The organism is Clostridium sp., assembly GCF_036646415.1.
Taxonomy (GTDB): domain Bacteria; phylum Bacillota; class Clostridia; order Clostridiales; family Clostridiaceae; genus Clostridium_J.
Genome location: NZ_JAVXMF010000002.1, coordinates 115343 through 305330 on the forward strand (window position 1 = coordinate 115343; position 189988 = coordinate 305330).

Annotated in this window: 169 protein-coding genes, 2 tRNA genes, 2 pseudogenes and 1 riboswitch (1 of these 174 only partly in view); of the genes and pseudogenes, 36 read left to right on the forward strand and 137 right to left on the reverse strand. The window is 30.7% G+C overall.

Features of this window, described 5'->3' with window-relative positions; genetic code table 11:
• The 5 genes from RSD37_RS01760 to RSD37_RS01780 form a co-directional block, all read right to left on the reverse strand.
• Window positions 1-327, reverse strand: the 5' end (the start) of a protein-coding gene (locus RSD37_RS01760; RefSeq protein ID WP_346944977.1) for a CpsD/CapB family tyrosine-protein kinase. The gene continues 384 nt to the left of window position 1, outside the view; the window shows 327 of its 711 coding nt (coding positions 1-327); it begins with the start codon at window positions 325-327; the stop codon falls past the left edge of the window.
• Entirely contained in the window at window positions 263-1015 is a 753-nt protein-coding gene (locus RSD37_RS01765; protein WP_346944978.1) for a Wzz/FepE/Etk N-terminal domain-containing protein, read from the reverse strand. The genes RSD37_RS01760 and RSD37_RS01765 overlap by 65 nt, the downstream gene beginning before the upstream one ends.
• A gap of 35 nt (window positions 1016-1050) precedes the next feature.
• On the reverse strand, window positions 1051-1647 hold the full coding sequence (locus RSD37_RS01770) for a sugar transferase (RefSeq protein WP_346944979.1): 597 nt from the start codon (window positions 1645-1647) through the stop codon (window positions 1051-1053).
• Between the two features lie 156 nt (window positions 1648-1803).
• The gene (locus RSD37_RS01775; RefSeq protein ID WP_346945141.1) at window positions 1804-2907 is read right to left on the reverse strand and encodes a DegT/DnrJ/EryC1/StrS family aminotransferase; all 1104 of its coding nucleotides are present in this window, start codon (window positions 2905-2907) and stop codon (window positions 1804-1806) included.
• 749 nt (window positions 2908-3656) lie between these two features.
• Window positions 3657-4163, reverse strand: coding sequence for a hypothetical protein (locus tag RSD37_RS01780; RefSeq protein ID WP_346944980.1), 507 nt, complete (start codon window positions 4161-4163; stop codon window positions 3657-3659).
• Between the two features lie 267 nt (window positions 4164-4430).
• Here RSD37_RS01780 and RSD37_RS01785 point away from each other — a divergent pair, with 267 nt between their 5' ends.
• Window positions 4431-4754, forward strand: coding sequence for a hypothetical protein (locus RSD37_RS01785; protein ID WP_346944981.1), 324 nt, complete (start codon window positions 4431-4433; stop codon window positions 4752-4754).
• Window positions 4755-4778: 24 nt separating this feature from the next.
• Window positions 4779-4949, forward strand: coding sequence for a hypothetical protein (locus RSD37_RS01790; protein WP_346944982.1), 171 nt, complete (start codon window positions 4779-4781; stop codon window positions 4947-4949).
• A 186-nt stretch (window positions 4950-5135) separates the two neighbouring features.
• Here RSD37_RS01790 and RSD37_RS01795 read toward each other — a convergent pair whose 3' ends face one another.
• The 24 genes from RSD37_RS01795 to RSD37_RS01910 all read right to left on the reverse strand — a co-directional run bounded on the left by RSD37_RS01795 (window position 5136) and on the right by RSD37_RS01910 (window position 37775).
• Window positions 5136-7715, reverse strand: a complete 2580-nt coding sequence (locus tag RSD37_RS01795) for an ATP-dependent DNA helicase (RefSeq protein ID WP_346944983.1) — start codon at window positions 7713-7715, stop codon at window positions 5136-5138.
• Window positions 7716-7764: 49 nt separating this feature from the next.
• Entirely contained in the window at window positions 7765-9693 is a 1929-nt protein-coding gene (locus RSD37_RS01800; RefSeq protein ID WP_346944984.1) for an ABC-F family ATP-binding cassette domain-containing protein, read from the reverse strand.
• Window positions 9694-9954: 261 nt separating this feature from the next.
• The gene (locus tag RSD37_RS01805; RefSeq protein ID WP_346944985.1) at window positions 9955-10479 is read right to left on the reverse strand and encodes an ECF transporter S component; all 525 of its coding nucleotides are present in this window, start codon (window positions 10477-10479) and stop codon (window positions 9955-9957) included.
• Between the two features lie 109 nt (window positions 10480-10588).
• Window positions 10589-11524 (reverse strand): molybdopterin cofactor-binding domain-containing protein, encoded by a 936-nt coding sequence (locus tag RSD37_RS01810; protein ID WP_346944986.1) that lies wholly within the window; start codon window positions 11522-11524, stop codon window positions 10589-10591.
• Window positions 11525-11620: 96 nt separating this feature from the next.
• On the reverse strand, window positions 11621-12868 hold the full coding sequence (locus tag RSD37_RS01815; protein WP_346944987.1) for a molybdopterin cofactor-binding domain-containing protein: 1248 nt from the start codon (window positions 12866-12868) through the stop codon (window positions 11621-11623).
• 21 nt (window positions 12869-12889) lie between these two features.
• Window positions 12890-13354, reverse strand: a complete 465-nt coding sequence (locus RSD37_RS01820) for a (2Fe-2S)-binding protein (protein ID WP_346944988.1) — start codon at window positions 13352-13354, stop codon at window positions 12890-12892.
• Between the two features lie 50 nt (window positions 13355-13404).
• Window positions 13405-14250 carry an FAD binding domain-containing protein gene (locus RSD37_RS01825; protein WP_346944989.1) on the reverse strand — a complete coding sequence of 282 codons (846 nt, stop codon included), beginning with the start codon at window positions 14248-14250 and terminating at the stop codon, window positions 13405-13407.
• Between the two features lie 199 nt (window positions 14251-14449).
• Window positions 14450-15037: a TetR/AcrR family transcriptional regulator gene (locus RSD37_RS01830; RefSeq protein ID WP_346944990.1), complete on the reverse strand. Its 588-nt coding sequence runs from the start codon at window positions 15035-15037 to the stop codon at window positions 14450-14452.
• Between the two features lie 59 nt (window positions 15038-15096).
• Window positions 15097-16413, reverse strand: a complete 1317-nt coding sequence (gene guaD / locus RSD37_RS01835; protein ID WP_346944991.1) for a guanine deaminase — start codon at window positions 16411-16413, stop codon at window positions 15097-15099.
• Between the two features lie 22 nt (window positions 16414-16435).
• Complete coding sequence (xdh, locus tag RSD37_RS01840) at window positions 16436-19117, reverse strand: selenium-dependent xanthine dehydrogenase (protein WP_346944992.1); 2682 nt, start codon at window positions 19115-19117, stop codon at window positions 16436-16438.
• A 252-nt stretch (window positions 19118-19369) separates the two neighbouring features.
• Window positions 19370-20851: a pyridoxal-phosphate dependent enzyme gene (locus RSD37_RS01845; protein WP_346944993.1), complete on the reverse strand. Its 1482-nt coding sequence runs from the start codon at window positions 20849-20851 to the stop codon at window positions 19370-19372.
• Between the two features lie 117 nt (window positions 20852-20968).
• Window positions 20969-22207, reverse strand: coding sequence for a threonine synthase (locus RSD37_RS01850; RefSeq protein ID WP_346944994.1), 1239 nt, complete (start codon window positions 22205-22207; stop codon window positions 20969-20971).
• A 161-nt stretch (window positions 22208-22368) separates the two neighbouring features.
• A complete protein-coding gene (locus RSD37_RS01855; protein WP_346944995.1) occupies window positions 22369-23586 on the reverse strand; it encodes a YgeY family selenium metabolism-linked hydrolase in 1218 nt (405 codons plus the stop codon).
• Between the two features lie 250 nt (window positions 23587-23836).
• Complete coding sequence (gene yqeB, locus RSD37_RS01860) at window positions 23837-24649, reverse strand: selenium-dependent molybdenum cofactor biosynthesis protein YqeB (RefSeq protein WP_346944996.1); 813 nt, start codon at window positions 24647-24649, stop codon at window positions 23837-23839.
• Window positions 24650-24666: 17 nt separating this feature from the next.
• On the reverse strand, window positions 24667-25248 hold the full coding sequence (mocA, locus tag RSD37_RS01865) for a molybdenum cofactor cytidylyltransferase (protein WP_346944997.1): 582 nt from the start codon (window positions 25246-25248) through the stop codon (window positions 24667-24669).
• Window positions 25214-26017, reverse strand: coding sequence for a selenium cofactor biosynthesis protein YqeC (gene yqeC, locus RSD37_RS01870; protein WP_346944998.1), 804 nt, complete (start codon window positions 26015-26017; stop codon window positions 25214-25216). Before yqeC ends, mocA begins: the two co-directional genes overlap by 35 nt.
• A gap of 152 nt (window positions 26018-26169) precedes the next feature.
• Window positions 26170-27498 carry a putative aminohydrolase SsnA gene (gene ssnA, locus RSD37_RS01875; protein ID WP_346944999.1) on the reverse strand — a complete coding sequence of 443 codons (1329 nt, stop codon included), beginning with the start codon at window positions 27496-27498 and terminating at the stop codon, window positions 26170-26172.
• A 46-nt stretch (window positions 27499-27544) separates the two neighbouring features.
• Window positions 27545-30589 carry a putative selenate reductase subunit YgfK gene (gene ygfK / locus RSD37_RS01880; protein WP_346945000.1) on the reverse strand — a complete coding sequence of 1015 codons (3045 nt, stop codon included), beginning with the start codon at window positions 30587-30589 and terminating at the stop codon, window positions 27545-27547.
• Window positions 30590-30672: 83 nt separating this feature from the next.
• Window positions 30673-31869 carry a knotted carbamoyltransferase YgeW gene (gene ygeW / locus RSD37_RS01885; protein WP_346945001.1) on the reverse strand — a complete coding sequence of 399 codons (1197 nt, stop codon included), beginning with the start codon at window positions 31867-31869 and terminating at the stop codon, window positions 30673-30675.
• 323 nt (window positions 31870-32192) lie between these two features.
• Window positions 32193-32663 carry a xanthine dehydrogenase subunit XdhC gene (gene xdhC / locus RSD37_RS01890; protein WP_346945002.1) on the reverse strand — a complete coding sequence of 157 codons (471 nt, stop codon included), beginning with the start codon at window positions 32661-32663 and terminating at the stop codon, window positions 32193-32195.
• Between the two features lie 4 nt (window positions 32664-32667).
• Window positions 32668-33540: a xanthine dehydrogenase FAD-binding subunit XdhB gene (gene xdhB, locus RSD37_RS01895; RefSeq protein WP_346945003.1), complete on the reverse strand. Its 873-nt coding sequence runs from the start codon at window positions 33538-33540 to the stop codon at window positions 32668-32670.
• Window positions 33533-35830: a xanthine dehydrogenase molybdenum-binding subunit XdhA gene (gene xdhA, locus RSD37_RS01900; protein ID WP_346945004.1), complete on the reverse strand. Its 2298-nt coding sequence runs from the start codon at window positions 35828-35830 to the stop codon at window positions 33533-33535. The genes xdhB and xdhA overlap by 8 nt, the downstream gene beginning before the upstream one ends.
• A 202-nt stretch (window positions 35831-36032) precedes the next feature.
• Entirely contained in the window at window positions 36033-37346 is a 1314-nt protein-coding gene (locus RSD37_RS01905) for an amidohydrolase family protein (RefSeq protein WP_346945005.1), read from the reverse strand.
• A 183-nt stretch (window positions 37347-37529) separates the two neighbouring features.
• Window positions 37530-37775, reverse strand: a complete 246-nt coding sequence (locus RSD37_RS01910; protein WP_346945006.1) for a holin — start codon at window positions 37773-37775, stop codon at window positions 37530-37532.
• 322 nt (window positions 37776-38097) lie between these two features.
• Here RSD37_RS01910 and nuoE point away from each other — a divergent pair, with 322 nt between their 5' ends.
• The 3 genes from nuoE to RSD37_RS01925 are packed head-to-tail and all read left to right on the forward strand — an operon-like array spanning window position 38098 to window position 42229.
• Window positions 38098-38547, forward strand: coding sequence for an NADH-quinone oxidoreductase subunit NuoE (nuoE, locus tag RSD37_RS01915; RefSeq protein ID WP_346945142.1), 450 nt, complete (start codon window positions 38098-38100; stop codon window positions 38545-38547).
• An 18-nt stretch (window positions 38548-38565) separates the two neighbouring features.
• Entirely contained in the window at window positions 38566-40461 is a 1896-nt protein-coding gene (gene nuoF, locus RSD37_RS01920) for an NADH-quinone oxidoreductase subunit NuoF (RefSeq protein ID WP_346945007.1), read from the forward strand.
• A gap of 22 nt (window positions 40462-40483) precedes the next feature.
• Window positions 40484-42229 carry an NADH-dependent [FeFe] hydrogenase, group A6 gene (locus RSD37_RS01925; protein ID WP_346945008.1) on the forward strand — a complete coding sequence of 582 codons (1746 nt, stop codon included), beginning with the start codon at window positions 40484-40486 and terminating at the stop codon, window positions 42227-42229.
• Between the two features lie 140 nt (window positions 42230-42369).
• On the opposite strand, the gene RSD37_RS01930 is transcribed toward RSD37_RS01925, so the two are convergent.
• Together RSD37_RS01930 and RSD37_RS01935 are read right to left on the reverse strand one after the other, a co-directional pair.
• Window positions 42370-42969, reverse strand: coding sequence for a lysine exporter LysO family protein (locus tag RSD37_RS01930; RefSeq protein WP_346945009.1), 600 nt, complete (start codon window positions 42967-42969; stop codon window positions 42370-42372).
• 1 nt (window position 42970) lies between these two features.
• On the reverse strand, window positions 42971-43309 hold the full coding sequence (locus RSD37_RS01935) for a LysO family transporter (RefSeq protein ID WP_346945010.1): 339 nt from the start codon (window positions 43307-43309) through the stop codon (window positions 42971-42973).
• A 194-nt stretch (window positions 43310-43503) separates the two neighbouring features.
• Here RSD37_RS01935 and RSD37_RS01940 point away from each other — a divergent pair, with 194 nt between their 5' ends.
• Together RSD37_RS01940 and RSD37_RS01945 are read left to right on the forward strand one after the other, a co-directional pair.
• The gene (locus RSD37_RS01940; RefSeq protein WP_346945011.1) at window positions 43504-44316 is read left to right on the forward strand and encodes a hypothetical protein; all 813 of its coding nucleotides are present in this window, start codon (window positions 43504-43506) and stop codon (window positions 44314-44316) included.
• A 96-nt stretch (window positions 44317-44412) separates the two neighbouring features.
• Window positions 44413-45765, forward strand: coding sequence for an NCS2 family permease (locus tag RSD37_RS01945; RefSeq protein ID WP_346945012.1), 1353 nt, complete (start codon window positions 44413-44415; stop codon window positions 45763-45765).
• Between the two features lie 94 nt (window positions 45766-45859).
• Here the strand turns inward: RSD37_RS01945 and RSD37_RS01950 are convergent, their stop codons facing one another.
• Entirely contained in the window at window positions 45860-47752 is a 1893-nt protein-coding gene (locus RSD37_RS01950) for a glutamine synthetase (RefSeq protein WP_346945013.1), read from the reverse strand.
• Window positions 47753-48137: 385 nt separating this feature from the next.
• Between RSD37_RS01950 and RSD37_RS01955 the strand changes: the two genes are divergently transcribed.
• From RSD37_RS01955 to RSD37_RS01965, 3 genes are all read left to right on the forward strand, one after another.
• Window positions 48138-48755 carry a 3'-5' exonuclease gene (locus tag RSD37_RS01955; RefSeq protein ID WP_346945014.1) on the forward strand — a complete coding sequence of 206 codons (618 nt, stop codon included), beginning with the start codon at window positions 48138-48140 and terminating at the stop codon, window positions 48753-48755.
• Between the two features lie 35 nt (window positions 48756-48790).
• Complete coding sequence (locus RSD37_RS01960) at window positions 48791-49957, forward strand: amidohydrolase (protein WP_346945015.1); 1167 nt, start codon at window positions 48791-48793, stop codon at window positions 49955-49957.
• Window positions 49958-50376: 419 nt separating this feature from the next.
• Window positions 50377-52128 carry an ATP-dependent metallopeptidase FtsH/Yme1/Tma family protein gene (locus tag RSD37_RS01965; protein WP_346945143.1) on the forward strand — a complete coding sequence of 584 codons (1752 nt, stop codon included), beginning with the start codon at window positions 50377-50379 and terminating at the stop codon, window positions 52126-52128.
• A gap of 1058 nt (window positions 52129-53186) precedes the next feature.
• Here RSD37_RS01965 and RSD37_RS01970 read toward each other — a convergent pair.
• Both RSD37_RS01970 and RSD37_RS01975 read right to left on the reverse strand, forming a co-directional pair.
• Window positions 53187-54104 carry a pseudouridine-5'-phosphate glycosidase gene (locus RSD37_RS01970; RefSeq protein WP_346945016.1) on the reverse strand — a complete coding sequence of 306 codons (918 nt, stop codon included), beginning with the start codon at window positions 54102-54104 and terminating at the stop codon, window positions 53187-53189.
• The gene (locus tag RSD37_RS01975; RefSeq protein ID WP_346945017.1) at window positions 54098-55192 is read right to left on the reverse strand and encodes a PfkB family carbohydrate kinase; all 1095 of its coding nucleotides are present in this window, start codon (window positions 55190-55192) and stop codon (window positions 54098-54100) included. The genes RSD37_RS01970 and RSD37_RS01975 overlap by 7 nt, the downstream gene beginning before the upstream one ends.
• 337 nt (window positions 55193-55529) lie before the next feature.
• Here RSD37_RS01975 and rsxC point away from each other — a divergent pair, with 337 nt between their 5' ends.
• From rsxC to RSD37_RS02025, 10 genes are all read left to right on the forward strand, one after another.
• Window positions 55530-56849, forward strand: coding sequence for an electron transport complex subunit RsxC (gene rsxC / locus RSD37_RS01980; protein ID WP_346945018.1), 1320 nt, complete (start codon window positions 55530-55532; stop codon window positions 56847-56849).
• A gap of 11 nt (window positions 56850-56860) precedes the next feature.
• Complete coding sequence (locus tag RSD37_RS01985) at window positions 56861-57796, forward strand: RnfABCDGE type electron transport complex subunit D (protein ID WP_346945019.1); 936 nt, start codon at window positions 56861-56863, stop codon at window positions 57794-57796.
• Entirely contained in the window at window positions 57796-58338 is a 543-nt protein-coding gene (locus RSD37_RS01990) for an RnfABCDGE type electron transport complex subunit G (protein ID WP_346945020.1), read from the forward strand. The genes RSD37_RS01985 and RSD37_RS01990 overlap by 1 nt, the downstream gene beginning before the upstream one ends.
• A 1-nt stretch (window position 58339) precedes the next feature.
• The gene (locus tag RSD37_RS01995) at window positions 58340-58957 is read left to right on the forward strand and encodes an electron transport complex subunit E (protein ID WP_346945021.1); all 618 of its coding nucleotides are present in this window, start codon (window positions 58340-58342) and stop codon (window positions 58955-58957) included.
• 15 nt (window positions 58958-58972) lie between these two features.
• Entirely contained in the window at window positions 58973-59551 is a 579-nt protein-coding gene (locus RSD37_RS02000; protein WP_346945022.1) for an electron transport complex protein RnfA, read from the forward strand.
• A gap of 13 nt (window positions 59552-59564) precedes the next feature.
• Window positions 59565-60452 carry an RnfABCDGE type electron transport complex subunit B gene (locus RSD37_RS02005; RefSeq protein ID WP_346945023.1) on the forward strand — a complete coding sequence of 296 codons (888 nt, stop codon included), beginning with the start codon at window positions 59565-59567 and terminating at the stop codon, window positions 60450-60452.
• Window positions 60453-60519: 67 nt separating this feature from the next.
• Window positions 60520-60936, forward strand: a complete 417-nt coding sequence (locus RSD37_RS02010) for a SoxR reducing system RseC family protein (protein WP_346945024.1) — start codon at window positions 60520-60522, stop codon at window positions 60934-60936.
• A 119-nt stretch (window positions 60937-61055) separates the two neighbouring features.
• Complete coding sequence (gene deoC, locus RSD37_RS02015; RefSeq protein WP_346945025.1) at window positions 61056-61724, forward strand: deoxyribose-phosphate aldolase; 669 nt, start codon at window positions 61056-61058, stop codon at window positions 61722-61724.
• A gap of 200 nt (window positions 61725-61924) precedes the next feature.
• On the forward strand, window positions 61925-63376 hold the full coding sequence (locus RSD37_RS02020) for a Na+/H+ antiporter NhaC family protein (RefSeq protein WP_346945026.1): 1452 nt from the start codon (window positions 61925-61927) through the stop codon (window positions 63374-63376).
• A 604-nt stretch (window positions 63377-63980) separates the two neighbouring features.
• Complete coding sequence (locus tag RSD37_RS02025) at window positions 63981-65471, forward strand: Na+/H+ antiporter NhaC family protein (RefSeq protein WP_346945027.1); 1491 nt, start codon at window positions 63981-63983, stop codon at window positions 65469-65471.
• 48 nt (window positions 65472-65519) lie between these two features.
• Here the strand turns inward: RSD37_RS02025 and RSD37_RS02030 are convergent, their stop codons facing one another.
• The 11 genes from RSD37_RS02030 to glsA all read right to left on the reverse strand — a co-directional run bounded on the left by RSD37_RS02030 (window position 65520) and on the right by glsA (window position 76506).
• Window positions 65520-65774 (reverse strand): DUF1292 domain-containing protein, encoded by a 255-nt coding sequence (locus RSD37_RS02030; RefSeq protein WP_346945028.1) that lies wholly within the window; start codon window positions 65772-65774, stop codon window positions 65520-65522.
• A 132-nt stretch (window positions 65775-65906) separates the two neighbouring features.
• Window positions 65907-66086: a hypothetical protein gene (locus RSD37_RS02035; protein ID WP_346945029.1), complete on the reverse strand. Its 180-nt coding sequence runs from the start codon at window positions 66084-66086 to the stop codon at window positions 65907-65909.
• A 110-nt stretch (window positions 66087-66196) separates the two neighbouring features.
• On the reverse strand, window positions 66197-66439 hold the full coding sequence (locus tag RSD37_RS02040; protein WP_346945030.1) for a DUF1292 domain-containing protein: 243 nt from the start codon (window positions 66437-66439) through the stop codon (window positions 66197-66199).
• 70 nt (window positions 66440-66509) lie between these two features.
• Window positions 66510-67871, reverse strand: coding sequence for a replication-associated recombination protein A (locus RSD37_RS02045; protein WP_346945031.1), 1362 nt, complete (start codon window positions 67869-67871; stop codon window positions 66510-66512).
• Between the two features lie 268 nt (window positions 67872-68139).
• Entirely contained in the window at window positions 68140-69507 is a 1368-nt protein-coding gene (locus tag RSD37_RS02050) for a sodium:alanine symporter family protein (protein ID WP_346945032.1), read from the reverse strand.
• Window positions 69508-69691: 184 nt separating this feature from the next.
• Complete coding sequence (locus RSD37_RS02055; RefSeq protein ID WP_346945033.1) at window positions 69692-71056, reverse strand: sodium:alanine symporter family protein; 1365 nt, start codon at window positions 71054-71056, stop codon at window positions 69692-69694.
• Window positions 71057-71251: 195 nt separating this feature from the next.
• Window positions 71252-71337, reverse strand: a tRNA-Leu gene (locus RSD37_RS02060).
• A gap of 172 nt (window positions 71338-71509) precedes the next feature.
• The gene (locus RSD37_RS02065; protein WP_346945034.1) at window positions 71510-72073 is read right to left on the reverse strand and encodes a lytic transglycosylase domain-containing protein; all 564 of its coding nucleotides are present in this window, start codon (window positions 72071-72073) and stop codon (window positions 71510-71512) included.
• Window positions 72063-72695 carry a dephospho-CoA kinase gene (gene coaE, locus RSD37_RS02070; protein WP_346945035.1) on the reverse strand — a complete coding sequence of 211 codons (633 nt, stop codon included), beginning with the start codon at window positions 72693-72695 and terminating at the stop codon, window positions 72063-72065. The genes RSD37_RS02065 and coaE overlap by 11 nt, the downstream gene beginning before the upstream one ends.
• The gene (gene polA, locus RSD37_RS02075) at window positions 72682-75318 is read right to left on the reverse strand and encodes a DNA polymerase I (protein ID WP_346945144.1); all 2637 of its coding nucleotides are present in this window, start codon (window positions 75316-75318) and stop codon (window positions 72682-72684) included. The genes coaE and polA overlap by 14 nt, the downstream gene beginning before the upstream one ends.
• 273 nt (window positions 75319-75591) lie before the next feature.
• A complete protein-coding gene (gene glsA, locus RSD37_RS02080; RefSeq protein ID WP_346945036.1) occupies window positions 75592-76506 on the reverse strand; it encodes a glutaminase A in 915 nt (304 codons plus the stop codon).
• 203 nt (window positions 76507-76709) lie between these two features.
• Between glsA and RSD37_RS02085 the strand changes: the two genes are divergently transcribed.
• The 3 genes from RSD37_RS02085 (at window position 76710) to RSD37_RS02095 (ending at window position 80642) form a co-directional block, all read left to right on the forward strand.
• A tRNA-Leu gene (locus RSD37_RS02085) sits at window positions 76710-76796 on the forward strand.
• 283 nt (window positions 76797-77079) lie between these two features.
• Window positions 77080-78927: a S8 family peptidase gene (locus RSD37_RS02090; RefSeq protein WP_346945037.1), complete on the forward strand. Its 1848-nt coding sequence runs from the start codon at window positions 77080-77082 to the stop codon at window positions 78925-78927.
• A complete protein-coding gene (locus RSD37_RS02095; protein ID WP_346945038.1) occupies window positions 78924-80642 on the forward strand; it encodes a S8 family peptidase in 1719 nt (572 codons plus the stop codon). The genes RSD37_RS02090 and RSD37_RS02095 overlap by 4 nt, the downstream gene beginning before the upstream one ends.
• 230 nt (window positions 80643-80872) lie before the next feature.
• On the opposite strand, the gene RSD37_RS02100 is transcribed toward RSD37_RS02095, so the two are convergent.
• Window positions 80873-81082, reverse strand: coding sequence for a DUF3006 domain-containing protein (locus tag RSD37_RS02100; protein WP_346945039.1), 210 nt, complete (start codon window positions 81080-81082; stop codon window positions 80873-80875).
• Between the two features lie 97 nt (window positions 81083-81179).
• On the opposite strand from RSD37_RS02100, the gene RSD37_RS02105 reads away from it, so the two are divergent.
• Window positions 81180-81647 carry a DUF4883 family protein gene (locus RSD37_RS02105; protein ID WP_346945040.1) on the forward strand — a complete coding sequence of 156 codons (468 nt, stop codon included), beginning with the start codon at window positions 81180-81182 and terminating at the stop codon, window positions 81645-81647.
• Window positions 81648-81699: 52 nt separating this feature from the next.
• Here the strand turns inward: RSD37_RS02105 and RSD37_RS02110 are convergent, their stop codons facing one another.
• From RSD37_RS02110 to RSD37_RS02145, 8 genes are all read right to left on the reverse strand, one after another.
• Window positions 81700-83121, reverse strand: a complete 1422-nt coding sequence (locus tag RSD37_RS02110; protein ID WP_346945145.1) for an aminopeptidase — start codon at window positions 83119-83121, stop codon at window positions 81700-81702.
• Between the two features lie 117 nt (window positions 83122-83238).
• Window positions 83239-84153, reverse strand: coding sequence for an HPr(Ser) kinase/phosphatase (hprK, locus tag RSD37_RS02115; protein ID WP_346945041.1), 915 nt, complete (start codon window positions 84151-84153; stop codon window positions 83239-83241).
• Between the two features lie 82 nt (window positions 84154-84235).
• Complete coding sequence (locus RSD37_RS02120; protein ID WP_346945042.1) at window positions 84236-84451, reverse strand: DUF896 domain-containing protein; 216 nt, start codon at window positions 84449-84451, stop codon at window positions 84236-84238.
• 573 nt (window positions 84452-85024) lie between these two features.
• Window positions 85025-85585 (reverse strand): flavodoxin family protein, encoded by a 561-nt coding sequence (locus RSD37_RS02125; protein WP_346945043.1) that lies wholly within the window; start codon window positions 85583-85585, stop codon window positions 85025-85027.
• Between the two features lie 8 nt (window positions 85586-85593).
• Window positions 85594-85986: a hypothetical protein gene (locus tag RSD37_RS02130; protein WP_346945044.1), complete on the reverse strand. Its 393-nt coding sequence runs from the start codon at window positions 85984-85986 to the stop codon at window positions 85594-85596.
• Window positions 85987-86258: 272 nt separating this feature from the next.
• Window positions 86259-86732 carry a peptide deformylase gene (gene def / locus RSD37_RS02135; RefSeq protein WP_346945045.1) on the reverse strand — a complete coding sequence of 158 codons (474 nt, stop codon included), beginning with the start codon at window positions 86730-86732 and terminating at the stop codon, window positions 86259-86261.
• Between the two features lie 84 nt (window positions 86733-86816).
• Window positions 86817-87158 (reverse strand): hypothetical protein, encoded by a 342-nt coding sequence (locus RSD37_RS02140; protein WP_346945046.1) that lies wholly within the window; start codon window positions 87156-87158, stop codon window positions 86817-86819.
• 205 nt (window positions 87159-87363) lie between these two features.
• Window positions 87364-89316 (reverse strand): cell wall-binding repeat-containing protein, encoded by a 1953-nt coding sequence (locus tag RSD37_RS02145; protein ID WP_346945047.1) that lies wholly within the window; start codon window positions 89314-89316, stop codon window positions 87364-87366.
• 512 nt (window positions 89317-89828) lie between these two features.
• On the opposite strand from RSD37_RS02145, the gene RSD37_RS02150 reads away from it, so the two are divergent.
• A complete protein-coding gene (locus RSD37_RS02150; RefSeq protein ID WP_346945048.1) occupies window positions 89829-90377 on the forward strand; it encodes a metal-dependent hydrolase in 549 nt (182 codons plus the stop codon).
• A gap of 158 nt (window positions 90378-90535) precedes the next feature.
• Complete coding sequence (locus tag RSD37_RS02155; RefSeq protein ID WP_346945049.1) at window positions 90536-90799, forward strand: ATP cone domain-containing protein; 264 nt, start codon at window positions 90536-90538, stop codon at window positions 90797-90799.
• A gap of 115 nt (window positions 90800-90914) precedes the next feature.
• Here the strand turns inward: RSD37_RS02155 and RSD37_RS02160 are convergent, their stop codons facing one another.
• From RSD37_RS02160 to RSD37_RS02180, 5 genes are all read right to left on the reverse strand, one after another.
• Window positions 90915-91439, reverse strand: a complete 525-nt coding sequence (locus tag RSD37_RS02160) for a biotin transporter BioY (RefSeq protein ID WP_346945050.1) — start codon at window positions 91437-91439, stop codon at window positions 90915-90917.
• A gap of 227 nt (window positions 91440-91666) precedes the next feature.
• Entirely contained in the window at window positions 91667-92203 is a 537-nt protein-coding gene (locus RSD37_RS02165; RefSeq protein ID WP_346945051.1) for a DUF402 domain-containing protein, read from the reverse strand.
• A 187-nt stretch (window positions 92204-92390) separates the two neighbouring features.
• The gene (locus RSD37_RS02170; RefSeq protein ID WP_346945052.1) at window positions 92391-93017 is read right to left on the reverse strand and encodes an HD domain-containing protein; all 627 of its coding nucleotides are present in this window, start codon (window positions 93015-93017) and stop codon (window positions 92391-92393) included.
• A gap of 88 nt (window positions 93018-93105) precedes the next feature.
• Window positions 93106-93507 (reverse strand): HIRAN domain-containing protein, encoded by a 402-nt coding sequence (locus RSD37_RS02175; RefSeq protein WP_346945053.1) that lies wholly within the window; start codon window positions 93505-93507, stop codon window positions 93106-93108.
• Between the two features lie 4 nt (window positions 93508-93511).
• A complete protein-coding gene (locus RSD37_RS02180) occupies window positions 93512-94306 on the reverse strand; it encodes a J domain-containing protein (RefSeq protein ID WP_346945054.1) in 795 nt (264 codons plus the stop codon).
• Window positions 94307-94592: 286 nt separating this feature from the next.
• Between RSD37_RS02180 and RSD37_RS02185 the strand changes: the two genes are divergently transcribed.
• Window positions 94593-95552, forward strand: a complete 960-nt coding sequence (locus RSD37_RS02185; protein ID WP_346945055.1) for a hypothetical protein — start codon at window positions 94593-94595, stop codon at window positions 95550-95552.
• A 60-nt stretch (window positions 95553-95612) separates the two neighbouring features.
• Here RSD37_RS02185 and RSD37_RS02190 read toward each other — a convergent pair whose 3' ends face one another.
• From RSD37_RS02190 to RSD37_RS02230, 9 genes are all read right to left on the reverse strand, one after another.
• Complete coding sequence (locus RSD37_RS02190; RefSeq protein ID WP_346945056.1) at window positions 95613-95831, reverse strand: hypothetical protein; 219 nt, start codon at window positions 95829-95831, stop codon at window positions 95613-95615.
• Between the two features lie 382 nt (window positions 95832-96213).
• Complete coding sequence (locus tag RSD37_RS02195) at window positions 96214-96885, reverse strand: methyltransferase domain-containing protein (protein WP_346945057.1); 672 nt, start codon at window positions 96883-96885, stop codon at window positions 96214-96216.
• 81 nt (window positions 96886-96966) lie between these two features.
• On the reverse strand, window positions 96967-97500 hold the full coding sequence (locus RSD37_RS02200) for a GNAT family N-acetyltransferase (protein WP_346945058.1): 534 nt from the start codon (window positions 97498-97500) through the stop codon (window positions 96967-96969).
• Window positions 97501-97513: 13 nt separating this feature from the next.
• Window positions 97514-98788 (reverse strand): alpha/beta hydrolase-fold protein, encoded by a 1275-nt coding sequence (locus RSD37_RS02205; protein WP_346945059.1) that lies wholly within the window; start codon window positions 98786-98788, stop codon window positions 97514-97516.
• A 71-nt stretch (window positions 98789-98859) separates the two neighbouring features.
• Entirely contained in the window at window positions 98860-99411 is a 552-nt protein-coding gene (locus RSD37_RS02210; protein ID WP_346945060.1) for a GNAT family N-acetyltransferase, read from the reverse strand.
• Window positions 99412-100354: 943 nt separating this feature from the next.
• Window positions 100355-101245, reverse strand: coding sequence for a CAP domain-containing protein (locus RSD37_RS02215; protein ID WP_346945061.1), 891 nt, complete (start codon window positions 101243-101245; stop codon window positions 100355-100357).
• A gap of 355 nt (window positions 101246-101600) precedes the next feature.
• Window positions 101601-102044, reverse strand: a complete 444-nt coding sequence (locus RSD37_RS02220; protein WP_346945062.1) for an NUDIX hydrolase — start codon at window positions 102042-102044, stop codon at window positions 101601-101603.
• 97 nt (window positions 102045-102141) lie between these two features.
• Window positions 102142-103866 (reverse strand): 5'-nucleotidase C-terminal domain-containing protein, encoded by a 1725-nt coding sequence (locus RSD37_RS02225; RefSeq protein ID WP_346945063.1) that lies wholly within the window; start codon window positions 103864-103866, stop codon window positions 102142-102144.
• A 358-nt stretch (window positions 103867-104224) separates the two neighbouring features.
• On the reverse strand, window positions 104225-104650 hold the full coding sequence (locus RSD37_RS02230; protein ID WP_346945064.1) for an RDD family protein: 426 nt from the start codon (window positions 104648-104650) through the stop codon (window positions 104225-104227).
• A 345-nt stretch (window positions 104651-104995) separates the two neighbouring features.
• On the opposite strand from RSD37_RS02230, the gene RSD37_RS02235 reads away from it, so the two are divergent.
• Window positions 104996-105199, forward strand: coding sequence for a zinc ribbon domain-containing protein (locus tag RSD37_RS02235; RefSeq protein ID WP_346945065.1), 204 nt, complete (start codon window positions 104996-104998; stop codon window positions 105197-105199).
• Between the two features lie 206 nt (window positions 105200-105405).
• Here RSD37_RS02235 and RSD37_RS02240 read toward each other — a convergent pair whose 3' ends face one another.
• From RSD37_RS02240 to RSD37_RS02260, 5 genes are all read right to left on the reverse strand, one after another.
• A complete protein-coding gene (locus RSD37_RS02240) occupies window positions 105406-105660 on the reverse strand; it encodes a YgjV family protein (protein ID WP_346945066.1) in 255 nt (84 codons plus the stop codon).
• 239 nt (window positions 105661-105899) lie between these two features.
• The gene (locus RSD37_RS02245) at window positions 105900-106301 is read right to left on the reverse strand and encodes a hypothetical protein (protein ID WP_346945067.1); all 402 of its coding nucleotides are present in this window, start codon (window positions 106299-106301) and stop codon (window positions 105900-105902) included.
• Between the two features lie 24 nt (window positions 106302-106325).
• Window positions 106326-107714 carry a rhodanese-like domain-containing protein gene (locus RSD37_RS02250; protein WP_346945068.1) on the reverse strand — a complete coding sequence of 463 codons (1389 nt, stop codon included), beginning with the start codon at window positions 107712-107714 and terminating at the stop codon, window positions 106326-106328.
• Between the two features lie 220 nt (window positions 107715-107934).
• Window positions 107935-108543, reverse strand: a complete 609-nt coding sequence (locus RSD37_RS02255; RefSeq protein WP_346945069.1) for an acetate uptake transporter — start codon at window positions 108541-108543, stop codon at window positions 107935-107937.
• A 229-nt stretch (window positions 108544-108772) separates the two neighbouring features.
• Window positions 108773-109324: a ferritin family protein gene (locus RSD37_RS02260; RefSeq protein WP_346945070.1), complete on the reverse strand. Its 552-nt coding sequence runs from the start codon at window positions 109322-109324 to the stop codon at window positions 108773-108775.
• A gap of 271 nt (window positions 109325-109595) precedes the next feature.
• Here RSD37_RS02260 and RSD37_RS02265 point away from each other — a divergent pair, with 271 nt between their 5' ends.
• Entirely contained in the window at window positions 109596-110255 is a 660-nt protein-coding gene (locus RSD37_RS02265) for a TVP38/TMEM64 family protein (RefSeq protein WP_346945071.1), read from the forward strand.
• Between the two features lie 182 nt (window positions 110256-110437).
• Here RSD37_RS02265 and RSD37_RS02270 read toward each other — a convergent pair whose 3' ends face one another.
• From RSD37_RS02270 to RSD37_RS02295, 6 genes are read right to left on the reverse strand one after another with little or no spacing between them, the layout of a single operon-like run.
• Complete coding sequence (locus RSD37_RS02270) at window positions 110438-111202, reverse strand: ABC transporter ATP-binding protein (protein WP_346945072.1); 765 nt, start codon at window positions 111200-111202, stop codon at window positions 110438-110440.
• Between the two features lie 15 nt (window positions 111203-111217).
• Complete coding sequence (locus RSD37_RS02275) at window positions 111218-112003, reverse strand: hypothetical protein (protein WP_346945073.1); 786 nt, start codon at window positions 112001-112003, stop codon at window positions 111218-111220.
• Window positions 112000-112872, reverse strand: coding sequence for an ABC transporter permease subunit (locus tag RSD37_RS02280; RefSeq protein WP_346945074.1), 873 nt, complete (start codon window positions 112870-112872; stop codon window positions 112000-112002). The genes RSD37_RS02275 and RSD37_RS02280 overlap by 4 nt, the downstream gene beginning before the upstream one ends.
• Window positions 112862-114070, reverse strand: coding sequence for an ABC transporter substrate-binding protein (locus RSD37_RS02285; RefSeq protein WP_346945075.1), 1209 nt, complete (start codon window positions 114068-114070; stop codon window positions 112862-112864). Before RSD37_RS02285 ends, RSD37_RS02280 begins: the two co-directional genes overlap by 11 nt.
• Window positions 114060-114659 (reverse strand): CDP-alcohol phosphatidyltransferase family protein, encoded by a 600-nt coding sequence (locus tag RSD37_RS02290; RefSeq protein ID WP_346945076.1) that lies wholly within the window; start codon window positions 114657-114659, stop codon window positions 114060-114062. Before RSD37_RS02290 ends, RSD37_RS02285 begins: the two co-directional genes overlap by 11 nt.
• The gene (locus tag RSD37_RS02295; protein WP_346945077.1) at window positions 114659-115444 is read right to left on the reverse strand and encodes a (Fe-S)-binding protein; all 786 of its coding nucleotides are present in this window, start codon (window positions 115442-115444) and stop codon (window positions 114659-114661) included. The genes RSD37_RS02290 and RSD37_RS02295 overlap by 1 nt, the downstream gene beginning before the upstream one ends.
• Before the next feature lie 248 nt (window positions 115445-115692).
• On the opposite strand from RSD37_RS02295, the gene RSD37_RS02300 reads away from it, so the two are divergent.
• Entirely contained in the window at window positions 115693-116154 is a 462-nt protein-coding gene (locus RSD37_RS02300; RefSeq protein WP_346945078.1) for a rhodanese-like domain-containing protein, read from the forward strand.
• A 150-nt stretch (window positions 116155-116304) separates the two neighbouring features.
• On the opposite strand, the gene RSD37_RS02305 is transcribed toward RSD37_RS02300, so the two are convergent.
• The 14 genes from RSD37_RS02305 to RSD37_RS02370 all read right to left on the reverse strand — a co-directional run bounded on the left by RSD37_RS02305 (window position 116305) and on the right by RSD37_RS02370 (window position 136343).
• Window positions 116305-117015 (reverse strand): TVP38/TMEM64 family protein, encoded by a 711-nt coding sequence (locus RSD37_RS02305; protein WP_346945079.1) that lies wholly within the window; start codon window positions 117013-117015, stop codon window positions 116305-116307.
• Between the two features lie 74 nt (window positions 117016-117089).
• Window positions 117090-118043 (reverse strand): rhodanese-like domain-containing protein, encoded by a 954-nt coding sequence (locus RSD37_RS02310; protein ID WP_346945080.1) that lies wholly within the window; start codon window positions 118041-118043, stop codon window positions 117090-117092.
• Between the two features lie 233 nt (window positions 118044-118276).
• Complete coding sequence (locus tag RSD37_RS02315; RefSeq protein WP_346945081.1) at window positions 118277-119995, reverse strand: methyl-accepting chemotaxis protein; 1719 nt, start codon at window positions 119993-119995, stop codon at window positions 118277-118279.
• Window positions 119996-120331: 336 nt separating this feature from the next.
• Window positions 120332-120634, reverse strand: coding sequence for a DUF5692 family protein (locus tag RSD37_RS02320; RefSeq protein ID WP_346945082.1), 303 nt, complete (start codon window positions 120632-120634; stop codon window positions 120332-120334).
• A 135-nt stretch (window positions 120635-120769) separates the two neighbouring features.
• On the reverse strand, window positions 120770-121504 hold the full coding sequence (locus tag RSD37_RS02325; protein ID WP_346945083.1) for a hypothetical protein: 735 nt from the start codon (window positions 121502-121504) through the stop codon (window positions 120770-120772).
• 310 nt (window positions 121505-121814) lie between these two features.
• Complete coding sequence (ribE, locus tag RSD37_RS02330; protein ID WP_346945084.1) at window positions 121815-122276, reverse strand: 6,7-dimethyl-8-ribityllumazine synthase; 462 nt, start codon at window positions 122274-122276, stop codon at window positions 121815-121817.
• A gap of 41 nt (window positions 122277-122317) precedes the next feature.
• Window positions 122318-123520: a bifunctional 3,4-dihydroxy-2-butanone-4-phosphate synthase/GTP cyclohydrolase II gene (locus RSD37_RS02335; RefSeq protein ID WP_346945085.1), complete on the reverse strand. Its 1203-nt coding sequence runs from the start codon at window positions 123518-123520 to the stop codon at window positions 122318-122320.
• A 21-nt stretch (window positions 123521-123541) separates the two neighbouring features.
• On the reverse strand, window positions 123542-124198 hold the full coding sequence (locus RSD37_RS02340) for a riboflavin synthase (protein WP_346945086.1): 657 nt from the start codon (window positions 124196-124198) through the stop codon (window positions 123542-123544).
• A gap of 2 nt (window positions 124199-124200) precedes the next feature.
• The gene (gene ribD, locus RSD37_RS02345; RefSeq protein ID WP_346945087.1) at window positions 124201-125298 is read right to left on the reverse strand and encodes a bifunctional diaminohydroxyphosphoribosylaminopyrimidine deaminase/5-amino-6-(5-phosphoribosylamino)uracil reductase RibD; all 1098 of its coding nucleotides are present in this window, start codon (window positions 125296-125298) and stop codon (window positions 124201-124203) included.
• 396 nt (window positions 125299-125694) lie between these two features.
• Window positions 125695-125810, reverse strand: a riboswitch (FMN riboswitch).
• A 170-nt stretch (window positions 125811-125980) separates the two neighbouring features.
• Window positions 125981-128698 (reverse strand): EAL domain-containing protein, encoded by a 2718-nt coding sequence (locus RSD37_RS02350; RefSeq protein WP_346945088.1) that lies wholly within the window; start codon window positions 128696-128698, stop codon window positions 125981-125983.
• Window positions 128699-129088: 390 nt separating this feature from the next.
• Window positions 129089-130153: a glycosyl hydrolase family 18 protein gene (locus RSD37_RS02355; protein WP_346945089.1), complete on the reverse strand. Its 1065-nt coding sequence runs from the start codon at window positions 130151-130153 to the stop codon at window positions 129089-129091.
• Window positions 130154-130169: 16 nt separating this feature from the next.
• Window positions 130170-131864: a glycoside hydrolase gene (locus RSD37_RS02360; protein WP_346945090.1), complete on the reverse strand. Its 1695-nt coding sequence runs from the start codon at window positions 131862-131864 to the stop codon at window positions 130170-130172.
• Complete coding sequence (locus tag RSD37_RS02365; protein ID WP_346945091.1) at window positions 131854-133722, reverse strand: glycosyltransferase; 1869 nt, start codon at window positions 133720-133722, stop codon at window positions 131854-131856. The genes RSD37_RS02360 and RSD37_RS02365 overlap by 11 nt, the downstream gene beginning before the upstream one ends.
• Before the next feature lie 47 nt (window positions 133723-133769).
• Window positions 133770-136343 (reverse strand): polysaccharide deacetylase family protein, encoded by a 2574-nt coding sequence (locus RSD37_RS02370; RefSeq protein WP_346945092.1) that lies wholly within the window; start codon window positions 136341-136343, stop codon window positions 133770-133772.
• A 452-nt stretch (window positions 136344-136795) separates the two neighbouring features.
• On the opposite strand from RSD37_RS02370, the gene RSD37_RS02375 reads away from it, so the two are divergent.
• Window positions 136796-137866 carry a uroporphyrinogen decarboxylase family protein gene (locus RSD37_RS02375; protein ID WP_346945093.1) on the forward strand — a complete coding sequence of 357 codons (1071 nt, stop codon included), beginning with the start codon at window positions 136796-136798 and terminating at the stop codon, window positions 137864-137866.
• 76 nt (window positions 137867-137942) lie between these two features.
• On the opposite strand, the gene RSD37_RS02380 is transcribed toward RSD37_RS02375, so the two are convergent.
• The 4 genes from RSD37_RS02380 to RSD37_RS02395 form a co-directional block, all read right to left on the reverse strand.
• Window positions 137943-138491: a carbonic anhydrase gene (locus tag RSD37_RS02380; protein WP_346945094.1), complete on the reverse strand. Its 549-nt coding sequence runs from the start codon at window positions 138489-138491 to the stop codon at window positions 137943-137945.
• 51 nt (window positions 138492-138542) lie between these two features.
• Window positions 138543-139271, reverse strand: coding sequence for an HAD-IB family hydrolase (locus tag RSD37_RS02385; RefSeq protein WP_346945095.1), 729 nt, complete (start codon window positions 139269-139271; stop codon window positions 138543-138545).
• 328 nt (window positions 139272-139599) lie between these two features.
• Window positions 139600-140760: a pyridoxal phosphate-dependent aminotransferase gene (locus tag RSD37_RS02390; RefSeq protein WP_346945096.1), complete on the reverse strand. Its 1161-nt coding sequence runs from the start codon at window positions 140758-140760 to the stop codon at window positions 139600-139602.
• A gap of 13 nt (window positions 140761-140773) precedes the next feature.
• Window positions 140774-142153: a YjiH family protein gene (locus tag RSD37_RS02395; protein ID WP_346945097.1), complete on the reverse strand. Its 1380-nt coding sequence runs from the start codon at window positions 142151-142153 to the stop codon at window positions 140774-140776.
• Window positions 142154-142377: 224 nt separating this feature from the next.
• Between RSD37_RS02395 and RSD37_RS02400 the strand changes: the two genes are divergently transcribed.
• Window positions 142378-143148 (forward strand): IclR family transcriptional regulator, encoded by a 771-nt coding sequence (locus tag RSD37_RS02400; RefSeq protein ID WP_346945098.1) that lies wholly within the window; start codon window positions 142378-142380, stop codon window positions 143146-143148.
• A 288-nt stretch (window positions 143149-143436) separates the two neighbouring features.
• On the opposite strand, the gene RSD37_RS02405 is transcribed toward RSD37_RS02400, so the two are convergent.
• The 15 genes from RSD37_RS02405 to RSD37_RS02475 form a co-directional block, all read right to left on the reverse strand.
• A complete protein-coding gene (locus RSD37_RS02405) occupies window positions 143437-144219 on the reverse strand; it encodes a pseudouridine synthase (protein ID WP_346945099.1) in 783 nt (260 codons plus the stop codon).
• Window positions 144220-144638: 419 nt separating this feature from the next.
• A complete protein-coding gene (locus RSD37_RS02410) occupies window positions 144639-145598 on the reverse strand; it encodes a PQQ-dependent sugar dehydrogenase (RefSeq protein WP_346945100.1) in 960 nt (319 codons plus the stop codon).
• A 155-nt stretch (window positions 145599-145753) separates the two neighbouring features.
• Window positions 145754-146128 carry a phage holin family protein gene (locus tag RSD37_RS02415; protein ID WP_346945101.1) on the reverse strand — a complete coding sequence of 125 codons (375 nt, stop codon included), beginning with the start codon at window positions 146126-146128 and terminating at the stop codon, window positions 145754-145756.
• Between the two features lie 120 nt (window positions 146129-146248).
• Window positions 146249-146968 carry a hypothetical protein gene (locus RSD37_RS02420; RefSeq protein WP_346945102.1) on the reverse strand — a complete coding sequence of 240 codons (720 nt, stop codon included), beginning with the start codon at window positions 146966-146968 and terminating at the stop codon, window positions 146249-146251.
• A 231-nt stretch (window positions 146969-147199) separates the two neighbouring features.
• Window positions 147200-149419 carry a diguanylate cyclase gene (locus RSD37_RS02425; RefSeq protein ID WP_346945103.1) on the reverse strand — a complete coding sequence of 740 codons (2220 nt, stop codon included), beginning with the start codon at window positions 149417-149419 and terminating at the stop codon, window positions 147200-147202.
• Window positions 149420-149873: 454 nt separating this feature from the next.
• On the reverse strand, window positions 149874-150809 hold the full coding sequence (locus tag RSD37_RS02430; RefSeq protein ID WP_346945104.1) for a DUF5692 family protein: 936 nt from the start codon (window positions 150807-150809) through the stop codon (window positions 149874-149876).
• A gap of 211 nt (window positions 150810-151020) precedes the next feature.
• The gene (locus tag RSD37_RS02435) at window positions 151021-151212 is read right to left on the reverse strand and encodes a CooT family nickel-binding protein (protein ID WP_346945105.1); all 192 of its coding nucleotides are present in this window, start codon (window positions 151210-151212) and stop codon (window positions 151021-151023) included.
• Window positions 151205-151627, reverse strand: coding sequence for a DUF3842 family protein (locus tag RSD37_RS02440; RefSeq protein ID WP_346945106.1), 423 nt, complete (start codon window positions 151625-151627; stop codon window positions 151205-151207). The genes RSD37_RS02435 and RSD37_RS02440 overlap by 8 nt, the downstream gene beginning before the upstream one ends.
• A gap of 81 nt (window positions 151628-151708) precedes the next feature.
• Window positions 151709-152467 (reverse strand): ABC transporter ATP-binding protein, encoded by a 759-nt coding sequence (locus RSD37_RS02445; protein WP_346945107.1) that lies wholly within the window; start codon window positions 152465-152467, stop codon window positions 151709-151711.
• Complete coding sequence (cbiQ, locus tag RSD37_RS02450) at window positions 152468-153277, reverse strand: cobalt ECF transporter T component CbiQ (protein ID WP_346945108.1); 810 nt, start codon at window positions 153275-153277, stop codon at window positions 152468-152470. It abuts the gene before it with no gap.
• Between the two features lie 61 nt (window positions 153278-153338).
• A complete protein-coding gene (locus tag RSD37_RS02455; RefSeq protein WP_346945109.1) occupies window positions 153339-154394 on the reverse strand; it encodes an energy-coupling factor ABC transporter permease in 1056 nt (351 codons plus the stop codon).
• Window positions 154395-154605: 211 nt separating this feature from the next.
• Window positions 154606-155961 carry an adenosylmethionine--8-amino-7-oxononanoate transaminase gene (bioA, locus tag RSD37_RS02460; RefSeq protein WP_346945110.1) on the reverse strand — a complete coding sequence of 452 codons (1356 nt, stop codon included), beginning with the start codon at window positions 155959-155961 and terminating at the stop codon, window positions 154606-154608.
• Between the two features lie 19 nt (window positions 155962-155980).
• Window positions 155981-156706, reverse strand: a complete 726-nt coding sequence (bioD, locus tag RSD37_RS02465) for a dethiobiotin synthase (RefSeq protein WP_346945111.1) — start codon at window positions 156704-156706, stop codon at window positions 155981-155983.
• Window positions 156699-157682 (reverse strand): biotin synthase BioB, encoded by a 984-nt coding sequence (gene bioB / locus RSD37_RS02470; RefSeq protein ID WP_346945112.1) that lies wholly within the window; start codon window positions 157680-157682, stop codon window positions 156699-156701. The genes bioD and bioB overlap by 8 nt, the downstream gene beginning before the upstream one ends.
• Before the next feature lie 26 nt (window positions 157683-157708).
• Window positions 157709-158263 carry a biotin transporter BioY gene (locus RSD37_RS02475; protein WP_346945113.1) on the reverse strand — a complete coding sequence of 185 codons (555 nt, stop codon included), beginning with the start codon at window positions 158261-158263 and terminating at the stop codon, window positions 157709-157711.
• 441 nt (window positions 158264-158704) lie between these two features.
• On the opposite strand from RSD37_RS02475, the gene RSD37_RS02480 reads away from it, so the two are divergent.
• Window positions 158705-160444, forward strand: a complete 1740-nt coding sequence (locus tag RSD37_RS02480; protein ID WP_346945114.1) for an ATP-binding cassette domain-containing protein — start codon at window positions 158705-158707, stop codon at window positions 160442-160444.
• A 119-nt stretch (window positions 160445-160563) separates the two neighbouring features.
• Here RSD37_RS02480 and RSD37_RS02485 read toward each other — a convergent pair whose 3' ends face one another.
• The 8 genes from RSD37_RS02485 to RSD37_RS02520 all read right to left on the reverse strand — a co-directional run bounded on the left by RSD37_RS02485 (window position 160564) and on the right by RSD37_RS02520 (window position 170308).
• A complete protein-coding gene (locus RSD37_RS02485; RefSeq protein ID WP_346945115.1) occupies window positions 160564-162342 on the reverse strand; it encodes an ABC transporter ATP-binding protein in 1779 nt (592 codons plus the stop codon).
• 2 nt (window positions 162343-162344) lie between these two features.
• Complete coding sequence (locus RSD37_RS02490; protein WP_346945116.1) at window positions 162345-164048, reverse strand: ABC transporter ATP-binding protein; 1704 nt, start codon at window positions 164046-164048, stop codon at window positions 162345-162347.
• A gap of 333 nt (window positions 164049-164381) precedes the next feature.
• On the reverse strand, window positions 164382-165506 hold the full coding sequence (locus RSD37_RS02495; RefSeq protein WP_346945117.1) for a radical SAM protein: 1125 nt from the start codon (window positions 165504-165506) through the stop codon (window positions 164382-164384).
• 476 nt (window positions 165507-165982) lie between these two features.
• Window positions 165983-167359 (reverse strand): sensor histidine kinase, encoded by a 1377-nt coding sequence (locus RSD37_RS02500; RefSeq protein ID WP_346945118.1) that lies wholly within the window; start codon window positions 167357-167359, stop codon window positions 165983-165985.
• Window positions 167350-168009: a response regulator transcription factor gene (locus RSD37_RS02505; RefSeq protein ID WP_346945119.1), complete on the reverse strand. Its 660-nt coding sequence runs from the start codon at window positions 168007-168009 to the stop codon at window positions 167350-167352. The genes RSD37_RS02500 and RSD37_RS02505 overlap by 10 nt, the downstream gene beginning before the upstream one ends.
• Window positions 168010-168097: 88 nt before the next feature.
• On the reverse strand, window positions 168098-168856 hold the full coding sequence (locus tag RSD37_RS02510; RefSeq protein ID WP_346945120.1) for a lantibiotic immunity ABC transporter MutG family permease subunit: 759 nt from the start codon (window positions 168854-168856) through the stop codon (window positions 168098-168100).
• Between the two features lie 3 nt (window positions 168857-168859).
• The gene (locus RSD37_RS02515) at window positions 168860-169591 is read right to left on the reverse strand and encodes a lantibiotic immunity ABC transporter MutE/EpiE family permease subunit (protein ID WP_346945121.1); all 732 of its coding nucleotides are present in this window, start codon (window positions 169589-169591) and stop codon (window positions 168860-168862) included.
• Between the two features lie 9 nt (window positions 169592-169600).
• Window positions 169601-170308, reverse strand: a complete 708-nt coding sequence (locus RSD37_RS02520; protein ID WP_346945122.1) for a lantibiotic protection ABC transporter ATP-binding protein — start codon at window positions 170306-170308, stop codon at window positions 169601-169603.
• Between the two features lie 288 nt (window positions 170309-170596).
• On the opposite strand from RSD37_RS02520, the gene glnA reads away from it, so the two are divergent.
• Window positions 170597-172021: a type I glutamate--ammonia ligase gene (glnA, locus tag RSD37_RS02525; protein WP_346945123.1), complete on the forward strand. Its 1425-nt coding sequence runs from the start codon at window positions 170597-170599 to the stop codon at window positions 172019-172021.
• A gap of 150 nt (window positions 172022-172171) precedes the next feature.
• On the opposite strand, the gene RSD37_RS02530 is transcribed toward glnA, so the two are convergent.
• Genes RSD37_RS02530 through RSD37_RS02540 form a run of 3 tightly spaced genes read right to left on the reverse strand, consistent with a single transcriptional unit; the run spans window position 172172 to window position 173224 of the window.
• Window positions 172172-172525 (reverse strand): DUF1048 domain-containing protein, encoded by a 354-nt coding sequence (locus RSD37_RS02530; protein WP_346945124.1) that lies wholly within the window; start codon window positions 172523-172525, stop codon window positions 172172-172174.
• Window positions 172526-172527: 2 nt separating this feature from the next.
• Entirely contained in the window at window positions 172528-172899 is a 372-nt protein-coding gene (locus RSD37_RS02535) for a DUF1048 domain-containing protein (protein WP_346945125.1), read from the reverse strand.
• Entirely contained in the window at window positions 172892-173224 is a 333-nt protein-coding gene (locus RSD37_RS02540) for a PadR family transcriptional regulator (protein ID WP_346945126.1), read from the reverse strand. Before RSD37_RS02540 ends, RSD37_RS02535 begins: the two co-directional genes overlap by 8 nt.
• 396 nt (window positions 173225-173620) lie before the next feature.
• On the opposite strand from RSD37_RS02540, the gene RSD37_RS02545 reads away from it, so the two are divergent.
• Window positions 173621-174439, forward strand: coding sequence for a 4Fe-4S binding protein (locus tag RSD37_RS02545; RefSeq protein WP_346945127.1), 819 nt, complete (start codon window positions 173621-173623; stop codon window positions 174437-174439).
• A gap of 2 nt (window positions 174440-174441) precedes the next feature.
• Window positions 174442-175173, forward strand: coding sequence for a hypothetical protein (locus tag RSD37_RS02550; protein ID WP_346945128.1), 732 nt, complete (start codon window positions 174442-174444; stop codon window positions 175171-175173).
• Between the two features lie 317 nt (window positions 175174-175490).
• Here the strand turns inward: RSD37_RS02550 and RSD37_RS02555 are convergent, their stop codons facing one another.
• From RSD37_RS02555 to RSD37_RS02620, 14 genes and pseudogenes are all read right to left on the reverse strand, one after another.
• The gene (locus RSD37_RS02555) at window positions 175491-176708 is read right to left on the reverse strand and encodes an IS256 family transposase (RefSeq protein WP_346945129.1); all 1218 of its coding nucleotides are present in this window, start codon (window positions 176706-176708) and stop codon (window positions 175491-175493) included.
• A gap of 134 nt (window positions 176709-176842) precedes the next feature.
• Window positions 176843-177070: a transposase gene (locus RSD37_RS02560; protein ID WP_346945130.1), complete on the reverse strand. Its 228-nt coding sequence runs from the start codon at window positions 177068-177070 to the stop codon at window positions 176843-176845.
• 90 nt (window positions 177071-177160) lie between these two features.
• Window positions 177161-177553: a hypothetical protein gene (locus RSD37_RS02565; RefSeq protein ID WP_346945131.1), complete on the reverse strand. Its 393-nt coding sequence runs from the start codon at window positions 177551-177553 to the stop codon at window positions 177161-177163.
• Complete coding sequence (locus tag RSD37_RS02570; protein ID WP_346945132.1) at window positions 177553-178515, reverse strand: hypothetical protein; 963 nt, start codon at window positions 178513-178515, stop codon at window positions 177553-177555. Before RSD37_RS02570 ends, RSD37_RS02565 begins: the two co-directional genes overlap by 1 nt.
• Entirely contained in the window at window positions 178515-181559 is a 3045-nt protein-coding gene (locus tag RSD37_RS02575) for a DUF87 domain-containing protein (RefSeq protein WP_346945133.1), read from the reverse strand. Before RSD37_RS02575 ends, RSD37_RS02570 begins: the two co-directional genes overlap by 1 nt.
• A gap of 79 nt (window positions 181560-181638) precedes the next feature.
• Window positions 181639-182118 (reverse strand): hypothetical protein, encoded by a 480-nt coding sequence (locus tag RSD37_RS02580; RefSeq protein ID WP_346945134.1) that lies wholly within the window; start codon window positions 182116-182118, stop codon window positions 181639-181641.
• 9 nt (window positions 182119-182127) lie between these two features.
• On the reverse strand, window positions 182128-184446 hold the full coding sequence (locus RSD37_RS02585) for a dynamin family protein (protein ID WP_346945135.1): 2319 nt from the start codon (window positions 184444-184446) through the stop codon (window positions 182128-182130).
• 39 nt (window positions 184447-184485) lie between these two features.
• On the reverse strand, window positions 184486-184977 hold the full coding sequence (locus RSD37_RS02590) for a hypothetical protein (protein WP_346945136.1): 492 nt from the start codon (window positions 184975-184977) through the stop codon (window positions 184486-184488).
• A 215-nt stretch (window positions 184978-185192) separates the two neighbouring features.
• Window positions 185193-186167, reverse strand: coding sequence for a WYL domain-containing protein (locus tag RSD37_RS02595; RefSeq protein WP_346945146.1), 975 nt, complete (start codon window positions 186165-186167; stop codon window positions 185193-185195).
• Between the two features lies 1 nt (window position 186168).
• Window positions 186169-186816, reverse strand: a complete 648-nt coding sequence (locus RSD37_RS02600) for a GGDEF domain-containing protein (RefSeq protein ID WP_346945137.1) — start codon at window positions 186814-186816, stop codon at window positions 186169-186171.
• 229 nt (window positions 186817-187045) lie between these two features.
• Window positions 187046-187771, reverse strand: a pseudogene (locus RSD37_RS02605) (recombinase family protein); the annotation flags it as partial.
• 124 nt (window positions 187772-187895) lie between these two features.
• Window positions 187896-188129 (reverse strand): recombinase family protein, encoded by a 234-nt coding sequence (locus RSD37_RS02610; RefSeq protein WP_346945147.1) that lies wholly within the window; start codon window positions 188127-188129, stop codon window positions 187896-187898.
• Window positions 188115-188354, reverse strand: a pseudogene (locus RSD37_RS02615) (terminase large subunit); the annotation flags it as partial. The gene RSD37_RS02610 and the pseudogene RSD37_RS02615, both read right to left, overlap by 15 nt.
• 21 nt (window positions 188355-188375) lie before the next feature.
• Window positions 188376-189239: a conserved phage C-terminal domain-containing protein gene (locus RSD37_RS02620; protein WP_346945138.1), complete on the reverse strand. Its 864-nt coding sequence runs from the start codon at window positions 189237-189239 to the stop codon at window positions 188376-188378.
• Window positions 189240-189988: the final 749 nt, after the last annotated feature.

Genomic DNA, 189988 nt, shown 5'->3' on the forward strand with positions numbered 1-189988 from the left:
TAGATTGTTTCCCACTATATTTACAACATCCTTTAACTCAAACTTCTCTATCAAATAATCTGTTAATCCTTTAACATTAGACACATTAAACTTTCTATGCAAGGATGGTCTTCTAAGATCACAGTCAATTAACACAACACGACTTCCACTTTGGCTTAATGTCACAGCTAAATTCCCTGCCACAGTTGATTTTCCTTCTGCGGCTTCTGCCGCTGTAACTACTATAGTCTTCACCTGTTTATCTATGGAGGAATATTTTATTTTAGTTCTTAACATTCGATATGCTTCTGCTGATATGGAGTTTGGCATTGCCTTTGCTATTAGCATATTTTTTCTCCTCCTTTACAAATTCCCTCTCGTGGGTAGGAATCTCTCCTAACACTGGTATTGGCAAGAGTTTAGCTAAATGATCTCTACTTTTTATAGTGTTATCCATGTAATATTTTATAAATATTATTATTAAAGAACTCATAAGTCCTATACCAAACCCCCAAATTACACGCTTTGCTTTGCTTGGCATTACTGTCCATACCTTTACACTATCTATTATTTCTACCTCTTTACCTGGTATTAATTTTGTCACCTGAGTAGATAGTTCATCACATATTGCAGAAAGTACAGTTTTAGCTATTTCAGAATCCGAACTGCTGTAAACAAGTGTGAAAATAGGTGTTTTGGAAGATTTTGATATTTGAAACCCTCCTCTTACCTGAGCAGCACTAATATTTAAATTATACTTCTTCAAGGTTTCATTTATAAAATCATCTACACCAATTATCTCCACAAAAGTATCCATAAAATCGCCGTAATACTGAATTTCATCTTCTGAGTATAAGTTCATTAGATTATCCTTTGTACCTAAAAATATTTTTGCACTAGACTGATAAGTAGGAACAATTTTTGATGCGTTTAATACTCCTAATGATGTAGTTATTATTGTTACAATAATTATAAATAATATGCTTTTTTTAACTGCATAAAAATATTCACTGATATCTAATACTTTTTCCTCCATTAATTTTTCACCCTTCTTTCCTTAGTTATATACCATTAGTTACTTCCATTAAAATATTCCATAGTAACCTTGTCGTCTTGGTTTATTCCATCACTTTTAATTACCTTATACAATGTTAAAAATAAAATCTTAAAATCTAAATATAATGACCAGTTGTCTTTGTACCATAAATCTAACTTAAATTTTTCTGTCCATGATATAGAATTTCTTCCATTAATTTGTGCCCATCCTGTGATGCCCGGTAAAACATCATGCCTTCTTAATTGTTCTTTAGAGTATTTCCCTAAGTATTCTACTAAAAGAGGCCTTGGGCCCACTAAACTCATGTCTCCTTTTATCACATTTAGAAGCTCTGGTATTTCATCTAGGCTTAGTGCCCTTAATATTTTCCCTAGCTTGGTTAATCTCTCACTATCTGGAAGTTCCTTACCTTCCTTATCTGTCTCATCCCTCATGGTTCTAAACTTTATCATCTTGAAATGTTTATTCCCTTTGCCTATCCTCTCTTGTATAAAGAAGATTGGACTTCCAAGCTTAGTTCTCACTAAGAAGACTATTGTTATTAATACTGGTAATAAAATAATAAGTGCTAATATTGAAATTACTATATCAAATCCTCTTTTTATAATCATATTTCCCACTATCTTTCCCATTATCTATTTTTATCTTTAATGAAATGTAATTTTATCTGTATCTTCATATGAAACTCCTCTTCACTTTGCTTTCATGAGTAAGTTCCAGTAGCCAAATATAAAATTTGGACTCTTAATTAAGATTTAGAGTGTCACTTAAAATAAATTCTTAATAATATTTATAACTCTTTCTTGTTCTTCCTCAGTCATTTTTGTATCCGATGGAATACAAACCCCTCTTTCAAATACATCTTGGGACACGCTTAAACCTATATCATTGTGATTAAAAAATTTATAGCTTTCATAGTATGGTTGAAGATGTATTGGTTTCCAAATTGGTCTTGATTCTATATTTTTTTCTTCTAATGCTAGTATTATATCTATTGGTTTTACACAGGATTCCTTTGATAATGTCATTATACTTAGCCAGTAATTTGATTTTCCATAGTCACAAACTTCTTCCATCTCTATGCTCTTTATTGTTTCAAATTCCTTCTTATATTTTTCAAAAATACTTTTCTTCTTAGCTATTCTTTCATCTAGAACCTTCAACTGCCCTCTTCCTATCCCTGCTACAACATTACTCATTCTGTAGTTATAACCAAGCTCTGTGTGCTGATAATATCTTGCCTTATCCCTAGCTTGAGTTGACCAAAACTTTGCTTTTTGGAGAGCTTTTATATGATTTGATACAAGCATTCCACCTCCAGATGTAGTTATTATTTTGTTTCCATTAAAGGAGAATACTCCAAAATTACCCATGGTACCTGTTTGTTTTCCTTTGTAAGTTGCCCCTAATGATTCAGCTGCGTCCTCAATTACTGGAACTTCATATCTATTACAAATTTCTAATATTTTATCCATATCAGCACTTTGTCCATAAAGATGAACAACAATTACGGCCTTAGGTTTCATATCTTTTTCTTTATAATATTGAAAAGCTTTTTCAAGGGCTTTGGGAGACATATTAAGACTTTGTGGTTCTGAATCAATAAATACAGGAATGGCTCTTTCATATATTATTGGATTACAACTTGCTACAAAGGTAAGAGATGAACAAAATACTAAATCAGCAGAATTTACTTCTAGAAGTTTCAAAGCCATATGAATAGCTGACGTTCCTGAAACTAGGGCTAGACCTCCCTCCACACCTACATAATCTGCTACTTCCTTTTCAAAGTTTTCTACATTAGGTCCTAATGGAGCTATCCAATTTGTGTCAAAGGCCTCTTTTATATACTTCATCTCCTCTTTACCCATATGTGGTGATGCAAGAAATATTCTTTTGCTTTTTCTATTTTTTTCATTATGTTCTTCACTATCTATATTGGAATCTATTTCACAAAAGTCCTTAGCCTTTTCTTTTACCGCCTTTATCTCTATTACTTTTACTGCTACATGTTTACTTGTTACACTCTCCACTATTAAAAGTCACCCCTTTTCGTGCACTATGAGACTTAATATCTATACCATTTTTCACTTATGGAGAGGTATATGTTGGCACAACCTCTCTTATTTATTAATTAATAACTACTTGTAAATTATTTACATTTATTTCATTCTTTAATCTTACTACTTATTTACATTTTTTTCATTTACTTTTCTTCGTCTTTTTCTTTCAGTAATATATATTAAATGCAAATATTTTGTACACTTCACACTAAAATGTCATATTTCAGCTTCAATATTTCTTTATTTACTCTAGGTATCTACTATTTAAAATCTAATCTTATACAATAAAATCTAATCTTATACAATAAAATTGTAATAAATAACACATTCTCATTTTTTATATTTGCTAAATTACAATATGAATTTAAACATTAATAAATAAAAAATGCCACTATAGGTAACTTCTTATTAATGTGCTAATTATAAGACTCCATCATAAGTGTTTAATGAAAATTTAGGAAATATTTTAAATTTATTATTAAAAAAAGCTAGCCCAAGATAGATTTTAAATTCTATCTTGAGCTAGCTAAAATTTTTAACTCAATATATAAATGTTATTATAAGTCGCATATGTCTACATAGTTTGCAACTATATCACGATAAATTCTTTCATGAGAGCATACAGGTTCTTCAATTGCTAACTCGAAATGAACTGTATCGGAACCACAAGGTGGTGCTAATGGCCCTCCGCAATACTTGGCAATTTTACATGTTTGTCCTACTGGAACTTTTGTAAATTTCCTCCAAGGTGGACAAGGTAATGTAACCCAAACCCATTTGTACAATAATACAGAAACTATATACTTTTTATCTTTACAAAGGTTATTAACTACAACATCAAACTCAATTCGTCTACATTCAGTAGTAGCATCTATGCATATTGGTTCAAAATCTTGTGGACATTCAGTAGGTATTAATTTTTCATATAATCCATCTACAAGAGGTCTATCATCTGGGCATAGCTCTAAATCTGGCTCTACAACTACTGGTTTAAGGTTTTCAGTTACTATATTCTTTAATTCTTCTACTATATTCTTTAATTCTTCATTAATTATATCTGCCATAAATTACACCTCATATCTTATTTAAATAATATTATTTATTCAGTGATGAGGTTTATTTCATCACTTATAATACTAATATATGTACTTTTAAAACTTCTGACACCTCACTTTTTAATAATTAAAAATATAAAAATTTAATATTTATGCACCTAATTGTTTAATATCTATATTGTAATATTTATTTTAATAAAATGTATCTATTTCTTTATTTTAAAATATATTAGTATAAAGAGTACTTTTTGAAAAAATAATTTAAAAGGAATGTGTATGAAAATGAGTAATTGTAAGAGTATAACTTTAAATCCTTGTGAATGCAATGAGAATATACATTTTGATATCGACGCTTCAGAAGACATCGCAAGAAAATTAAAAATAAATATGGAATTTTTTAATTTATGTCCTGGCAGTTTGCAAGGGGTAGATGTAACTATATATTCAAATAATGAACCTTTAGCATCCTCTAGTTGTATAATGAGAGTGCCAAGGAATACTTCAAATGTTTGTAAAACAATTGTCATTGTTTTTCCATATGAGAACCCTTGTGAAGTATCTAAATATTCAGTAGTTGCCTCATGTAATAGAATTGATTAATTACGTATAAAGGAAGTGATTAATATGAGTGAAAACTGTAAGAATATAACCTTCTCACCCTGCGAATTTGAAAAAGAAATTGATATGAAAATACATGAATGTAGTAATTCTAGCTTTGATATAATAATTTTGATATTAATAATATGCATATTTTGCAATCCATTAGGTTGTTTCTTCGGAGGCTTTTACATTTAAATTCATATTAAAAACGCTCTTAATTATGAGAGCGTTTTTTTATTTACCATGTGTTGTAAAATCATTACCATAGATAATAACATTCTACTACAAGATGTATATTAAGAGAATAAAACTACCCATTACACATATAGCCACCATGTCCAACCATGGTGGCTATATATTTAATTTTGTTTGAATTGCCATTTATAGAGGCATCAATTGCTTATAAATATCTGTACCATATCTGTTATCTAGAAGTAAGATTATGCCCTTATCCTCTTCTGTTCTAATAACCCTTCCCATAGCTTGAATTACCTTATTGATTCCTGGGAAAGTATAAGCATAGTGAAATCCAGGTTCTCCTTTTTTGTTAAAGAACTCCTCTATAAGTTTTCTTTCAAAGGATATCTTAGGTAATCCTACTCCCACTATAATTGCTCCTACAAGACTTTCTCCAATTAAATCTATGCCTTCGGAGAATACTCCTCCTAGTACAGCAAATCCTATGGTTCTTTGGCCTTCTTTTTTTAGATAATCTACAGTTTCCCTATTCTTATTATTTTCATCATAGAATCCTTGAAATTCTTCTACAGCCTCACTATCTTTCTCATTAAGCTTTCTCATATCTTCCTTTTCGTCTATTGATGTATTAGCTCTTTTCACTAAAAATCTATCTAAGAATTCTTGACGCTGTTGCTCTGTCATAACATTATCCTGCAAATATATATTTTCTTCACTAAAATTTTCACAATAGACTTCATAAACCTTTCTCATATATTCAAAGGATGGAAAGAATACTAAGAAGTTTCCCTTATGGCTTTCAATGGTGGAGTTTATATCCTTACAGATTGGATAATAACTTTTTTCTCTATATTTATATCTGGTATCTATATCCTTCTTAACAATAAGCTGCCTATTTTCTGGAGGGAATGGTGACGCTAGCTTTATACCATAGCTTTTTTCATCTCCGCCTAATAGTTTTTTAAAATAATTCATAGGAGATAGCGTTGCAGAGAAAAATACAGTACTGATATTTCCCTTTATGCATTCTTTTATTACATTACTTGGATTTAGACAGAATATCTTTATAACAATATCTTTATCCTCATTATTACAATATAGTATAAAATCCTCTGAGAATAGCTCTCCTATTCTTATAAAATCTAAAAAGCTAAAATATACATTTAGAAATATTTCATCTATGGTTTCACCGCTATGTTCCTTTAAGTAAGTCTCACCTTCTGTAGTAAATACTCTTAAAAGTCCCATGATATCCACTGGGCCTTCTTTAATTATCACATTTCCATGTTCACCTACCATGTATTCTTTAAGAGCTTTAATTATTTTATTTAACATTCCTACTAACTTCTTGCTTTTGTATTTAAATTCTATTTTAAGTTCCTTTAAATCACTAGTATTAATCTCAGAAGAATACATGTCTCTTCCTCTATCAACTAGGTTATGAGCCTCATCTATAAGAAATATATAAGGTGTATCATCAAAGGATACTCTTTTTATCATTGCTTTTGGATCGAAGAAATAGTTATAATCCCCTATTATAAAATCACACCAAGCAATTAAATCTAAAGATAATTCAAAGGGACAAACATTATGCTTTTCACTGTATACTTTTATAATTTCCTCATTAAAAACCTGATTATTTTCTATCATATCAAGTATTGCATCATTTACTCTATCAAAATGACCCTTTGCATACTTACAAGCATCTCCATTGCAAACTCGCTCTTCTAAAAAGCATATTCTATCCTTGGCTGTCAGAGTTAAAGTTCTAAGCTTTAATCCAGATTTTCTAAGTAAACCTAAGCTATTCTCTGCTACCCCTTTAGTAATATTCTTTGCAGTAAGATATACAAGCTTCGAGGAAGTATTTAAAGGGATAGATTTCACCGCTGGGAATATAGTAGATATGGTTTTACCTATACCTGTAGGAGCCTCCACATAGATATCTTTTTTCTCCTTAATAGTTCTATAAATATTTACTGCTAGTTCTCTTTGCCCTTTTCTATATTTATTAAAAGGAAAGTTTAACTTTTCAATGGAATCATTTCTTTCCACTATCCACTTACTTTGAAGATTTATCCACTGTACATATCTATACATTACTTCATAAAAAAAGGTCTTAAGTTCTTCTCTGGTAAAAGATTTTGAGAAGGTCTTAGTATGAAGGTTTTCTCTATGACAGTAGATTAAATCTAAATCAATACCATCTAGGTCTTCTTTTTCGCAATAAATATGTCCATAAAGCTTTCCCTGTGCCCAATGAAGAAAATTCTCATTTTCTTCTAGAGTTAATAAGTCCTTCATAGTAGTCTTAATCTCAATAATCTTTACTTTTTTATTATCTAATTTTTTACTGATATTATTAACCTTTAGTAATGACTTATTACTGGCTTCATTACTTTCACCTTCATTTATGGATTTCTCTTCACTATATTCTATTAACTGATTATCCATAACATTTTTAGAATCTTCATCGCTAGCATCATCATAAGGATTTTCAGTTACTATAACTCCATCTGCTCTACCTTCTAATGTTAGAGTAACATCCTTATATGAAAGTTCCCTAGAAAGATACATTTCATTTATATAAGTTTCATAATCATTTTTCTCACACTGCTCCTTGAGCTCCTTCTGAATTACCTTATGAAGTCTAGTTCCTTCCTGAGCAGAAGACATACCACCTATTCTATCATCTATGTCCCCCTGCCTATAAATGAACTCTATTAAGTTTCTAACTGATATTCTCATATTATTTTCTATCATTATACTTCTCCTACCTTGCGAATGCGGTTATACATTGTATATGTAGGTACTATTTGTTCTTTTTTTGACTTTCAATCTCTTCAAAAATTTCGTTTAGATATTCCCATCTCTCCATTAAAAAATCTAGTTCTTCCTTTAATTTAGCTTGCTTTCCAAGAAGTTCTTGAAGCTTTACAAAGTCACTTCCACATCTATTAACCTTAAATTCAACCTCTGAAATTTCTTCTTCTTTCTTTTCAATATCTTCATCAATGGTATCAAACTCTCTTTGTTCTTTAAATGTAAACTTCACCTTAGTTTGTTTTTCTCTCTTAGGTTTTGAGTCTTCAGTCTTCTTTTCCTTTGATTTATTAGTTGCTATTGCTACTTCTTCCTCAGCACTAGCTTCCTTATAGTCTTTATAATCACTATAATTTCCTACAATTTCTTTTATCTCCCCATTGCCCTCAAAGCTGAAAATTCTATTGGCAATCCTATCTAGGAAGTATCTATCATGAGAAATAGCTATGACAGTTCCATTAAACATATCTAAATAATCCTCTAAAATTGTTAGAGTCTTTATGTCTAAGTCATTAGTTGGCTCGTCTAGGAATAATACATTAGGTGCATCCATTAAAACCTTTAAAAGATATAACCTTCTTCTTTCTCCCCCAGATAACTTAGAAATTAAGCTGTGTTGCATGGTTCCATCAAATAAAAAATTTTCTAGCATTTGAGATGCAGTAATCTTAGTTCCATCATTAGTTGTTATATACTCTGCTATTTCCTTTATATATTCAAGAACTCTCTTTGTTCCATCTATTTCAATATTCTCTTGAGTAAAATAACCTAGGTTTACAGTTTCACCCCTTACTACTTCTCCTAAATCTGGCTTCAATGCTTCACTTATAATATTTAAAAGAGTAGATTTTCCCATTCCATTATTTCCGATAATCCCTACCCGTTCCTCCTTTGTAAAGATGTGGCTAAAGTCTTTTATAAGTAACTTATCTCCAAAGGATTTACTTATATTGCTAACTTCTAAAATTTTCTTTCCAAGTCTTGAAGCAGCTGTATTCATTTCCACCTTTTCATCATTAACCTGATAAGATGTATCTCTTAAAACTTCAAATCTATCAATTCTTGCCTTTTGCTTTGTAGTTCTAGCCTTTGCTCCTCTTCTTATCCATGCTAGCTCTTTTCTGTAAAGATTCTGTCTCTTACTCTCAAGGGAATCCATCATCTGCATTCTCTCATCTTTTTTTTCTAAGAATACTGAGTAATTTCCCTGATATGAATAAAGATTTCCACCATCTAATTCAAAAATTCTATTGGCAATCCTATCTAAAAAATATCTATCGTGGGTAATCATAATAACCCCACCTTTTCTTCTCTTTAGCATATCTTCCATATAATCAATGATTTCATTATCCATATGGTTAGTAGGCTCATCTAGAATTAAAAGATCACAAGGAGTTATTAGCACATTGCAAAGTCCAACTCTCTTTCTTTGTCCACCCGAAAGTGAACCCATCTTAGCCTCAAAATCTGAAATTCCTAGCTTTGTAAGTAGCGCTTTTGCATCACTTTCAATCTGCCATCCATTTAGAGCATCTAATTTACTTGATAATCTAAAAAGATTATCTTGAAGTTTAGCATCCTCACTATTAGTTTTCATCTTATTTAAAACATGCTCGTACTCTCTTAATACCTGCATAATTTCTCCAGAACCATTAAATACATGGTCTAGCACAGTATCTTCTGGATTAAAGTCAATCTGCTGTGGAAGGTAGGATATTCTCAGCCCATTCATTTTTGTTATAGTCCCTTTATCCATTGGCTCTACTCCAGCAATTATTTTAAGAAGTGTAGACTTTCCTGTTCCATTTACCCCAATTATTCCAATCTTATCATCTGATGTGATAGTTAGTTTAATATCTTCTAATAATGGCTTTTCACTAAAGCTTTTATATATATTTTCAAGTGTAATTAAATTCATATGTATCATCCTCAATTTCTATATTAATTATTATTGGCCTTTTTAAAAATATTGTTGGTTATGCATAATGTTTTTCTTACTAAACTATTTAATAAAACATAACCCTTCTATTTTAAAACTACTTTTTTAAAATCCACCTATGGACATTATACATAATTAAAGTAAAAATAAAAACCTTTAGGCATTAAATTACCTAAAGGCTTTCAGTTAAAATCAATGATTATATGGATAATTCTAAAATTTAAATACTATATCCTTATATTATGCTATTTTTTTCTTTTCACCAACTGCTGCTAAATCAATTCCAACACTCTTTTGAATAATTCTAATTATTGGAAGAGCAATTATTGCATCCACAGCGTGATGTAGCATAGTTCCAACTCCTGTCACTACTATTGATAGGACTATATTTCTTGTAAATGCTAGTACTATTAACCCTTCTATTATTCCGTGTATAGGAGCAGTAAGTATCATTGTTTTAGTGTAAGACATATTTTTTAAAAGCATCTTTGCTCCTAAATATCCAACTACAATGTGAGAACTCGCTCTCATTGCTACTATTGGATCTGGTATTGCAAATAAAAATCCAATTACAGAACCAATACCTACAACTGCCGCTTCAAAAGGTCCTAAGTACATTGCTATAATTAGTGGCACATGAGCTGCTAAAGTTGCAGAGAATGGTGGAATGTATACCTTAAGGAAAGGTCCAAATACAACTGGTATTACTATAGACATGGCTATTAATAGAGCACTTATCACCATTTTTCTTAAATTTGTTTTCATTTTTATCCCCCTCAAAACTCTGTATATACATCAGTATACACTATATTTTTACACGTGTAAATAAAAAAATATCTATTATACTTCTATAATAGATATTTACAACAAAACACTATTTATTTAACTTTAACTTTCTTTTAGCTAAGGCTAAAAGAAGTCTATCACATGTTACTGGTAGGCTATTCATTCTTACTCCCACCGCATCATAAATAGCATTTAAAATTGCGGGAGCTGTAGGAATCATTACAGGTTCTCCAATACCCTTAGCTCCATAAGGACCTGTTTCCTCTATTTCTTCTATAAAATGTGTTTCTATATGAGGTATATCCTTACTCGTTGGAATTATATAATCTGAGAAGTTTCTATTTTTTATAGACCCTTCATTTAACTCTATCTCCTCCATAAGTGCATATCCTATACCCATAGCAACTCCGCCTTCCGCTTGTCCTTCCGCAGAAACAGGATTAATTATTTTCCCTGCATCATTTACTGCTATTACTTCTATCATGTCTATCTTTCCTGTTTCATCATCAACCTCAACGGTTACCCTTTGAGCTCCAAATGTATATGGCCAGTAAGGGTTTCCTTGTCCTGTTTCCATATCTATCTGTGAAGACTCAGCTTTAAAATATCCTTCTGTTCTATGCGCAATTGAACCGCTCTCCATAATACTGTATATCTCTTTTAAATCTAAGTTTGACTTCTTGTTATAAGCTAAATTTATGTTTTCTTTTAACTTTTTTGTAGCATCATAAACTGCATTTCCAGTATTATAAGTTTGTCTGCTAGCAGCTGCTGTACCACTATCCTTTATTAAACTAGTATTGCTGAATATTATTTTTACCAATTCCTTGTCTACTCCTAAGGTCTCAGCAGCAATTTGCCACATTACACTTATACCGCCAGAGCCTACATCTGAAACTTCTACATAAACATTAATTCTTCCATCTTTGGTTAGCTCTGCGCTGGCTCTAGATTCATCTGGAAATCCATTACCGTAACCCGTTCCATAAAATATGCTAGCATAGCCCATACCACGTTTTTTCAAAGATATTCCCCTCCTTAACTGACACTCTAAATCTATGATTTAGCTAGTGGAAGTTACTCATTATGCGAAGCTAAATGAGATTCCTATTTAATTTTGCTATAATTCTATACCATCAATGTCCGCAATTTTTTCTATACATTTTTTAATTCCAACACTACTTTTTAACACTTGTCCTGTTACTGTCTTATCTCCAACTTGAAAAGCATTCATATATCTAAATTTTAGTGGATGAATCCCTAATTTCTCTGCCAAGGCATCTATTTGACTTTCTGTTGCAATAGGAATTTGGGTTGCACCAAAGCCTCGCATAGCACCACTATATGGATTATTTGTATATACGGCCATCGATCTTATATCTACATTTTCTATATTATATGGACCTGTGGCATGTACTGCTGCTTTTCTTAAAACGTTAATACCCCAAGAGGCATAAGCTCCTGTATCGCCATAAATCCTACATTTTAAAGCACAAAGCTTTCCATTCTCTTTTACTCCTGTTTTCATATAAATCTTCATTGGGTGTCTCTTACTATGAGAAATTGTAGATTCTTCTCTAGTATAAATAATCTTAACAGGCTTTTTAGTGAGATAAGCTGCAAGGGCTGCATGACATTGTGGATTAATATCCTCCCTAGCTCCAAATGCTCCTCCAATTACCATATTCCTAATTCTTACCTTGTCCTCACTAAAATTTAAACAATTTGCAACTTCTTCTCTATCATAGTGAGGATACTGTGTTGCAACATAAATCTCCATTACTCCAACTTCATCAAATCTTGCCACCGCAGCCTCTGGTTGAAGAAAAGCATGTTCAACTATAGGTGTATTATACCAATCTTCAACTACAAATTTTGCTTCTTCAAAGCCTTTATCTATATTTCCGTTTTTAATTTTTAAATCATATAAGATATTACTACCATCGCCTAAAATTGGTGCATCTTCTTTTAGTGCATCTTCTACAGTAAAAATCCCTGGATATTCCTCATAATCTATTTTTACTTCATCAAGTGCTAATCTTAAAGACTCCTTATCCCTAGCCACCACCAGTAATATTGCATCCCCAACTCTTTTAATTATATCCTTCACCAATGTAGGTATATCTTTAAAAATTACTCCATTGGATATGGATCCTGGAATCATAGTATAATCTATAACCATTTCTACGCCTTCCATGGATTTTATTTCTTCTATATTAATACTTCTTACTCGTCCATACGGAATTGTACTTCTTTTTACACCTGCATATAACATTCCATCAAATTCTAAATCATCTGGATAAATTGCTTTACCTAAGACCTTGTCATATACATCAGGTCTTATAAAACCTTTTCCAACAGCCTTCATGAAATCTACCCCCAATAAGTTTTAAAGTTTTAGCTTTTTCTGAGCTACAATAACACCTTGTACTATTTTTTCATACCCTGTGCACCTACATAAATTACCAGATATACTTTCTCTTATTTCTTCCTCTGTAGCATATAGGTTTTTATCAAGGAGAGCCTTTGCACTAAGTACCATACCGGGAGTACAGTATCCACACTGTGAAGCCCCTACTTCCATAAAGGCTTCTTGTATAGGATGAATACCATTATCTCCTACACCTTCTATGGTTACAATCTCTCCTCCATCTACAGCCCCAACTAATAATAGGCATGAGTTAACTGTTTTTCCATTTAAAATTACAGTACATGCCCCACATTCACCTTCTCCACACCCCTCTTTTGTGCCCTTTAGCTTCATTTCATCCCTTAAAAAATCTACTAATCTCATCATAGGACTTACCTTTTTCTTATATTCCACTCCATTTATTTTAATGGTTATATCTATCATAATTTAACCCCCTATATTCGCCAGAATATTACAAAAATTTCTTATACATTTTAAGATTTAAGAGCAATAGTTAACGCTTCTTTAAATACCCCTTTTATTGCCTCTCTTTTAAATGGCATAGTCTTTCTTCCCGCTATACTCTTTTCCACTGCATACTTCAAATATTTTAAAGCCTCCTCTGAAAACAGCCATTGAACCTCTCTATTTACTCCTTTCTTTTCTAATTCCATAACCCTTAAAGGATATCTTCCTACTGCCCCAAGACAAATTTTAATATTTTTGATTCTATTTTCTTCTCTTTGCAAAGTTATGGCAGCACTGATTCTAGCTATTGCTAAAGAGTTTCTTTTACCTAATTTATAATAGCCACTTTGATAATTATCCTTAGGTAATATTATTTTAGTTAAAATCTCCTTATCTTCAAGCTTCTCATCGTGATAATTTTTAAAGTAATTTTCGCAACTTACCCTTCTAATCCCTTCTGAAGATTCTATAATCAAAACTCCTCCAAGACTAATTATGCAGGGAATTACATCTGCCGCTGATCCTGCATTCACTATATTCCCACCTACTGTTGCCACATTTCTAATCTGAGGTGAACCCATGGTTCTGCTACAATTTAAAAGTGAGTTATAATTATTTCTTATAACACTGCTTTCAATTAAATCATTAAAAGTTACCATGGATCCAATAATAATATTATCTTCGCATTCAACAATAGATTTAAGTTCTGAAATCTTATCTAATGACACAATACAATTATAATTTCCCTTATTTCTTCTAAGTTCTAAAACTAAATCTGTTCCTCCAGCTAATAATTTTGATTTTGGATTTTCACGAATTAAAGCCTTAGCCTCTTCCAATGTATTTGGCTTTAAAAAATCTAATTGACCCATAACATCCCTCCATCTTTATAATTATAGTGTTATTCAATTATATGTTAAATTTTTACATGTATTCTTTGTAAAAAATCTCCTATATTTTTATAGAAGATTCTTTACTTACCATTTTGATATTCCAAATTAATTCATCTGTAAAACTTAAAAATATCTCTACTATTTATATAAGTCTCTGTTTTCGTAAACCCTTTGTATTTTAGATTTTCTCTTTTCCACATTGCATAAGAACCATCTGTTCTGCCACCTGGAAGTAATCATCTAAATTAAATTTTTCTTCATCTATTAGATATTGTAATGATGCTCCAAGCATTAAAGATACCATTATATATGGAAGATTATTTATAGATTTTTCATCTATTTCCTTGTTATCTACTTTGGGTAATATTCCCTCTATACTCTCTCTCCAAATGTTAAAAGTATTTTGGAAAATATCCCTTATTTCTTCGTTTACCGTACCTTGAACCCAGTAATCTATTTGAGCATACTCCATCTTTTTATTTATTAGAATATCATCCTTTTTTTGATTAAAAAAACCTTTGATATTTTTATGAAAATTTTTCTCACTACTATCTATATAGTTTTTTCTACTTTTAGAGAATTCTTCTTGTATACTATTTAATAACGCTATCATGATATCATTTTTAGTAGAAAAGTGATAATGAAGGTTAGCTTGACTCATTTTAGCTTCTTTTGCAATTATGTGCATACGAGTACCACTTATTTTTTCCTTTGAAACCACTTCTAGTGCTGCCTTTAGTATTTTTTTATCTACATCTTTTTCCATTGCCCAACCTCTTTCCTCACTTAACCCTATGTCTATGCTTAATTGTTATATTTTATTATTTATCTCTGTTTTATCAGATTGTTGCCGTTGATATCAATTTCCCCTGGATCATTTATAACTTTACCCGCTACATATCTTACACTAATATTTTTAGTACTTCCTGTATATATGAATTTTTGTAACCTTTCTTCTATGGTTAATTCTTTAAACCTATTTAAAGAACTATCATCTATTACTAAAGCATCAAAATCATAACCTTTTTCAAAGCTTCCCACTTTTCCAAAGAATTTCCCACTTCCCTTAGTTGCTAAATAAAATAGTTCAGATGTACTTAGTGGAGACTCTGTCTTTCCACTTTCAATCCATTTAATGTTTGATGCCTGGGCACTATCTACCATGACATTACACATGGATAAACTATGTCCCCCGGATATATCTGATGCAAGACCTACTGGAATCCCTTTATTTATTAGCTTTCTAATTGGTGCTATACCGCTAGCCAAATTTGAATTTGAATTTGGACTATGTGCTATAAACACTTGATTTTTGTTAAGCATTTCTATTTCATCTTCATCAAGTAGTACGCAGTGAGCCATAATAGTTGGCTGCTGCCCCAGAAGTCCAGCATCATTATAAATACTGGCATAATTTTTATATTCTGGATGTAGTTCTTTTACAAATTCTATCTCATCTTTATTTTCACTTAAATGAGATTGTACTGGCACCTTATATTTATGTGCCAATTTCCCTAGGGATTTTAATAGCTTAGTACTGCAAGTTGGTACAAACCTCGGAGTAATAATTGGTTTTACCATTTCATATTTACTTCCATATTCTTTTATAAACTCTTCGGTTTCTTCTATAGAAGTATCTGTATCCTCTACTAAAAATTCCGGACAATTTCTATCCATATTTACCTTTCCTACATATGCTCCTAATCCTGAATCATGTATTATATCCATTAATAGCTTAGTAGTTTCTAAATGTACTGTAGCAAATATACAGCTTCTTGTTGTTCCATTTCTCCAAAGCTCTCTTACTAAAGTTTTATAAACTGCCTTTGCGTATTTAACATCAAAGTACTTAGCTTCCTCTGGAAATGTATAAGCATTTAGCCATGGCATTAGCTCCTTATCCAATCCTAACCCTAGGTTTGGAAACTGAGGTCCATGAAGATGAAGATCTATAAAACCTGGAATAATTAAGTTGTCCCCATAGTCCACTACGTTAACATCTTTGTATTCCTCTGGAAGTATTTCATAAACTCCCTTTACTAATTTATCCCCAACTATTATATATCCACATTTTACAACTTGATATTTTCCGAACTCTTTAGTAAAAATAATATTCCCCTTTATGCCTTGTAAATCTTTCATCTACTTTCCCCCTGTAATTACATCATTTTTTATAGTAAGTTTCCTTCATTGGAAGTGATGTTCTAAACTTATGGTCTAACATATAGTAAGCACCTTGAACTGCTGGTGCTGTAGGTATTGTGGTTATTTCACCTATTCCCTTTGCTCCATAAGCCAATTCGCAAGTATTTTTTTCTATAATTATTGGAAGTATTTTGGGTACTGCTGTTGCCCTGAATAACCCTAAGGTTCCAAATTTAGCTGTAGGTATGCAGTTTTTAAGAGGATAATCCTCAGTAAGGGCATATCCAAGTCCCATAACTACACCACCTTCAATTTGACCTTCTACATTTATAGGATTAATTGCTCTTCCAACATCATGGGCTGCAACTACCTCTTTTAGTGTACCATCTTTATTAAGTATTACAAGTTGTGTTGCATATCCATAAGCCACATGACTTACCGGATTCTCTTTTATAGAATTAATTTTATCAGTTACAGCGCTAAATTCCCCATAGAATTCCTGGCCCTCTAAATTATTTATCACATTCTCTAGGTTTTCTGACAACCACTTTCTTAAGTCACTACAGTTAATCTCAGTACTCTTTATAGTTTCATTATGATTTTCCACTTTATTCTTATCTAATTTATTATTCTTTATTTTAGTTAAATTATAATATTTACTTTCTATATAAGTCATTAAATTTACTGCTGCAATTCTAGCAGCTTCTCCTGTAAATACAGTCTGCCTTGAAGCTGTTGTAGTCCCTGAGTTGGGTGATGTAAATGTATCTGGAGCTCCAACCACTACTTTTTCAGGCGATACCCCTGTAACCTCACAAATAATTTGTATAATAATTGTTCCTATACCCTGTCCGATACAAGCTGCACTGGTTCTGACATTTACTACTCCATTTTTCACAATAAGCTTACATCGTCCTATGTCAGGTATTCCAACACCAATTCCACTATTTTTCATACAACAAGCTATTCCCACAATATCATTGCTATCATACTTCTCTTTAACTGCAATTAAAGTTTCCTTTATGGCTGTTCCTGAATCAGCTATTTGTCCATTAGGAAGTACATCGCCAGGCTCTACAGCATTTTTATATCTCATATCCCAAGTTGAAATCCCAACTTTTTCTGCTAGAAGATTCATATTACACTCTCCTGCAAATACAGATTGAGTTACTCCAAAGCCTCTAAAAGCTCCCCCTGGAGGATTATTTGTATAAACTGCAGTTCCTTTAATACTAACATTCTTACACTTATATGGTCCAGCTGCATGAGTACATGCTCTTTGAAGTACTGGTCCTCCAAGAGAAGCATAAGCTCCTGTATCTGAAACTATATCTGCTACAAATGCTGTTAAGTTTCCATCCCCATCGCATCCAGTGGTTACAACAATGTCCATTGCATGTCTTTTAGGATGAATCATTATACTTTCTCTACGACTTAGTGTCACCTTTATAGGTTTTTTAGTAATAAATGCTAGTAAGGCTGCATGATGTTGTACACTCATATCTTCCTTACCACCAAAGCCTCCACCAACATATTTACTAATGCATCTCACCTTATTTTTTTCTAATCCTAAAAGTTCTGATATTTCTCTTTGTTCATCATAAATCCCTTGAGATCCTGTATATATTAATACACCATCTCCATCGGGCATTGCTAAGGCACTTTCTGGCTCTAAAAAAGCATGCTCTGTAAAAGGTGTAGAATAAGTATTAGTAACTACGTATTTAGAATTTTTTAGTGCTTCCTCTGCATTTCCTCTATTCACCATTTCTACTTTTAGAATATTTCCATTGGGATGTATTTTAGGAGATCCTTCAGCTATGGCCATTGTAGTATTACTTATTGGCGTAAATTCCTCATACTCAACCTCTATTAATTCTAAAATTTCTTTCAAAGATTCTTTTTTTCTTGAGGCTATGAGAGCTACAGAATCTCCAATATATCTCGTCTCCTCACCTTCACATATAAGAGCTGGCCAATCTTTAGTAAGATGTCCTATATATCTATTTCCTGGTATGTCTTTAGCTGTTAAAATCCTTATGGTATCTGGGTGCTTTAAAGCTTTCTCAATACTTATATGTTTCACTAGTGCTCTTGGGTATTTGGTTCTCAAGGCTGAGCCATAAGCTAAACCCTCTACCTTCATATCATCTACATATAATCCAGTTCCTAATATCTTATCCTTGGCATCTATTCTCGGTAATGGCTTACCAATAGAACCATCTTCCTCAAGTTCTAAATTTAATTTACCTTCCGCAATAGCAGTAGCTACTAATTTTATAGCTTCTACAATTTTAACATACCCAGTACACCTACATATGTTGCCTCTTATAGCTAATCTTATTTCTTCCTCTGTGGGATTTAGGTTTTTATTCAAAAGTCCCTTGGCACTTATAATCATTCCAGGAATACAAAATCCACATTGTACAGCTCCCACCTTGGAAAAAGCCCAAGTAAAAATTTGCTTTTCAAATTCAGATAGTCCTTCTACAGTTTGTACTTCCTTTCCACTTACTTTTTGCATTGTATTTATGCATGCTCTTCCAGGAACTCCATTAATAAGTATCATGCATGCCCCACATGCACCTTCTCCACATCCATTCTTAACAGAGGTTAGGTTTGCTTCTTCTCTTAAATATTCAAGTAGATTTATATTTTTAGGAAAAGAAACATTTTTCCCATTTAATATAAAGTTGTACACACTTTCGCCTCCTTGATAAGTTTCACTTAATAGTGGAATAGGACCCCTTGAGTTTCGTGTTAAAACTTAGGGTCCTAATTATATAGAATTTTATTTTTAAGTTAATGTACTAGCAATAGTAGATTGTTTATATTGATATCAATATTATCTGAACGCAATACCATTTTTATAAGTTTCAGTTATTAGAAACTCATTCTCGCTTCTCTCGTATGAGTAAGTTTAACTAACCAAATAATAGATTTGGAGTGTCACTTATAGATTTCTAACTTTTTCGTTAAATTCCTTTATTAATTTATCAAGTTCTGGTCCCATTTTGTGTAATCTTCCCCAATAGTTATCATAATCATACCATTGAGCATTTAATTCATCTAACTCATATTGTTGTTGCTCTATCCAAGTATAGTACTTTAAGTTATGAATTCTCTTCTTAGCAATGTAAGTTAGTTCTTCCATAGAATCTGTTCTTATTCCTAAGATACTTTCATGATAATCTGCTATAGCATCTCTTTCATCATAATCTCTTCCTCTTTCTACATCCATCTCCGCGAGTCTAGATTGATACATTTCTGCTGAATCTGTAAGTACTGTTAATACCATATCATCTTCAGTTAATTCGTAGTATTTTGCAAACTTAATAGCAGAAATTATATTAGCAGCTCCAGAAATACCTACCCATTGAAGCTTTTCAATTAAATCTTCTGAAATTCCAATATTTCTTAAATATTCTTGTCCAGCTGGCTCATTAAATAACCTAAACATACCTAAACTATCATTATCATCTATTGCAATGACCATATCTGTATTTTTAACATTGTGAATCCAAGGCACATGCTTATCTCCTATACCTTCAATTCTATGATCTCCAAAACCATTGTTGAGAAGGGTTGGACATTGTAGTGCTTCTCCAACTGCAAGCTTAGATCCTGGATATTTATCTTTAATAAAATCTCCACTTCCAAGAGTTCCAGCTGAACCTGAAGTTAAGCAAATACCAGCAACTCTACCATTTTTACCTCTTTCATGCTCTACTATCTTTGACATAGCATCACCCGTTACTTCATAGTGCCACAAATGGTTTCCTAATTCTCCAAATTGATTAAATATAACTACATTATCACGAGTTTTTCTAAGTTCCCAAGTTTTATCATATATTTCCTTTACATTACTTTCACATCCTGGAGTAGCAATAACTTCACCTGCTACATTCTTAAGCCAATTAAAACGTTCCTTGCTCATATTCTCAGGTAAAATTGCTATAGACTTACATCCAAGTAATGTAGAGTTATAAGCGCCACCACGACAGTAGTTACCAGTTGATGGCCAAACTGCTTCATGGAATTTAGGGTCAAATTGCCCAGTTACAAGTCTTGGTACAAGACATGCAAAGCTAGCCCCAACTTTGTGAGCTCCTATTGGAAAGAATTTTCCTGACATAGCAAATATTCTTGCCTTTACACCTGAAATTTCTAATGGTATTTCCACATAATTTGGTAATGGATTATATAGTCCCCCATTTTTTACTGGTTGATTATACCATGATATTCTAAATAAGTTTGTTGGGTCTATGTCCCAAAGTCCAACCTTACTAAGCTTTTCTTTTATTTCTTCTGGTATTTTATTTGGGTCCTTCATTTCCTCAATTGTAGGAATTACTATGTCTCTTTCCTTTGCACTCTCAGCTGTCTTTAGAATTTGTTCCTCATTAACTTCTAAATCTATTAACTTATTATGCATTTTATATCCTCCTCAAAAATTAAAATCACTTACATAAACCAATAATAAAATATATGATTTATACAATATTTATTGTTAGACCATAATAGTTCTAATCATAATCCTCAAAGCTATTACTTAAGTTAAACTTTTCAAATAATCAATTAATACATTCAAATCTGGCTTTACAAGTTCAGGCTTAGTTACAGCCTTTTGAGCAGATTTTACATCCTTAAGCCCACTACCTGATACTACTATTACTACAGCTTCATTCTCACCTATATCTCCTGCTTCAACTAGCTTCTTCAATCCAGCAAAACTAGTTACTCCTGCTGGCTCTCCAAAAACCCCAGTTTCTCTTGCTAGTATTGTAATAGCATTTAATATTTCTTCATCACTAACATCAACAGTTATACCCTTACTTTCTGTTAATGCATTTAGTGCCTTATATCCATTTCTTGGAATGCCAACAGAAATACTATCTGCAATGGTAACTGGTGGTACATAGTCAAAGTCTCTACTATTTTTTCTATAAGTTCTATTTACTGGATTTGATCCTGTAGCTTGCACTGATACCATAGTTGGAAGCTTATCTATTAATCCTAAATCATAGAATTCTTTAAAACCCTTCCAAACACTTGATATAGAACATCCATCTCCTACAGACATAATCACCTTATCTGGTACTTTAAAATCTAATTGTTCACAGATTTCAAAGGCTGCAGTTTTCTTTCCCTCTGCTAAATATGGATTTATTGCACAGCTTCTGTTATACCATCCAAAGTGATCTACTGCCTTTAAGCAGAAATCAAAAGCTGTGTCATAATCACCATCTACAAGTATTACATTACTTCCAAATGCTAAAAGCTGAGCAAGCTTTGCTTCTGGAATATTTTTAGGTACAAATATATAATTCTTAATACCCATACAAGCCGCAAAACCTGATAGTGAAGATGCTGCATTTCCTGTAGAAGCTGCACACATTATATCTTTTTTTAATTCTATCGCCTTTGCAACTCCTACTGATGTAGCTCTATCCTTAAAGGAAGCTGTAGGATTTCTTCCTTCATCCTTAACATAGACATTCTCTATATTAAATAACTTTTCTAATCTATTTGATTTATAAAGTGGCGTCCACCCTATTTGAAGTGGAGCTGCACCTTCCTTTGATTCTAAAGGAAGTATTGGCATGTATCTCCAAATATTCTTATCTTGATTTTCTTTTAGATATTCTTTAGTTAATTCCTCTTTAACTAAATCTATATCATAAATTACATCTAAAGTTCCCTCTGTTCCACAGTCTGGACAGTTATACATAACATCTTCTCCAACCTGTTTACCACATTTAGAACATACTAGGTGTTTAATCTTTTTCATGACTTCACCCCATTTTCACTTGATAGTAGCTCCTGTTCGTATTCACTCCCATGAGTAAGTTCGCCTGACCAAATCAAAGATTTGGAGATGTGTTAAATGACACTCCTTCTCCCTTTGGTCGAATGAGTAAGTTCGCCTGACCAAATCAAAGATTTGGAGGCTTACTTACAGTGTTGGTTAACGTAAGTTATTGGAATTAGTGCATACATTGCTGCACATTTTACTAGTTCATCCTTCCATGTTAATTCATTTGGAGCATGAGCTTGGTCTTCATGGCCTGGTCCAAAACCAATACATGGAATTCCATATCTACCCATTATAGAAACTGCATTTGTAGAGAATGTCCACTTGTCTACCAGTGGTTCTGTTTTAAATAACTCTCTATAAGATTCTACTAATGTTTGACATGCTGGATGAGACTCTTCAAGTACCCAAGTTGGGAAATAACACTCTGTAGGATAAACAAGACCTGTATAAGCTGGTCTTTCATAGGTATACATTTCAACCTTAGCATTAGCAGCTTGTACTGAAGGTAATGCTCTTATTTGATCTATTGCATATTCCCATGACTCTCCATGAGTAAGTCTTCTATCTATAGAAACTGTACATCCATCGGCTACTGCACATCTAGATGGAGATGAGAAAAATATCTCTGAAACAGTTAACGTTCCTTTGCCTAAGAATGGATCATCTATCAATCTTTCATTAAGTTCCTTTAATTCATTTAAGATTGGAGCCATTTTAAAGATTGCATTATCTCCTCTTTCTGGAGCTGAACCATGACAACTAACTCCATTAGTTATAACCTTTATCTCCATTCTTCCTCTATGACCTCTATATATATTAGTAGAAGTAGGTTCTGTGATCACTACAAACTCTGGCTTAATTTTGCCTTCATTTACAATATATTGCCAACACAAGCCATCACAATCTTCTTCTTGTACTGTACCTGTAACTATCAAAGTATAATCATCCTCTAATTTTAAATCCTTAATTATTTTTCCAGCATAAACCATAGCAGCCATTCCGCCTTCTTGATCTGTACCACCTCTTCCATAAATAACTTCATCAGTTTCATAACCTTCATAAGGGTCATTAGTCCAGTTATTTATATCTCCAATCCCAACAGTATCAATATGAGCATCCATAGCAATAACATGTTTTCCATGGCCCATATACCCTAATACATTTCCCATTGGATCGATTTCAACCTTATCAAAACCTACCTTTTCCATTTCCTCTTTAATTCTTAGAACAACCTTTTCTTCATGGCAGCTTTCACTAGGGATAGCTATCATATCTCTTAAGAATTTTGTCATATCCGACTTATAATTCTCTGCTAATTTTAAAATTTCATCCTGACATGTAATTTTTGACATTTTTAAATCCCCCTTAAACGATTATATTTTTTATCTTTTATAATTTAATAGAGACATTTATATATTTGAAATGTGCTATTAATTTAACTACTAATTAGTTAGTTAAATTAAATCAGATTAAAATTTATGATTTTCCTTCATTAATAGAATTAAGTACGTTAGCCACCTATGGTAGCTAACTACCTAACATGAATTTTGTAAAGCTAAACCTTATTTATACTTATATAAATCAAATCCAATTTATATATACTTAGGTAACTGAATTTAGTTTTGATTGAAAATATAAAATCCCTTCTAAAACAGAACCTCCAATAGTCCTTGCTTTGTCCGAAATAGTATTACAATTCTCTACTTGTCCCAACCTTGGGTCTATATCTGCTATTTTCAAACCTTTAGTAACATAGGTTTTATCTCTTATGATACCTCTTAGTACTCCTTTGATAGTAGTTTTCACTTCTTTCCCATCAATCACTGCAATGGTTTCACTAGCCTGGACTATATCTCCAATTTCTCTAAGATTACTTATTGAACCTTCATAATTGCTATAAATTACTCTTTCATTAGAATAACCCCCTATTATTCCTGGACTTCCTGTATTCTTTTCAGCATATCCATGAAAAATCAATCTTCCTAAATTGTGACCTCTCATGGTCTCTACTACCATATTTACATCAACCCCAGCATTAAACCCCGGACCTAATGCAATGGTTATTGTAGCCATACTCATATCCGTACCTAGATTTTTTTTTGCTAATATTGCATCTACCACAGCTATAGGTTTAATTTCTTTAATTAGCTTTCCTTTAGCATCTATAGTTACTGGAACATGTCCTTTATCCCAGACTCTTAGAATTTCATCAGTGGTATTAACAAACACACCTTTTATTCCTTCTATAGTAGTCTCCCCATCATATACTGCCTCACTAAAGGACACATTCCTCCTAATACTAGAAGGTGTTTCTATTTCAAGAACTAAAACTTTAAATCCACTTCTATGGAGCTTCTGTATAGTTCCCGAAGCAATATCTCCTCCACCTCTAACAATAATTCTATTATTTTTCATCTATATGATCTCCTTATCTACTGATAATTTGATTGCAATAAATTTGCATAATCTTCTTCTGTATCTATATCCCATAATAGATAATCCTCTTCTATTTCAACAAATCTAATATTAGACTCATATTTTCTAAGAATAACTCTTCCACCAATATCTCCACTTAGATTTAAGAGTTCATCTTTATATTCTTTAGGGAAAATTACTGGATTGCCTCTTTTTCCCTTATATACTGGTACAATAAACTTATCTGGATGATTTTCAAACTCTTCAATAAGTTTATTAATAAGACTTACGCTAAGAAAGGGTTGGTCTGCTGTTATAAAGGCATACCCTGATACTATTGGTGAATTTAATATTCCAAGTTTTATTGATTCACTTTGCCCTAGCTCCCCATGATTATTCCTAACCACATTTAGTTCCCTAGCTTTGCTTAACTCAACTATCTTCTCATTTCCTGTAATCACAGTTTTATGATAAAAATTACTAGCTTTAACTGAATCTAATACATATTCTATAAGGAATTTCCCCTTATAATTTAATAGTAATTTATATTTGCACATCCTTGTACTAAGTCCAGAGGCCATAATAATTCCACTTACCAACGTGATTCCTCCCTAATTCCCACCTTTTATATTCCTTATTTAATAAACTTCCTACTATTATTTCATCTAATAATTTATATTCTTTATTTTCTTCTATAATTCCATTTATGAGACTTTGAATATTACTAAATTTCTTATCATTATCAACTTTATTTATAAATAGAATTCTATTTCCCTGAGAATTTTTAAATAGTCCATCTTTACTAAATATAAGTGAGAGTATATTTTCTTGATTTATAAGCTCACCTTCCTTAGTAAAAGTTAAATTTTTAAATTCTTTAAGCCTATGAACATTATTTTCATTTACTAATAGATTAAGAACTTCTCCACTTAATATTCCTATAGTTATAGTAGTTATCTCACTTATTACTGGCTCATGATTATTCCATCCCTTAACTGGCTTCTTCTTCGAACCATCTGCTTCAATCAAGGTGTAATCGTAAGTTAAAGTTTCTCTAATTAAATCCTTATCTTCTATACCTATCAATTTACCTTCTTCATTAATAGCACTTCCATAGACGTAAATTCCTAAGGAATCATGTATAAGATCTTCATTACTTTCAACATTATCATGGATATTTTCTTTTATAATTAGGTGGTTATACTGAGATTTTGCAGGAGTATAAATCTTTGTAGTGGTTGTTACTAAAACCCTTCCTCTACTTTTTAGTTCCTCTGCTAAGGTGAACATAAGAGTAGTTTTTCCACCAGCTCCAACTATGGATATAACATCACCTTTTCTTATTCTAATAGTTTCTAAAAGCTTCATTACTACCCTCATCTCCCTTTATTATTTCATTTTATTTATTACTATCTTTAATACTTGAGTAGAGATTTGATTTATAATCGTTCATTCTTCTATTCATTCTGATGAGTAAGTTCTTAGAGCTAAATCATAGATTTACATTCTCACTTATACTTCTAAAACTTTTTCCAAACCTGAGTTGCACGCTCTCTACTTTTAGCTATAATTTCTTTCTCGTCAAGATTTAATAAGTTTCTTTCTTCCATTATGACCTTTCCATCAACTATGGTAGTATCCACGTGGCGACCATTTACTCCAAATAGTAAATGACCGTTGATATTATCTGCATTTATTGGTGTTGGAGGATCATAATTAACAATTATAATATCAGCTAGAGCCCCAGCTTTTATTATTCCTATAGAATTAGTTATAAATCTTTCAGTAATAATTCTATTACCTTCAAACAACATCTTTGGAAGTTCACTCCAAGCTACTGTTGAATCCTTTGCCTCATGTCTTTGAATTACACTTCCAGTCTTATAGGACTCTAAAATATCTGAGGTATATCCATCAGTTCCAAGACCTAATAATATATCCTTTTTAGCCATTTTAAGTACAGGCGATACTCCAACGGCATTGCCCATATTTGACTGAGGATTATTAATGACCATGGCATTTTTTTCCTTAATCATATCCATTTCATTTTCACTAATATGCACACAATGAACAGCTATGGTCTTATCTCTAAGAACTCCAGTTTTATACCATCTCTCAATAACTCCAACTCCATATTTTGCCTTAGCATCCTCAACATCTTCAATACTCTCTGCACTGTGAACATGAAATCCTGTGTTTAACCCTTCAATAGAGTCTAAACATTTTTCTAAAGTACTTTCACTAATTGTCATAGAAGCATGAAGTCCAAAAATACCTCTTATCATATCATCATCTTTTTTATTACAATACTTTATAAACTCTACATTTTCATTAATTCCATGTTGCATTATGTCTAACCCATCTCTATCTGAGGTTTCATAACAAAGGTTACTTCTTATTCCAACCTTCCTTGCTGCATCTGCAATTGTAAATAAACTATTCTTTATAGCGTATGGACTGGCATGATGATCGAAGGATGTAGTAACTCCATTTTTTATTTGATCAATCATGGGTACCATTGCACTATAGTATACGTCTTCTAAAGTCAACTTCTTATCAAGTCTCCACCATAACCCATTAAGAATATCTGTAAATTTTTTAGCAGGAGGGCTATCATTTGATATTCCTCTAGCAAAGGTACTGTAATAATGCATATGGGTATTGATAAATCCAGGCATTATTAATCTTCCTTTTGCATTAATGTATCTATTTCTCTTATATTTTTCTTTTAGATCATCTGTGGTTCCAACTTCTACAATCTTATTATCTTCTATGGCTACACAACCATTTTCTATAATTGGGTTGGAATCATCTCTTGTTATAACTTTTCCATTACCTACAAGTAACATCTTTATCCCTCCCATGATTAATCTCTATTTATAGTGGACTACATATCTAAAGTAAATATCCATATTCATTCATGCAAGCTTTAATAATCTCCTTCATTTCCTTTGAAGGTTGATTTCTATTATATAAAGTATCCTCTTCATATAACTTACATTGAAATATTTTTCCATCCTCACTACGAATATTACAAATCCCTTTATCAATATTTTTTATATAAAAGCCTTTATTTTTACTATTAGTGAAGTCTTCATTACTCCAAAATAGAGTTAATTTATCCTTATATGGATTTTCTTTATGGGGACAGAATACCCCACAGTTACCACATTCATTACACATACCATCTAGATGAATAATTTGGCTCTTATCCCCTAATTTTATAACTACATTTGCTCTATTAGGGCAAACATCTACACAAAGCTCACATATACTATCACAGCCCAGACATCTATTTCCTTCCTCCTTAGAGAGAGTTGAATCACATAATATACCCTTTCTTCCGTAGAGAATAGTTGTGTTTTCTAAAGTCTTGGTTTTACAATCTGATTTTCTTTCTTCATTTAAATCACAGTTTAAGTTTTCCTTGTGTAATATATTCTCAGCTATTGCTTTTCCGTGAGCCATTGCTTGAACGATGGTTCCAGGACCAGTTTTGGCGTCTCCACCAATGTATATATTTTTCATATTCGTTTCACAATTAGAATCTGTTATTGGAATTCCTTTTAAATCTACTTCTATCCCTAGCTCCTTAAAGAATTCTGAATCAACCTTTTCACCTACTGCCACTATCACTGTGGTTGCATCAATACAGCTAAGTATTCCTGAAGCTATAGGTATTCTTCTTCCTGAAGCATCTTTATCTCCTAGTATCATTTTTTCACAGATAAGATTATTTCCTTCAAATTCTACTGGAGCAAGTAACTCTTTTATATCAACTCCATCCTTAAGAGCTAACTGAATTTCTTCTCCACTAGCAGGCATAAAACTTTGAGTTCTTCTATATATAATAGATACATTTTCTACACCCTTAACCTTTTTTGCGGCTCTTGCTGCATCCATAGCAACATCTCCACCACCAATTACACATACATCAGTTCCTAGATTAAGACTTTCATTCCCTATCTTAAATTGTTCTAAAAATCTAATAGCATTTAAGGTTTTATCTTCCCCTTTTTTCATTGATACTTTACCTGGTTTCCAAGCACCTGTAGCAAGGATTATATAATCAAATTCCTTCTTCAAATCCTGTAAATTTATATTCTCATCCACACCAAAATTAAACTTCACGCCATGGCTTTTTACCATATTAAAATCTTTTTCTATAACTTCCTTTGAAATTCTAAATTCAGGAATTACATAATTTATAATTCCATAAGGCTTTTCCCTTTTCTCAAATACAGTAACGTCCATAGCATTCCTTCTAAGATACATTGCTGCAGAAAGCCCAGCAGCACCAGCTCCTATTATACAAACCTTCTTATTACTTTTAATTCTACAAGGTATTACTTCGCTAATATATTTGTCCTGAGCATTAATTACTGCTAACTTCTTCATATTTCTAATTTCCAAAGCACTATCATAATCAAGCCTTGTACACTTAAATTGACAATTATGATTACAAATTGTTCCTGTTATTCCTGGAGATGCATTATCCCTTACAATAACATTAAAAGCTTCCTGGTATTTTTCTTCACTAACTAAAGCCATATACTCTGGAATCTGCTGATTAATTGGGCAACCAACTGTACAAGGTGCAATAGCACAATCATAGATTGGTAACTTAGAATTTATTTTTCTACTTCCAACTGTTCTAGCTGATTTAATATGGTGAAAATCATGTATAGATTCCTTTGCTAATTTTGATAATAACCTAGTATCAATTCTATTATTTTTTTCACTGACTATAAGTTCTAGCTTATTTGCTATTTGTGTGATTCTCTCATATCCACCTGGCTTTAATATGGTGGTAGCAAAAGTTATTGGACATATTCCTGTGGAAAATATCTTATCAATATTAAAAAATTCTGCTCCTCCAGAATATGATATATATAGTTCCCCATTAAACTCATTGGAGAGCTTACTTGCTAACGTTATTGTTAGTGGGTAAAGGGAACGTCCAGACATGTACATTTCTTCACCTGGAAGTTCTTTATTTAATATTTTAACTGGAAGTGTGTTAGTTAGCTTTACTCCAAGTTTAAGTCCTTGATCATTAGCTATTTCTTTTAATATTTTTATCATTTTTATTCCATCGTTATACTGTAAATCATTTTTGAAATGGTTAGGATTTATACTTATATAGTCGTAACCCATGGTGTTAAAGGTATCTCCTACGAAGTCTTCACCTAATAATGTAGGATTCATTTTTATGAAGGTGTGAAGATTTTTATCTTTTAGTAAGTAGGTAGCTATCCTCTCAATTTCCGCTGGAGGACACCCATGAAGTGTTGATAATGTAATTGAGGAACATACTTTTGGAGATATATTCTGTAAATCCTGTAGTGTAAATTTATTGAAGTTATTAAGATTATTTTCTAAAACTTTAATGCAATCATTCCATGCCCGAGTATTTGATGCATCTTTCATATTTTCTATAAAAGAATCTATCTTCCTTGATTTTATTCCTTCTAAATCATATCCAACACTTATGTTGAACATAAAATCTTTATTATCACTTATATTAAGTTCTACCATAAGAAGATGGAGTAAAAACCAACCTTTAATATACTCTTCGTAGGCTTCTTCAACTCTTAACTCTGTAGACCATTCTACATTGTAACATTCATCCTCTGCATTTATACAAGGCTTTGCCACTGGAAGATCCTCGCCATCTAAAATTTGTACTGTCTTTAGCTCTATAAATCTACTCCCAGTTAAATATGCTGCCACAATATTTTGTGTTAGTTGTGAGTTTGGCCCTGCAGCAGGGCCTATTGGCATTCCTAAATTTCCCCCTAAAAACTCTATGTTATTTCCAGTTTTACTATAGTAAAACTTATTTTTATGAATTCCAAAGATACTATCCTTGGTCCTAAATTCAGTTATGATCCAGTTTACCATTCTATCAAAACTTATCGGGTGCATCTTATCGCTCATTGCCACTCCCCCTTTTAATTTAAGGTTACTTTAAAGGTATCTTTCCTTTAAAGCAACCCTAAAATTTAATTAATTATAAGCTACTACTTACCAGAAAATCTTTTCTTACCTTTTTCAAGTAATTTTTCAAAGGTAGTTACTGGGTCCTTAACTTTACTTAAGAACATCATTGAAGCAATTATATATGGTTTAAATCCAGCTTCACGATATAATGGTTCACGATAACGATCAAATACACTAGCAGATACTTCACCCTCTTTACAACTTACGCCTGTTATATCCGCAGGCAAGCAATGAAGGTATAATGCCTTTCCATCTTTTGTGATCTCCATCATTTCCTCTGTGCACTCCCAGTCCTTGTGCTTAGCATTTTCAGCTAACAACTCTTTTTCTAGAGCATCAATTCCTGCTCTATCATTCTTTTCGTATAACTCTGTACGTTTTTCCATAGCTGCAAAAGGTGCCCAACTCTTTGGATAAACTATATCTGCGCCTTCAAATGCTTCCTTCATAGAATTAGTCTTTGTAAAACTTCCACCATTTTTCTCTACGTTAGCTTTTGCAACTTCTTCTACTTCTGGAAGTACGTCATATCCCTCTGGATGAGCGAGTACAACATCCATACCCATTCTTGTCATAAGACCTATAACTCCTTGTGGTACAGAAAGAGGTTTTCCATAAGACGGAGAATATGCCCAAGTCATTGCAAGCTTCTTACCCTTAAGATTTTCCACTCCACCGAATTGATGAATTAGGTGGAGTAAATCTGCCATACTTTGAGTTGGATGATCTATATCACATTGTAAATTTACAAGGGTTGGACGTTGTTCTAGAATTCCATCTGCATGTCCTTCTCTCACCGCACTGGAAACCTCCTCCATGTAGCTATGACCTTTTCCAATGAACATGTCATCTCTAATTCCAATTACATCTGCCATAAAGGAAATCATATTTGCAGTTTCACGAACGGTTTCACCATGAGCTATTTGAGATTTTCCCTCCTCTAAATCTTGTACTTCTAAACCTAATAGGTTACATGCACTAGCAAAACTAAATCTAGTTCTAGTTGAATTATCTCTAAATACTGAAATACCTAGTCCACTATCAAAAATCTTAGTAGAAATATTTTCTTCTCTCATTCCACGTAAAATATCAGCAACAGTAAATACAGCTTCAAGTTCTTCATTAGTCTTGTCCCAAGTAAGGAAGAAATCATTATTATACATCTTCTCAAAATTAAGTTCTCCAAGTTTCTCAATTAGACTTTTAATATTTTCCACAAAACTCACCCCTTGATTTTTATTAAAGACCTTTATACAGAATTAATTTATAACCTTAATGTTTGTTTTATGTTCAAATCAATATTTCTTTAATTTTATTCCTTTTTTAGAATAATTTGTATAAACTGATTAGTTAATCAAATTATATAATTTATTACATTTAATGTCAATTTAAAAATTAGATTATTCATTTTTTTCATTAGTATCTTTTAGAATATAAGTAAAAACCCAACCTGGTAACCTTAACAAGGTTACCAATTTTAAAAATAATAAAGAGTATTCCACATTATATCTTGGAATACTCTTTATTGTTTAACTTACTTCTATTTCTCTAAGGATTTCTTAGTAGCATTAAAGATTTTTTGATATCCCGTACACCTACATAGATGTCCAGATACCTCTCTTTTAATTTCATCATCGGTATACTCTTCTCCACTATTAACAAGAGCTGTAGTCGTAAGTACAAGACCTGGAGTGCAAAAACCACACTGAATTGCACCTTCATCTACAAAGGCTTGTTGTACCTTTGATAAACTTCCCCCCTGTGCTACTCCTTCAATAGTCACAATTTCTTTTCCATCTGCCCAAACAGCCATATAAATACATGAATCTATAGGTGTACCATCAATTAATACTGTACAAGCTCCACATTCTCCAACAGAGCAACCTTGTTTAACCCCTGTAAATTGAAGTCTATTTCTTAATATATCTAATAAAGATTCTCTAATATCAACTTCCAATGTATAGTTTTTACCATTTACCTTCATGGATATTCTTTTAAAGTTATTCTCCATAATTTTACTTACCCTCACATTCCTTAACTACTTGCTTAATAGCTCTTTCTGTTAGTTCCTGTATTAAGTGTTCTCGATAATCCTTTGATGCTCTCCAAGAATCTCTTGCTCTAGCTGATTTAAGAGCATAGCTAGCTATTGTTTTGATATTTTCTTCTGTAACAGCTATTCCCCTTGCATACTCTTCTGCCTGAGTACATCTTATAGGCGTTGGTGCTGCTACACCTAGTGAAATCCTTAAATCTTTAAATTTATTTTCTTCTACTGAAGCTACTACACATACTCCTAACATTGATATGTCCATAGCTTTTCTATTACTGTACTTAATATACGAGCCCTTTGTTCTCGCGTAATTTTCTTTTTCTATAAATACACTAATTAAAATTTCATCTTTATCTATATAAACCTTTCCAGGACCTTTATAAAACTCTCTTATTGGTATTATTCTTTCTCTCTTTGAATTTTGAAGCTTTAATTTTGCATTAAAGGCAAATAGACTAGGTGCACTATCCGCCGAAACTGCACCATTACATATATTACCTCCAATGGTTGCCATATTCCTTATCTGAGGTCCTCCCATGGAGATTGCTCCCTGTCCTAAAGCTGGAATATATTCCTTTATGATTTTGTTTCTAAATATATCTGCAAAACAAGTTGCAGCTCCAATTTCTATGGTATCATCTTCCAATAATCTTATAAAATTCAATTCTTTTATTTTCTTTAAACTTAGAAGTTCTATACCTTCCATACTTCCATGATGCAATTTTATCAGTATATCCGTACCTCCAGATATAATTTTTAGTTCATCGTTATTTTCTAGCATATTAACTGCTTCCTCTATAGTTTTGGGCTCTAATATATTTTCAATGTCAAACATTTATTAACCCCTCCTCTTTAAATTTTTCAAATACTCTTTGAGGATTCATAGGTACTCTATTAAAAGCAACTCCTGTAGCATCCAATACAGCATTTCTAATGGCTGGTGCTGGTGACAGTGTAGTATTTTCTCCAAGAGATTTTTGACCAAAGCTTCCTGCATCATCGGGTACTTCTACAAAAGCTAATCCAATGGTTGGAGTATCTAAAATTGTTTGAATCTTATAATCAAGTAAATTATTATTAAGGTTTTTTCCTGTTTTTTCATCAAAAATCATCTGCTCTGACAGTGCATATCCTAGTGCCATACTTACTCCTCCGTGAACTTGTCCTTCAGCTAACATTGGATTAATTATAGTTCCTGAATCATGTACGTTATATATTTCCAACACCTTAATTTGACCAGTTCTTATATCTACTTCAACTTCTGCAAATGTCACTCCATATGCAATTGCATTAGTTCTTATATTTACAGAGGTATCACTAGTTATTGGACAACTATAAACTCTATCATAGAATGACTCTAGTGCTATTTCTTCAAGTGGACACACCACAATCCCTGTTCTTATTTCAACAATGTTACAGTCTACTATATCCATAAATTCTGCATTCAATCCATTCTTTCTAGTAGCGAATTCAAGAACTTTATTCTTTACTTCTAATGCAGCCTTCTTTACTGCAGCTCCGGTTACAAATGTTTGTCTTGAGGCATAAGCTCCTGTATCAAAGGGAGCAACATCCGTATCTTGAACTGAAATAACATGAACCATATCCATAGGTATGCCTAAAACTTCTGCTGTCATCTGTGCAAAGACTGTATCACTACCTTGTCCTATCTCCGTAGCTCCTACTTGTAACTGTACTGATCCATCTTGATTCATAATAATTCTAGCACCTGCTGCCTCAAGGGCTACTGGGTGTGTCCCAGAAAAGTAACTAAAACAAGCCATTCCGATTCCTCGTGAAAGATTTCCCTTTTGATTTTTATATAGTTTCTTTTTCTCATCCCACTTTATTAGCTCCTTACCCTTTTCAATACATTCTGGAAGCACAAAAGAACGAGCTACATTTTTAGAGGATGGATCTACATGGTTCTGCTTTATTAGGTTTTGTTTTCTAAATTCAATTGGGTCCATATTTAATTCTTTGGCTATATCATCTAGATGACTTTCAAGGGCAAACATCATTTGAGGCACTCCATATCCTCTCATAGCTCCTGCCACTGGTGTGTTAGTATATACAGTCTTAGGTTCATATTTTATAGAATTGAAATCATATAAAGGTCTAAATTTACTACCACAACTCATAGTTACTGAATGTCCATGTGATGCATAGGCTCCATTATTTACAATGTTTTCTATATTAATTCCAAGTAACTTTCCTTCCTTTGAAACTCCTGTCTTAAACCTAAATCTCATAGCATGACGAACTCTTGTATCAACAAAACACTCTTCTCTAGTTAAGGCATAACGCACTGGTCTTCCTTGAACTGAAAGGGACATTGCTGCGGTTAGAGGTTCGATAATTACATCTTGTTTATTTCCAAAGCCTCCACCTACATATGGTTTTATTACTCTAATTCTTCCCCAAGGTATCCCCAGTGCCTGTCCTACTATTCTTCTTACAATGTGAGGAATTTGAGTAGATGATACTATTACAATTCTTCCATCTGACTCTGTATATGCATAGGCACTATGATTTTCAATATGGCAATGCTGTACTGTACTAGTATTAAATTCACCAGTAAAGACTCTATCTGCACTACTTAATTCTTTTTCTATATCACCTACACCGTTTCCAAATGAACTTATAATATTATTAGGACTTTCATCATGTATAACTGGTGCTTCTTTTTTTATAGCTTCCTCTTGATCTATTACAAAAGGTAGAACCTCATATTCTACATCTATTAACTTTAAGGCTTTCTGTGCTGTTATTTCATCCTGTGCTACTACTGCCGCTATAGCATCCCCAACAAACCGAGCCTTATCTGTGAGAATTAATCTGTCTTCTACATCTCTATGTGCTTCATCAAATGTCCATGGATGTCCTGCTGTTGCAAATTTAATCTTTGGTAAATCTAAGTGGGTTATTACTGCTTCCACCCCTTCTAAATCTTTAGCCTTTGAAGTATCAATATTTTTTATTATAGCATGTGCATAGGGACTTCTAAGCACCTTACCAACTAGCATTTCTCTTTCGAAATAATCATCGGCATACTTTGCTTTTCCCGTAACCTTTGCTACGGCATCCAATCTTGTAACACTACTCCCTATTACCTTGTAATCCATAAATTTTCTTCAGCAAAAAACTAAGTTATTAAGTTTTTTACTGAATCCACCCCCTTTCATTTTTATATGCTAACTGATTAGTTAATCATTAAAGTCTATAAAAATATCTCTTCATTATATTTTATTATCCTATATTATCTATATTCTAAACTAATAAAAATATAAACAACACTACTTAAGCTTCAACTCATTTTTAGCATAACTATAATTTTCTTTTAACATATTGTCCTTTTTCAGTGGATACAAGCTCTCCATCCTTAATAATAAATCTACCTCTTAAAATAGTACTTATTATTCTTCCCCTTACCTTAATACCTTTATATAAATCATAATCACAATTAGAATGTGATTCAGTTATTGTATATTCTGTATTTGGATCAAAAATTACAACATCTCCGTCTGAACCTGGTGATAATATTCCTTTTTTAGGATATAAGCCATGTAGTTTTGCTGGATTCCTTGTAAACTTATCAATAATCCTTTCACCAAATAAGGTGTACATTAAATTAAATGAATGCTCAATACCTCCAATTCCCATTGGTATTAAATTTAAGGTTTCTTTAAACTTCTCATGGGATTTAAATGGACAATGATCCGTTCCTATTGTATTAACATTATCTATATAATATTTTAGTAATTTTATTTCATCTTTTCCTCTAAGTGGAGGTGCTAATGTATATAAAAACCCATTTTCTGTTTCATAATTTTCCTTTGATAAATAGAAATACTGAGGACAACTCTCTATAAATATATTTTTATTTAGTATATCCCTATAACTCTCAGTAAGTTTTTTCAAGGTTTCTCCTGAACTTAAATGCACTATGTACATAAGTCCATCTCTAAGTTTTGTCATTTCACTTAATGTTAAAACTTCTATAATTTCACTAATGGTTGGCCTATTTTCTTCATGAGTATAAATTTTAAATTTTCCTTCTTTTATAAGTTCATCATTTTCACTATGAGCCAGTAGCATAACCTTATATATTTTTGAAATTTTCAGTAAATTGTCAATAGTTTGAAGGTAAGTCTTTCTACCCGTTGAACTATAGGTGGTAAAAAACTTTATACTACATATTCCAAGTTGTTTAATCTCATTGATAAAAAGTTCTTCATCTTCTTTAAAGTTTGCAATAGTACTATGGAATCCATAATCAAGAATAGACCTCTCTGCTTCTTCTCGCCTATTTATATATGCCTTTTGAAGTTCTTTTACATTTTTAACGGGATCAAGAAAGTCTATAAATGTGGTAATTCCACCATATGCAGCTGTGATAGAACCATTGTAAAAGTCATCTGAAGAAGCCCTATTATTACCTATGTCTAAGTTAAAATGAACATGAGGATCTATAAGTCCTGGTAAAACATATTTTCCTTCTGCATCATAGATTTCTTTAGCTGGAAGACTTCCCTTAGATATACTTTCTATAATACCATTATTAATATAAAGATTTCCTCTAGTAAACCTTCCATTTAAATATATGTTTCCATTGATTATAGCTAAGTCATAACAATTCAATAACATCAACTCCATTATAGTATATATTATACAATAATTTTACCACTTTTTTTCCTTTATTTCTATATTATGTATTTAATATGTTGAAAATAATAATATACTCCCCATTAATAATGAAGTGTCTAGAATTTATTCTATACACTTCATTAAATGCAATTTTATTTATTTTGTTTCATCTATACTCTATAATTTATCATTTAATTCTTCAGATTCATTATTATTATCATTTACTTTGTCGTCTAAGTATCCTTTGGAATCAGTAGTAGGATTGTTAACTATTCCAGCTAAAACTAGTATACCTAAAAAGCTAGAAATAATCTCTGTATAGTTACCTGGAAGTATATCTATATTAAATCCTTTTAAAACCAAAGGTATAAAAGCAAAAATTGAAATCCATAGCCCATAATTTTTAAATCTTTTTAAATCCATAAAATCACCTCCTCTCCATAGTAATAATATATTCCTGCATTTATAAAAATGGAACAAATCATATAATTTTTTTACTAGCTCTACCAGGGTTCTGCATATGTAATTATTTTCATTATGTGTTTATACATAAAATTCATTATAACTAAATATATTCCATATTTTTCACTATACAAACCATAGAAAAAGCATTATACTGATAGTGATTTGATGAATTATTAAAAATATATAAAATATTTTTAATATTTAATTTTTAAGATTTAAGATTTAAGATTAAAAATAAGGAGGTATTTTTTTAGTGTGTTGTAACTTAGAAAAAAATCAAATGTTTAAGGAGTTAAATGAATTCATAGATTCCTTACCTAACAAAGATGGAGCTTTAATAGAGGTTTTACATAGAGCTCAACATATCTTTGGATATTTGCCTAAAGAAGTTCAGATTTTTGTAGCTGATAAGCTGGGCCTACCAGTGTCTAAAGTCTATGGTGTTGTAACGTTTTACTCATTCTTCACCACAGAACCTCGTGGAAAAAATGTTATAAATGTATGTATGGGAACTGCATGTTTCGTTCGTGGTTCTGGTGATGTACTTAAAGAGTTTGAAAAAGAGTTAGGAATTCAATCTGGACAAACTACCCAAGATATGAAATTTACCTTAGGTTCCTTAAGATGTGTTGGTGCTTGTGGTCTTGCTCCTGTATTAACCATTAATGATAAAGTTTATGGTCACTGTACTACAGATCAAGTAAAGAAAATTTTAGCTGAATATGAATAAAATTAGGGGGTATCTAACTTGGAAAGAATAAATTCCTTTGAAGAATTAAATGAAATTTATCAGGAATATAAATCTATATTAAATATACGAAAAGCTACTAGTGTTAACGATTTTGTTTGTGAAAAAAATAACTACAAAAAGGAAATTCTTATATGTGGAGGAACTGGATGTAAATCTGCACAAAGTGACCTAATTAAAACAAACCTAGAAAATGAAATTAAAAAATTAAATCTTGAAAAAGAAGTATACGTTTCCATAACTGGTTGCTTTGGTTTTTGTGAAAAAGGTCCTATTGTAAAAATTACGCCTGATGATGTTTTTTATGTTCATGTAACACCTGATGATGCGGAAGAAATCATTAACCAACATATAGTTAATGGTAAGATTTTAGATAGATTGCTTTATGAAGAACCAACAATTAAAGAAAAAGTTAAGACACAAGATCATATGACTTTCTATAAAAAACAAGTAAGAATCGCACTTAGAAACTGTGGATTAATCAATCCTGAAGATATAAAAGAATATATAGCTGAAAAAGGATATATGGCCCTTGGAAAATGTTTAACAGAATATACTCAAGATGATGTAATAAATGTTATATTAAAATCAGGCTTACGTGGTAGAGGTGGCGGCGGTTTCCCTACAGGTAAAAAGTGGCAATTCGCTAAAGGATATGATGCTGATCAAAAATATATAATTTGTAATGCTGACGAAGGAGATCCAGGTGCTTTCATGGATCGTTCAATCCTTGAGGGTGATCCAAATAGTATACTTGAAGCTATGGCTATAGCTGGTTATGCTATTGGAGCTTCTATTGGATGTATTTATATTAGAGCTGAGTACCCTCTAGCAATTCAGCGATTAAGAATTGCCATTCAGGAAGCTAGAGAATGTGGTCTCCTTGGTAAAAACATTTTAAATACTGGCTTTGATTTTGATATAGAAATTAAGTATGGAGCTGGTGCATTTGTATGTGGTGAAGAAACTGCTCTTATCCACTCTATTGAAGGTAATCGTGGTGAACCTACAAACAAACCTCCATTTCCTGCTGAATCAGGATTATGGAATAAACCAACATGTGTTAATAATGTAGAAACCCTAGCGAATATACCTGCTATTATTAATAATGGTTCTGAATGGTTTAGTTCCATCGGAACAAAAACCTCCACCGGCACTAAGGTTTTTGCATTAGCTGGTAAAATCAATAATGTTGGTCTTGTTGAAGTTCCAATGGGAACTACCCTTAGAGAGATTCTCTACGAAATTGGTGGTGGTATTAAGTTTGGTAAAGAATTTAAGGCTGTTCAAACCGGTGGACCTTCTGGTGGATGTATACCTAAAGAGTTCCTAGATACTCCAATTGATTTCGACTCTTTAAGTGCTATTGGCTCCATGATGGGCTCTGGTGGTATGATTGTAATGGATGAGGATAATTGTATGGTTGATATTGCTAAGTTCTACTTAGAGTTTACCCGTGAAGAATCTTGTGGTAAATGTACTCCTTGCAGAATTGGTAATACTCGTCTACTTGAAATTCTTGAAAAAATCTCCAAGGGTGATGCTGATTTAAGTGCTCTAGATACTTTAACAGAACTTAGTAATACAATTAAAGATACATCTCTATGCGCTCTAGGTCAAACATCTCCAAATCCTATTCTTAGTACAATGAAATATTTCTATGATGAGTATAAAAGTCACGTTGTAGATAAAGTCTGTCCAGCAGGAGTTTGTAAAGACCTTATGAAATTTGTTATTACAGATAGATGTATTGGATGTACTAAATGTGCAAGACAATGTCCGGTTGGATGTATTCAAGGAAAAGTAAAGAATAAACATACAATAGACCATAGTAAATGCATTAAGTGTGGTGCTTGTAAATCTAGCTGTCCAGTGGATGCAATAGATCTAGTTTAATAATTATAAAGAGGTGAAAATATTGAGTTTAGTTACACTTAAAATAAATAATAAAGAAATAACTGTAGAGCAAGGAACTACAATTCTTGATGCTGCACGCCAGCTTAATATAAAAATCCCTACACTTTGTTATTTAAATCTTCACGATAATAAAACTACAAATAATCCAGGTTCTTGTAGGATCTGTGTTGTTGAGGTAGAAGGAAGAAAAAATCTAGCACCATCATGTTGTACAAGTGTTGCACCTAATATGGTAGTTAGTACTAATACTCCAAGAGTAATTGCCGCAAGAAAAACAATTATTGAACTACTTCTATCAGATCATCCTAATGATTGTTTAACTTGCCAAAAGAATTTAAACTGTGAGCTTCAAGCACTTGCAAGCAATTATGGAATTACTAATTTAAGATATAATGGTGCAAAGTCTGTGGCTATGAAGGAAACTAAAAACCCTTCAATAGTGAGAGATACTTCGAAATGCATTCTATGTAGAAGATGTGATGCTGTTTGTAGCCAAGTTCAAAAGGTTGGTGCCATAGGCCCCGTTAATAGAGGATTTGATACCACAATAAGTACTCCTTTCTTCGAAGATTTAGATAAAAGTGTTTGTACCCTTTGTGGTCAATGTGTAAGTGTATGCCCTACTGGTGCTTTAATGGAAAAGGATAATACCTTTGATGTTTTAACCGCTATTGGAGACAAAGATAAATATGTAATAGTTCAAACTGCTCCTGCAGTTCGTGCTGCTCTTGGTGAAGAGTTTGGAATTAATGATAAAGCTGTTACTGGCAAAATGGTTTCTTCACTAAGACAACTTGGATTTGATAAAGTATATGATACTGACTTTGCAGCTGATTTAACTATTATTGAAGAAGCCACTGAATTCTTAAGTAGATATAAAAGTGGTGAAAACCTTCCTATGATTACAAGCTGTTGCCCTGGTTGGGTTTCATTCATAGAGAAACACTATGGTAACCTTTTAAATCTTCCTTCAACTTGTAAATCTCCTCAACAAATGTGGGGAGCTATAGCTAAATCATACCTAGCTAATAAACTTGGGATTCCAGTAGAAAAGCTAGTTGTAGTCTCCGTAATGCCATGTGTAGCTAAAAAATCTGAAGCTAGTAGAGAAGAATTTACTGTTGAAAATGGCATACAAGATATTGATATAGTAATAACTACAAGAGAACTAGCTAAAATGATTAAGATTGCTGGTCTTGATTTCTCTGAACTTGAGGAAAGTGCTTTTGATACTATCATGGGAGAATCTACTGGTGCTGGAGTTATCTTTGGCACTACTGGTGGAGTTATGGAAGCAGCTCTCCGTACTGCATATGAATGGATTACAAATTCAACTTTAGAAAACTTAGATTTTAAAGTTGCAAGAGGACTTGATGCTGTAAAAGAAGCTTCTATAGTTATAGATGGAAACACTGTAAATATAGCAATAGTAAGTGGACTTTCAAATGCAAAACAACTCTTAGATAACATAGATGAAACTACTAAGAAATATCATTTCATCGAGGTAATGGCATGCCCTGGTGGATGTATTAACGGTGGTGGTCAACCTTACTCTAACGATAAGTATTCTTTAATAGAAAAAAGAATGAATGCTCTTTATACTGAAGATAAAAATAAAGTTATAAGAAAATCTCATGAAAACCCTGAGATTATAAAACTTTATGAAGAGTTCCTTGGAAAACCTAACGGTGAAAAATCTCATAATTTACTTCATACTCATTATACAAACAAACAATGTAGTAAATAGATAACTAATTAAATAATAAATAGATGAAGGGTGTCGCAAATAATATTTACAACACCCTTTATCTATTTATATAGATGATTTTTCCATTTTAAGTTAAGTCTCAATTCTTATCACTATTCCTGGATTTTTCAAACTTTTATCTACCCTAAATTATAAAGAAATGGTACAAGTATTGGCACTAAAAAAGATAAAATAAATCCATTTATAAATGAAATTACTGCTATCTCCGGATTTGTAGCCTTTGATATTAGCGGTAGTGTAGTATCCATAGATGTTGCTCCTGCTGGTGCTATTGCAGTATATCCATTTAACTTTTTAGCCAATATAGGTATTAATATTACTGCTAACATTTCTCTAAATACATTTGTTAAAAGAGCAATAGCTCCTAAAGTTTCTCCACCCATTTCCTTTAACATCACTGCAGATAAACTATACCAACCAAAACCCGCTCCTATAGCTAAGCTTTCATTCATTGCTACATTAAATATAAGTCCTACCACAACACCACCAATTAAACTTCCTACAACTCCTCCCATGGGTATAAGTAGTACCTTTAATCCCATACTCTTAAGATCTTTAAAAATCTTCTTATTGCCACCAATGTCAATACCAACTAAAAAAATAAGTGCAAATAAAGAAAAGGATGACACCATGTCCATTCCATTCATTATCTCAGGTGGAAATACAAAATAACCACAACCTATTCCAGCTAAAATTGATATTATTATTATGTATGTCATATTATTTTCCCTCCACACTTTCTTGTAATTCTTCTAAGTATTCTATGTCTTCGGCAATATGTACCTTATCAGAATCTTTCATCATGAATTTTTTTGATAAAACGTATACAAGCGCTATACTAAAACCTATAGTTGAAACTGCAAATAAAAATGCTTTTAGTCCAATTACTGGTAAATTTTTTATTATATCCTTATTTGCCCCTATAGAAGTCCCCATTGAAAATAATAAAAATATTACACCTAACTGTTGCAGCTTTCCATTAATCCTCTTACCTTTTTCACCTAGTTTTAAAAAATATCCCACTACTGCACCCAATAATAAAGCTATTAAAATATTCATATATATCCCCTCCTTTTCCATGATATTATAACATAAATATACATAATATTATATTATATCTTAAACATATAAGGATATTTTTTAGAATTATGGCTATTTTCTATAAACATTTTCATATATACATACTTTAGTTCATATTATTAGATATATGCTTAATATAATAAATGGTAAATAATAAATAAGGAGTTCATGCCATGAAAAATATTTTTATGCCCTACTATATTAATGATGAAACAGTAAGACATATGTTTAAAATAGCTATTAATAGATTTACTAATATTGAGATAAATGGTAATAAGCAAGACACTACTATTCAAGCCTCAGTACCATTATCTGAACTTACCTGTGGTAAAATCCTTCAAGGAAACGCAACCATAACTCTAACTAAAAGCATAAACCAAATAAGTATTGACGAAATTGAAAAATCTCTTGTAAATGTGTTTATTAACCTTGAAAATATACTTCATGAAAATAAAATTGTAAAAACACTATCATCTTCTAAAGATTTGAATTCAATTTCATCTGGAGATATTGTAGAATTACAATGTATTATAGAAAAACAGGATAACACCCTAGATTTTTTAAGAAAAACTCAAGATCTTATGGAATTTCAACAGCTAACTACTGACATTGATAATACTTCTATGCTTAGTTGGATTAGCAAAAATATCTCTGAGATATTAGAACGTAAAACTTTAAAATGTCCTACTACTGCTTTGTTTGATAGTGACACTATAGGAGCTATTTGTTTATGTTCCAAAAATATGTTAATAGATATAGATTGCTATGTAGGGAAACTTGTCACAATAGTTGGGGAAGTTGCTGGATATGGTAGTATAGATAATTCAAATGCAATAAATAGTGATCCTTTAGTAACAAGTTTATTATGGAATCATATTAACTCAAATAAAGATTATGAATCTTTTATACCTCACTTAAACTACACTAACAGTATTTCTAATATGGGAAAAGTTTTAGAAATTATACCTTTTATTATTTATTTGTAAAATATTATTTATTTGTAAAATATTACTTGTTTTGGTTATATTATTTTATTATACTAATATTAATGAAATATACTATATACTAAAAGGGGGATTTTTATGGATAAATTTTTTAGACTTACGGAAAACAAGACTAACGTAAAAACAGAAATTGTAGCCGGAATTACCACCTTCTTAACCATGGCATATATAATAGCCGTAAATCCTAATATTCTTAGTGCAGCAATGGGGGCTGAAAATGCAGGTGCACTTGTAACTGCAACATGTTTAGCTGCCGGTTTTACTACTATTTTAATGGGCGTATATGCTAAAGCACCATTTGCATTAGCTTCTGGAATGGGCCTTAATGCATTCTTCGCTTATAGTGTGTGCATTGGAATGGGTATTTCTTGGCAAGTTGCCCTTACTGCTGTATTTGTAGAAGGTATTATCTTCATTATTCTTTCTCTTACTAAAGTTCGTGAAGCCGTTGTAAACTCAATTCCACTTACAATGAAACATGCTGTTACTGCTGGAATAGGATTATTTATTGCTTTTATCGGTCTAGTAAATGCTAAAATTATAATTGCTAATGAAGCTACTTTAGTTTCTATTGGTTCTATGATAGCACCTGGAGCTATAATTGCTGTAATAGGTTTACTTATCATCGCAATTTTAAATGCTAAGAACATTCGAGGATCTATGCTTTGGTCAATTTTAATTTGTTCTATTATTGGATGGATATATGCAGGATTTAATCCTGAGGGAGCTATGGCTTCTAGTATTTATCTTCCAAATGGAATATTTAAATTTGAATCAATTAGTTCAATCGCATTCAAACTAGACTTTAGCGTATTCTCTCATCCAGACGCAATTTTAAGTTTTATAACTGTTATGCTTACCTTCCTCTTTGTAGACTTTTTTGACACAGTTGGTACATTAGTTGGTGTATGCTCAAAAGCTAATATGCTAGATGAAAATGGAAATGTTCCAATGGCTAAAAAAGCTTTACTTGTAGATGCCATAGGAACTACCTTTGGTTCATTAATTGGTGTTTCAACTGTTACTACCTATGTAGAAAGTGCAGCAGGTGTTGCTGAAGGTGGAAGAACTGGTTTAACTGCCGTTACTACTGGTGTATTATTCCTATTAGCCATGTTCTTATCTCCTTTATTTGTTGCAATTCCTGCATGTGCAACTGCTCCATGCTTAATATGGATAGGATTTATGATGATGGAAAACATTACAAAAATCAACTTCTCTGACTTTACTCAAGGTTTTCCTGCATTTATTACAATAGCTGCAATGCCATTATGCTATAGCATAGGTGATGGTCTTACTCTTGGAGTTCTTGCTTTTACATTAATAAATATATTAAATAATATATTTGGTAAAAAGGAAACTAAGAAGCCAATATCTATTGTAATGTATATTTTATCTATTCTATTTATATTAAAACTTGTATTCATGTAAGTGAAACTATAAATATAACTTTAAAAGTTAATATACCTTTAGTGATTAAAATAAAAAACATGGAAAATTCCATGTTTTTTATTATTTGAAAATATTACATATCCATAAGGTTTCTTCTATAGTTCATATATAATTTTCTTAATTCTTTCATATCTTTATCTACAATAATTTCTAATTTAGATAATTCATTGTAATTCTTATTGTTTATTGCCTCTCTCATTTGAGTGAATAAGCTTTTGCTTACATAATTATCTTTCATAATTTTTTCTCTTAGTCTATTAACTTGACTCCACTTTTCAAGATCATATTCCATGAAATCATCGCAATTTACTCTTTTAATGCTTCTAATTTCATTAGAATAGTTTGGAATTATTCTATGCTCAAGTTCTGTAGTCCATCTTTCAAGTACAGCTTCTCTATATCCTTTTATGAACTTATCGCTCATCACATTACCGTCAGTTAATACTTTTACCTTTTCTTCATCATCGAAGGCTAAGATGTTTTCATAGACAGTTCTTGGAGCTTTTCCAAAGTATGCTTCTCTCTCTTCTTCAGTGTAGAATTCAAATACATCCTCTTCACTTCTATAACATCTACCCTCTTCTAAATAAGGAACTTTCTCGCCTGATTTTTTAGAAAGCTCTTTTAAAAGATCATCCTTATGCTTATGATTTTTCACTACATATCTTATTCCATCTATCATAGAAATTATAGTTGCAGCTAATACTAAATAGATATTTGTATTAGGATTTGGTGATCTTAATTCAAATCTAGTAGCCATTGGATTTATTTCATCCCTTATTAATCCTATTAATACGGTTCTATTTCTAGATGGTTTTTCTTTATCAGTACCTAATGAAGTAACTATACATACAGGTGCTTCAAATCCTGGTTTTAATCTTTGTAGTGCATCAGTGCTTGATGATACAAATGGGTTTACAACTTCGTAATTCTTTAGCATCCCCATTAGTGCTCCATACCCTATTTCACTTACAAAGTCTTTTTCTTCATAGTTATTAAATAGATTTATTACTTTTCCACTCTTAAGTTTTAAAGTTATACCCACATGAAGATGTTCTCCATTACCAGCAGCCTCATCAATAGGTTTAGCTTGAAAAGTAACCTCAAGTCCATTTCTTCTGAAAGTTTCCTTTATTAATCCTCTAACTAAAAGTTCATTATCACAAGTTTGAAGTGCTGTTGAGAACTTCCAATCTACTTCTAATTGCTCCATAATATGAGTTAAAACTCCACTTCTTGAAAGCTTAGCTTTAACTCCACCAACTTCTTTATGCCCCATTTCTGGCACTAAACCATACTTCTCTAATAAATCTAGAGATTTCTCCAATGCAGTTCTTACTGGCCCCTTAGTTCTTTTCCAATATTGCTCTTTTAAGACCTCTGAAGTAGATAATTCTTCTATTTCAGCAAGTTCATTAGGTGTATTTACCCAAAATTCTAATTCTGTAGCTGCTGTGATACTTACATCATCTATATCATCATAAGATATATTAAAATTAGATAAATATTCTTGATTTTCTTTAAATAAGTTCATCATCGAAGTTCTAAAGTGATTTACAGAATTCTTTAATATGTATCTTGAATCTACTGCAATTCCTTCATGATATAAATGACATGGCATTCTTATAGTTCCTACAGGTTTTCCTGTTTCTTCATCTATATAATCATAATTGTAATCTACAAACCAATTGCAAGTTAAATCTACTTTCATGTCTACCTTTGCATTATTAAGGGTAGCTATTCCTGGTAAAATTACAGAAGAACCATCTGTTTGGACTGCTGTACCATGTAAAAAAGTATCAATATCTTCTATAAAATTTTTCATAGGAATTTTTTCATCAGTATCGTTGCCTAAAAAGTCAATTCCAACTAAAGAAACGAATCTTATCTCTTGATGCTGTTGGAGAACTTTAAGTAACTCCTCTTTGTTCTGTTTATCCGCGGATATCACATATAATAAATCCATATAATATAAGCCCCCTTCTTTAATTTGAATTTTTTCAAATTTGCATTAATTATAGCATAATATAAAAATATTAGATATAATTAATTCTGTTAATAATGCGTTAATATATTACGCATTTTACCGCCTTTTTATTAATTTTTTATAACTTTTTTACATTTTGTTCATATACAATCCTTTACATACGAGATTAAACCTTTTCAATAATATATGAAATATTACAGCGTCTATCTATTTAAATAAAGACAAAAATAAAATTTTTAATAATATTTTCATTTTTTAATGTAAAACTCATTAAATTAGACTAATATATTCTTATAAACACGTATTAAAATCCTATATATTAGTTATAGGTATTTATTTTAAAATTTAAGGAGAGCAGAATTTTATGAAATTATTATTTTTTGATACAGAAACTACAAGTATAAAGCCCGGTAACATATGTCAACTTTCTTATATTTTAGTAGATACTAGCACCAAACCCCAAACTACCAGTGGTAAGAACTTTTTCTTTACCGTTGAAGAAATGAGTCAAGGAGCTCAGGATGTACACGGATTTTCTTTAGAAAAACTTTATGATTTAAGTAATGGTTTATATTTTGAAGATACTTACGAAGAATTTATTGAAGATTTTCTTCAAAGTGATGTAATCATAGGACACAACGTACAATTTGATATAAAATTTTTAAAAAGCGAGTTAGAATTCTTAGATATTCCCTTATATCCAAAACATGTATTTTGTACTATGGCTTATTATAAAAACATTTGTAAGGCCACAAATTCTAAAGGTATGCTAAAAAACCCATCCCTTGGAGAGGTAATAAAATTTTTAAATCTTAAAGATGATTTCCTACAAGAAAAATGTACTAATCTCTTTGGAGAGTCTTCCGATTATCATGATGCTAGATTTGACACAACTTGTACTTATTTGACCGTTATTTATGGAATAAAAAAAGGTTTAATACCTCCAAAATTCTTCACAAATATGGTAGAATTAGGGCAGTAAGATAATAAACTTTTATTTTTTTGGGGGGATTATAAATGATAGCTATTAAAAATGTTAATATTCATACAATGACTAAAACTGAAATCATAAACAATGGTGTTGTTTTAGTAGATAACGGTAAAATCACCTATGTAGGTTTAGACCTAGTAATTCCTGATGGAGTTGAAGTAATCGATGGATCTGGTGGTTTTTTAATGCCTGGTATTATCGATGCACACTGCCATATAGGAATGTGGGAAGATGGAATGGGCTTTGAAGGCTCTGATGGAAATGAATCTACAGACCCTGTTACTCCTCATCTTAGGGCTATAGATGCAATCAATCCAGTAGATAGATGCTTTGAAGAGGCTCTTGAAGCTGGTATTACTACTGTAGCTACTGGTCCTGGAAGTGCTAATGTAGTAGGCGGCACCTTCATAACTATGAAAACTTATGGAAAAACTGTAGATGAGATGGTCATAGATGATTGTACTGCTATGAAAGTAGCCTTTGGTGAAAACCCTAAGAGAGTTTACAGTAATAAGAAAACTACACCTAGTACAAGAATGGCTACAGCAGCTATACTTCGTGAAAATCTAATTAAAGCAAAAAATTATGTTACAAAACAAGAAGCTTCTAGGAATAATAATGAGAAAGCTCCTGATTTTGACATGAAACTTGAAGCTCTAGGAAAAGTAATCAAAAAAGAGATTCCTTTAAAGGCTCATGCTCATAGAGCTGATGACATTCTTACTGCCATAAGAATAGCTAAGGAATTTGATTTAGACTTATCTCTCGAACACTGTACTGAAGGACATTTAATAGCTGATAATCTAAAAAATGAACACATAAAAGCAATAATTGTTGGACCATCTTTATCTAATCGAAGCAAGATTGAGCTTAAAAATCTAACCTTTAAAACTCCAATGATTTTAAACCAAGCAGGCATTAAGGTTTCCATAATGACAGACCATCCAGTTATTCCTCTTCAATACCTATCTATTTGTGCTGCTTTAGCTGCTAGAGAAGGAATGGATGAAGAAGAGGCATTGCGATCTATTACAATAAACCCAGCTCATGCAATTCATGCAGACCATAGGGTTGGTAGTATAGAAACCGGTAAAGATGCAGATATAATAATCTACAATGGTCACCCTTTTGACCTTAGAAATACAGTTAAATTTGTAATGGTTAATGGAGAAATCGTGAAAAATAATCTATAATTAATAGATTCTATTTAAAATAATTGTTGATTATCACATCCTATCGCCCTCTATATACCATCTATGAACTCTTTTATAAATTAATTGAACTTTAGTAATAGGATAATCCCCTATTACTTTGAAGCTATCTAGTTGTATTTTAAATTATACAACCAAGGTAGCTTTTTCTTTTCTTTTAAACTTTACAAATCTACCATAAGTTACATTTCCAATTAATAGTATAATCAGTGGACTTTATTTTTAAATTTTGTATAATACTAATTACTAGGTTCAATAATCTTTCTTCAACCTGATAAATTTTCAGTTGTAAAATTATATTAAATATACAAATTTTGCTGTTTTCTAATTTTATGTATCCATATTTTAATTATTAATTAATTTTGTATATGTCTAGATTATTTTAGGAGGTAATATTATTGATAGATAAAATAAAAAAGAATTTAATAATAATTCCCTTAACCTTTTTAGTATTATCAATATTTGCTCTAGTTGCTTTTAATATTGGTGCTTCTAGGTTGACCTATAAAAGTTATAATGAATTTCTACAAGATGTAGAAGCCACCAATATACTAAAGGTATATATGGCTCAAACACCTAAAATTACAGTTGTAGATAAAAGTGGTGTTAAGTATATTACCGATAATCCAAATAGTGACACCTTAAAGGAAACTCTATTAAAACAAGGGGTAATAGTTGAAAGTTCAGCTACCCTTCCAAATAATCAACGTATAGCTGTGTTAGTATTAAGTTTTTCTGCTATAGCAACTATTTTTATGTTCATAAGAAGAAGTACTTCCTCTGGGAATATGAACTCTGCAAATCCTGTTGATGGACAAACTATTTCAAAGGATAAGTATAGCTTTCAATCTGTAGCTGGTAATGATGAGGCTAAGGAAAGTTTAAATGATATAGTAGATTTTCTAAAATCCCCAGATAAGTATGCATCCTATGGTGCAAGAATGCCTAAAGGTGTAATACTCTATGGTGATCCCGGTACTGGTAAAACCCTTTTAGCTAAAGCTATTGCTGGAGAAGCCCATGTTCCCTTCTATGTAGTTTCTGGTTCAGATTTTATTCAGATGTATGTAGGGGTTGGGGCTAGTAGAATAAGGAATCTATTTAAAAAAGCAAAATCTCAAGGTAAGGCTGTAATATTTATAGATGAGATAGATGCCATAGGTAAGAAGCGTGGCTCTAGCAAAGCTGGAAACTCTGATGAAAAGGATCAAACATTAAATGCATTACTAACTGAAATGTCAGGTTTTAAAGAAAGTGATGGTATAGTAGTAATTGCTGCCACAAACAGACTAGATGTCCTTGACGATGCACTTCTAAGACCTGGAAGATTTGATAGACACATCGAAGTATCTCTACCTGATATTAATGCTAGGGAAAAAATCTTAAAGCTTCACCTTAAAAATAAACCTATTGAAGACATGAATATAAGAGATATTGCTCATAATACTACCTACTTTTCAGGTGCAAAGCTAGAAAGTTTAGCTAATGAAGCTGCCATAATTGCTTGTAAAGAGAACGCTCCATACATCACTGCTCAGCATATGGATAAAGCCTTTTCTATAGTGTTAGCTGGACATGAGAAGCTAGATAAGGAAGCAATTAAACAAGATGATTTAAGAATTACTGCATACCACGAGATTGGACATGCACTAATTTCTCACTTAAAGCTTCATGAAGAAAAAATATCAAAAGTAACTATAATTCCAACTTCTAAAGGTGCTGGTGGTTATACCTTAACCATAGGTGAAGATAATGCTTATCATAACTTGGATTATCTAAAAAGAAAAATCATGGTATTACTTGGTGGAAGAGCTGCTGAAGAAATTATATTTGGTGAGAACAAAATTACCACCGGGGCTTATAATGATCTTAAGAAAACCACCAATATGATAAATAATATGGTGTGTGAGTATGGTATGGGGAAATCTATGGGACTTTTAAGATTGTCAGAAATGCAAGGTGTTCCTACAGAATACTATACAACAGTAGTTTTAGAGGAATGTAAATCTATAATAAATGAGTTATATGAAGAGGTAAAAAATACACTTAATGATAATTTAGATTTACTCCATAGTTTATCCCAAGAGTTACTTAATAAAGAAACCATATATAATGAAGATATTATTAATGTAGTATATGGTAAAATAAGCTAATATTAATTAGAATAAATAAGGTGCTGTCACAAAATATAATTGAACTATGTTTTAGCCAAGGTTTAAAACATGTTCAATTTTTAGACAGCACCTTTATCTATTACAATACTCTACATCTTTTCAATAAAAATGAATATATTCCCTATTTTCTAAATATACTATATTAAGATTCATTTCAAGTGAAAACATAAATGTTTGATTTAAATCTTCTAATTTTCTCCTTAGATAAAAGAGAATATTAGTTTTTAAAAATATTGATTTTATAATTAGGTGGGATTTTTCTATGAAAGATAAAGATAAAAATATTTATATTGGTATAACTTTTGTTATTTTAGGATTAACCTATTTTATATACTACTTTAACCCTACACTATTTAGTAGAACTCTAAACCTATGGCCAATTCTACTTTTAATCTGTGGTGTACTCCTTCAATACTTATATTTTGAAGTAAGATGGTCTTGCCTACTAATCTCAAGTAGCTTCTGCATAGTATATGGTGTAATGTACACACTTAACTTCTATGTTAATTTTATATATACTCATAGTTTTATTGCAATCTTTTTCCTAGCTCTTGCCACCTCACTATTAAATTACTACGTATTTGTGAAATGTAGTGATTTAATATTACCCTTTATATTTTTATTTATTCTTACCTCTATGGTAATATTTCTTTATCCTATCTATAAAATATATATACCTATAATTAGTACTGAACTAACCATGTCTACTATTTTTATTATCATAGGTATTTATATGATTTTTAGTAACTTAATTAAAATAGATTCAAAAGAGTAACTTCAGTTAATTTTAAAAAATATTATTAATGCTAAGCCTATTATAATTTTAAAGCTATACCAAATTTAAAATTATGAAACTTCATAAAGCATAAAACTGCATTTTAAGAAAAAAAGGTATGAAATTTAAAGCTAAATCTTTAAATTTCATACTCTTTTAACGTGGTAGTATTATGATATTTTGTCCAATTGCTCAAAAATATTTTATTTAAATTCAATTTTAGACAATTTTATACATTCTACTATTATATACATTAAGCAAATTACTTCAACTTACTTAACTCTACAGCAATTCTAGCTCCAACCTTAGCATTGTTAAATACTAATTGAATGTTTGATTCTAAACTTGATCCACCTGTTATTTCTTTTACTTTTGAAAGTAAGAATGGTGTACTTTCTTTTCCTCTTATTCCTTTTTCATCAGCTTCCTTAACTGCAGCATTTATAGCATTGTTGATTATATCATAGTCCATTTCAAACTCTTCTGGAATTGGGTTAGCAACAACCATTCCACCCTTTAATCCTAAATCCCATTTACTCTTTAACGCTCTAGCTATTACTTCTTCACTATCTGCTTTATAATCAACTTTAAATCCTGATTTTCTTGTATAGAATGCTGGTAATTCTTCGGTTTGGAATCCAACTACAGGTACTCCTTTAGTCTCTAAATACTCACGAGTTAAGCCTATATCAAGGATAGATTTACATCCAGCGCAAATTACAGCTACATCTGTCATTCCTAATTCATCTAAGTCTGCAGATATATCCATAGTATGTTCTGCTCCTCTGTGTACTCCACCTATTCCGCCTGTTGCAAACACTTTAATTCCAGCAAGTGCTGCTATTATCATTGTTGTAGCAACAGTGGTTGCTCCATGTAATCTATTAGCTACTATAAAAGGTATGTCTCTTCTACTAGTTTTTAATACTCCTGGAGTTTTTCCTAAAAATTCCACTTCTTCAGTAGTTAATCCTACTTTTAGTACTCCATTAAGAATAGCTATAGTCGCTGGAACTGCACCATTTTCTCTTATTATAGCTTCAACTTTTAAAGCTGTTTCTACATTCTTAGGATAAGGCATTCCATGAGATATAATAGTTGACTCTAGAGCAACTACTGGTCTTCCCTCTTCTAAAGCTTTCTTAACCTCTGGGTTTATATCTAAGTATTTTTCTAACATAATTTATTCTCCTCCAACTTTTTATTTATATTTTCCAATGATATATTGGGATTAATTGTATCTTTGTGTGTTATGGTTAGTGCCGAACAAGCAGAAGCAAATTCTAAAGTTTGCTTCAGATTATAATCATTCATATTTGAATATACAAGGCCTGCCACAAATGCATCCCCTGCACCATTAGCATTAACAACGTTAACCTTAGATGGTGTAAATAGTCCTCGACTTACTCCATCATTATAGTATACGCCTTCTTCTCCTAGACTAATAAATACATTTTCAACACCTAAATTTAAGAAATAATCACTAGCTTTTTTAACCTCATCCATAGTTTTAATTTCTATACCTGATAAAATTTCTGCTTCGATTCTATTAGGCTTAATAGTATGGAATTTATGAATTATATCCTTTACCTTCATAGCCTTTGCAGAAGAAACCGTATCTAAGAAAAACTTAGTGTTTTTGAAATTATTCACAACATAATCTATAACATCCTTAGGAATGTTAGTATCAATTATACAAATTCTTGAGCTTTCTATAACATTTCTCTTAGTTTTTATAAATTCTATGGACATCTTTTCATAAATATCCATGGATGATATTGCCACCTTCATATCTCCATAATTATCAAGAACAGACATATAAATTGATGTTGATTCTCCATCTAACTTAAGGCTATGTTCTAAATCCAATCCTATTTCTCTTCCTTCATCTATAACTTTACGACCATAGATATCATTTCCTATAACAGAAATTAATTTAGTTTCAATTTCAAGTCTTGATAAATTTTCACCAATGTTTCTTCCTACCCCACCTAGCGAGAACTTTATATTTCCAGGGTTCGAATCATTAAGTCTTAATTCACCATTAGAAAATCCTACAATATCAATATTAGTCCCACCAATAATAGATACAAATTTCTCCTTATTCATAACATATCCTCTTCCTGATATATATCCTTTCTTAATAAGGTTTCCTATATGAACACCTACGGAAGATCTAGTTATTTTAAGAATATCTGATAATTCATTTTGAGATATTAAGGGATTACTTTTAATAAGGTTTAATATTTCTTCTTCTCTATTTGTCATTTTAATCTCCCTTTTAATATTTCTTTATCTTCTAAGCACTTCTTTATTTAATATTAACATGCTAATTTATTCATTGCAATAGTTATTTTACCCTTTGATTCATTAACATATTTATGAACAAACTCTAAAATCAAAAAAATTCAATCTTTTACTTTACATTGTTTATATTATTTTACATATATTATTGTTTTTTTAATGATATTATACTTATTTGTAAATGACATAACATTTTCAACATATTGCAACATAACGATTTTCGAGTTATAATAGGACTTGTACTATAGGAGTCATTGATACAATACATGAGTAATTTATACTATAAGAATGGAGGAATATTATGGGACTTTTAACTTTTAAACGAGGCATTCATCCGCCTCACGGAAAACATTTTTCAGAGCACAAAGAAATTGAAACTTATCTTCCAAAGGGTGATTTAGTCTTCCCTATGAGTCAACATATAGGTGCTCCTTGCGAACCAATTGTAAAAAAAGGGGACAAGGTACTAGTTGGACAAAAGATAGGATCAGGAACAGGTTTTGTTTCATCTAACATCTATTCTAGTGTATCTGGGATAGTTAAAAATGTAACACCGATGCTTACTTCTGGTGGTACAAAAGTAATGAGCGTAATTGTTGAAAATGATAACAACTACGAAGAGGTGGCTGCAACACCACATGAAAATTACAAAGATTTATCCAATGCAGAATTATTACAAATTATTAATGAAGCTGGTATCGTAGGTCTTGGTGGAGCATGTTTCCCAACTCACGTTAAGCTGGCACCACCTAAAGACGCTAAAATTGATAGTATAATCATCAATGCGGCTGAATGTGAACCGTATTTAACTTGTGACCATCAATTAATGCTTCAATATTCTAATGAAATAGCTGAGGGTTTACAAATTATTTCTAAAATGTTCCCTGAAGCTAAAATCTTCGTAGGAATTGAGAACAATAAAAATGATGCTATAACTATAATGAATGCAGTTCTAGAATCTGTTAAAAATGTAGAAGTGGCAGCTCTTAAAACAAAGTATCCTCAGGGTGCTGAAAAACAACTTATATATGCTGTTACTAAAAGAGAAGTTCCAACAGGTAAACTACCTGCTGATGCTGGCTGCATAGTACAAAACGTAGCAACTATAGTTGCTATAAGAGAAGCTGTTATAGTTGGTAAACCACTTACTGAAAGAATAGTTACTGTTACTGGTGGCGCTGTAAAAACTCCTAAAAATCTTAGAGTTAAATTTGGTACAAACTTACAAGAACTTATAGATTTTTGTGATGGATTTAACGAAGAACCAGTTAAAATCATTAGTGGTGGACCTATGATGGGTACTGCTCTATTCACATTGGACACTCCTGCAGTTAAAGGTACTTCTGGTTTACTTTGTCTTACAAGTGCTGAAGCTGTACCATCAGTTGAATTAAACTGTATTAGATGTGGAAAATGTGTAAACGCTTGCCCAATGTTTTTATTACCAAACAAGCTTAACGCTCAAGTTATGAGAGGCGACTATGAAGGTTTTGAAAACTTTGGTGGTCTTAACTGTATTGAATGTGGTGCTTGTAGCTACTCTTGCCCTGCTAAAAGACATTTAACTCAAACTTGTAAAGAGGGTAAAAAAAGAATTTTAACTAATAGAAAGAAAAAGTAGAGGTGAACATAATGTCTGGAAATTTATTTAACGTATCCGTATCGCCACATATAAAATCTAAGGAAACAGTTTCAACGGTGATGAGAGATGTATTAATAGCACTAGTACCTGCTACAATTGCAGGTGTATATTTCTTTGGTTTAGGCGCAGCATTAGTTATGTTAACAGCTGTTGTATCTGCAATGCTTAGTGAATTTATATTTAATAAAATTACTAAAAAACCAAACACATTAAAAGACTTAAGTGCAGTAATAACTGGTCTATTACTTGCTTTCAACCTACCACCTACACTTCCACTATGGATGGTTGCTGTAGGAAGTGCATTCTCTATTATAGTAGTTAAATGCTTCTTCGGTGGACTTGGTCAAAACATCATGAACCCTGCCCTAGCTGGTAGAGCATTCTTGCTTGCGGCTTACCCAAGCCAAATGACTCACTGGACTTTGGATGGAGTTTCTAAAGCTACTCCACTTGCTATCCTACGTAATGGTGGAGCATTACTTCCTGATACAATGGATGCATTCTTAGGTTCTAATATAGCTGGATGTATAGGAGAAGTTTCTGCCCTTGCACTACTTATTGGTGGCGCATATCTTCTATATAGAAAAGTTATTACTTGGCATATTCCTGCTACATATTTAGGTACAGTTTTTATCATAACTACAGTACTTGGTAGAGATGGATTCATGACTGGTCGAGGTTTATATGAATTATTTATTGGAGGAGTAATGATAGGTGCATTATTTATGGCAACAGATTACACAACTTCTCCAATGACTAAAAAAGGTCAAATTATCTTTGGTGTAGGCTGTGGTGTTATAACTACCATAATCCGTTTATATGGTGGATATGCTGAAGGTGTATCTTACTCAATTCTACTTATGAACTTATTAGTTCCAATGATCGATAAATGGACTACTCCACGTGTATTTGGAGGTGCAAAATAATGAAAGAAAACTTAAAATTAGGAGCAACTTTACTTGTTATCACTGCAATTGCTGGCTTAATCCTTGCCTTTGCTTATGATATTACTAGAGCACCAATCGAAGCTAAAGCTAAAGAAGATCAAGCTGCAGCTCTTAAGGTAGTTTTAGCAGCAGATGAATTTGAAGATCTTAATGTTGAGGGTGTAGAAAACATACTTGCAATCTTTGAAGCTAAAACTGGTGGAGAAACTACTGGTCACGTATTTAATGTAATTGCTAAAGGTGGTTATGGTGGAGATATAGAACTAATGGTTGGTATTAACACTGACGGCACTCTATCTGGAATGACAGTATTAAAGCAATCTGAAACTCCTGGTCTTGGAACAAAAGCTACAGAGCCTGGTTTTACTGATCAATTTAATGGTATGTCTTCTGAAAAAGAACTTTCAGTAGGTTCTGATATTCAAGCAGTCACTGGTGCTACTATTACTTCTAAAGCAGTAACTTCCGGTATTAATACTGCTATAAATTATTACAACACAAACTTGAAAGGAGCAAAGTAGAATGAAAGAGTTAGTTAATAGATTAAAAGTTGGTATTATTACCGAAAACCCAGTATTTATCCAAGTACTAGCTATGTGTCCTACTCTTGCTGTTACAAGCAGTGTTAAAAATGCTGCTGGTATGGCTCTTGCTGCTACTGTAGTATTAATTGGATCAAATGCAGTTATTTCACTAATTAGAAAACTTGTTCCTGATAAAATTAGAATACCAGCTTATATCGTAGTCATTGCTACCTTCGTTACTTTAATCCAGTTTTTATTAGAAGCTTATATTCCTGATTTATACAAATCATTAGGAATATTCTTGCCTCTTATAGTTGTTAACTGTGTTATTTTAGGTAGAGCTGAAGCTTATGCATCAAAAAATAAGGTGCTACCTTCTATCTTTGACGCTATCGGTATGGGATTAGGATTTGGTCTTGCTATAGTTCTTCTAGCTACTTTCAGAGAAGTTCTAGGAAATGGAACATTCTATGGAATTCAAGTATTACCAAAGTCTTATATACCAGCTATGGTTATGACGTCAGCTCCTGGAGCGTTTATGACACTTGGTGTACTACTAGCAGGATTCAATCAATATAAAATTTGTAAAGCTAAAAAAGCTGAAACTACAAAATAAGGAAGGTGAAATTAAATGAGCGAATTATTTACTATATTTATAGGCGCCCTTCTAGTTAACAACGTAATATTAGGGCAATTTCTAGGTATATGTTCCTTCCTTGGAGTTTCTCAAAAAACTGAGACTGCTAAGGGTATGGGTGCAGCTGTTACCTTTGTAATGATACTAGCTACTCTTATTACTTTCGTGGTAAACAACCTTATCCTAATTCCTTTTGACTTAGGATACTTATCAACTCTTGCATTTATACTTGTTATCGCAGCACTAGTTCAGTTTGTTGAAACAGTTATTAAGAAAATTCAACCAGGTCTTTATAGATCTCTTGGTATTTTCTTACCTCTAATAACAACTAACTGTGCAGTACTTGGTATTGCTGTTACAAACATAGATAAAGGTTATGGACTAGCTCAATCATTATCTAACACTCTTGGAGCAGCTCTTGGATATGTACTTGCTATAGTAATCCTTGCTGGATTAAGAGAAAGAATGGAAGATAACACTGATATGCCTGTTGCTTTTAGAGGATTACCAATTTCGTTAATCACAGCAGGATTAATGGCTATTGCTTTCTATGGATTCAGTGGTTTAGTTTAAGGAGGGAAATTTAATGGAATTATCAAATTTAGTAGCTCCTGTGGTAAGCCTTGGTGGTCTTGGACTAGTATTTGGAGCCTTATTAGGATATGCAAACAGTAAATTTAAAGTAGAAGTTGATGAAAGAATTCCTCTAGTAAGAGAATGTCTTCCTGGTGCAAACTGTGGTGGATGTGGATTTGCTGGATGTGATGCTTATGCTGAAGCTGTAGTTATGGGCACAGCTTCAACTAACAAATGTAGCCCCGGTGGACCTGATGCAGTTAGTAAAATTTCTAGTATTCTTGGAGTTGAAGCTACAATTGGTGAACCAATGACAGCTTTTGTTAGATGTAAAGGTACTGCTGACGTAGCTAAAGAAAAATATAACTATGTTGGAGTATTAGACTGTAACCACGCTGCAGTTGCTCCTGGTGGCGGATCTAAGTCATGTGAACATGGATGTCTTGGCCTTGGATCTTGTTCAAAAGCTTGTGAATTTGGAGCTATATTTATATCAAATGGTGTTGCAATTATAGATGAAGAAAAATGTGTTGCTTGTGGTGCGTGTATAACTGCATGCCCTAAATCAATAATTCATCTTGTACCTAAGAAAACTAAGGTTAGAATAGATTGTAACAATAAAAATAAAGGTAAAGAAGTTATGGATACTTGTTCTGTTGGCTGCATTAGTTGCGGTATATGCAAGAAGAGCTGTCCAAAAGATGCTATAGAAATAATTAACAATATTCCTGTTTTCGATTATGATAAATGTGTTAGCTGTGGAATATGTGCGAACAAATGCCCTAAGAACTCTATCTTAAATCTTAGAAAACCAGTTCTAAAGAAGGAAGCTGTGCCAACTGCTAAGGTAAACACTGAACCTTCTTCTGATTCTGAAAATAACAATACTACAGTATAATAAACTTAAACTTTATGTTATAATATAGAAGGCTTTTAGCCTTCTATATTTATTTGGAGGTGATTTCATGGAAGAAGAAGGTATTGTAAAAAGAATTGATGGTAACATTGCTAAAGTTGCCTTTACAAAAAAAGGTGGATGTGGTGGTGGATGTTCATCTTGTAAGTCCGGTTGTCCTAAAGACACTATAATGGTAGATTTAGAAAATACAAAGGATGCCACTGCTGGAGATAGAGTTTTAGTTTCTATGGATAATGCTGTATTTAAAAATATGACATTTTGGGCCTATGCCTTCCCTACTATCATTACTGTAATTACTCTAATTGTAACACTTTATATTTTTAACAAACTAACTATTAATAATTACGAATTATATTCAGCTATATCAGCTATAATTGCCATGTTTATTTCTTATAAAATTAGTGGTAATCTAAATAAGAATGAAAATAAATACTCATTCAAAATGATTAAAAAAATAAGATAACTTTATTTAAGTTACCATATTATATTTTTAATATACTTTGGTAAACATAGCTTATGTATATTATTAATTCAGATTTAAGTAAGTTTATTATAAATATATATATTTTAGGAGGTATAATTATGAACATTGGATCAATGATTGATCACACTATTTTAAAAGCAGCGGCAACTAAAGCAGAGGTTATTAAAATTTGTGAGGAAGCTAAAGAATATAAATTTAAATCTGTATGTGTAAATTCTTGCTATACAGAACTCGTTGCAAAGAAACTTAAAGATTCTGGTGTACTTGTTTGTACAGTTGTAGGCTTCCCTTTAGGTGCTATGGATACAAAATCTAAAGCTTTTGAAACAGCGAGAGCTATAGAACTTGGTTCTAATGAAATAGATATGGTTATAAATGTTGGTGCTTTAAAAGACAAAGATTATGACTTCGTAAAAAATGATATAAAAGAAGTTGTTGACACTGCTAAAGGAAAAGCTATTGTTAAGGTAATTTTAGAAACTTGTCTATTGACAGAAGAAGAAAAAATTAAAGCTTGTGAATTATCTCAACAAGCTGGTGCTGACTTTGTAAAAACTTCAACTGGATTTAGCACTGGAGGAGCTACTACTGAGGATCTAGCTCTAATGAGAAAGGTTGTAGGACCTAATATGGGGGTTAAGGCTTCTGGTGGTGTTCGTACCTCTGAAGACGCTATAAAGGCTATTAATGCCGGTGCAAATAGAATTGGTGCTAGTGCATCTATAGCAATAGTTGAAAATATAACAGATTCTAATTCTGATTATTAATTTTACTTTTCAAGAAGAGAAATTAAGATTTAAATATCTTAATTTCTTTTTTATTGTTTATTTTTTCTGTAAATAAACAATATTTTGTTAATTCCATGTTAAATGTATGAATTTTATATTGATATTTATCGAAAAAAGTATATCCTTGTATTATAAATGAAAAATTTATCATTTATAATTATATTATAGGGGGAATAAAAATGAATTTTTTAAAAGGACTTTTTAAATTTGTTCCAATCTTTGTTTTAGCTGGGCTTATGATCATGGGGGTTGATGTTCTTACAGCTGCACCAATCGCAACAATATTTGCCTGTGCTGTAGCGTACATAACAGAAAAAGTAAAGTTAAACGATCTTGTTGATGCAGCCATGGATAATGTAAAGGGTCTCATATTAGTTTTCTTTATACTTATGTTTGCCTATGCTATGGCAAGTGCATTCATGTCTACAGGCGTTGGTGCTTCAATCGTTAACGTATCACTATCTCTTGGTTTAAATGCAAGAACAGTTGCTGTATCAGGATTCTTAGTAACCTGTGTGCTTTCTGTAGCTACTGGTACTTCTTGGGGAACCTTCGCTGCATGTGCTCCAATCTTCTTATGGCTTAATCATATAGTTGGTGGGAATATAATGCTTACTACTGCTGCTATTGCTGGTGGTGCTTGTTTTGGAGATAATATAGGACTTATTTCAGATACCACAGTTGTAAGTTCTGGTATCCAAAATGTAGAAGTTATCGACAGAGTTAGAACTCAAGGTTTCTGGTCTCTTTCATGTCTTGTGATAACTGCAATTATTATATTCGTAGTAAGTATAGCAATGAAACTTCCTACAGATGTAACTAATGCAAAAGTGGCTATTGATGCTATTCCATCTGAAGTATGGACATCCTTAGAATCTGTAAGACCTGAAGCTGTAAATCTTCTAAATCAAGTTAAAGAAGGTGTTCCTTTATATATGGTAATACCTTTAATACTTGTTATAGTTGCTGCGGTTAAAGGTATTCCTACTCTACTTTGTCTCTTCCTTGGAATCGGTTCATCCTACGTATTCGGTAGATTCGCTGGAACCGTAGAAGGTATAGGACCATTCATGGAATTAGTTCAAACAGGATTTTCAGATGCAGGTTCTTGGGTTATTGTAATGATGATGTGGGTTGGTGCTTTTGGTGGTGTTATGGCAAAAATGAATGCCTTCGCTCCATTATCAACATTCATACTAAAAATATCTAGCAACGTAAAACAATTAATGTTTTGGAATGGTGTACTTTGTATAGGTGGTAATGCTGCTCTTTCTGATGAAATGGCTCAAATTGTAACTATCGGACCTATCATTAAAGAACTTGTTGAAAACAACGTAGAAGGAAGCAAAGAAGATATGTACACTCTATATCTTAGAAACGCAACTTTCGGTGATGCACTTGGTGTTTTTGGTTCTCAATTAATTCCATGGCATGTATACATTGGATTTTATGTAGGAATCGCAAACTCTGTATATCCATTACATGAATTTGCAGCACTTGACATAATTAAGTATAACTTCATGGCATTCGTAGCAGTTGGTTCAATATTATTATTAACACTTACTGGTTGGGATAGATTTATTCCTAAGTTTGGTTTACCAAAAGAACCTGCTGTTAGATTAAAAAAGTAAATATAATCATACAAAGTTCTAAAGTAACTTCAATTTAATAAATTATATGGCTATCCTCACAATTGTTATAAATATAATTGTGAGGATAGCCTCTTTTATACTTTAAATTTAAAATAATTACTTACATTACATCATTAATTTTATTCTAATATCATGTTAAAAATTTATTTTCTCACCTTAATATAATACATATTATTCAAACAATTTTAAATTACTATATTGCATATATGTCGTTAAGTCTACTATGTTAAATATTAAACATAGTAGACTTAACAACATATACTTTTACACATAAACAATAAATTATTTGTATTATTTCAATTTTTTTATATATTAATTTAATATTTGTAATATAATCAACAAAATTATTATAAATAATTTTGTTGATTTTTTGTGTATATTTATGTAAAATAATTGTATTTTCCCCCTTTTTTATATATAATTAGTGTGAAATTTAAGATATTTTATAAAAAAATTGTTGAATTTATGTGTTTTTTCAGAATAATACTTGATATTTTTTAAAAAAGGCTTTAAACTATGTTTATAGAAAAAAGTAGTTAATAAAATAACTACTTTTTATTATAATTATATGGAGGTATATAATATGAATTTTTTAAAAGGTCTTTTTAAGTTCATTCCAATTTTTGTATTGGCTGGACTAATGATGATGGGCGTTGATGTTCTTACTGCAGCACCTATCGCAACCATATTTGCATGTGGTGTAGCATACATAACTGAAAAGGTTAAGTTCAGTGAACTGATTGATGCTGCAATGGATAATGTAAAGGGTCTCATTTTAGTATTTTTTATACTTATGTTTGCCTATGCAATGGCAAGTGCTTTTATGTCAACAGGAGTTGGTGCTTCAATAGTTAATATGGCACTTTCACTAGGACTAAATGCAAGAACTGTTGCATTATGTGGATTCTTAGTAACCGCAGTACTTTCTGTAGCTACTGGTACTTCTTGGGGAACCTTCGCTGCATGTGCTCCAATCTTCTTATGGCTTAACCATATAGTTGGAGGAAATATCTTACTTACTACAGCTTCAATAGCTGGTGGTGCTTGTTTTGGAGATAACATTGGTCTTATTTCTGATACTACAGTTGTAAGCTCTGGTATCCAAAAAGTAGAGGTTATTGACAGAATTAGAACTCAAGGTGTTTGGTCAATTTCTTGTCTTATTATAACAGCAATTATCATATTTGGAATCAGTGTATCAATGAAGCTTCCAACAGATGTTGCTAATGCAAAAATAGCAATTGATGCTATTCCAGCTGAAGTATGGACAAGTCTTCAAGAAGCTAGACCTTCTGCAGTTGATCTTTTAAACCAAGTTAAAGAAGGAGTACCTTACTATATGGTAGTTCCTCTAATCCTTGTTATAGCGGCTGCTGTTATGGGTGTACCTACTCTACTTTGCTTATTCTTAGGTCTTGCAGGTTCATTCATATTTGGTAGCTTTGCTGGAACTGTAGAAAGCTTATCTGCATTCCTTGGCTTAGTTGAAGGCGGATTTTCTGAAGCTGGTTCATGGGTTATCGTAATGATGATGTGGGTTGGAGCCTTTGGTGGTATCATGTCTAAAATGAATGCCTTTGCTCCACTATCAAACTTCATATTAAAGATTTCTGGAAATGTAAGACAATTAATGTTCTGGAATGGTATCCTATGTATCGGAGGAAATGCTGCTCTTTCTGACGAGATGGCGCAAATCGTAACTATAGGACCTATTATTAAAGAACTTGTTGATAATAACGTAGAAGGAAGCGACGAAGATTTATACAAATTATATCTTAGAAATGCAACCTTTGGAGATGCACTTGGAGTTTTTGGTTCTCAATTAATTCCTTGGCATGTATACATTGGATTCTATGTAGGAATAGCTACATCAGTATATCCATTACACACATTTGTTGCAACTGATATTATTAAATATAACGTTATGGCTTTTGTAGCTGTAGGTTCTATATTATTACTTACTCTAACAGGATGGGATAGATTTATTCCTAAATTTGGTTTACCAAAAGAGCCAGCTGTTAGATTAAAAAAAGGTAATACAAATGTAACTACTGACAGAACTACAGCTGTATAATAAATAAAATAAAAAAACCTTGCATTTGCAAGGTTTTTTATTTTAAAATTATTTCATTTCTTCTTCAAAAATCCTATCATACTCTGCAACTACTTTATCAAACTCCTCTTCATCCTCTACCATTTCATAAGAAGCTGTATTTCCTTCTCCTATTACTTTATATACATAGGCTTCATCTTCTTCATCAAGTGGTGCTAAGATTAGATAATGATTATCATCTATAGTAAGATCCTCTACTACTTGAAGTTCAACTTTTTCCTTTGTTTCTGAATCAGTAAGTGTTATTATATTCATTTCTTCCATTTATATGTTCCTCCTAGAATACTTAAATTTAACCTTCCTTTATTATATAGTATAGATTTCTATATTACAATAAAATATTGTAATACTGTCAAAAATGCTACCCATTAGCTCTAATTGGGTAGCATATATAGTCTAAATATAAAACTTTGTATCTGGGTCAATTAAATTGTTTTTAATATCTATTCCAAATAATCCATCCACAAGAGTTGGAGTTTCAATTGGATGAGCATCTTTCACACTATTATTTAAAACTTGTATTCCATCCTTAGTATTTCTCTTTGGTTTTTTATTCTTTTCTTTAAATTTACTCAAAACAATTATACTTCCTTTCTTATATTTATAATTATTAAGTGTTTTTTAGTCTAGGTTAATCTCCCATTAGTACTTACTTACTCTAAAACTCAAATAACAGATAAGTTTATTTAATGCTGTTGTTGATTATAGGCAGTTAAAACTTTGTTAAACTCTCTACCTTCACCTATTGATGCATATTCAACCATACCATTTTCTCTGCTCACAACCTTATAAGCACAAGCCTCCTCTGAATCCTTGGGTCCCGCTATTACATATTCTGATGTACCTACTTTTACAACATCAATAAACTCCAATTCAACGATTTTACCATCTTCTCCAGAAACCTTTATACATTGATTAATATTACCCATCTTATAACCTCCAAAACTTTTAATATATATAAGATGTGCATAAATACTAAAATTATTTATGTTTTAATATTTATTTCATATTTTTTAATATTTCAAGCCTGTCTTTTATACGTTTTTCATAACCTAAGGTCGTTGGAACATAGTAGTTCTTATTAAGTAATTTATCTGGCATATACTGCTGAACCACATAGTGACTTTTGTAATTATGTGGATATTTGTAATCAGCTCCCTTGTTTATTACCTTTGCTCCATTATAATGACTATCTCTTAGGTGTATTGGTATTGATCCAATATCTTCATTTTCTATATCTTCCATAGCTTTGTTAATAGCAATATAGGCTGCATTGCTCTTAGGTGCTCCTGCTAGATATGTAACCGCTTGTGCTAAACTTATTCTTGCCTCAGGCATTCCAATAGATTTAACTACATCTAGAGCTGCATTAGCTACAAGAAGTGCATATGGATCTGCATTTCCTACATCCTCAGATGCTGATATAACAATTCTTCTTGCTATAAACTCCGGATCCTCTCCGCCATATAACATTCTAGCTAAATAGTGAATTGCAGCATCTGGATCACTACCTCTAATACTCTTTATAAATGCAGAAACCACATCATAATGATAGTCCCCCGATTTATCATAACTAATCTGTCTTTTCTGCATGCACTCCTCTACTATATCTATTGTTATATGAATAACTCCATCATCTTTTTTATTCGTAGTTAATACCGCAATTTCTAAAGCATTTAAAGCTTTTCTTCCATCTCCTGCTGAGTTCATACATATAAATTTCTCAGCCTCCTCATAAAGCTTTATTTTAATATTTCCAAATCCTGCTTTCTTATCAGTAAGAGCTCTATTTAAAAGCTTAATAATCTGCTTTTCCGATAGTGGCTCTAGCTTGAATATCATAGATCTAGATAATAGTGCCTTATTAACCTCAAAGAATGGGTTTTCTGTGGTTGCACCTACCAACGTTACTATTCCCTTTTCCACATGTGGAAGTAAACTATCTTGTTGAGTTTTATTAAATCTATGTATTTCGTCTATAAACAAAATAGTCTTTTTTCCCTTTAAAGATATTTCATTTAATGCTTTATCTACAACGATCTTAATATCTTTAATTCCAGAAGTAACTGCATTCAGCTCTACATAATTACATTGTGTAGTCTTTGCTATTATCTTTGCAAGGCTAGTTTTCCCTACGCCTGGAGGTCCGTATAACAAAAGAGATGTTATTCTATCACTCTTGATACTTCTATATAATAATTTATCTTTAGCTAATATGTGTTCCTGTCCCACAAATTCATCAAGAGTACTTGGTTTTAACCTTTGAGCTAATGGCTCATTCATATTTATCTTAGATTGCTGTTCATTTTCCACATCTGATACTAAATCAAACAAGGAGATGTTATCATAATTATTTTCCAACTCTATCATTCCTTTAAATACATATTATAAAATAAGACTTCTTCGGTCTTCCTTTTAGTTAATAATTTTAAAATATCAAATCAAAGATTTTGGTTCTCACTTATCAGTATATCACACAAAATATATATTTTTTAATTCAACAAAAAACTTCATAAAGACTTTGTCTTTATGAAGCTTTCTTATAACATTATTTTCTTAAGGTAATAAACCGCATATTTTATAGTTTTATTCTAAAGTTTATAATCATTTAAACAAATTCTACAGTTCCTTAAAGTAAATTTTTACTCTTTTTCTCATTGTAATCATCTAAACATGTTTTAACACTTGCGGATAAAGCTAAAAGTGCAATCAAGTTTGGGAATACCATTAATCCATTAAATGTATCAGCAAGTTCCCATACTAAATCTACCTGTACACATGAACCTAGGAATATAAATATCATTACTAATATTCTGTAAGGAGTTATACCCTTTTCTCCCAATAAGAATTTTATATTTGCCTCTGCAAAGAAATACCATCCAATAATTGTAGAGAAAGCAAAGAAAAATAAAGATATTGAAATGAATATTCCTCCAAAGTTACCACCCATACCATTTATAAAAGCTTGTTGAGTTAGTACAATACCTGATGTTCCACTGTCTAAAGCACCTGTTGTTAATATTACTAAGGCAGTTAATGTTAATATGATGAAAGTATCTATAAACACTCCCATCATAGCTACCAATCCTTGTTCTGACGGATGATTAACCTTAGCAACTGCATGTGCATGTGGTGTTGAACCCATACCAGCTTCATTTGAGAATAATCCTCTAGCCACCCCATATCTTACAGCTGATTTAATAGTAACTCCCACAACTCCACCTGTTATAGCTGATGGGTTAAATGCTCCAACTACAATCATTTTAAGAGCTGGTAATATGTTTTCATAGTTTATAATTATAATACCTAAACTACCTATTATATATAATAATGCCATTAACGGAACAACTTTTTCTGCGAATGAAGCTATACGAGATACTCCTCCAATAAATATAACTCCAGCTAAACCCGCTATAAATATTCCAACTATTCTAGGATCAATTCCAAAAGATTGTTGGAATGCACTTCCTATTGAGTTAGCCTGCACCATATTACCAATAAATCCTAGCGCAAGTATTATAGTTACTGCAAAGAACATAGATAGAAATTTACCTATTTTTTTGTTTTTCAATCCATTTTTTATATAGTATGCTGGACCTCCAGTAACTTGTCCATTTACTACAGTCTTATACTTTTGTGCTAAAGTAGCTTCAGCAAAAATTGTGCTCATTCCAAAGAATGCACTAAGCCACATCCAAAATATCGCTCCAGGCCCCCCCATAGTAATAGCCGTAGCTGCTCCTGCTAAGTTTCCAGTACCAACTTGTGCTGCTATAGAGGTTGCAAGAGCTTGGAATGATGACATTCCGTCATTACCAGCTTTTTTGCCAAATTTTATTTTTCCGAAAGTCAACTTAAAGCATTCTTTAAATCTTGTTACTTGAACAAATTTAAGCTTTAATGTAAAATAAATTCCTGTACCACAAAGCAAAAAAATCAGTACGTAATTCCAAATAATACTATTAATTCCTTTAACTAATTCCAACATATTATCCATAATATCCTCCCCATGATATTGCAATTTATCACCTTATGTTTAATTATACTATATATTAAGAATTTTTCAACAATTATATATAACGTTTACACTGCTTTTTACCAATTTATTAAATTCTTTAAAATATTTTTACACACATAAAAGTAAGCTCCCAATGGAAGCTTACTTTTATGTGATTATATAATTATAATAATCCATTCTTTTTACATGAACTATAATCATCATAGCTCTTCTTAACCATTGCAGATAATGCAAGAAGTGCTACCAAGTTGGGAAGTACCATTAATCCGTTAAATGTATCTGCTAATTCCCATACTAAATCTACATGCATGCATGAACCTAGAAAAATAAATATCATAACTAATACTCTATAAGGAGCGATACCCTTCTTACCAAATAAATATTTTATATTTGCTTCACCAAAGAAATACCATCCAATAATAGTTGAAAATGCAAAGAAGAATAGAGCTATAGCCACAAATATTACTCCAAAATTACCCATTCCAACTTTAAATGCTTCTTGAGTCAAAATTATACCTGACGTCCCTGTACTTAATGCGCCTGTAGTTAGTATTACAAATGCTGTTAAACTTAATATTATAAATGTATCTATAAATACTCCCATCATAGCTACAAGACCTTGCTCTGATGGATGATTAACCTTTGCAATTGCATGGGCATGTGGAGTTGATCCCATACCAGCTTCATTTGAAAATAATCCTCTAGCTACTCCATATCTTACTGCCATCTTAACTGTTATACCTACAACTCCACCTGTTACCGCTGCCGGATTAAATGCTCCTACAAAAATCATTTTGAAAGCTGGTAATATATTTTCATAATTCATTATAATTATTACAAGGCTACCAACTATATAAAATAAAGCCATTAGCGGAACAATCTTTTCAGCGAATGAAGCTATACGTGCTACTCCCCCTATAAATATTATTCCTGCAAGAATTGCAATTACAATACCTACTAATCTAGGGTCCATATTAAATGCAGATTCAAAAGCTCCTCCAATAGAGTTTGATTGAACCATGTTACCAATAAATCCAAGAGCAAGTATAATTGTTACAGCAAAGAATCCAGCAAGCCACTTCCCTATCTTTTTATTTTTAAGTCCTCTACTTATATAATAAGCAGGACCTCCAGTAACTTGACCATCTACTTCTGTTTTAAACTTTTGTGCTAAAGTAGCTTCAGCAAAAATTGTACTCATTCCAAAAAATGCACTAATCCACATCCAGAATATTGCTCCTGGTCCTCCCATAGCAATTGCCGTAGCTGCTCCTGCTAAATTTCCTGTTCCAACCTGAGCGGCAATGGCAGTTGCCAATGATTGGAATGATGACATTCCATCTGCTCCTGCTTTCTTTCCAAATTTAATTTTTCCAAAAGTAAGTTTAAAACTTTCCTTAAATCTTGTTATTTGAACAAACTTAAGTTTAAATGTAAAAAAGATTCCAGTGCCACATAATAGGAAAATTAAAATATAATTCCACAACACCCCATTGATATTTTTAACAATTTCAAGCATATTATTCATAATACTCCTCCAAATTTTATATGATACACTATTAACGATATTCATATTTTTAAGTTTTAGAACAATTTAATTTTTTATATTCTTAAGCTATATACTTGATACTATTAACACATACTCGGGACTTTCATCAGTTAAATTGTACCCATGCTAGGAAAACGCAAAAAAGGTATTAAAGTAAAAACTTTAATACCTTTTTGGTGCAGATGGCGGGATTTGAACCCGCACGAGAATTCTCTCACTACCCCCTCAAGATAGCGTGTCTGCCGTTCCACCACATCTGCATAAAACTTAATTTTTATATAATTTATTATATCACCATATATTGCTAACTTCAATAATCAATTAATTTATTTTACTAGGCTTATAAATAATTATATCAAGTTTTATCTTTTGTTCTACTAATCTTCAATTATTAAATACAGATATTTCGATCCAATTATTATTACTAATCTACTATAAATCATATAAATATTTATATATTCTATGATTAAATCTTACCTTTTTTACATAGTTTTTAGTTTCTTTAAATGGTATATCATGAAGGCTTTCCCCATCATTGGAGTATTTTTCATCTTCAAGCCACTTAGTTACATTCCCTGGTCCTCCATTATAGGAAGCTAAGATAAGAGTATATTCACCATTAAAGTCTTCACTTAACTTATTTAAATACCAGCACCCCATCCTTATATTCACTACAGGGTCCCTAATCATATCTGTAGTAAAGTTCTCTATTTCTAGATTCTCTCCAATCCACTTGCCTGTTTCTGGCATGATTTGCATTAATCCTACAGCTCCTTTTGAGGAATTTGCATCCATCAAAAATTTACTTTCCGTATTTATTACTGCAGCCACTAAATTTGGATCAACATTATACTCCTGGCTATACTCAATGATATTTTTCTTATATTCAAGCGGGAAAAAATTTTTAAGTATAACTTTAAAGTTAACACCGACAATAGATAATATGGCTATTACTAATAGTATAGTCCTAGTTTTTTTGCTACTTTTATAAGTCATTTTTCCCCCTAATAATTCTTATCTTACTTAAAATTTTCTTTACCTCATCTTCTATTTCACACAAATCTCCATTATTGTCTATAATAAAATCTGCAAACCTGCATTTAGCTTCTGTAGACATCTGATTATTTATTCTAAGGATAGCCTCTTCTTTAGAAAAGTTATCTCTTTCCATAATTCTTTTAATCTGCACATGTTCATTAGCTACTACTACAACAATTATATCCATACGAGTATGGAGGTTATTCTCTATTAGTGTGGGAGCATCTATAATGCAAATTTCTTCCCCCATATAATTGTATTCCTGAATTTTACTGAATATGTCGCACTCAATATATGGCATTAATATTTCTTCATATACTTTCTTTTTAACCTTATTAGAAAATATTAAAGTTCCCATTTTACGTCTTAAGAAAATGCCATTATGATCAAAATATTCATCTCCAAAACTGTCTCTAATCTTTAATAGTATCTCTGGATGTGATATTAGTACTTCTTTAGCGATATTATCTGCATCAATGACGGCAATGCTGTTCTTCCTTAAAATATTGCTAACAGTACTCTTCCCACATCCAATCCCACCAGTTAATCCCACTTTAAGTATTGAATTACTTAGCTTCATACCAAGTATCTCCCATAGAAATATCAACATCCATTGGTACTTTAAGACATAAAACATTTTCCATCTGCTTCTTAACTAAAGCTTTAACTTCTTCCATTTCATCCTTATACACATTTAGTATGAGTTCGTCATGTACTTGAAGAATTAATTTACTTTTAAATGACTTAGCTTTTAGTTCCTTTGCAACATTAATCATAGCAATTTTTATAATATCTGCAGCACTCCCTTGAATTGGAGCATTCATAGCAAGTCTTTTTCCTAATGCTTTAACCATCTTATTTGATGACTTTATTTCAGGAATATATCTTTTTCTATTTAGTAAAGTGGTTACATAAGAGTTAGTTTCAGCATCTTCGATTACCTTATCCATATACTTTTGTACATTTTTATATCTTTCAAGGTAAGTATCAATATACGTCTTAGCTTCAAGCCTTGTAATTCCAAGATCTTGAGCAAGACTAAAATCACCTATTCCATATACAATCCCAAAGTTAACAGCCTTTGCATTACTTCTCATAAGCTTTGTTACCTCTTCTATTGGCACATTAAATACCTCAGAAGCAGTAGATGTATGAATATCCATATTATTTCTAAAGGCTTTAATCATATTTTCATCTCCAGAAATATGGGCAAGTACTCTAAGTTCAATTTGAGAATAGTCAGCTGATAAAATTAAAGAATCTTCATTATGAGGTATAAATACCTTTCTTATAGATCTACCATTCTCATTTTTAATTGGTATATTTTGGAGATTAGGCTCTGTGCTTGATAATCTACCTGTAGTTGTAACAGTTTGAGTAAAATTAGAGTGTATTCTTCCATCCGCATCTATTACATGTTTTAACCCTTCTACATAAGTAGAATATAACTTTGTAATTTGTCTGAAATATAAAATCTTATTGATGATTTCATGCTTATCCTTTAATGCATCTAACACTTCAGCATTGGTAGAATATCCTGTTTTTGTCTTTTTTATTACAGGAAGATCTAATTTCTCAAATAATATCTTTCCTAGTTGCTTTGGAGAATTAATATTAAACTCTTCCCCCGCAAGATCATATATTTCTATAGTAAGCTGGGATATCTCTAGGCTAAACTTATCTCCTAATTTATCAAGTTCTTTTCTATTAATGTTAAAACCCTCATATTCCATATAGGATATAATCTTTGTAAGTGGTTGCTCCACATTTAATAAAAGTTCATTCATATTTTCACTTTCAATTTGACTCTTTAAAACTGGATATATATCCTTCATAGCTAAAATTTCATTGGCTATGAATAGAGTTCCTTCCCCATTAACTGTTTCTCCTAGTTTTTCTTCTATCAGTGTTTTTATGGAATACTCTGATTTAGATGAATCTAGAAGGTAAGAAGCTATCTCTATATCAAAGTCTACTTGATCTAAATCTATGCCTAGTTTAAGTAAGGCTGTATATCCATATTTTGCTCCATGTGTAATCTTACTTATAGAAGAATTTTCAAAAATAATCTTCATATATTTTACAAAGATATCCTTATTCTCCGCTAGAAGCTTTTCACAAGAAATTAAGTATATTAACCCCTCAGATAAAATAGCTATTGTTTTCAGTGCAATATTGGAAAAGTTATTAGTATTCTCCACATAAAACTTAACAAACATATTATCCTTAATATTAAAAATAACTTTTTCTAAGGAAGTACAATCTTCTATAACTTCAAAAGTTGCCTCCACCTTGTCATCACGTTTAAACCCCTCATCGCTAGAATCTCTTGAAAAACTTTGTAATTTGGGAAGAAGCGATTTAAACTGAAGCTTTAAACACAGCTCTATAAGGTCTGGATTATTAAAGCTCCCTCTAGTTTTTAATTGTTCCAAAGGTATTTCTACCGGAACCCTAGTAATAATTGTGGCAAGCTTCTTACTAAAGATTGCTTGTTCACTATATTCTGCAAGTGATTCTTTAAGCTTTTTACCACTAATATTAGGTATATTCATTAAGACATTTTCTATGCTTCCATATTCCTTAATAAGCTTAAAGGCTGTTTTTTCTCCAATCCCTGGAACCCCTGGAATATTATCAGATTTATCTCCCATAAGCCCTTTAACATCTATGTATTGAGTAGGTGTTACCTGGAAATCCTTAATAAATCTTTCTTTATTGTAAATTTCCTTCTCCGTAATTCCTTTTTTATTTATAACTATGTTTACATTATCAGTAGCTAGTTGAAGAGCATCTTTATCTCCCGTTACAACATAAACCTCCATGCCGCTTTCCTCACCTAATACAGATATGGTTCCTATTAAATCATCAGCTTCATAACCATCTAATTCAAATATGCTAATTCCCATTTTAGAAAGCACTTCTCTTATCATAGGAAACTGCATTGAAAGTTCTGGTGGTGTTTTCTTTCTTCCAGCCTTATACTCCTCATACTCCTCATGTCTAAATGTCTTAGATGACTTATCAAAGGTAGTAACGATGAAATCTGGATTTATGTCCTCTTTAATCTTAACCAACATATTTAAAAATCCATATACTGCATTTGTATGGATACCCTCTTTAGTAGTAAGTTCAGGTATTGCATAAAAGGCTCTATATAATAAACTATTTCCGTCTAAAATAGCTAAAGTTTCTTTACTAATTTTAATCACATCCTACTCAATTTATTTGAATTAAACCATATAATTTATTTAACAAACTTCTTAGTTATAATACTTCACATATTATTCTTTACTTTTTAAGACTCAAAGTCAAGTAAATATAAATGAATCTTTTGATAAATGATTATAACATTACTTCATATCTTTAACAATAAAACAATTCTTTATTATAAAAAAATAAATACGCTTATAGTACGTATTTATTTTTTATTATAATTATGATCTACTCTTTATTATTTTATAAATTTTTATAATCTAAAAAATACTTAAATCTAATTCGCAAGATAATTTTTCTAATATCTTAATACCACCAATACTATTTCCTTTGTTATCAAGAGCTGGACCTACAACACCAATTCCCATTCTTCTTGGAACAGCAGCCAGGATTCCTCCACCAACTCCACTTTTAGCAGGAATTCCAATATGTACAGCAAACTTTCCTGAAGCATCATACATGCCACAGGTAACCATTATAGTTTTAATAATTCTGCAAGCTTCTCTAGATATTACTCTTTCATTATTTAAAAGTACTCCAGCGTTTGCAAGCATAGCACCAATTCTAGCTATATCCTTACAAGTTACCTCCATAGAGCAAGCTTTAAAATATACTTCTAGTATTTCATCTACATCTCCATCTATAATTCCGTTACCTTTCATATAATAGGCAAGAGCTCTATTTCTGTCCCCAGTCTTCTTTTCACTTTCATAAATGCCTGTATTTATATCAATTAAGTCATTTCCAGTTATTTTTCTTGTGAAATTTAATATTCTAGAGATTTTTTCTTCAGAAGTTTCACCGTTTATCAAAGATACCGTAGCAATAGCGCCTGCATTTATCATTGGATTTAAAGGTTGCTTCTGCACATGACTTTCTAAATTGATTATAGAGTTAAAAGCTGATTCCGTGGGCTCCATTCCAATTTTTGTGAAAACGTATTCCGTACCATTATCTAAAATAGCTAACATTAAAGTTATTACCTTTGATATACTTTGAATAGTAAACTTAACATCACAATCTCCAGCAAAATATTCTTCCCCATTTAATGTGGTTACCCATATACCAAGAGCATTAGGATCTGCCTTTGCAAGTTCCGGAATATATGATGCTACCTCACCCTGAGTTGTCCACTTTTTACATTTCTCAACTATGTCCTCCAAGATTCTCTTCATTTTATAATCTCCAATCTAATTTTTACTTATATCAACCTTATTATATTAATATACTAAAGCTTTTTCAATACTTATAAGTAGGAATTTCTACTTATAAAATAATAAAAATCATTACAATGATTTTTATATGCAATAGAATTTATATATAATGAAAAAATCTATTGTAGTTCTTAGTATATTGTGGTAAAATAATTAATGTACTAGCCGGTGTGATGGAATTGGCAGACGTGCGGGACTCAAAATCCCGTGGTGGCAACACCGTACCGGTTCGACCCCGGTCACCGGCACCATAAAAGTTAGTATAAAAACTCTGAATCGTTGATATTTCAACAGTTCAGAGTTTTTTTGTTTCCATTCAAATCATAGTTAGTTATCACTCTTTGAATTATTCCCAGTGGTATTATTATACTAAACATAAAAATAAATTCTATTGCTAGAGTTCTTTAATTCTTATAATAGGATTTATTTTTATTTATCTCTCTCCATTTTCTATTACATTTTTATAATTTATATCATTAAATACCTTTTATTTAAATATAAATAGTATTATACAAGTAATTTTAGGAGTTAAATATGGTTAATTCACGAATTTGTAATTTATTTTTTGATCCAAGTGCAGCTAATTACTTAGTTGAATTCAGAGGAAACTTTATGGAGCAGCTAGATAAAATATCTTATGCTTGCGGTTATGTACTTACTAATACTCTTGGAATTGTGGCAGTACCTTCTACATTGCTAAATCAACTTTTACAAGATGTACCAGCAATTATTTATGTTGATTTCAGAGCCATGTTTGTATTAGGAGATATATCACCTTCAGATGTAGATAATATAAATACTATTAAAATCAACCCATATTTAAACTTAACTGGTAGAGGCGTTTTGATTGGAATGATAGATTCTGGAATAGACTATCTCAATGAAGAATTTATGAGAGAAGATGGTACATCAAGAATTGTAAATATATGGGACCAATCAGACCCAAGTACTAACCCATCTTTATATATTGGTCAAACTTACTCAAATGAACAAATAAATAGTGCAATAAATGCTTATAAAAATAATGAAGATCCATATAAAATAGTGCCCTCAAAAGATGATATAGGTCATGGAACTAAAATTGCTGGAGTTATAGGAGCCAGAGGGTACACTAATGAATTTCAAGGAGTTGCTAATGATAGTGATTTTGTAATTGTTAAGCTTTTTGAATCTACTAATTACAAAAGAATGTTAGAAGAAAACGGAATTATTCCTCCTCCTCCTGTTTATAATGGCTCTGAAGTTATTTCTGCATTAGAGTACTTGAAAAATTTCGCCATAGAGTCTAAAAAACCCATGGTTATATATCTAGGGGTTGGTAGTAGCGAAGGAAGTCATGATGGAGCAAATATGATTCCTAGATATTTAACTTCTCTTGGCAGTATAAGGGGTTTAGCTTTAGCAGTTGGAACTGGAAATGAAGGTGCATCCCAAGGACACACATCCGGTTATATAAAAAATGTAGGAGATACTAGAACAATAGAACTAAGAATACCTAGGGAAATAAAATATTTTTCATTTAACATATGGGTTCAAAGACCAAATAGAGCTTCTTTGACCATATTTTCTCCAACTGGAGAATCTTCCAATTTAATAAAATCAAAAATAGGAAAAGTTCAAAACTTTAAGTTTATTTTCGTAAATACTAATGCAATTGTTAGTTACTATAGTCCTGAACATTTTACTGGTCATGAAGTTATAAATATTATTTTCAATGATGTAAAACCTGGAATATGGACTTTTCAATTATTAGGAGAATATATAACTAACGGGCGATATGATATGTGGTTACCTCCTAAAATTACTTTACCAAACGGCACAGAATTTTTAGAACCAGATCCATTTATCACTCTAGTGCTTCCATCCGATGCTCGTAGTGTACTTACTACAGCATATTATGGAGAGGATAATTCTTTAATTGCGGCTTCAGGTAAAGGCTTCAATGCTAATAATATAATTAATCCTGACATTGCAACTGTAGGAATGAATATTTTAACAACAAAAGTTTCAGGAGGAATTACTACGGTTTCTGGTAGTTCTGCAGCTTCAGGAATAGCTGCCGGCGTTGCTGCCTTACTATTGCAATGGGGTATCATAGATGGAAATGATCTTGCCATATATTCAAGAAAGCTTACAAGTTATTTAATATATGGAGCTTATAGAAGCCCTCTCTTACCCTATCCAAATAGGGAAATGGGATATGGTAGTCTCGATCTGTTAGGCACTTTTAATGTTATTAGCAAGTCATATAGTAATGTAACTAGGAACTTAACTATAGATAGCATTAATGAAGTAAGTATTAATGATGAAATATTTATAGAATACTATATGGATGAATTATTTGTAAGGATTCCAAATAAAATTATGGAGATGTTTGTATGAAAAGAAATTTTAAAACTCCAGAAAGTATTTTTAGCGACATAACTTTTGATAATTATCTTATTCAATATGAAGGAGATATTGAACAAGAGTTTGAAGGCCTATCTGATTATTATATAACAGTAATTAATGATAGATATGCAATACTATCATTAAAAAAAGATATAGATATTGATACTATTAGAACTACTTTTCCATCTATTGTATATATTAAACCAACAGATGCATATACTCTCCAGGATATTTCACCAGTTGATGCTTCTCAAGCTATATTTTTGCAATTGAATTTGCCCTTAAATCTAACGGGAAGAGGAGTTAATGTGGCAATTATTGATACAGGCATTGATTACTTAAGTGAAGAATTCATGACTTTGAATGGAGAAACAAGAATTCAAGCTATCTGGGATCAAACAATACCTTCTACTAATCCAGAATTTAACCTTGATGTCCCTTACGGTACCATATATACAAAAGAACAAATACAAAGTGCTATTCAAGCCTATAGAGATGGTAAATCTCCCTATGAAATAGTTCCAAGTAAAGATGAAATCGGACATGGAACAAATATGGCTGGAATAATTGGAGGTACTGGGAAAAATCCAGATTTAAGAGGAGTTGTTCCCGACTGTGATTTTCTAGTTATAAAATTAATAGAAGATTATTCATTTAAAGCTCAATTTGGCATAGATATACCTCTATATAATATAACTTCTATTTTTGTAGCCTTAGAAGCTTTATATAGATACACTTTAACTAATTATAAACCACTAATTATATATTTCCCTCTTGGAACTACCTTTGGAAATCATGATGGAAATGGTATTTTAGAACAATATATAGAGACAATCTCTAAAAATAGTGGAGTAGTCGTAGTTACAGGAACAGGAAATCAAAGAAATAATGGAATTCACACCTCTGGTATAATATCTAGAATTAATGAAACAAGTGTAATGGATGTAGATGTATCACCCGAACAAAAAGACTTGTGGCTTGAAATTTGGATAAATAAACCAAATATAATGTCCTTAGATATAGTTTCTCCCTCTGGGGAAAATAGTGGACTAATAAATGTTTTAATTAATAATACAGAAACTTATACCTTTATATTTGAAAAAACATCAGTTAGAATTAATTACTTTTTACCAGAAGAAACTACTGGAGACCAATTAATACGGGTTAGATTTTATAATATACAGCCAGGTATATGGAAATTCAGATTAACTGGTAACTATATTTTAGATGGAAAATACAATGCTTGGCTCCCTCAAAAGGGAATAACCATGGGAGATACTAGTTTTAGTTTATCTGATCCTTATGGTACAATTACCAATCCAAGTAATTCAAGTTTTTTGATTACTGCTGCAGCATATAATCAAAATAATAATAATATTGTGAACTTCTCTGGTATGGCTTTTGAAGAGAACTTTGTTGGAGTTATAGATATTGCCGCCGGGGGAATAAATGCATTAACTGTAGCTCCTAATAATGAAACTGCTGTTGTTTCTGGAACTAGTGTATCTGCGGCTGTTGCTGCTGGAGCTTGTGCCATGCTATTTGAATGGGGAATTGTTGATGGCAATGATCCTTACATGTATTCTCAAACTTTAAAAACCTATATTTCAAGAGGAACTACTAAGCGACCTGGTGATATTTATCCTAATCCCCAATGGGGATATGGTATATTAAATATTCTTACTATGTTTCAAAATATGATATAGTTTCTACTCATAATGTTCCTGATTTAAAGCATAATATAAATAGAGTGCTAATAATTGCTCTATCTATACAGTCATTCGCCGTTATATGTAATATATTCACATTGATAAAAGCGCTTATATTTATGAGTGCTTTTAATCTAAATTATTATTTACATATAATTCTTAATCTTATTATTCATAAATCTCCGTATAATAAAATCACTCTTTAGATTGTCTAATTATCAATAAATTTATTTCCATAATTCTTGTGTTAACTTCTCAATCTCAACCTTGAGTAGTTTAGTTTCCTCGTAATTAATTACATAAACTCCATTTATTTTTTCTATGCAACATCCCTCCTTAATGCCCATTGGAAGCTTTGAAATTAATATATTTATCATCTCTCCTTCTTTATCCTCACACACTGCATATTCTGCTTCAAATCTATCTATAATTAACATACTACCTCTCCTATCTGTTAATAAATATATTTTTGTAAAAATAGTAATAAACTCCTTTGCACTTTCATAATTTATAAAGAATAAAGGGGTGAATATTTTGAATAAAAAATTAATACTTGTAATTATATTATTTATACTAGCAACCTGTACAGGTTGTACAAATATAAAAAATGTTTTAAACAGCGATAAACCACAAATTAATTATTATACCAATGAACTAATTAAAAGCATTTCTACTAATGCTCCTACAAACATATCCGTATTTTATAGAGAATTTTTTAAGGAATTCGATTTTCCTCCTGCTGAAGGTGAGGACATTTTAGAGTTCATTAATTTATTAGATGACAGCTATTTTATAGCTAAACCTAGTGATCTTCCCAATACTTATAAATATAAGGTGTATATAGAATGTTCCGACGCTAAATATGCTTTAACGGTATTTGATGAAAAATATATTTCCATATATTCATGGGATGGTAAATACCAAGTAGATTATGTTAACATTACTAAAGTTCCTTTATCTTATAACATATATGGAATCTGTAAATATTTCACCGAAGAATAAATAAAAGAGGAAGATATTCTTCCTCTTTTATTTATATAGATATTATTACTACTTATATTTCTAATAAGAAAGCTTCATAAGCTCTGCAAGTTTCATATATATCCCCTTTACTTGCAATCTCCCATGGTGCATGCATATTGTGTAAAGCTACACCTGAATCTATAACTTCCATTCCATATTCAGCAAGAATGTAAGCTATAGTACCACCACCACCTTGGTCAACTTTTCCAAGCTCTGATGTTTGCCAGTAAACGTTATGTTTATCCATTATTCTTCTTAATTCTGCAATGAATTCAGGATTTGCATCATTACATCCACCTTTTCCTCTGGCACCAGTATATTTATTGAAACATACACCTTTTCCAAAGAATGCGTTGTTTTGCTTTTCACTTACTGATGGATAGTTTGGATCAAAAGCAGCACTTACGTCTGAAGAAAGCATTTTAGAATTTGAAAGTGCTCTTCTTACTTTAAGCTCACTATAATCTTCAACTAAGTTTACAAGTTCTGCTACAGTGTTTTCAAAGAATCTTGATTGCATTCCTGTTGCACCTTGGCTACCTACTTCTTCTTTATCTACAAGTAGTGTTATGCAAGTCTTATCTGTGCTTTGTATTCTCATCATTGCTTCAAATGAAGTGTAGGCACAAATTCTATCATCATGACCGTAAGCCATAACCATTGAACTATCTAGACCATAACTTCTTGCTCTTCCAGCTGGAACTACTTCAAGCTCTGCTGAAACAAAGTCTTCTTCAGTTATTCCATACTTTGTATTGAGAAGTCTTAAGATATTAAGTTTAACTCTATTTTTAGCCTCTTTGTCTTCAACTGGCATAGAACCAACACAAATATTTAAGCTTTCTCCTTCGATTCCTTTAGCTAAAGTCTTACTCATTTGATCTGCTGATAAGTGAACTAGTAAGTCAGATATTCCCACTACTGGATCTTTATCATCTTCTCCAATAACTATATTAACTGTAGTACCATCTTTCTTTATAACTACTCCATGAATAGCTAGTGGTATTGTAACCCACTGATACTTCTTAATTCCACCATAGTAATGTGTTTTTAACATTGCTAAATCAGCATCTTCATACAGTGGATTTTGTTTTAAATCAAGTCTTGGAGAATCTACATGAGCTCCTAATATTTTAAATCCTTTTTCTAGTGGCTCGGTTCCTATTAAAAATAGAGCAAGCGTTTTTCCCATGCAGTTAGCGTAAACCTTATCTCCTGCTTTTAATTTCTTACCTTCAGAAATATAAGTATTAATGTCTCTGTAGCCTTCTTTTTTAGCTAATTCTATAACTTCAGTTACACATTCTCTTTCAGTTTTACATTTTGACATAAAATCAATATATCTATCTGATAGTTCGAATGCATTCTTCACATCTTCTTCTGTATACTTATCCCAAACTGATTCATATTTTTTTTCTAATTTTTTCAAATCTTCCACTAAAATCCCTCCCATTAAATCATAGTATGTAAAATTTTCTACTTCCATATTACTCTATATTTAATTTATTTACAATTCAAATTATCTAAAATTTATAATCTATTTCAAATTATTAGATTTTAAGTTTTATTTCTAATTATGTATTTGTCCTTCTATAATTCTTTTCTCAATTGTTTCTACTGCTGTAGAATTCGAAGTAGCTTTATACCTATAATTTGCAGCTGCTGCTTCTATTATCACAGCTATATTACGACCCGGCTTTAATGGTAGCATTATTTTCTCTACTTCAATACCTAAAATCTCCATATAATCTTTGTCTATTCCAAGTCTTTCATACTTATCATTGCTGTCCCAATTAGCCAAGCTAATTACCAAACTAATCTTTTTTTGAGAAACTATGCAACTACTACCATAAACAGCAGATACATCAATAATTCCCATTCCCCTTACTTCAAGCATGCCCGCAGTAATATAAGGACAAGACCCAAATAAGTTTCCATCTATTTCTTTTATATCTACAGCATCATCTGCACCTAATCTATGTCCTCTTTTTATAAGTTCAAGGGCAGCTTCACTTTTTCCTATACCACTTTCACCAATAATTAATATTCCTATACCATACACATCTACTAAAACTCCATGAAGTCTGGTTTCAGGTGCAAGTTCTGAATCTAAAAAATTACTTATTCTATTTATAAATCTAGTAGACTTAACTTTACTTCTTAGAATATTAATATTCTTATCTCTGGCTTCTTGTAAAAATTCTTCATGCATTTCAAGACCTGTTGTTATAACTATAGCTGGTGCATGAAGCGAAAAATATCTTTTGATTCTACGTAGTCTTACCTCTGGATCTAGATAGTTTAAGTAGCTCCATTCAGTTTTTCCAACAATTTGAACCCTCTTATTGTCGTAATAATCATAAAATCCAGCAAATTGTAGTCCTGGTCTATTTATATCGCTAACTTCAATGTTACACTCTAAATCACCTTTAACAACTATCTCAAGATTAAAATTATTAGCTAAATCTAAAACCCTTACTCCCACTTTGATACCTCCAACTTACTTAGTTTTTATAATCACAAACTAGTTTTATTAATAATTTATAAAACTAATATTTTTGCTGTAATTAATTATTATCTTTAGATTCTACTGGTTTATATCCACTTAGTTGTGATCTAAAGTTATTTTTAACATTATTTATATATCTCTGTCTTAATTTATTTTGTCTTTCTTTTTCCTCCACTGTAAGTCCATCACTTTGACTCTTTTTGTACAAAGCATTTATTTCCCCTGTAACTTCTTCTATTTTCATATCATTTACATTTTTATATTTTGAACTCATTATTTTCCTCCTGAAGTTAAATTTAGTTTTATATTAACATATTTTAATTACTTACCGTAAAATTCTATATATCATAATTAATACATACATTATTTATAATATATAAATGTCATAACATGCTATTATGTTGTTTGTATGTTTAATGTAATTTAATTAAATATAGTTAAATGTCGAATTTATAATTATCCTATTTTTTTACAAATGGCTTAAAATCGCATTTAGTCATTTACATAATTTTCCTGTATGAACTTTTATCCTTTATTACCCATTTTTATGATACTTTTTGTAAGATTCTATATGAATTTGACTAGTAATAATAGTTAACATTATGTATTACGTCTGTTAAAATTAAGATATAAATTTAAAGGATGTGATTTTATGTTGCTAAAACTTCAAGTTCTAAATCAAAAAATTAAATCTTTTAAGCTCCTATTACATGTACTTTTAAGATTTAAAAGACCAACGGATAATATTGTTGTAATTTGTTCCCAACATTTAGATGGATATATAGTTGAATATCAAAAACTTCATCATAATAATTCTTCTAATAATCACAGAAAACTTGCTTAATACTTATGAATTGTTTATTAAGCTTCGACATTTTAGTATTTTATCCTTATTTATTTCTAAATGTTCTAATTTTTTATCAGTATTATCTATCAATATTTTATATATGATACTACAATCTAGAGTATTAAATAAATATTTACCTATATTTTCCATATTGATAAACATATTATCCCAAGAACTACCACCATTAAATATAAATATACCCTTTTTATTTTCTTTATTTATATTATTGAATATAAATTTTTCACTCCATATTACTTGGCATCTATCAATTAATGATTTTAAAGGAGCAGGAAACATGCCAAAATACATTGGAGATGCAAGAATAATTATATTACTTTCCTTAATATGTTTATATATCATTGTCATAGAATCCTCGATAGAACATATACCTTGAATATTACTACAATTCTTACAATCTATGCAAGGCTTTATATCTAAACTATAACAATTTACATAGTTTATCTCTATATCTTTATCAACACCTATCATGATATCATCTAAAATCTTTGTTGTATGCCCATGTTTATTTGGTGATCCATTTATAACTAGTAACTTTTTCATAACTTAACCTACAGTTCTAAAATTAAATCATCTATATCTATAGGTAAATTCTCATTATAGAAAGCAACTAAAAAACTCATAGATTCATAGTTATCTTCAGAAAGCTCAAAGGATAACATTTCATAATCTAAATCATAATCCTCTGATATCTCATCTATTATGTCGTTCACATTATCAATAGCCATATCATTTAAATATGGTAAAAAGTACTCATCATACCAAACTTGACTTTCTTTTTCATCTTCGCACTCTTCATTTGCACATTCCTTAGCTCCATCAAGTTCAACATCATCAAATTCATAGGTAAATTTTAATATAAAGCAATCTTCATGTTTCTTTATCTCCTCTACATTCTCAATGGCATTATCCTCTAAAATTTCAATTATTTCATTTTTATTCATGATTTATTCCTCCTACTAAAAGCATTAATTTTTATTTTAATTTATTTAAAGTTTTATGTATTATATTATTAAAATTATATATCTTATGAAAACTTTTTTCTATAGTTACTATAGTTTCCCTATTAATATAAAAAATAAAACATTAAATTATCTTTACTATATAATAATCTAAATTTTAACATAAATCTATATAATAAAAATTCTGAAATAAAAAAAACCTTGTAAAGATGTTATGGAATTTACCCTTACAAAAGTTTTTTATCTTCAAATTATTACTCTTCTACTAGTTCGTACATTTCTTCTGCTTTATCCATATAAACTATTCCCTCTAAGTGATCCATTTCATGACAAAATACTCTCGCCATAAAGTTCTCTACCTTATACTGTATAAGCTTACCTTCTTCATTCAGTGCCTCTACTACCATTTTAACAGGTCTTCCTACAATTCCTTCATGTCCTACATAGCTAAGACATCCCTCGTAATCCTTAACTGTTTCCTTAGAGGATTCTAAAACTCTTGGATTAATTAAGATTATAGGTGAAGTATTATCAGTGCTTATATCAATTAAAACTACTCTTTTATTTACTGCTATTTGAGGAGATGCAAGCCCTACTCCATCAACAGTTGCTAAAGTATCCTTTAAATCCTTTATTAAGTTCTTTATTTCCTCATTTATCTCTACTACGGTGTCACACACCTTGTTTAAATGCTCATCTCCATATTGAACAATGGTTCTAACTGCCATTTTAAACTCTCCTTTCAACATTTGTTTATAAATATATTAAACCATACTTCTATACTTTTTTCATTATATTACGGAAGAAAATAACTAATACATTATATATCCAATGTAATATATAATTAAAATTATACTAGAAATACATATTCTTAATATATTATCTCTAATACTAATTGTATTAAAGATTCTATAATCGTAGTTAATTGAAGCTATATGAATTAACACTAACCCTAGAATAAGTATATAAATCATACTTGTATTTTTATATAAATCCACAAATGGTCCGACAATAATAAGTATACTCCCTATGATCATAGCTATATTTGACCATGCACTAGTATCTCTTCCTCTTAGACCCATGAATGCTGCAAAAATCAACAATACACCATATATTGATACTAAAAGTAATGTTATAACTTTAAATGTAGTCATGTTTTATCTCCTATGTTTTATAATATGTAATCCATCTATGGTATATCTTAACCTAAATATATAATCATAGTCCTATAATTTATAGGTTAAATATTTTATACCCTATAAATCCATCTATTCCTACCAATTTAGATTACATCATAGTTAGCATACAGAAAAGGAACACTTTATTTAGTATTCCTTTTCTCTTGTATATTCTTATACGTTAATTAACACTAATTAACTTATTCTTATTTTCGGCCAAACCAATTCTCCACATACCTGTTTTACTTTTTGCAGAATAATAAAGTAAATATTTATCCTCTACCTTTACTAAGCTAGATTTATACAAAGTACCATTATCAAAAGCTCCTTCTTCTGGAGATACATCTAACATTTTCTTCAATGGAGCAAAGTTTATTCCATCCTTTGAAATGGTATAATATAAACTTTGCTTTCCAGATTCATTGTCATTATATCCATTTATAACTACTTCATAACCTAGCTCTGTCTTTATTACATCATTATGCCATAAACTAAAATTTAAAGGTTTATCTTTAAAATTACATGTCTCAACCTCTTTGAAATTTTTCCAATCTGTAGTTTCTGTATAATATAAATCCCTACTATAATTAGAAAACCATATCTTATATTTATTATTATCATAAATAACTATTGGAGATACATAATCGTATTTTTTACTAAAAGTATTTGTATCTAATACTAACTCCTTATCAGTCCAATTTAGTCCATCTTTGCTTTTCATTACATATACATTATTTTCACTATTATTAGCCCCATTTCCATCTTTTCTTGAAGGATTATGTCTAAAGTAAACTTCTAAAATATTGTCTACTAGACATATGGTAATATCCGAATAATGGCCACCCGTATTCACATCAATAGGTATATCTAACGGTTTATTGACTCCACTTAAATAATTGTATTCTATCCCATCGTTACTTACTAATATTTGTGGATTTTCATAATCATCATTTCCATTAGGATAAGGTGTCAAACCCATCCAGTATTTATAACCGTTCCACCCATTTTTTTCATACATAACTTTAGGATGAACAGCCTGATTACTTCCATCATAAGTAGGTGTTACTAATGGCTTTTTTGCATTACAATAAGTTTTACCCCAGTTGCTAGTTTTCATTAAATCATCGCTTATATCATTTTCACTCCCTATTGCAATTACATTATTTATACCCTTAATATTCTTCAATAAAAATTTTTCTGTATATGGATTTATAGTATTTTCTTCGATAGGAATTAACGGATAATTTAAAACACCACACATTGCTTGTCCACAAAGCATTGATGCAAAATTTTTAGATGAAGCTAAAACAATATTAGTAAACTTCAAATTGCTTTTCTTACTCATTAACCCATTGTAATCCTTATGTTCTAATAATGATAAACCATCTGCATCTTTTTTATTTAATCCATAAAAAATAGCATCAAACTTATTATTTCTTCCTGCAAAATAACATGTTGCACTTCCTTTACTTCTTAGAAATCTATAAGCTGATAGGTAATTTTCACTAATTATTATTGGAATTTGCTCACTCATTGAAACAGATGACAATTTCATTATTTCATTCATATTCTTACCTGTAGAAATAATGTACCGATTACTATTATCTATTTCCTTGGCAACATTAATACTAAAGTCTGTAATATCTACACCTTTAATCCTAACTACTTCTAACTTTTTCTTAATCAACTCATCTTCTATATCTGTAGAAATTAATTCTTTATCACCTATTATTATTATTATTTTTGTTTCTAATTCTTCAATTTGTTTTCTTACATTATTATTCAGACCTTCACTTTCACTTAAGAGTATAGGTGCATTATACTTCTTACTCAATGGTAAAGCTATTAAGCCCTCTTTTATGCAACTTTTATTAGATACTATTACTACGTCAGATTTCTTCCATCCACTTTTAGCTATTTCTACTGATGTTTCGATTTCACTTTTTTCATAAATTCTATTTTTTGTAAATGTATTATTTAAGTTCATAAGACTTTCATTTTTGTTACCATTTACCCCATATAGTTTTATTTTAGTTTTAATAAACTCTTTACTACCCAATATAATAATTATCACTATAAAGGTTATTCCAATTTTAATTATCTTAGACTTCCTTCGTTTTTTAATTTTTCTCATTTAATCCCCCTTGTATAATTTAGGTGTAACATTTGATAGAAAACCGCATTACCTTCTACTTAATATTACAACTCATATTTTTAGTATCCAAATAATATTTTTTACTATTTAATCCATATGGCTTTTTAGACATTAGTTTAAACTTATTGTTAAATTTATAACATTCATTCTAATTTACTTAAATATTACATTGAATACTTTGTGTATTTTGTAAATTTAAAGTATTTTTGTATTATATAAGCTGTATTTTATCATTACTAAGGAAATAAATCTATAGTTGTGAATTAAAGTTTTATGTAGTTTACATATTCTTAATTGTTATGAAATGAAATAAGGGTTTTTGATTAAATGTTAACAAAATATCAATCTAAATATATAATTAAAAATAAATAATAAAAACATATGTACGTTATCTACCTGTTAATATATAATATAACTTAATACTTCAATAATATATATTATGTTATTGAACATAATACAAATACTTAAGATAAAGATTAAAAGGTGCACAAATGACAAAACAAACACATTCATCTGGAGGATTTTTAGTTGCTCTTTTAGCTATATATCCCATGATAATAAAACCTACAAATGATTATACTTTTTCTTACCAAATACTCTTAATAGGATTATATTTCTACTCTGCCAATATGGGGGCTTTATTTCCAGATATAGATCTTAAAAGTTCTTATATAAGTAAAAGATATCCTTTTATTGCGAAGTATTTAGGTAAAAAATGTAGACATAGAGGCTTTACTCATAGTCTACTATTTCTACTTCTACTATACTTACTATGCTTATTCCTGATTTTTATAAGTCAATGGAATATTGTAATTATAGCTCTATGCTATGGATTTTTATTTGGATATGCTTCTCATCTATTTTTAGATATCCTTACACATCAAGGAATAAAATTATTTTTCCCAGTTGATTTAAATATCCATATACTGAGTTTTAAAACTAATTCAGCAGGCGAAAAAATATTTAGCAAAATTTTAAAAATTTTTACTATAATTTTGATACTAAATATTATGTATAAATATATTTATTTAATTTATTAAAACTATTTATATAATTTGAAATAAGTATTAATACAAATATTTTTAATTTAACTATATATTTACTGTTTTTATAAATGATATAATTATTAAAAATAACAATTATACTTCACTCTATTATAATAAAAGCTATAATAAAAATATTAAGGGGGAAAGAAACCATGAAAATTATTAAGAAAAATGGTAACCTACTAGATTTTCAACCATCAAAAATAAAAACGTCTATTGAAAACGCATCTAGGGATATTAATATTCAACTTAATTCTAAAGAGATTGAATTAATTGTTTCTGATGTTGAAGTAATTCTAAAATCTTTATCACGAGATGTTACTAGCAGTTATGAAGTAAGAAGTATAGTAGTTGATGCTCTAATTAAATATGGCTACAATGATATAGCTAAATCTTATATATTAAATTTATTTTAATATAAATAAAAAGTATCTCCCAATGCTGTTAAACACTTTGGAAGATACTTTTTATTTGAAACACTTATTGTAATTTCAATTAAAGTTTATTTTTTATTATAAATACCTTTTAACACTATATAAATCTTTTAAGCCTTTTAACTAAAAATGCTGATAAAACAACCTTAAGCATATCTCCAATTAAAAATGGAACTACGCACATAATTAAAGCTTCAAATAAACCAGTTTTAGTTATGTACATAAACCAAGCTGTACCAATGGTATAACATCCTAAAATTCCTATACCCATAGCTACCATATATGTATGAAGATTTTCACCAAATCTTTTAATTATAACTCCTATTAATATAGTCGCCACAATATAACCTATAATATAACCGCCCGTTGGTCCAACAACAGTTCCAAGTCCTGCGGTAAAGTTTGCAAATACAGGAACTCCAATTGCTCCAATTATTACATATACCACTTGACTAATTGCTCCAAGTCTTGAACCTAATAATCCCGCTCCAAGGCATACTGACACTGTTGCAAGGTTTATTGGAACTGGCGTAAATGGTAATGGTATTGATATTTGTGAAAGTATTGCTGTTAAAGCTGCAAATAGTGCACAAAATATAATCTCTTTAGTTTTTATTTTCAATGTTTTCCCTCCTGTGTTTTATAATATCTAATGTTTATTTATTATCTATGACGTTATTACACTCCTTATTTACTAGATACATATTAACATATTTGAGATAAAAGTTCATTATAAATGTTTCATATAACTTTATATTATAAAGCTTAACTCTTTTTACAAAGTAGAAAAGAGAACATTAAAGCCCACTTTATATTCTTTAATATCCTCTTCTCAAAATGCACTATATACTAGTTACATTTCATGTAGTCATAATATTTTTTAGTTAAATAATTTAGTTTATCATTGTTTGCTTTAATCCATGCTTCAAGACTTCTGCATTGTGATGATGCTACCTCATGCTGCTCCTTTGATATTTCACGTTCTTCTAAAGCTTCATCCAGTTCATTCTCATCTAAAACTATTACCTCTCCCGTAGTTAATACTACTAAATCTAAGAACAAATCATCATAAAATGGAATTCCATTGTCTGTAAGCTGATATTCTTCTGATATATCAAAATACCACTGTATTACTTCGCCTTTTTCATTGATCATCACTGTTACTACAAAATTCTTATCATTTGGAAAATACTGAAGCCATGAATAGTTCTTATCTGCAATGCAATAATCTTGTCCAAGAGTTTGAATCACTAATGGTTCCCTTACTTCTTTCATATAAATAATTGATATATATCCTTTTAACTCTTCATTATCAATGTATTTAAGCTTGAACTCCCTATCTAAAACTCTTCTCCAATCTGATTTATCCGCATATCTTCGCTTCATGATTATTCACTCCTATCAAAGAGCTTAGACTTATAATATAATTCTAATCCCTTTAATATTATTATATTATAAAAATCACATTAAGAACACTAACTATATACGCTTTACCATAACTCTTCAACTACATCTAGAGTGCTTGTCCATAGATTAACAAATACTCTATTTTTCTTCTGTTATTATTATTGTCTTATAACTCAAATGTATTCTCTATAACTCCTGGTAATATGCTATATATTGATTTTCCCATTTTCTCTTCAAAATATTTTTTCGTTTCCATGGTTGCTCTCCATTTATCAGCAATATAATCATTAGTTCCATGTCTTAACGCTACATCAACCATTCTTTTTTCCATTAAACAAAATCCTTCTGGTAATGCTAGAGCATCGCATAACTGTATAAGTCTATCATAATCATCAAATTCTACATTTTGAATATAATCTTCTACAAAAGTATATTCTTCATCACTACAATAATCCCATCTGCCAAAGGTAGTTCTCATATCACGACAATTAAAGGAATGCGTTAAACAAATTTTTGCTACTCTAGGATAGCCCTTCTCCATTGCAAAATTATAACCAAGTAAAGTATGCTTCATATAGGTTACTCCAAACCTTACCCCAATATCATGTAACATTCCTAATATTAATGCATCATCAGAATTTAAATCATTACAATTTTTAGCTATTAATTCTGCTGCCTTTCCTACGTTTATAGAGTGAGCAATCCATGGACCTGGATTTAGTCTTTCACCTTCTTCTAATAGTTGCTTTGCCTCTTCTAAAGTTGGTATACCCTTCCCCATATTATCCTTCATTTTCCTAACCCCTTTCTTTACCACTGACTATTTTTATGTTACCTATACCTTAACATAGTATTTTTTTATTTAACCCTTTGATATTATCCTAAAAGTCCTTCATTATTATCTTAATCCAAATTTCATCTATACCATTTTCATAGGTTTCTATAAATCTTATTTCTCCAGTTAAAACTTTTCCACCATCCATAATCCTTGAAAATATCTTATTCTTATCCCTTGGCACATATCCAATCTTTTCATTTTTAACATTAAGCACTGATATAGCATACTTATCATATTTATTTTCTGGTTCCCTTATTAAAATTATCTTGTCTTTGTGCTTAATTTTAGTAGAAAGTTCTTCTAAATAATATTTAATTCCCGAAACCTTAACTGTTAACAAGTAAATTTCATCATTAAAGGGTAGTCCTAAGCTTCCATTTTTGATATGTCTAATTATTCCTCCACCATTATCAAGATTAATCAAAAAATGTTTATTCTTGTCCATAAGCTTATCCCCCCATTGTATCTAAATGATTTTCTAAAAACTTTCTTTCAGTAATTAAATTTTCAACTTCTTGGGTAAAACACTCTTTTTCATTAATAATCCACTGTTCATCAGACAACTGTCCTTTTATATTAAGAGGAAACTCATTTTTTCTCTCGTGTATAAATTCTTCAGTTTTTTTTATCAAATTCTTAATTTTTTCTATATTAGCCTTTATATCATCAATTTCATTTACTTCCTCTACATCTCCCTGGTCTTCTAATAAAGTTGATAAAAGCCTCAATTGCTCTAAGTCATTATTCTCATAAGCTTTTAGAATTCTATCCCAAAATCTTCTTTTCTTAGTTGACAAATCACTATTTAAATCAGGATGGAATTTCTTTGCTAAGGTCCTAAAGATCTTTTTTACATACTTTATTTCATCATTGGATAATTCAGGTAATTCAATATACTCTTTACCACTTTTTATATCTTGCTTCAAATTTTCTTGTTGCCTAAAAAAATCCTTCAACTCTTCCTCTATAGTTTTATTTATAGCTTGGAAATCTATTTTTCTATTATTATTTATATATCCCTGGACTAATCCTATCTTTCTTCTAAGCCTCCTTATTTCTATACTTTCATCTAGTTTCTTGTAGATTATATCTCCAAATATTGATAAATACTTACTTTCATAATATATTATTTCTTTGTGAATCAAATCTTCTTTTTCTTCTTCTACCATTATATATAGTTCTTTTAAATTCCTATACTTACTTTTTAGTTCTTTATATTCCTGTAACTCAATTAGTTGGCCCATTTTCTCACCCCAAATATATTTCCTAAATTACTAAGTTTATCTACTAACCATTATACATTAAAATTATACATTTTTACTAAATATAATATTATAAATAATTTTAAACTATATTTGTTAAATATAAACATCGTTTAGATTGAGCCTAGTATGCATGACATGTTATACTAAATTTGTCATACTTGTATACTAAGATTTTAATAAGTGGTTTTACAGATAGGAAGTGAAAATTATAATAAAGTATTTAAGGAATAAATAGCTAATCTGTTTATTTAAAAGGTGGATAATTATGAGTACTTTAGAAAAAGCTATATCAATAGCTGTAAAATATCATAGAAATCAAAGGGACAGTGAAGGCACACCTAGAATAGTTCATTCTCTTAGTGTTATGTTTAATATGAAAACTGAAGAAGAAATGATTGTTGCTATATTACATGATGTAGTGGAAGATACAGAGTATAATCTGACTCGATTAAAAAAGGACGGATTCTCTACTGAAATTCTAACTGCTATTGACTACATAACTCATAGAAAAAAAGAAAGCTATGAAGATTATATCGACAGAGTTAAAATAAATTCATTAGCTTTAAGAGTTAAACACTCTGACTTAACTCACAATATGGATATCAAAAGAATGAACAATATATCTAATGAACAAATGATTACATACATAAATAAATATAAATTCACTTGGAACAAGCTAAAAGTTTTAAATCCAGATACCTTAGTAAATAAATCTAAGTTGAATTTTAAAACAAAATATAACTTGAACACTATTAGTACCTATGCCTATAAATATATGAAAAGGATGATTAAAGTGAATAATTTAGAAAAAGCAATCTCTATAGCTGTTAAAGCTCACGAAAATCAAAAAGATAAATCTGGAACACCCTATATACTTCACCCATTACATGTAATGATGAAAATGAAAACTGAAGAGGAGAAAATTGTTGGTGTTTTACATGACGTTGTTGAAGATACAGCCTATACATTAGAATCTCTTAAAAATGAAGGCTTTTCCTATGAAATAATAGAAGCCATAGACTGTTTAACTAAAAGAAAAGATGAGGATTATTTAAATTATATTAATAAAGTAGCCTCAAACACTATTGCCACTAAGGTTAAAATTCAAGATTTAGAACACAATATGGACTTAAAAAGGCTTAATGATATAAAAGAGGAAGATATACTCCGAATCGTAAATAACTATAAACCTGCTTGGGACAAACTTAAAGTACTAGTAATTTAATAATAAATCTACAAAAACAGAATAATACTTCCCACGCTTTATATATTCTACAATATTAAATTAAATATTTTTTGCCATATATAAATCTTGTCCATAATTAAATATTTCATCTGCTAAAACTAAATTTTTCTCTATATCCATTAACCCCTGAACTTTATATAAATTCTCTATTCTTTCCACTATGTCCTTTGGCAGATGATCTGATATGTGTACAAGACCATATTCACAATGCCTTGGAGTACAGATAACACGGAATAAAGTAACTATAGAGACATACACACATATTTTTCATAGTATGCAAAAGCTTCAAGGTATTTTTCTCTCTTAATATATTTAATCACTCTAGAACGTTGTTCATATCTTGTAATGCATTGTTTATAAGTATCTAGGGAACTTTTCTTGTCCTCTTTAGGTGGTTCAATTATATTTATAACATTTTCCTTATCAAATAATATTAGAGGATATTCTGCAATATCTCCTTTTACAAAGGTACATCCTTCAACAATGAAATTATTTCTTCTCTGATATTTATCACTTATATCACTTCCATTTCTATAAACTAAATAAATTTACATATTTTAAATTATCTAAGTTAAAATATTTTTTTAAATCTTAACCTACTGTATAAATCCTCTTATAATTACATTAAATCTCCGCTGCTCTACTTAACCTCATAAATAAAATGTTCTCCCTTCTCAAATATAATGCTAAAACCATTCTTAAACCCAGCTTCTTTAAAAAGCCTCTTTTGTGTATTTAATGCAAAAGGAATATCTATGTGATAAAGCTTGATTTTTTCATCACCGTATTGTTTTAATAATTCTTCTCTTTGTTTAAGCCACTTTCTTTCATAATACTTAGTTACAACATAATCCCCTTCTATATAACTTCCACCTTCCTTTAATGCTTCTTTTATCTTTTTATAAAGAGCTAGCTTTTCATTATATAAGAAATGATGCATAGTCATTACGCCAAATATATACTGAAACTTATTAAGTCCAAAATAATACTCCAAATAAGAATCTACTACTATATTTATCTGATTTACATTGTCCTTATATTTGTCCTTAAGAATTTTTAACATCTCTTCAGACAAGTCTATACAAGTTATTCTTGCATTTGGAGCCTTCCTAAGTATTCCCTCTATTTCAAGGCCTGTCCCACATCCTAAATCAAGTATTTCAATTGATTCTTCAGTATATTTCATAGTTGATGATACTAATTTATAGTATTCATCAAAGGAACTAACTGTATTCTCCATATGCTTATCATATTCCCCAGCTCTCATATTGAAAAAGCTGCTCATTTCTTCTATCTCATGATTTTCGCTCATATTATCATCTTCTTTCTATTAATATACATACTATTTACACTCTTTGAGCACTTTTGGGATTTCATAATTATTCATATCCTTTCATAGTACAAACTCTAATTGAAAATCCCTTGGATCACTTTCATATAACTCTTTATCTACTTCCTCAGCCGCTCTACAACCTATAGCAAAATAAAATGCAACTGTTTCCTCAGCAGAACTTGCACATATATAAATTCTATCTACTTCCCATTGCTTCAATTCTCGTGTAACAGCCATGAACAACTGCTTACCTATGCCCTTATTTCTGTCATCCAAGTTAATAAACAGCTGATCTAATAAAACATATTTAAATCTTTTTCCAAATAATTTCTTATTAACAGTCACAAAACCTATTAATTTATCGCTACAATTAAAAGCTCCAATAGCAATACCACCATTTATAAGAGTTTTTTTCATGTTACTTAGGTGATTTTCATAGCCATTAGGCCAATCTAAATCATGATAATTAATATCTATTAGTTGACGTTTTCCCTCTATTTCTCTCCATGCTTTCCCTATATATTGAGATGGATTCATTTCCTTTATAAGCTCGCATTGTTCTAACTCTAATTTTCTATACACAATTTCAGTCATAACTTTCCCCCTATTACTTATTTACTAATAGAGTCTTTATGCCATTAGCTAAATTGTCCTGCCAATCATAGTAAAGATGAGCTCCTACAAAGATTTCGGAAGTTACATCATATCCCTTACTACTTAATGTAGATATCATCTTATCATTTGCTTTAATATGCTCTTTATGGAACCCTTCTAAAGATCCCATATTAAAGTAAAAATCTATCATTAATTTTTCTGTATCTTGGTATTTTTTTGATAAGTTTGAGTTACCTTCAGCATCTGCTTGCAATTCTCCATTCTCATCTAAATACCATGCAAAAGCACCTGATTGTGATAAAACCTTTCCAAATATATTAGAATATTCAAGTGCTGCATAAGCTGCAAACTGACCACCTAAGCTAAGTCCTGCAATTATTGTTCTTTGCGGACTTCTTGTTACCCTATAATTTTCTCTTGTCCAACTCATTACTTCTTCTATAACAAATTCTAGGAATTCATTACCACCAATTAATTCTTCACTTCTTTTCTGTGAATTTTCAATAAACACAGCACAAGTAGATGGTATATGATTATCTCCTATAAGATTGTCTAATACTTTAGGTACTTCTACTAAATTTACATAATCCCATCCGTCTGTAAATACAATTAGATTGTTATCCTCCTTAATACTTTCATATCCATAAGGAGTATAAATCCAAACCCTTCTCTCTTCTATATCCGATTTAGGTATAAATTTAACCTTTTCAATTTTCCCAACTTTATTATCTACCCTTTCTTTTACCCATACCTTCTCCTTAGCTCTAGGCATTTCAATTATATTTTCAATAGGAGCAAGTAAGGCACACTCTTGTGGATTTTCATCATCTATAGGTGGTATATAAGTTTTAGAATTTAAAGGGTCTACTATTACATCTTCATGCTTCCAATCATATTCTTCATCAACATTTACTACTAATATATATAAACAACGGGCTTCCTTAGATAAAACAGTGCTTCTATACCACAAATTACTATTATCTAATCTATATAAGTCTGTTTTCTTATCCCCCTCACCAAACATCCAACCCCCAAATGCTTCACTAAAAACAAAGATATTGTCTATTTCTCTATCTTGCTTCCAAATTACAGTTACCAATGAATTTTCTTCATTACCCTCAATATTCTCAATAATTGGAGTACCTATTTTCTCAATTTTTCTCCAAAATTCCTCCATTACATTAGCTTTGCCAGCTTTTATATCCTCCTTAAGTTTTAATAACATCGGGCTTAATATTCTTTCATCACACATAATTTTTCTTAGCAAGAGAAAATATACTCCTTACGTATATATCTCTCTTACTTCCCCCTTTCAATTTATATATTTTTCAATAGAACTTACCCATTCGACTGTTCGTGAAAATAAGTTTCCATAATAATAAACCTAAATTCTTCATCTTCTAGATACTCTTCACACTTTTTAAAACCTAGTTTATTAAATAGTGATAAAGATGGTTTATTGCTTTCTTCAATCTCTACATATATCCCCTTTATGTCCATATTATTAAATATATACTCCATTACTGTTTTAATTGAAGTGTAAGCTATTCCTTTTCTCAAGTAGCTATTATTACCTATAGTAACTCCCATCTCTCCTCGTTTTTCTACTGTATCTATGCTAAAAAAATTAACAAATCCAATAAAATCATCTTCTGTATTAGTAATAATAAAATATTTATACATTCGTTCTTCCTTATTTGCATTTATTACATTTCTATCAAACTCATTACAGTATCTTATACACTCTTCAATTAAATCCTTGCTACTACTAGGTATAGGTCTTGGATCGTACTTATTAATTTTCCTGTCAATTCTACAAGAAAATAAATTAGTGATATCTTCTCTACATATATCTCTTATCTTAATGTCCTTATCCTCATAATAAATCATTATTAAATCCCCTTTTACTCATATATTTATATTTTAAAACTATATTTATCCTCACCGATAACGTTCTGTAGTAACAGCTTTAAATCTCATTACACACAAATCTAATATTTTAGCAACAATAAAAGGCTATAAGAAAGATATCTTTCTTATAGCCAAAACTAGCACTTCTATTTTACTTATAACCAATATTACATAACTATACACATATAAATAAAAATAATTATTAGATATTTTTACATACCTAAATAAGTCTTCATTCTATTTATGCATAAATGTATATTAAATTGTATTATTATAAAATAACATGATTATATCATGTCACTAAAGTAATATTTATACTCCTTTAAGCCCAAAATATCTACTCAATCTATTCATATATATAAATAATACTGATAAACATAAGGTTCCATATTTAACTTAAGGATTTACTTTAGAATCGAGTTTAAATTTTTATAAATTTATAACCCTAATTTATAATATTAAGCAAAATTCAAAAATAGTTTAATAAGATTGATTTCATTTCAATTGTTTTAAAAAGAAGTACCACAAAAATCCTATAACATAGGCAAAACTTCTTTTAAAATTAAATATTCTATTTTATCGAACTTTAATTAACAATTGATTTTAAATAACATCTCACTAACCCCTTCCTGAACTTTAAATTACATGTATAATTTACCATAAATTACTTTCATAGTCAAGTATAAATTTGAAAATAAAAACTTTTCACAATATTAAACTTTTTTGAGATAAGATATAATTTCAAAACTCTTAACTTTTTCGAGTTATATATAACAACCATTAGTTAAAAATAAATAAAGTTGTGTCAAAATAGAATTAACTTCTATGTTGACACAACTTATATAACTTTAAGTGACACACCAAATTTTATATTTGGATAGTAGAACTTACTCATTGAACTATTTGTGAGAAAGAGCCTCCATTATTTATAAAATTCTTGAGTAGCATAATATCTATCTCCTGATTTATAAACTCCTACTCCTATACTTGTAAAGTTAGTTGATAATATGTTTTCTCTATGTCCCTGTGAATTCATCCAGTTAGTCATAAACTGATTTGCAAGGGCATTCAAATCAGATACGCCGCCTATATAGGCTATATTTTCACCCCATGCTCTATAAGAAACTCCGTCATTAGCCATTTGTGTAGTTATAAGTTGGCCTTCTGGATTTTTATGATCAAAATAATTTCTATCACCCATATCTTTTGATTTAATTCTTGCATACTTCTCCATTAAACCACTATAGCTTAGCTGAGCTACTCCAGCTCTAGCTCTTTCTTCATTTACTTTGTTAAATATAAGCTGCTCCACCTGAGATGAAAAATCTCCCTGATTACTTGGTGGTGTTGGTGTTGGTGCTGAAATGGATGGTGTAGATGGTGTGGCTGGCTTCTTCACTGGTGTCGATGACTTCTCAACTGGTGTTGGTTGGTTATTTAATTTAGGTGCTTCTTCAGTGGAATTATCATTGTTAATAATTTCTTCCTCTTTAGGTTCTAATGCATAATTTGTGACATTCTTTTGTGAAGTATTTTCACCTTTTGCCTGTCCACTTTTACTAGCCATTGATACTTCATTTTCTTTACTTTCACTAACTACCTGTTTCTTAGTAGCCTCTTCCTTGATTGAATCGATTTTAGGTAAAGTATTTTCTTCTAATAAATCATCTTTATTATCTAAATCCTTACTCTCCACATTCAGGACTTCATTTGAGTTGCTTGTCCAGTCTTTGCCATTTTGAATTGTAACTCCCACTAATGCAGTACCTACTACCGCTCCACATATCATCAGTGTAATAAACTTCTTTTTCATTAGTTTCACTCCCTTTAATTTGTGTTGTTCTTTATTTATACCATAAAACTAGGATTTTTTTATTAGTAGAACCACTCCTTAATATCCATAATAATTTATATTTGTATAATATAACCTTACTACGCCTTCTTATCATTATTTTGATAATTATCTTTTGGTTATTATAGCATCCCTTATACTCCAACCCCTAAGCACTAATTATTTATACCTAATTATCTTTATATATTTAACTATAAATTGAAATATTTACATTAATATTCATACAAAAAAAGAACCCTGGTAATATCAGGGTTCAAAATCTATTTTTGTAACTTTAAACTTATGTTTTCATAAATATACTTCATTTTAAATAATATTATTTTATATACTCATCACATACTGATATTAATATACTTTTTAAGTTCTTATGTATTGAGCTAAATCTTTCATCTAGTAACTCTTCTTTAGTTACCCAGGCATATTCTGAATGTTCCTCATTTATTGCAAAGTCAGTTAAATCATAATTTTTAGCTTTAACTAAGTAAGTATACATAACCCTATAAATATCCTCTACAGTGCTTCTTGACTTAAACGCTCTCACATTTAATTCTTTAATTAGTTCCACATCCAGATTAGTTTCCTCCTTAGCTTCTCTGTATAAAGCGTCAATTGGAATCTCTTCATATTTAACTTTACCTGCTGGCACATTCCACACTCCCGGTGCAACCACACAATCATTTGCCCTTTTAGTTAATAATACTCTATCCTTATGAATAATTATTGCTTCTACTGCTATTCTGTAATTTGGATAATTCCCCATAATAATTCACCCCTTTACTTAATACTTTCTTTTAAAACTCTTAATTCTCCCTCACCAATTGCAACAATAGTTCCCATATGGTACACCCCCGTTAAATTTATTTTATTATGCCTGTTTTTCTTAACTCATATATATTTAGTGAATGATTATAGGGCACATCAATTTCTCCCTTATTAACCATATTAATTACTTGTTCTCTATATGGAGACTCAAGATTCACTCCAACTATTTCCCAGTTGTTACTAACCTCAGGCTCAATAACTCCTTGCTCTGCAATATATTTTACTAACATATCTTTCACTAAATTATTAGACTTCCAAATATAATTATTCTTAACTATGTTTCTAGCTTTCAGTGTTGTAAAGTAAGCATAATCACTAATAGCTAACTTTATTGTTCTTTCATCTTCCAAGGGATTTCCTTTAAACATCACATCTACAATACGCTGCCCAACTGATTTAGAAATATCTATATTATAGTCTACTCCCGCAAACATATCATATAAATAACCCGGAATATCCATGCTAAAGCTTATTGAAATATCTCCTGGCTTCCATTGATTGTAAGCTGATGCTACCCACTCCATATATTCTTTTAGCTCTGCTCCTGTAACCTCTACCACATATAAAAGAGTATCAAATTTATATATGTTAACTATACTTCCATAGTTTATATTTCCCGCTTTAATGTCACTATCATCTCTAATTAAGGATGTCGAAGATACATCTGCACCAGAATTTAAAAGTTGAACCTTATTTATTAAATTTATAATTGGAGTATCTTGAAGTTTCCCCTGTGGTATCCACTTTATTTCATCTATTGGCTGAAAATCTTTCCATGCTCTTCCATAAACCTCTCCTGTTGTAAAATCAACAGTTTTCTCATGGGCTTGTCTAACTATAGGAAGTTGTCTCAGTTTTTCACTAGGAATATAATTCTTCATATCTATAACCTTCACTTGGCTATCTACTACATTATTATTTTCATCTAAAGTTAAATCAAACCTAACAACCTCACGCCCACTATCTGTAGAACCACCAACTAGAGCTTTTCCTATTTTATCTTCAATAGTTATATGAAAATGTCCAGTCATTAGAATATCTACTTCAGGACATAAATCTAATACCCTATTAGCAGCATCATTATGAGATTTTTTATCATATTCTGCCTCCATACTAGCATGGGCCATAACCATTATTACATCAACCTCATCCTTAATCTCATTTACATATTTACGGGCAGTTTCTCCTAGACCATGAAAATTTAGTTCTTCGACCTTATCTCCCACCCAACGAGGTACATTAGGAGTAGTTAACCCTATAATTCCAACCTTCATTCCAGATATCTCAATGATTATGTAAGGCTCTACAAAATTTTCTCCATTTTTCTTATATGTAGTATTTGCTGAAAGTAGTGGAAAGTCACCTTGTTCTTTCATCCGACTTATTAAATCAAGATCAACGTTAAACTCATGATTTCCAAGTACCATTGCTTCATATCCCATATAATTCATGGCTGAAATTACTGGATGCTCTCCACTTTGTTTATTGTATATATAATCAGTTAAAATAGTTCCTTGAATAATATCTCCATTATCTACTAATATAGTATTTGGATTTTCAGCCCTCACTTTCTCTACATAAGAATATACTCGAGCCATTCCATTGTTTTTCGTCTCCTCATCATTCTCGTAATTATAACCCCAAATGTTGCCATGAACATCTGTAGTAGCTAAGATTGTAAGATTTTTCTTTCCATTGGACTTTAAAATATTATTATCTATATCTAAGTTATTTAAAATTCTACTTTCCCCTCTATTCATTATAATCGTCCCCCATAATTTATTAGATATGTTTAAATCATAGTTAATAAGTCTTAATAACACTTAAGTAAATCTAAACTTTCTGCAAATAATTCTATCACTAATAATGTTAATAACTAACTTTAACATTATATTGAACCTAGACTATTTATCAAATATTATACCACATTACTCCATACTTTTTATCTTATCTTATATATGATATACATCTTTCATAATCCTTGCTGCAGTAAAACTTTTAGCAAGAGAAGCAATACAATAATTTCCCCCTTCTAAAATATATTCCATAAATTGTAAATGAGTGTAGTAACATAAAAAAAGAGTTCAAAGCACCAAAATGGTCTTTGAACTCTTTAAATTATAATTTAAAAATTGATTTACCTATTGTTTTTCTTAATTTTGTAGCTTCTAATATAATTCCATATAAAACATTAAATAATACATATATAATTAAGAACACTGCTACTTTATCAGCCACACGATATCCAAAGAATCTTATTATTATATTAAAGACATACAATAATACAAAACTAACTGCCAAACCTATAGCTTGATCTATTATATTTGCTCCTAATCTAGACCCACATCTACATTTTTTCTTTTCTACAACTTCAATCTGAATTTCTTCTTTATCCTCTTCATCCACATAGGAATCAATTACTTGTAGTATATCCTGTACCTCTTCACCGTTTACTTGTAGATTTTCAACTAATTCTCCTTGTTTCTCACTTTGTTCTTCTAAGTTTTCAACTTCTTCTTTTAAGTTTTCATCCTTTTCTACCATTATATATCCTCCTAAACACTACTTTGGTTATTTTCCAAACTCTCTGATTAAATATACTACACTTCACATTATCTGTAAATTAATTCATTGTAAACTTAATATGAACGTATCAGTTAGTTATTGATTAATACATTTTTATAATTTATCCTTAGCTATAATACTATTAAAATAAATTTTTTCACCATATATAAAATTCATTTAATTGAAATATTTCAAATTAACCATACCACAATTCATATTTTTTGTAAATTAATTACCTTGCAGGAAAACTTTTTAATTGTTAATGTTTATTTTGATGATTTTAATTTATAATATAATTATAAATTAAGAAATGGAGTGATTAACATGATAACCTACAAATGTATAAAATGTGGTTGTGATCAGTATGAAAATGATCAGTTTCAAGCAACTGGAGGTACACTATCAAAAATCTTTGATGTACAAAATAAAAAATTTATAACAATTAGCTGTAAAAAATGTGGCTATACTGAACTATACAAAGGAACTACTAGCACAGGTGAAAATATTTTAGACTTCTTAATGGGGTAATATTTATTCTCAGAGTAATTGTGACCTTTGTTCTTGATAAAGAACTAGACCAAGAGGATAACAAATCATCTATATAAAAATACATTGAAGAAAATTAATAATAAATATTACTAAAATAGTGGCTGTTTTAAAATAAAATTTTAAGACAGCCACTATTTTAAAATTTCAACTTAAATTATATATTTGATAAAAACATAACAATATTTTCAACTATGATTATTCAGCTTGTCTAGTCGAATTTTCTTAAGATACTTATATAAATAATATAAATTTATGAATACTATTAAAATATTAACAATAGATACTGGATATGATCCTATGATAAATCCATATATCGCAAACAAAAGGCACCCTATTAAATTTATAAATCTAAGCTTTATAATGTCCTTCATAAACATGGAAATTGCAATTAATATAGATGCTAAATATCCAAGCCACTCTACTAATGAAATGCCAAACATAAATTTATCCTCCTAATAATTAACTATACTAATCATAAATTCCAATCTTTTATTACGATTTTAAAACTTATTTAAATATAACACTGATTCCTAAACTCAAGTTTCTACTTATAGTTTGTCTATTATTTAGAGATTTATGCTAATGTATTTTTATTTTATACTTGTTTAGGCTTTATGAATAACAATAAAAAAACAGGTAAGTCCATTTTAGACCTACCTGTTTAAGTATTTATCTTTTATTATTTTTTAGGTTGAAGAAAGGTAAGCTTTAAACCTTCTATAGTTAGTACGCTTACAACTCCTATTATTATTACATAATAAGATAACATCTCTTTTGAGTTCAAGCTAATAGTAAATATCAAAGATAGCACATTTACTACTATAACTATTATAAAATATTTAATCTTTAAGGATTTCTTATATTTTATAAATGCTAAAACTATAAATAATAGTAATAATAAAACTAAAATACAAATTATCCAGCTTCTTAAATTCAAATTATTCCACACAGTATTTCTGTATGTTAGCGAACGCATTACCCCCATCTTTTTATTAGATAAATAATGCAAAACTGCTGCCACTACTGTTAAAGCAACTTGAATAATTATTCCAACCCATTTAAAAGTATTCTTTATCTTCATATTAATACCTTACTCTTATTTATATTATTTTTGTGGTTCTCCTGTCTCTATGGTACCTGGTTCATTTCCAGTGTTACCGCTCCACTCATTCCATCCACCATCATAAAGAGATATATTTTTAAGTCCCATTACATCTGCATATATTAAAACTTCTGCTGCTCTCCAGCCAGTTCCACAATAAAATGATAAGTTTTTATCTGGAGTTATATCATATTCTGCCCACATTTTAAGTATTAAATCCTTATTAATCATTGTGTTATCTATGTTTCTATAATCAGCTAAGCTTGAGCTATCAGTTCCCGAATGACCCCATGCTGCACCAGCAGGACGCCCCTTTGGCTCTATATAGTCATATCCAGAAACTTTTCCTATATATTCATCCCAGCTTCTAATATCAACTAATCTACTTTCTTCTTTATCCGAAATTATTGCTTTAGCTTCTTCAAAATCAACAATATAATCTTTATTTACTGGTGCATCTGCTCCAAATGAATCCACCGCTACCTTTACATTGGACGTTTTCTCTAATTCATATCCAGCTACTTCCCACTTGTTAGTTCCACCATTTACTAATCTAACATCTTTTACACCTAAATACTTTAATATTGTAGCTACTCTAGCAGCAGGAGTAGTATCTGCTCCATATAAAACTACAGTTGTATCAACAGTTATTCCATTTGCCATTGCAAACTCTATAAGTTTTTCATCTGAAAGACGATTCCATAATGGACCTTCCTCTACTTCATCAGTGTTAATATGTATTGCTCCTGGTATATGGCCTTTGCTTAAATAGTCTGGAGAATCTGATTCTTGTCCCCATGAAACCTCAAATACCTTAAAGTCATTACCTTCATAAGTTTCAGGTTTTTTTCCATCCACTAAATCTTTTACCCATGATACTGGAACTAACATCTCATAGTTATCATAAGCTTCCATATCATTCTCGTCATTCACTGCCCACTCTTTAACATCATATGTATATAAGTTTTCATATCCTTTACTTGCTAAATATTCTGCAACAGATTTAGCATCTTCACCATTAGCATCATAAAGTACTACATTCTTCTCTGCTGATATTCCTCTAGCTTCTAAGTCTTCTGCTAATCGATTATCTTTATCTTTACTATCCACATCTAACCATGCTGCTGAAAAATCTACAGCACCCTGAATATGTCCGCCTCTTTTCACCTCATCTAACTTCCATCCGTTAAATGCATCATTTTCTCTTGTATCAACTATTACCCATTGATCATTTCCAATATTTTTCGAAAGTTCTTTAGTGTCTATAGTTTTAATTTCGATATTTGAATTTCCTTCTTCTTTAGCCTTATCTTTACTTCCACAGGCAGTTAGTGCAGTCATTGAAAGTGTTAAAATTAACGCCATTATTATTAATTTAATACTTTTTTTCAAAGTAATCCCTCCTTGTATTAATGTTTTTTCCATAGTTAGATTATCATCTCTTATATACTATGTAAACATTTGTCGTGTAGTATTTAATTTTATAATCATTAAACTTTATCTATTAAGAAATCTAATATAAAAGATTATTTAAATTATAGAAAATAACACCATTTTTACAACACAAAAAAAGTGACGAATTAAATCATCACTTCTATAAAATCAATAAATATTATTTCTTAAATATTCCAAATGGCTTTCCAACTGGTAAGAATACTCTTCCGAAGTGAGTATTAAGTACTGCAGCTGCTGAACCGTAGAATGAAACTAGAGCTATTGCTAGTTCTGAATATCCAGCTATCATATGTGTTACGTGATAAGCAACTCCAAAGGTTGATAATGCCAGTCCTATGAATAGAAAATCTATCAGTACAAATATTGTAAATAGCACCTTATGAGTTTCCATAGCTCCTATGGTCATAAATATTGTAAATATTAAATATCCTACATATGCAAATCCTAGTTGATTTAAATCAACTGATGCTGCTAAAGCTGTTCCAAATACTCCATTTTGTATTAACCATGTAAATCCTATTGCATACCAAAAGAATGCATAAGCTCCAAAAGCTGTTGCTCCAAATGTATTGTTATGCTTAAAATCATTAATACATGCAAATAATTGAGCTGTTGCTCCTAAAAATATTGCCCATGGTAAAATCAAAGACACCCCTGATGTTAATCCTAATTTTTGAGATGATGCTACTAACGTTACCATTGCTAATCCAAATAATCCTAGAGCAGATGGGTCCGCTACTACAATTTTAACCTTTGTATCTTGCATGATTGTTCCTCCTCGTTGTTTATTCATATAAATTTCACACTTACCTACAGTATCATATATGATATTTGTTGTCAATATAAATACTGGCCTATTTGGGGGTTATGTCCCTTTGAAATATTTTGATACTCTTCAACAGCAGATTCATCTTCAAATAGTATATTAGGATTTTCCCCATTAAGGCACTTTTTAGAGTTTTAAAATCTTTTTTAACATTACACTTATCAAAAACTTATTCTTTAATAAGTGTAATATGATCCTTTTCTACTTCTATTAATGCTTCAAAAACTCTAACCAAATTCTTACTATTCACTTCTTTTTTATACTTCTCATAATATTCAATAGCATGCTTTTCTCGTTGTTTTGCTAATTCTAAGAGTGCATCATCGCTATCATGTTTATTGTAATTTATCTTACTTAAACTTGGATTTTTTGTAAACCCACCCAATTTCAAATGAATTTTAGAATGAAATATTTCTATTCTCCCAAGTGCTTCGAATAATTTCGAAACATCTTCACTCTTAGCCATTTTAGCTGCTGTATTATAAAAATCCCCATTGAAAAGTTCAAGCTTAGCAGCATGATCTAAAATCTTTAGTGTCTTTTCATCAAGCAATTTACTTTCTACTTCAATAATTTCATTATCATTACTTAGATGCGCCTTACCAACCCCACAAAATGGACAAAATATAATGTTATCTGTTGAATTTTTTTCTAAGAAGGCCCATTGATTAAAATTGTAATTCTTTTCATTTATATCCATCCCACATATTTTACACTTCATATTATTCACCACCTAAAACTTTCTATCTTTATTATATATTACATTTAAAATATTATATAATTATTTACTATAAAAGTACACAGTTTGTATTATAATTTACAGATTGAAATGATTTAACTTATTTTATATACACTAGTATGACACACCACAACCCTGCCTTGACTTATAATTACAAACTATATATGATAATTTGTGTATCCCTTATCTAGTTCTTTAATATAAATATTGCAATGCTACTTGTAAAAACAAATTAACGAAGGAGGTCATTAATTTGAAAAAAAATAAGAAAACTTTACTTTCAGTTTTCTTACTTCTGATACTAGTAATTATTTACTTCATATTTTTTAAAGGTTTAACTGCTGAAACACTGAGAGAATATATCCAAGACTTTGGATACTTAGCTCCTATAATTTATATTCTTGCCTTTACCTTACTACCCATTGCATTTTTCCCAGTTCCTGTTCTAGCCCTTGCGGGTGGTTTACTCTTTGGTTTTACTTATGGTACAATTTATACCATTATCGGTGCAACTTTAAATAGTGGAATCATGTTTCTTATGGCTAAAAGCTTAGCAAAAGATGCTGTTACAGAACTACTACAAAAGAAACTTCCTGAAAAATGGAGCAAATTTTTATTGGAAATGGATGAAAAACAAGGCTTTAGGGTGATCTTCATATTAAGGCTAATACCAGCCATGCCTTACAACGTGATTAACTATGGTGCAGGATTAACATCAATAAAATTTAGCAATTATATGATTGCTACTATACTAGGCATCTTACCTGGAACCTTAGTATTTTTAAATATTGGAAATAAAGCTATTGATATTCACGATCCAGCCTTCATAATTTCTATTGTGTTTTTGATACTTCTAACAATTTTTTCCCTTCTACTTGGCAAACTCATTGCAAAGAGAAGTTCTATAAAATAGCAGATGATTTTAGACTCTGCTAAACACTTATCTTCATTTAGATAAGAACTGCAAACAATACTATTATATCAATATTTAATTTGTCTATCACATAAATAAATCTAATTATATTGTTAAAAACTTATAAATAGATAAAGTAACCCTTATAAAGGGTAATAAATAAATTATAATAAAATTTATTTCTAAATATTTATTATTTTATCTGAAAATACAATACTTCCATTTAGTAATATAGTAATTTCGCCCAAATATTCATCGATATCAGGTATATCAGTGGAAATTGTAAGGTTTCTTGTTTTCTCCACTAATGCTACCTGTCCATTAAATAAAAAAGCAATGGTATCACTCATTGAAAAAGCATCTTCTTTTTCATGGGTAATCATGATAGTGGTAATTTTAAATTTCTTTTGTACTTTCATAATATAATCTCTTACATAAATCTTAAGATTATTATCTAATCCTGTAAAAGGTTCATCTAGCAAAAGTACTTTTGGGTCCACTGCCAATGCTCTCATTAATGCTATAAGTTGTTGCTGTCCCCCAGAAAGTTGATGTGGATATTTTTTCATATATTCTTCCATATTAAAGAAATCCACAAGGAACCTTACCTTTTCTTCTATTGTCTCTTTAGGTAGTTTTCTCATTTTCAATCCAAATTCAACATTTTCTTTTACTGTCATATGTGGAAAAAGCTGTTTAGATTGATGTACCATGACAATATTTCTTTTTTCTATAGATAAATCATTTATAGTTTTATTATCAACAATAATACTTCCTTTTGTAGGTGATAAAGCTCCTGTAATTATTCTGAAAATCGTTGTTTTTCCAACCCCACTTGGTCCTAAGATAGAAAAGAACTCACCATCTTCAATAAGTAGATTAACATCCTTTAAAATCTGTTTTTCACCAATAGAAAAATCTATATTTTTTAATTCTATTTTACTCATGGTCTTCCTACCTTTCTACATGTCCATATTTTTCACCTTAAACCTCTTCATTATAAGTGAGCTTATTTGCATTACTATTACACTATAAAATAAATACATAAGGGTGTACACCGCTGCAATATTTCGATTAGAATTTGTTATATAAGGTGTCATAATCATAGAAAAATTAATATGATTACTGTTTCCAATAAAAAAATTAATAAAATATTGGGAGTAAGATACTATAAAAGCCATAAAAAAGCTTGATATATACCCCTGAAAATATATTGGGATATTAATATGTAGAAACCCTTGCCAAGGTGATGCTCCTAGACCCCTTGCTATTATCTCATCTTCTATTCCCCACACTGTATAATAAGAATATACCATCTTGAAGGCATATGGCAATGAAAAATATATATGTAATATCATAATTGCAACTCCGCATGATGAAAAATATCTTAAAAACAGTTTATGACTGCCTAAACATATACTGATAACAGGAAGTAACATCGGTAAATAAAATACACTCTCTAATATAACCTTATGCTTTATTTCACTTGTTATAAAAAATCGTGAAAGCATTATGCTTAAAATCAAAGAAACAAATCCAACCTCCATAGAAAAAACAACTGATTTTAGTCCTATATACCAATCCTTTGAGTTAAAAAAGTATTGAAATCCTGATAAGTTGAAGTTACTTGGCCAAATATACGTAGATTTCCAAGCACTGAAAAAGGCCCAAATAATTATAGAGATAATTGGTAATAGAAGAAATATTAAAATACATGAGATTACTATATGATGAAAAACTTTCTTCATTTTTCTACCTCCACTTGTCCACCTTTACCCTTAATCATATTATAGTATAAAAGACATAGTATAAGAGATATTAAAATCATTATCATATTAATTGCCATTCCATAAACTCTATTTGATAAATCCGGATTTAAATAAGTTTTATATGCGTAGGCCCCTATAGAAATTGGATTAGATGGACCAAGGTAATAAAACCCCTCATAGGTAAACATGTTAAAATTAAATATGATTAAAAAAGAAGTAAATATAGCTCTCTTTGCTAATGGCAAAAGAATTTTTCTTATATATTGAAACTTTGTACAACCTAAATTCTGTGCTATAAACCCATAATTATTATCTGCTTTTATAAATATTGGCGCTACACTAAACGCAATGAATGGCATTCCCTTAAATACATTTAAAAGTATTACTGCAATACCACTTGAATGGAATATAAGGTTAATATTAGCTCTATTAAAACCTAGCCCAGACATTATATGAAATAATAATCCTCTATCACTATAGGTATTAAAAATTAAAGCCGACGCTACCACATAAGATAATAATATCGGTAATCTATAAAGAATACTTATAAAAACATTCTTAGTTTTTGATATGTAATAGCCTAAATAACATCCAAGTATTGTTGAAATCACCGCTGAAATCACTGCCACCTTGAAGCTGTAAAGTAAACTTCTAATAAATACTGTATCTGAAAATAACTCCTTGTAGTATTGAAAAGTAACATGATTAAATGAAAGCTCGGGAATATATCCCAAGCTTTCTATAAAGGTATTAACAATAACAAACACGGTAACAAGGACTACTATTACTAAGGAAGGAAAAATCATTAATCCTCTCCAAATCTTATTCTTTTGTTTGTTACTTATCAAAAAGAATCACGTCCTCCCATACCTTTTCAATTACAACTACTAGATCTGATTTTAATTCTGCTAGTTGATGCTTTGAAAGTTCTTCATAACTTAGAATTGTGTCTTTATATTCATCTTCTGGTGTAAGATTCTTATCAAGCTCTATTTGTTCTTCCTTTGTTAATTTATCATACTCTATTGATGGCAAATCAGCCCATCCACTTAAATCAGCCTTAGAAATTTGCATCTGTGCTGATAGAGCTGAATCAATTACCTTTAATGCACCATCTAAGTTAGGAGAATTTGCAGCAATAGCTAAGTAATGGGTATTAAATGGTGTTCCCTTATCCCACACAAAACTCTTTGTAGATTCAGGCCAACTATTATCTGATACCTTACTTAATGCTTTATTTGCATTATAATCCATAGCAATTTCTACTTGTCCATCTTGATATAATCCATCAAGCTGCGCTGAATCAGTTGGATAAACTTCACCTTTTTTCCATAGATACTGTTCTATTTCCTTAAAATACTTCAAAGCTGGAGTCATTACTCCTTTTACTGTATCATAATCTGCAGGTAAATCCTTTAAATTTTCATAGCCTATAATATCATAAAGTACTGTTCTAATAAAGGCTGAGCCCGTAAAGTCACTTGATTGTGGATATGTAAAACGACCTGGATTATTCATTACATATTCTTTTAATGCTTTTGAATTTGTGGGAGGCGTATTTATTTTCTCACTATCATAGTTAAATACAAATTGTGCAGTTCCCCATGGTGCCTCATACCCCTCTGTTGGATATCCAAAATCAGTGGTTGCTGCATTCCCTTTTAAATCAACATATTTCTTTGCATTTTCCAATTCACTTACAAAAGGTCCATTTAAAAGCTTATTTTTCTTTGCATAATAAAAGTTCTCTCCATTTAACCAAATAACATCTATAGAACCTTTTTCTGTTGAACTCTTTTCATTTGTCAACTTTAATAGAACTTCATCAATGTTCATAGGAACACGATTAAGTTTGATATTATGGTTTTCTTTTACATAAGGAGCAAGCTTAGTATCAATCCAGGTATTAACTCTTTCATCTCCACCCCAACCATATAGTGTTACTACCTCTTCTTTAGCCTCACTATTTCCACACCCTATAAATATGAAAACAGAGCATATAAGACACACTATTAAAAGAATTGCTAATTGTTTTTTATTTTTCATTGTTACCTCCTAATACCTTAATTGCCATAACCAATCTTTGTATTGCTGTAAATAAAATTAATATTCCATAAATCAGTGCCAGGATCTTCATATATAAATAAAAAATTATCATAATTGTAAACATGATGAAACCTTCAGTTCTCTCCATTAGTCCTGGTTGATAATGAAAACTTTTTATACCTGAGTTTTCCATTAACATTCCACTAGTTAAAAAAACAGTCATAGAAAGTACAATTGTACAGGTAAGAATTAGTAACGTAAAAGTTGCATCCTTACATTGCATGGCAAAGGCAATAATATAACTTATCTCAACCAATCTATCTATCCAGATATCTAATAGAGTACCACAAGGTGATACCTTTCCACTTCTTCTTGCCATGGTACCATCTACTGCATCAAGATAACCTGAAATCCATAGTAATGCAATGGACACCATAAGGTCTCCAAATACAAAGGCAATTGACCCAAGAATTCCTATAGCACCTGCTATTACAGTAACATGAGTAGGCTTTAATCCCATTCTTGAAAATAACTCTGCTCCCTTATGAAATATTCTATCTATATATTTTCTTCCATATGTATCTAGCATTATTTATCTCTCCTCTTAATACCCTTAACAGCCTTATAACGATTTATCCAAGATCCCGTTGTCTGTGTTTGCCATAGGAGCTCTAGTATATGACTGGCCTGAAAATCATTATTCCTAAAAGTATCTACACAAGAAGCACAGTATGTAACAACTTCTCTAGAGGTCGCTTGCTTTGCACGAGCCATAAAAATCTTCTGTCCTTTTTCTGGATTAAGAGTCATAATCATATCTTTTTTACCACAACACATTGTTTTTTCACCATGGTTTGTAAACTCTAATATATCTACACCAAGCTTTTTTAGTATATTCCTTGTGGCAACAGTATTTTCCAAATGATCTCTAACTGGACAAGGATCATGTAAAGACAAACTTCTTCCTTTACAAATATCATATTTATCTTTTGGTATAGCTTCATCTAAAATAGTCCATGCTGAAATCACTTCACATCCACTATACTTCGACAAAGTGTGCTGACAATTGGGACATAGTGTATATATTTTCTTTATGCCACAATTTAAAAATGCCTCTTTTAAGTATGTATTCTTTTTTTCATAGGGTTTTCCTCCCTGAATATGCAGTGATGGTTTTCCACAACACATGGAACTCAATACCAAATCTGGAATCTGCATTTTTAAAAGCTTATAGGTTTTTATAACTATATCTTCACCCATAGACAAAATAGCACACCCTGGCCAGAATACGTTGTCACCAGCTTCAAGTTTTGAAAATACTGGGTTGAAACTAAGCAATTGATGAGTCTTTATACTTATTTTACCTTTAATCATAATCCCATTACGCCTCCTTCCATGCATAAAAATAAGAGGCATTACACTCCCTCTACCACTCTGTTCTTACAGTTCTTTTATTTTATCAAAAAAAGTATAGCTTTATTCACTATGCTTGTCAATTAATTATAGATACATGTAATACTAAAGCTACAGCTTATTAGATTTATCTATTGGAGTTCCAATGATTAATCCTATATAATGGTTGAAGTACTAAGTACATAACTTTTTTTATGAGGGTATATTAAATGAAAAAGAAATTTAGTTTATTATTAATTCTTTGTGTAGTTATTTCAACTCTACTTATAGGTTGTAGCAAGCCAAAAGATTCTTCTGGGGACAAGGGTGCCGAAGTGGAATATCAGTATTACACAGCTGATCAATTAAAAACTGCTATTGAAAATAAAGACCCTATGTATCTACTTGACATACAAGTTAAAGAAGATTATGATGCTCATCATATCGTTGGTACAATTCCAACTTATGCATACCCAGCTGATACTGCAGAATTAAAATCTAAAATAGATGTTTCTTTAAATGAAATTAATGCTACAAAAGATCCAATCATCGTAGTTTGCCCAGGTGGCGGGGGCGGAGCAAAAAATACTATAGAATATTTAGTTAATGAAAAAGGTGTAGATGCTAGCAGATTATTCATCCTAGAAAAAGGTCAAAAAGGTTGGCCACACGATGACTTATTAGAAAAGTAATTTGAATTACTAGTTATTCTTATCAATATGATTATATAAAAAATAGCAGAGAATGATTAATTTCATCACTGCTATTTTTTATGTTATTTTCTTCTGAATCTTACATTCTTTTTCTTTTGTACTTTCTACTATTCTTCTTATATTAATTTGCTATTGTTTCTTTTTCTGCTTTTCATTATACATTTGCTTTATCATAAATATAATTACAGTTAATGCAAATAGAAGTAATAATGCTGTTACTACCATCTGTACCCCTCCAGTTAGCATACCTCCAACGTATGAATAAACTAATGTAGCAGGTAATTGCCCAATACCTGTAGCAATTAAAAATGATATAAATCCCATGGATGTTAATCCTGCAGCGTAAGATATAAAATCAAAAGATACAAAAGGCAACAAACGACAAATTAAAATTGTATGTTTACCATATCTCTCAAAAAATCCATCTACACTTACCATTGCATATTTACTTGTTAGCTTTTCAACAGCGTCACGTCCTAATATTCTTCCAATGAAAAAGCACACTCCAGCTCCAGCCATTGCACTTGCCCAAGAAAGAATTGCACCTTGCCACCATCCAAAAATAGCTGCATTTGCAAAGGTAATCAAAAATGCTGGTAAAGGTGCCGCCACTGATTGAAATATCATAAGTAGGAATGAAATCACTACTGCCCAAATACCAAATGATCTTATATATCCAGCAATTGATTCTACACTCATAGAACTAAATAAAGTGAATATTCCGTTCACTTTTGAATTAAAGGATGGAATAAAAAAATATACTAAAATAAGTGCTACTACTATTGAAATTATTACTATTTTCCCAACATGTTTATTTTTATTTCTTAATTCATTACTCATTATGTTCCTCCATAATAATCTAAATAAAGCATCCTATGAATACATCAAAGGATACTTTATTATACTTAATAATTTTATTTTTCAACTTCCTCTACTGCACACCATCTATAGTAGGATTCATCATAATTTATTGAATCTTCAAAACCACACATTTCAAGAATTAATTGCATATATGCTGAACGAATACCAGCTGTACAATATGCTACAATTTTATCATTTTTCGAAAGTCCAATGGATTCAAAGATTTTTGTTAATTCATCATTAGATTTTAATGTAGAATCTTCATTGAATAAATCAGTAAATTTTAGGTGAATTGCTCCTGGTAAATGTCCACCCTTTACTTCGCCATATAAGGTTTTTCCATCATACTCTTCATCAGCACGAACATCTATAACTTTTACTTTATCGTAATTAGTCTTTAGTTCATCAGTGTTGATAACGTGAGTATTGTCAATAGTATCTATTTTTACTTCTGTAGGTACTGGAGTAGCAACTTCCTTTACACTTGGAAGTCCTGCTTTTACCATTGCATCATATCCACCATCTACCATTTTTACATTCTTATATCCTGCTGCTACAAGTTCCCATAAGATTCTACCATCATCGCCCCAGCCATTTTGAGCTGCTGCAAAAAGAATAATTTCTTTATCCTTGCTAATCCCAAGGTCACCTAATCTCTTACTTAAAACTTCTTTATCAAGAATTGTTCCCCACATGGAATCTCCTGTTTTTCCTTCTTCAACTGCTGCAATTGATTGCCACATCATTGCTATAGAACCTTTAATAGTTCCTTTCTTAGCAGCTTCTTCTCCACGTGCATCAATTAAAAGTACATTTTCTTTATCTATAATATCTTTAACATATGTAGAATCTACTATATACTTGCCTTCAAATGGAACTTTTTCTACTGTTGATGTGTCCGCATTTGTATTCAAATCAGCTACTTCATCTTTTTTACCGCATCCAACTACTGCAAAGCTTAAGGCTAATGTCATAGCTAATGCAAAAGCTAATCCTCTTTTTTTCATTATTAATACCCCCTATTGATTGACTTAGTATATTTGCCTTAATCAATGTATCAAACTGAATTATGGTAGTCAAATAATATTGATTATATCTATAAATAACAAAAGTTGTATTAATAATATCAATACAACTTTTAAACACAATACTTTTATTACTACATAAAAATTTCTTTTGTAGGATCTACCATTTCATGAATTTCCTCTGAATTCTATATATAAATTAACATCTATATATTTTATACTTTAAATTCCCCAATCATTTCGCTTAACTTCTGAGCAAGTTCTGCTTGACTTTGTGCTGTTGCAGCTACTTGTTCCATGCCTTCTGACGCTTCATTTACACTATTCCCAATAAAATCTGAATTTTCAAATGACCTTCCCGCCATGTGTGCCATGCTATTTACTGCACTGCTTACCTCATTTACTGTGGCATTAATTTCTTCTGTCATTGCCGCTATATCCTCAGACATGTTAGATATAAATTCAGCATCTTTATAATACTGCTCACCCATACTAGAAAATTTATTAAACTGAGGATTAACTTTATTTTCTATAAATCTCAATATATTGTTTGAATTTTGTGATAAATCCTTAAAAGCATTTTGAATCTTTTCTATTGTGGTTTCTACATTAGCTACAGCATTTGCTGACTGCTCTGCTAGCTTTCTAACTTCATCAGCTACTACTGCAAATCCCTTTCCTTGATCTCCTGCTCTTGCAGCTTCTATAGCAGCATTTAATGCAAGAAGATTTATATTGGCTGAAATAGCTGCTATTGTATCTGCCATAATTTTTACATCTTCTACAACTTTTCCATCTTCTATTGACTTCAATATCTTTTCTTCATTTTCAGTAAATAACTTTCTTGTTTCTTCAAGGGCTAGTTTCCCATCACTTTGAACTTTAATTGCTCTTTCTTTAGATTCATTAGAATTAGAACTTCCATCAATTGCTTTCTGTGAAAGTATATTAATACTTGAGTCTACTTCCTGAATTGATGCTGATATTTCCTCTGCTCCAGCACTAGTCTCTCCCATCTCTTTTCCAATTTCAACAGTAGATTTATTTATATCATTAAGTTTTATATTCATATCTTCTACAGTTGCAAATAACTCTTCACTAGATGCACTAATTTCTTGAGTATTTTCTATTATCTTCTTAATAAGTGTACTTACATCACTTTGAGCATTATTAAGTGCAATTCCTATATCTGCAAATTCGTCTTTCCCATCTATAATTATAGGCTCTGCAAAATTATGTTCTTTAAGACTATCAGAAAAACTTCTAATTCTTTTTAATGATTTCATTATATATCTATACAAAAGAATTCCAAATATAAGACTTAATATTAATCCTATAACCATTGTAAAGCTGATTACGTATATTGATTGTTTATAAATTATATCACTGTCTAATTTTTTATTTTCTCCACCATCAATATTTATTTTTATTAACTTGTTTAGTAATTCATAAACTGCTTTCCATTGAGACTCATTTATATCTTTAAGTTTTAAAGCTTCATCATATTTTTTTTCTTCAGTTAATTTATAAATTTGTTCCTTACTTGTTCTATATTCAACAAATTTATTTTTAAATTCATTGAAAATCTCTTCCTCACCTGGAAACCAGTCATCTTCAACATCATCTTCTGTTCCTTCATACTGCTTCATTAATTCATCATCTTCTTTTTTAATCTCTTCCATATTCATTTTTAAATTATTAATCTTATTCTCATCTTTCTCATTTAATAACATTAGTATATTTGCCTTATTTTCAATTAAATTACTCTCTACATGCCTAATCCTATTTACTGCATCCATAGAATATGAAATGTCATCAGCATTCTTATTCATACTATTAATTATAAATATACTACCAATGCCAGTAGTAATTAATAAAATAATCATAATACTAAAAGAAAATATAAGTTTTGTTTTCAAATTTAATTTAATCATTCTTAATTATCCCCCTAGATTTTTAGTTGTTATACAATGAAGTTACTTATATTTATATTCAGAGGTATTATATTACATTTTAAAGTTAATATCAACTTTAAAATGTAATATTAGCTTTCAAATATACTATAATACTAAAATGTAATATTTTTTTAATCTTAAATCATTAAATAATAGTTAACTATATTATTGATAAAATTAGTTATTTAAACTTTTTTTCTTTTGTAAAAATTCTTTATTCATAGTTGCATACATAAAAATATCCTATAGAGTAGTTCTATTTGTCACACTCTATAGGATATTTTTTAATATTATTAGCATTTCTTTTATATGCTATTATTTGTTTTCATTAATAATTTCTTTATAAGCATCTAAATCTGTATATAATTCTTCTTTTATTGGATTACGTTTATATTTAAATATCTTATATAAATGGTAACCAAACACTGCAATATTTGAAACTAATGCTATTGCACTAACAACAAATAGTGCTGTTTCATTGTGTGATGACTTAACAGCAAATTTAGAAGTATCCACAAAAGTTGGGAATGACATAACAAACATCATCCAGAATGCTAAATTATGTGCCCGATGTTGTAACCAATCACCCTTCTTTATGAAAACACTTAAATTGTACATGACAATAATAATGCTGCTCCAGCATAAGAAACGTGTTATGCATGCCCCTTTATTTTTTTACTTATGGCAAAGAACTCTCTAATGAGAGTTCTTTAATCTTTTCTTTTAAAACTATTATGAATAATATTTTACTATTTACCTATAAATGGTATTGTAATTTTTCACCCTACATCTATACAAATTATAGCCAATAGTTATTGCCAAAATCACACACATAATAATTGATGTTCTTACTACAGATTGAATTACTTTATTATGAATTGCTATTGCTACATATCCCCAAATGAAAACAAGAGCATAGATATTATCCATTTGAGTAATTGTAAATAAAATAGCAATTAAAGTTCCTATCACCAACATAATAATTGCCCATCCCACTTCACCTATTCCAAAAATTTCTGTTATTCCCATCATCTTAAGTACCAAGCTAATATTAACAATAGTGGCCACTGATAACCACGCTGTTAAAAATGAAAAAGGTACTTTAAATAGTTTAGATACATAACTTTTACTAATGATGGTATAAATAACAAGTGCAGTAACTAATGCAATTATAATAAATATTGGTGAAATCTTTGTAGGAACCAAAATTGTAAGTCCTGTGAAAATCATACAAACCACAAACCAATATCCCACATCTTCATACATGACTTCCTCATCAGTATTGGCAAAAAAACCTTTAATAACCCATATGCCTAATAAAATATATATAAGTATCCATATGCTAAAAGCATAAGGTGCTGGCATAAAAATAGGCATAATTTCATTGGTATTAAACATATTTCCAGTTCTAGCAAACACAAAAGATGCCATTAGTAGAAAAATAAAACCTAATAAATTAATAATAGATAATACTTGCTTATTCTTCATCTTATTCCCCCCCTTATACTTAATATATGTAGTTTTTTTTTCATTTAGTCTTTAATAAGTTTTCTATTGTTTATCCTTTTAAAAATTTTCTTACTTTTGCTTTTCACCTATAAAAACACCAAAAGCCTAGAACAAATAATTGCTCTAAGCCTTTGGTATAAATATATTTTATAGTTAATTAACGCTAAAGATTTTTTCTATAAATTCAGTCTACACTTTGGATAGATTCTATACTATTTAATACACATTTTTTGATTTATTGTATGTATATGTTGCTTATTAAATATCATTTTTAGCAATATTTATTCTATTAGAATTTTTTTAATAGATTTGCCATTTCTATAGCAGTTACTGCTGCATCGTAGCCTTTGTTTCCTGCTTTAGTTCCAGCTCTTTCAATAGCTTGCTCGATTGTATCTGTTGTTAAAACTCCAAATACTACTGGCTTTTCTGATGATAATGAAACTGATGCAATTCCCTTCGATGCTTCTGAACATACATAGTCAAAGTGTGGAGTTGATCCTTTTATAACTGCCCCTAAGCATATAACTGCATCATATTTCTCGCTTTTCACCATCTTTTTAGCTATTAATGGAAGTTCAAATGCTCCTGGTACCCAAGCAACTTCGATATTATTTTCATCTACACCATGTCTTCTTAATCCATCTATCGCTCCACCTAACAATTTTGAAACAATAAATTCGTTAAATCTTCCTACTACAATACCAACCTTAAGACCTTCTGCTACTAAATTTCCTTCTATCATTCTCATTTTTTCTTCCTCCTAAAATTTTAATTATCTATTTAAGTTTTTTAATAGGATAACATATGATTTAGTTTTTGTTGTTTAGTTTTTAAGTAAAATTCATTTTTTTCATTATGATTCATTTGAATAGGAACTCTCTCAACTACTTTGAGATCATAATCTTCTAACCCATTTATTTTTCTTGGATTATTTGTCATAAGTCTAACCTTTTTAACTCCTAAATCCTTTAAAATCGCTGCTGCTACATCATAGCTTCTCATATCAGCTGGGAATCCTAGCTTAATATTTGCTTCTACTGTATCAAAGCCCTGATCTTGAAGTTCATAAGCCTTTAACTTGTTAATAAGTCCTATACCTCTTCCCTCTTGTCTCATGTATAGCAATATTCCTGAACCTTCTTCTGCAATTTTCTTCATAGCTGCATCGTATTGCTCTCCACAATCACATCTTTTAGATCCCAGTGCATCTCCAGTTAAACATTCTGAATGTACTCTAATTAGTACTGGTTTTTCCCCTGTTATGTCACCTTTAACTAGTGCTACATGATGTTCTCCATTTAATTGGTTAACAAAGCCATACATTTTAAAATCACCAAACTTTGTTGGCATTTTTACTTCTACTACTCTTTCCACTAAAGTTTCTGTTTCTTTCTCTTTTCTGTATTTAACTAAATCTGCTATAGTTATAATCTTTAAGTTATGAGTCTTCGCAAACTCCATCAACTCTGGAGTTCTTGCCATTGTTCCATCATCATTCATGATTTCACATATAACACCTGCTGGCTTTAATCCTGCAAGCTTAGGTAAATCTACTGCCGCTTCAGTATGTCCAATTCTTTCTAATACTCCACCTGATTTAGCTATTAGGGGGAATACATGCCCTGGTCTTCTAAAGTCTTCTGGCTTACTATCTTCTAAAACCTTTTGAATTGTTAATGCTCTTTCAAATGCTGAAATACCAGTTGTTGTATCTACATGGTCAATAGCTACTGTAAAAGCTGTTTCATGATTATCTGTATTTTTTTCCACCATTGGATGGACATTTAATTCCTTAAGTCTTTCTTCTTCCACTGGCATACATATAAGACCTCTACCATACTTAGCCATAAAGTTTATAGCTTCCCCGGTTACCTTTTCTGCTGCCATTAATAAATCCCCTTCGTTTTCTCTATCTGGATCATCAATGACTACTACAATTTTACCTTCTTTAATATCCTCTATGGCTTCTTGGATGCTATTGAATTTAAACATATATATTAATTCCTCCTCTTTTTACATAAATCCATTATTTATAAGAAACTCTTCACTTATTGAAGTACTTTTTGCTTCCTTCTTCACAGTATTTAATCCTAAAAGTTTTTCAACATATTTTCCTATTACATCACATTCAAGATTAACTGTATCTCCTGACTTTTTAGCAAGTAATATAGTTTCTTCTCCTGTATGTGGGATTATTGATACTTTGAAGGCTTCATCATTAACATAAGCTACTGTTAAACTTATTCCATCTATCGCAATTGAACCTTTTTCAACAACATATTTTAACACCTGTGATGTAGCCTTTATATTTACCCATGTAGCATTATCTTCTTTAACTAAAGAAGTAACTTCTCCTACCCCATCTATATGTCCACTCACTATATGGCCTCCTAGTCTACCTTCTAAACTTAAGGCTCTTTCCAAATTCACTCTACTGCCTATGGCTAGCTTTCCTAAATTACTTCTTCGTAAGGTTTCTGCCATTACATCTGCTTCAAAGATGTTACCACTTAAATTTGTTACAGTAAGACATACACCATTAGTACAAATACTATCTCCTAATATTGTTTTTTCTAAAATCTTATTAGCTTTAATTACAAGCTTTGAAGATTTTTCGCCCTTTTTTATTCCTTGTACTACACCTATTTCTTCAACTATTCCTGTAAACACTTCTAAATTTTCTCCTCCTTCATATAACCTTCAAGTAATATATCCTCTCCTATTAATCTTACTGTCATATTCTCTACTTTAAAGGCATCTTTTAATAGCTCTATACCCATTCCGCCTACTGGTGTTTTAGACTTTTCTCCTCCAATTAGTTTTGGCGAAATATAAACCTGTATCTTATCTACTATTCTTGATTCTAATGCTGAAAAGCTTAGTGAAGCTCCCCCCTCTAATAAAATTCCATCTATATTTAATTCTCCTAATTTAATCATTAATTCCTGTAGGTCTACTCTTCCATCCTTTGATTTAACAATTAATACCACTACTCCTTGGTTCTCTAGTATTGCAATTTTATCTTTAGCTGCCATATCCGTTGTGGCAATAATGGTTTTAGCTTTATCAGTATCAACTATAACCTTTGACTCCATAGGAATTCTAAGTTTACTATCTACAACTATTCTTATTGGGTTTCTACCTTCTTCTAATCTGCAAGTCAATTCTGGATTGTCTTTAATAACTGTATCAACACCTACCATAATGGCAGATAATTCATTCCTTAACTTATGTACTTCATATCTTGCTTCTTCTCCTGTAATCCACCTTGACTCTCCTGATGCTGTAGCTATCTTACCATCTAAAGACATGGCTGATTTTAAAACTACAAATGGTTTTTTCTTTACTATATATTTCATAAACACTTCATTAATCTTTTTACATTCTTCTTCTAACACTCCAATTATAACTTCTATTCCTGAAGCTCTAAGGATTTCAATTCCTCTTCCAGCAACTAAAGGATTAGGATCGAGGGTTCCAACAACAACCTTAGCGATTCTATTTTCAATAATTTTTTCTACACAAGGCGGTGTTTTCCCATAATGAGAACACGGCTCTAAAGTAACATATATTGTGGCTCCTTCAGGGTCTTCACTAACACTTTTAAAAGCATTTACCTCAGCATGGGCCTTGCCATATTCTTCATGGTATCCTTGACCTATTATTTTCCCACCATTCACAATAACTGCGCCAACCATTGGATTAGGATTAACTTTCCCCTTACCCTTTTTAGCTAATTCTATAGCTAATTTCATATAATTCTCATTCAATAGAATCACCTCATTTCATTCCTTAATTTTCAATGTGTTTTTTCACTACATCTCTTGAAGCACTACCAATTATAATATGTGTTTTTTTACAAATTTTATACTTATAAGTTGACTAACATCAAGGGCTATCCATCTCCTATCTAAGAGGATGGAAGAATCATCATCATTTTGGTTAAAAATAAAAGCCCCAAGTTAAAAAACTCAGGGCTCCATAGTAATATTATAAATAATCAACTATCTATTCTATATTAAAATAAAAATAGTTTTATGATATGTATAATTATACAATTCTATTAAAGTAATAATAATCTAAAAAAAGCTCTGAAATACAAAATATTTCAGAGCTGAATACACAAAATAAACTAATATAGTTATGCTTAGATTACTATACTTTATATTCATCTTCTCACATCCAGACTTTACTGTCGGCTTCGGAGTTTCACCGAATCATACCACTAAGGCTCGCGGGCTTTACCGCCGGTAGGGAATTTCACCCTGCCCTGAAGACTTATTAAATTTTATGACAACATTGTATTGCTTTTTTTATCTTATGTCAATACTTTTTAAAAAAATCTATTCTTTTTAAGAAGATTTCATTTTTAAGTTTATCGGCTTGTCTATATCATACTTTTTATCCTAATTATATATTATTTGCGGTACAAATATCGTTTAATATCTTAAATTATTTATGAATATATTCATAGAAATCATTTTTAGACAAAGGACGACAATAATAATAACCTTGAATTAATTGACATCCTACAGATTGAAGATAGTTAACCTGTTCTATAGTTTCTGCTCCCTCCCCTATAACCTTTAACCCCAATTTATTTGCCATATTAGTTATTACCTGAGCGATCTCTCCATTATCTTTTTCAGGATAATCCTTTATAAAACTTCTATCAATTTTCAATTTATCAATATTTAAATTTTTCAAGTAACTTAACGATGAAAACCCTGTTCCAAAATCATCTATAGCTACAGTTATACCCAGTTCTTTAAATTCATGCAACTTCTCATTAATAATATTAACATCAAACATTAAAACACTTTCAGTTATTTCGATTTCAAAATTTTCAGGGTTTACTTTGTATTGTTTTATAAGTTTTTTGAAGTTAGGTAAAAGATTTTTATCTTTAAATTGTATCGGAGAAACATTTATTGAAAATCTAAAATCAGAACTCAACTTTTCTTTTATTGATGAATAGTCTTTAAATATTCTTTCTATTAACCAGTAACCTATTTCAATAATTTGACCTGTTTTTTCTGCTAACGGAATAAAAACATCTGGTGAAATACTTCCTAACTGATTATTATTCCATCTTATAAGTGCCTCAGCCCCTACAATTTTCTCTTTATCTATTTGAATCTGAGGTTGATAGTAAACATTAAGTTCATTATTTAAAATAGCTTTTCTTAAAAATAAATCCATTTCTACTTCTTTTCTAATATTATTTTTAAAAGTTTCCTCGTAATATAAGTAATTTTTTTCTTTTTCATCTAAGACTTTTTCCAATGCTATATATGCATTAATAATAAGTTCATTTGCAGTAGAAGCATCTTTGGGATAAATAGAAATACCTGCTTTAATATTGAAAAACAATTCTTTTTCCTTTAAATAAACTGATTTTTTATTTCCCTCAAAAAAGCCTTCAAGAAAGTGCTCTAATTCCTCTATATTATTAAGCGATGATACCCCAATTACAAAGTTATTTTTACTAATTTGAGCAATAAAGTCTTCTTCATTAATCATACTTTTTATGCGCTCAATTAAAACATTAAGAAAAACCTGATCATCTTGTTCTAAATCTAACATAATACTATTATAATTTTCGATTGAAAAATATATAACAAAAAAGTTATTTACCTTTCCATTTATGCTACTATTAATTAATCTTAAGAGCAAATTCTCATTAGGTAAATTAGTTTCGAAATTGTAATTTTTCAGTTTAGCTATATATTCTTGTTCTTTCTTAAGTTTAGTCAAATCTGTAAATATACCTATATATTTCAGTGCATTCCTATTAGAATTATTATTGATTTCAAATATATTAATTTTTTTAGGATACAGCATACCATCTTTTTTTCTATCCCATAATTCCCCTTTCCAATACCCTTTCTCATGGATGCTTTTCCACATCCCCCGATAAAATTCAGGAGATTGCTTGTTTGACTTAAAATAATTTGGCTTTAACCCTAAAACTTCATCTTTGCTATATCCTGTTGCTTTCTCAAAAGCATTATTAGCATAAATTATATTTGTTTTATAATCTGTTATAATCACTGCATCATTAATATTTTCAGGTATTATTTTTGTAATATTTAGCTCTTCCTTGTCCTTTTTATTGTAGTAATTTACCGTCACTATAATGAAAATTAACATACTAATACCAATTAACATTAAAGTCTCTCTATCTTTCATACCAAAAATATTGGTATTCTCTAATATTGGCAAGTCCCTCAAGTTGAATTTAGACAAGATAACCCAGTAATAATCAGAATTACTCTTTTTACTGATTCTTGATAATGGATCTACCTTCATAAAAAAGTTGACTTCATTATTTTTTTGGTAAATTCCACTATTATTTGATTTTATTATATCCCAGAATGTTGGATCTTCAATCAATAAGGAAATATTTTTCTTTTCATCAAACATAAACCCAAAGCTCTTATCTATATCTTTATTGTGAAGATAATAGCCATTACTATTTATTAATGATGGTCTAATAAAACTATATTCTGTATCTTGAAACTGTTCATTAAACACATTTAAAAAATCTTGTGCTAAATAATTTATGATTAAAATACCTTGATATGTATTATCATTTGAATATAAAGGTGTAGAAATTCTAACAATAGGTTTATGTGGTACTTCAATTTTTCCATTTTCCTGGTTTAAATCCATATCTGAAAAATAAATCTCACCTTCACTTAATTTATTTGTTTCTATGTAATAAAAGCTATCTTTTTTATCTTGCAAATCATAGGAAGGTATTAAATTAGGACCTCCCTTTTCATTATTAACACTGATAACTTCTCTTCCTTCACTATTAATAATCCGTATTTTATCAAAGTTTTTTTTATTATTTGCTACTCTTAACAAGAGCTGCTCTGCTTGTAACAAATTATAATCATTTGTCTGATTTATATAGTTATATACTTCGTTTGAATTTTTCATAACTAATAAATCTTCGTAAATATCCTGAACAATATCTTCTATAATGTAGTTAATAACTTTTGATTTTTGCTTTTGTTCCTCAATTACAACATCTCTTGTTTTTTCTATTTCACTTCTTGAAATGTAACTATAAACAAATATAGTAGCAAAAATAATTGGAATAATAATTAATATATAACTTCTTAAAATTCTTTTCATATCATGCCAGTAAAATTTATCCATAAAATCATCTACTCCTAGTAACATATAAAACTCAATATTATATAGAATTAATCCATATATAAATATTCTTTCTTTTTCTTTTGTCAATACTTTAAAATGTCATTTTAATACATAGACCCCTTTAAACTCCTATATTATTCACTAATATCCACATTATACAACAAAATAATAACTATAAGAAGAATTTTACGATTAATTGTTAAATATTTTCCTCAATCCTCATCCCATTCTTCAATACAAAAACAAAATGTGTTGGTTCAAGAATCTCTATCTTCTCTACCAACACATTAAATATTTTATACTTACTTATTATATAAAGCCTTTAACATTTTCCATTACTAGCTTCTTTGCTTTCTTTGTTTTAATGAAAAGATAATACATTATTTAAATCTATCTGAATAAATTCCCACCTAATCTCCAAAGGCTGATACCATAGCCTTTTTCTTCTATAACCTTCATCCATGAACTTAAAGTGTTCTTATTTGCATACCATACCTCATGTTCAATACCAGCTTCATCAGTGTATTTAAATACCATGCATTGACTTTCTGCTTCAACTTCTTCCTTTGCATTGTATTCTTTTACCAATTCCTTAGCCTCCACTTCAGACAATGAGGTCACCTTTCCATCAGATCTCCAATTAAAGCCACCAGTAGCAATTGCAAAGCTCTTGTTCCCTGGAACTTTTTCCATTTTATCTATTAACTCTTTGATAAAGTTGGAATTTGATTTTTCTCCCGGTTCACTAAAGCCGCCATGTAAATTGTAGCACATCATTACATAGGTTGGTCCCTCTGCAAACTCTATATTATCAAAGGGTGTATTAGGTTCTAATATAACTCTTAGTTTTAGTCCAGCCATTTCTGATTCATTATATAATTCATTAATAAACAATAAGTAATTATTCCATAATTCCATATCACCTTTAATTTGTTCATAATCAATTTCTATACCATCAAACCCATATTGAGATGCTAAATTTATAATATCTTTAACATGTTTACTTCTTAAAGTAGAATCCGTTAATAATGACTTTAACAAGTGAGTATCTTTTAGTAGCGATGTACCATCACTATTTATTTTATCATTAACAATAGTTAGATATTTAATATAATCCTGATTTTTTGTTTCATTATAATAATTTACTAATTGTTGTGTCATTACCAGTTCATTGTGGGAATCAAAGTAAGCTCCAAAATAAGAAATTTCCTTTAGCTGTTTATCTAAAATCTTAAGTTCTTCATTAACATCTAAATCCCAATAAGCAATCCATGCTGATAAATTATCAATATTTTCATCAAATATCCTTTTATCCTCATTAATAATTATTTGCTCATTTTCTTCTTTATCATTACTTTCATTAAGATTATTCCCTTTTGAACATCCATATAGCAACGTACTGGTTATTAAAATTACAGTAACAAAAATCCAGGTATTCTTCATCTTTTTATTCATTTGGCACTCCTACACTCTATAAATATTTGATAAACCAATCTATAATTATGTTAAAGGATTTTTTAATGGAATAAATTACACCATCAATGGCTTTTAGTGAGCTATCATGTAATTCATTATCATTAACATCGGTTACCTTAAGCTTTTTAAATACACCATCATATACATCATCTGCAATATTTCTTTGACTATAACCATATTCTCCCCATGCAGACTCTAAATAAATACTTCCTACATCATCATTGTTTACTTCTAAGTCCTTAACAACAATAGATTCATCCATAGCTAGACTAATTTTATTATTAGCTAATGTTATATCAATCTTTCTACTTCCTACATCCTTTATATCAAATTTTTCTTCCTCATTTTTACCATGATCTTCACTTAAATTCAATGAAAATATAACTTTTTTGTTTCCCTTTGAATTTTCAATAATGTTTATTACATTATTCATAAGCTGGACACATAGACTATTACTTTGATCTTCATTAGACCTTAAATAAATTGCTTGAGATCCTATAACATTACCATTTAATAGTGTTGACACTTTAATGTCCTTATAATTATCACTGTCTAATAATTTAAGAGTTCCCTTTCCCTCTGGTAACGATGTTAATATAATAGTATCATCCTTAAATTCAGCTTTTCCTGATACTTCTTTAAATTTACTTGATTTTTCTTCATCACCAACTACAAAGTCAATATCTTGCTTAGTATCATCCCAAATCCTCATTAATAAATGATTAGTTGACCAATAGGACTGTGGTTGAATTCTAGTTAAATCATAAATTGAACTAGCTGAAGAATTCAATGAATATCCTTCTCTATTAAAATTCATATTAAATAAATCTTTAATCCATCTACCATTTATTTCACTTACCTTATCATTAGTACCAAATTGTCCTGTATTAGAGTGCATTAAAGCATACAATTTAGGGACCTGACTAAGTTCTTCAGTATATACTTTCGATAAAGACTCATAATCACTATCAATGCGCTGTTTTATTTCTTCATAGGACTCTGTTGGAATATTATATTCGTCCCTAATATAGTCCATTAAATAGTGATTATAATTTCTATCAATATTTGAAGCTACTTTTGCAAATTCAACTGAATTTAATCTTCCTAGATAATTTGAAGTTTTATCAAATACATTTATATACTCCAACCTATATCCATTTGTACCCAATTCCCAATAGGAGCTGTCCACTAATTCTAACAAATCATTGGCTTTTAAAAATTTTGAGTCTTCCTTTGCAAATTTATCAGCATAAGTTAACATAGTTGCCTTTAAATTATATTCTTCAATGATTTTTCGAGCAAATATTGCCGTATCTCTTCTTCCATCTTCAAATAGCAAAAATAAGGATTTGGGTGGTAAAGCCTTACCTTTTAAATAATAATTCATAATATCATTTTGAGTAATTGTTACATATCCATTATCTTTTAATGCCTTAATATGTTCATCTAATCTTTTAGAACTTATTAAAGTATCACTACCTGTACGATCTACACCAAAATAAGACACTGCGATAAACCCAGTATCTTGACTATTACTTAACTTTGATGAATCATAAGACTCATATACAGAAAATGAAAATAAAGCTTTTATAACAATTATTAACAATGTGATTAAAATAACGCCTTGTAATATACCTCTTGCTATCTTAATTATATCTTTTCTTTCAGGAGAAAAAGTACTATTTTTCATTCTTTTCCCCTCCTCTTTTGTTTAACTTACTAGCAGCAATTCTTTTTTCCTTTTTATTTTGGGCTTTTATATCGCTAGGTGTCATTCGTGTACCCCATGTGGATTTCCAAAAGGTTACCCATGCAATAGGCATTTGCCACAATAACACTGCCTCATAATAAATACAAAATAACATACCAAAAATCCAAGTTGTACTTCTTCTAAGAAACATTTGAGCAAAGCTCATCATTAAAGCCATCATTAGTATTCCCACTAGGAATGTGGTCGGAAATACCCTATGCATAATTGGAACATAAATCAAATTATATGTAACAACTATTGGAGCTGCAATAGGAACCACTACTCCCATATAATAGAACACAGCCATAAAAGGCTCCTTTTTCCACATAAATTTACCTGCAATTATTGATTCTCTTAACCAAGAACGCTTCCATCTCATTTGTTGTTTAAGAAATACTTTATATCTATTAGGTACAATAGTAGAACAAATTGCAGTATCTTGATAACTGGTACGATGACCTTTTAATACAAAATTAGTCATGGCACGATCATCTCCAAAGGTTGCCTTTTGCCCTAAGAATTTTTGATTTAACCATAGGTCCATATTGTCTAAGATTATTTGCTTTTTATAGCAAGATAATGGTCCTGATAAACATGTAACAGCATCAAAATATGCTTCTGCTGCCTTCATAATTCTAAATGCTATGTAATAACGTACGGATTGCATCTTAGTTAATACATTGGTATATGTATTTGCCACATCGGTTCTCCCAGATACTCCTCCCATTTTAGGATCTTTAAATGGCTGAACTAAATTTCTTATAGCAAAGGGCTCTAAAAAGCTATCTGAATCAACAAACACAACTAAATCATGTTTAGCTTCCTTAACTCCTCTGCTAAGGGCATCTCTTTTACCTAAATTCTCTTCTTGTACAAAATATTTTAATCTATATTTTGTATCAAATCTTTCTGCCTCATTACTTAACTTATCAATAGCTTCTTTAATTTTTTCTACAGATTTATCATTAGAACAATCATCCACTACTATAACTTCTAGCCTATCAATAGGATAATCTTGATTAATACAGCTTAAAATTGTTCTTTCAATCCATTCTTCTTCATTAAAGCAAGGTATAATAATGGTTACACCAGGTGTATAATCAACATCTATTGGCATAGGCTTATATAACATTCCAAATAAATATCTACTAAGTAAAAATACTGCAGCAATAATACTATATAAGTATATCCATTTATTAAATCTAAAATATATAACACTCTCTGCACGCATTAACATAATAAACAAAGTAATAAATAACAAAATTAAACTAGATGTAACTAGTATATATCTGTCTTTCCTTCTACTAGAATACTGTGATAAAGTCTCTTCAAATTCTATTCCACAGATATTTTTCCCTTCTGGTGAGATAGACTCTCTAACCTTTTTCCCTTTAATTTTAACCTTCATTTCATAGCCCTCTGGCATAGAACCAGGTAACACTTTAAATTCTAGCTTTATATCACTGGCATTACTTATAATATTAAATTGTGCTTCACTTTCTAATTCTAATAAAACTCCCGTGGTAGAAACATCCAAAGATTTCACTATAAACTTATTATTGCCCTTATTGCTTCTACAGGTAATCCTAATATCCGTTTGCATTACATATCTTATGCCAGCATTCCTACTAATTATAAACGCACTAGGATCTCCCTTATATTCATCTAATACCTGATGTCCCCTACGATCAATGTTATTTCTTATTTCTTCTTTGTCAGGAACATTTGACAATAAACGTCTATCTCTACGGGGCTTTAAAAGAACATCATTGGTTTTATCTTTTTTGTTTTTTTTCATATTATTCCCAAGTCCCCTTCTTAAAACTTCTCATGATTTTATAAAGATTATTTTTCTAGATAATCACTTAGCTTTGCAATCTTATACTTTTCACCATATACTCCATTTTCATTATTAGTTAAGAAAATATCCAAAGCTTCCGCAGTATAGTAACTTTGATTATTCATATGCATTACAATAATATTACCTCTACCTTTAATCAAATTCGCTTCTACAGAATCAACAATTTCTTGTGAAGAGCTACTTTCATAATCATGAGTAGAAATATTCCCATTAATAGAGTATTTAAATCCACTTTCAAACACCTCTGCCAATCCTTCTTTTTTTACAAGTAAAGTTGGTGGTCTAAAATATGGTGTTAAGGAATTTAAATCACCTATAACATTAGCCATTACCTCATAGGATTTAATTAATGAAACCTTCAATTCATCCTTACTAGTATCTAAAGTTTCATGATTATAATTGTGACTTCCGATATCATGTCCATTAATTGCAATAGTTCTAAGTAAATTGGGATTAACATTGGATACGCCACTATTTATGTCAATATACTTTGATATTGCAAAAAAACTTCCCTTAACCTGATGCTTATTAAGTACATCTAATATTTCATTAACAATAGGATCTCCACCCCAGTCATCAAAGGTAAAGAAAATCACATTTTCACCATTGGTATCAATAGTTCCTGTTTTGTCCATTAACAACTGCTCATCCTGACTTAAATCACTTAAATCTACATATTTATTTCCAATATAATTGGTTTTCATTATGGATAAAGCTTCTTCATAAGTTCTTCTATTTAGTGAATTAATATTATTCCCCTGTAAACTATACCTGCCTAACTTAGAATCTACTTCCATTGTGCTTTGTAATTCACTTATAGTTACAACAGAATAACTTAATGGCTTTTGAACTAAATCATAGGATTGTGATAATTTATTATACTTATTAACATGTCCATTTTTTACGTAATTTATAGTAACTAATTCAATAATATTTGCTATAGTATTACTATCTTGAAATAAGCCTGTATCCATCCTAAAGTAAACAATTTCGCCCTTTCTTAATGATGCATATGTATTTACATTAAGATAATCAGATACAATTTCTTCTACACTCATATTTTTATATTTATGATTAATAGGCGATTTAGAATATGTAAATAATTCATAGTTTTTAAGGTTATCCATCCTATTGATTGAAGATAACGCTTCTTGAACCTCTGCATCTACATACCCATATCCAGGCATATATGCCTTTGTACTTATTCCCAGCTTCCTTAACAATTGATCTACTTCATATATTTCTCTACAAATCTCTTCTGTAGATTTAATCAATAAATTTGAACTAGTTGTTATTCCTCCATTTCCAATTTCATGACCTGCCTTTAAGATTTTGTCAATTCTATCTGGATATTTATTTATTTCATCCTTTGTAACAAAGAATGTTCCTTTAGCATTTATTTTATCTAAAGATAGTAAAACTTGATTTAACACGACTTCATCACTTAAGCCTCTAAATGTATATGATAAAGCTTCCTTCGTAGTATAAAATTCTGAAACCACAGGTGCTAACTTGCCATTATTTTTTTCTATTAATTCCTTGAAATTCACTGAATCTATAAGATTCTCCTCTTGGTTATTCCCTTGTGAATTATTATTTTGTTGTTCGTCACCTTCATCTATATAAATTTCTTCTATATTTGATATATTTTCAGGTGATGACAACTCATTTCTTTTTTGCATACCCACTAATTCATTCACTTGTACAACGGACTTTTTCTGATTATCTATAGCTTTTAATAACCATTCTACTATTTTAACAACAGTTACTTCTTCTTTTTCTTCATTGGTAGATTCATCTATACCAGCCTGTTTATCTACAGCTGGCTTTTCTTCCTCTTTTTGTATTTCATATTCAAAATCATCAAGAACACCATTAACTTTAATAGAAATAATAGTTCCATTATCTAATTTATTTACATAACCCTGAACCTGTTCATAATCCTTAAAGCTTTGATAGCTAAGATAATGATCACTATGAACTACATACTTATTCCCTGATGCGTAGGCAGCCGCTAAGACTTCATCAGTATACGTAGTTGATTTACATTTTAGTAAAGTTGGTTTCTCCTTAATAATAGTTTCTAATACTTTATTAGCACGACAAAAATCAGTAACTAATTCTTTGTGAGATAGCTTTTCCATAGACTTAGTATCTGAAAGAGTTTCACTTCCTACGTCATGACCAGCTTCTTTAATATTTTTTACTATGGTAGGATCCTCCCCGGCTTTAACACCAGGAATAAAAAAAGTTGCCTTTACGCCATACTCATTTAATAAATCCACTATTTTTTCCATAGTCGTAACATCACTGATCCCCTCAAAGGATAATGCCACTATATTAGATGCAGTTTCCACATTGGTTATAATTTCTGCTTTTTTATTACTATCTAATAAATTTAATGCTTCCTTTATTTCTTCTGATGCATCATACTTGTTTCTTTTATTTATAATTATATCTTTAACATCATTTCCTTTTATATAACTTTTATATGTAAGTATACCTACTCCTATAGCAAATGCCAAAATTACAGTGATACTAATCCACTTTTTTTTCATATTTTTTCTTCTCCATTTATTTTCTTATTTTATCTTGTATTTACATTTTAACTTTAAAGATAATTTATTTCAACGAACAATTATTGTTAGAATAGACTTAAATTTAATGTACATAATCTTTCTATGACATTTCTTTTTAATTTCCATAGACCATGAGATTCCATCAACAACTAATATGCTTTTTAAATGAAAATTAAAAATATTAATAAATATAGGATTAAGTCCATGTATATCATAGTTTTCTTTTTTATGAATAATTCAAGTTAAATATTTTGTAATATTTAGTTGATTTTTCAATGGTTATATTTTACACTTGATATAAATAGTTGAGTAGTTATAAATTTTTTATAATATAATTATAAATGTTGTGGTATATCTTATATAATGATTTGAGCGTTATATTTGTTAATTTATTACTAGAAATATATTTTCATTAGAAAGGGGAGTTTTAAGTGATTAAAGAAGAAATGACTCCAAAAGAAAGAATGGATGCATTCTCTAAAGGGAATGAAATTGACCGACTAATATGTATTCCTGATATGGGAGCAACTATGGTACCTTTTATTGGGGTGACAGCCAAGGACTATTATCATTCAGCAGAGCTTATGGCGGATTTAGAAATAGCTTTATTTAGAAAACTTCGTCATGATAGTGTAGGTATATCTACTAGTCTTAGAGGAGTTGCAGAGGCTATGGGAGCTAAAGTTGGTTATCCAGATTATTCTATTTCCTATTTACTAGAACCAGCTATTAATTCTGTAAATGAAATAGAATATCTTAAAATAGCAGATCCTCTAAAGGATGGGAAGTTGCCAATCTTAATCGAAGCATTAAGACTTACTAAAAATGCACTCATAGATGAAGTAGATGTTAGTGCTTCTATGTCTGGCCCTTTTAGTGTTGCCGCTTCTGTAGTTGGAACAGAAAATTTATTAAAATGGATGATTAAATATCCTAAAAAAGTCCATACTCTGATGGAAATAGTGGCAGAATCCAACAATAGATATATAGAAGAAGTTGCTAAATTAGGTATATCTATTGGATTTGCTGATCCAGTTTCATCCACTAGTCTTATAAGTCCAAAGCAATTTAGAGAGTTTTCCTTGCCTGCTCTTCAGAAAAATGTTGATAAAATAAAAGAAAAAACAGGCAAATCACCTGGTATACATATATGTGGAAAGAGCAAAGAAATTTGGCAAGATGTTGTCAATACAGGAATTTCTAATTTTAGTATTGATAATATAGAAGACATAGAAGAAGCTAAAAAAATAATAGGCGATAGGGTTGTCATTACTGGAAATGTTCCACCTGTTGATGTTTTGTATGCAGGAACCAAAGAAGACATTTTTAGATCAGTTAAAGAATGTATTAGGAAAGGTCATGATTCTAAGAATGGGTATATTTTAAGTACAGGATGTCAAATACCAATGCATACACCAATGGAGAATATCGAGATGTTTATGGCCGCTGGTAAACTATATGGGAAATATCCAATAGATTTTGAAAAACTAATGGAAGATTAATAAAAATAGTAGTTTTATTTAAATTCCTAAACAAATAGATACTATAATAATCTATTTGCTTAGGAATTTTTTTCAATTAATTGTCCGAAACAAGTGTTAGTTCACCGGTTATAGAGTCCATAACATATCCATATATAGAAATATCATCTGGCATAAGGGGATGGCGTCGTAACAATGCCACGGAGCTTTGTACAGAAGCGTTCACATCCTCAAATCCTCTCAGCCAACGATCTAGGTTAATACCAAAATCCCGAGCTAGTGCAACTCGTTCATTGGGAATGCCCCTCAGTTCCATATGGTGAATCATCTCTTCACTATCCATATGTTGAACTCCACAATCCGTATGACCTATTACAAGAATTTCATTTACATTAAGTTCATATACAGCAATCAATAGACTACGGACAACACTTCCAAAAGGATGAGAAATAATTCCTCCAGCATTCTTAATGATTTTTGCATCACCGTTTTTCATCCCTAGGGCTGCTGGAAGTAATTCTGTTAATCTAGTATCCATACATGTAACAATGGCAACCTTTTTGTTTGGATATTTGCTGGTTCTATAAGACTCATATTTCTTCTCTGCTACAAAATCACGATTAAAATTTAATATTTCTTCTATCATTACAATCCCCTTCTTTCATATAAATTACTTTTTAAGAATCTTTTATTATTATTAGATTAACTCTAAACTATTAATATCTAATTTATAAGTAACATCTTTTCTCTCAACGATGACATTAATTTTTTTCTTTACTTCTTCATCATCTATTATCTTTGTAATTAATTCCCTGCTTGGATTTATTGCATAAGGAATACCTACAGATTTAAACATGGTTAAATCCCCGGAAGTATCTCCATAGGCATAACTTTCACTTAAATTTATATGATATTTTTCTTTTAATTCCATCAAAGCATTTTCTTTACTAATAGAATCCCACATTGGAATAATTTCACCAGTATATTTTCCATTTTTATCTATTTTATAAATAGTACCTCTAAAATCATCCATCTCATATTTACCAGCCATCTCGCTAACAAGCTCTATGGGAGAACCGGAAATAGCAATGACAACATGGCCCTGTTCCTTGTGCCACTTGATTCTCTCCCTTGAAAATGTATATACTCTTTCACCCTTTTGATTAATGACAGTCCTAGCTATATGTTCTATATGCTCTTTACTCACACCTTTAGTAGCTTCAATATAAACACCAATCATTTTAAGTAAGTATGTATCATAATCTCCCTGTCTTCTATCCCATTTTAAAAATGCTGGCCTGACTTCGTTATACCATTTATCTTCATCAACTAATTCATACTTGATAATTTTTTTAAAAACTTCTGTTATTAAACCTTCTCTATAGATAGTCCCATCTATATCAAAAAATGCCGCAACTCTAGCCATAAATATACCTCCATAAGTGACACTCCAAATCTATGATTTATCCAGTGAAACTTACTCATTTCACTGTTTTTGAGAATGTGTTTCCTTCATAATATTTTATTTACCATAACATATCTATAGTTTAAAGTCTAGTATTCATATGAATTACACGTACTAATCATATTCTAGTCTTGTTTCCTAATGCTATATATTCGAAATTACAATGCCATTTTTTCTCTTTCATGTAATAGTTCAGCCTGTTATTTATTTTATTATATATATAAATACCCTATAGAGTGACCTCTATAGGGTGCATTTTATTCCTTACTATAAACCTTAAAGTCAATAATCAATTATTGAATTTTATCTTCTCAATTCTATCAAAGGCCTTTTCTAATTCCGTTATACCTACAGTACATGCAATTCTTATATAACCTTCTCCACAATCACCAAATGCATTACCTGGAATAGTTAGTACCTGAGCTTTATCTAATATAATCTCACTTACCTTAGTAGATGTAAGTCCTGTCTTTTTAATATTTATAAACAAATAAAATGTTCCCCTAGGCTCTGGAACAGTCATCCATGGTATATGCTTTACACGATTTGCTGCATACATTACTCTCTCTTTATAAAGTTTAATAGCCGGTGACTGTATAGTCTTTCTATTACGAAGTGCATAAATTGCACCTCTTTGTGAAATTGAAGGTGCTGTAAAAACAACATTTTCGTTAACTAGCTGGCAGGTTGAAATAATTTCTTTAGGAGCAATAATATTTCCAATGCGCCACCCAGTCATTGTATAATCTTTAGAAAAACTATTTAATATAATTAATCTTTCACGAATCCTCGGTATAGTTATCATAGATATAAACTTTTCTTTAAATGCATACGCTCCATATATTTCATCAGCAATAATTATCAAATCATATTTAACTGCAATATCTGCAATTTTATTTAATGTGTCTAAACTAAATACTGAGCCTGTTGGATTATTAGGTGAATTTACTATAATAGCTTTTGTTCTTTCAGTTATAACCGACTCTAATTTATCAACATTAATTTCATATCCATCTTCTTCAGTGGTATCAAATTCTATCGGTATACCTCTAGCAAGTTCTATCTGCTGAAAATATGGAGTAAAATATGGAGCATGTATTATAACCTCATCATTATCATCTAATATAGATTCAAGAACAAGATACATGCCTAAGCATGCACTTGTAGAAATCATAATTTCTTCCTCTAATAAATCTGCATCATACTCTTCTTTATAATATTTTCTTATTTCATCTATTAGTTCAGGATCACCTTTAAAATCAGTATATTTAGTATGACCTTTTAATGCTTCTTGAAAAGCATAGTTTATTATACCTTCATCGGTTATTTGATCAGGATCTCCTAAACTCAAATTAATAACATCTCTATATTTTTTTGCTAATTCATTTACAGCTCCCATAGGGGTGGATTTATTTTTCCAATACCGTTTTGAAATAAATTTATGTCTCACTAAAATCACCTCACTAATAAATTAAATGTGCTATCATAACTATAATTGGTAAAGTGATTAATGTTCTTTCTAAGAAAACTATGAATAAATCTTTAAAATCAACTGGAATTTTAGAACGTAAAATTATAGCTCCTGTTTCTGTTAAATAAATTAATTGAGTAAATGAAAGTGCTCCAATAATAAACCTTGTAATTTCAAATTCAGATCCCTTAACAAAAATAGACGGTAAAAACATATCTGCAAATCCTACTAAGGTAGCTGATGCAGCCAAAGATGAATCAGGTACTCTCATTAAATCAAATAATGGAATTAAAGGTTTAGAAATAATGGTAAATATAGGTGTATATTCTGCAACTACTAATGAAACCGTTCCTAATAACATAACTATAGGCATTAAACTAAAATATACATCTGCAACTGTTTTTAGTCCTGAAATAATAAGACCAATAAAATCAGGTGCTTGAGCTGCTCTAATAATGCCACGTTCAACAGCCCACTCATGAATACCTCTTCCTGCTGGAACTTCTTCATTGATTTTAACATCTATCCCTTCAATGTATTCATCTTTTTTCTTATTTAAAGGATAAATTCTCGGAAGAATCAATGCTGCTACAAGGGAAGCAAGACTTATAGTTCCATAGAAAGCTATAAAGTTTACTGATAACTCTAAAAAGCTTGCAATAAATACTGCAAATGGTAATGACACTAATGAGAAACATACAGCAATGATAGAAGCTTCTTTTGCTGTATAATAACCATCTTTGTATTGTTTATCTGTAATAACAACACCAACTGGTCCGGAACCAATCCATGATGCTATAGCATCTATTGCAGCACGTCCTGGTATCTTAAATAGAGGTCTCATAAATCTTCTAATTAGTGTTCCAAAATAATCCATAGATCCGAATTCCATTAATAGTGGTAAAAAGAATCCAGAAAAGAAAAACCATGTAGCTAATACTGGAAACAGGTCATTAACAACAACTCCTCCAGTATTAGGATTAGATATCTTATCAAGTCCTAATACAGTTACGGAATATAAAACTGCATATGCTAATACTGCAGCTCCTATTCTAATTGCAAGTGTAATTGGATTAACAATGAATAAGTCCTTTAAAAATTTATTATTGGAAATAATTCTTGGTTTAATTATAGTAGAAAACAAAGTAATAATTGCACCTATAATTACAATGTACACCATAAAAGCTGGTAACATTTCACCAAATGATGCTTGGAATTGTGCCGCAAAATAACCCACACCAATAGTTAAGTTTCCTCCACCCCATGGAAGTGGAATTACAAATAGCAGCAATCCAATAATTGATGGAATCACAAATTTTAAAATTTGTTTTTTAGAAAAACTTGGTTCAGTTATCATTTCCTTAATGTTCATAAAAATTCCCCCTTATATTTTGAAACACCGTTTCACTTTAATTATATGGTACCATAAACTGTAATTTTCTGCAATAATTTTCTAAATAATATTTCGAAAATTTCCAATTAAATTTATATTAATTTTAAAATTTATGATATAATATTTGTGTAAAATTATCCATAAAAAACTTTATCTTAGGGTAATATCATAATATACTTCACATTAAGTAAGGAGTGATTTTTTTGAATAATATTAATAGTATGATTGATCGAACTTGTGAAATAGTAGATTACATATATAATTCCAATGAACCTGTTGGTGTAAGTAAAATATCTTCTGATTTGGACTTACCAAAAGCAACTGTTTTTAGAATTCTTGTTACACTTGAAAAATGGAATATAGTAGAAAAACAATATAATACGGATAAATACAATCTTGGAAAAGTATTGATAAAATATGGTGCTAAAGTTTCATCTGATTTGTCATTAGTAGATGTTTCTAAACCAATTATTAATGCTTTATCAAATAAAATCGGAGAGAGTGCAAATTTAAATATTGAATATCAAGAAAATTGTTTAAGTCTTTATAAAGCTTCCAACGATAATTTTAAATTAGTTTCAAAACTTATTCCAATCAGTCCTTTAAATTGCTCTTCATCAGGAAAAATATTTTTAAGTACTAAATCTAAAGAAGAACTTAAATCATATCTTAATAGTAAAAATTGTTGCCAGAGAACTATGTATTCTATTACTAACTACGATAGCTTTCAAAAAGAAATAGAATCCATAAAAAATAGTGGATTTGCATATGATAATGAAGAATATGAGTACGGATTGTTTTGTGTATCAGCTCCAATTTATCATAAAGAAAAAATAGTTGCTGCCATAAGCTTAAGTGGTCCTAAAACCAGATTGGAATACAAAGGTATTAAAATGATTGAAGAGGAACTTAAATTATCTTGCGAATTGATAACAAATTTAATAGAATACTTAGATTCAGATAGTTTAATATAATTCTTTTTCTCTCTAGCAAGTTATAGGCAATAGTGTTAAATTCCTCCTCATAAACAAGATACTTTTCAATAAAGTTTTGTTTTATTATATTATTTTCTTGCAAGGCTGTGTGAGAATTATTATTAAATATTGTTCTTAATATATGACTTGCAAATGATTTCTTTATACAATCAACTTCCTCCCCTAAAATTCTATCTAAAATACCTTTACATAGAATTTTAGGTTCAATATAATCTGAGTTAATCAATAGTAGTTGATGTATGAACTTTAAGATATTTCGCTTATAGATTATTTCTCCAATAATTTTTGAATTTCCATTTCTGTCAATAATCGATACTGCCCTTTTTTAAGTGTTTCATCTAACATTAACCCTCCAATGGAAGTCCTCTTTAAATATACCACATAACAGCCTACAGCCTTTAACATACGCTTCACTTGATGTTTACGTCCCTCTGAAATTGTAAGATATCCAGAGACAACCGGCTGTTCGTAACGGTTTGAGTCTATATTGTAGAACTTTCTAATATCCGTTTCCTGTTCAAACTCTTTATAGGTTCCACATTTCACTCCATCTATTTTTGAAGGCTTTGTTAGTGCTTCACCTTCTCCAATGCAAACTCCCTTCTCTAGTTGCTTTTTATCTTCCCCATCTAACGAACCCAATGCAATAAAAAAATATTTCTTTTCAACATGTTTTTGAGGCGACATTAACTGATGATTAAATTCGCCATCGTTGGTAAATAACAATAACCCTTCTGTATCTTTATCTAATCTTCCAACATGAAATATTCCATTCATGTTAACTCCATCAAAATAATCAAATACTGTTTTGTTAAGGGCATCCTTTCTTGCAGTAATGCATCCCCCAGGTTTATGAAATATATAATACACTTTTCCTGTATAATCAACTATTTTATTAAGATACTCAATAGCATCAACACTGACCTTAATTTCTATTGCAGGTTCTGTTATCACTTGTCCATTGACTTTAACAGCTCCTTCTTTAATATAAGTCCGAACGTTTTTCCGTGTTCCAACGGATGACTCTGCTAAAAATTTATCTAATCTCATACTTCCTCTTTTCTAATCATTTGTAAAATAATTTTAACCCCATACTACTAAGTAAAATATAAACTCTACTCACTACTTTAATTCTTATTCCTACTGAAAATCAATTTTGTTATTCAGTATATCACATAATGAAAATACTTTCATTATGTTGAAATCATTTAATATCTGATTCTTACCATATGCCTTTGAAACACCAAAGTGAAAAAGAGCTACAATACATCCATATATAAAATCACCTAAAATTGCATATCTACACAGTTTTCCATTGTCTAAATAGCACTTTTTTTAGGAATGAGCCGGATAATTTTATCATCCGCTATATTAGGATTGCCTCTACCATCCCTATTACTTGTTGTCAGATAAATTGATCCATCTTTACCCTGAATAACCTCTCGCAAACGTCCATACTCATTCTTCAATCATGATTCTACATTCTTCACTGTGGTTCCTTTTCCATTCAACGAGATAGTAAGTAGTTGTTCTCCACGCAAAGTAGCGACAAGTAATTTGCCTTGCCAGGATCCTTGATTTACGAAGGCAATACCAGAGGGTGCCCATGTATTCTCTGTGCTGTGTATCAATGGTTTTTGTATCATAACTTCCTTAGAATCTTCATTTCCTTGAACGAGAGGCCAGCCATAATTAGCTCCTGGCTGTATAATGTTTATCTCATCATGGGCTATCTGTCCATGCTCTGATGCATATAAGATATTTTTTGACCATGCTAAGCCTTGTGGGTTTCGATGCCCTAAGCTATAAACAGGTGAATTAATAATTGGATTATCTTCAGGAATCCCACCGTCTAATTCTATTCGAAGTATTTTCCCCGCTGTACTTGTGAGATCTTGTGCCAATGCAGAATTCCCTGCATCTCCCGTTGTTATATATAATTTCTGATCCGGGCCTATCTTTATCCTTCCTACATTGTGAATCCGTCCCCCAGGAATTTTATCAAGAAGAATTCGATCAATGAATGCCTTGTTATTCTTTTCAAACAATCTAACAACACGGTTATAAATTTGATTACTTTCTGCATATGAATGCACAACATACATATAATGGTTTTGCAAATAATTGGGGTCTAGGGCAATTCCCATCAACCCACCTTCCCCCTGGCTTACAAAAGGTGTAGGAAATGTGATAAGTGGCTGTGGATGAAGTTTACCATCTTTAATCATTCTAATTGCCCCAGACCGCTCCGTAAAATACAATTTGCCGTTATCACTTATATCTATGGCCCAAGGTACATATAAATTTTCAGCGATAACTTCAATTTCGTAGGGAAATTCCCTTGATGGAACTACATTTGCTTTGATATTCACTATATTACGACCACGTAATATCATATTAGATAAAATATTGTAAATCATTTTTTTCATACTGATATCCTCCAAACTTAAATAAATACTAATGCATACTATAATTATATTAGAAGATATTTGTCTTAATGACCCATTCCTTTTTTATATAAATAGAAAAGAACCCTATTTCTAGAGTTCTCACTTCAACTGTTTTGATGTAATATATTTCAGAATTACATCACTCTTGCTGGAAATACCACATCTAATATTCCAATAACTAGAGCTGCTAACATTGCTCCTATGATGGATACCCTCATGGTTGGTACTAAAAATTGTGCTAAATATATTATTACGGCTGCAATAATAAAACCTTTTATACCTTTTCCAAAAGGTGATGCATCAACTCCCATAAATGCTTCTACAAAATAATCTAATGCAGTTATTACAACTGCTGCTATTAAATATGACCATAAACCATCAATACTAAATCCTGGAGTTAAGAATGATGTTATACCTAAAATAATTGCAACTAATATCAATCTTCCTACCCATCTTAAAATACTCTTACTACTTGAGCCCTCTTTTATTGCCTCATTATTATGTGCCATAAGAATTCCTCCTTTAATAGAAATTTTTATTAATTAAGTGTAGTATGCTCATAAATCCCAAAAATATTTTACCTTTTTCTTCATTTAATAAATATTTCTCTAAATTAGCCCTTACTTTCTTTAAATTAATGAATTATTAAAATTTTTCAGTTCTATACCAGGATTTTTACTAATATCATCAGCAATAATAGCTGCACCCTGTAATTTTGTACCTGGCTTTACTTTGGGTTGAATGGACGGATTGCTTGAATATGTTGTACCATCATATTTGATCCAAGCAAAGAAGCTTTCTATACCTCCTCCAGAAACATACATAATTATATCTTTATATCCCTTTGTTTTACTATTATTTATAATTACAGGATTATTTACAAGTGTAAATTTTGATAATAAAGTATATTCTTCATTTGTATGTTTAAAAATAGCCGCACTACATCCACCAGTACCACAAACAGGTGAACCTATGATATAGGCAAATATTTCAGGATTTCCATCTTCATTTAGATCCACCTTATTATAATAATATCTTACATTATCCTCATCTTGTTCTAAATCAAATACTTTTACCAACTCTTTTTCAAGTATCATATCTTTTTCTGTTTCTGAACAAATATATTCTATTGATGAAAAATCTATTCCATACTGATTGAAGAATGGTCTATTCTTACATATCTGTTTTTTTAAACATATCAGTTCTTCTCTTGGAAGTTCACTTACTTTACAAACCAAAAAGCTATCAGATTGATTGTATTGGTAAATATTATCCCTTGCATATGCTGTCAGCGAGAATGTTGCAATAATAGAAACTGAAGCCATTATTACTAATAGTTTTCTTTTCATAAAACTCATCATCCTTTCCTTACAATTTTCAAAGTTCATTTATATTTTCTTCTAGTTTTGTATTAATATACTCTTTCATTTTTAAATCTTTTGTCATTTTATTAAATTAAAAATTCCCCCAAACTTATATTAGTTTGAGGGAACATAAAGCACACTTCAATTTTTATCTAAAGCTCGTAAAATCCTTTGAGATTAACGACATCATGCATTTGGCTTTGCATGTCATATTTTTTAAGTACTTGTATAAGTATCCTTATTTCCAATGCCTTTTTCAATTATTTCAACAAAATCATCCACTAATTTGGGATCAAATTGAGTACCTTTTCCTCTTATAAATTCATCTATTGCTTTTTCCTTAGTTAGCTCCTTTCTATATGCTCTATCCGATGTCATTGCATGATATACATCCGCAATACATACAATTCTAGCAAATAAATCAATAGAATTTCCTGATAACCCATCAGGGTATCCCTTACCATCCCATCTTTCATGATGACTTCTAACACAATTAATAATTTCTTCATCACTTGTTATATGCTTTATTATATTATAGCCTAATAAGGTATGATTTTTAATAATTGTAAACTCATTCTCTGATAATTTTTCAGGCTTATTAATTATATTATCTGGTACTCCAATTTTACCACAATCATGTAATAATGCTCCTATCCTTAACCTGTTTTTTTCATTTTCTGTAAATCCTAATTTTTCTGCAAGTAAAATTGAATATTTTGAAACCATCTTGGAATGTTTACCTGTATAATCATCTTTAGCATCTACAGCTTCTGCTAGAGCAAGAACAGAATCCATTAGCAAGTCTTTATTACCATCTTTTAAAAACACCTTCATACTAGTATTATAAATATTACACTGATTTCTACCACTTTGTTTTGAATAATACATTGCAATGTCAGATTTTTTAATTAAGCCTTCTGCATCCAATGCGTGCTTTGGATAAGAGGCCACGCCCACACTTACAGTAATTGGAAAACAATCAGCATATTCTTGTAATACCTGATTTTTAGCAATGCTTTCCCTAATTTTTTCTGCTTGAATAAGTGCCTCTTCAGAAGTATAGTCATACAGCATAACTACAAATTCTTCTCCACCATATCTAAAAACCATACCTGTGTCTTTTACTTCAGCTTTTATTGTTTTTGCCGTTTCTTTTAAAATTAAATCACCAACTTCATGTCCATAAGAATCATTTATTAATTTAAATTTATCAATATCACAGAACATAACAGATATTAGTTTACAGCCTTCATCTAGCTTGTTATTAAAGCTTTCAAAAAAATATTTATGATTATATATTGAAGTTAGATAATCTGTATTTGCATATACTTTAAGATTTTCATTTTCTTTTTTGTGTTCATAAATACTATCTACCATACGATTAAAACTTTTAGTTAAGTTTATTATCTCATTTGGTTCATTTGCATTTATATTTACATCAGCATGTATTAATAAATTTTCATACTCCATCTTTTTAATCTGATTTTCAAGGCTTTTAATAGGCCTAATAATAATATTTTTAAACCTATACCCTAAAATAAGAATTAATATGGAGGATAAAAACATAGTACTGAAAATATTTCTTTGTGTTAATTTCTGAGTTGATAAAAATATTTCTCTAGATTGTATGACATTCATATATCCTATGTTATTACCTGCAATATCAACTATTGGCAAACTGCCTATTTTTTTTGAATTATTAAGTTCATATGTTCGGCTATTTATATTTTTATTAATAACTTCAATATTTTCATTAACCTCTTTACTTATGTCCTGACTTGAAACAAATTTATTATCATAGGTAATAAAAACATCTCTATCAAACTCTTCCTTTATCTGTCCCATAAATGTTGATGAAAGTTTTTTACCGATAATAACAGTTCCCCCACAAATCCCGCCAAAATTACTGTTAAAAACAGGGCATTCACTTATCATATATATATCACCATTAAATTTCTTATAACCACTAACTCTTGATTCTTCACTATAGTTATATTCATTTAATGATTTCAAAATATTATTGTCATTTAAAATGTCATTAATATTATTTAATCCATACTGAACAATAATTTTTTTATTCCTATTTACTATAACTACTAAATCCATACCATATTTTTGGGTAAGCCACTGTGTAAAATTTTCCTTTAACCATGTTTTATCTATATTTTCATCTTGTATTTTATCATAAGTATCATCCCAAATCGCGTAATCTAGTAGTATTGCATCAATTTCCTTAATTTTAGATTGAAATATTTTTATAGACTGTTCTGTCTTTAAGTCCAACTCTTTATTTTCTATATTTCCAAAATACTTAGAGATAAAAATATTATTTAATGCAAAATTTATAATAAGAGTAATAGCTGCAATTAAGAATAAAAAAATTGTAATTTTTACTCCTAAGTTATTCAAGGATTTTTTAATTTTACTAATATTCATTTAAAGTCTACTTCCTTTCGCTGTACTAATGATAGCGCAAGAATTTACAAAAGCATGTAAAATAATAAAGAACTTTCTTTGTAGCAAATTTTGTTTTTTAATCATATAGATTACAATTACACTATAATTTTCACAACTCTACGCACTGTCTTTACTATTCAACAATAATCTTTAAATTCCTTGTTTTTTTCGTGTGTTCACCCAACAAGATACATCTTTATTTTACAATTTTATTAGTTTTAATTAATTATTTTTTATTTTTTAACAAATCTTACAAACATATCAACTTTAAACACTACCAAGCACCACACCTTTTACATAAAACAAAAACCAGTAAAAGTGAATTTCTCCACTTCAACTGGCTATTTAAAAATCATTTATTCAATTACTACAGTGTCAATGTGTATTTCGATAAAAAGATAATACTAATACACATAATTACTAATTTTATCACTTATCTATTTTCTTCAACGACCTGTTTGTACGCTTTTGTATCTGCATAAATTTCGTCCTTTAAAGGATTTAATTTGTTTTTATAAATCTTAGTAAACTGATAAACTGCTAATGCAATATTTGCAATTAATGATATTAAACTTACTACAAAAAATGCAGTTGGGTTATGAGTAGTAGCTACTGGAGCTATACGATCTGCAAATTGAGGTACAGTCATAACAAACATAATCCATAATGCAAGTGTATTTGCACGATGCTGTAACCATGCTCCTTTTTTGATAAAGAAAGCTGGTATTGTACACGAAAGTAATAATGCTAAGCCACAGTAAACTGAATGATCTGCTATACAGTTATAAGTATATGCGAAGTTCCATAAATCATAAGCTATGATCCAAGGCCAAATCATATCAGGCCAAATCATATCTTTTGTTTTATCCTTAGAAATAAATATAGTAGCCCATCCACATATAGTAATGATGTTAAGTAATCCTGCTATACCATTCATGATATTCCATGGTCCTGACATTACCCAAAGGTTGTCCACATATGCTCCAGTCCATGCAGCATATGAAAAACATTGAAAATCACGAATAGATGCTTCAAAAATATTAACTGCTAGTATAATTGCTGGTAGACATACTGCCCACTTCTTTTTAGAAAGTGATGGAATATAACGAAGAGCCATAAACCAAAGGCAACCTGCTAAAGCTGAATAAGTTTTTACCCAGTTAAACCAAGTACCCGTACCATATTCATTTCCTGGTGCTGCGGTTGTTGGCCACACAAAGATAGTCAATACTATTGGTACTATTAGAAAAAGTACAATTCCTCCCCATTTCGTTGAACGTCCAAGCTCATTAAAAGCCATTAAAGCAAAGAGAACAAAAATCCAAATTGCCAAGACAGTCAAATTTGTTGTTTCATATAAAATGCCCATAACACTTTACCTCCATAAAAATAATATTTGACAGAACTTCAATATTTCTGTCAGTCACAAATTATTTACCCTATTAATATTTGTGAATTTAGTGTTTTTTTCTTGTTCATAAACGTAATTATACTCCTCATTTTTTCTCTCGTCAAATTATTACACAAACCCCATCACTTACCAATATAATTATTTATATAAACATAATTACTCTTCTTATTTACTCTTCCTCGAGAACAATACGATGCTCAACAAGAGCCATTTCCTTTATTTTTGCTTTTACAGTTTTTCTCTCGCTGAATATATTTTCAAGTATAATACCGTCTTCACTTGGAATAACCTTATCCACCGATTCTAACAATAATTTCTCTCTTCCTTCTTTATCAATAAAATAAACATTTGCTTCACACATAACATTCACCTCTCCATGCTTTAATTATTTCAATAGCATCATCAATGTAATGTGGAAGTGGCTTATTTTCAATACCAGCAACATTTACATTACATCTGTTCAATGGAATTAGCACTTTTTTTGCAGGACTTTCTGCTATAGCTTTCGCCATAATCGGTGTCAGTTCACCCAGTAATGAATTTGCACATATTATACCTATTGATCCCAAGATTACATCCACCTTAGAAACATTGTAAACAACAGCATTTTCACCTGTTGCACCTTCATTAGCACCGGCTTTCAGCATTAATGAAGTTGCCAAAGAGTTTGTTCCCAATGCAACAATCTCAATTCTATCTTCAAATTCCTTCCTGAACTTTTCAACAATAGCTTTACCTATTCCCCCACCTTGTCCATCTATAACTGCAATTCGCATTTTATCCCCCCAATCATAAAACTTACAGATACATTATACCAAATAAACAAATAAAATGGTTGGGTTTATCTGTTATAGGAATCATTTTTTTGAAGTTCCACAGATAGGACAGTTCTGAAGTGAAAGAGGTATTTCTAACCCACAATCATCTAGTAATTCCACATTGCTCAAAATCTCCGCTGTGTTTCCGTCTGCAGCAATTTCACCTTCTTTTATCACAATAATCCTTTTACAGGTCTCAAGCACCATATCTAAATCGTGACTGGTGATTATCTTTGTATGTTCAAAGCTTTTTAATAAACTCATTACTCTCCGCCTTGATTTAGGGTCTAAAGCTGCTGTTGGCTCGTCCATTATCAATACATTCGGTTGCATTGATAGAACAGACGCAATTGCAGCAGATCGCTTTTCTCCACCTGATAGTTTAAAGGGTGCTCTGTCTTTCAAGTGAGATATTCCTACCAATTCCAAAGCCTTTGCTACTCTACTTTCAACTTCTTTTTCATCAAGCTTATAATTTCGTGGTCCAAAGGCCACATCATCATAAACAGTTGTCATAAACAACTGATCATCAGGGTCCTGAAAAACCATACCTAATCTCTGGCGTATTACCTGTAATGTCTTTTTTGTTACGCGGACATCGCCTACCAGAACTTCTCCATTCTTTGGAAAAAGAACACCCATCAAAAGCATCAGTATCGTAGACTTTCCAGCACCATTGGCACCAATGATTCCTACAGATTCACCATGTTGGATTGTGAATGATATATTCTTTACTGCCGCATGTCCATCCGGATACGAAAAATGCAGGTTTCTTACCTGAAGTTTATCATTACTCATCTATTTAATCACTCCCGTAAACAATGAACCTATTAACATAGGTATATTGTAAATTCTTGCTATAATAAAAAACAAACTCCATCCTGCTAAATAAGCAAAATCCTTGAAGCTTAATTTTGCAACATCCCCTGTATTATACTCACCTGTAAAGCCTCTCAAGTTCATAGACTGATACACCCGTTGCGCTCTCTCAAATGTCCTAAGTATCAATTGTCCTGCAAAAGAGCCCCAAACACTTCGATGTATGCCTTTTTGCCCAGGTGCCCTCAGTGAATATGCTCTCATCATCCTAGAAACCTCTTCTATCAGCACAGATATATATCGGTATGTTAATAATAGCTGTAAGACAAAGATTTTAGGAATTTTGAGCATCCTCAATGCTACAGCCAACTTATCCATTCCTGTAGTTGCAATTAGTAAAATACTAACCGCCACTGTTAACCCACATTTTATAAAAATAGATAAAAATGTTACCCACCCTCTTGAAATAACAATCCCGCCGAGAATCATTGTATTCTGATCAAACAATGGATTTAATATTCCAACTCCAATGATAAAAGGCTCTACAAACAATATCCTTTTAAGAATTGGAGCAACTGGTAGCTCTGCTAAGGCAAAAATTATCACAGGATAAAAAATAAAAGGCAAAAGACTACTAATTTCATATTTCCCAAATGATACAACTACAGTCAAATATACAACTGTGGTTAGTAGCTTTACAAGGGGATGAAGCCTATGTATTGAGGTTTCTTTCCGTGCTAGGTCATCCAGAAGCCTCATATTATATATGGAATTTATTATGTTCGCCATGTAAAATCAAATCCTTATTATAAAATTTGGGCAGGGCTTTCTGCCCCACCCCAGATTGTTTTTATTGAGTAACTTTTCTCTTCTTCTTTTTAACCAAGCTGATAATAAACCCTGTGAATGCTGCCAATGCAAGTGTCAGTGTTCCACCAACTATACCAGAAACACTTGTTCCAGCACTAATTGCCGGCCATTTATTTTCAGCTTGTGTAGCTGGTTCTTCTTTATTTTCATCCTCATTTATCTTAAAACTGTAATCAGGTAAAAATGCTGTCTTACTTTGCATTTCAGATAACGTTTTATGAATTCCATCTGGAGCTTTGAGTTCTGCTGTACCTGCAGTTTTTTCCATAGACCACTCCAAGCCGTCAGGATTTGCAGAGGCAAACCAAGAAAGCCCACCACCAACTAAAACTACTGCAATTAGAAGGCTTGTCAATACTTTCTTCATGGATATATTGCCAAAAGCTTTTCCTATAGCTGCATTTTCTATAATTTCAGGTCTAGCTCTCCATACAAAAGTAACAATTGCTGATGTGACAAACCCTTCAGCTACTCCTATTGCTAGGTGTATTGGTTGCATCAGCAATAAAAAGGTTCCAAAAGGCAATTCAGTCTTTCCTGATAAAAGAGTCTCAAGTACAACGCTAAAAGCTCCTATTTGCAGACCAACTAAAGTAGATATCATTGAGGCTCCAAAAATCTTCTTGGAAGTAATCCCTTTGCGTGTAAACCATTTATAAACTAAAGGATATGCTATAAAACAGGTATAGAATCCAAGGTTAAATACATTACAACCATAAGCAAGTAATCCGCCATCTCCAAAGAACAATGCCTGTATTAATAAAATCGAAGCCATGGTTAAGAATCCTGCATATGGTCCTAATAATATTGCAAGCAGTATTCCTCCTCCAATATGTCCACTTGAACCGGTACCAGGTATTGAAAAATTAATCATTTGTGCCGCAAAAACAAATGCTCCCATTACCCCCATCAAAGGAATTTTCTTTTCATCCATATCATTCTGGATTTTTTTAATTGAATAAGCTGCAACTCCAACCGTAGCAGCTAACATAGTTCCACCCACTACCGGTGAAATTAAAGCATCAGCCATGTGCATAATATCCACTCCTTTACAAAATAAAATGACCCAAAAAAGGTAAGTTTATATACTTAGCCCTTCATGGGTCTGATTTACATTAATTTATAAAATTTCTGATTAACATTTTAGAAACCTTCATGGTTTCAATTCATGTATAAATATAACATATTATATCAATTTTTGTCAACCATTATTTTACATAGTATTAAAAGGAACATCTTCCTACAACTTAGAACTTATTCTCTATAAAATATTCTTCTATACTCTGAAAACAGGTATTTACCATAAATTTTATTTCCTCTTCGCTAATAATGTATGGAGGAATAAAATAGAGTACATTTCCAATAGGTCTTATTAATAATCCCTTGCTAAGAGCAATCTTATAAATCTCATACCCTACTCTCATGTGCCAAGGATAGCCTTCTTTGGTGAACCTATCTTTTACTATTTCAATAGCTGTTATCATACCTATACTTCTTACTTCACCTACATGTTTTGAAGTTTCTGACTTTTCCAGTGTGAGTTTTCTTATTAGCTGACCTTTTTCACGATTATTCTCTATAATATTATCTTCTTCAAATATTTTTAAATTTTCTAAAGCAATGGCACAACCCATAGCATTACCTGAATAGGTATGGCTATGAAGAAATGATTTCCGCTCATTATAATCACCATAAAAGCAATCATATATTTCATTTGTTGTCATAACTACCGACATAGGCATATATCCAGCAGAAATTCCTTTTGAAAGACACATAAAGTCTGGACTTATTTGGGCATGATTACAAGCAAACATCTGCCCAGTTCTACCAAAGCCCATTGCAATCTCATCTACAATAAGGTGTATCTCATATTTATCACAAAGTTCTCGAAGCTTCTTTAGATAAATGTGTGAATAAATCTTCATACCTGCAGCACCTTGAACCATAGGTTCAACTATTACAGCACTTATCTCCTCATGGTTTTTCATTATACACTTTTCCATAACTTCAAAACACTCTGCATTACAATTATCTCTAATTAAATCATATTTACACCTATAACAATCTGGGCCCTCTACTCTTATAGTATCTAAAAGAAGCGGTTTGTATACCATATTGAACTCATCAATATCACAAACAGACAAGGCACCTAAAGTTTCTCCATGGTATGCATCGCTTAGAGCTACGAACCTTCTCTTTTTAGCATTTCCCTTTTGCATGTTATAATGAAAACTCATCTTTAAGGCTATTTCTACCGCTGAGGATCCATTATCAGAGAAAAACACTTTTCTAAGCTTGTTTGGTGTTATGTCTACCAGCTTTTCTGCTAATTCTATAGCAGGTTTATTAGAAAAATTCGCAAATATAACATGCTCGATGCTATCTATCTGCTTTTTTATAGCCTCATTAATTCTCTTATTGCTATGTCCCAGGGTATTTGTCCACCAAGATGATATGCCGTCTAAATATTTATTTCCATCAATATCATAAATCCAAACGCCTTCACCCTTTTCAATAACTATTGGGTTAAGCTCCTCGTAGTCTTTCATTTGTGAACAAGGATGCCATATATATTTCAAATCCTTTTTTACATAATCATTCATATCCACACCTCAACCTTTATTATAGTTGTTCCATAGATTCTATTATCTTATCAATTGTAAAAGCCTTTTCAGAATTTGTTCTTATGGCTTCTATCATGTTATCCTCTAAGTTTTCCATGTTTTTAAGCTTTCCTATGATAGGTACTTTAGTAAGCTTTTCTATAATTTCAATATTATCATCACAAATTAAATCTTCTTTATAGTTGTTGATTATAATACCTTTGATTCTAATTCCCAAAGCTTCTATATATTTTACTGTCAACACTGAATGATTTATTGTTCCAACCCCAGCCCTTGCAACAATAATAACACTCATATTTAAATCCTTAATAAGATCTCCAAGAATATACAGTCCTCTTTCATCGTCTATCAATGGACATACTATTCCACCACTACCTTCAGCAATTATAAAATCATACCGTTCCTTTAAATAAGCATATTTTTCTCTTACTATCTCCAAATCCATAGGATTATTCTCTAATTTTGCTGCAAGATGAGGGGATACTGAAGCCCTATAAACATAGGGTGTGATGTTTGCATAGGCTTCTTCTAATTTACTCGCTTCACTTACGAGCTTTGTATCACCTGGAATAAGTTCATTGCCTATTTCTAAAGCACCACTCAATGCGGCTTTAAAATAGGTAGCATTATATCCATTACTCCTCATAACATGCATAAGTCCAGCAGTTACAATAGTTTTACCCACATCAGTATCTGTTCCAACTACAAATACTCCCTTAGCCATTTTTTCTAACCTCCAGCTTTAATTCACTTACCATTTTCTTATCATCACATATTTTATTGCCTGATGTTGTTAGATAATTTCCTGTAATTGTGGCATTGGCTCCTGCATTAAAACAGTTTTTACCAAACTCATGGATGAGGTTTCTTCCTCCAGCAAGTCTTATAAACGCTTCAGGATTTACCAATCTGAAGATCGCAATGGTTTTTAGTATTTCCTCCTGACTTAGAACTTTTGCATTTTCTAAAGGTGTTCCCTTAACTGGATTCAGTATATTTACCGGAATAGATTTAACCCCTAAATCTCTTAACTGAAAAGCAAAGGTAACTCTATCTTCTAAGCTTTCTCCTAAGCCAATAATTCCACCTGAGCAAATAGCCATACCGGCCTGCTTAGCTGCATTTATAGTATCTATCCTTTCATCATAGCTATGTGTTGTACATATCTCTTCGTAGTAAGCTCTACTGGTTTCTAGGTTATGATGATACATAGTTATTCCCTTTTCTCTTAACTTAAGCAACTCCTCATATGCTAGTATCCCTAATGAGGCGCATAAATCCATTTTTACTTCCTTATTTAGATCTTCATATATATCTAAAACCTTCTCAAAATCACTGCCGGTAATTCCTCTGCCGCTAGTCACTAAAGAAAATCTATTTACTCCCTCACTTTCATTTTCCTTTGCTAACTTTAAAGCTGCTTCCTTTGAAACTAACTCATATACTTCTACATTGGTTTTATAATGGGCAGATTGTGCACAAAACTTGCAATCCTCAGAGCAACGTCCTGACTTTGCATTCATAATAGTACAAAGGTCTATTTCTTTGCCACAAAAAAACTCTCGTATGTTACTAGCACTATTACATAATTGCGCTAGATCTTCTTTTGCTTCAATACTTGATAGTTTCATAGCCTCCTCAAAAGTAATACCTTCTTTCTCTAAAACCTTTTTCTCTAGACCTTTAATAAATTCTTTCATGTTATATTACTCCTCCTTGGGCTTTCTTAAGCAACATATCCACTTTTTCTTAATATAGGTAACATTTTCACTGAAATATAGGCTGTAAATACTGTTAGTATCAAATCTCCAACTATACAAACCACAAAGCCATAAAAAAACGCAAAATAAAAAGAAACATTTTTTCCCAGGTATAAATTATAACTAATATATATGTATACTACTCCAAATAAGTATACAAAAAACAGACCCAAAAGCAGTATAAATATTGCCTTAATAAAAGTTAACTCCTTAATATTCTCTCTCATTTTCCCGATAACGTAAGCGGCTACTATAAAACCTATAAGATATCCAAAAGTAGGTTTAAAAATATAATTTAGACCTCCCCCTTCAGTAAATATAGGCACTCCTACAAGTCCAACTGCAACATAAACTATTTGTGATAATGCTCCCAGTTTTGAGCCTAGGATGATACCAGCTAAAGCACAAAATAGATACTGAAGGGTAAAAGGCACAAATGGTATTGGTACCTTAATAAATGCTCCAGTTGCTGTTAAAGCCGCAAACATAGCTACTAAAATTAAATTTCTTGTTTTTCTCATAAAATATACTCCCCTCACACTATTTACTTTGCCATATCCATAATAATAAATAACCTCCTTATTGTCAACTGTAAACTTTCGTTTGGTTTACAATATATTTGAAGGCATAACTATTCACCACTACTGTAAACCGCCCTGAAACATGTGATTAGATTAAATCCACTAGCACCCAGTCACTTATCCTATTCATTTCTTTATCCATTATTGGTGAAAATATCCCCCTCACCCTGCATTTCTCCGTCTATTCTACTAAACATTGACGAAATCATCCATTAAAATGAAATGATTGAAAGGAGTCATAAAAACTGTTATACTACTAACAGTAAATTCAAAAGAATATCTTTACCCTGTGAAAATCTATTATAAGATTACGATTGGGGAAATAATATACCGAAGAGCTTAAATATAAGCTCTTTTTTAATGATAAAGAGAGGTAATAATATGATAAAAGTTGATAACTTATCCTATTCATTTCCACAAAAAGACCTATATAATCAAATTTCATTTACATTAGAAGATGGTCAACACTGTGCTTTTATAGGCATAAGTGGTAGTGGAAAAAGCACACTGATAGATTTAATTTTAGATCCAGAAAGATATATGTTCGATGGAACCTTAGAGATAGCTAATGGTTGCAGAACTGGGTATGTAAGTCAGTTCTCCGAGATAGATAAAACAAAAGAAATCACGGTGTTCGAATATATAGGAGGGGAATGTATTAGTGTCCAAAACCAATTAGCCGCAATTTGTACTGAAATGGAAACATCTTCAGATATTGATTCTTTACTTGAAAAATACCAAGAAACTTTAGATGCATTTGATGCACTTGGTGGGAATGATTTTGAAAGCAACATTAATAAGAAATTAAATTTAGCAAACCTAATGAAGCATAAAGATCTAATGGTATCTGAACTTAGTGGTGGTGAATTTAAACTCATTCAAGTTATTAAAGAAATGCTGAGTAACCCGGACTTACTGATTATGGATGAACCTGATGTGTTTTTAGATTTTGAAAACCTTAATGCCCTTAAAAATCTAATTAATTCTCACAATAAAACGCTACTAGTTATTACCCACAACAGATATCTATTGAATCATTGTTTTAATAAAATTATTCACCTTGAAAATATGGAGCTCCAAGAGTTTGATGGAAGCTATATTGATTATAACTTCTCACTACTTGAAAGTAAAATTGAGTTGCAAGAGCTAGCTGCTGCTGATGCTGAAGAAATTGAGAGAAATCAAATTTTAGTCAATAAACTACGAGTTATGGCAACGGACCATGATCAAGCTTCTAAAGGTAAAAAGCTAAAGGCTAGGGTTAAAATTCAAGAACGATTAGAAGCGCGTAGAATTAAAGCACCCTTTGTATCTATTAAGGAACCGGATATCCATTTAGTTACATATAATGAAATCGAAGAAACCATTGCGGTAAAAGTCAATGATTACAGTGTTGCCTTTGATGATATTCTCCTTGAAAATATTAACTTTGAGATTAAATCTACTGATAAAGTGGCAATCATCGGTTCAAATGGTACTGGAAAAACCACCTTACTCAGAGATATCTTTAAAAATACCCATGATTCTATTGAGATAAATGAAGACATTAAAATGGCTTATTTATCTCAACTTCAAGGGGAAATGCTAAATGAATCTAATACAATACTCCAAGAATTCTTGGATGCTGGACTTAGAACTTCTGAGGAGATTATATTCTATCTTTCAAAGTATGGTTTTGAGGAAGAAATCCTTAATCAAAAAATAGGATCTTTATCTGGTGGAGAAAAAAACATACTCCAATTAGCTAAAGTTTCTACTACTAAAACAAATATGCTGCTTCTTGATGAGCCAACAAGTCATCTAGACACCTATTCACAACTAGCTCTGGAAAAAGCCATAGAAAACTATAATGGTGCTATTCTCATGATTTCTCATGACTTCTATTCTATAGTAAACTGTATGGATTATGTTTTAATCATTGAAGATAAGACCATTAGGAAAATGAGCATGAGAAAATTTAGAAAGATGATTTATGCTAGTCATTTTGATAAAGACTATTTAGAAATTGAACAAAAGAAAAAATTAGTCGAAACGAAAATAGAACTAGCTTTAAAAAATAATGATTTTGAGCTTGCAAAAGTTTTATCTGAAGATTTAAAATCACTAATTAAGTTATTTTAAATGGTGTATTCTTAAGCTCAATACGCCAACCACATTAAATTTACATTAGGTATAAAATAAAATGTACCCAGTAAAGTAGGCTTTTTTAGTTGTCTACTCTATAGGGTACATTTTATTATTTATTCAAACTGTGAGTAATACATCTGATTATAGAATCCTTTTTGTCCAAGTAATTTCTTATGATTTCCTTGCTCTACTATATTACCATCCTTAACTACTAGGATGTGATCAGCACTTTTTATTGTTGATAATCTATGAGCTATGATAAAACAGGTTTTACCATTCATGAGATTCCTCATTGCTTGCTGAATTTGAATTTCTGTTCTAGTGTCAACATTTGAGGTTGCTTCATCTAGAATTAGAATTTTTGCATCTAAAAGCATTGCTCTTGCTATAGTTAGAAGCTGCTTCTGTCCTTTAGAAATATTAGTTCCGTCATCAGTAAGAACAGTGTCATATCCCTGTGGAAGTCTCTTAATGTAAGAGTGAATTTTTGCTGCTTTGGCTGCGTCCATAACCTCTTCCCTAGTGGCATTTTCATTTCCATAAGCTATATTTTCAAAAATAGTTCCTTCAAAGAGCCATGTATCTTGAAGAACCATTGCATATGCTTTTCTAAGACTCTCCCTCGTAACGTTCTTTACATCATTCTCATCCACTTTAATGCTTCCCTCATTTACATCATAAAAACGCATCAATAAATTAATTAAAGTAGTCTTTCCTGCTCCTGTAGGTCCTACGATTGCAACCATACTTCCTGCAGGTGCGTCCATGGTAAGATTCTTAAGAATTAACTTATCCTTAGAGTATCCAAAGGAAATATTCTCTACTTTTACGTTTCCATCTACATTATCAAGTACCTTTGCATCAGCCTTATCTGCCTCTTCTGAAAGTTCATCCATAAGGTTGAAAATTCTTTCTGCCGCTGATAATGAAGACTGAAACTCACCCATTATATTAGCCGCTTCATTGATTGGCCCAGAAAACTTTCTTGAATATAGTACAAAGGAAGAAATGTTTCCTAAAGTCATTTGGCCAAATAGATACATAAGAGCTCCAAACATACTTATAAGAGTTAGTGATAAATTATTCATAAAGTTAACTGATGGTCCAACCATGGAACCATAATAATCAGAACGATAATATGCATTTACTGCCTCTTCATTTTTTACACCAAACTTCTTCTTAGTGTTTTCATTCTGGTGATATGCTTTAATAGTCTTTTGACCAGATATAAACTCCTCTACCATTCCATTTAGCTCTCCTAGCTTTCTTGAACGTCCACGGAACATTGGCCTAGTAATCATTGTGATTTTCTTTGTCATGATAATTGAAATAGGCACTGTTATTACAAATACTAATACTAGCCTCTTAGATATCATAACCATAGATACAAAGGATACCACCACTGTGATTACACTGGAGCAAATTGCAACTAAATCCGAGGTCAAAGTTGAATTCAGCGTATCTACATCATAGGAAATTTTACTAAGAATATCTCCTGTTGAATGGGTATCAAAATATCCAACTGGAAGAGATAATAGCCTATTAAATAAATCTTTTCTTAGTCTAAATGAAATTCGCTTACTTATTTCAAGCATAATTATAGCTAAAATATAAGCTAAGATGGCTGAAGCAACATAAAATACAATCATAAGTCCACAATAGAAATATACCTTTGAAAAATCAACTGCGCCCTTGCCTAAACTTATATTATCTATTGCAAATCCTGAAAGCATTGGTCCAACTAAAGCGAACATATTCGAGCCTATAGATAATAGAACTGCAACAATCATTAAAGCTTTATATTCAAATAGATAAGACATTACTCTTTTTATTGTGTGTTTTTTAGTTTTCTTTGTAGAGGCTTGCTGTCCTCCTTTATTTTCAGTCATCATAATTACTCCCCCATCTGTGATTTACTAATTTCATTATATATATCACAGGTTTCTACCAACTCATCATGGGTCCCGTATCCAACAATACATCCATCCTCTAAAACGCATATATGATCTGCCTGCATGATGGAACTAATCCTTTGAGCAATCATTATTGTTGTTGTATCTTTAAAATGCTCTCTAAGATTTTTTCTGAGAGCTGCATCTGTCTTATAATCTAAAGCACTTGAGGAATCATCTAGAATCAAAATTTCTGGATGTGCTGCAAGAGCTCTCGAAATTAACATTCTCTGCTTCTGGCCTCCACTTAAATCTGCACCTCTAACTGCCACCTTTGTTCCAAAGCCATTTCCTTTACCTTTTATGAAATCTGTAGCCATGGCATAATCAGCTGCACTTATAATGCCCTCTTCATCTATATCCCTTCCAAAACGAATATTCTCAGCAATTGTATCTGTACTAATAAAATCATTTTGGAATACGACACCAAACTTTTCTCTTAAAGTCTTAGTATCAATAGAACGAATATCTTCACCATTAATATAAATTCCACCCTTGCCTACATCATAAAATCTCATTAACAGTTTAATTAAAGTAGATTTACCTGAACCTGTAGAGCCAATAATTCCAAGGGTTTCACCTTTTTTAATTACAAAATTAATATCACTCACATTCTCTTCTTTATTGTTATAAGAGAAGGATACGCCTTTAAATTCAATGGCATAATCCTTGTCCCCTAGTGGCTTATCCTCAACTAACAGCTCCTCTGGTGCATTTAACACCTCTGTAATACGTCTTGCTGAAGCACTTGCCTTTGAATAGTGAGTAAAGAATCTTGAAATAAATAAAAGTGCATTTAAAATAAGTGTTACATAGGTTAAGAATGCAATTATTATTCCTGGCTTAATGGCACCGCTATTAACCCTGTATGCTCCAGCCAAAATAACAAATACTGTTCCCACATTAAGGCATAAGCTCATCACTGGATTTAAAACGGACATAACCATACCAGCCTTCTTTTCCTCTTCAACAGTAGCCTTAATTTTTTCACCAAACTTACTTTTCTCGTAATCTTCCTTTGATAAAGCCTTAATTATACGAATCCCAGTTACATCTTCACGAAGAACCCTTACAAAGTCATCAGTCCTTCTTTGAACCTCCGTATATAATGGCACTCCAACCTTTGAAACATACATAATAGCAAAGAATATAATAGGCATAACAGCTATCATTACAAGAGTTAGCACTGGGTCTAAGGTAAGAGTTATTATAATTCCACCAATAAGTATAATTGGAGCTCTAACTCCTAATCTCTGCATCATACCTATGATTTGATGAATATTATAGGTATCACTTGTGGCCCTAGAAATAAGAGATGGTAAAGTAAATTTATCCACTTGACTGTCCGAAAGACTAATCATCTTAGAAAATAAATCGTTTCTTACCCTTTCAGTAGTATCTCTGGCCACTTTAGCTGCCATCTGATTAGCTATAATGTTAAATGTAACTGCAACAACAGCACATAAAAACATAATGCCTCCCCACATAACAATTAAGTTAACCTCTTTCAAAGGAATAACATCATCAATCATATGAGATAAAATCCAAGGAAGCGCTAACTCCACAATAGTTCCTGTAAACTTTATAGAAAGTCCAAAAATCATTGCCCATTTATAGGGTTTTAAATACTTAAATATCTGTTTCATATATCATCCACCTACACAATTAATTTATAATAATATTTACACAAAATTATTTTTAAAATGTATTTCGTTATGCTAAATATTATATACTAATTTTGTATTGAAATCCATACTCTTCAAATACCCTATAATAATTTTGTTGATTTAAATCATGTATTCTTAAGCACCATAAGCCAACCACATTAAACTTAGATTACGTTATAAAATAAAATGTACCTGAGTCAAAGACAGTTTAAAAAAGCCTAAACTAAAAAATGCACCTACAGCCTAAGCTATAAGTACATCTGCTATTATTATTAAATTATTATACCATTACTATGAAAATAAAAAGGCTTACTAAAAAATCAGCTCTCCTGGTTTATAGCCATAAGGTAGTTCTTCTTCACTTAAAAACTTAAAATTTTCATCACGTAGTATTGGTAAAAATGCTTCGTATGGTGTTCTTGAAAACTCACAAGCATAATTACTAGCTCCGAACCACTTACCTTCTTTGCTACTTAAATTTAAATTTCTAGCAAATTTTGTACTATTTGAGCAATCATGAACTGCTAAATCCCAATTTTCTTCATCAGCTATATTCATGAATTTCAGAGTTAATTCTCTGCTCCAAGTTGGAGAAATATATCCATGTCTAGAAATATACATGTTTTCCCCATGATAATTGTCTATGTTATTATCATTTAAATGTAGTTCTGCACAATTTATAAAATCTAGGTTTGTGTCTAAAATTGCTTGCTTTTTCTTAAAAAATCCTTCGAAAAACTCAGGAGTCATAGGAGTTTCAATACCTACTTTTTTAATATACTTTTTCGCTATTGCCATATTTTCAATAACCTTATTTGAACAATTAGTGGCACCCATGTTGAAACGTATCTCATCAAGGCCAGCTTCCCCTAATGCTTTCAAAGTCTCTTCTGTGGCTAACATACCATTTGTATATAGGTGTTGATGAATCCCAGCATCACTAAATTTCTTTATAACTGAATAGTATTTTTCAATTTCCATGAAGGGCTCTAAATAAACATAGCATACCCCTGTAGGCTTATTATGGATGGAAAGAAGTAAATCTATATCCTTCTCATAAAACTTTGTTCCTCCGATTTCCCACATACCTTCACCTATAGGCGGCTGATCATTTAATTCTCCATAGTTATAACAAAACTTACACTCTATATTACATTTATTAGTTTTTCTAATAGCGCTGAGTCCTGTCCCCATAAGACATGAACGACACCCCATTGGGAATTTGTTATCTTTCCCTACATAATAAGTTCTATTCCCTAAAGTTTTCAAATCCTTAATTTCTGACATTAACTTATCATTTCTATCATTGATGGCTGCCTCAATTTGTGCAAAGGTAGCGTATATGATTTCTTGTTGTTTTGTCATAACTTCCTCATCCTCTGGCAACATAGCAAAAAATTCAAACCACATCAATGCATCGTTCTTTGAAATTTTCATAAAGTATCCTCCTCAAATTATCTTCCTAAAGATTTAAATCAAATCTTATTACTGTTTCTTTTCACTTAGGCATATTCAAAAAATAAATAAGTCAATCTCCTAGGCTATTTTGAGTGATACGTCGTCAGCAGAACCCTTAGATAGTTCTACTATCTGCGGAACCTGCTTCCTTGTCTAACTCAAAATATCCTTCGCATCTTTGACTTATTATTTATTTTCAGATGCCTTATTCTTTTGCTTTACAATAGCTTATACAATAAAAATATGTTGTATTTTTGATATTTTATCACCTATCATTTACAACATATCTATGATTATACAACATTAACTTACTTATAGTAAAGTTACTTATAGCAAACCCCTTAGTTCTGCGTATTTGTTCAACCCCCTCAAATAAAAAAGTCCCCCCAAACCTATGCTCTGTGTCCCTTGTTAATTTACTTAAACCTATAACACAGTAGATTAATAAAAATGCTTTAAAGCAAAGGAACTTCTATAATTACCTTACCACCACCGGTATCAGATGAGTTTTCTAAAATCAACCTGCCTTTATGCAATTTAGCAATAGAACCAGCTATATAAAGTCCCATACCAAAATGTTTTTTTGAACTTCTACTTGTATCACCCATATAAAATTGTTTTGTAGCTGATTTTAAGCCTTCCTTGGTAAAGCCTTGGCCGCTGTCTGTAATTATAAATCTAAGTTTTTTATCACTACCTAATATATGAAATTTTATTAACCCTCCCTTAGGTGTGTACTCTACTGCATTTGACATAACATTCATAAGACATCTAAAAAGCAATTCCTTATCTAATATACTTTCCTTAGGAATGCTTTCCCGTATACATTCCGTCTTTATCTGTTTTGAAGCTGAAAGAGCAGTTAGTTCACCATAAACCTCTTCAATGAATGGTTCCATACTAGTTTTGTTTAAAACCAATAATATTTCAGATTCTGTTTTAGAGATTTTTGTAAGCAGTAATATATATTGTTCAATTTGATTGGCATTTTTTAAAATAAAATGTGTATAGCTTTGCTGCTCTTCGTCTAGAGTTGTATCACATAAAAGCTCAGTATTGCCTTTCACTATAGTAAGCGGTGTTTTAATGTCATGAGCCAATGCAGATATTTGCTCTCTTCTTGTCTGTTCTAAATTCCACTGCTGCTCCAGTGATTTCTTAAGCTCAGCTTTCATTTCAGAAATTGATAATAGTACATCATTAAACTCTTTTATTCTAGACTTGCCAATATCAAAATTTAAATCCTGCTCTTTAATTTTTTCAGTAGCTTTCATTAAAGGTACTAAATGAGTTTTTAAACTTTTAGCAAAAATAACCGTAACAATTACAGTAGAAATAAGACAACCAAAAACAAGAATTACATATATAAAAGATTCAGGTTTAGGAAATTTTTTATTTAACCACTCCGAATTATAGCTCATCTGCACATAGTATTGTAACACACATGATCCATCTGGCCGTTCAATAAAATAATAACGTTTTGAGCCTAAGTCTCCCCTGGAAATACCCTTTGCATATAATATAGCTTCAGATAAATTATTTTCGTTCATATTTGTTTTTATCACATTAAAATTTTTATCAAAGGAAGCAAAAGAGCATCCTTTGGGAATCATATTTTCCTTTATCTCTGAGACAGATGACAAAACAGGTTTTTCTTGCCTTATAATATTCTCAGAATAATTTGCAGGATATAAAAATTGTGTTTTCATTGCTAAATCTACAAATAATATAATAAAAATAATCACTATAAAGAATGTAGCTATTAATGAAAGCAAATATCTAATAAATACTGCCTTTAGCGTTACAACTTTCTTTTTTATTTTTATCGCCACTTATAACCAATCCCCCAAACTGTTTCTACTGGATTCACATCAAAAACAGAGAGCTTGGCACGGATGTTTTTAATATGTTCAGCAATAGCTGAGCTATCACTTTCTCCATCATATCCAAAAACTTCTTCATATATCTTTTCTTTTGAAAAAACTTGTCCATGGTTTCTAGCCAAATATTCACATATAACATATTCGCTTTTGGTAAAAGGTATTTTTTTATTATCTAGAAAAACTTCCTTAGAGGATAAATTAAATTTTATGTCTGACACTACAAGAAAGCTGTGTTTTTCACGCTGCTCTCTACGGAGATGGGCAGTTATTCTTGCCCTAAGCTCTCCCACACCAAAGGGCTTTGTTATATAATCATCGGCCCCAATTCCAAGACCAAACGTAATATCACTTTCCATAGTTTTTGCAGTAAGAAAAAGAATAGGACAATCAACAATGTCTCTAATTTTCTCACATAGCGTAAAACCATCTATACCTGGCATCATAACATCCAATAAAATTAGATCATATCCAATAAAATCTCCACTGGATAAATTTATTGCATTGTCTACCGTAACAACAAAATGATTATCCTTTAAAAGAACATTTTTTATTAGTATTAAAATATCTTCTTCATCATCAATAACAAGTATTTTAGCCAAAGTATCCTCCCCCTTTTCAAATACAATTATACTGCAAAGTACTATAAAAAATCATTGGTTTCTAAAATTTGATAGCTATTTTCACATCCTATTCTAAAGACTTTCTTCCTTCCCAGAAGGAAAACCAAAATAAAATCATAACTAACGCAGCAAAAGTGGCAATTGCCATAATAATAACTCCTTTTTTTAATTCACCTTGAGCCATATTATAAAGATCTGAATTTGTTTGACTTAGAACCGTATAGTCACAAAACCTCACAGCCCAACTCCAAGGTGTTACCTTCCATATTTTATCTCCAAGTCCCGTAAGCATGATTGCAGAAATCAAGCTTCCCACAATTCCTCCCCCAATTGATGCACCTTTTCCATATCGTAAACTCAAAAATGTATGAAAAATATATAAAATTATATTACCTAAAAGTAGTCCAAAACCTACCTGTACATAGCAGTTAAATGTAAAATTATTTTGCTTTAGAACATACTGAAATCCCATTCCAAAAATGGCTAAAGCTATAGCAATGGAGAAGAGGGACCCTAAAATCAGTAAAATAAGTTTACTAAATAAAGTAGTTCCTCTCCACTTACTACCTGTTAATAATTGTTGGAAGTTTCCTGCCTGTTCCTCTTGTGACACAACCATGCTGCAAATCAATCCAATAAGCAGCGGAAAAGCTATTCCCAAGGCTTGAAAATATGCGGAAGCTTTTTCACTTACATTCCAACTTGAAAAAGAATAATAAGCAAGAAAAACAATTGCTCCTAAGAATGGAATTAAAATATGTATCCATAAAACCGAAGTACGGCGAAGCTTATATAAATCTGCTTTTATATATCGTAATAAAACCATCTTCTATTTCACCTCCTGCTTGCTAAACCAATGTGCTGTTGCAAAGGTAAGAAATACAAAGAATAAAATTGATAAAGCTATTCCAATCCAAATCACATTAGAATTCAAAAGCATATTTCCTCTTTCTGCCAACATTCCATTAGGTAGAATCCTAAGTATTGGGCACATCAGTCTTGTTGTAATACTATAAGGGCAAATCCACCATAATCCTCTGTTTACCATAATAATATTAAGAACAACTCCTGCCAAAGTATTTATAAATATAGTAGGAAAAAGTCCCACTTTTTTTGCAAGAAAAAGACAAAGCGGAATCTGCCACATAGAGGTAATAGCAATAACTACAGCACCTATTATTAGATTTATTATAGGAATAGAATATGCATTGGGCCAGTAAAAACGGCCAGGTAAAACGCCAATACATAGTATCATACAAGAAAGTAAATTAAAAAAGCTAATTAGCAATATTTTTGAAATCCAAAGCTTTTTCAAATTAATAGGGAGACACATTACACCTATATATTTTTGTTTTTTCTGTTCCTTTTGGTGAACAAGAAAAGCTATAAGGGCAATATTACCTGGCAATATCATCATGTACCACCAATTGAAACTGTTAATCACATACCATGAAGGTGATAAATGTCCAAGCAGCACACTAATTATTGGCATAATTATAATAAGTTTCTTTGTAAATGTGTTTTTCAATTTCAGATTTTCAGATCTTAAATAATTTTCCATTTAGTTCACCTACCTTGCATCCCTTGTATTTTTTGCTACAACTTCCATAAAGAGATTTTCTAGATCCTCTCCTGGATTTATTTTACCTTCATATCCTAAAACACCATTAGCAATAATACCAATATGGTCAGCAATCAGCTCTACCTCAGATAAAATATGACTTGATAAAATAACAGTTATTCCTTTCTCAGGGAAAGAGCGTATCAGCTTTCGCAAATCTTGAATTCCTATAGGATCAAGACCATTAGTTGGCTCATCTAGAATCAAAAGCTTAGGATTATTTAATAGTGCAATAGCAATTCCAAGTCTCTGTTTCATACCCAATGAAAATTGACCGGCTAGTTTTTTACCCGTATCTGTTAAATCAACTATCTTTAACACCTCATCGATACGTTTATCTGATAAGTTTAAAAGTATTGTTCTTACCTTTAAATTCTCTCTAGCTGTTAAGTTTTCATAAAGAGGTGGCGTTTCAATAAGTGCTCCTATATTACTTAAATCCTTTCTACTCCATTGATGTTCTGAAAATAATATTTCTCCTGAAGTAGGACGTAATATTCCTGTAATCATCTTTAATGTAGTAGATTTTCCTGCACCATTCGGTCCAAGAAGTCCATATACTGAATTCTCCTTAACAGAAAGAGAAATATTGTTTACAGCCTTCTGCACCTTAAAATCTTTGCAAAGATTTTTTGTTTGTAAAATAAATTTTTCCATATCCATCATCCTTTCTTTTAACTTAAGAATAATGGATAATTTTAAGGATTTTATAAGGATTTAATAACGCTCTCATTTAGTGGTCTATTCTCTAAAATACACTTTTTCACAATATTTTTAGCAATAAGATAGATGGTTGTTTTTCATAGGTATTTAAACTTATATGAAGTTTAGCCACCTATTTTTATTAATAAAATTACTTTATTGGAACGAATTGACAAGGATAGTGGCAGTGATATACTTTAAATAACGAGTGTAAAATAATTACAATACGTAAGGAGGAAAATTATGTTTAAAAGTTATGAGGAGCTTATAAAGTATATTGAAGAAAAAAACATTAGGATTATTGACTTTAAGGTTATAACCCTTGAAGGAAAATGGAATCACCTATCAATTCCAAGGGAGAGATTAAATGAAAGGTTATTTACAGATGGTATAGGGTTTGATGGGTCAAGCTATGGGTATTCATCTATAGAAAATTCAGACATGTGTTTTATACCAGATTATACAACTGCCTTCATAGATTCTTATTGTAAAGAGAATACCTTAAGTATGATAGGAAACATATATACCGTAGGAAACGTTGAGGAAAGATTTTCTGGAGATCCACGGTATATTGCTGAAAAAGCAAATGAATATCTTAAAGTAACTAATATAGCAGATGAGTTTGTTATAGCACCAGAGTTTGAGTTTTATATCTTTGATAATATGGGATATGAAATAAGCAATAAACATCAAGAGGTTACTATTAACTCTAATCAAGCTTATTGGAGTAGCAATAAAAAAGAAGATAATGGATATAAGGTACCATTTCAAAAAGGATATCATGTAGGGTTGCCTAATGATACAGATAATGATTTGCGAAATAGAATGATTTTGAAGCTTGAAGAAATGGGAATTAAGGTTAAGTATCATCATCATGAGGTTGGAGCAGCAGGGCAGCTAGAAATTGAAGTGGAACTAGATAATATGCTGCATATGGCAGATGGAACCATGATGGCCAAATATGTTATAAAAAATGAAGCTGTGGCAGATGGTAAGACAGCTACCTCTATGCCTAAACCACTATATAATGAAGCAGGTAGCGGTATGCATATTCATATGCTGCTTAAGAAAGATGGACATAATTTATTTTATAATGCAGAGGGTTACTCAAAGTTAAGTGATGAGGCACTATATTTTATTGGAGGAGTATTAAAACATTCAAAAGCACTCCTTGCATTTACAAATCCATCAACGAATTCTTATAAGAGACTTATTCCGGGATTTGAAGCGCCCGTATCAATATGCTTTGCAACAGGTAATAGAAGTTCAGTTATTAGGATTCCAGGCTATGTAAAGGACCCAGAAGTACGAAGATTTGAGTTTAGACCATCAGATGCTACCTGTAACCCATACATTGCATATTCAGCTATTTTAATGGCTGGAATTGACGGTATTAAAAATAAAATTAATCCCACAAAGGAAGGTTTTGGGCCATTTGACGTAAATGTGTTTGATTTGCCAGAGGAAGAAAAAAATAAAATAGGAGCTCTTCCAACATCTCTAGATGAAGCTTTGAAGGAATTAGAAAAGGATTATGAGTTCTTACTACCAAATGGAGTATTTGATAAGTATTTTATAGATAACTGGATAAATATTAAACGTGGAGATATAGCAAGGATAAGAAATGTACCTTGCCCAATTGAATTTGAATTATATTATGATTTGTAAAAGGTGATGGAAGCTTTAAATAAAACTGTATTATTTAAAAGGATATGAAGATGATTAATTTCATCTCATATCTTTTTTGGGGTCACAGAAGACCTTTTTGAAGTAAAATATAAATTTTCCAATTACAATATGGTAACCTTACAGACATCTTTATTTAACATCATTTCTGCTTCCCAATTTATTCAGCATGACACGGTTTAATTTTTCACCATAAAAATCGGTCCATTTTTTCGTATCACGCAAAAACTCATCGCAAAAACCGGCCACATCTTCACCTGTGACTTCAAGAACATGCTTGCCCTCCGCTGCACTTATTTCAAACAACTCTAACAATTCCTGCTGAGTTTTCAACATATCAGACCCATCTCCACCTGCGAAACTCCACATATATTCATGAATTTTTTCAAATACAAACTTATAGTCTTCTGGTAGCTCTTCTGACCTTGCCATTTGGTCTTTATACTCTTTTTTGTCACCAAACATTTTTTTGATTAGCTTCACCATGGTTATTTCTCCTCCTTATTAAACTTTTCTGCAATCTCTTTATTTAGTTTTTCTCGTTTAGTTTCAGTATTTGTAATATAAGCACTCATAAACTCATCACTGAAACTATCCACGTCACTACCAATAACCTCAATAACCTGTCTGCCTTCTGTCGCACTAGATTCAAATAAATCTATCAAATCCGTAAACATGGTCATATTCTCAAATATGGTCATGTCAACGTTAATTGAGCCAACTGTATATATATAATTTTGAATTTTACGAAATGCAAAATTATAATCCTTTGGCAGTGCATCCACCCTTTTCATCATTTGTTTATAAGCTCGTTTATCATCAAGATCACCTATAATAAGTTTAATAATAGAATCAAACATCTTTTCCTTCCCCCTTTAATTGGTTAATTTTTGTTGAAACAAATTCCCATTTTCTCCAGAACTTCTTAAGTTCCTCACGTCCCGCCTCATTAAGAGTAAAAAACTTTCTTGGAGGCCCCATATCTGATGGCTTTTTCGTTGTTTCCACCAATTTATTTTTCTCAAGTCTCACCAAGATGGTATACACAGTTCCGTCTACAACATCTGAAAAACCAAGGGCATTCAGCCTCCTTGTAATTTCGTAACCATATATTTCTTCATGGCTGATTATTTCAAGAACACAGCCTTCAAGTACACCTTTTAACATTTCAGTTATATTTTCCATTGGTATCACCTCTCACTATATAGTATCACTTGTATTAAGTAATACTTACTACTTCTATATAGTATCACTAAGTAGTGGCAGTGTCAATATAGTATGTTTACCTCATAAAGGCTAGGTTATTATTATATTTAATAGTATAACTGTTATCATCTTCTACATTTACACTACTAGTTATTAGCTCTGTATATTTTCACCTATGCCAAAATAGGAATAGGTACCCCCTTATAACTTTCACAAATTCATCACAAATACAACAATGTTTATTCAAAAACACAAGATATTATATACACATAAAACATTTATAAAATTTGTTTAAAGATTAGTAGATAATTCTTATACCCTATAGTGAAATTATCTATCTCACCTATTAACAAAAATTAAAGGAGGATTTGGAAAATGTCTAAGAAAAAGAAAATTAGGGGTTATATTCAGATTTTTTTCTTCGCACTTATTGCACTTATAGCAGTAAATCACACACTGGCAGAATCAGGAAAAGGTATTGCTTTTCTATCCTCTGCATCTTTACATGCACTATGTCCTTTTGGAGGTGTTGTAACAATTTATCAATATGCCACAACGGGAACTTTCGTTAAGAAAATTCATGAGTCTTCATTCATACTGATGATAATTGCTTTCATACTGGCTGTTGGCTTTGGTCCTCTATTCTGTGGATGGATATGTCCTCTAGGAACAATCCAAGAATATATAAGTAAAATAGGAAGAAAAATATTTAAGAAAAAACATAATCATTTTATACCATATAAATATGATAAATATTTGAGATTTTTAAGATATATTGTTTTGTTATGGGTTGTATATGTGACAGCTATAACTGGAAAGATAGGCTTCTCTGATATTGATCCTTACTATAGTCTATTTAATTTTTGGACAGGCGAGGTCGCTATTGGCGGACTTATAGTGCTTATGATAACATTACTTGCCTCACTTTTTATTGAAAGACCTTGGTGTAAGTATGCTTGCCCTTATGGAGCTGTTCTCGGGATATTCAATTTGTTTAGACTTTTTAAAATCAAGCGAAATCCTAAAACCTGTGTATCCTGCAGCGCTTGTGACAAATCATGTCCTATGAATATTCAAGTTTCCAATGTTGAAAGTGTAAGAAATCATCAATGTATATCTTGTATGAAATGCACTTCTGAAGAGAGCTGTCCTATAGAGAATACAGTAATCTTTTCATCTGAAGGAGGCAAATAATTATGAAATTAAATTCAAAAGTTATAGGGGTTATACTGATTATAGTTTTATTTGGTGGGATAGGTATTTCTAAAGGATTAAATCTTTGGCATACTGAGACAACCAAAGAACCTGCTAAATTTAAAAGTGGTGAATTTGCAGGAAAGAATGATCCTGCAGATATAAGAGGTTCATACACCTTTGGAGATATTAATAATTCTTTTGATATACCTGTTGAAGATTTAGCAAAAGCCTTTGGTATAAATAATATTGAAAATATTGAGTCTTTCGCAGTAAAAGATTTAGAAAATATATATGCTAATTTAGGAGAAAATATTGAAATTGGAACTGCTTCTGTTAAATATTTTACAGCTCTTTATTTAAATTTGCCTTATGAAATAGATGAAGAGGTCTATCTTCCAGAACCCGCTGTAAACATTATAAAAATGCAAAATAAAATAAATGAAGAACAGAATAATTATCTCAGCAGCCATACCATTGATATTTCAAATATAAAAGCTGAAAACAATTCTGCAGAGCATATTTCAAGTGATACAGAAGAAATGAAAGTTAAAGGAAATACTACCTTTAAAGAAGTTCTGGACTGGGGTGTTTCAGAAGAAGCTATAGAAACAATTATTGATGCAAAACTACCTGATACAGTTATGACTATAAAAGACTACTGCGCAGAAAAAGAAATTGAATTTTCTATAGTAAAAACAGCTATACAGCAAAAAATAGATGAAGCAAAATAGAATTGCCACCTATATTGTAACGACTAAATATTTATCCTTCAAGTATGTTATTACCATGATTTGGCTATAATATACTTACATATTAAATTGTAAAAGAACTGAGCCTGTAAATATTTTTGTGTATTCTGATTTTCCTTCTTGGAAATACAGAGTACGAAGTTAAGTTTATAGCATATACATTGTGTCTAAACATGTATATTATTGTAATATTTATTTTCCTTATCCATGTATATTCTAGCCATAGATTCGCTAGAATATACATGTTAAAGATTTTTAAGAGAGAATCCTAATCATAATTTTATGTTAGGGTTCTTTTTCTATGCTCCTGGGTTTAATATGTCACTGAATACTATCTTAAGCTGGCTGATTGCCAAGTCCCAGTCTTTATATTGTCTGGTCCACTTTCTTTCAATACGTTCAACGGCAAGATATAACATCTTTAATAGACTATCGTCATTTGGAAATATGAGTTTTGTTTTTGTTACTTTTCTAAACTGACTATTTAAACTTTCAATTACATTTGTCGTGTAAATTATCTTTCTGATATTACTCGGGAATGCAAAGAAAGTACTTAAGTTATCCCAATTATCTTCCCAGCTCTTAACTGCATTAGGATATTTCTTATCCCACTTATCTTTTAGAGACATTAGGTTATTCATTGCACCCTCTTCATTTACAGCAGTGTAAACAGTCTTTAAATCTGATACAAAAGCCTTACGGTCTTTGTAAGGTATATACTTCATACTTGATCTAATTTGATGTATTATACAGCGTTGTATTCTAGCAAAAGGATATACAGCGCCAATTGCTTCTTTAAAGCCGGTTAGGCCGTCAATGCAGAATATAAGTACGTTCTGAACACCTCTGTTTTTGAGGTCATTTAAGACGGAGAGCCAGAATTTACTGCTCTCATTAGCACCAACCCAGATACCTAACACTTCTTTAATACCATCCATGTTCACGCCAACTACGACGTAGGCTGCCTTTACAACAATCTGTTTTTCTTCTCTAACTTTGTAATGGATAGCATCCATAAACACAAATGAATAGGTGCTTTCTAGCGGTCTGTTTTGCCAATCAGATACTAGTGGTAATATTCTATTAGTTATATTAGAAACAGTTTCTGCACTGACATCAATACCATAGAGCCCTTTTACTTGCTCCGCAATATCTCTTGTCGTCATACCTGTAGCATACAATGACAATATTTTCTCCTCGATACCATTAGCACTTCTTTGATGTTTTGCTATTATTTTAGGATCAAATTCTCCATTTCTATCTCTTGGCACATTAATTTCTACAGGACCTAACTCGGTCTTTACTGTTTTCTTTGAGTAGCCATTCCTGCTATTCTCGACTGATTTGTCAGTATAATCATACTTTCCATATCCAAGAGCATCATCCATTTCAGCCTCTAATGATTCTTGTAATACTTCCCTAAACATATCTTTTAATGCAGATAAAATGTCATTTGTGTTACTAAAATTCTGCTCCTTAATGTATTCTCTTAATAATTCTTTCGACATATTTGACATATAAAAACTCCTCCTTGTAATAATTTGTTATTTAAATTATTTCCAAGAAGGAGTAGGTTTTATTCAGTTTACACAAAGTTTTTTACAGAGCCAAAGAACTTTGATGTTGGTATTCTAACCTTAAGGTTCTTTTTTTATGCTCCTTTTGAAAACACATCACTAAATACTATTTTTAATTGATTAATCACCAAATCCCAGTCTGTATAATTTCTAGTCCATTTTAAATGTATTTTTTCTGTAGCTAAATATAACATTTTAAATAAACTTTCATCGTTAGGGAATATAAGTTTTGTTTTAATTACCTTTCTAAATTGATTATTCGAGCTTTCTATAACATTCGTATAATATGATGTCAAACTCAACAGTAATTAAAATGCCTTAAATAGAAAAAACCTCATTGAATTATTACTTTCAATGAGGATTTTTACAGAAGTTTATTTTAATCTCATCATTTATATATAATAAAACACTAAGTGTGCTTCCTTTTTTAAAGCTACTTTTAAAACTTTTTTAATAGGATCTAATAGATCTTCATTTTCCCCATCAATAAGGCCCATCACTTTATCAATATCATGATTTTTAACATAATTCCCATTTAAAATCACCTTTAATTTAGAATTCTCATCAATAAATGAATTAACTTCGTTAATATCAATATTGAATTTCCCTACATTTCTTTCATTTAATAAGCTTACAATTTTCTTATCAATAGAGATAACTACGTTTTCTTTTTCTAAAGTGCTGTTTCCTTTAAGATATCTACTTATTAAAGATTTATTATATTCTTTCATCAACTGTTCAAACTCATTGAAACTATCTGTATTTAATAAAAATATTTTTTTCACTAATTTAATCCTCCAATAGCATCCTTAGCCTTTTCTTCTATTTCACTAGCACTTTTATCTAAGATAACAAGTTCTGTTCCCATTTCCTTTAATTTTTCCTCAAATTCGGTTCTTTTCTCTTCAGCTACCTCTAAGTAATCTTTACTTACTACTATTACTGACTTATAAGGTCTACCACTTTCACTTCCAGCAGTATGATGCCCAGTTACTTGATCAATCATATGTTCTTTTTCCTGGCCTTTTTCAATGCACTTCATCTGACTGCTTATGTAGCTACTATTTCCTATTTTACTTTCTATATAAAGATTTTCCCCTTCTTTAATATCAACATTTCCAAGTTTAATATCTTTTTTTGCATTTTCACAGGTAATATCTATATTTGTCTTTTTACCCTCTCCGGCATCTACCTGTTGCTCTCTATCTAATATGTTTTCAAATGAATCTGATAACCCCTCTTTTAAAACTGCCTCCATTAAATCTCCCTTAAATCTAGCAATTTTATTTCCAACATTCCTTAAAATTTCTTCAGCTTTTTCTGGATTTTCCTTAATACTTTGAAGATCATTTAAGATAGATTTCTCTGTTGCAAGTAGCTTATTATATATCTTTGGGTACTTTTCTGCCAATTCCATTAACTGCTCCTCAGATAGATTATCTAAAATATTATATACTTTATCCTCTATATTGGTATCATCAGCTTCAATAGCTTCTAAATCTCTACCCTGAATATCCTTTGCATTTAATATTAGAGCATTATCTTCTATAGATATGTCGCCCTTTTCTGTGGTTTCTGGTTTGAATTCTACTTCTTGCTTTTCTATTTTAACTTCTAATAATTCCTCAATATTTCGGCTATCATTTATAGGAGAGAGTTTTTCTTCTTTGAAGAAGGAAAATAGTTTATTTATATTATCATTTAAACTAACTTCTTTATTAGGCACTTCTTTGAACATTGTTTCCACTACATATACCTTCTTCCTTCATATAACTTAAGCCAATTATCAAATACAAGTCTTTCAGAATCCTCTCCAACTATTACTCCATAAGCAAGGATATTTTTTAATATTTCAAGACTTACTTCCTTTTCAATGCCATAGATTTCATCCATTTTAATGCAGAAATCAATAGTCATATCATCTAAGTCACGAGATCTTGATAAATCTTCATATCTAATGTTAAAATCAATTACATTTCTAATAATCATAGTTAGATTTTTATTATTTTCTTTACTTAATAATTCTGGGTTTTTATTCTTAATTACTTCATGAACAAATTCTTTTAGCTTTTCTTTCACAATAGGGTTTTTCATTTCATTTTCTATAAAGATTTCTAACTCATCACTTTCACTTCTTGTTAACTTTAATTCTTCACCAGTAGTTTTTGAAGCTAATAACTCTATTAACTTCTTTTTCCCTTTATTTAAGGCTTTGTAACTATTTTTCTTATAAATGAATTTCTCTTCGCCATTAAATCTGTCTATTTTACTTAGTACAGGTTCTAACCAATTATTTTGGAATACAACCCCAACTCCTCTTCGAAGTCTAGCCATTTCAAATATTTGATTTTCTGTAAGTAATGCTGATTTTCCAACTAAGATTCTATCTTGTTCATCTGGCAATCTTAGTAATATTTTTGTATTGGTATTTCTAATAGCAGATTGATCTAGTATTCCTGGCGCTTGATCTACTATAACAAAACCTTCACCAAAGGCTCTCATCTCCGCTATTCCATTAGATATCATTTCAACCGACTTACCTTGAATATTACTTCCTTCTGAAGAAGATGATGATTCCCTCCTTAGAAGATTATGAGCCTCTTCTAAAACCGTTAGATGTTTTAATTTATTAGTAAACTCATTTTTGCTCATATTATACTCATAAAGTTTCAAAAAAATTATTCCCATCATCAATGATTTAGTTTCTACTGATCCTACTCTACTTAAATCTACTATTACATTTTCATCAAATAGTTCCATTGAATTAATCTCTTGTCCATTTAATGTTTCACCTATTAATCCATTAGTTAAGCTTTTTACCCTTGTAACTAAAGATCCTATATAATTACTCTTTAACTCTTGTGAATAGGCTGATTCGTCAATTATCTTAGGAAGCACTTCCAATAATGTGTCAAAGGAAGGGAAAACCTGATTTTTAGAAGAAATTGAATACTTAAGATCCCATCCTACTCTTTTATAGCTCTCTTCCACAGCTTCCTTTAATATTGCTGGCATTGCAGCATATAGTGGCCAACATGCACTAAATATCTCTATTAGTCTATCAATGTGCTCAAGAATATGAATCTCCTTTGGGAATGCAAAAGGATTTACTTTTAACATGTTAGTTACTAATGGATTAGTACCATATATTTTAAATCTATCTTTTTCTCCAAAGAAATTCTTATACTCACCTTTTGCTGGTTCAACTATTAAAACTTTAACATTATTTTTAATAACCTCTTGTATTAATTTACAACAAGTATTAGTCTTTCCTGAACCAGTTGACCCTGTAATAAATGTATGCATAGTAAGACTATCCAAATCTAATTCAACTTCACTATCTTCCTCAACACCCATATGAAAAATGTTACCTAATTTTATTTTTCTTCCGTTCTCCTTTTCATAGGTTGCTATATTTCTTGAGAATGGAGTGAAATTCATAGCAGGTATGCCTGGAATTGATTTATAAGGAAATGTAGTTCCTCGTGCTAATTCTCTACTGTTTATTAATGTAGTTGATGATACTATACTGTTTTCTTCATCTTTAAAAAGTGGATGTTCAAAAGACTTAATACATTCCTTTACCATATTAAAGTTTTTGTTTCCATCTTCCCAAACATTTATAAAACTTTTCTCAACCCCAGAATTTTCTCCTTTAACAAGCCCCATGTAAGTACTTGCTGCCCTATATACAGCATCCTTATTGTTGGATAAAAAGTATACTCCAAAATTAAATAGTCCAACATCCTCTGATTGTGATATTCTCTCTAATGCAACTTCTATTCTTTTTAACAACTCATCAATACTCTTATTTTCACTTTTAAAAGAGTAAGTTCTACCCACTCCAGTTGTAGACCCTTTAGTATCTGTATCAACCTTATTAGTTGATTTTGATGTTCCTTCAGAATCGCTATTACTAGAAGTATCTGTTTTTCCTTTTGTACTAGCTTTACTATAGTTTGCAGTAACATTAGTACTAAATACGTCTCCTAATTTGAACCCTGCTGATACACTTCCCCCTACTGTATCAGTTTTACTTTCACTATAGCTTACCCCTGTGGTTTTTGTTTTAGTATTAGTAACTGTATCAGTTATTCCACTAGCTATACTTTTAGATATATTCTCACTTTCATTTTCATTAAAGGAAAAATCAGTGGTTTTAAAAGGAGTTAAAAGGGTATAGATATCTTCATATCCCTTTCTAACCTCCCTTAAATTTTCACTATTTATTGAACTAGCTAAAGCTACTATAGTAAATTCCTCTCCAAGCATTGAATCAACAAACTTTTCTATACCTTGTATATTTACATTAAGCTTATCTGATTTTTCCTTAGGTAAAGTTACTAATGCTGCTAAGTTATCAAATCTTTTATTAAATAACTTATTGTTAATTAACGGTTGTACCTCATTGTTAAAAATATTTTCAAGCTCTATTCCTGGGAAATTACCTTTCAACCCATTTTCTAAAGTATCTTTACCAATAGCTGTTTCATCTTTACCTTTAACAGCTAAATATATCTCTATTTTATTTCCATCACTATGTATAACATAACCATAGGTAGCTTCTAAACCATTTAATGCTGTCAAAACTGATACAAGCTTTTCTACACAATCTTCCTCTTCATTGTAAACAAACTTATTTAGCTTTAACAATCTTAAACACTTATTAGTACTTTCTATAGTTGCTATGTTTTCTTTTAAACTAATATCCTTCAAGTATTCCTTAAAAAATAGTCTTTCAGCACTTAATAATGCTTCTTCTAATTCCCTTTTATCTCTAGCTTCCTCCATAATTCCTCCAATTATATATCTATCCTATTTCTTCTAAAAAAATCATTATCTTTATTAGTTGTTGGGTCAGAATTGTTTTTTATATTATTTCCATAATTAGGATTACTACTAATAATACTAGTCCTATTATTATCCATGTTCCCAAGGATTGTTTTTTTTTTGCTACCTTCCTTGTTTCAGATTGTACATTTATATTCTTTTTATTTACCTCTGTTTTGGGGTTTACCTGTGGTGTTTTATTAATTTTCCTTTCATTATGTTTAGTACTCAAATAATTAGCTACTTCAAGAAAATGTAGAAATCTTTCCTTTGAATAATTCAGCATTAACTCTGTTTGAACACTATCTTGATAATCATAGGTCCATTGATAATTATTTAATCTTTCAACATTACCATTTAACTTTTCAAATACTTCATTTTCTTCAGCTATTCTTATCAATCTTTCTATAGCATTCTTATTTGTACTTTCCCATATCACTGTGTTAGTTAAAAAACCCCTTGGGTAAGCTAAATCCCCCTTTAATAGCTCCTGTCTAAAGTCATTTTCTAATTTATCCATATTACACCTCTAAATTTCGATTATTCTTTCAAGCTTATCTATTACATCATTCAATCTATTTTCAACTTGTATATCAGATGAAATGGCCACTTCTAATTCTGCAACATTATGTGCTAACGCTTTCATATTTTCCATATTTTCGCTTATCTTGTTATCAAAAACATTAAAGTTTTCTATAAGTACCTTTTTAACAAAATCCTTTTCCTTGTTTGCATTGGCTGACATTTCAGTAGATATATATTGAAATTTAGTTGCTATATCCTTAGTAAATATTTTAATTTCTTCTTTATCTATAACATTAATATCCTTATATTTTGTTACTTCTATTGTCTTTGGTTTCCACACTTTAAAAAATCCAAGAAAACCCTCTCTTTCTGGATTTTTAACTATATCACTATAAGACTCACTCTTTGTAACAGTTTTATCATTTAAGAATTCAGTGTAACTTGGTAGAGAAACATTTACTAACTGGCTAATCTCTGTATCAATTCCTTTAATATCATTTATCACTATTTGAAGAGATTTCTTGTATTTTTCAATGAGGCTTGTACCTACTTCGTGTATTTCAACTTTTATAAATCTTTCATACTCAGTTTCTAAATCTATTTTTAAATCCATAACTTTCTCATTTACTTTTTTTAAATGATTCAAAGCAACTTTTTTATCAACGTATCTAGGTTTCTCTTCAACAGTTTTGTTATTTCTGTTGAAAAAACTTGAAATTGATAAATTACTACCTTCTCCAACTTCCTTTTCTTGTAAACTATCCGTTAATTGTTGAACAGTCCTTACTTCAGCATTAATTCTATTTATTACTTTAGTAAAGCTATTTCCAAATCTAATATTATTTATTTCCATTTCTAAGTTATTCTTAATGTCTTTATTACTTAGAATTTCTTCTACTTTTCTTATGCTTTCTTTTATTTTTTCTCTTTCTTCTTGACCCTTTTGGATTGACTCCATTAACTTTTTTTTTAGGTTTTGTGCATCTATTGTATTTTTACATTCCTCAACTATTTCCCCAACTAACTTTACAGTTTTATGTTGATTTATTATATCAATAATATTTTTTTCTAGTGATGCCACACCACTAAGAATAAATGCTTGTTTTAATATATCTTCATTTTCCTTCGCTTCCTCATACTCTTGCTCAATCTCTGCTTTTAATCTTTCATCATATATGGATGCTTTATAGAATTCATAATATTCATCCTCTTCAATTAAGGAATAAATACTATTTAATAATATTTTATCTTTTTTAGATAATTTATTAGCCTCTTCCATTCTTGTTAATAAAGCGTGAGAAGCAGAGATGAAATGTATTCTTGGGTTTAGGACACCGCACTCTTCAATGAAATTAATACTATCTTCTATTATACTATCTACACTGCCCTCTTCATCTTCGCTAATACCATCACATTTATTTACAACAAATAAGAATCTATCGGAATCAATCTTTCCATTTTCCTTTATTTCATCAGCAATTATTTTAATTAAACTCTTAACAGCATCTGAAGTCTGATCATCACATTTCATTAAAAATAGAATAATTGGCTTTTCTGAACCTTTTAAATACTCCATAGTTACTTTTTTGTGTCCTTCATTCATTGCATTATTAGGGCCTGGAGTATCTACAATTTTGGCATTAGTGACATTTAATAATCCTTGAATTCTTCCAATGATATCGATGGTTTTTACGTCCTCATCACTGTTTAACTCCTTCAATTTCTCTAAGTTTACTTCCTCTTTACAAGGTTTCCCATTTTTATTTATAATTTTAAACTTTGAAGCATCTTTATCATTAAATAAATTCACAATTGTAGCGGTACATGCCCTTTGAGCAGATGGCATAACCTTATCTCCAATAAATGCATTTATCAATGTTGACTTACCTGAACTCATTGGTGCTACAACAGCTATCTCAATATTCTTATTTAATGCTTTTTCTATTTTCTCTGTTAACTGAGCATCATTAAACTCTTTAATATTGCTTTTCTTCAATATTTCTAGTAACGCTTGCACTTCTGCTCTTCTTTCAAGATTTCTAATTATCTTATCTTTTTTAATTGATAAGTTATAATTTCTTTTTATATTAGATATCTTTATTAAATTTGAAAGTTCTTCAAAATCATACATTGAACCATTAAAGGTTATTTCTATAGATTTGTTATTTAATTCATTAACTAAATCTTCAATAAATGCTTCTCCAAACTGATATACATACAAGTCCTTATACTTTTCTAAAGAACTTTTCTCCTTGTACTCCTTACCATTTACGGATATTATATTTTCTCTAATATATGGATTACAATTTAATGTTACTTTCATTTATGTCTTTCCCCCTAGTTCTTATATCATATATGTAAATTATTTTTTCCTTTTGTTTTTATTTCTATTTATTAATAATAATCCTATTACTCCTACGGCAACGCATCCAGCTATAATAGCGTTTTTCTTCATTTTCTCATCATTAGATATATCTTTCAGATTATAATTTTCTTCATTACTATCTGAAGTACTATTAATTGTATATGTTACTTCAGGTTTTTTTTTCATATTCTCAAGATGATAATCTTTATATAACTCCTTGAGAATTTCATATTTCTTAAAAGAATAATTTAACATCAATGCTGTGCTTACTCTATCAATATATGCTCCAAGTGATTCATTTTCATTTTTCTTAAGTTCTTGATTATTATCTTCCTCAAAAATATTACTCTTCATTACCATCTCTTCAAGGGAATCTATTGTTTCCTTATCTTCATTCCAAAGAAGTGAATTAACTAAAGTTGCTTTTATTTCTGGCGCGTTATTTTCTCCTATAGATTTTTTCATTTGTTTAATAACATTATTATTCATTCTATTACTCCTTAATTAATACAAATTTCTAAATAATACTTTAGAAATTACATATATTTTTTTTGCATATTATTTATCTCTTTAATCATTTGGTCAACAAACTGTGATTGCCATATGACTTTTATATTCTTCCCATGACTTAATATACACATAATTATTTTCTCGTCAAAATCCTCTATCTTTTACAAAGGTAACATGTGTAAATAACCTATATATTATCTATACAACATTCTCATCTTTTCAATAGTTTCCATCATTTCTTCCCTAAATTTATCTGAACCTAGAACCTCTACCGAATCTCCCTGGCTCAAAAGCCACATTTTTATACCTTTACCAAATAATTTAGCCTCTACTAAATATTCTCCTTGTTTTTCCTTTACTACTTTAGCATTAGGTAACCTATCTAAAACTGCCTCGATGGATCTACCTGTAAATCTAAACTTTACTCTTTCTAGTTCTCCTGTTTGCATAAATTGAATTAACTTTCTAAACTCTCCATCTTGAAATCTTTTACTATAATCTACTTTATATTTTTTATCAGTAATGATTAAATCTTTAATTCTGTCTACTCTATAAATAGTAGGGTATTCATAGCTTTTTCCTTCAATAAAAGCTATGAGGTAAAAATAATACTCTGAAAATAACAATCCCTGTGGATATACAGTTCTTTTGGAAACATCCCCTTGTATTTGACCATCTATACCCAACTTACAATACTCAATGTCTAATATTTTCTGTTCTTTTATGGCATTGCTAATTTGCCATAACTTGTCTAAAAGCTCCTTATCATGTTGCGGTGAAACATAGTTCACTAATTCATTTCCAATAATTCTTTTAATATTATCTTTATCTTCACTTATACAATTTTCAAGAAGCTTGTCTAGCATATCTTTTATCTCGGCCTTTACAAAACCTCTACTCTCTAAAAGCACTTTAGAAATTGCTAAAACTTCCTTTTCATTGAGATTCTTTTCATTCTCACTTATAAGAATATATCCACCTTTTGCTCTATCTGCTATTAGTTGACCATTAAACTCTCCATCTACAAAATTCTTTATATCTTTTATATATCTATAAAAAGTTCTTTCATTAATATTAAATTTATCTATTATATCATTCTTTCTAACTACTTTTCCTTCTTTTAATTGATTATAAATAAATAATAATGCATCTGCTCTAAATCTTTCCATATTAAACACATTTACCCTTCTTCAATCTTTTTACCTTTTGTCTATTAATTATACATATATCCTTAAAATTCCTTCTTTTTTTCATTTTTTTCTTATACATTTCTACATCAGCCTTTTTTATTAAATCATTGATAGACATTTCCTTTTGTATTTCTTTGCTATATTCATAAAATCCATAACTCAAACTTAAGTTATAACTATCACTACTCTTATTAATCTCTTCTATGTTTTTACAAATTCTGTACCATGCTTTATTAGCTTCTTTCATTGTTGTTTTAGGAAATACTACTAGAAATTCATCTCCTCCTATTCTAATTACAAAGTCAGTTTCTCTAATACTTTCTCTTAGAATTTTTGTTACAATTATTAAAGCATTATCACCTTCTTCATGTCCAAAGGTATCATTTATCATCTTCAGTCTATCTACATCAACAAAACAAACAACAAGATTTTTATCATTGGGTTTTGATAAATCAAATTCTTTACCTAATAATTCTAAACCTGATCTTCTATTTAGTACCCCAGTCATAGCATCTGTACTTGCATAATAGTTTAATTTTTCTTTTTCTAAATATAGTCTTTTTAACATACCATCCTTCTGCCTTAAACTTTTAATAAGTGTTTCTTTGTCCATATTTTCATAATTCACTTAATACCCCTACCCCCAATATTTACATCTCATAAACTTTAATTTTATTATATACTCTTGTAATGACATCTACTGTCAGTGTAAACTATAAAAATAAAAATTATCCATAATGCAAAAGAGCCAAAGTTTTACCTTAAGCTCTTTCTATAAGATCATTTAATTAATATAACCTTACTTAATTACAACTTCTATCTCAGTCCCATCAATCAAAGTTACAATAATCTGCCTCCCACATTTCTTTATCTATTATTGCTGGGTGGCTATCCTCTACATAATACTGTGGAACTTCTCCATTATTCTCTGCTCTTTTCTTTGTTAGAAAATCTACTGTATATGTCTTTTGCAGCAGTGCATCACCTTTGTACTTCTCATTGCTTAGCATACTTCTTATGGTGCTTTCATACCACTTACTCTTCCTATTCCAATTCTGTATACCTTCTTCCTCAAATTCCCTAGCTATTCTATTTGACCCTTTTCCATCAAGGTGGTCTCTATAGATTCTTCTTACTATTTTAGCCTGTTTTTCATTTATTATAAGATTACCTTCTTCATCTTTATCATATCCTAAGAATTTAGTATGGTTTACTACTACCTTACCTTGTTCAAATTTTCTACGTATACCCCATGTTGAATTTTCACTTATACTTCTTGACTCGTCTTGAGCCAAGCTTGCCAAAATAGAAATTAATACCTCGCCTTTCCCATCTAGGGTGTTTATATTTTCCTTTTCAAAAATAACTCCAACTCCAAGTTCTTTAAGAGCTCTTACATAATTTAAACAATCCAAAGTATTTCTTGCGAACCTTGATATGGATTTTGTTATAATCATATCTATCTTTCCAACCTTACATGCCTGTATCATTTTATTGAACTTTTCTCTCTTTTTAGTGTTTGTACCACTTATCCCTTCATCTGCAAATATCCCGGCAAGTTCATAGTCTTGGTTACTGTTTATAAAAGTTGTATAGTAATTAACCTGTGCTTCATAGCTTGATAACTGTTCCTATGCAAGCACTCTTTCCATTTTTAATATAGTTGCTACATCGCCATACTATCTTTTGGCAGCTAAGCTTACTGTTTCAGGTTCTTCTTTTCAATGTTGATCCACATTTACTGCAGTAAAGCATTCCTGTTAGTGGATACCTCTTTGTGTATTTATTAGTATCTCCCTCATTATTTCCTTTAGCTTTAGACCTTGTTCTAATTTCTTCTTGAGCCTGCTGCCACATCTCTCTTGAGATTATAGGTGAATGGTTATCTTCAATGTAGTAGCTATCAATAACTCCTTTATTCCTTACCGAACCTTTAGTCATTACATCAAATAATTCTCTATTTGACTGTGCATGTAGTTCATGGAAAATAACTGAATATAAGCTTCAGCTGATAGCAACTGGTAGAAGCTATTGGTTGGTTTATACACTAGTCTTTTCATTGACATCATTGGTTTAATTCTTTTCTTTAATGCTGGGCATTGCTCCACCATTACCACCGCAACATCAAATACTATGGATGCTTGCTGTCTATCAGGAAGCACAGCCATTAGCAAGAACTTGCCTCTGTCAATCTCTACATGCACCGCTGGTTGTAGTATTAATCCCTACTTCCTTCCCTTGATTTAAATAGGTTTCAAACTTACTGCCAAAGAGAGTTGTTGGAGCTAAGTATTCCTGGAACTTAGTACCTGTCCATCTTATTTTCATATTGTCTATAACAGTCCTAAAATCCTCCACTGTGAAACCATCTTGAAACTTTGCCTTAATTAGACTAAGTGTTACCTTTGTATCACTTTTAAACTTCTTTCCTGTTTGCAAGTTCAAATAATCTATTATCTCAAAAGCCCCTTTCTTCAGAAAGGCTAGATTATTATTATATTTAATAGAGGAATCTTTAGTAGAGGGATTATTTGTTGTGGACTCACACTGACACCCCTTAAGGTTTCCATCTATACCCTGAAGGTTTTCATCCCCACTATAGGAATTTCCATCTACAGTATCCTTGTTTTCATCTACACTCTTTAGATTATTAATTTCCTCTAAATTATCGCAAATAGAAGCCTTTTTTATTTTATTACTGTTATCATCTTCTATATTTACACCACTAGTTATTAGCTCTGTATATTTTTCACCTATGCCAAAATAGGAATACGTACCACCTTCTCTTATAACCTGGTGGGTAAGTACTCCTGCATCTCTTAATTTAAAAAATCTAGATTGCACAGTGCATTTTTTCATATTTAATATAGGTAACTCCCTCAAAACTCCATCATAGCGAATCCAATAATAAACTTGTCCATCTATAATTTTAACCTTCATCCCCTTAGACTCTTTAAAATCAATAAAATACCTAAGGATAGTTGCATCCAAAGTATCAAGGCCCAACTGAACTAACTTCTCTTGTCTAAAACCCATAATTGTATATTTCATAATGATCTCCCCTTAAAATATGTATTTTTCCCCTCGAAACCCATTCAAATAGTATATATGCAATTTTGAAATTTATTTACACTTATTTTAAAATAATTTTAAAATTTTGTTCTACTTTAGAAATTTTAAGATACAGTTATGTTTTATTTCATTGTTGAAGTTCTTCTCACATCTAATTTTAAACATAAATAAAATAACTTTCTTGAATTTTTAGTTAAAAATCGTACTGAAATTCGCATTTCCTCTAGGAGCCTCAAATCCAGTCATACCTAAGCTTTGAACCCTCCAAGAACATAAGAACATAAAAACATAAAAACATTGTGATTCTCATAATTTATTTAAACTTTTATATCTATTAAACTTTTTAAAGAGTCAGGCAGTAGTAACTATGATAAAATTTAAAGTCTGTATTAAAAAAAGAGCTGCCTCAAAATTTAATTTTGAGACAACTCTATATTTTTTAATTTAACTATTCTATTAACTAAAAGAAGCTACAATTTAAATGTACCATATATGCCTACGGTGAATTACTGTGGGATATTTCTGATGGAGGAACGACTGATGTTCCTATAACCCCAACGTCTATAACTATTTCTAGAATATAAAATTCATCCTTATACTGACTTCCATTGTTTGCAACTTGTCGGAATTTCCGACAAGTTATATTAGCTGTTTGTCTCTTGAAATATTTAAAACCCGGTAAGTAGACTAGGGAATCACTACCCTAGCCCCTCTTAGAACCGTACGTG

What these genes read in the sequence shown, in the direction of transcription:
- RSD37_RS02040 (WP_346945030.1), bottom strand. Translation starts at nt 66,439, where the DNA reads ATGGGTAATATTAATCAATGTATAAAGGTTTCTGGAGAAGATGGTAAA.
- RSD37_RS02270 (WP_346945072.1), bottom strand. Translation starts at nt 111,202, where the DNA reads ATGAGTAAAATAGAATTAAAAAATATAGATTTTTCTATTGGTGAAAAA.
- RSD37_RS02410 (WP_346945100.1), bottom strand. Translation starts at nt 145,598, where the DNA reads ATGAAAAAAATGATTTACAATATTTTATCTAATATGATATTACGTGGT.
- RSD37_RS01970 (WP_346945016.1), bottom strand. Translation starts at nt 54,104, where the DNA reads ATGTTAGAAAAATACTTAGATATAAACCCAGAGGTTAAGAAAGCTTTA.
- RSD37_RS02130 (WP_346945044.1), bottom strand. Translation starts at nt 85,986, where the DNA reads ATGAATAAAAATGAAATAATTGAAATTTTAGAGGATAATGCCATTGAG.
- RSD37_RS02315 (WP_346945081.1), bottom strand. Translation starts at nt 119,995, where the DNA reads ATGATTAAATTAAATTTGAAAACAAAACTTATATTTTCTTTTAGTATT.
- RSD37_RS02575 (WP_346945133.1), bottom strand. Translation starts at nt 181,559, where the DNA reads ATGGAGGAAGCTAGAGATAAAAGGGAATTAGAAGAAGCATTATTAAGT.
- RSD37_RS02290 (WP_346945076.1), bottom strand. Translation starts at nt 114,659, where the DNA reads ATGCTAGATACATATGGAAGAAAATATATAGATAGAATATTTCATAAG.
- RSD37_RS02025 (WP_346945027.1), top strand. Translation starts at nt 63,981, where the DNA reads ATGAATTTTTTAAAAGGTCTTTTTAAGTTCATTCCAATTTTTGTATTG.
- nuoE (WP_346945142.1), top strand. Translation starts at nt 38,098, where the DNA reads ATGTTTAAGGAGTTAAATGAATTCATAGATTCCTTACCTAACAAAGAT.
- RSD37_RS02185 (WP_346945055.1), top strand. Translation starts at nt 94,593, where the DNA reads ATGAGTACTTTAGAAAAAGCTATATCAATAGCTGTAAAATATCATAGA.
- RSD37_RS01845 (WP_346944993.1), bottom strand. Translation starts at nt 20,851, where the DNA reads ATGCATAATAAGTTAATAGATTTAGAAGTTAATGAGGAACAAATTCTA.
- deoC (WP_346945025.1), top strand. Translation starts at nt 61,056, where the DNA reads ATGAACATTGGATCAATGATTGATCACACTATTTTAAAAGCAGCGGCA.
- RSD37_RS02425 (WP_346945103.1), bottom strand. Translation starts at nt 149,419, where the DNA reads ATGAATATTAGTAAAATTAAAAAATCCTTGAATAACTTAGGAGTAAAA.
- RSD37_RS02095 (WP_346945038.1), top strand. Translation starts at nt 78,924, where the DNA reads ATGAAAAGAAATTTTAAAACTCCAGAAAGTATTTTTAGCGACATAACT.
- RSD37_RS01770 (WP_346944979.1), bottom strand. Translation starts at nt 1,647, where the DNA reads ATGATTATAAAAAGAGGATTTGATATAGTAATTTCAATATTAGCACTT.
- RSD37_RS02485 (WP_346945115.1), bottom strand. Translation starts at nt 162,342, where the DNA reads ATGATGACTGAAAATAAAGGAGGACAGCAAGCCTCTACAAAGAAAACT.
- RSD37_RS02275 (WP_346945073.1), bottom strand. Translation starts at nt 112,003, where the DNA reads ATGAAGAAAGTTTTTCATCATATAGTAATCTCATGTATTTTAATATTT.
- RSD37_RS02300 (WP_346945078.1), top strand. Translation starts at nt 115,693, where the DNA reads ATGAAAAAGAAATTTAGTTTATTATTAATTCTTTGTGTAGTTATTTCA.
- RSD37_RS02090 (WP_346945037.1), top strand. Translation starts at nt 77,080, where the DNA reads ATGGTTAATTCACGAATTTGTAATTTATTTTTTGATCCAAGTGCAGCT.
- RSD37_RS01825 (WP_346944989.1), bottom strand. Translation starts at nt 14,250, where the DNA reads ATGGGTCAATTAGATTTTTTAAAGCCAAATACATTGGAAGAGGCTAAG.
- RSD37_RS01950 (WP_346945013.1), bottom strand. Translation starts at nt 47,752, where the DNA reads ATGGATTTATTATATGTGATATCCGCGGATAAACAGAACAAAGAGGAG.
- RSD37_RS02245 (WP_346945067.1), bottom strand. Translation starts at nt 106,301, where the DNA reads ATGAAGATAAAGAATACTTTTAAATGGGTTGGAATAATTATTCAAGTT.
- cbiQ (WP_346945108.1), bottom strand. Translation starts at nt 153,277, where the DNA reads ATGGCGAACATAATAAATTCCATATATAATATGAGGCTTCTGGATGAC.
- guaD (WP_346944991.1), bottom strand. Translation starts at nt 16,413, where the DNA reads ATGAAAGATTTACAAGGCATAAAGGGGAATATTATTTTTACTAAAGAG.
- RSD37_RS02455 (WP_346945109.1), bottom strand. Translation starts at nt 154,394, where the DNA reads ATGCACATGGCTGATGCTTTAATTTCACCGGTAGTGGGTGGAACTATG.
- RSD37_RS02355 (WP_346945089.1), bottom strand. Translation starts at nt 130,153, where the DNA reads ATGAATAAAAAGATGAAGAATACCTGGATTTTTGTTACTGTAATTTTA.
- RSD37_RS02215 (WP_346945061.1), bottom strand. Translation starts at nt 101,245, where the DNA reads ATGAAAAAGAAGTTTATTACACTGATGATATGTGGAGCGGTAGTAGGT.
- RSD37_RS02255 (WP_346945069.1), bottom strand. Translation starts at nt 108,543, where the DNA reads ATGCAAGATACAAAGGTTAAAATTGTAGTAGCGGACCCATCTGCTCTA.
- RSD37_RS02125 (WP_346945043.1), bottom strand. Translation starts at nt 85,585, where the DNA reads ATGAAAAAGTTACTAGTTATAAATGGATCACCAAATAAACATGGGCAT.
- xdhC (WP_346945002.1), bottom strand. Translation starts at nt 32,663, where the DNA reads ATGGAGAATAACTTTAAAAGAATATCCATGAAGGTAAATGGTAAAAAC.
- RSD37_RS02430 (WP_346945104.1), bottom strand. Translation starts at nt 150,809, where the DNA reads ATGGGCATTTTATATGAAACAACAAATTTGACTGTCTTGGCAATTTGG.
- RSD37_RS01795 (WP_346944983.1), bottom strand. Translation starts at nt 7,715, where the DNA reads ATGATAGAAAATAATATGAGAATATCAGTTAGAAACTTAATAGAGTTC.
- RSD37_RS02335 (WP_346945085.1), bottom strand. Translation starts at nt 123,520, where the DNA reads ATGTTTAAATTCAATAGCATCCAAGAAGCCATAGAGGATATTAAAGAA.
- RSD37_RS01995 (WP_346945021.1), top strand. Translation starts at nt 58,340, where the DNA reads ATGAAAGAGTTAGTTAATAGATTAAAAGTTGGTATTATTACCGAAAAC.
- RSD37_RS02180 (WP_346945054.1), bottom strand. Translation starts at nt 94,306, where the DNA reads ATGGGCCAACTAATTGAGTTACAGGAATATAAAGAACTAAAAAGTAAG.
- RSD37_RS02110 (WP_346945145.1), bottom strand. Translation starts at nt 83,121, where the DNA reads ATGGGAGGGATTTTAGTGGAAGATTTGAAAAAATTAGAAAAAAAATAT.
- xdhB (WP_346945003.1), bottom strand. Translation starts at nt 33,540, where the DNA reads ATGTTTGACATTGAAAATATATTAGAGCCCAAAACTATAGAGGAAGCA.
- RSD37_RS02165 (WP_346945051.1), bottom strand. Translation starts at nt 92,203, where the DNA reads ATGAAGCGAAGATATGCGGATAAATCAGATTGGAGAAGAGTTTTAGAT.
- RSD37_RS01975 (WP_346945017.1), bottom strand. Translation starts at nt 55,192, where the DNA reads ATGACAAATAGAGAAGAAGAAATATTAAACCTTATTAAAAGTAATCCC.
- glsA (WP_346945036.1), bottom strand. Translation starts at nt 76,506, where the DNA reads ATGAAGAGAATCTTGGAGGACATAGTTGAGAAATGTAAAAAGTGGACA.
- RSD37_RS02380 (WP_346945094.1), bottom strand. Translation starts at nt 138,491, where the DNA reads ATGATAGAAGAAATATTAAATTTTAATCGTGATTTTGTAGCAGAGAAG.
- RSD37_RS01985 (WP_346945019.1), top strand. Translation starts at nt 56,861, where the DNA reads ATGTCTGGAAATTTATTTAACGTATCCGTATCGCCACATATAAAATCT.
- RSD37_RS02210 (WP_346945060.1), bottom strand. Translation starts at nt 99,411, where the DNA reads ATGATTTATTATGAGGATAAGGACATTAAGATAAGAGATATATGTAGA.
- RSD37_RS01855 (WP_346944995.1), bottom strand. Translation starts at nt 23,586, where the DNA reads ATGTCAAAAATTACATGTCAGGATGAAATTTTAAAATTAGCAGAGAAT.
- RSD37_RS02150 (WP_346945048.1), top strand. Translation starts at nt 89,829, where the DNA reads ATGACAAAACAAACACATTCATCTGGAGGATTTTTAGTTGCTCTTTTA.
- RSD37_RS02120 (WP_346945042.1), bottom strand. Translation starts at nt 84,451, where the DNA reads ATGAGTTCAAAATATAAAAATGTAAATGATATGAAAATAGAAGAAGTT.
- RSD37_RS02225 (WP_346945063.1), bottom strand. Translation starts at nt 103,866, where the DNA reads ATGAATAGAGGGGAAAGTAGAATTTTAAATAACTTAGATATAGATAAT.
- RSD37_RS02515 (WP_346945121.1), bottom strand. Translation starts at nt 169,591, where the DNA reads ATGGAAAATTATTTAAGATCTGAAAATCTGAAATTGAAAAACACATTT.
- RSD37_RS01820 (WP_346944988.1), bottom strand. Translation starts at nt 13,354, where the DNA reads ATGATAGATATAACCATTAAAATAAATGGAGTGGAATATAAGAAAAAG.
- RSD37_RS01790 (WP_346944982.1), top strand. Translation starts at nt 4,779, where the DNA reads ATGAGTGAAAACTGTAAGAATATAACCTTCTCACCCTGCGAATTTGAA.
- RSD37_RS01850 (WP_346944994.1), bottom strand. Translation starts at nt 22,207, where the DNA reads ATGAAAAAGATTAAACACCTAGTATGTTCTAAATGTGGTAAACAGGTT.
- xdhA (WP_346945004.1), bottom strand. Translation starts at nt 35,830, where the DNA reads ATGGATTACAAGGTAATAGGGAGTAGTGTTACAAGATTGGATGCCGTA.
- RSD37_RS02200 (WP_346945058.1), bottom strand. Translation starts at nt 97,500, where the DNA reads ATGACTGAAATTGTGTATAGAAAATTAGAGTTAGAACAATGCGAGCTT.
- RSD37_RS01800 (WP_346944984.1), bottom strand. Translation starts at nt 9,693, where the DNA reads ATGAATTTAATTACACTTGAAAATATATATAAAAGCTTTAGTGAAAAG.
- RSD37_RS02475 (WP_346945113.1), bottom strand. Translation starts at nt 158,263, where the DNA reads ATGAGAAAAACAAGAAATTTAATTTTAGTAGCTATGTTTGCGGCTTTA.
- RSD37_RS01780 (WP_346944980.1), bottom strand. Translation starts at nt 4,163, where the DNA reads ATGGCAGATATAATTAATGAAGAATTAAAGAATATAGTAGAAGAATTA.
- RSD37_RS02005 (WP_346945023.1), top strand. Translation starts at nt 59,565, where the DNA reads ATGGAATTATCAAATTTAGTAGCTCCTGTGGTAAGCCTTGGTGGTCTT.
- RSD37_RS02580 (WP_346945134.1), bottom strand. Translation starts at nt 182,118, where the DNA reads ATGGATAAATTAGAAAATGACTTTAGACAGGAGCTATTAAAGGGGGAT.
- RSD37_RS02295 (WP_346945077.1), bottom strand. Translation starts at nt 115,444, where the DNA reads ATGATTAAAGGTAAAATAAGTATAAAGACTCATCAATTGCTTAGTTTC.
- RSD37_RS01955 (WP_346945014.1), top strand. Translation starts at nt 48,138, where the DNA reads ATGAAATTATTATTTTTTGATACAGAAACTACAAGTATAAAGCCCGGT.
- RSD37_RS02010 (WP_346945024.1), top strand. Translation starts at nt 60,520, where the DNA reads ATGGAAGAAGAAGGTATTGTAAAAAGAATTGATGGTAACATTGCTAAA.
- RSD37_RS02510 (WP_346945120.1), bottom strand. Translation starts at nt 168,856, where the DNA reads ATGGTTTTATTACGATATATAAAAGCAGATTTATATAAGCTTCGCCGT.
- RSD37_RS02610 (WP_346945147.1), bottom strand. Translation starts at nt 188,129, where the DNA reads ATGACTAAAGGTTCGGTAAGGAATAAAGGAGTTATTGATAGCTACTAC.
- RSD37_RS02530 (WP_346945124.1), bottom strand. Translation starts at nt 172,525, where the DNA reads ATGGTGAAGCTAATCAAAAAAATGTTTGGTGACAAAAAAGAGTATAAA.
- RSD37_RS01785 (WP_346944981.1), top strand. Translation starts at nt 4,431, where the DNA reads ATGAAAATGAGTAATTGTAAGAGTATAACTTTAAATCCTTGTGAATGC.
- RSD37_RS02415 (WP_346945101.1), bottom strand. Translation starts at nt 146,128, where the DNA reads ATGGCACATAATAATGAGGCAATAAAAGAGGGCTCAAGTAGTAAGAGT.
- RSD37_RS02420 (WP_346945102.1), bottom strand. Translation starts at nt 146,968, where the DNA reads ATGAAAAGAAAACTATTAGTAATAATGGCTTCAGTTTCTATTATTGCA.
- RSD37_RS02055 (WP_346945033.1), bottom strand. Translation starts at nt 71,056, where the DNA reads ATGAATAATATGCTTGAAATTGTTAAAAATATCAATGGGGTGTTGTGG.
- RSD37_RS02030 (WP_346945028.1), bottom strand. Translation starts at nt 65,774, where the DNA reads ATGGAAGAAATGAATATAATAACACTTACTGATTCAGAAACAAAGGAA.
- RSD37_RS02170 (WP_346945052.1), bottom strand. Translation starts at nt 93,017, where the DNA reads ATGAAGGATAATATGGGGAAGGGTATACCAACTTTAGAAGAGGCAAAG.
- RSD37_RS01990 (WP_346945020.1), top strand. Translation starts at nt 57,796, where the DNA reads ATGAAAGAAAACTTAAAATTAGGAGCAACTTTACTTGTTATCACTGCA.
- RSD37_RS02620 (WP_346945138.1), bottom strand. Translation starts at nt 189,239, where the DNA reads ATGAAATATACAATTATGGGTTTTAGACAAGAGAAGTTAGTTCAGTTG.
- RSD37_RS02050 (WP_346945032.1), bottom strand. Translation starts at nt 69,507, where the DNA reads ATGGATAATATGTTGGAATTAGTTAAAGGAATTAATAGTATTATTTGG.
- RSD37_RS02235 (WP_346945065.1), top strand. Translation starts at nt 104,996, where the DNA reads ATGATAACCTACAAATGTATAAAATGTGGTTGTGATCAGTATGAAAAT.
- RSD37_RS01815 (WP_346944987.1), bottom strand. Translation starts at nt 12,868, where the DNA reads ATGAAGGCTGTTGGAAAAGGTTTTATAAGACCTGATGTATATGACAAG.
- RSD37_RS02445 (WP_346945107.1), bottom strand. Translation starts at nt 152,467, where the DNA reads ATGAGTAATGATAAACTTCAGGTAAGAAACCTGCATTTTTCGTATCCG.
- RSD37_RS02305 (WP_346945079.1), bottom strand. Translation starts at nt 117,015, where the DNA reads ATGAGTAATGAATTAAGAAATAAAAATAAACATGTTGGGAAAATAGTA.
- RSD37_RS02540 (WP_346945126.1), bottom strand. Translation starts at nt 173,224, where the DNA reads ATGGAAAATATAACTGAAATGTTAAAAGGTGTACTTGAAGGCTGTGTT.
- RSD37_RS02000 (WP_346945022.1), top strand. Translation starts at nt 58,973, where the DNA reads ATGAGCGAATTATTTACTATATTTATAGGCGCCCTTCTAGTTAACAAC.
- RSD37_RS02555 (WP_346945129.1), bottom strand. Translation starts at nt 176,708, where the DNA reads ATGTCAAATATGTCGAAAGAATTATTAAGAGAATACATTAAGGAGCAG.
- RSD37_RS02520 (WP_346945122.1), bottom strand. Translation starts at nt 170,308, where the DNA reads ATGGAAAAATTTATTTTACAAACAAAAAATCTTTGCAAAGATTTTAAG.
- yqeB (WP_346944996.1), bottom strand. Translation starts at nt 24,649, where the DNA reads ATGAAAAATAATAGAATTATTGTTAGAGGTGGAGGAGATATTGCTTCG.
- RSD37_RS01935 (WP_346945010.1), bottom strand. Translation starts at nt 43,309, where the DNA reads ATGAATATTTTAATAGCTTTATTATTGGGTGCAGTAGTGGGATATTTT.
- ribE (WP_346945084.1), bottom strand. Translation starts at nt 122,276, where the DNA reads ATGAGAATGATAGAAGGAAATTTAGTAGCAGAAGGTCTTAAGGTTGGT.
- RSD37_RS02385 (WP_346945095.1), bottom strand. Translation starts at nt 139,271, where the DNA reads ATGGCTAGAGTTGCGGCATTTTTTGATATAGATGGGACTATCTATAGA.
- RSD37_RS02065 (WP_346945034.1), bottom strand. Translation starts at nt 72,073, where the DNA reads ATGACTTATAAAAGTAGCAAAAAAACTAGGACTATACTATTAGTAATA.
- RSD37_RS02195 (WP_346945057.1), bottom strand. Translation starts at nt 96,885, where the DNA reads ATGAGCGAAAATCATGAGATAGAAGAAATGAGCAGCTTTTTCAATATG.
- RSD37_RS02585 (WP_346945135.1), bottom strand. Translation starts at nt 184,446, where the DNA reads ATGAAAGTAACATTAAATTGTAATCCATATATTAGAGAAAATATAATA.
- RSD37_RS02365 (WP_346945091.1), bottom strand. Translation starts at nt 133,722, where the DNA reads ATGAAAAAAAACAAAAAAGATAAAACCAATGATGTTCTTTTAAAGCCC.
- RSD37_RS02230 (WP_346945064.1), bottom strand. Translation starts at nt 104,650, where the DNA reads ATGGTAGAAAAGGATGAAAACTTAAAAGAAGAAGTTGAAAACTTAGAA.
- RSD37_RS02175 (WP_346945053.1), bottom strand. Translation starts at nt 93,507, where the DNA reads ATGGACAAGAATAAACATTTTTTGATTAATCTTGATAATGGTGGAGGA.
- RSD37_RS02535 (WP_346945125.1), bottom strand. Translation starts at nt 172,899, where the DNA reads ATGTTTGATTCTATTATTAAACTTATTATAGGTGATCTTGATGATAAA.
- bioD (WP_346945111.1), bottom strand. Translation starts at nt 156,706, where the DNA reads ATGGCTAAGGGAGTATTTGTAGTTGGAACAGATACTGATGTGGGTAAA.
- RSD37_RS02395 (WP_346945097.1), bottom strand. Translation starts at nt 142,153, where the DNA reads ATGAACATTAAGGAAATGATAACTGAACCAAGTTTTTCTAAAAAACAA.
- def (WP_346945045.1), bottom strand. Translation starts at nt 86,732, where the DNA reads ATGGCAGTTAGAACCATTGTTCAATATGGAGATGAGCATTTAAACAAG.
- RSD37_RS02320 (WP_346945082.1), bottom strand. Translation starts at nt 120,634, where the DNA reads ATGTACAATTTAAGTGTTTTCATAAAGAAGGGTGATTGGTTACAACAT.
- RSD37_RS02220 (WP_346945062.1), bottom strand. Translation starts at nt 102,044, where the DNA reads ATGGGGAATTATCCAAATTACAGAATAGCAGTAGAAGCAATAATTATT.
- bioB (WP_346945112.1), bottom strand. Translation starts at nt 157,682, where the DNA reads ATGAAAGAATTTATTAAAGGTCTAGAGAAAAAGGTTTTAGAGAAAGAA.
- RSD37_RS02490 (WP_346945116.1), bottom strand. Translation starts at nt 164,048, where the DNA reads ATGAAACAGATATTTAAGTATTTAAAACCCTATAAATGGGCAATGATT.
- RSD37_RS01805 (WP_346944985.1), bottom strand. Translation starts at nt 10,479, where the DNA reads ATGAAAACAAATTTAAGAAAAATGGTGATAAGTGCTCTATTAATAGCC.
- bioA (WP_346945110.1), bottom strand. Translation starts at nt 155,961, where the DNA reads ATGAATGATTATGTAAAAAAGGATTTGAAATATATATGGCATCCTTGT.
- RSD37_RS02020 (WP_346945026.1), top strand. Translation starts at nt 61,925, where the DNA reads ATGAATTTTTTAAAAGGACTTTTTAAATTTGTTCCAATCTTTGTTTTA.
- RSD37_RS02240 (WP_346945066.1), bottom strand. Translation starts at nt 105,660, where the DNA reads ATGTTTGGCATTTCATTAGTAGAGTGGCTTGGATATTTAGCATCTATA.
- ygfK (WP_346945000.1), bottom strand. Translation starts at nt 30,589, where the DNA reads ATGAGCGATAAGATGCACCCGATAAGTTTTGATAGAATGGTAAACTGG.
- RSD37_RS02285 (WP_346945075.1), bottom strand. Translation starts at nt 114,070, where the DNA reads ATGAAAAATAAAAAACAATTAGCAATTCTTTTAATAGTGTGTCTTATA.
- RSD37_RS02550 (WP_346945128.1), top strand. Translation starts at nt 174,442, where the DNA reads ATGAAATTAAATTCAAAAGTTATAGGGGTTATACTGATTATAGTTTTA.
- RSD37_RS02350 (WP_346945088.1), bottom strand. Translation starts at nt 128,698, where the DNA reads ATGGATAAATTTTACTGGCATGATATGAAAAGAATTTTAAGAAGTTAT.
- coaE (WP_346945035.1), bottom strand. Translation starts at nt 72,695, where the DNA reads ATGAAGCTAAGTAATTCAATACTTAAAGTGGGATTAACTGGTGGGATT.
- RSD37_RS02155 (WP_346945049.1), top strand. Translation starts at nt 90,536, where the DNA reads ATGAAAATTATTAAGAAAAATGGTAACCTACTAGATTTTCAACCATCA.
- RSD37_RS01930 (WP_346945009.1), bottom strand. Translation starts at nt 42,969, where the DNA reads ATGACATACATAATAATAATATCAATTTTAGCTGGAATAGGTTGTGGT.
- RSD37_RS02140 (WP_346945046.1), bottom strand. Translation starts at nt 87,158, where the DNA reads ATGACTACATTTAAAGTTATAACATTACTTTTAGTATCAATATATGGT.
- RSD37_RS02370 (WP_346945092.1), bottom strand. Translation starts at nt 136,343, where the DNA reads ATGAAAAAAAAGTGGATTAGTATCACTGTAATTTTGGCATTTGCTATA.
- RSD37_RS02145 (WP_346945047.1), bottom strand. Translation starts at nt 89,316, where the DNA reads ATGAGAAAAATTAAAAAACGAAGGAAGTCTAAGATAATTAAAATTGGA.
- RSD37_RS02480 (WP_346945114.1), top strand. Translation starts at nt 158,705, where the DNA reads ATGATAAAAGTTGATAACTTATCCTATTCATTTCCACAAAAAGACCTA.
- RSD37_RS02260 (WP_346945070.1), bottom strand. Translation starts at nt 109,324, where the DNA reads ATGAAGTGTAAAATATGTGGGATGGATATAAATGAAAAGAATTACAAT.
- RSD37_RS01830 (WP_346944990.1), bottom strand. Translation starts at nt 15,037, where the DNA reads ATGGAAAAAGATGTAGATAAAAAAATACTAAAGGCAGCACTAGAAGTG.
- RSD37_RS02495 (WP_346945117.1), bottom strand. Translation starts at nt 165,506, where the DNA reads ATGAAAATTTCAAAGAACGATGCATTGATGTGGTTTGAATTTTTTGCT.
- RSD37_RS01940 (WP_346945011.1), top strand. Translation starts at nt 43,504, where the DNA reads ATGAAAAATATTTTTATGCCCTACTATATTAATGATGAAACAGTAAGA.
- RSD37_RS02590 (WP_346945136.1), bottom strand. Translation starts at nt 184,977, where the DNA reads ATGAATAATAATGTTATTAAACAAATGAAAAAATCTATAGGAGAAAAT.
- RSD37_RS02405 (WP_346945099.1), bottom strand. Translation starts at nt 144,219, where the DNA reads ATGAGATTAGATAAATTTTTAGCAGAGTCATCCGTTGGAACACGGAAA.
- RSD37_RS01910 (WP_346945006.1), bottom strand. Translation starts at nt 37,775, where the DNA reads ATGGATTTAAAAAGATTTAAAAATTATGGGCTATGGATTTCAATTTTT.
- RSD37_RS02595 (WP_346945146.1), bottom strand. Translation starts at nt 186,167, where the DNA reads ATGGAAAGATTTAGAGCAGATGCATTATTATTTATTTATAATCAATTA.
- RSD37_RS02325 (WP_346945083.1), bottom strand. Translation starts at nt 121,504, where the DNA reads ATGAAGAATAAGCAAGTATTATCTATTATTAATTTATTAGGTTTTATT.
- ssnA (WP_346944999.1), bottom strand. Translation starts at nt 27,498, where the DNA reads ATGTTACTTGTAGGTAATGGAAAAGTTATAACAAGAGATGATTCCAAC.
- RSD37_RS01945 (WP_346945012.1), top strand. Translation starts at nt 44,413, where the DNA reads ATGGATAAATTTTTTAGACTTACGGAAAACAAGACTAACGTAAAAACA.
- RSD37_RS01765 (WP_346944978.1), bottom strand. Translation starts at nt 1,015, where the DNA reads ATGGAGGAAAAAGTATTAGATATCAGTGAATATTTTTATGCAGTTAAA.
- RSD37_RS02545 (WP_346945127.1), top strand. Translation starts at nt 173,621, where the DNA reads ATGTCTAAGAAAAAGAAAATTAGGGGTTATATTCAGATTTTTTTCTTC.
- RSD37_RS02310 (WP_346945080.1), bottom strand. Translation starts at nt 118,043, where the DNA reads ATGAAAAAAAGAGGATTAGCTTTTGCATTAGCTATGACATTAGCCTTA.
- RSD37_RS01775 (WP_346945141.1), bottom strand. Translation starts at nt 2,907, where the DNA reads ATGGGTAAAGAGGAGATGAAGTATATAAAAGAGGCCTTTGACACAAAT.
- RSD37_RS01960 (WP_346945015.1), top strand. Translation starts at nt 48,791, where the DNA reads ATGATAGCTATTAAAAATGTTAATATTCATACAATGACTAAAACTGAA.
- RSD37_RS02360 (WP_346945090.1), bottom strand. Translation starts at nt 131,864, where the DNA reads ATGAAAAATAGTACTTTTTCTCCTGAAAGAAAAGATATAATTAAGATA.
- glnA (WP_346945123.1), top strand. Translation starts at nt 170,597, where the DNA reads ATGTTTAAAAGTTATGAGGAGCTTATAAAGTATATTGAAGAAAAAAAC.
- RSD37_RS02435 (WP_346945105.1), bottom strand. Translation starts at nt 151,212, where the DNA reads ATGTGTGAAGCAAATGTTTATTTTATTGATAAAGAAGGAAGAGAGAAA.
- yqeC (WP_346944998.1), bottom strand. Translation starts at nt 26,017, where the DNA reads ATGAAGCTTTTAGAAACTATTAGAATAAGAAAAGGTGATGTTATATCC.
- RSD37_RS02100 (WP_346945039.1), bottom strand. Translation starts at nt 81,082, where the DNA reads ATGTTAATTATAGATAGATTTGAAGCAGAATATGCAGTGTGTGAGGAT.
- RSD37_RS02440 (WP_346945106.1), bottom strand. Translation starts at nt 151,627, where the DNA reads ATGCGAATTGCAGTTATAGATGGACAAGGTGGGGGAATAGGTAAAGCT.
- rsxC (WP_346945018.1), top strand. Translation starts at nt 55,530, where the DNA reads ATGGGACTTTTAACTTTTAAACGAGGCATTCATCCGCCTCACGGAAAA.